Source organism: Brevundimonas intermedia (assembly GCF_027922165.1).
Lineage (GTDB): Bacteria > Pseudomonadota > Alphaproteobacteria > Caulobacterales > Caulobacteraceae > Brevundimonas > Brevundimonas intermedia.
In genome coordinates, this window is the sequence record NZ_BSFD01000002.1 from 1 (window position 1) to 168,852 (window position 168,852).

General features: G+C 66.3%; 158 protein-coding genes, 1 tRNA gene and 1 pseudogene. 65 read left to right on the plus strand and 95 right to left on the minus strand.

Going from position 1 to position 168,852, the window contains the following annotated elements; translation table 11 throughout:
* The 5 genes from PKE72_RS02555 to PKE72_RS02575 form a co-directional block, all read right to left on the minus strand.
* Positions 1-251: GTP-binding protein (locus PKE72_RS02555; RefSeq protein WP_271163909.1), on the minus strand; the 251-nt coding region annotated here is incomplete at its 3' end.
* Positions 252-357: 106 nt separating this feature from the next.
* A complete protein-coding gene (fusA, locus tag PKE72_RS02560; protein ID WP_271163910.1) occupies positions 358-2,436 on the minus strand; it encodes an elongation factor G in 2,079 nt (692 codons plus the stop codon).
* A 165-nt stretch (positions 2,437-2,601) separates the two neighbouring features.
* Positions 2,602-3,075, minus strand: coding sequence for a 30S ribosomal protein S7 (gene rpsG, locus PKE72_RS02565; RefSeq protein WP_267513794.1), 474 nt, complete (start codon positions 3,073-3,075; stop codon positions 2,602-2,604).
* Positions 3,076-3,156: 81 nt separating this feature from the next.
* Positions 3,157-3,531, minus strand: coding sequence for a 30S ribosomal protein S12 (gene rpsL, locus PKE72_RS02570; RefSeq protein ID WP_008260482.1), 375 nt, complete (start codon positions 3,529-3,531; stop codon positions 3,157-3,159).
* Positions 3,532-3,821: 290 nt separating this feature from the next.
* Entirely contained in the window at positions 3,822-4,409 is a 588-nt protein-coding gene (locus PKE72_RS02575) for a hypothetical protein (RefSeq protein ID WP_271163911.1), read from the minus strand.
* 116 nt (positions 4,410-4,525) lie between these two features.
* Here PKE72_RS02575 and PKE72_RS02580 point away from each other — a divergent pair, with 116 nt between their 5' ends.
* A complete protein-coding gene (locus tag PKE72_RS02580; RefSeq protein ID WP_271163912.1) occupies positions 4,526-5,212 on the plus strand; it encodes a hypothetical protein in 687 nt (228 codons plus the stop codon).
* Positions 5,209-6,006, plus strand: a complete 798-nt coding sequence (locus PKE72_RS02585; RefSeq protein WP_271163913.1) for a hypothetical protein — start codon at positions 5,209-5,211, stop codon at positions 6,004-6,006. Before PKE72_RS02580 ends, PKE72_RS02585 begins: the two co-directional genes overlap by 4 nt.
* A 70-nt stretch (positions 6,007-6,076) precedes the next feature.
* Here PKE72_RS02585 and rpoC read toward each other — a convergent pair whose 3' ends face one another.
* Together rpoC and rpoB are read right to left on the minus strand one after the other, a co-directional pair.
* Positions 6,077-10,273: a DNA-directed RNA polymerase subunit beta' gene (rpoC, locus tag PKE72_RS02590; RefSeq protein WP_271163914.1), complete on the minus strand. Its 4,197-nt coding sequence runs from the start codon at positions 10,271-10,273 to the stop codon at positions 6,077-6,079.
* A gap of 102 nt (positions 10,274-10,375) precedes the next feature.
* Positions 10,376-14,491: a DNA-directed RNA polymerase subunit beta gene (rpoB, locus tag PKE72_RS02595; protein ID WP_271163915.1), complete on the minus strand. Its 4,116-nt coding sequence runs from the start codon at positions 14,489-14,491 to the stop codon at positions 10,376-10,378.
* Between the two features lie 382 nt (positions 14,492-14,873).
* Between rpoB and PKE72_RS02600 the strand changes: the two genes are divergently transcribed.
* The 5 genes from PKE72_RS02600 to PKE72_RS02620 all read left to right on the plus strand — a co-directional run bounded on the left by PKE72_RS02600 (position 14,874) and on the right by PKE72_RS02620 (position 21,306).
* Positions 14,874-15,713, plus strand: a complete 840-nt coding sequence (locus PKE72_RS02600) for an alpha/beta hydrolase (RefSeq protein ID WP_271163916.1) — start codon at positions 14,874-14,876, stop codon at positions 15,711-15,713.
* A 37-nt stretch (positions 15,714-15,750) separates the two neighbouring features.
* Positions 15,751-16,305 (plus strand): FKBP-type peptidyl-prolyl cis-trans isomerase, encoded by a 555-nt coding sequence (locus PKE72_RS02605; protein WP_271163917.1) that lies wholly within the window; start codon positions 15,751-15,753, stop codon positions 16,303-16,305.
* A gap of 138 nt (positions 16,306-16,443) precedes the next feature.
* Complete coding sequence (locus tag PKE72_RS02610) at positions 16,444-16,929, plus strand: hypothetical protein (protein ID WP_271163918.1); 486 nt, start codon at positions 16,444-16,446, stop codon at positions 16,927-16,929.
* A 135-nt stretch (positions 16,930-17,064) separates the two neighbouring features.
* A complete protein-coding gene (locus PKE72_RS02615; RefSeq protein ID WP_271163919.1) occupies positions 17,065-19,026 on the plus strand; it encodes a M61 family metallopeptidase in 1,962 nt (653 codons plus the stop codon).
* Between the two features lie 300 nt (positions 19,027-19,326).
* The gene (locus PKE72_RS02620; protein ID WP_271163920.1) at positions 19,327-21,306 is read left to right on the plus strand and encodes a M61 family metallopeptidase; all 1,980 of its coding nucleotides are present in this window, start codon (positions 19,327-19,329) and stop codon (positions 21,304-21,306) included.
* 261 nt (positions 21,307-21,567) lie between these two features.
* On the opposite strand, the gene PKE72_RS02625 is transcribed toward PKE72_RS02620, so the two are convergent.
* Positions 21,568-22,248 carry a type 1 glutamine amidotransferase domain-containing protein gene (locus PKE72_RS02625; RefSeq protein WP_271163921.1) on the minus strand — a complete coding sequence of 227 codons (681 nt, stop codon included), beginning with the start codon at positions 22,246-22,248 and terminating at the stop codon, positions 21,568-21,570.
* A gap of 131 nt (positions 22,249-22,379) precedes the next feature.
* Between PKE72_RS02625 and PKE72_RS02630 the strand changes: the two genes are divergently transcribed.
* On the plus strand, positions 22,380-23,288 hold the full coding sequence (locus PKE72_RS02630; RefSeq protein ID WP_271163922.1) for a CE1 family esterase: 909 nt from the start codon (positions 22,380-22,382) through the stop codon (positions 23,286-23,288).
* Between the two features lie 109 nt (positions 23,289-23,397).
* Here the strand turns inward: PKE72_RS02630 and rplL are convergent, their stop codons facing one another.
* From rplL to PKE72_RS02655, 5 genes are all read right to left on the minus strand, one after another.
* Positions 23,398-23,781 (minus strand): 50S ribosomal protein L7/L12, encoded by a 384-nt coding sequence (rplL, locus tag PKE72_RS02635; protein ID WP_183195528.1) that lies wholly within the window; start codon positions 23,779-23,781, stop codon positions 23,398-23,400.
* A gap of 62 nt (positions 23,782-23,843) precedes the next feature.
* On the minus strand, positions 23,844-24,359 hold the full coding sequence (gene rplJ / locus PKE72_RS02640) for a 50S ribosomal protein L10 (RefSeq protein WP_183195529.1): 516 nt from the start codon (positions 24,357-24,359) through the stop codon (positions 23,844-23,846).
* Between the two features lie 557 nt (positions 24,360-24,916).
* Complete coding sequence (locus PKE72_RS02645) at positions 24,917-25,414, minus strand: DUF2059 domain-containing protein (RefSeq protein WP_271163923.1); 498 nt, start codon at positions 25,412-25,414, stop codon at positions 24,917-24,919.
* Between the two features lie 87 nt (positions 25,415-25,501).
* The gene (locus PKE72_RS02650) at positions 25,502-25,951 is read right to left on the minus strand and encodes an NUDIX hydrolase (protein WP_271163924.1); all 450 of its coding nucleotides are present in this window, start codon (positions 25,949-25,951) and stop codon (positions 25,502-25,504) included.
* Positions 25,952-26,025: 74 nt separating this feature from the next.
* Positions 26,026-26,385, minus strand: a complete 360-nt coding sequence (locus tag PKE72_RS02655) for a winged helix-turn-helix transcriptional regulator (protein ID WP_271163925.1) — start codon at positions 26,383-26,385, stop codon at positions 26,026-26,028.
* Positions 26,386-26,486: 101 nt separating this feature from the next.
* Between PKE72_RS02655 and PKE72_RS02660 the strand changes: the two genes are divergently transcribed.
* A complete protein-coding gene (locus PKE72_RS02660) occupies positions 26,487-27,095 on the plus strand; it encodes an NAD(P)-dependent oxidoreductase (RefSeq protein WP_271163926.1) in 609 nt (202 codons plus the stop codon).
* Between the two features lie 159 nt (positions 27,096-27,254).
* Positions 27,255-28,421: an aspartyl/asparaginyl beta-hydroxylase domain-containing protein gene (locus PKE72_RS02665; protein ID WP_271163927.1), complete on the plus strand. Its 1,167-nt coding sequence runs from the start codon at positions 27,255-27,257 to the stop codon at positions 28,419-28,421.
* Positions 28,422-28,448: 27 nt separating this feature from the next.
* Here PKE72_RS02665 and PKE72_RS02670 read toward each other — a convergent pair whose 3' ends face one another.
* From PKE72_RS02670 to PKE72_RS02710, 9 genes are all read right to left on the minus strand, one after another.
* Positions 28,449-28,952, minus strand: coding sequence for a DUF2059 domain-containing protein (locus PKE72_RS02670; protein WP_271163928.1), 504 nt, complete (start codon positions 28,950-28,952; stop codon positions 28,449-28,451).
* A gap of 142 nt (positions 28,953-29,094) precedes the next feature.
* Positions 29,095-29,784, minus strand: a complete 690-nt coding sequence (rplA, locus tag PKE72_RS02675) for a 50S ribosomal protein L1 (RefSeq protein ID WP_271163929.1) — start codon at positions 29,782-29,784, stop codon at positions 29,095-29,097.
* Positions 29,785-29,787: 3 nt separating this feature from the next.
* Positions 29,788-30,219, minus strand: a complete 432-nt coding sequence (rplK, locus tag PKE72_RS02680) for a 50S ribosomal protein L11 (RefSeq protein WP_008259841.1) — start codon at positions 30,217-30,219, stop codon at positions 29,788-29,790.
* Between the two features lie 173 nt (positions 30,220-30,392).
* Positions 30,393-30,890: a GFA family protein gene (locus tag PKE72_RS02685; protein WP_271163930.1), complete on the minus strand. Its 498-nt coding sequence runs from the start codon at positions 30,888-30,890 to the stop codon at positions 30,393-30,395.
* 153 nt (positions 30,891-31,043) lie between these two features.
* Entirely contained in the window at positions 31,044-31,619 is a 576-nt protein-coding gene (nusG, locus tag PKE72_RS02690; RefSeq protein WP_271163931.1) for a transcription termination/antitermination protein NusG, read from the minus strand.
* A gap of 13 nt (positions 31,620-31,632) precedes the next feature.
* Positions 31,633-31,932 (minus strand): preprotein translocase subunit SecE, encoded by a 300-nt coding sequence (gene secE, locus PKE72_RS02695; RefSeq protein WP_271163932.1) that lies wholly within the window; start codon positions 31,930-31,932, stop codon positions 31,633-31,635.
* 70 nt (positions 31,933-32,002) lie between these two features.
* Positions 32,003-32,078 (minus strand) — tRNA-Trp (locus tag PKE72_RS02700).
* Positions 32,079-32,173: 95 nt separating this feature from the next.
* The gene (locus PKE72_RS02705; RefSeq protein ID WP_271163933.1) at positions 32,174-33,508 is read right to left on the minus strand and encodes a hemolysin family protein; all 1,335 of its coding nucleotides are present in this window, start codon (positions 33,506-33,508) and stop codon (positions 32,174-32,176) included.
* Between the two features lie 95 nt (positions 33,509-33,603).
* Positions 33,604-33,738, minus strand: coding sequence for a hypothetical protein (locus PKE72_RS02710; protein ID WP_271163934.1), 135 nt, complete (start codon positions 33,736-33,738; stop codon positions 33,604-33,606).
* A 138-nt stretch (positions 33,739-33,876) separates the two neighbouring features.
* Here PKE72_RS02710 and PKE72_RS02715 point away from each other — a divergent pair, with 138 nt between their 5' ends.
* Complete coding sequence (locus PKE72_RS02715) at positions 33,877-34,509, plus strand: DUF938 domain-containing protein (protein WP_271163935.1); 633 nt, start codon at positions 33,877-33,879, stop codon at positions 34,507-34,509.
* Here PKE72_RS02715 and PKE72_RS02720 read toward each other — a convergent pair whose 3' ends face one another.
* Both PKE72_RS02720 and PKE72_RS02725 read right to left on the minus strand, forming a co-directional pair.
* Positions 34,510-34,911, minus strand: a complete 402-nt coding sequence (locus PKE72_RS02720; RefSeq protein ID WP_271163936.1) for a hypothetical protein — start codon at positions 34,909-34,911, stop codon at positions 34,510-34,512.
* A 255-nt stretch (positions 34,912-35,166) separates the two neighbouring features.
* Positions 35,167-35,379, minus strand: coding sequence for a hypothetical protein (locus PKE72_RS02725; protein WP_271163937.1), 213 nt, complete (start codon positions 35,377-35,379; stop codon positions 35,167-35,169).
* A gap of 210 nt (positions 35,380-35,589) precedes the next feature.
* Here PKE72_RS02725 and PKE72_RS02730 point away from each other — a divergent pair, with 210 nt between their 5' ends.
* The gene (locus PKE72_RS02730) at positions 35,590-36,369 is read left to right on the plus strand and encodes a pseudouridine synthase (RefSeq protein WP_271163938.1); all 780 of its coding nucleotides are present in this window, start codon (positions 35,590-35,592) and stop codon (positions 36,367-36,369) included.
* Here the strand turns inward: PKE72_RS02730 and PKE72_RS02735 are convergent.
* From PKE72_RS02735 to crcB, 3 genes are read right to left on the minus strand one after another with little or no spacing between them, the layout of a single operon-like run.
* The gene (locus tag PKE72_RS02735) at positions 36,353-37,117 is read right to left on the minus strand and encodes an ATP12 family chaperone protein (RefSeq protein WP_271163939.1); all 765 of its coding nucleotides are present in this window, start codon (positions 37,115-37,117) and stop codon (positions 36,353-36,355) included. The two genes, PKE72_RS02730 and PKE72_RS02735, sit on opposite strands and share 17 nt — an antisense overlap.
* A complete protein-coding gene (locus tag PKE72_RS02740; RefSeq protein ID WP_271163940.1) occupies positions 37,114-38,139 on the minus strand; it encodes an RluA family pseudouridine synthase in 1,026 nt (341 codons plus the stop codon). The genes PKE72_RS02735 and PKE72_RS02740 overlap by 4 nt, the downstream gene beginning before the upstream one ends.
* Entirely contained in the window at positions 38,136-38,531 is a 396-nt protein-coding gene (crcB, locus tag PKE72_RS02745; RefSeq protein ID WP_271163941.1) for a fluoride efflux transporter CrcB, read from the minus strand. The genes PKE72_RS02740 and crcB overlap by 4 nt, the downstream gene beginning before the upstream one ends.
* A gap of 144 nt (positions 38,532-38,675) precedes the next feature.
* Here crcB and PKE72_RS02750 point away from each other — a divergent pair, with 144 nt between their 5' ends.
* Complete coding sequence (locus tag PKE72_RS02750) at positions 38,676-39,872, plus strand: hypothetical protein (protein WP_271163942.1); 1,197 nt, start codon at positions 38,676-38,678, stop codon at positions 39,870-39,872.
* Here the strand turns inward: PKE72_RS02750 and PKE72_RS02755 are convergent, their stop codons facing one another.
* Genes PKE72_RS02755 through PKE72_RS02765 form a run of 3 tightly spaced genes read right to left on the minus strand, consistent with a single transcriptional unit; the run spans position 39,873 to position 42,484 of the window.
* Positions 39,873-40,361: a CC0125/CC1285 family lipoprotein gene (locus tag PKE72_RS02755; protein ID WP_271163943.1), complete on the minus strand. Its 489-nt coding sequence runs from the start codon at positions 40,359-40,361 to the stop codon at positions 39,873-39,875.
* Between the two features lie 52 nt (positions 40,362-40,413).
* On the minus strand, positions 40,414-41,139 hold the full coding sequence (locus PKE72_RS02760) for an RluA family pseudouridine synthase (protein WP_271163944.1): 726 nt from the start codon (positions 41,137-41,139) through the stop codon (positions 40,414-40,416).
* A gap of 16 nt (positions 41,140-41,155) precedes the next feature.
* Positions 41,156-42,484 carry a replication-associated recombination protein A gene (locus PKE72_RS02765; RefSeq protein ID WP_271163945.1) on the minus strand — a complete coding sequence of 443 codons (1,329 nt, stop codon included), beginning with the start codon at positions 42,482-42,484 and terminating at the stop codon, positions 41,156-41,158.
* A gap of 70 nt (positions 42,485-42,554) precedes the next feature.
* Between PKE72_RS02765 and PKE72_RS02770 the strand changes: the two genes are divergently transcribed.
* Positions 42,555-42,977, plus strand: a complete 423-nt coding sequence (locus tag PKE72_RS02770; protein ID WP_271163946.1) for a VOC family protein — start codon at positions 42,555-42,557, stop codon at positions 42,975-42,977.
* Between the two features lie 10 nt (positions 42,978-42,987).
* On the opposite strand, the gene PKE72_RS02775 is transcribed toward PKE72_RS02770, so the two are convergent.
* Entirely contained in the window at positions 42,988-44,394 is a 1,407-nt protein-coding gene (locus PKE72_RS02775; protein ID WP_271163947.1) for a Do family serine endopeptidase, read from the minus strand.
* Positions 44,395-44,546: 152 nt separating this feature from the next.
* The gene (rpsU, locus tag PKE72_RS02780; RefSeq protein ID WP_271164667.1) at positions 44,547-44,801 is read right to left on the minus strand and encodes a 30S ribosomal protein S21; all 255 of its coding nucleotides are present in this window, start codon (positions 44,799-44,801) and stop codon (positions 44,547-44,549) included.
* Positions 44,802-44,990: 189 nt separating this feature from the next.
* Between rpsU and PKE72_RS02785 the strand changes: the two genes are divergently transcribed.
* Positions 44,991-45,650 carry a COQ9 family protein gene (locus tag PKE72_RS02785; protein WP_271163948.1) on the plus strand — a complete coding sequence of 220 codons (660 nt, stop codon included), beginning with the start codon at positions 44,991-44,993 and terminating at the stop codon, positions 45,648-45,650.
* 145 nt (positions 45,651-45,795) lie between these two features.
* On the opposite strand, the gene PKE72_RS02790 is transcribed toward PKE72_RS02785, so the two are convergent.
* Positions 45,796-46,878 (minus strand): 5-(carboxyamino)imidazole ribonucleotide synthase, encoded by a 1,083-nt coding sequence (locus PKE72_RS02790; RefSeq protein ID WP_271163949.1) that lies wholly within the window; start codon positions 46,876-46,878, stop codon positions 45,796-45,798.
* Entirely contained in the window at positions 46,879-47,370 is a 492-nt protein-coding gene (gene purE, locus PKE72_RS02795) for a 5-(carboxyamino)imidazole ribonucleotide mutase (protein WP_271163950.1), read from the minus strand. It abuts the gene before it with no gap.
* Positions 47,371-47,538: 168 nt separating this feature from the next.
* Here purE and PKE72_RS02800 point away from each other — a divergent pair, with 168 nt between their 5' ends.
* On the plus strand, positions 47,539-48,102 hold the full coding sequence (locus PKE72_RS02800; RefSeq protein ID WP_271163951.1) for a GGDEF domain-containing protein: 564 nt from the start codon (positions 47,539-47,541) through the stop codon (positions 48,100-48,102).
* 22 nt (positions 48,103-48,124) lie between these two features.
* Here the strand turns inward: PKE72_RS02800 and PKE72_RS02805 are convergent, their stop codons facing one another.
* The 3 genes from PKE72_RS02805 to PKE72_RS02815 all read right to left on the minus strand — a co-directional run bounded on the left by PKE72_RS02805 (position 48,125) and on the right by PKE72_RS02815 (position 53,501).
* Entirely contained in the window at positions 48,125-49,930 is a 1,806-nt protein-coding gene (locus PKE72_RS02805) for an autotransporter domain-containing protein (protein ID WP_271163952.1), read from the minus strand.
* A gap of 114 nt (positions 49,931-50,044) precedes the next feature.
* Entirely contained in the window at positions 50,045-51,937 is a 1,893-nt protein-coding gene (serA, locus tag PKE72_RS02810) for a phosphoglycerate dehydrogenase (protein ID WP_271163953.1), read from the minus strand.
* A 121-nt stretch (positions 51,938-52,058) separates the two neighbouring features.
* Positions 52,059-53,501, minus strand: a complete 1,443-nt coding sequence (locus PKE72_RS02815) for an SDR family oxidoreductase (protein ID WP_271163954.1) — start codon at positions 53,499-53,501, stop codon at positions 52,059-52,061.
* A gap of 209 nt (positions 53,502-53,710) precedes the next feature.
* Between PKE72_RS02815 and PKE72_RS02820 the strand changes: the two genes are divergently transcribed.
* Positions 53,711-54,634 (plus strand): Hsp33 family molecular chaperone, encoded by a 924-nt coding sequence (locus tag PKE72_RS02820; protein WP_271164668.1) that lies wholly within the window; start codon positions 53,711-53,713, stop codon positions 54,632-54,634.
* Between the two features lie 35 nt (positions 54,635-54,669).
* Here PKE72_RS02820 and phoB read toward each other — a convergent pair whose 3' ends face one another.
* The 6 genes from phoB to PKE72_RS02850 all read right to left on the minus strand — a co-directional run bounded on the left by phoB (position 54,670) and on the right by PKE72_RS02850 (position 61,351).
* Positions 54,670-55,359 (minus strand): phosphate regulon transcriptional regulator PhoB, encoded by a 690-nt coding sequence (gene phoB / locus PKE72_RS02825; RefSeq protein WP_271163955.1) that lies wholly within the window; start codon positions 55,357-55,359, stop codon positions 54,670-54,672.
* Positions 55,360-55,379: 20 nt separating this feature from the next.
* Positions 55,380-56,108: a phosphate signaling complex protein PhoU gene (gene phoU, locus PKE72_RS02830; RefSeq protein ID WP_271163956.1), complete on the minus strand. Its 729-nt coding sequence runs from the start codon at positions 56,106-56,108 to the stop codon at positions 55,380-55,382.
* The gene (gene pstB, locus PKE72_RS02835; protein ID WP_271163957.1) at positions 56,108-57,061 is read right to left on the minus strand and encodes a phosphate ABC transporter ATP-binding protein PstB; all 954 of its coding nucleotides are present in this window, start codon (positions 57,059-57,061) and stop codon (positions 56,108-56,110) included. Before pstB ends, phoU begins: the two co-directional genes overlap by 1 nt.
* 4 nt (positions 57,062-57,065) lie before the next feature.
* Positions 57,066-58,370, minus strand: coding sequence for a phosphate ABC transporter permease PstA (gene pstA / locus PKE72_RS02840; protein ID WP_271163958.1), 1,305 nt, complete (start codon positions 58,368-58,370; stop codon positions 57,066-57,068).
* Complete coding sequence (gene pstC, locus PKE72_RS02845) at positions 58,363-59,793, minus strand: phosphate ABC transporter permease subunit PstC (protein WP_271163959.1); 1,431 nt, start codon at positions 59,791-59,793, stop codon at positions 58,363-58,365. Before pstC ends, pstA begins: the two co-directional genes overlap by 8 nt.
* 142 nt (positions 59,794-59,935) lie before the next feature.
* On the minus strand, positions 59,936-61,351 hold the full coding sequence (locus tag PKE72_RS02850) for a sensor histidine kinase (protein WP_271163960.1): 1,416 nt from the start codon (positions 61,349-61,351) through the stop codon (positions 59,936-59,938).
* A 153-nt stretch (positions 61,352-61,504) separates the two neighbouring features.
* Here PKE72_RS02850 and PKE72_RS02855 point away from each other — a divergent pair, with 153 nt between their 5' ends.
* From PKE72_RS02855 to ychF, 8 genes are all read left to right on the plus strand, one after another.
* Positions 61,505-63,790 carry an ATP-binding protein gene (locus PKE72_RS02855; RefSeq protein ID WP_271163961.1) on the plus strand — a complete coding sequence of 762 codons (2,286 nt, stop codon included), beginning with the start codon at positions 61,505-61,507 and terminating at the stop codon, positions 63,788-63,790.
* 144 nt (positions 63,791-63,934) lie between these two features.
* Entirely contained in the window at positions 63,935-64,546 is a 612-nt protein-coding gene (locus tag PKE72_RS02860; RefSeq protein WP_271163962.1) for a 50S ribosomal protein L25/general stress protein Ctc, read from the plus strand.
* Positions 64,547-64,633: 87 nt separating this feature from the next.
* Positions 64,634-65,254 (plus strand): aminoacyl-tRNA hydrolase, encoded by a 621-nt coding sequence (pth, locus tag PKE72_RS02865; protein WP_271163963.1) that lies wholly within the window; start codon positions 64,634-64,636, stop codon positions 65,252-65,254.
* A gap of 37 nt (positions 65,255-65,291) precedes the next feature.
* On the plus strand, positions 65,292-65,678 hold the full coding sequence (locus PKE72_RS02870) for a hypothetical protein (RefSeq protein ID WP_271163964.1): 387 nt from the start codon (positions 65,292-65,294) through the stop codon (positions 65,676-65,678).
* A 66-nt stretch (positions 65,679-65,744) separates the two neighbouring features.
* Positions 65,745-67,808 (plus strand): TonB-dependent receptor family protein, encoded by a 2,064-nt coding sequence (locus PKE72_RS02875; protein WP_271163965.1) that lies wholly within the window; start codon positions 65,745-65,747, stop codon positions 67,806-67,808.
* Positions 67,808-69,163 (plus strand): PepSY-associated TM helix domain-containing protein, encoded by a 1,356-nt coding sequence (locus tag PKE72_RS02880; protein WP_271163966.1) that lies wholly within the window; start codon positions 67,808-67,810, stop codon positions 69,161-69,163. The genes PKE72_RS02875 and PKE72_RS02880 overlap by 1 nt, the downstream gene beginning before the upstream one ends.
* A 13-nt stretch (positions 69,164-69,176) precedes the next feature.
* Complete coding sequence (locus PKE72_RS02885) at positions 69,177-69,671, plus strand: copper chaperone PCu(A)C (protein ID WP_271163967.1); 495 nt, start codon at positions 69,177-69,179, stop codon at positions 69,669-69,671.
* A 69-nt stretch (positions 69,672-69,740) separates the two neighbouring features.
* Positions 69,741-70,835, plus strand: a complete 1,095-nt coding sequence (ychF, locus tag PKE72_RS02890) for a redox-regulated ATPase YchF (RefSeq protein WP_271163968.1) — start codon at positions 69,741-69,743, stop codon at positions 70,833-70,835.
* Between the two features lie 80 nt (positions 70,836-70,915).
* Here ychF and PKE72_RS02895 read toward each other — a convergent pair whose 3' ends face one another.
* The 7 genes from PKE72_RS02895 to petA all read right to left on the minus strand — a co-directional run bounded on the left by PKE72_RS02895 (position 70,916) and on the right by petA (position 80,539).
* Positions 70,916-73,327, minus strand: coding sequence for a TonB-dependent receptor domain-containing protein (locus PKE72_RS02895; protein ID WP_271163969.1), 2,412 nt, complete (start codon positions 73,325-73,327; stop codon positions 70,916-70,918).
* A gap of 341 nt (positions 73,328-73,668) precedes the next feature.
* Positions 73,669-74,181 carry a hypothetical protein gene (locus PKE72_RS02900; RefSeq protein WP_271163970.1) on the minus strand — a complete coding sequence of 171 codons (513 nt, stop codon included), beginning with the start codon at positions 74,179-74,181 and terminating at the stop codon, positions 73,669-73,671.
* Between the two features lie 62 nt (positions 74,182-74,243).
* Positions 74,244-75,899 (minus strand): M28 family peptidase, encoded by a 1,656-nt coding sequence (locus PKE72_RS02905; protein WP_271163971.1) that lies wholly within the window; start codon positions 75,897-75,899, stop codon positions 74,244-74,246.
* A gap of 70 nt (positions 75,900-75,969) precedes the next feature.
* Complete coding sequence (locus PKE72_RS02910; RefSeq protein ID WP_271163972.1) at positions 75,970-77,628, minus strand: M28 family metallopeptidase; 1,659 nt, start codon at positions 77,626-77,628, stop codon at positions 75,970-75,972.
* Between the two features lie 151 nt (positions 77,629-77,779).
* Complete coding sequence (locus tag PKE72_RS02915; RefSeq protein ID WP_271163973.1) at positions 77,780-78,625, minus strand: cytochrome c1; 846 nt, start codon at positions 78,623-78,625, stop codon at positions 77,780-77,782.
* Between the two features lie 32 nt (positions 78,626-78,657).
* Positions 78,658-79,986, minus strand: a complete 1,329-nt coding sequence (locus PKE72_RS02920; RefSeq protein ID WP_271163974.1) for a cytochrome b — start codon at positions 79,984-79,986, stop codon at positions 78,658-78,660.
* Positions 79,987-80,002: 16 nt separating this feature from the next.
* Positions 80,003-80,539, minus strand: a complete 537-nt coding sequence (petA, locus tag PKE72_RS02925; RefSeq protein WP_271163975.1) for a ubiquinol-cytochrome c reductase iron-sulfur subunit — start codon at positions 80,537-80,539, stop codon at positions 80,003-80,005.
* Positions 80,540-80,733: 194 nt separating this feature from the next.
* On the opposite strand from petA, the gene PKE72_RS02930 reads away from it, so the two are divergent.
* Complete coding sequence (locus tag PKE72_RS02930; RefSeq protein ID WP_271163976.1) at positions 80,734-81,183, plus strand: tRNA (cytidine(34)-2'-O)-methyltransferase; 450 nt, start codon at positions 80,734-80,736, stop codon at positions 81,181-81,183.
* Here the strand turns inward: PKE72_RS02930 and PKE72_RS02935 are convergent.
* Positions 81,180-82,790: an ABC-F family ATP-binding cassette domain-containing protein gene (locus tag PKE72_RS02935; protein ID WP_271163977.1), complete on the minus strand. Its 1,611-nt coding sequence runs from the start codon at positions 82,788-82,790 to the stop codon at positions 81,180-81,182. The genes PKE72_RS02930 and PKE72_RS02935 overlap by 4 nt on opposite strands.
* A gap of 205 nt (positions 82,791-82,995) precedes the next feature.
* Between PKE72_RS02935 and PKE72_RS02940 the strand changes: the two genes are divergently transcribed.
* Positions 82,996-83,490, plus strand: a complete 495-nt coding sequence (locus PKE72_RS02940; protein WP_271163978.1) for a group III truncated hemoglobin — start codon at positions 82,996-82,998, stop codon at positions 83,488-83,490.
* Between the two features lie 136 nt (positions 83,491-83,626).
* Entirely contained in the window at positions 83,627-86,584 is a 2,958-nt protein-coding gene (gene uvrA, locus PKE72_RS02945) for an excinuclease ABC subunit UvrA (RefSeq protein ID WP_271163979.1), read from the plus strand.
* A 10-nt stretch (positions 86,585-86,594) separates the two neighbouring features.
* On the opposite strand, the gene PKE72_RS02950 is transcribed toward uvrA, so the two are convergent.
* The 4 genes from PKE72_RS02950 to PKE72_RS02965 are packed head-to-tail and all read right to left on the minus strand — an operon-like array spanning position 86,595 to position 90,219.
* Positions 86,595-87,545: a CPBP family intramembrane glutamic endopeptidase gene (locus tag PKE72_RS02950; protein ID WP_271163980.1), complete on the minus strand. Its 951-nt coding sequence runs from the start codon at positions 87,543-87,545 to the stop codon at positions 86,595-86,597.
* A 30-nt stretch (positions 87,546-87,575) separates the two neighbouring features.
* The gene (locus PKE72_RS02955) at positions 87,576-88,457 is read right to left on the minus strand and encodes a hypothetical protein (RefSeq protein WP_271163981.1); all 882 of its coding nucleotides are present in this window, start codon (positions 88,455-88,457) and stop codon (positions 87,576-87,578) included.
* Positions 88,458-88,514: 57 nt separating this feature from the next.
* Positions 88,515-89,432 (minus strand): hypothetical protein, encoded by a 918-nt coding sequence (locus PKE72_RS02960; RefSeq protein ID WP_271163982.1) that lies wholly within the window; start codon positions 89,430-89,432, stop codon positions 88,515-88,517.
* The gene (locus tag PKE72_RS02965; RefSeq protein WP_271163983.1) at positions 89,425-90,219 is read right to left on the minus strand and encodes a hypothetical protein; all 795 of its coding nucleotides are present in this window, start codon (positions 90,217-90,219) and stop codon (positions 89,425-89,427) included. The genes PKE72_RS02960 and PKE72_RS02965 overlap by 8 nt, the downstream gene beginning before the upstream one ends.
* A gap of 76 nt (positions 90,220-90,295) precedes the next feature.
* Here PKE72_RS02965 and trmFO point away from each other — a divergent pair, with 76 nt between their 5' ends.
* A complete protein-coding gene (gene trmFO, locus PKE72_RS02970) occupies positions 90,296-91,690 on the plus strand; it encodes a methylenetetrahydrofolate--tRNA-(uracil(54)-C(5))-methyltransferase (FADH(2)-oxidizing) TrmFO (protein WP_271163984.1) in 1,395 nt (464 codons plus the stop codon).
* A 6-nt stretch (positions 91,691-91,696) separates the two neighbouring features.
* Here the strand turns inward: trmFO and PKE72_RS02975 are convergent, their stop codons facing one another.
* From PKE72_RS02975 to PKE72_RS02985, 3 genes are read right to left on the minus strand one after another with little or no spacing between them, the layout of a single operon-like run.
* Positions 91,697-92,422: a sterol desaturase family protein gene (locus PKE72_RS02975; protein WP_271163985.1), complete on the minus strand. Its 726-nt coding sequence runs from the start codon at positions 92,420-92,422 to the stop codon at positions 91,697-91,699.
* 24 nt (positions 92,423-92,446) lie between these two features.
* Positions 92,447-93,115, minus strand: a complete 669-nt coding sequence (locus tag PKE72_RS02980; protein WP_271163986.1) for a squalene/phytoene synthase family protein — start codon at positions 93,113-93,115, stop codon at positions 92,447-92,449.
* On the minus strand, positions 93,105-94,121 hold the full coding sequence (locus PKE72_RS02985) for a polyprenyl synthetase family protein (protein ID WP_373878066.1): 1,017 nt from the start codon (positions 94,119-94,121) through the stop codon (positions 93,105-93,107). The genes PKE72_RS02980 and PKE72_RS02985 overlap by 11 nt, the downstream gene beginning before the upstream one ends.
* Before the next feature lie 123 nt (positions 94,122-94,244).
* Here PKE72_RS02985 and PKE72_RS02990 point away from each other — a divergent pair, with 123 nt between their 5' ends.
* Positions 94,245-95,000: a tRNA1(Val) (adenine(37)-N6)-methyltransferase gene (locus PKE72_RS02990; protein WP_271163987.1), complete on the plus strand. Its 756-nt coding sequence runs from the start codon at positions 94,245-94,247 to the stop codon at positions 94,998-95,000.
* A 378-nt stretch (positions 95,001-95,378) separates the two neighbouring features.
* Here the strand turns inward: PKE72_RS02990 and PKE72_RS02995 are convergent, their stop codons facing one another.
* Positions 95,379-96,161, minus strand: coding sequence for a HisA/HisF-related TIM barrel protein (locus PKE72_RS02995; RefSeq protein ID WP_271163988.1), 783 nt, complete (start codon positions 96,159-96,161; stop codon positions 95,379-95,381).
* 115 nt (positions 96,162-96,276) lie between these two features.
* On the opposite strand from PKE72_RS02995, the gene PKE72_RS03000 reads away from it, so the two are divergent.
* Positions 96,277-96,546: a type II toxin-antitoxin system Phd/YefM family antitoxin gene (locus PKE72_RS03000; protein WP_271163989.1), complete on the plus strand. Its 270-nt coding sequence runs from the start codon at positions 96,277-96,279 to the stop codon at positions 96,544-96,546.
* Positions 96,547-96,551: 5 nt separating this feature from the next.
* Positions 96,552-96,929: a type II toxin-antitoxin system VapC family toxin gene (locus PKE72_RS03005; protein WP_271163990.1), complete on the plus strand. Its 378-nt coding sequence runs from the start codon at positions 96,552-96,554 to the stop codon at positions 96,927-96,929.
* Here the strand turns inward: PKE72_RS03005 and thiS are convergent, their stop codons facing one another.
* Entirely contained in the window at positions 96,930-97,127 is a 198-nt protein-coding gene (gene thiS, locus PKE72_RS03010) for a sulfur carrier protein ThiS (protein ID WP_271164670.1), read from the minus strand.
* A gap of 323 nt (positions 97,128-97,450) precedes the next feature.
* Here thiS and PKE72_RS03015 point away from each other — a divergent pair, with 323 nt between their 5' ends.
* From PKE72_RS03015 to lepB, 7 genes are all read left to right on the plus strand, one after another.
* Complete coding sequence (locus PKE72_RS03015) at positions 97,451-97,633, plus strand: hypothetical protein (protein WP_271163991.1); 183 nt, start codon at positions 97,451-97,453, stop codon at positions 97,631-97,633.
* 250 nt (positions 97,634-97,883) lie between these two features.
* Positions 97,884-98,330 (plus strand): type II 3-dehydroquinate dehydratase, encoded by a 447-nt coding sequence (gene aroQ, locus PKE72_RS03020; RefSeq protein WP_271163992.1) that lies wholly within the window; start codon positions 97,884-97,886, stop codon positions 98,328-98,330.
* Positions 98,331-98,377: 47 nt separating this feature from the next.
* Entirely contained in the window at positions 98,378-98,866 is a 489-nt protein-coding gene (gene accB, locus PKE72_RS03025) for an acetyl-CoA carboxylase biotin carboxyl carrier protein (RefSeq protein ID WP_271163993.1), read from the plus strand.
* A 3-nt stretch (positions 98,867-98,869) separates the two neighbouring features.
* Complete coding sequence (accC, locus tag PKE72_RS03030; RefSeq protein WP_271163994.1) at positions 98,870-100,222, plus strand: acetyl-CoA carboxylase biotin carboxylase subunit; 1,353 nt, start codon at positions 98,870-98,872, stop codon at positions 100,220-100,222.
* 27 nt (positions 100,223-100,249) lie between these two features.
* Entirely contained in the window at positions 100,250-101,266 is a 1,017-nt protein-coding gene (locus PKE72_RS03035; protein ID WP_271163995.1) for a 2-hydroxyacid dehydrogenase, read from the plus strand.
* Positions 101,263-101,949: a leucyl/phenylalanyl-tRNA--protein transferase gene (gene aat, locus PKE72_RS03040; RefSeq protein ID WP_271163996.1), complete on the plus strand. Its 687-nt coding sequence runs from the start codon at positions 101,263-101,265 to the stop codon at positions 101,947-101,949. The genes PKE72_RS03035 and aat overlap by 4 nt, the downstream gene beginning before the upstream one ends.
* A gap of 82 nt (positions 101,950-102,031) precedes the next feature.
* Positions 102,032-102,805, plus strand: coding sequence for a signal peptidase I (gene lepB / locus PKE72_RS03045; protein WP_271163997.1), 774 nt, complete (start codon positions 102,032-102,034; stop codon positions 102,803-102,805).
* Here lepB and PKE72_RS03050 read toward each other — a convergent pair.
* From PKE72_RS03050 to PKE72_RS03095, 10 genes are all read right to left on the minus strand, one after another.
* Complete coding sequence (locus PKE72_RS03050) at positions 102,802-103,143, minus strand: EF-hand domain-containing protein (RefSeq protein ID WP_271163998.1); 342 nt, start codon at positions 103,141-103,143, stop codon at positions 102,802-102,804. The two genes, lepB and PKE72_RS03050, sit on opposite strands and share 4 nt — an antisense overlap.
* Positions 103,144-103,159: 16 nt before the next feature.
* Positions 103,160-103,801, minus strand: a complete 642-nt coding sequence (locus tag PKE72_RS03055; protein ID WP_271163999.1) for a DUF2155 domain-containing protein — start codon at positions 103,799-103,801, stop codon at positions 103,160-103,162.
* The gene (locus tag PKE72_RS03060) at positions 103,798-104,190 is read right to left on the minus strand and encodes an NADH:ubiquinone oxidoreductase subunit NDUFA12 (RefSeq protein ID WP_271164000.1); all 393 of its coding nucleotides are present in this window, start codon (positions 104,188-104,190) and stop codon (positions 103,798-103,800) included. The genes PKE72_RS03055 and PKE72_RS03060 overlap by 4 nt, the downstream gene beginning before the upstream one ends.
* 140 nt (positions 104,191-104,330) lie before the next feature.
* Positions 104,331-105,020: a response regulator gene (locus tag PKE72_RS03065; RefSeq protein WP_271164001.1), complete on the minus strand. Its 690-nt coding sequence runs from the start codon at positions 105,018-105,020 to the stop codon at positions 104,331-104,333.
* Complete coding sequence (locus PKE72_RS03070) at positions 105,020-107,719, minus strand: DUF4118 domain-containing protein (RefSeq protein ID WP_271164002.1); 2,700 nt, start codon at positions 107,717-107,719, stop codon at positions 105,020-105,022. The genes PKE72_RS03065 and PKE72_RS03070 overlap by 1 nt, the downstream gene beginning before the upstream one ends.
* Positions 107,720-108,298, minus strand: coding sequence for a K(+)-transporting ATPase subunit C (gene kdpC, locus PKE72_RS03075; protein WP_271164003.1), 579 nt, complete (start codon positions 108,296-108,298; stop codon positions 107,720-107,722).
* 10 nt (positions 108,299-108,308) lie between these two features.
* Positions 108,309-109,040 carry a TorF family putative porin gene (locus PKE72_RS03080; protein ID WP_271164004.1) on the minus strand — a complete coding sequence of 244 codons (732 nt, stop codon included), beginning with the start codon at positions 109,038-109,040 and terminating at the stop codon, positions 108,309-108,311.
* 23 nt (positions 109,041-109,063) lie between these two features.
* Positions 109,064-111,058: a potassium-transporting ATPase subunit KdpB gene (gene kdpB / locus PKE72_RS03085; protein WP_271164005.1), complete on the minus strand. Its 1,995-nt coding sequence runs from the start codon at positions 111,056-111,058 to the stop codon at positions 109,064-109,066.
* A 105-nt stretch (positions 111,059-111,163) separates the two neighbouring features.
* The gene (kdpA, locus tag PKE72_RS03090; RefSeq protein ID WP_271164006.1) at positions 111,164-112,873 is read right to left on the minus strand and encodes a potassium-transporting ATPase subunit KdpA; all 1,710 of its coding nucleotides are present in this window, start codon (positions 112,871-112,873) and stop codon (positions 111,164-111,166) included.
* A gap of 17 nt (positions 112,874-112,890) precedes the next feature.
* A complete protein-coding gene (locus tag PKE72_RS03095) occupies positions 112,891-112,977 on the minus strand; it encodes a potassium-transporting ATPase subunit F (protein WP_373878073.1) in 87 nt (28 codons plus the stop codon).
* Between the two features lie 314 nt (positions 112,978-113,291).
* Between PKE72_RS03095 and chrA the strand changes: the two genes are divergently transcribed.
* Positions 113,292-114,533 (plus strand): chromate efflux transporter, encoded by a 1,242-nt coding sequence (chrA, locus tag PKE72_RS03100; RefSeq protein WP_271164008.1) that lies wholly within the window; start codon positions 113,292-113,294, stop codon positions 114,531-114,533.
* A 382-nt stretch (positions 114,534-114,915) separates the two neighbouring features.
* Positions 114,916-115,605 carry a VIT1/CCC1 transporter family protein gene (locus PKE72_RS03105; protein WP_271164009.1) on the plus strand — a complete coding sequence of 230 codons (690 nt, stop codon included), beginning with the start codon at positions 114,916-114,918 and terminating at the stop codon, positions 115,603-115,605.
* Here PKE72_RS03105 and PKE72_RS03110 read toward each other — a convergent pair whose 3' ends face one another.
* The 3 genes from PKE72_RS03110 to PKE72_RS03120 all read right to left on the minus strand — a co-directional run bounded on the left by PKE72_RS03110 (position 115,606) and on the right by PKE72_RS03120 (position 119,578).
* On the minus strand, positions 115,606-117,924 hold the full coding sequence (locus PKE72_RS03110; protein WP_271164010.1) for a TonB-dependent receptor: 2,319 nt from the start codon (positions 117,922-117,924) through the stop codon (positions 115,606-115,608).
* 75 nt (positions 117,925-117,999) lie between these two features.
* Positions 118,000-118,971: a FecR family protein gene (locus tag PKE72_RS03115; RefSeq protein WP_271164011.1), complete on the minus strand. Its 972-nt coding sequence runs from the start codon at positions 118,969-118,971 to the stop codon at positions 118,000-118,002.
* A gap of 85 nt (positions 118,972-119,056) precedes the next feature.
* The gene (locus PKE72_RS03120) at positions 119,057-119,578 is read right to left on the minus strand and encodes a sigma-70 family RNA polymerase sigma factor (protein WP_271164012.1); all 522 of its coding nucleotides are present in this window, start codon (positions 119,576-119,578) and stop codon (positions 119,057-119,059) included.
* A gap of 164 nt (positions 119,579-119,742) precedes the next feature.
* On the opposite strand from PKE72_RS03120, the gene PKE72_RS03125 reads away from it, so the two are divergent.
* The 10 genes and pseudogenes from PKE72_RS03125 to PKE72_RS03170 all read left to right on the plus strand — a co-directional run.
* Positions 119,743-120,429, plus strand: a complete 687-nt coding sequence (locus PKE72_RS03125; protein WP_271164013.1) for a thermostable hemolysin — start codon at positions 119,743-119,745, stop codon at positions 120,427-120,429.
* Positions 120,426-121,850, plus strand: a complete 1,425-nt coding sequence (locus PKE72_RS03130; RefSeq protein ID WP_271164014.1) for an AMP-binding protein — start codon at positions 120,426-120,428, stop codon at positions 121,848-121,850. The genes PKE72_RS03125 and PKE72_RS03130 overlap by 4 nt, the downstream gene beginning before the upstream one ends.
* An 8-nt stretch (positions 121,851-121,858) precedes the next feature.
* Positions 121,859-122,536 carry an iron-containing redox enzyme family protein gene (locus PKE72_RS03135; RefSeq protein ID WP_271164015.1) on the plus strand — a complete coding sequence of 226 codons (678 nt, stop codon included), beginning with the start codon at positions 121,859-121,861 and terminating at the stop codon, positions 122,534-122,536.
* Complete coding sequence (locus PKE72_RS03140; protein ID WP_271164016.1) at positions 122,526-123,278, plus strand: SDR family NAD(P)-dependent oxidoreductase; 753 nt, start codon at positions 122,526-122,528, stop codon at positions 123,276-123,278. The genes PKE72_RS03135 and PKE72_RS03140 overlap by 11 nt, the downstream gene beginning before the upstream one ends.
* Positions 123,279-123,297: 19 nt before the next feature.
* Positions 123,298-123,945, plus strand: coding sequence for a tetratricopeptide repeat protein (locus tag PKE72_RS03145; RefSeq protein ID WP_271164017.1), 648 nt, complete (start codon positions 123,298-123,300; stop codon positions 123,943-123,945).
* Positions 123,946-123,956: 11 nt separating this feature from the next.
* Positions 123,957-124,589 (plus strand): methyltransferase family protein, encoded by a 633-nt coding sequence (locus PKE72_RS03150; RefSeq protein ID WP_271164018.1) that lies wholly within the window; start codon positions 123,957-123,959, stop codon positions 124,587-124,589.
* A gap of 401 nt (positions 124,590-124,990) precedes the next feature.
* Positions 124,991-125,332: a hypothetical protein gene (locus PKE72_RS03155; protein ID WP_271164019.1), complete on the plus strand. Its 342-nt coding sequence runs from the start codon at positions 124,991-124,993 to the stop codon at positions 125,330-125,332.
* A 105-nt stretch (positions 125,333-125,437) separates the two neighbouring features.
* Positions 125,438-126,586 carry an efflux RND transporter periplasmic adaptor subunit gene (locus tag PKE72_RS03160; protein ID WP_271164020.1) on the plus strand — a complete coding sequence of 383 codons (1,149 nt, stop codon included), beginning with the start codon at positions 125,438-125,440 and terminating at the stop codon, positions 126,584-126,586.
* Positions 126,587-126,588: 2 nt separating this feature from the next.
* Entirely contained in the window at positions 126,589-129,753 is a 3,165-nt protein-coding gene (locus tag PKE72_RS03165) for an efflux RND transporter permease subunit (protein WP_271164021.1), read from the plus strand.
* A gap of 75 nt (positions 129,754-129,828) precedes the next feature.
* A pseudogene (locus PKE72_RS03170) lies at positions 129,829-130,130 on the plus strand (transposase); the annotation flags it as partial.
* 415 nt (positions 130,131-130,545) lie between these two features.
* Here the strand turns inward: PKE72_RS03170 and PKE72_RS03175 are convergent.
* From PKE72_RS03175 to PKE72_RS03185, 3 genes are all read right to left on the minus strand, one after another.
* Complete coding sequence (locus PKE72_RS03175) at positions 130,546-131,706, minus strand: aminotransferase (protein WP_271164022.1); 1,161 nt, start codon at positions 131,704-131,706, stop codon at positions 130,546-130,548.
* 284 nt (positions 131,707-131,990) lie between these two features.
* Complete coding sequence (locus PKE72_RS03180; RefSeq protein WP_271164023.1) at positions 131,991-134,582, minus strand: M14 family zinc carboxypeptidase; 2,592 nt, start codon at positions 134,580-134,582, stop codon at positions 131,991-131,993.
* 86 nt (positions 134,583-134,668) lie between these two features.
* Complete coding sequence (locus PKE72_RS03185) at positions 134,669-137,176, minus strand: TonB-dependent receptor plug domain-containing protein (RefSeq protein ID WP_271164024.1); 2,508 nt, start codon at positions 137,174-137,176, stop codon at positions 134,669-134,671.
* A gap of 350 nt (positions 137,177-137,526) precedes the next feature.
* Here PKE72_RS03185 and PKE72_RS03190 point away from each other — a divergent pair, with 350 nt between their 5' ends.
* The 7 genes from PKE72_RS03190 (at position 137,527) to PKE72_RS03220 (ending at position 144,031) form a co-directional block, all read left to right on the plus strand.
* Positions 137,527-137,952, plus strand: a complete 426-nt coding sequence (locus PKE72_RS03190) for an RrF2 family transcriptional regulator (protein WP_271164025.1) — start codon at positions 137,527-137,529, stop codon at positions 137,950-137,952.
* 88 nt (positions 137,953-138,040) lie between these two features.
* Entirely contained in the window at positions 138,041-139,060 is a 1,020-nt protein-coding gene (locus PKE72_RS03195; protein WP_271164026.1) for a sulfate ABC transporter substrate-binding protein, read from the plus strand.
* Positions 139,057-139,911: a sulfate ABC transporter permease subunit CysT gene (gene cysT, locus PKE72_RS03200; RefSeq protein WP_271164027.1), complete on the plus strand. Its 855-nt coding sequence runs from the start codon at positions 139,057-139,059 to the stop codon at positions 139,909-139,911. Before PKE72_RS03195 ends, cysT begins: the two co-directional genes overlap by 4 nt.
* Positions 139,908-140,750: a sulfate ABC transporter permease subunit CysW gene (gene cysW, locus PKE72_RS03205; RefSeq protein WP_271164028.1), complete on the plus strand. Its 843-nt coding sequence runs from the start codon at positions 139,908-139,910 to the stop codon at positions 140,748-140,750. The genes cysT and cysW overlap by 4 nt, the downstream gene beginning before the upstream one ends.
* Entirely contained in the window at positions 140,751-141,779 is a 1,029-nt protein-coding gene (locus PKE72_RS03210; protein ID WP_271164029.1) for a sulfate/molybdate ABC transporter ATP-binding protein, read from the plus strand.
* Between the two features lie 181 nt (positions 141,780-141,960).
* Positions 141,961-143,295 carry an FAD/NAD(P)-binding protein gene (locus PKE72_RS03215; RefSeq protein ID WP_271164030.1) on the plus strand — a complete coding sequence of 445 codons (1,335 nt, stop codon included), beginning with the start codon at positions 141,961-141,963 and terminating at the stop codon, positions 143,293-143,295.
* A gap of 109 nt (positions 143,296-143,404) precedes the next feature.
* Complete coding sequence (locus PKE72_RS03220; protein WP_271164031.1) at positions 143,405-144,031, plus strand: response regulator; 627 nt, start codon at positions 143,405-143,407, stop codon at positions 144,029-144,031.
* 34 nt (positions 144,032-144,065) lie between these two features.
* Here PKE72_RS03220 and PKE72_RS03225 read toward each other — a convergent pair whose 3' ends face one another.
* The 3 genes from PKE72_RS03225 to PKE72_RS03235 are packed head-to-tail and all read right to left on the minus strand — an operon-like array spanning position 144,066 to position 146,523.
* The gene (locus tag PKE72_RS03225) at positions 144,066-144,860 is read right to left on the minus strand and encodes a MetQ/NlpA family ABC transporter substrate-binding protein (RefSeq protein WP_271164032.1); all 795 of its coding nucleotides are present in this window, start codon (positions 144,858-144,860) and stop codon (positions 144,066-144,068) included.
* 14 nt (positions 144,861-144,874) lie between these two features.
* Positions 144,875-145,534 carry a methionine ABC transporter permease gene (locus PKE72_RS03230; RefSeq protein WP_271164033.1) on the minus strand — a complete coding sequence of 220 codons (660 nt, stop codon included), beginning with the start codon at positions 145,532-145,534 and terminating at the stop codon, positions 144,875-144,877.
* Positions 145,534-146,523: a methionine ABC transporter ATP-binding protein gene (locus PKE72_RS03235; RefSeq protein ID WP_271164034.1), complete on the minus strand. Its 990-nt coding sequence runs from the start codon at positions 146,521-146,523 to the stop codon at positions 145,534-145,536. The genes PKE72_RS03230 and PKE72_RS03235 overlap by 1 nt, the downstream gene beginning before the upstream one ends.
* A 292-nt stretch (positions 146,524-146,815) precedes the next feature.
* Between PKE72_RS03235 and curA the strand changes: the two genes are divergently transcribed.
* Together curA and PKE72_RS03245 are read left to right on the plus strand one after the other, a co-directional pair.
* Positions 146,816-147,856 carry an NADPH-dependent curcumin/dihydrocurcumin reductase gene (gene curA, locus PKE72_RS03240; protein WP_271164035.1) on the plus strand — a complete coding sequence of 347 codons (1,041 nt, stop codon included), beginning with the start codon at positions 146,816-146,818 and terminating at the stop codon, positions 147,854-147,856.
* Between the two features lie 203 nt (positions 147,857-148,059).
* Positions 148,060-148,689 carry a cysteine hydrolase family protein gene (locus PKE72_RS03245; protein WP_271164036.1) on the plus strand — a complete coding sequence of 210 codons (630 nt, stop codon included), beginning with the start codon at positions 148,060-148,062 and terminating at the stop codon, positions 148,687-148,689.
* Between the two features lie 6 nt (positions 148,690-148,695).
* Here the strand turns inward: PKE72_RS03245 and PKE72_RS03250 are convergent, their stop codons facing one another.
* Both PKE72_RS03250 and PKE72_RS03255 read right to left on the minus strand, forming a co-directional pair.
* On the minus strand, positions 148,696-149,739 hold the full coding sequence (locus PKE72_RS03250) for an LLM class flavin-dependent oxidoreductase (protein WP_271164037.1): 1,044 nt from the start codon (positions 149,737-149,739) through the stop codon (positions 148,696-148,698).
* Positions 149,736-150,671 carry an ATP-grasp domain-containing protein gene (locus PKE72_RS03255; protein WP_271164038.1) on the minus strand — a complete coding sequence of 312 codons (936 nt, stop codon included), beginning with the start codon at positions 150,669-150,671 and terminating at the stop codon, positions 149,736-149,738. Before PKE72_RS03255 ends, PKE72_RS03250 begins: the two co-directional genes overlap by 4 nt.
* 225 nt (positions 150,672-150,896) lie before the next feature.
* Here PKE72_RS03255 and cuyA point away from each other — a divergent pair, with 225 nt between their 5' ends.
* The 4 genes from cuyA to PKE72_RS03275 all read left to right on the plus strand — a co-directional run bounded on the left by cuyA (position 150,897) and on the right by PKE72_RS03275 (position 154,521).
* A complete protein-coding gene (cuyA, locus tag PKE72_RS03260; RefSeq protein WP_271164039.1) occupies positions 150,897-151,898 on the plus strand; it encodes a D-cysteate sulfo-lyase in 1,002 nt (333 codons plus the stop codon).
* Positions 151,895-152,560 carry a cysteate racemase gene (gene cuyB / locus PKE72_RS03265; RefSeq protein WP_271164040.1) on the plus strand — a complete coding sequence of 222 codons (666 nt, stop codon included), beginning with the start codon at positions 151,895-151,897 and terminating at the stop codon, positions 152,558-152,560. Before cuyA ends, cuyB begins: the two co-directional genes overlap by 4 nt.
* Before the next feature lie 96 nt (positions 152,561-152,656).
* The gene (locus PKE72_RS03270; RefSeq protein WP_271164041.1) at positions 152,657-153,760 is read left to right on the plus strand and encodes a DUF3182 family protein; all 1,104 of its coding nucleotides are present in this window, start codon (positions 152,657-152,659) and stop codon (positions 153,758-153,760) included.
* Positions 153,757-154,521 (plus strand): alpha/beta hydrolase family protein, encoded by a 765-nt coding sequence (locus PKE72_RS03275; RefSeq protein ID WP_271164042.1) that lies wholly within the window; start codon positions 153,757-153,759, stop codon positions 154,519-154,521. The genes PKE72_RS03270 and PKE72_RS03275 overlap by 4 nt, the downstream gene beginning before the upstream one ends.
* A gap of 4 nt (positions 154,522-154,525) precedes the next feature.
* On the opposite strand, the gene PKE72_RS03280 is transcribed toward PKE72_RS03275, so the two are convergent.
* Positions 154,526-155,581, minus strand: a complete 1,056-nt coding sequence (locus tag PKE72_RS03280) for an isopenicillin N synthase family dioxygenase (RefSeq protein ID WP_271164043.1) — start codon at positions 155,579-155,581, stop codon at positions 154,526-154,528.
* Positions 155,582-155,796: 215 nt separating this feature from the next.
* On the minus strand, positions 155,797-156,642 hold the full coding sequence (locus tag PKE72_RS03285) for an N-acyl homoserine lactonase family protein (protein ID WP_271164044.1): 846 nt from the start codon (positions 156,640-156,642) through the stop codon (positions 155,797-155,799).
* Between the two features lie 91 nt (positions 156,643-156,733).
* Here PKE72_RS03285 and PKE72_RS03290 point away from each other — a divergent pair, with 91 nt between their 5' ends.
* Complete coding sequence (locus PKE72_RS03290; protein WP_271164045.1) at positions 156,734-157,591, plus strand: LysR family transcriptional regulator; 858 nt, start codon at positions 156,734-156,736, stop codon at positions 157,589-157,591.
* 58 nt (positions 157,592-157,649) lie between these two features.
* On the opposite strand, the gene PKE72_RS03295 is transcribed toward PKE72_RS03290, so the two are convergent.
* The 12 genes from PKE72_RS03295 to PKE72_RS03350 form a co-directional block, all read right to left on the minus strand.
* Positions 157,650-157,799, minus strand: a complete 150-nt coding sequence (locus tag PKE72_RS03295; protein WP_271164046.1) for a hypothetical protein — start codon at positions 157,797-157,799, stop codon at positions 157,650-157,652.
* 9 nt (positions 157,800-157,808) lie between these two features.
* A complete protein-coding gene (locus PKE72_RS03300) occupies positions 157,809-158,513 on the minus strand; it encodes a DOPA 4,5-dioxygenase family protein (protein ID WP_271164047.1) in 705 nt (234 codons plus the stop codon).
* Between the two features lie 46 nt (positions 158,514-158,559).
* On the minus strand, positions 158,560-161,031 hold the full coding sequence (locus PKE72_RS03305; protein ID WP_271164048.1) for a TonB-dependent receptor plug domain-containing protein: 2,472 nt from the start codon (positions 161,029-161,031) through the stop codon (positions 158,560-158,562).
* A 106-nt stretch (positions 161,032-161,137) separates the two neighbouring features.
* Entirely contained in the window at positions 161,138-162,352 is a 1,215-nt protein-coding gene (locus PKE72_RS03310; RefSeq protein ID WP_271164049.1) for a dipeptidase, read from the minus strand.
* 84 nt (positions 162,353-162,436) lie between these two features.
* The gene (locus tag PKE72_RS03315) at positions 162,437-162,679 is read right to left on the minus strand and encodes a DUF6356 family protein (RefSeq protein WP_271164050.1); all 243 of its coding nucleotides are present in this window, start codon (positions 162,677-162,679) and stop codon (positions 162,437-162,439) included.
* The gene (gcvA, locus tag PKE72_RS03320) at positions 162,679-163,635 is read right to left on the minus strand and encodes a transcriptional regulator GcvA (RefSeq protein ID WP_271164051.1); all 957 of its coding nucleotides are present in this window, start codon (positions 163,633-163,635) and stop codon (positions 162,679-162,681) included. Before gcvA ends, PKE72_RS03315 begins: the two co-directional genes overlap by 1 nt.
* Positions 163,617-164,624, minus strand: a complete 1,008-nt coding sequence (locus tag PKE72_RS03325; protein ID WP_271164052.1) for a cysteine synthase A — start codon at positions 164,622-164,624, stop codon at positions 163,617-163,619. Before PKE72_RS03325 ends, gcvA begins: the two co-directional genes overlap by 19 nt.
* A 264-nt stretch (positions 164,625-164,888) precedes the next feature.
* Entirely contained in the window at positions 164,889-165,251 is a 363-nt protein-coding gene (locus PKE72_RS03330; RefSeq protein WP_271164053.1) for a DUF3088 family protein, read from the minus strand.
* 420 nt (positions 165,252-165,671) lie between these two features.
* Entirely contained in the window at positions 165,672-166,085 is a 414-nt protein-coding gene (locus PKE72_RS03335; RefSeq protein WP_271164054.1) for a nuclear transport factor 2 family protein, read from the minus strand.
* A gap of 64 nt (positions 166,086-166,149) precedes the next feature.
* Positions 166,150-166,416 carry a response regulator transcription factor gene (locus PKE72_RS03340; protein ID WP_309298335.1) on the minus strand — a complete coding sequence of 89 codons (267 nt, stop codon included), beginning with the start codon at positions 166,414-166,416 and terminating at the stop codon, positions 166,150-166,152.
* Between the two features lie 524 nt (positions 166,417-166,940).
* Entirely contained in the window at positions 166,941-167,084 is a 144-nt protein-coding gene (locus PKE72_RS03345; RefSeq protein ID WP_271164056.1) for a TraM recognition domain-containing protein, read from the minus strand.
* Positions 167,060-168,205 (minus strand): prolyl oligopeptidase family serine peptidase, encoded by a 1,146-nt coding sequence (locus tag PKE72_RS03350; protein ID WP_271164057.1) that lies wholly within the window; start codon positions 168,203-168,205, stop codon positions 167,060-167,062. Before PKE72_RS03350 ends, PKE72_RS03345 begins: the two co-directional genes overlap by 25 nt.
* Positions 168,206-168,852 lie beyond the last annotated feature (647 nt).

The following is a 168,852-nucleotide window of genomic DNA, read 5'->3' on the forward strand; positions in this document are numbered from 1 at the left end:
CCGGGGCAGTCGACGTGCGCATAGTGACGGTTGGCCGTCTCATATTCCACGTGCGCCGTGTTGATCGTGATGCCGCGGGCCTTTTCTTCCGGCGCAGCATCGATGTCGGCATAGGCCATCGCCTTCGCGCCGCCGGCCTTGGCCAGCGTCATCGTGATCGCCGCCGTCAGCGTCGTCTTGCCGTGGTCAACGTGACCGATCGTGCCGATGTTGCAGTGCGGCTTCGTGCGTTCGAACTTTTCCTTGGCCATCTTCTAGCTCCTAGGTCCCCGAACCGGGGTTCCTGCAGTCTGGGGGTTAAGGGCGCCCGGCTTTCGGGCCGGGCGCTTTTAGGTCCGCTTTTCCGAAAGGAAAAGCTTAGGCGTACTTCTTGATCACTTCGTCGGCGACGTGCTGCGGCACGGGCTCGTAGTGGTCATATTGCATCGTGAACTGGGCGCGGCCCTGCGACATGCCGCGCAACGTGTTCACATAGCCGAACATATTGGCCAGCGGCACGAAGGCGTTCACGACGGTGGCGTTGCCGCGCATGTCCTGACCCTGGATCATGCCGCGACGGCCGTTCAGGTCGCCGATGACCGAGCCGAGGTATTCCTCGGGGGTCACGACCTCGACCGCCATGATCGGCTCGAGCAGCTTCGGCGCGCCCTTTTCCTTCAGTTCGCGGAAGGCGGCGCGGGCCGCGATTTCGAACGCCAGCACGCTGGAGTCGACGTCGTGGTACTTGCCGTCCGTCAGGGTCGCCTTGAAGTCGATCAGCGGGAAGCCCGCCAGCAGACCGGAGTCCTTGATGGAGTTCAGGCCCTTTTCGACGCCGGGGATGTATTCCTTCGGCACCGCGCCGCCGACGATCGCGCTTTCGAACACGAAGCCGGAGCCGGGTTCGCCCGGTTCGAAAGTGATCATGACGCGGGCGAACTGGCCCGTACCGCCGGTCTGCTTCTTGTGGGTGTAGTCGATGTCGACCTTGCGGCCCAGCGACTCGCGATAGGCGACCTGCGGCGCGCCGATGGTGGCCTCGACCTTATAGGTGCGCTTCAGGATGTCGATCTTGATGTCCAGGTGAAGCTCGCCCATGCCCTTCAGGATGGTCTGGCCCGACTCGTGGTCGGTCGAGACGGTGAAGGACGGATCTTCCGAAGCAAGCTTGGCCAGGGCGACGCCCAGCTTCTCTTGGTCGGCCTTGGTCTTGGGCTCGACCGAGATCTCGATGACCGGCGCCGGGAATTCCATCTTCTCGAGGATGACGGGCGACTTCAGCGGATCGCACAGGGTGTCCCCGGTGCGGGTTTCCTTCAGGCCGGCCAGGGCGACGATGTCGCCGGCGAAGGCTTCCTTGACGTCTTCGCGGTTGTTCGAGTGCATCTGCAGCATCCGGCCGACGCGCTCACGCTTGTCACGGCTGGAGTTCAGCAGGCTCATGCCCGTTTCCATCTTGCCCGAATACAGGCGGCAGAAGGTCAGCGAACCGACGAAGGGGTCATCCATGATCTTGAAGGCCAGGACCGACAGGGGCTCGTCGTCCGAGGCCTTGCGGGTGATCGGCTCTTCCGTCTTGAAGTCGATGCCCGGGGTCGGCGGGATGTCCAGCGGCGACGGCAGATAATCGACCACGGCGTCCAGCAGCGTCTGCACGCCCTTGTTCTTGAAGGCCGAGCCGCACAGGATCGGATAGAAGGCGCCGGTCAGCACGGCCTTACGGATGCACTTCTTCAGCACTTCGACCGAAGGCTCGGTGCCTTCGAGGTAGGCTTCCATCGCCTCGTCGTCCAGTTCGACTGCGTTGTCGATCAGGTACTGGCGGGCTTCGTTGGCCTTGTCGAGCAGGTCAGCCGGGATCTCGCCGACGGTGAAGTTGGCGCCCAGGGCGTCGTTGTCCCAGACGACCGAACGCATTTCGACGATGTCGACCAGGCCGGTCAGCGAGGACTCGGCGCCGATCGGGAACTGGATCGGCACAGCCTTGGCGCCCAGGCGGTCGCGGATCGACTGGACCGAGGCGTCGAAGTCGGCGCCGATCTTGTCCATCTTGTTGACGAAGACGATGCGCGGCACCGAATATTTGTCGGCCTGGCGCCAGACGGTTTCGGTCTGGGGCTCCACGCCGGCGTTGCCGTCCAGCACGGTCACAGCGCCGTCGAGGACGCGCAGCGAACGTTCGACTTCAATGGTGAAGTCCACGTGGCCGGGAGTGTCGATGATGTTCAGGCGCTTGCCCTGCCAGAAGGCGGTCGTCGCGGCCGACGTGATGGTGATGCCGCGCTCCTGCTCCTGGTCCATCCAGTCCATGGTCGCGGCGCCGTCGTGGACTTCGCCGATCTTGTGGTTCTTGCCGGTGTAATAGAGAATCCGCTCGGTCGTCGTCGTCTTGCCCGCGTCGATGTGGGCCATGATGCCGAAGTTGCGGTAGTCCTCGAGCTTGTGCGTACGAGCCATGAAAACGTGCCTTAGAAGTAGGTCAAGGACGCGACGGCGCCCCCGGGAATGATCGTCGATGCGGCGGATAAGCGAGCGCGGGCGATTTAGCTTAAACCGCCCGCGCCGGATAGTCTTAGATAGGAACCGACCCTTAGCTTCGAAAGGGAGACGGTTTTAAGACGCTTACCAGCGATAGTGGCTGAAGGCGCGGTTCGCCTCGGCCATCTTGTGGGTGTCTTCGCGCTTCTTGACCGCGGTGCCGCGGTTGTTCGAGGCGTCCAGCAGCTCGGCGGCCAGCTTTTCGGTCATGGTGTTTTCACCGCGCTTGCGCGCAGCGTTCACCAGCCAGCGGATAGCCAGGGCGCGGCGACGGTCCGGACGGACCTCGACCGGCACCTGATAGGTGGCGCCGCCGACGCGACGCGAGCGGACTTCGACCGAAGGCGCGACATTGTCCAGGGCGGTGTGGAAGGTCTCGACCGCAGTCTGCTCCTTCTTCTTGTCCGCCAGGATGTCGAAGGCGCCGTAGACGATGTTTTCGGCGACGGCCTTCTTACCTTCGTACATGACGTAGTTCATGAACTTGGTGACGATCAGATCGCCGAACTTGGGATCCGGCAGAACTTCACGCTTCTGGGCGCGGTGACGACGCGACATAGGTTATTCCTTGCAGTGCCCGGCGCTCGCCGGGAAGATCTCGAAAAGGCCTCCAGGCGCGATGGCCCGGACGCGAATGGCTTACTTCGGACGCTTGGCGCCGTAGTGCGAACGACGCTGCTTGCGGTCCTTGACGCCTTGCGTGTCGAGCACGCCGCGCAGGATGTGGTAGCGAACGCCGGGCAAGTCCTTCACGCGGCCGCCGCGGATCAGAACAACCGAGTGTTCCTGAAGGTTGTGGCCTTCACCGGGGATGTAGCAAACGGCTTCGTAGCCGTTCTTGGCCAGACGGACCTTGGCGACCTTACGCAGAGCGGAGTTCGGCTTCTTCGGGGTCGTGGTGTAGACGCGGGTGCAGACGCCGCGACGCTGGGGCGAACCCTCCAGAGCCGGCACCTTGTTACGGGTGGGCTTGGGCTTGCGCGGCTTGCGGATCAGCTGGTTGATCGTAGGCATTCGAAACTTATCTCGACTTCTGATGGAGGCGTGTGTCTTTCGACCGAAGCGCCTCTCGCCTTCTTGTGAACGGGGGACCATCCCCTCGCCCGGGTGTCATCGAGACTGATCGCGTGACGACAAACAGTCCTCGGTTCGCTCCGGCAAGCCGGAAAACACAAAGGGCCGGAACGCGCGCTTTGGGCGTTCCGGCGGGCACAGCCCGTCCGTTCGATTGTCACGATCTCAGCGACCGGCGAACCGGCCACGCCTCGAAAGTGCGCGGCTTCTACGCGCGATGGGGAGAAAGGTCAAGGCGGCGGGGGCTCGACGGCGCATTCCGCTGCGGTCTGAGCGTCCATATAGGTCCGCTCGAAACAACGCGACAGCCAGTAGAGGTTTCGACCGTTATAATGGTCGCCCTCGTTCGGCGAAAGTTGCAGCCTCGCCAAACGCGCTTCCAGAAGTCCCCGGTCCTTGACCAGGAAGCCATAGAGCCCTTCGACATAGGCGTTCCAGTCTAGCGGGATCTCGGCGCCCGTCCGCTGATCGGAGCGCCTCGCGCCGGCAAGCGCCTGCGCAGCTCCAGCTTCGTCACCGGCGAACGCCAAGTACCGCGCCATATGAAGGTGGGAAATGGCTGACTCTCGTACCCCGAGCAGCGGCCCGCGCGTCAGATACTCCCGACTGGCCTCGGCCGCTCGCCGGTAACAACCCTGATCGGCGTACCACATCGGACTGCCGGGCGTGTCGGTCGAAAACTCGAAATCCTCCCAGTCGCGAGCGGCATTCATCTCAACCGGTACCGCGGGACAATGCTGCAGGTCATCGACAGCAGAAGGCCTAGCGACCGCCGGGCTGGCTTGGAGGTACAGGACCAAGACCAGTAGTATCGACATCAGTCCCCTCCCTCTCGAAGACGTCACTACACAGCCGAGACGCGAACAAGTCAAACCAGCGCCCGAAAGCCGCCATGCTTGAAGCCCAGCCTCGATTTTGGGTGATGGGGGTTAGGATGCGGACCGAGAGCGGCTGGCCGGCAAGAGGGCGAACGGCGGGGCTTGTGGTCGCGTCCATGGGCCTGAATGCGGGCTTGATCGCGCTACTGTCCACGACCGAGACCCGCACCAGTCGTCCCAGCGCCCTGTCCAGCCCGCCCCTGTATCTCTATATTGAGCGGCGCCCCCGCCTGGCCCAGGAGCGGACGCCCGTTCAAGCCGTATCAGCGTCCGACACCGCTCCGGACCGCGTCATAGAGACCGCTCACGGCATCCAGCGCCCAGACGTCAGTCGGACCGGCCCGTTCACCGCGCCAGGCCCAACGCCAACGCCCGGCGACGCCTTCGATCCGCGCTGGCGGGTCGGACCCGGTGCGCCTTCGCGCGGCCTGCCCCTGGCCTGCGACGGTCCGAACAGGCTGGCGGTCGAGGCGCGTCGTTACTGCGACGAGAGGGCGGGGCGATTCGCTGCGGCAGCGCACCCTATCGCCGGCTCAGGCGACGCCGATCGCGACGCCGTCTTCGCCCGTCACGGCGCACGGCGATTGGTCGCCTGGGAAGACCGGCGGGCTGAACCGCGGCGCGGCGATCCGCCTTGCGAGACGCCCCACCCGGTCGCAGGGTGCGAGGGCGTGAATATTGAAGTCGATCTCTTCTCTTCGCGGGACGGCCTCCTGCCCAATCTGCGAAAGCGTCGTGAATGAGTGTGACCGCCCTGCCCCGTCCCAATCGCCGACGGCCTGACTGGCGCAAGGCGGGTCTGGCGACGGCGTCTGTCGCCATCAACACCGCCCTGATCGCCGCCCTGTCTTTCACGGCGCTGGGGATCGAGGGGCGAGACTTTATCGCTGAACCGTCGCCGATCTATCTGGACATAGAACCCCGCCCCCTGCTGCAAGACGAACGGCCCCGCATACCGACCGTGGCCACGCCGGACATCGAGCCCGCCGCCGCCCCGACGACGTCCTCGCCCTCCCCCTCCGTCCGCTCACCTTCGCCCGAGACACAGGCCGTTCCCCGCCCCGCTCCGCTGCGTCCGCGTCTGGCCGCCCCGGCGCCGCCCGGCGCGCCGCCCCCGGCCGACGTCTGGCGAGTCGATCCTGCCAATCGCAGCGGGGCTATGGCGCGGTCGCTGCGCCAGGGCCTGCCCGGCTGCGCCTCGCCTGACCTTTTGAGCGATGCAGAACGTCGCCATTGCCGCGATGAATTCGCCCGACGCGGTGAGAACGCCGCGCCGATCACCGGCTCGGGCAATCCCCAGCGCGACGCCGCCTTCGCCCGCGAGGGCGCGCGCCGTCTGGCGGAATGGGAGGCCAAGCGTCGTCCACTGTCGGGCGGCGTCGGCGTGGTCGGGCCCGCTGACTGCGTCGGCTCGAACTTCGGCACGGGATGCGCAGGCGCTCAGCTGCCTGACGTGCCCGGCCTCGACATGCGCCAGGGCGCGCAGACAACGATCAACCGGGGCGAACGGCCCCGGCAGACCGCCCCCTCCAACTGACGGCCATAGAAAAGGGCGGCGCCGTCGCCGGCGCCGCCCCTCTTCATTTCATCACATCCGAACCCGGAGATCAGCCTTCGCTGCTCTCCAGCTCCAGTTGCAGATCGGCCGGCAACGGCTCGATCGCGTCTTCGCGGGCTTGCGTCAGCTCTGCATCGCGATCGTTGGCGATCTTTTGCAGGGCCCGCAGATAGGCGCCCGTACCGGCCGGGATCAGACGGCCGACGATGACGTTTTCCTTCAGGCCTTCCAGCATGTCCTTCTTGCCGTGGACCGAGGCGTCGGTGAGGACGCGGGTGGTCTCCTGGAAGGACGCCGCCGAGATGAAGCTGCGGGTTTGCAGCGACGCCTTGGTGATGCCCAGCAGGACGGGCTGGGTGGTGGCCAGCCGGCCGCCGCGCTTCTCGACCTTCTGGTTTTCCAGAACGGCTTCGGCCACTTCGACGGTGTCGCCGCGGATCAGGGTGGTTTCACCCGAATCCAGGACTTCGACCTTCTGCAGCATCTGACGCACGATGACTTCGATGTGCTTGTCGTTGATCGGCACGCCTTGCAGTCGGTAGACCTCCTGCACTTCGTTCACCAGATACTCGGCCAGCGCCTCGACGCCCTGGATGCGCAGCAGATCGTGCGGATCCGGGTTGCCGTCGATGATGTAGTCGCCCTTCTGGATCAGATCGCCGTCGTGGACGGAGATGTGCTTGCCCTTCGGGATCAGGAACTCGACCGGTTCGCCCTGCACGCCGTCGGCGTTGACTTCCGGCGTGATCTTGATGCGACGCTTGTTCTTGTAGTCGCGACCGAATTCGACGCGACCATCCATCTCGGCGATGACCGCGCAGTCCTTGGGACGACGCGCTTCGAACAGTTCGGCGACGCGCGGCAGACCGCCGGTAATGTCGCGGGTCTTGGCGCCTTCGGTCGGCACGCGGGCGATGATCTCGCCCGGCTTGACCTCGTCGCCGTTCGACACGGACAGAACCGCGCCCACGGGTAGCAGGTAACGGGCGTCAGAGCCCGAGGCCAGCTTGGCGTAGGCGTCGCCCAGGGTGACGCCCATGGCCGGACGCAGATCCGAACCCCGCGGGCTGGCGCGCCAGTCGCTGACGACGCGCTGGGCGATGCCCGTCGCTTCGTCGGTTTCTTCCTTGACCGAAAGGCCTTCGACCAGGTCCTCGAAGCGGATCAGACCGCCGACTTCCGTCAGGATCGGGGTGGTGTAGGGGTCCCACTCCGCCAGACGTTGGCCCTTTTTGACCTCGCCGCCCTCCTTGACCCGGATCCGGGCGCCGTAGGGGGCCTTGTGGGTTTCGCGATCCTTGCCGTCCACGACCACGGTCACGATGACGTTGCGGCTCATCGCCACCAGGTCGCCGTGGGCGGCGGTAACGGTCGGGCCGGTGATCTTGGCCACACCCGCGTTGGTCGCCTCCATGAAGGAGGTTTCCGCCACCTGGGCCGTACCGCCGATGTGGAAGGTCCGCATCGTCAGCTGGGTGCCCGGCTCGCCGATCGACTGGGCGGCGATGACGCCGACCGCTTCACCGATGTTGACGTTGGTGCCGCGCGCCAGGTCACGCCCGTAGCAGTGGGCGCAAATACCGGCTTCAGCCTCGCAGGTCAGGGCCGAACGGACCTTGACCGACTGAACGCCGGCGGCGTCGACAGCCTCGACCACTTCTTCCACCAGATAGGTGTCGGCGGGGAACAGGACGGTGTCCGTGCCCGGCTCCTTGATGTCCTCGGCCGCATAGCGACCCAGGATACGGGCGCCCAGCGAGACCAGGACGTCGCCGCCTTCCATGACCGCACGCAGAGTGATGCCGCGCGTCGAGCCGCAGTCCTGTTCGGTGACGATGGAGTCCTGCGCCACGTCCACCAGACGGCGGGTCAGATAACCCGAGTTGGCGGTCTTCAGCGCGGTGTCGGCCAGACCCTTACGGGCGCCGTGGGTGGAGTTGAAGTATTCAAGGACGGTCAGGCCTTCCTTGAAGTTCGAGGTGATCGGCGTCTCGATGATCTCGCCGGACGGCTTGGCCATCAGGCCGCGCATGCCGCCCAGTTGCTTCATCTGCGCCTGCGAACCCCGGGCGCCGGAGTTGGCCATCATGAAGACCGAGTTGATGTCGGGATTTTCACCCTCGATCAGCACGCGCGGCTGCGCGATCTCGCCCATCATGGCGTCGGCGATCCGGTCCGTGGCCTTGGCCCAAGCATCGACGACCTTGTTGTACTTCTCGCCGCGCGTGATCAGGCCGTCGGCGTACTGTTGCTCGTACTCCTCCACCTGGGTGCGGGTTTCTGCGACCAGCTCGGCCTTCTTCGCCGGAATGACGATGTCGTCCTTGCCGAACGAGATGCCCGCCTTGGCGGCCTCGCGGAAGCCCAGGCCCATCATCTGGTCGGCGAAGATGACCGTCGCCTTCTGACCGCAGTGGCGATAGACCACGTCGATCAGATTGCCGATTTCCTTCTTGGTCAGGTTCTTCTCGAGCAGACGATAGCCGACGTTCGGGTTGCGCGGCAGCAGAGCCGCCAGCTTCATCCGGCCCGGCGTGGTGTCGATGACCTTGGTCACCTCCTTGCCTTCGGCGTCCTGTTCCGTCCAGCGCGCCTTGATGCGGCTGTGCAGGGTGACGACCTTGGCGTCCAGGGCGGCGTCGATCTCGCCGATATTGGCGAACAGCTTGCCTTCACCCGGCTCGCCGTCCTTGACCAGCGACAGATAGTACAGACCCAGGACGATGTCCTGCGACGGCACGATGATCGGCTTGCCGTTGGCGGGCGACAGGATGTTGTTCGTCGACATCATCAGCACGCGCGCTTCCAGCTGGGCCTCAAGGCTCAGCGGGACGTGCACGGCCATCTGGTCGCCGTCGAAGTCGGCGTTGAACGCCGTACAGACCAGCGGGTGCAGGCGGATGGCCTTGCCCTCGATCAGCTTGGGTTCGAACGCCTGGATGCCCAGACGGTGAAGCGTCGGCGCGCGGTTCAGCAGAACCGGGTGCTCGCGGATGACTTCGTCCAGGATGTCCCAGACGGCGGGTTGCTCGCGCTCGACCATGCGCTTGGATTGCTTGACGGTGCCCGACAGGCCCTTGGCGTCCAGGCGCGCATAGATGAAGGGCTTGAACAGCTCCAGCGCCATCTTCTTGGGCAAGCCGCACTCGTGCAGCTTCAGTTCCGGACCCACGGTGATGACCGAACGGCCCGAATAGTCGACGCGCTTGCCCAGCAGGTTCTGACGGAAGCGGCCTTGCTTGCCCTTCAGCATGTCGGCCAGCGACTTCAGCGGACGCTTGTTGGCGCCCGTGATCACGCGGCCACGACGGCCGTTGTCGAACAGCGCATCGACGGACTCTTGCAGCATCCGCTTTTCGTTACGGATGATGATGTCCGGCGCCCGCAGCTCCATCAGGCGCTTCAGGCGGTTGTTCCGGTTGATGACGCGGCGATACAGGTCGTTCAGGTCGGAGGTCGCGAAACGACCGCCGTCCAGCGGCACCAGCGGACGCAGTTCCGGCGGGATGACCGGCACGATGGTCAGGATCATCCACTCGGGCTTGTTGCCCGATTCCAGGAAGGCCTCGATCAGCTTCAGGCGCTTAGACGCCTTCTTGGCCTTCATTTCCGACGGACTGTCGGCCAGCTCACCGCGGTGCTTTTCAGCCTCGGCGTGCAGGTCGATGCCCATCAGCAGATTGCGGACGGCCTCGGCGCCGATCTCGGCGGTGAAGCCGTCATCGCCGTATTCTTCCTGGTAACGATAGAACTCGTCTTCCGTCAGCAGTTGGTTCTGCTTCAGCGGGGTCAGGCCCGGCTCGGTGACGATATAGTTCTCGAAATACAGGACGCGCTCAACGTCCTTCAGCGCCATGTCCAGCATCAGCGAGATGCGCGACGGCAGCGACTTCAGGAACCAGATGTGGGCGACCGGGGCGGCCAGGTCGATGTGACCCATACGCTCGCGGCGAACGCGGGCCAGCGTGACTTCAACGCCGCACTTCTCGCAGATGATGCCCTTGTACTTCATGCGCTTGTACTTGCCGCACAGGCATTCGTAGTCCTTGGTCGGGCCAAAGATACGGGCGCAGAACAGGCCGTCACGCTCGGGCTTGAACGTGCGGTAGTTGATGGTTTCCGGCTTCTTGATCTCACCGAACGACCACGACCGGATCTTCTCCGGCGAGGCCAGGGCGATCTTGATCTGGTCGAAGGTCGGGGTGACCGGGACCGGGTTGAAGATGTTCAGGACTTCCTGGTTCATCTTGTTTTCCTTCTGCGGCGGGGGCCGCGAAAATTATTCAGAACGGAGAGAGGCGGCGGGACCGCCCTCCCCCGCCGACGCGGGAGAGGGCCTTGATCCGGCTCAGCTGTTCTCCAGCTCCACGTTCAGACCCAGCGAACGCATTTCCTTGATGAGCACGTTGAAGCTCTCGGGAATGCCGGCCTCGAAGCTGTCGTCGCCGCGGACAATGGCCTCGTAGACCTTGGTCCGGCCGGCCACGTCGTCGGACTTCACCGTCAGCATCTCCTGCAGGGTGTAGGCGGCGCCGTAAGCTTCCAGAGCCCAGACCTCCATTTCCCCGAAGCGCTGACCGCCGAACTGCGCCTTGCCGCCCAGCGGCTGCTGGGTGACCAGCGAGTACGGGCCAATGGAACGGGCGTGGATCTTGTCGTCGACCAGGTGGTGCAGCTTCAGCATGTAGATGTAGCCGACCGTGACCGGACGCTTGAACTGCTCGCCGGTCTGACCGTCATACAGGATCGACTGGGCCGACTTGTTCAGCCCCGCCTCTTCCAGCAGACGCTCGATGTCGCCGATGTGCGCGCCGTCGAAGACCGGGGTCGCGAAGGGCACGCCCTTGGACAGGTTCTTCGCCAGTTCGATCAGCTCTTCCTCATCCTGCGGCAACGGGGTTTCCGGGCCGTAGATATGGGTCAGACGATCGATCAGGGCCTGCTTCTGACCACCCGCTTGCCAGGCTTCCAGCAGACCGGAGATCTGCTTGCCCAGGCCGGCGGCGGCCCAACCCAGGTGGGTCTCGAAGATCTGGCCGATGTTCATGCGCGAAGGCACGCCCAGCGGGTTCAGAACGACGTCAACGTGCGTGCCGTCTTCCAGGTGCGGCATGTCCTCGATCGGCAGGATTTTGGAGATGACGCCCTTGTTGCCGTGACGGCCGGCCATCTTGTCGCCGGGCTGAAGCTTGCGCTTCACGGCCACGAAGACCTTGACCATCTTCATCACGCCGGGGGGCAGTTCGTCGCCGCGTTGCAGCTTCTCGACCTTGTCTTCGAAACGACGGTCCAGTTGCTTACGGGCGTCTTCGAACTGGCGCTTCATCGCCTCCAGCTCGCCCATGGCCTTCTCGTCGTCCAGGGCGATCTGCCACCACAGACCACGGCTGACCTCGGCCAGCTTCTCTTCGGTCAGTTCGCCGCGACCGATGCCCTTCGGACCGGAGACAGCGTTCCTGCCCAGGATCAGCGGCTTCAGGCGGCCATAGACGTTGCGCTCCAGGATCTTGAGCTCATCGTCGCGGTCCTTGCCCAGGCGTTCGATCTCGGCGCGTTCGATCGCCATGGCGCGCTCGTCCTTGTCGACGCCGTGACGGTTGAAGACGCGGACGTCGACGATCGTGCCGGCGACGCCGGGCGGCAGGCGCAGGGAGGTGTCGCGCACATCCGATGCCTTCTCGCCGAAGATGGCGCGCAGCAGCTTCTCTTCCGGGGTCATCGGGCTTTCGCCCTTCGGCGTCACCTTGCCGACCAGGATATCGCCCGGCTGGACTTCGGCGCCGATGGCCACGATGCCGGCTTCGTCAAGGTTGCGCAGGGCTTCCTCGCCGACGTTGGGGATGTCGCGGGTGATTTCTTCCGGGCCCAACTTCGTATCACGCGCCATCACTTCGAATTCCTCGAGGTGGATGGAGGTGAAGACGTCGTCGCGCACGATGCGCTCCGAGATCAGGATGGAGTCTTCGAAGTTGTAGCCGTTCCAGGGCATGAAGGCGACGAGGGCGTTGCGGCCCAGGGCCAGTTCGCCCAGGTCCGTCGACGGGCCATCGGCGATGACGTCGCCGGCCTTCACCTGGTCGCCCACGCGCACGATCGGGCGCTGGTTGATGCAGGTCGACTGGTTGGAACGCTGGAACTTCGACAGGCGATAGATGTCCACGCCCGAACGGGCGGCGTCCACGTCGCCGGTGGCGCGCACGACGATCCGGGTGCCGTCGATCTGTTCGACGACGCCTTCACGACGGGCCACCACAACGGCGCCGGAGTCCACGGCCACGACCGCTTCCATGCCGGTGCCGACCAGCGGCGCGTCCGACTGCACCAGGGGCACCGCCTGACGTTGCATGTTCGCGCCCATCAGGGCCCGGTTGGCGTCATCGTTTTCCAGGAAGGGGATCAGGGCGGCGGCGACCGAAACGACCTGCTTCGGCGACACGTCCATCATGTCCACGGCGTCGCGGTTCAGCAGCTGGGATTCGCCGTTGATCCGGCCGGGGACCAGGTCCTCGACGATGCTGCCGTTCTTCAGTTCGATGTTGGCCTGGGCGATCGTATATTTCGACTCTTCCATGGCCGAGATGTAGACCACCTCGTTCTGGGCCACGCCGTCCTTCACGCGACGATACGGGCTCTCGATGAAGCCGTACTTGTTGACGCGCGCGTGGGTGGCCAGCGAGTTGATCAGGCCGATGTTCGGGCCTTCCGGCGTTTCGATCGGGCAGATACGGCCGTAGTGGGTCGGGTGAACGTCGCGGACTTCGAAGCCGGCGCGCTCACGCGTCAGACCGCCCGGGCCAAGCGCCGAAAGACGACGCTTGTGGGTGATTTCCGACAGCGGGTTCGTCTGGTCCATGAACTGCGACAGCTGCGACGAACCGAAGAACTCGCGAACCGCAGCGGCGGCCGGCTTGGCGTTGATCAGGTCGTGCGGCATGACCGTGTCGATATCGACCGAGGACATGCGCTCCTTGATGGCGCGCTCCATCCGCAGCAGACCGACACGGTACTGGTTCTCGAGCAGTTCGCCGACCGAACGGACCCGGCGGTTGCCCAGGTTGTCGATGTCGTCGATCTCGCCCCGGCCGTCCTTCAGGCCGACCAGGATCTGCAGCACCTTCAGCACGTCGTCCTTGCGCAGGACGCGGATCTCGTCGGAAACCTCGGGGGTCTCCAGGCGCATGTTCATCTTGACCCGGCCGACGGCCGACAGGTCGTAGCGTTCGCTGTCGAAGAACAGCGAGTTGAACATGGCGTCGGCGGCTTCCGGGGTGGGCGGCTCGCCCGGACGCATCACGCGATAGACGTCGAACAGGGCGTCCTCGCGGGTGTCGTTCTTGTCGATGCGCAGGGTGTTGCGCATATAGGCGCCGACTGTGACGTGGTCGATGTCCAGCACCTCGATGGTGGTGAAGCCGTTTTGCTCCAGCACCTCGATGGTCGGGGCGTCCAGCTCGTCGCCGGCCTCAGCGAAGATTTCGCCGGTCTCGAAGTTGACGGCGTCATTGGCCAGATACTTGGTGACCAGGGCGTCAGCGGCCAGCGACAGCGAGGTCGTGGTGTCGCCCAGCTTCTTGGCGGCGCGGGCGCTGATCTTCTGGCCGGCTTGGGCGATCACTTCGCCGGTGTCGGCGTCGACCAGGTCGAACTCCGGCTTCACGCCGCGCCAGCGCTCGGCCTTGTACGGCGTGACCCAGCCTTCGCCGCGCTTCTCGTAAGGCACGGTCTCGTAGAAGGTCTTCAGGATTTCTTCGCCGTCCATGCCCAGACCCATCAGGAAGGTCGTGGCCGGCAGTTTGCGGCGGCGGTCGATGCGGACATAGACCACGTCCTTGGCGTCGAACTCGAAGTCGAGCCATGAACCGCGGTACGGGATCACGCGGGCGGCGAACAGCAGCTTGCCCGAGCTGTGCGTCTTGCCCTTGTCGTGGTCGAAGAAGACGCCCGGCGAACGGTGCATCTGCGAGACGATCACACGCTCGGTGCCGTTGACGATGAAGGTGCCCTTGTCCGTCATGAGCGGGATATCGCCCATGTAGACGTCCTGCTCCTTGATGTCCTTGACCGAACGGGCTCCCGTTTCCTCGTCGGTCTCAAACACGATCAGGCGCAGCTTGACCTTCAGCGGCGCGGCATAGGTCATGTCGCGCTGGATGCACTCCTCGACGTCGTACTTCGGCTCTTCGAACTCGTACGAGACGTATTCCAGAATGGCGCGTTCGTTGAAGTCCTTGATCGGGAACACCGACTTGAAGACCGCCTCGATGCCCTGCTCCTTGCGCTGGCCCGGACGGACCTCGCGTTGCAGGAACTGTTCGTAGGAAGCGCGCTGGACCTCGATCAGGTTCGGCATCGCGACCGCTTCGGGGATGCGCCCGAAGGATTTGCGGATGCGCTTCTTGCCGGTGAACGAGGTGGCGGAGGCGATCTGACCGTTGATGGCGAGATCGTGGGCGACGTCAGTCATTCAGTGTTTCCCATGACGCACGACCCGGGGAAGTCGCGCGTGAAATGCAGCAGCCACGGCGCGCGTTTCCGCGTCCGCAGCCAGGTTTTCGGCGTCCACCCTCGGCCCGCTGCCGGGCCAGGACGCCTGAATTGTACCGGCTCCCTGGGGAAGGAGCCGCGCCTTCGCTCCGGTCGGAGGGCGACGGACCGGGCCTCGGCGCTTGCGCGCAGACTCTTTAGGAGTGTTGCGGAACGCGGACATATACTCGCTTCCACGGCGAAATAAAGACCTGGATCGCAGTTTTTCGGGAACCAGACGTCGCCTTCCCTCAATCGCTTCGTCGGCGCCCGATTGACAACCCCGACGACCGCCGCATGATCGTTCCGGGGGAGCGCGAAACATGCACCGACGCCTTATGATTCTGGCCGCCGCCGTTCTGGTGTCCGGCTGCCTGTCGATGAACGTCGCTGAGGACGCCTTCTTCTATCCCGATACCCGTCTGGTCGCCGAAAAGGTCACTCTGCCCCCTGATATTCCTATGGGCTTTGAGGCCGATGTCCTCAGCCTGCCCTACTCGGGGGGAACCGTGGGCGTCACCCGCGTTCGGACCGGTCGCGCGGACGCGCCCCTGATCCTGTTCTGCGGCGGCAATCTGTTCCGGCGCAGCGCCGGCGCGGGCAAGACCGCCGCCAAGCTGGCGCCGTTCGGCGACGCCCTGATGTTCGACTATCCCGGCTATGGCGACACAGCGGGCCAGGCGGACTATGCGAGCTTCATGGCCGCCGGCACGGCCGTCGCCGACGCCGCCCGCGCCCAGGCCGACGCCGAGGGCCGCAAGCTGATCGCCTGGGGCCATTCCCTGGGCGGCCCCGTCTGCGCCCAGGCCGCGCAATATATGCACGCCGACGCCCTGGTGCTGGAGACGACGACCCCCAGCACCCGCGCCGCCGTGGACACCATGGTCGGCTGGGCCCGCCCCTTCGTACGGATCCACATCGCGCCCAATCTGAACAGTATCGACATCCCGGCCGCGCTTCAGGGATACCCCGGCAAGGTGGTGGTGCTGGAGGCCGGGCGCGACGACACTTTGCCCGCGTCCCTCAGTCGCCGCCTGGCCAGTGAACTTGAGGCCGAAGGCGTCCATGTCGAACACCTCAGCTTCCCCCAGGCCGGCCACAACGACGTAGGCAAACAGGCCGACTTCCAGCCGCGCGTTTCGGCTGCGCTGGCGGGGCTCTGAACTGGACGCCGGCCACTCAGCGTCCTAGCGTCGCCTTATGACTCGCATCGTCCTGCCCCTGCTCGCCGCCCTCTCGCTCACCGCCTGCGCCTCGCGCGGCGAACCCGTCACCTATGCCGAGACCGCCTCGGCCGCCGCCCGCGCCGCCGCCGAGGTCGAGGGCCAATCTTCCCTGACGCCACAGCAGGCCTGGGACGTGGGCAACACCGCATATCTGGCCTGGAACGGCGCCCGGCGCGGCTGGACCACCACCGAAAGCGGCCTGCAGTACCGCCGCGTCGGCAAGGCCCATCCGAACGGCGCCCAGCCCGCCGCCACCGACACGGTCAAGGTCCACTATCGCGGCACCTTCATCGACGGGCGCGAGTTCGACAGCTCCTACGCCCGCAACGAACCGGCCGAATTCCCGCTCAACCGCGTCATCAAGGGCTGGACCGAGGGCGTCGCCCTGATGCGCGTGGGCGAGATCTACGAGTTCGTCATCCCCGCCTCGCTCGGCTACGGCTCGCGCTGGGTCGGCGGCGGCGAACTGCCGCCCAATTCGACCCTGCGCTTCTCGGTCGAATTGCTGGAGGTCAAGCCTGCGGGCTGAACGATCAGAGCGAATTGGGCGCGCAACACCCCGTCGGATTGCCTAATTCTGAAATCGTTCTTCCAATAGTTCAACGACTTGAGAACTAAATTCGCCTTCCAGCGCGCCTGAGCTGGCGGCTCAAGCAAGATGATCGGCATGACCGATGATCTTTCAAACCCCGTCGCCGCCCCGCCGTCTCCCTGGACCCGGCGCTCCCCCAAGGTCTGGGCCGCCGCCCGCGCCGACTATCTTGCCGGCGCCCCGGCCGCCGAGGTCTGCGAGCGCCATGGCCTCAGCCTGTCGACCTTTCGTTGGCGCGCCCGGACTGAAGCCTGGCGCCTTTGCGACCAGACCAAAGGCGATGTCCTCGCCCAGCAGCCTCCCGAAGATGTCGCCTTGCTGGACGCCGGCGCGCCCTGCAGCTCGGCGGACATCGCGCGTCTGGCCTGGGCCAATGTCGCCCGTGCGGTGCGCGAGGGCCGGCTGATCGAGGCGCGCGGCTGGACCAGGCTGCACCAGGATCTGTTCCAGATGGCGAACTATGACAAGGCGACCGTGCTCAGTTACGCCTGGGCCACTGACCCGGAAAGCGCACCCTTCTTGCCCGAAGTCCCCCCGCTGAGACCGAGGGAAGAAGACTGACCGGGCGAATTGCACTCTTTTGCACTTGCACTGTTTTAGGGCGCGGAGTGCAATTTCAGCCCGTCTCAAGCCTTGACGCCCCGCCCCCTGCGGCGGACTGTCGCGCCCTCCCCAGTGGCTTGAGAGTTCGTGCTGATGATCCCCTCCCGCCTGAGCGCCCTCGGGCTTAGCCTTGGCCTCCTGCTTGTCTCCGCCGCGCCTGCGGCCCTGGCCCAGCAGGCGTCGGCCGCGCCCCCCGCCCTGGCGGCGCCCCTGCCCGCCATCCCGGCCGCCCGCGACGTCGCCTATCCGGGCGTGATCACGCTCGATATCGACGCCACCAACCTGGCCCAGCACATCTTCGCGATCACCGAGACCATTCCGGTGGCGCAGCCGGGTCCGATGACCCTGTTCTTCCCCGAATGGCTGCCCGGCAACCACGGTCCCGTCGGCCCGATCACCCAACTGGCCGGGATCGAGATCACCGCCAACGGCCAGCGGGTCGAATGGGTGCGCGACACCCTGTCGCCCTTCGCGTACCACCTGACCGTCCCCACCGGCGCGACCGGCCTGACCGTGACCATGGAGCACCTGTCGCCGACCAGCGGCAATCAGGGCCGGGTGACGATGACGCCCGAGATGCTGAACATCCAGTGGGAGAAGATGCTGCTCTATCCCGCCGGCCACTGGTCGCGGAACATCATGGTCCAGCCCACGGTCAAGTTCCCGACCGGCTGGCGGTTCGGCACGGCGCTGGAGCCCGAAACCAAGACCGGCGACCTCCAGACCTTCAAGCCGGTCAATCTGGAAATCCTGGTGGACAGCCCCGTCTTCGCCGGCCTCCACTATCGCCAGATCGACCTCAACCCCGGCGGCCGCTCCCCCGTCCGCGCCAACTTCGTCGCCGACGAGGCCAAGAACCTTGAGGCCACCGACGAGCAGATCCAGATCCTGCGCAATCTGGTCGACCAGATGGACCGCCTGTACGGCGCCCGCCATTTCGACCACTACGACTTCCTGATCGCCATGACCGACAAGCTGGGCGGCATCGGGCTTGAACATCACCGCAGCTCCGAGAACTCGGTCGATCCGGAGTTCTTCACCGGCTGGGCCACCCACCTCGGCGACCGCGACCTGCTCAGCCACGAGATGAACCACTCCTGGGACGGCAAATGGCGTCGCCCCGCCGACCAGCTCGTCCCCAACTTCAACGGCCCGATGCAGAACAGTCTGCTCTGGGTCTACGAAGGCCAGACCCAGTATTACGGCCAGGTCGTCGCCGCCCGCTCGGGCCTGCTGACCAAGGACCAGGCGATGGAGTCCCTGGCCATGACCGCCGCGACCTATGACGCCCGCGTCGGCCGCCAGTGGCGGGCGCTCCAGGACACGACCAACGACCCGATCATCAGCCAGCGCCGACCCAAGGGCTGGCTGTCGTGGCAGCGGGACGAGGACTATTACTCGGAGGGCCAACTGATCTGGCTCGACGTCGACACGACGATCCGGGAGAAGACCGGCGGCCGCAAGTCGCTGGATGACTTCGCCAAGGCCTTCTACGGCGTCCAGGACGGCAGTTTCGAACCGGCGCCCTACACTTTCGAGGACGTGGTCGCGGCGCTGAACGGCGTCGTCGCCAACGACTGGGCGACCTTCCTGCGCACCCGGCTGGACGCGACCGGCCCCGACGCCCACGCCCCCCTCGACGGCCTGACGCGCGGCGGCTGGCGCCTGGCCTATGGCGAGACCCCGACCGCCTATCAGAAGACCCTGCTCGCAGAGCTGAAGCGCAACGACTTCACCTACTCCCTGGGCTTCCAGACCGGCGAGAACAACGCCATCCGCAGCGTCCAGTGGGGCAGCCCGGCCTTCGACGCCGGCCTGGCGCCGGGCATGGAGATCGTCGCCGTCAACGGCCAAGCCTCAAACCCCGATCGCCTCGCCGCCGCCGTCACCGCCGCCAAGGATCCCGCCGTCTCCGTGACCCTGATCGTCAAGGACGGCGACCAGTACAAGACCGTCGCCCTGCCCTACCACGACGGCCTGCGCTACCCCCGCCTGGAACGGATCGAGGGAACCCCCGACCGCCTGGGCGACATCCTGACGCCCCGCAAGCGTTAACGCTCACCCCTTTCGTCATTCCGGGCGAAGGGCCGCTTGGCCCGAAGACCCGGAACCCAGCGGCGCCGAAGGCGAAATCTATCCGCCCCAAGGTGTCGAAACACCCGGTCCGCGGCAGGTTCGCGCTCTCGCGCGCCGCTGGGTTCCGGGTCTCCGCTGCGCTTCGCCCGGAATGACGAAAGGAAGGTCGGCGTCGTCTCCCCCCGCGCCTTCGCGCGCGGAGAAGGTGACTATCTGTCGCTTGACGCCCCTCCCCCGCTCACCGACGGTGTGCGCCTGCCCTCATGCCCGGATGACCTGATGTCGCGTACCCGCCTGACCGCCGCCGCCTGCCTCGCCGCCTTGATGACCGCCGCCCCGGCCCCGGCCCTGGCCCAGGACTTCCAGTCCACCCCGGTCGTCACCGACGCGACCCAGGCCGCCCTGGCCCTGCCCCGGCCTCAACCCGCCATCCCGGCCCCTGCCGACACCCCCTATCCCGGCGTGATCCAGTACCGGGCCGACATCACCGACCTCGACCGCCGCATCATCCGCGTCCGCCAGACCATCCCCGTCGCCGGTCCCGGCCCCCTGACCCTGCTCTATCCGAAATACCTGCCCGGCAACCACGCCGACACCGGACCGATCCAACTGCTGGCCGGCCTGACCGTCACGGCGAACGGCCGGCGAATCGAGTGGCTGCGCGACACCCTCGAGCCCTACGCCTTCCACCTCGACATCCCGGCGGGCGTGACCCAGATCGAGGTCGCCTTCCAGCAACTGACCCAGCCGGACAGCTCCAACTGGCGCGTCCTGATGACCCCGGCCATGGTCAATCTTCAGTGGGAGAAGGCCATTCTCTATCCGGCCGGCTACTTCAGCCGCCAGATCCCGGTCGCCGCCTCGGTCGTCCTGCCCGCCGGCTGGAAATACGGCACGGCCCTGACCACGGCGTCCCGAGACGGCGACGTCGCCGCCTTCGAGACGACCGACCTCTACACCCTGATCGACAGCCCGATGTTCGCCGGCGCCCACTACCGCCGCGTCGATATCGACCCGGCCGGTGACCGCGTCCACCTGAACCTCCTCGCCGACGAGGAAAAGGGCCTGGCGGCCACCGACGAGCAGCTGAAGCTCTACGAGACCATGGTCCAGCAGGCCGACCGTCTGTTCGGCGCCCGCCACTTCGACCGCTACGAATTCCTGTTCGCCCTGACCGACCAGATGGGCGGCATCGGCCTGGAGCATCACCGCTCGTCCGAGAACACCGGCGCCCCCGGCTTCTTCACCGACTGGGCCAAGAGCGCCGGCGACCGGGGCCTGCTGCCCCACGAGTACACCCACTCCTGGAACGGCAAGTTCATGCGCCCGGCGGACGAACTGACCGCTAACCACAACGTCCCAACCCAAAACACCCTGCTGTGGGTCTATGAGGGCCAGACCGAATACTGGGGCGACGTCCTGGCGGCCCGATCAGGCCTCCATTCCAAGCCGGTGGCCCTGGCCACCCTGGCCAATGTCGCCGCCTTCTACGACAACCAGCCGGGCCGGCAGTGGCGCGCGCTTCAGGACACGAACAACCACAACCTCCTCGGCTACCGCGTGCCGGGCCAGTTCCCCTCGTGGATGCGCGGCACGGGCGACTACTACCGCGAAAGCCTGCTGGTCTGGCTCGACGCCGACACCCTGATCCGGGCCGAGACCGACGGCCGCAAGTCGCTCGACGACTTCGCCAAGGCCTTCTTCGGCCACAGCGACGGCGCCTGGGCGCCCCAGGGCTACACCTTCGACCAGGTGGTCGCCGCCCTGAACGCCGTCCATCCGCACGACTGGGCCGGCTTCCTGCGCGACCGGCTCGACGCCGTCGGCCCCGACGCCCGCGCGCCTCTGGCGGGGATCGAGCGCGGCGGCTGGCGCCTGACCTATACCGACGCGCCCAACGCCGACGAGAAGGCCGTCAACACCGGTTGGGCCAACGACTTCCAGTATTCGCTGGGCTTCACCCTGTCCGGCGACAAGATCGCCAACATCCTCTGGGGAGGTCCCGCTTTCGAACAGGGCATCGGCGCGGGCTGGAGCCTGGTCGCCGTCAACGGCAAGGCCGGCTCGGCCGAGGTGCTCCGCAACGCCGTCACCGCCGCCAAGGGCACGGAAGCCCCCCTAGAACTGCTGATCAAGTCCGGCGACCGCTTCCGCACCGTCGCCTTCAACTACCACGACGGCCTGCGCTATCCGCGCCTGGAACGAATCGAAGGAACGCCGGATCGGCTGTCGGACATCCTCGCGCCGAGGAAGCGCTGAAGCTCACACCAGCGTCATTATGCGCTGGCCTCCCTTCTCTTTCGTCATTCCGGGCGAAGGGCCGCTTGGCCCGTAGACCCGGAACCCAGCGGCGCCGGAGGCGAAATCTATCCGCCGCACGATATCCAAAGAGCGAGTCCGCGACAGGTTCGCGCTCTCACGCGCCGCTGGGTTCCGGGTCTCCGCTGCGCTTCGCCCGGAATGACGAAAGGACACCCGGGTCACCTCCCCTTCGGCCGTCGCCGAAGGGGAGGTAAGCGGTCAGCCCTTCAACAACCCCAGCAGGGCCTCGGCCGCCTCACGCGACGAGCCCGGGTTCTGACCCGTCACCAGCTTGCCATCCACCACGACATACGACCCCCAGTCCGGCCCCTTGGAATAGTCGCCGCCGTTGGCGATCAGCACATTCTCGACCAGGAAGGGCACCACGTCCGTCAGGCCGACGGCCTCCTCTTCCGAGTTGGTGAAGCCCGTCACCTTCCGGCCTTCGACCAGCGGCTTGCCGTCCGGCCCATGGACCGACTTCAGCACGCCCGGCGCGTGGCAGACAAATCCGGTCGGCTTGTCCGCCTTGGCGAAAGCCTCGATCAGACCGATGGAGTCCGCATCGTTGGCCAGATCCCATAACGGTCCGTGGCCGCCCGGATAGAAGACGGCGTCGAAGTCGTCAGCCTTCACGGACGACAGCGGCACGGTCGAAGCGAGCGCCGCCTGGGCTTCGGCGTCGGCTTTGAACCGGCGGGTGTCCTCGGTCTGGGCGTCCGCATCGTCGCTCTTGGGGTCCAGCGGCGGCTGCCCACCCTTGGGCGAGGCCAGCACGATCTCGGCGCCCGCGTCCTTCATCGCATAATAGGGGGCGGCCAACTCCTCCAGCCAGAAGCCGGTCTTCTTGCCGGTGTCGCCGAGTTGATCGTGCGAGGTCAGAACCGTCAGGATCTTCATGTGGGGGATCTCCTTTTCAGGCCTAACAAATGGGAAGCCAGACCGATCCCGCCAATGGTCGGCGACCGACCTGTGTGGCGCATCCAGGAATCGCCCCACTCTCCCGGCCAGTACACAAGGAGACACACGGCATGAGACATTGGCTCGGAGCCTTGGCGTTCGGACTGGGCGCATTTGGACTGGCGTCCGTCGCCAAGGCCGACTGCGGGATCGGGGCGCCCGGCGCCACCCGCAGCGTCGCCTTCGGTCCTGACCGGCGCACGGTGCAGATCCATATTCCGCGCGGCTTCGACCCAGCCAAGCCTGCGCCCCTGGTCTTCGTCCTGCACGGCAGCGGCGGCACGGGGGCGGCGATCCTGAGCGCTTCGGGTCTGGCCGAGACCGCCGACCGCCACGGCTTCATCGTCGCCGCGCCGGACGCGGGCATTCCGGTCGAACGGGGCTTCGTCTGGAACGTCCCCGGCGTGCCGACCATCACCGGCGACGTGCCGGGTCCACAGGACGCCGACGACGTCGCCTTCCTGCTGGAGACGGTCGAGGAACTGGCGTCCCAAGGCTGCGTCGACGACAGCCGGGTCTACGCCACAGGCCTGTCAGGCGGCGGTCGGATGACGTCCTGGCTGGGGTGCGTGGCGGCCGACCGTTTCGCCGCCATCGCGCCGGTGGTCGGCCTGCGGGCCGGCAATCCGCGCAAGGACGCCCCCGAACGCCCCAACCCCGCCACCTGCCGGCCCTCGCGCCCAATGCCGATAATCGCCTTCGCCGGCGACGCCGATACGACCAACCCGATCCAGGGCGGCGGCGCTCCCTACTGGAGCTATACGATGCACGCGGCCGAGCAGCGCTGGGCCCAGTTGAACAGCTGCGCCACGACCCGCCCGACGCTCTGGGTCTCGGCCTCGGTCTATGAGGAAGGCTACGCCGACTGCCGCGACGGCGCCGAGGTCGTCGGCCGCATCACCCGCGACGGCGGCCACAGCTGGGTCGCTGACAACGAAGCCATGTGGGCCTTCTTCGCCCGTCACTCACGGCAGGACTGATCCTCGCCAACGGCCTCAAGTAGCGCAAAGCGCGATAGGCACAAAAGAAAAGACCCGGCGGTTTCCCGCCGGGCCTTTCCGATATTCAGCAAATGCCGAAAGTCAGATCTTACTTGATCTGGACCTTGGCGCCGGCTTCCGTCAGCTTCTTGGCGACTTCGTCGGCGACTTGCTTGGAGACGTTCTCGACGACGTTCTGCGGAGCGCCTTCGACCAGGTCCTTGGCTTCCTTCAGACCCAGGTCCGAACGCACGCCACGGACTTCCTTGATCACGTTGATCTTCTTGTCGCCGCCGTCGATCAGGACAACGGTGAATTCGGTTTGCTCTTCGGCGGCTTCAGCCGGAGCGGCGCCACCACCGGCCGGCATGGCCATGGCGACGGGAGCAGCGGCGCTGACGCCCCACTTTTCTTCAAGCAGCTTGGAGAGTTCAGCGGCTTCCAGAACGGTAAGCGCGGACAGGTCTTCGACGATCTTGGCGAGGTCAGCCATTGTCAGTTTTCCTTCGGAGGATTGGGATTAGGGAGTGATGCAGAGATGAAAGGCTGGGCCGCTTACGCGGCTTCCTTGGTGGCGTAGGCGTTGAACACGCGAGCCAGCTGACCGGCGGGTGCTTGCAGCACGCCGGCGATCTTGGTCGCAGGCGCATTGAGCAGGCCGATGATTTGGCTGCGCACTTCGTCGAGCGTCGGGAGCTTGGAAAGAACTTCCACGCCCTTCTGATCGACGACGGTGTCGCCCATGAAGCCGCCGACGATCTTGAAGCGATCGTTGGCCTTGGCGAACTCGGTGGCGACCTTGGCGGCCGTACCGGGGTTCTCGGCGTATGCGATGCCCACGGGACCCTTGAACAGGCCGTGGAATTCGCTGCCTTCTTCGGCTTCGAGCGCCTTCAGCGCCAGGCGGTTCTTGACCACCTTGAACGCGCCGCCTTCTTTACGAAGACGGCCGCGCAGATCTTCCATTTCCGCAACGGTCAGACCCAGGTTGTGGGTCACGACCACGGAGCCGGCGTCGGCGAATACGCCCTTGAGCGTTTCGATCGACTCGGCTTTTTGAGCGCGGTCCATTGCGGTCTCCAGTCTTGGTATTCGCCGCCGGGCTTATTCCCGACGACGGATTGGCCAAAGCGCCGCACATCGCTGCACAGCGTTCAGGCCGGTCGTATTGTCCGAAGGATGCGTCTGACGGCGTCCGTCCCGGAATGCGGGCTGACAGCGTAAGGTTCGCGTCCCCATCTCCCCACGGCGTCAGAGGGCTCTCTGACAGTTATGGCTTGGGTGACCCCCACGCCCCGAAGTTCTCGGACAGGACCGTCAAAGGCGTGAACCTCTAACGGGAAGCGGCGCTCTTACAGGGACCTCGACAGGAAATCAAGAAGCCGAGCGTATGGCCTATGAACTCTACTACTGGCCGACCATCCAGGGACGGGGCGAGTTCGTCCGCCTGTCGCTGGAAGCCGGGGCGCCGACTATGTCGATGTCTCGCGTCAGGACGACGGCAAGGCACTGCCCGCGACAGGGTTGCCGCTCTGCCCCGTGTCAGCGCCTATCTAAAAAGCGACCGCCGCATCCCGTTCAATGATGACGGCATATTCCGCCCCCACCCCGAACTGGACGACTGAACCCTAATGTCGGCCGGATTTATGTCCTGTTTGATCATCGATCTCGCAATCGAACTGGGCGCAATATTTGGTCATCAGCTCCTCGGTGAAGGCCGTCAAATGTTCGATGGTGAGCTCATTCATCACCGCGCTTAGCTGAAGAGTCTTCGTCGCGACCTGGCGCCCTACGGGACTGTCATAGAAGGCGATCTGGGCCTCCAGCTCTTCGACTGTGAACGTGGCGGCATAGTGTGGGACCATGTCCGCCATCATGTCATCGACCATGCTGGTCAGCATGCGCGGCGCATTACTCCGCAGCCAAGCCGCCTCCTCGGCGCCCTGCCCCTCCTCATCCGCCTTGGCCAACTGGTCAGCGATCATCGCCTCCATGACCTTGGTGAAGTTCGGCCCGGCCGAGAGTCGAATAACCCGCTCCGCCAGCGCTGTTCGCTGAGCCAGGCCGCGATCCTGCGCTGCGACAGGTCCGACCGCGAACAGGCCAAACAGCGCCGCAACCGTCAAAAGTCCAATGATACGCATATCGCCCCCCTTACCATTCTTATCCGAGCACGGCGTGGAAGTGGCCAGAGGGAATCGCCCCTCGGTTGCTCAATCGCTCGGAAGCGTGGCGGCGAAGTCTCGGATCAAGGCGGCGAGGTCGGATTCGTGAACACTGTCCGCCGCCGCCTCAGGCGTCATCCAACGCCGGTCGCGCTGGTGCGCCTCGGGCCAGTCGCCCAGTTGAAGCACGACCTCCATCGGGTAGACGGCGACGACGTGTCGCCTCAGATCGCCGTTGCGAACAATCTTGGCATAGCGGAAATGACCAATGGTCGTCGCCCCGATTGGACCGTGGATCCCAGCCTCCTCCAAGGCCTCTTGCGCCGCCGCTTCGGCGTCGGTCTTGCCCGCCATGCGACCGCCCTTGGGAATGACCCAGCGCCGCGTCTCTCGCGACGTGATCATCAGGATTTCCAGACCCGCGTCGCCGCGTCGCCACGGCAGGGCGGCGACCTGACGCGTTTCCGACCGGCCTGTGCGTTTCGCGGCTTTGGCCATTCTCTATCCCCGTCAGGCGCGGCCTGCAAAACGCGGTTTCCGTCGTTCCGTCAACCGCTCCGCGTCCTGAAAGTTCAGTCGAGCCGCCGTTCATCATAGGCCGCCTGCGCCTTGCCGACCTCGGCCATATTGTCCTCGGCCCAGTCGATCATGGCCTGGAGCGCACCGACGAGGGTCTCGCCCAGCGGCGTCAGGGCGTAGGAGACCGAGACCGGCACGGTCGGCGTCACCGTACGGGTGACCAGTCCGTCCCGCTCCAGCTGGCGGACGGTCTGGCTCAGCATCTTCTGCGAGACGCCCTCGATACGCCGACGCAAGGCGTTGAACCGCATCGGTTCGTCCCGAAGCAGCGTGAGAACCAGGGTCGTCCACTTGTCGGCGACCCGATCCAGCAATTGCCGCGTCGGGCAGGCTGCGGAAAAAACGTCAGGCAAGCGGGTTTCCGCCAGGTGACCAGATGAGAGGAAAGTGCCTTCTTGTGACATGGGGCCGCTTATAACACTTGGTACCCATTGGATACCATAGGAGATCGTCCATGAAAGTTGCAGTCCTCGGCGCCAGCGGTCGCGCCGGCTCGGAAATCACCAAGGAACTGGCCGCGCGTGGCCACACCGTCGTCGCCATCGCCCGCAAGCCCGAAACCATTCCGGCCGCGCCCGGCGTCACGGCGACTGCCGGCGACGCGTCGGACGTCGCCGGCCTGGCCCAACTCATCACGGGTTCGGATGCGGTGATCAGCGCGCTGCACCACAATGTCACCGCTGACACCCTGCTGTCCGCGCTGAAGAGCGCCGGCGTGCCGCGCCTGCTGGTCACCGGCGGCGCCGGCAGCCTGGAGGTCGCTCCGGGCGTTCGCCTGATCGACACCCCGGACTTTCCTGAAGAGTTCAAACCCTACGCCCTGCCCGGCGTCGCCTTCCTGGACGACCTCCGCAACGAGACGGAGATCGACTGGACCTTCTTCTCCCCTGCCGCCTTCATCGAGGAGGGCCCTCGCCTCGGCGTCTTCCGCACCGGCGGGAACCAGTTGATCACCGACGACAAGGGCGAAAGCCGCATCAGCTTTGCCGACTACGCCATCGCCATGGTGGACGAGTTGGAACAGCACAACCACAGCCGCGCCCGCTTCACGGCCGCCTACTGAGAAACGGCCGGCGGCGGGGCTTCGGTCCCGCCGCCACAGTCCTCTGCAACACCCTCCGCCAAATCGCGCCGCTCCTCCCGATACGGACGATTCCGCATTGACCCCGGTTTGCGGCATGCAAGATTACAGAATATTCATCTGCGCTTGGGGGAGCGTCGCATGGCCAAGATCGACAGCGAGCAGGAGACGCTTCTGCTCCAGGCGGGCCAGGCGCTGGCGCGGCATGACGCCCCTACAGCCCTGACATTGCTGGATCGCGCCGACGCGTTCGGACGCACGCACAACAGCCTGCTGAACCGGTCCGTCGCCTATCGTCTTCTCGGCGACTTCACGGCGGCGATCGGCATTCTGGACCAGGCTCTTGAGCTCCAACCCTACGACTTCATGGCGCTTTTGGCCAAGGGCGCCATGGTCGAGAAGATCGCCGGCGCAAAGGCCGCTGTTCCCGTCTATCGCGACGCCCTGAAGATCGCGCCGCCGCGCACCCATATCCCGCCGACGGTGACGGCCCAGATGGACTATGCCGCCCATCTGGTCGACACCCACGCCAGCGCCTTGCGCGACTTCATGCAGGCCGAGGTCGCCGCTCTGAAGGACGGCCTGGAGGAGGCCGTTCGCGACCGTTTCGACGAGAGCCTTGAAATCTATGCGGGGCTTAAACAGCCGGTGAAACAGCAGCCTCTATTGCTGAACTACCCCAGGCTGCCCGTAATTCCGTTCTACGACCGAACGCTCTTTCCTTGGCTGGCAGAACTGGAGGCGGCTACCGAGACAATCCAGGCTGAGCTGGAGCCGCTGCTGGAAGAGAGTTTCGACGCCTTCACGCCCTATATAGCCTTCCCAAAAGGCGCCCCGGTCAACCAGTGGGGCGAGCTGAATCACTCTCGCAAATGGACGTCGCTTTTCCTTTGGAAGAACGGCGAGAAACAGCAGGCGATGTGCGACCGCTGCCCGCAGACGACGCGCATACTGGAAGGCTTGCCGATGGCGCATCAGGACGGATTCTCGCCCACGGCCGTCTTCTCGGCGCTTCAGCCCCGCACCCATATTCCGCCGCACACCGGATCTTCCAACGTTCGGCTGCTAGCCCACCTTCCACTGCGGCTGCCCGGCAGCGCGCGCTTCCGTGTGGGCAATACCGTGCGGAACTGGAAGATGGGCCAGGCCTGGGTCTTCGACGACACCATCGAGCACGAGGCCTGGAACGACGCCGACGACATTCGGGTCATCCTGATCTTCGACGTGTGGAACCCCTATCTCACCGAGCAGGAAAAACTGCTGATCACCGCCATGATGAAGGCCCAACGCGCCTTCATGCAGGACTGACGAAGCCTCCCGCTCTGGCGCAATAGGTTAGTTTCGTGTGGCCTCAGCCATGGCGGACTTCAGCTCACGTCGCTGTTCCGCAGTGCATTCAAACTCGTCGCACAGCAGATTGCCCATATCGGCCATAATCTCCGGCATGATCGACTGGATCGCCGCTGCCAGACGCGGGGCGGCCTGATAACTCTTGGCCACCATCGAGCGGCCGATATCACTTTGATAAAAGTCCACGAGACCCTGAAGTTCTTCCAGAGTGAAGATATCGGCATAGATCGGCGCCATGGCCTCGAACATGCGAGGCATCATGCGAGCGGTCATGTCGCCCATGACCTGACGGAACTTGGCCGCATCCTCGTCGGACATGCCTTCGAGCTCCCCGGGCATCATCATCGTCGTCATCTGCGCCAAGGCAGCGCCCATTTCCTCACCTTGCATCAAGGCGACAAACTTGCTCGCGAGCGCCAGCCGTGCGGCGCTGTCGTCGCGCGTCTCAGCCAAGGCGGCGGGTGCACAGAACAGGGTAAAGGCCAGCATCAGCCCGCCAAAAACGCGTCTCATCCGACACCCCCAGTTAGAAACGACACCCTGCCGGGTGGTGCGGCGGTAGACAAGAAAAAAGCGGCGGGGACTGCTCCCCGCCGCTCTTCAGTACCGATTGTCTTTCGACCCGGACGGCTTAGGCGCCCAGCGAGGCCGGGTCGACCTTGAAGCCCGGGCCCATCGTGGTCGACAGGCTGATGCGCTTCACATAGGTGCCCTTGGCGCCGGCCGGCTTGGAACGCACCAGGGCGTCCACGATGGCCTTCACGTTGGCTTCCAGGGCGTCCTGGGTGAAGGAGACCTTGCCGATGCCGGCGTGGACGATGCCCGCCTTCTCGACGCGGAACTCAACGGCGCCGCCCTTGGCGTCCTTGACGGCCTGGGCCACGTTCGGGGTCACGGTGCCGACCTTCGGGTTCGGCATCAGGCCGCGCGGGCCCAGCACCTTACCCAGACGGCCGACCAGGGCCATCATGTCCGGCGACGCGATCACGCGGTCGAACTCCATGAAGCCGCCGGCGATCTTCTCGTACAGATCTTCGGCGCCGACGTGTTCAGCGCCGGCCGCGGTGGCTTCGGCGGCCTTGGCGTCCTTGGCGAAGACGGCGACGCGAACGTCACGGCCGGTGCCCGACGGCAGGTTGACGACGCCGCGGACCTGTTGGTCGGCGTGACGCGGATCGACGCCCAGGTTGACCGAGATCTCCAGGGATTCGTCGAACTTGGCCTTGGCGTTTTCCTTGGCCAGCTTGATGGCGTCGGTGAACGGCAGCAGGTCTTGGGTGACGCCGGTACGGGCCTTTTGAGCCTTGGTTTGCTTGGCCATGGTTTAGCCCTCCACCACTTCGAGGCCCATCGCGCGGGCGGAGCCTTCGATGATCTTGGCCGCCGCGTCGAGGTCGTTGGCGTTCAGATCTTTCATCTTCTTTTCGGCGATCTCGCGCAGTTGAGCCTGCGTGATCTTGCCGGCGACTTCACGGCCGACCAGCTTCGAACCCGACTTCAGGCCCGTGGCCTGCTTCAGGTACCAGGTCGCCGGCGGCGTCTTGGTGATGAAGGTGAACGACTTGTCCTGATAGACGGTGATGACGGTCGGAAGCGGGGTGCCCTTGGCTTCCTTCTCGGTGCGCGCGTTGAACTCCTTGCAGAAGCCCATGATGTTCACGCCGCGTTGACCCAGAGCCGGGCCGATCGGGGGCGAAGGCGTGGCCGAACCGGCCGGCACTTGCAGCTTGATATAGCCGAGAATCTTCTTGGCCATTGGTCTCTCCTATGAATGACCCGACGACTTAACGGCGGGCCGGTGAGCCGTGGTGCGGCATGGCTGCCTCCCACGGATTTGTCGCTCCACGAGCCGAGGCCCGCCGAGCGAAGGCGCGCGTTTAACAGAGGGGGGGATGAAAGGCAAACGGAGGTCGAACGCGGCGCGCCGCCTCAGCCCTCTCCCGCCTTGCGTCGCTCTACCAAGGCCATCAGCCGTTGAACCCGCTCAAACGGCAAAAGCTGCGTCTGGTCATACACCGTCTCGAACACAGGAATATCGTCCGGGAACACTGCCCAGGGCATGGCGCTCTCGGTGAAGATGATCGCGTCAGGCCTGAAGGCGCCGGGTTGATCCAGCGTCCCGACCCGCAGGCCTGCGCCGAGCAGACCAAGACGGGGATAGTGGCTCCACACCGCGACGCCGCAGGATTTACAGCGCCGTATGACGTGCGGTCCGCCGCTGCCGGCCGGGACGGTGTGATCGGACAGCTCGCCTTCGATCAGGGTCAGCCGTTCCGTCTCATAGAAGGCGTTGACCACGGAGGTGGACCCCGTCTGCCTCTGGCACAGGCGGCAGTGGCAGTTGTTGACGAAGATCGGTTCGCCCTCGACCTGATAACGCACCGCGCCACAGGCGCAGCCGCCTTCGTGGATCCTATCGACCGCCATCGCATCCTCCCCAGACGCCAGAAACATCAAGTAGACGGGGGCGGAAGGCAACACGCCCCCGCTCGCCTCCCCCGTCAGGGACGAGCCGAAGCGACAAGAAAAAAGCCGCGCCCTTTCGGACGCGGCTTCAAATCTGAACCGGTCAGAGGGCGATCAGCCCGCGACCTTCTCCACCTGGGCGTATTCCAGCTCGACCGGGGTGGCGCGGCCGAAGATCGACACCGCGACGCGCAGACGGGCCTGTTCCTCGTCCACGCTCTCGACCGAACCGTCGAAGCTGGCGAAGGGTCCGTCGATGACCTTGACCTTCTCGCCGATGTCGAAGCGGATGGTGGGTTTCGGACGTTCGACGCCCTCTTCCACCTGACCGATGATGTTCTGAACTTCACGTTCCGAAACCGGCAGGGGCTTGGTGCCGCCGGCGGCGCCCAGGAAGCCCGTGACCTTCGGCGTGTTCTTGACCAGGTGATAGGCCTGGTCAGTCATTTCCATCTTCACCAGCACATAGCCGGGGAAGAATTTACGTTCCGAGTTCACCTTGCGGCCGCGACGGATCTCGACGACGTCCTCGGTCGGAACCAGGATTTCGGAGAAGGCGTCTTCCAGGCCTTGCTGCTTGGCCTGGTCGCGCAGTTGCTCCGCCACCTTCTTCTCGAAGTTCGAGTAGGCGTTGACGATATACCACTTGTGGCGCGGATTGGCGGGCTTTGCGGGCGCTGCATCGGTCATGGGCGCGTCTTTCTCAGGATCCGAGAGCGATGATGTAGCGGAAGGCGAAACCGAGACCGGTGTCGACAACCCAGAAGAAGATCGCGGCGATGACCACCATGATGAAGACCATCACCGAGGTGATCCAGGTCTCCTTGCGGCTGGGCCACACGATCTTGCGACCCTCGGCCATGACCTGCTTGTAGAAGTCGCCAGGGCTCGTGCGCGGCTTCTTGGGCGCGGGCGCATCGACGGTGATGGCGGCCGCGGCCGCAGCCGTCTGGGGCTTGGCGCCCGCCTGGGGCCGCTTGCCGGGAGATTTGGCCTTGGCCATCAGTTGCTCTTCACACAATTGTTCCTGTCGCCCCAGATGGGAAGTCCCATCCGGAAGCGACAGGGGGGATTGGCAGGAGTTGGGGGACTCGAACCCACGACCCCCGGTTTTGGAGACCGGTGCTCTACCAGCTGAGCTAAACTCCTAGACAATCGCGCGAACCCTCGGGTCCGTGCGTTCGCCAGAGGGGGGCGTATGCCCGACGCCGCCCGGCATTTCAAGGGCGATGTGACACTTGCGACTAGTCTTCCAGATGCGCGGCGATGGCGGCCCGTTCGTCCTGGGCCTGGATCAGTTCCTTGAAGATCAGCTTGTCGATGCGGCGGTCGTCCATATCGACGACCTCGACCTCGAATCGGCCGACCTGCACCACCTCCCCTTCATCCGGCACGCGCGACAGCTGGTGCAGAATCAGACCGGCGACGGTGTGGAAGCCTTCATGCTCCCCGAAGTCCTCGCCCAGAGTGTCGGCTAGTTCGTCCAGATCGGTCTGGCCGTCGACCAGCCAGCTGCCGTCGGCGCGCTGATGGATCCAGGCCTGCTCCTCGTCGTGACCCTCGTTGAAGTCGCCGGCGATCATTTCCAGGATGTCGGTCGCCGTCACCACGCCCTCGAAGGCGCCGTACTCGTCAACGATGAAGGCCATATGGACCTTGGAGCCCTTCAGGATCTCCAGCGCCTTCAGCACCGAGGTCGATTGGGGAATGAAGGCCGGTTCTGCGACCAGGGGTTCGATGTCAAACCGTCCATCGGTCAGCAGGGCGTCCAGCAGGTCCTTCTTGTGGACCACGCCCAGGGGATTATCGACGTCGCTCTCGCGCGCCACAACGATGCGAGAATACGGACAGGTGCGAATTTCCTCGCGCAGCACCGATTCGGGATCGTCCAGGGCGATCCAGAAGACGTCATGGCGCGGCGTCATGGCCACGCGCACGGGCCGGTCGCCCAGACGCAATATCTCTTCGATCATCACCTGTTCTTCAGGCTCGATCAGGCCGGCCGACGTGCCCTCCGCCAGGATGGTGGCCACTTCTTCCTGAGTGACGTCCGAACCGTCCCGGTCCTTGACGCCCAGCAGTTTGAGGATGCCCGAGGTCGAGGCCGTCAGCAGCAGGACGAAGGGCTTCAGCGCGATGGCCAGGGTCGAAATCGGCGGCGCCATCTTCGAGGCGATCGTCTCGGGGAAGATCAGAGCCAGGCGCTTCGGCACCAGCTCGCCGACGATCAGCGAGATATAGGTGATGCAGACGACCACCAGGGCGGTCGAGAAGATTTCGGTATAGGCCGCCAGCGACGGAAAGCTGACTTCCAGGATTCGGTCCAACTCGCCCGCAATGGTCGCCTGACCGTAGGCGCCCGCCAAAATGCCGATCAGGGTGATGCCGACTTGAACCGCCGACAGAAACTGTGTCGGCTCCTCCGCCAGTTTCAACGCCTTGCGCGCGCCGCGGTCACCCTTCTCCGCTCGACTTTGAAGTTTGGACCTGCGGGAGGAGACGACCGCCAATTCGGTCATGGCGAACAGGCCGTTGAGCACCACGAGGAGCAGAACGACGACAATAGCGATGAGTAACATCTAGGGGTTTTTGGAGACCAACGCGGCGCGACAGACGGCGTCCGCCCAAGGATAGTAGAGGAGGACGCGGCTTTACGCCACGTTTTCCTTTGACGTCAGCCCGCCCGCCCGGCCTCGACGGAGCCATAGGTCCCGGATGACGGCCAGCCGTCGGCGTCATATTGCGACGCGCAGGCGGACATCCCCAGCACCGTGCCGATGAACAGTCCGATATGAAGCGCGCGTCGCATCGTGGTTACCAATCACTTAATGTCAACGACAGACATAAACGATTGATTAAGCCTTGAGCAAATCAATGCGCCTGCCAGACGAACACACGGCGGGAGCGCGTCCTCCCCTTCCCGCTCCGAGACGTCTATTACAGAGGCATGCACAGTCTGGACTCGCTCGCCGCCCTGCCTGACGGGGCCCTCTCCTCGCCGGCCGCGCAACGGAACGCCAACGCGATTCTAGGTGTGCTGAGGGCGCATCTGCCTGCGTGTGGACGGGTGCTGGAAGTCGCCGCAGGCTCAGGCGAACACGCCCTGGCCTTCGCCTCTGCCCTGCCCGGCCTGGACTGGACGCCCAGCGATCCCAGCCCGGAGGCGCGCGCCAGCATCTCGGCCTGGAGGCGTGGCGGCCCATCAAACCTGCGCCCCCCGATGGCGCTGGACGCCGATGATCCGGAGACCTGGCCTCGGGACGGTTTCGACGCCTTGTATTGCGCGAACATGACGCACATCAGCCCCTGGTCGGCGACCGAGGGGCTGATGGATATGGCCGGCCGCGTGCTGAGACGCCCCGGCGGTCTTCTTGCGCTGTACGGCCCCTATCGCGAGGCGGAGGTTCCGCTGGCGGAATCGAACGCAGCCTTCGACGACAGTCTGAAAGCGCGAGACCCCGCATGGGGCCTTCGCGACCGCGAGGCGGTCGATGCCCTGGCCCGATCCCATGGCCTAGCCGCCACGCGTCGGGTGCAGATGCCGGCCAACAATCTGATGCTTCTGTTCAGAAGCGCCTGACTACAGGGCCGAGACGGCGGCCGAGAGGTCGGCGCGCTCGTTGAGCAGGGTCGCCTTGCCAGCCTTGAACAGGGCGCCATGCGCCTCTGCTGCTACGCCGAAACTTTCGGCCGCTACAGCCACGCCGTCGGCGAAGGCGATCACCAACAAATCATTGGCGCGGGCCAAATCAACCAGCGATCGCACGGCGGCCAACGAGGCCTCATCCTGCGAACCACCCGGTACGACCAGGCCCCGCAACCGCCCTTCGACGATGTCGTTTGCTGTCGCAGTCGCCAGCACAGTTACGCCGCCGGTGACAAGACTCGCGTCGCCGGTCGAGATGGGGGCCAAGCCGACGCCTTCGGCCCGCAGCGCGCCTTCAACGTCGCCCAGTTCACCGAATTCCATGTCACGTCGCATCACCAGCCCCATGCGCAGCCGGGTCGGAACGGGACGGTTGTAACCAGTGCGACGGGGTCCGGCGGAAGATTTGCTTTGAGCGTACAAGACGTCTCCTTCAATGTTTCAATATTTTTTCAAATCTGACAGCCAAGGATGCCTGATCAATGACACGAACGAGCAAGAAAAAATGAAATCGGCACGTCCGACATCAGCGGAAACGCACAATGGCTCATTTGTGGAATGACCGCAGATATAGTGAAACGGCTTGCCAGTTCAACAGCCGACGGTTCGATCGCCGCGCTTTTTATGCTGAAATAGTTCAGGAGCCGTTCTTAAAATCAGGACGACACGGGTGATCATGCGAAGCTGCAGCGTCAAAAGCTGTGCAAGTTCAATTTGAAGCGCCCGCCATGCCGTTGTTTTTGAAGTAAAAAACTCTACGAGAAAATTGCACTGTGCAGTTCCGACTGCGAATTCAGCCGGCATCCCTTCCTGTCGCCGCACGAGATTGAGGCTCTCCCCGAATGTCAAAGACCCGGCGTCCACTGTAAGGCCGCCTGGACCAGCGCCGGGTAGAGCAAGGAAATTATTTTCAAGCCCATGAAATCATGCCGCTTCCCTCACGGAATTAGGATGGCGGGAGTTCCGCAGCGACGCCGGATGGCCTAGACACCCCCATCGACTGGACGGAGCCCGATGGCCTTCACCCGCACCTATGACGGCGATGAACCCGTCCGCGTTAACAAGTGGCTGGGACAGACCGGCGTCTGTTCGCGGCGCGAGGCCGAGAGCCTGATCGCCGAGGGCCTCGTCTCCATTGATGGCGAGACCATCAGCGACGCCGGCCGCAAGATCGAGCCGGGCCAGACCCTGACCTTGAACGACACCGCCCAGCAGGCCCTGGCCTCGGGTATGACGCTGGTTCTGCACAAGCCGGTCGGCTACGTCTCGGGCCAGCCGGACCCCGGCAAGATCCCGGCCGTGCGCCTGTTGAAAGCCCCCAATCGCATCGGCGAAGGCGAGGTTCCGGCGCGCGACGCCTCCCTGCCCCCTATCGGACGGCTGGACGAAGATTCACGCGGTCTATTGCTGCTGTCGTCCGACGGCGTGGTCGCCAAGGCGGTGATCGGGCCGGCGTCTGAACTCGACAAGGAATATCTGGTCGTCGTCGACGGCGTGATCACCGAGGGCAAGCTCAGCCGCCTGCGCCACGGCCTGGTGCTGAACGACAAGCCGCTGAAGCCCGCTCGCGTGACCCAGATCGCACCGCAACGCCTGCGCTTCGTCCTGACCGAGGGCAAGTATCGCCAGATCCGCCGCATGTGCGAACTGGTCGGGCTGGAAGTCGTGGACCTGTACCGCATCCGTATCGGCCCGCTGGAGATCGGCGACTTGCCGGAAGGCCGCTGGCGTCATCTGACCGATCAGGAACGCGCCGCCCTCATCACCGCCTCGACGGCTAGTCCAACGCCCTGAACCACCGGTCCAGCAGTTCAGCCTCGGCGCGCCGGGCCGCAGTGCGTTCGGCGGCCTCCGCGTCCACGCCCCACTGTTCCTCCTGAAACAGCTCGTCGATCCGCGACAGGTCGAAGGCGAGGCCGCCCGCCAGCGCCCCCTGCTCCACCGCCAGGGCCAGCACCGCCGAACCCAGCAAAGGCACAGCCGTCGCCAGCCCCGTCAGGCGGAAATCGTCCATCGACAGGGCGTGCGCCTTAACCCGCGCGATGGCGTCCGGCGACTGCGGCCGATGCACAATCCCAGCGATGGGCTCAAGCGCCACCCCCATCTCGCGCGCCGCCCAGTCGCGCCACGGCCCCCATTCGCGCTGTTGGCGCTCGACCAACGACGTCGGATGTTCGGCGAGATAACAGACCACGTCCGACCCGGCGTAGGCCGCGATCTCTTCCGCCACCGGCTCGCGCGCCTGGCCGATCCGATCAATGGCGGTAGAGGCCAGCCGCGTCGCCGGCATGGTTGAAGGTTCGACGATCTCCCCCTGCGCAGCCCATTCTTCGGCCACGAGCTGAGCGGCGGCCTGCGTCGGAAGCACAAGCGGCGCCTTGGCCGGCGTCTTTGGCGTCCGCCCATCCAGCAGCACAGCCCAGCCGCCGTCTCCGTGCGGCCCGACCGACACAGCGCTCCAGAAGCGGCGCACCCTTTCCTCAGCTTCGCGAAAACCCTTTCGGGCCGCGACCATGGGATCGAGCGGGGGAATATGGCTCATCGAATTCTCTTCACGCCCAGGAACGGATCGTCCTCCGCCTCGTCCTCCGAGAAGCCGAAGTGGGCGAAGCCGGCCTTCATTTCGGGGCTGAGAGGCGCCGTGACCTTAAGCACGCCGCCGCGCGGATGATCCAGTTCGATGCTTCGGGCATGGAGCTGCAGCTTCAGCGGGCCGGACAGTTCCCTGGATTTCTCGTCGCCGTATTTGGGATCGCCCAGGATCGGGTGGCCTATCCCGGCCATATGGGCGCGCAGCTGGTGAGTCCGGCCGGTGAAGGGGCGCAAGGCCATCCACGAGGCGCGGTGCGAGGCGCGCGACACCGTGCTGAAGGCCGTCTCGGCCGGTTCAGCCTTGGGATCCTTGCGCTCGGCCGGGCGCATCATCTCGAAGTCGTTGATGCCGGTCTTCTTCAGCGGCATGTCGATCTGGCCCGAATAGGGTTTCGGGTTGCCGATGACGATGGCCCAATAGGTTTTCTTGGCCTGACGACGAGCGAAGGCGCCCGCGAGCCGCTTGGCCGCCTCCGGCCCCTTGCCCAGCAGGAGAACGCCCGAGGTGTCGCGGTCCAGACGGTGGACCAGGCGCGGCCGGTCCATCCCCTCGCCCCAGGCCGACAGCAGGCGGTCGACGTGGCGGCTGGTCTTGGTGCCGCCCTGGACCGCCAGGCCGTGCGGCTTGTTGATGGCGATGACCATGTCGTCCTCATAGAGGACCAGCGACTTGGCGAAGGCGATGTCCCGTTCCGACAGGGTGTGCAGATCCCCGGCCTGACGCGAGGTGTCGTCGGGGATCGGCGGCACGCGCACGGCGGCGCCGGCGGTCAGGCGGCCCTCGGGCTTGATCCGCGCGCCGTCCACGCGGATCTGACCGCTGCGGGCCATCTTCTGCACCTGTATGTTGGACAAGTGGGGCCAGCGCCTACGGAACCAGCGGTCGAGCCGGATGCCGTCCTCGTCCTCGGCGACATAGATAGTCAGGACTTCGCGCTTGGGCGCGTCCTCAATGGGGGGCTGGTCGGTCAAAGGGCGGCTCCAAAGGCGCGGCGGGCGACCATCAGGCCGATAAAAAGGGCGACGACGGCCAGGACCACCGAACCGACGACATAGGCGGCGGCCAGGGCGTAATCCCGCCGCTCGATCATCATCACCGCCTCCAGCGAATAGGAGGAGAAGGTGGTGAAACCGCCCAGCACGCCGACCGCGGCGAACAGCCGGATCGTCTCCTGCTGCGCCCCGCCCTTGAACGTCAGCCACCCGACCAGAAGCCCCATGGCCAGACCGCCCAGAACATTGGCGGCGAAGGTGCCCATTGGCCATGTGGCGTTCGGAGCCAGCCGGGCGGCCAGAAGGCCGAGGCCGAACCGGGCCATCGAGCCCAGTGCTCCGCCGGCGGCGACGAGAAGAAACCGTGTCATGATCCGGCGCTATATACGCCGACGGCGCCGAAAGCGAAGCCTCCCGCGCCGTCACGCCCGTCTGACCGAAACTTCACTTGCCCTTGGACACGGTTAACGGCGATATCCAAGATGAGCCGTCAGCGGTTTGGGGGAAGCCAAGTCATGTCGCAGGAAGACAGCCAGAGCCCGGTGATCGCACCCACTATGACTCCGCCGACGCCGCCCGCCGAACCGGAGGCGCCGCCTGCTGCGCAGCCGCATGATCTCGCGCCGCAGGAGGCTCCGGAGGCGCAGCGCGCGCCGCCGCCGAACCCGACCCCCACCGACACCCCGGCGGTGTCCGATGAAGGCGTGCTGCGCCCCATCCAGGAAAGCGACTATTTCACCCTGGACGACGCCTCGATCGCCAAGATCTCGGGCAATATCGACCTCTACTTCAACCAGCCGCTCGAAATCTTTCCCTTCTGGGAGAACGAGAAGAAGCCCGACCGTTTCCACGTCCTGTTCGCGCGCCAGATCGAGGAGCGATTCCCGGCGGACCGCGACATCCGCGGCCGGGTTCACGCCTATGGTCGGCGCATCTTCCGCGCCCTATGCGTCCATGTCGGCATCAAGCGGCTGACCCAGGCCCTGGCCCTGATCGCCTTCGCCGTCCTGGCCGAGATGGGCCCGACCCTGTTCGCCGACTGGGCCGGAGGGCAACCGGCCGGTCTGGGCCTGAGCGTCCTGGCCATGCTGATTACGGGCGGGATCTTCTTCGGCGTCTCGACCATCCTGTTCATCCAGTACCGGTTCCGGCTGGAGAACGACTCCTACGAGCTGTCGCGCGAGATCGTGCAGCGGACGCGAGAGCTGCAGAACCTGTTCACCAACGCCCGCGCCCTGTCCGACCAAGCCGAGACCACCTATCAGATGGACGGCAAGGCCTGGGGCCAGCGCGCCCTCTATCTGACGCGGCTGGTCATGTGGATCGGCGCCCGGATGGAATATCTGGAGAAGTTCATCCAGATGGAGCTGTGGCGCGTGCGGCGCGAACGCTACTGGATGCGGTGGTTCGGGCGGATCACCGCCCCGACGGTGCTGCTGATCTGGCTGGTCTTCTTCGCCTTCTTCCCCGCGCCGCAGGCCAATGAGATCGGCTTCCGCATTCTTCAGATCATCGCCGTCCTGCTGGCGGGCGGCGTGTCCTGGCTGTCCTATTTCCGCTGGCAGACGCCCGCTCAGGCGATCCAGGACAAGCTGGGCGCCGAGGGCTGGGTCCGCTACGCCTCGCTGGACGTCGACAATACGGTCGGCGACCAGGTGCGGCGCGACAAGGAGCGGCTGGTCGAATATCGCGCCCTCACCCGAGGGCGCTGATCAGCGCGGGATTGAGGCCTGCACCGACCGGGCGTCATAGGCGTTCGGACGGTCGGGCTTTTGCCCCCGTCCCATGACGATCTCAAGCGAGGTCGAGGTCGGGCTCGGCCCGCTGAAGTTCAGGCCCAGACCCACCCCGACGCCCGAGGACGAATAACCGCCATACCGGCTGGAGCCTCCGCCGATGGAGACGCTGGGCCGCACCCCGCCTGCGCCGCCGGGACGGCCGTCGGTCCAGCTCTGGGTCACTTCGAACCAGTCATAGCCTTGATCGGTTGTCAGGTCGGCCGCCCGCACCAGGGCGTAATCCGCCACAGCGCCCGGCGCACCGACGCCGTTGTAGGTGACGCGATACCTGTTGGACTCGATCCGCTGCTCCGAATACCCCTGCCCCCCCGGGGCGCGCTGGGCGCCGTAGGGGGCCAGGCTGGCGCAGGCGGCCAGGGCGAGGGTCGAGGCGGCGAGGCTGAGAATGGCGAGGCGCTTCATGGCGTTGTCTCCCTTTGACGGAGATAGCGTTGCTTGAGCCGGAGCGTTCCGTCTAGAGGCCCAGCGCGGTTCGCAAACCCGCGAAATCGGCGGGCGGCGGCGCCTCGACCGTGGTGGTCCCGCCTTCCGGATGAGGAAAGCTCAGCTTGGCGGCGTGCAGCATCAGGCGCGGCGCCGGCCCCACCTCTGTCGTCAACGCCCCGCCATAGCGGACATCTCCGATCAGCGGACGCCCCAGATGGGCCATATGAACCCGCAACTGGTGCATCCGCCCGGTCAGCGGCTCCAGCTCGACCACCGCCCCCTGATCATTGGCGGCCAGAGTCCGATAGCGGCTCTGCGAACCCTGGGCGCCGGGCGCATCGAAGGCGACGACCCGCATATAGGACTCGCGCCCGATCTCCTCGCGCCGCAGCGGGGCGTCGATCGTCCCGGATGCCGGATCCGGCGCCGCGGACAGCAGGGCCAGATACTGTTTGCGGAACCGCCGCATCTGCAGCGCCTTGCCCAGAAAACCCGCCGCCGGCTTGGTCTTGGCCGCCAGGATCACGCCCGAAGTGTCGCGGTCCAGTCGATGCACCAGTTCCGGCCGCTTGCCGTTCGACCGCGCAAAGGCCCATAGCAGATCATCGAGCGTATGTGCCTGGATCCGCCCGCCCTGGCTGGACAGGCCGGACGGCTTGGAAAAGGCGATCACATGAGCGTCCTCATGGATCACCCACGACCGGACGGCGGCGATCTCATCCTCGGACAGGGCGACGGGCTGGCGGGTTGTCATTGGGGGCTTCTAGAGGTCAGTCCCCCGCCCCGTCCACCGTCGCCTCCTTCGCCAGCCGCGCCCGCATCTCGGCCCAACGCTCCAGCCGCGCCTTGACCTTCTCCTCATGCCCCTCGCCCTTGGGCTTGTAGAAGGTGCGGCGCTCCATCTCGTCGGGGAAGAAGTTGGCGCCTGAGAAGCCCTCGGGCGTGTCGGGGTCGTACTGATAGCCCTTGCCGTAGCCCAGCGACTTCATCAGCTTGGTCGGGGCGTTGCGGATATGGGCGGGCGGCATCAGCGACCCGGTCTCATAGGCCGCCTTCTTGGCCGCCTTGAAGGCCTCGTACACCCCCACCGACTTTGGCGCGGTGGCCAGATGCACCACAGCCTGAGCCAGGGCCAGTTCGCCCTCGGGGCTGCCCAGGAAGTCGTAGGTGTCCTTGGCCGCATTGGCGACCAAGATCGACAGGGGGTCCGCCTCGCCGATGTCCTCGACCGCCATCCGCACGATCCGCCGCGCCAGATACAGCGGGTCCTCGCCCCCGTTCAGCATCCGCGCCAGCCAGTACAGGGCCGCGTCCGGATCCGAGCCCCGCACCGATTTATGTAGGGCGGATATGAGGTTGTAGTGTTCTTCTCTCGACTTGTCGTAGGCGGGCGCGCGGCGTTGCAACACGCCGGCCAGCCCCTGCACGTCCAGGACTTCGGCCGCGGGCAGGTCGAACAGAACCTCGGACATGGTCAGCAGGTAGCGACCGTCACCGTCGGCCAGGGCCAGCATGGCCTGACGCGCTTCCGGCGCCAGTGGCAGCGCCTTCTCCAGATGCGCCTCAGCCCGCGCCAGCAGTTGATCCAGCGCCGCGTCGTCCAGCCGCTTCAGCACATAGACTTGGCTGCGTGACAGCAGCGCCCCGTTCAGCTCGAAACTGGGATTCTCGGTCGTGGCCCCGACCAGGGTGACGACCCCGGCCTCGACGAAGGGCAGGAAGCCGTCCTGCTGGGCGCGGTTGAACCGGTGGATCTCATCGACGAACAACAGGGTGCTCTGCCCCGCCGCCCGGCGCATACGCGCCGCCTCAAACGCCTTCTTCAGATCGGCGACGCCGGAAAAGACGGCGCTGATCGACTGGTATTCATAGCCCGCCGCCTGGGCCAGCAGCCGGGCGATGGTGGTCTTGCCGGTGCCCGGCGGCCCCCACAGGATCATCGAGCCCAACCGCCCCGCCTCAATCATCCGACGGATCGGCCCGCCGGCGCCGAGCAGATGATCCTGCCCCACCACCTCGTCCAGCGTGCGCGGTCGCAGACGGTCTGCCAAAGGCGCGTCGGGGGGCAAGATGCCGGAGGCTTCGAACAGATCGCTCATTGCGACCTATGTAGTCGTGCCTAAAGCGGTTTTCACCCGTTAGTATGGGTCAGCGCTGTAGAGATCGATCATGACCGACGCCCATCCGAACCAAGGCCCGACCAGCGGCCTGACACCCCACCTGACGATTCCGTCGCGCGGGGCCTCGGCCGCCGTCGACTTCTACATCATCGCCTTCGGGGCCGAGGTGCTGGATCGCCGCCTGGCCGACGACGGCGAGCGGCTGATCCACGCCCATCTGAAGATCAACGGCGCCAGCCTGATGCTGAACGACGAGTTCCCGGAATACACGGGTCAGGCGGACATTCGTCCGGTCGGGGTGACCCTCCACCTCCGGGTCGCAGATCCGGACGCCTGGTGGACCAGGGCCATGACCGTCGGCGGCGCCGAGCCGCTGATGGACATGGCGGACCAGTTCTGGGGCGACCGCTACGGCGTCCTTCGCGACCCCTTCGGCCACACCTGGTCGATCGGCGGACCGAGGAAAGGCTGATCCGCGTCGCTTAGCGCAATACGCCGGGGATCTGACGACCATTGCGGACGATGACGAACTCCCACGGCCCTCGGCCAGCGCTGGCGCTCTCCAAGTCACGGGCCGTGCTGATTGGGCGACCGTTCAAACTGACGATCAAGTCGTTCTGTCGGAAGCCGGCGCGCGCGGCGTATCCCCGACCTGAAAGGCCGATAATGATGACACCGCTGGCGAACGGGTCGCCGCCAAGCCGGTCGGCTAGGGCCGGGTTCAACGCCACAACCTCGGCGCCGGCGAAGGGACCGGACTGGATGGTCACGCCCTGGTCCGGATCGGCGTCGCCCGGCAGGGTCTGGACCCGCGCGGTCAGGGTCTCGGCCCGGCCGTCACGCAGGACGGCGACCTGGACCTGATCGTTCGGATTGCGGGAGCCAATACGGTAGTTCAGCCCGTTCTGGTCGTTGATCTCCTGACCGTCCACGGCCGTGATCACATCGCCTTGGCGCAGGCCGGCGCGGGCGGCGGGACCGTTCGCATAGACGTCCGTGACGACCAGCCCCTGCGGCCGGCTCAGACCCAGGCTGCCGGCGATGTCGCCGGTGACGGTGTCGCCCTTCACGCCCAGCCAGGGACGGACCACGGCCTTGGCGCCGCCCAGGGCCGAATCGACCACCCGCTTGACCATGGCGGCGGGCACGGCGAACCCGACCCCCGCCGACGAGCCTGAGCGTGAGAAGATGGCGGTGTTGATGCCGATCAGGTCGCCGTCCATGTCCACCAGCGCCCCGCCGGAGTTGCCGGGGTTGATGGCTGCATCGGTCTGGATGAAGGAGCCGCTGTCGGAAATGCCGGTCTCGGTACGGTTCAGGGCCGAGATGATGCCGTTGGTCACGGTCTGGCCCACGCCGAACGGATTGCCGATGGCCAGGACCAGATCGCCGACCTGCTGCTCTTCCTGATCGTCGATGGCCAGGACCGGCAGCCGGTCGCTGACGTTTTCCAGCCTCAGCACGGCGATGTCGCTGCGTTCGTCGGCCAGGATGACGGTGGCGGGAAACTCGCGCCGGTCGTTCAGCACGACCTTGATCTGCTGGGCGCCCTGGATGACATGATTGTTGGTCACCACGATCCCGTCCGAACGCACGATCACGCCCGAGCCGACCGACTCAGCCACCCGCGCCTGGGGCATGCCGCCGCCGAAGAACTGGAAGAAGGGATCGACCGCCTGGACCCGCTGCACGCTGCGGGCCGAGATATTGACCACCGCCGGCGCGGCCGACCGCACCACGGGAGCGAAGCTGGACTTCATCCCCGCCGCGTCGCTGGGGGCCGTGCGCGTCGGCTGGGCGAACTCGCCCTCCTGCGCCTTGGAACTGGTGGGATTGCCGCAGGCCGACAGGGCCAGGGCGGCGGCGAGCACGATCGAGCGGGTCGTCATTGTCATCCGAGAAGCACAGCCTTCAATCCCGCCATACCGCCCGGCTTTTCGGGCGGGATCAAGGCGGGCGGCGCATCCACGGATCGGAACCAGACCAAGAAAAAGGCCGCCTCCTTGCGAAGACGGCCTCGAATTCTTCAGTTCGCGAGAACTTACCGGCTACCGGCGCCGGGCCCCGGAACGCGCGGCTTCGGCGCGGGCAGCAGGCCTTCGCGCTGGGCGCGCTTGCGGGCCAGCTTACGGGCGCGACGGACAGCTTCGGCCTTTTGACGGGCGCGCTTTTCCGAAGGCTTTTCGTAATGCACGTGGCGCTTCATTTCACGGAAGCTGCCTTCGCGTTGCATCTTCTTCTTGAGGGCTTTCAGCGCTTGATCGACGTTATTATCGCGAACGAAAATCTGTACCAGGTTGAACTCTCCTTTGGCCGCCCGCCGCGTCCTGTTGAGGGAGACGGGCGAACAAATAAAATCAGCGTCCGAAAGCCAAGCCCTCGGATGAAGGCGCGCTAGTACACGAGCCGCCCCATTCTGTCCAGATCGCCTGACCAGATCGTCGCGCCCATTGTTGAAGGCTCGAAACCCCGACCGGACGGGCGTATGCTCCGCCTCATGACACAGAACGACGACTGGGCCGACCGGACCGAACAGACCGTGCTGGACGCGGCCGTGTCCCGTGCGCCCGCCCTGGGCTGGAACGCCCGCCTGGTGCGCGAAGCCTGCGAGGCCTGCGGCCTGTCGCGCGGGGACGAAGAACTGCTGCTGCCCAATGGCGCGCGCGATCTGGCCGCCCTGCTGTCGCGCCGTCATGACGCCCGCGCGCTGGAAGCTCTGGCGGCGATCGACGCCAAGTCTTTGAAGATTCGCGAACGAATCGCCCGCGCCGTGTCCGAACGGATGGAGGCCGGCGCCGCCGACCTTGAGGCGACGCGCCGTTGCGCCGCCTTCCTCGCGCTGCCGACCAACGCCGATCTGGGGCTGAAACTGGCCTGGGAGAGCGCCGATCATCTGTGGCGCTGGTCCGGCGACGAATCGACCGACTGGAACCACTATTCGAAGCGGACCATCCTGTCGGGCATATTGATCCCCGCCCTGACCATGCGCTGGTTCGACGGCCGCGAGGCGGCGGAAGCCTTCGTCGCCCGTCGCATCGAAAACGTCATGGCCTTCGAGAAGTGGAAAGCCGGCAAGGACTTCGAAGCGCCCTTCCGCAGGGTGACGGACGTGCTGAGTCGCGTGCGGTATGGGGCGCGGGGCTAACGCCCTTCCCCTCCGTCATCCTCGGGCTTGACCCGAGGACCAGGCTGTCAGCCCCCCATGCGAATGTGAGACGCAACGCCGGATCCGCGTCCGATCCTCGGGTCAAGCCCGAGGATGACGGAGCGAGGGTCGGCAGGACTGACGGTTAGACCGCGCCCAGCACCCGGTTCACATGCGCCATCTTGCGACCCGGACGGGCCTCGGTCTTGCCGTACAGGTGCAGACGCTCGTCCGACTTGGCTGAGAGCACCCGCCATTGATCGACCTCGTCGCCCAGAAGATTGGTCATCTCGACGCGGGCGTGGGCCGTCGTCGGGCCCAGCGGCCAGCCGGCGACGGCGCGGATATGCTGTTCGAACTGGTCGCAGACGCAGCCGTCCTGGGTCCAGTGGCCGGTGTTGTGGACGCGGGGCGCGATCTCGTTGACCAGAAGCACGTCGTCCCCGAGGTCGAACAGTTCGACCCCAACGACGCCGACATAGTCCAGCCCGTCCAGAATAGCCTCGGCGATGGCGCGGGCGCGGACCTGGGTCTTCTCGTCCACCGTGGCCGGGGCCAGGGTGGTGCGCAGCACCCCGCCCTCGTGCCGGTTCTCACCCAGCGGATAGACCGCCATATGCCCGTCCCAGTCGCGGGCGGCGATGACCGATAGTTCGCGCACGAAGGTCGCCTTGGCCTCCAGGATCGCCGGGCGGCCGCCCAGGCTTTCCAGGGCGGCGGGCGCGTCCTCGATGGCGTGGATCCAGACCTGGCCCTTGCCGTCATAACCTTCGCGCCGGGTCTTCAGCAGGGCGGGCAGGCCCAGCTCCGTCAACCCCACGACCAGGTCGTCCAGCGTATCGACCACGGCAAAGGCGACCGTCGGGGCGCCGACGGCGTTCAGGAAGGTCTTCTCGTCCACCCGGTCCTGCGAAATGCGCAGGGCCGTCGGTCCCGGCGCGACCAGGGCCCCGGCCTCGGCCAGCCGCTCGATGGAGGCGGCGGGCACGTTCTCGAATTCGAAGGTCACCACGTCCGCGGCCCGGCCAAGCGCCGTCAGGGCCTCGGGATCGTCATAGGCGGCGACGATCTGGGCGGTTGAGACCCGGCCTGCGGGGCTGTCCGGCTCCGGGTCCAGGATGACCACGTCAAAGCCCAGGCGCGACGCGGCCTGGCTCAGCATCCGGCCCAATTGGCCGCCGCCGAGAATGCCCAGGGTCGAACCGGGAGGAAGCGGAAGCGTGGGCACTCAGTCCTCGACGGTTTCGGCGACGGAATCCGTCTGGGCGGCGCGGAAGGCGGCAAGACGGGCGGCCAAGGCCTCGTCCGACAGGGCCAGGATCTGGGCGGCCAGAATGCCGGCGTTGGCGGCGCCCGCCTCGCCGATGGCCAGGGTGGCGACCGGAACCCCGGCCGGCATCTGCACGATGGACAACAGACTATCCATGCCCTTCAGGGCCTTGGACTGAACCGGCACGCCCAGCACCGGCAGCTCGGTCATCGAGGCGGCCATGCCCGGCAGGTGGGCGGCGCCCCCGGCCCCGGCGATGATGACCTTGAAGCCTGCCGCCTTGGCGCCCGTCGAGAACTCGACCAGCCGCTGGGGCGTGCGGTGCGCGCTGACGACCTTGGCCGTCCAGGCGACGCCCAACTGATCCAGTTTGTCGGCGGCCAGCTTCATCGTCGGCCAATCGGACCGACTGCCCATGATGATCGCCACCGGCGTTGCGGAAGTCGCCATATCTTCAAGGCCCCTCGCGGAAAGGCCGCCCGTTACAGCACCCGGCGGACGCCCGCAACCGACCAGACCGGATTCCATACGGCGCAGCCTTCAATCCGGGGCGTTCACCCTCTAACATCGCCCTATCGCGCGTCCGGTTGAGTCGCGCCGCCGGAGCCAGCCTGCGCCGTGACCGACGTGGCCGAACACGACCTGACCGCCGAGATCGCGCGCCTGCGCGCCGAGTTGGACGCCTGGAAGCAGCGCGCCGCTGCGGCCGAGGCGGCGGCCGACCATGACGTCCTGACCCCAGCCCTGAACCGGCGGGGCTTCGTCGCCGCTCTTCAGCGCACCATGGCCTACTGCCAGCGGCACGACGTGCCGGCCGTGCTGCTGTACCTCGACATGGACGGGTTCAAGGGCGTCAACGACCGGCTGGGCCATGCGGCCGGCGACGCCGCCCTGGTGGCGGTGGCGCGGATGATGCTCGGGCATTTGCGGGAATCGGACGCCGTCGGTCGGCTCGGCGGCGACGAGTTCGCCCTGCTGATGCTGAACGCAGGCGTTGAGGAAGGCCGGGCCAAGGCGCGGCAACTGGCAGAGGCGCTGAGGACCGAAGGCTTTGTCTGGAACGGCCAGCAGACCCCGCTGGGCGGTTCGTTCGGCGTCCGCGCCTGGGACGGCCATTCGGACCCCGAGGTCTGGCTGACCGAGGCCGACGCCGCCATGTGGGTGCGAAAGAAGGGGCGCTGACGCCCCTTCCCCGCCCCTTGTCTTACAACGGCAGCCGCAGCTGAATGCCGCCCATATGGCTGTCGGCGTGTTCGCCGTATCGGCCGCGATAGGCGATCGTCACCTTGACCGGCCCGACCGACCCTTCGACCCCGGCCAAGGCCAGGAACTGGCCGCCGAAGGGATCCTCGACCTCCCGCTCCAGCACCTGCGCCGGGTTGTTATAAAGGCCGATGCGCACCGGATCCGAACTGTCGTCCAGCGCGTCGCGATAGCCGCCCTCGGCGAACAGGCCGAACCCGCCCATTTCCGCCTCGGCCCGCAGAGCAACCTCGCCGCTGATCGCCTTCATCTCGCGGTCCTCATATTCGTACTGGGCGGCGACGCCCTGCTCCCAATAGCCGTCGACGTCGCTGGTGGCCCAGGTCACGGCGGCGCGAGGCGACAGGGCCACGCCCCCCATGTCGAACCACATCCCGCCCTGCAGTCGCGCCCCGGTGCTGAGGGCGCGGGTCTCGGCCGTGTGGACGATGGGGGCCAGGCTGGTGACGCGCTCGATGTCGTCGATATTGTCGCGCGCGACCCCGACCGCCGCATTGACGAACAGATCGCCGGAGCGCCAGCCGCCATACAGGTCCAGGCCGAAGCTCTCGACATTGAAGGTCAGGGCCTGGCTCTCGACATCGGTCTTGCGCGCCGTGCCGGCCATACCGAACCGCCAGTTCGCCGACGGTCCGGCCTCAAGCGCTATCCGACCGCCCCAGCCGTCGCTGGAGGACTCAGTGACCGCGCCCCGCGCGTCCGTGTCCACACTATCGACCATGGCCGAGGTTGTGATCGCGACGCCCGCCTCCCAGGCTTCACGACCGGACAGGGCTTCGCTCGCCGCATCCAGAGCGTCCTCGCGGTGCCGGAAGGCGGTCTCGCCCTGCAAGGCGGCCTGGGACCCGATATCGCCATAGTAGAGGTAGTCGGTCGCCAGACGGGCGATGATCTGGTGCCCGGCTGCGGTGGGATGGACCCCGTCGAAATAGAAGTAGCTGTTAGGGTTCGAGCAGACCGTCACCCCGTTGAAACAGGCCTGGGTGACATTGGTGATGCCGAACTGGCCGGGATTGGCGGCGATGGTGTCGCCGATCTTGAACAGGTCCATCAGGATGATGTTGCTGCCGGGACGCGCGGCCGCCGTGGTGTTCAAACCCGTCAGCAGGCTCGAGTTGAAGGTCGTCACCGCATAGTCGGCCAGCGGCGCCGCAGCCGTACCGCGGAACTGCGGCGTCAGGCTGAGCTTCGGCAGATTGGTGACCAGTATGGTCCCCGCCCCCGCACCGGCGACGCTGTTGACCAGGCTGTTGATGTTGGCGGCGGCCGTCGTCGCCACAGGCGTGATGGCCCCTACCGGACTGGACGAGGCCCCGGCGGCAGGCAGCCCCTGGAAGATGTCGTTGGCGCCGCCCAGGACGCTGACCAGGTCATTGGCCCCGAAGGTCCCGCCTCGGCTGGTATAGGCCGCGAGCTGGGTCAGCATGCCCGGCGGTGGGCCCACCGAGGCGTCGGTGCGAGCGCCCCCGAAGGCGTAGTTGATGCTGCCGCTGACGGAGCCGGTGAAATTGACCGCGTTGAAGCCCAGCAGTTCGGTGAACACCGGGCCGCTGGAGAAGCGCCCTTGATAATAAGGCGGCGAGGCCGGCTGCGTGCCGCCGGACGCCAGATACAGATTGCCGTTGTCGCTCAGGCTGTCGCCGAACACGACCAGGCGATTATAGGTCTGGGCCGAGGCCGAGCCCGCAAAGGCGCAGGCGGCGACGACCAGAGCGGCGACGGCGCCGCCGGTGAGATAGCGTGACATTTATTTCCTCCCACGGTCGTCATGTATCGCGACCGTTACACGGGAGGATGCGCCACTCAGCGGCGAGCGCAAGATGCCGCTACGTCAGCCTTCGGAAGATATCGCCGCCTTACGTCAATGCAGGGTGCGGAATTTCAGCGTCCCCGGCACGGTCTTCAGCGTCCGCAACGCCTCGGGATCATAGTCCCGGTCCACGTCGGTGATGACATAGCCGGTGCGCTCGTCGGTCTTCAGGTGCTGACCCAGGATGTTCAGCCCCGCCGCCGCCAGGGCCCGGTTCAGCTCGGCCAACACGCCCGGCTGGTTCTTGTGGATGTGCAGGATACGGTGCGCGCCCGACACCTCGGCCAGTTGCACGTTCGGCAGATTGACGCTGAAGGTGGTGTCGCCCCGGTTCAGATAGCCCAGCAGCCGCTCAGCCGCGAACTCGGCAATGGCTTCCTGGGCCTCCTCGGTCGATCCGCCGATGTGCGGCGTCAGGATCATGTTCTTCATTCCCTGCAATGGGCTTTCGAACGGGTCCGAGTTGGTGCGCGGCTCCTCGGGGAAGACGTCCACCGCCGCCCCGGCGACCCGACCCGAGCCCATGGCCTGGGCCAGGGCGCCCACATCCACGACGTGACCGCGCGACAAGTTCAGGAACAGCGCCCCCTCCTTCATCCGGGCGAACTGGGCCGCGCCGAAGATGTTGGAATTCTCGCGCCGCCCATCGACGTGCAGAGTCACGACATCGCTCTCGGCCAGCAGGGCGTCCAGCGAGCGCATGCGCCGGGCGTTGCCCAGGGCCAGCCGCTCCGACAGGTCATAGAACAGCACCCGCATGCCCAGGTTCTCGGCCAGGACCGACAACTGGCTGCCGATGGCGCCATAGCCGACGATGCCCAGGGTCTTGCCGCGCAGTTCCTTCGACCCCGTCGCCGACTTGTTCCATTGACCCACGTGCATGGCGGCCGACTTGTCCACCACGTCGCGCATCAGGACGATCATCAGACCAATGGCCAGTTCGACGACCGAGCGGGTGTTCGAATAGGGGGCGTTGAACACCGCCACGCCGTGATCTGCCGCGGCGTCCAGATCGATCTGGTTGGTGCCGATGCAGAAGGCCGCGATCGCCATCAACCGGTCGGCCTCTTCCAGCACCCGGCGGCTGACCGTGGTCTTGGAGCGGATGCCCAGCACATGCACGCCCTTGATGGCGGCGATCAGGTCATCCTCATCCAGGGCGCCCTTGAGCGTCTCGACCGAATAGCCGGCCTCCTCCAGCCGTTCGACGGCGGCAGGGTGGATATTCTCGAGCAGCAGCATCTTCATCCGGCTGCGCGGGAAGGACCAGCGGCCGACCAGTCCCTCGGCGTGCAGCACCTCGTCCAGTGAAGCGGCCTCGGCGTCGGCGACCTCGACCACCGGCGCGCGGCGGGCGACCTCGGTGAAGGCGTAGAAGGCGTCTGCTGCGCCCGCCAACTTGACCTCGGCGTCGTTCCAGCCGTCGCCGATCATGACGACCCGGCCCGACAGCTTCAGGGCATGGATGACGGCCGGTTTGCCGTCGGCCTGCGACAAGGGATTGGCGTCATCGACGCCCGTCACCCGCCCGTCGGCGTCATAGACCAGGTCGTTGCACAGCACCCGGTCTGCGGAGACTCCGAGCATCTCGGCCACCGGCGCGATGACCTCGCGAAAGCCCCCGGACAGAATGACCACCTTGCCCTTGTGCTGCTGGAAGAAGTTCAGGTTCCGACGCACTGAGGCGGTCAGATGATCCGGCGCCGTCTCCGCCAGGGCCGCGACATGGGCGCGAGTCAGAGGCAGAAGCGCAAGACGACGACGCAAAGCCTCGCCGAAAGCCAGTTCGCCCGCCATGGCCTTGTCGGTCAGGTCCGCGATCTCGGCCCGGGTCTTCTCAGCCTCGGGCGAGTCCGCCAGGGCGACATCGGCCAAGGCTTCCAGCGTCTCGAAGGCGACGAGGGTCGAATCGAAGTCGAAGATCAATGTGGGGCGCGCGCTCATGGGCGGCGTATTAGCGGCCTTCGCGGCTGCGGCAAAGCCGAGCCGTGCTGATCAAGGCGATCAGTTGCGCTTAAACCTTGCCGCCCGTCGCTATTTTCGTCGCAACGGGCGGCAAGAAATATCAGAAGCGCGCGATGCGGCGCACGTGGCTGTCCGGACGACGGCTTTCCAAGACGGCTGCGCCGACAGCGGCCGCAATAGTGGCGACAGCCAGGAGCGCGCCGCCTTCACGGGCATGATCACGCGCATAGGCGCCGGCGTCGTCGGCGTAACGGCGCGCCGTCTTGCCGTGCTTCTTCAGCGCCTTCTTGGAGCCCTTGCGGGTCGAGCGGAACAGCTCGTCCGCACGCGAGCGCGCGTCATGCACGGCGTCTGAGGCGCGGTGACCAGCGTCGCGCGAGAACTCGCTCGCTCGCTCGCCTGCTTCCTCGGCGCGATAACGGAAGGCGTCGACAGCGTCATGGAACCGGTCCCGCAGGTCAGCGGTGTCGACCCAGCCGCGCGGATCGATGCGGGTCCGGATGCGCTGATAGCGCGTCGGTCCGCTGCGCTGAGTCAGATACAGGACCACGGCGGCGCCGGCCGCGAGGGCGACGAGGCTGCCGGCGGTGACGCCCGGATGTTTGCGGACTTCCGCCAAGGCGCTGAAATTACGGACCATGGGATAGTGAACCTCTTCATCAAGGCCGTCTTCGGTGGGATCATAGAGCCCGTCGTCATACGGCCGATAGGCGGAACGGCGGTCCCGCATCAGCGAAGGAGCGAACCGCGCCAGAAGAGGTTCCGCAATCCCCGGCAAAGCTGAGTAGAAAGACGCGATGACGCGCCCTCCCCCGCCCACCGTGATCTCGCGGATCGGATGAGTGGCGCAGTACAGGATGGTGTCGGCGACCACATGGGTCGCATAGACCGGCTGTGGATTGTGCATGGCCTGCCCCGTCAGGTTTCGGGCATGCCGGCTGTAGGGCGTGTCGATCGCACCCGGCTTCACCAGGCTGACCGTCACCGGCGCCTGTTCCCGCAACAGCTCGATCCGCAGGGCGTTGGTGAACCCCTTCACCGCATGTTTGGACGCGGCGTAGACGCCCTGCACCGGCAGAGGCAGGTCCGACAGGATCGAACCCACATTGACGATCGCCCCGCCGCCCTGCCGCGTCCGCAGATGTTCGACGGCCGCCATAGCGCCATTGACCACGCCCCAGTAGTTGGTCTCGAACAGCCGCCGCTGATCCTCCAGCGTCGTTTCGCGGATCGGTCCGAACAGCCCTACCCCGGCGTTGTTGACCCAGGTGTCGAAGCCCCCGAACAGCCGCACGCACTTGTCCGCAGCCGCCTTCAGCGCCTCGGCGTCCGACACATCGGCCACCGCCCAGGCGACACGCGATCCCTGCGCCTGCAACTCTTCGCACAGGGCCCGCAGATCCGCCTCGCCCCGCGCGATCAGAAACACCTTGGCTCCGGCCCGCGCCGCCCGACGCGCCGTCGCAAGACCGACGCCCGACGTCGCGCCGGTGACGACGATGGACTGCTCGCCCAGAGGCTTCAGCACAGGTTTAGCGTGCATGGTCGTCCTTGCATTCCGCCTCGACAAATTCTCGAGGTTCTCCATGGTTTGTAGAGCCGGATTCTACAGGTTTTTCGAGGCGACGGCGCGCCTTAGATCGCCGCACCCGGATCGGCCGATATTCACCACCGACCTCGCCCCCTTATCAACGGGGCTTTGGATGCCTAAATAGCCGCGATCCCGAAATGACGTTTTCCAAGGACTTCGCCGTGACCGATCACGCGCCTCAATCCGCCGTTTCCGACGACCTGGCCGCCGCCTTCCAGATCGAGGGCTGGCCCGTGCGCGGCCGCCTGGTCCGCCTGGGTGCGACCATCGACAAGATCCTCGCGGCCCACGCCTATCCCGAGCCGGTCGCCGCCCTGCTGGGCGAGGCCTGTGCGCTTGCGGCGCTGATCGGCTCCAGCCTGAAGTTCGAGGGCCGCCTGATGGTCCAGGCCCAGGGCGACGGACCGGTCCGCTATGTCGTCGCCGACTACGGCACCGACGGCTCGCTGCGCGGCTACTGCCGCTATGACGAGGCCGAGGTGGCCGAGGCCTCCAAGGGCTTCGCCCGTCCCGGCGCGCAGACGCTGCTGGGCCAGGGGGTCTTCGTCATGACCCTGGATCGCGGTCCCGACTTCGAGCGCACGCAAGGCATCACCCCTATCGAGGGCGAAAGCCTGTCGCTGTGCGCCGAACACTATTTCCAGCAGTCCGAACAGGTCCCGACCAAGGTCCGCCTGGCCGTAGGCGAGGTTCTGACCGAGGCCGGTTCGCAGTGGCGCGCCGGCGGGGCCATGATCCAGATCATCGCCGGGGACGAGGCGCGCGGCTCGACCGAGGAGGTCTGGGACCGCACCCGCGCCCTGTTCGGCACCCTGGGCGATGACGAGCTGATCGACCCGACCATCTCGCCGGAAACCCTGCTGTTCCGCCTGTTCCACGAGGACGGCGTGCGGCTGGAGGGGGCGCGCGAACTGACGGCGGTGTGCCGCTGCTCGCGCGACCGCATCGCCTCGGTCCTAGCCTCCTTTGACCCGGCCGAACGCGCCGACATGGTCGAGGATGACGGCAAGATCCGCGTCACCTGCGAATACTGCGCCACAGTATACGCCCTTGAGCCGGACGAGATCGTGGCTGAACAGATCTAAAACGAAGACGGGCGGCCGGTACGGCCGCCCTTCTCTCAGCCTTCCAGATCCAGCGAATAGCCGGCTGAACGGACGGTACGGATCGGGTTGGCGCTTTCGCCGATATTCAGCGCCTTGCGCAGCCGGCCGACATGGACGTCAACGGTGCGGGCTTCGACATAGACGTCCGAGCCCCAGACCGCGTCCAGCAGCTGTTCACGGCTGAACACCCGGCCCGGGTGCTGCATGAAGTGGTCCAGCAGTCGGAACTCGGTCGGGCCCAGATGCACCTCCTGGCCCGAGCGCTTCACCCGGTGCGACACGCGGTCGATGATGATGTCGCCGTGGTTCAGGCGGTCGTCGGCCAGGCCCGGCCGGATGCGGCGCAGAACGGCCCGGATGCGGGCGATCAGCTCGACCATCGAGAAGGGCTTGGTCAGATAATCGTCGGCCCCGGTGTCCAGACCCCGGACCCGGTCGCTCTCTTCGCCCCGCGCCGTCAGCATGATGACCGGCAGGTTGCGCGTCTCGGCCTTGCCGCGGATACGGCGGCAGACCTCGATGCCCGACAGTTTGGGCAGCATCCAGTCCAGCAGCACCAGGTCGGGCTGACGCTCGTCGATCTGGAGCATGCCCTCCTCGCCGTCGGCGGCGACGGTGACGTCGTAACCTTCCTTCTCGAGATTGTACTGAAGCAGGGTCGCCAGCGCGTCCTCGTCTTCCATCACAAGGATATAGGGCTGCACGTCAGGTCTCCGGTCTCGGCTTAGTGCGAGGTCGTCAGGTTGGGGGTAGAGGCTTCGTCTTCGGCGCCGGGATGCGCACGCGGGCGTTCGCCCAACATGTCGTCGCCGGTGATCTCGTAATGGACGGTCTCGGCGATATTGGTCGCGTGATCGCCGATCCGCTCAAGGTTCTTGGCCATGAAGAGCAGATGGGTGCAGGCCCCGATCGTGCGGGGATCGCCCATCATATAGGTCAGAAGCTCGCGGAACAGCGAGTTGTAGTGCTCGTCGACCTCGTCGTCCGTCTGCCAGACGGCCACGGCGCGATCCAGTTCCGAGGCCGTATAGGCGTCCAGCACGTCGCGCAGCCGCGTCGAGACCAGCCGCCCCATCCGTTCGATCGAACGGGTCAGCGGCTGCATCGGCTCGCTCTCCGCCAGGATCAGCGCCCGCTTGGCGATGTTCTTGGCCAGGTCGCCGGTGCGTTCCAGATCCGAAGCCATCTTCATGGCGCCCAGGGTGCGACGCAGGTCGCTGGCGACCGGCTGACGCAGGGCGATCAGGCGGATCGCCTTCTTCTCGATGTCGCGATGAAGGGCGTCCAGCTTCAGGTCGCGCTCAACCACAGCCCGCGCCAAGGCGATGTCGCGTCGGGCGACGGAGTCGATAGCGTCCGAAACCTGGGCCTCGGCGAGACCGCCCATGCGGGCGACTTCGGCCGTGATCTGGTTCAGCTCGTCGCCGTAGGCCTTGACCGTATGCTGGTTCATCAGCCGAACCTTCCGGTGATATAGTCCAGGGTGCGGCGCTCACGTGGGTTCTGGAAGATGTCTTCCGTGTCCCCGGTCTCGACCAGACGGCCCATGTGGAAGAAGGCGGTGCGTTGCGACACCCGCGCGGCCTGGGCCATCGAGTGGGTGACGATGACGATGCAGAACCGCTCGCGCAGTTCGTCGATCAGTTCCTCGATCCGCGCCGTGGCGATGGGATCCAGGGCCGAGCAGGGCTCGTCCATCAGGATCACTTCCGGGTTCACGGCGATGGCGCGGGCGATGACCAGACGCTGCTGCTGACCGCCCGACAGACCCATGGCGGACGACTGCAGGCGGTCGGCGACCTCATCCCACAGACCGGCGCGCTTCAGGGCGCTCTCGACCACGCCGTCCATCTCGGACTTGGCGCTGACCAGCCCGTGGATCTTGGGGCCATAGGCGACGTTTTCGTAGATCGACTTGGGGAAGGGGTTCGGACGCTGGAACACCATGCCGACACGGGCGCGCAACAGAACGGGGTCGATGGAGCGGTCGTTGATGTCTTCGCCGTCCATGGCGATCCGGCCGGTCACCTTGGCGCCGGAAATCGTGTCGTTCATGCGGTTCATGGTCCGCAGGAAGGTCGACTTGCCGCAACCCGACGGCCCGATCAGAGCCGTGACGGTCTTGTCCGGAATGTCCAGCGAGACGTCGTACAGCGCCTGCTTGCCCTCGTAGAAGACCGAGACGTCACGCGCAGCGATCTTGATCGGTCCGACGGGAGGACTGTCGACCACGGTCGGGCCAGGCAGGTCCGACGCCTCGTAAGCGCGGGGCTCCTCCGTGGCCTTCGCCTTCGAGGTCGCCGTGGCTTCAGGCAGGAGTTGGCCACCCATGCGCGGGGTTTCGGTGGGATCGACGGGGCCGGACCCGGTCTGATCTTCGGCGGAGCGGAAAATACGGAATTTCATTCTCTTACCACCGACGCTCGAAGCGCCGCCTCAGGATGATGGCCGCCGCGTTCATGATGATCATGAAGACCAGCAGAACGATGATCGCAGCGGCGGTGCGTTCATGGAACGCCCGCTCGGAGGCGTTCTCCCAGATATAAATCAGCGACGGCAGCGCCCCGACCGGCTGGTCGATGGCGTGCGGCACGCCCGGCACGAAGCTGACCATGCCGATCAGCAGCAGGGGCGCGGTCTCGCCCAGGGCGTGAGCCATGGAGATGATGGCGCCGGTCATGACGCCGGGCATGGCCAGCGGCAGGACATGACTGAACACCGTCTGCGTCTTGGAGGCGCCCATGGCCAGGGCCGCCTCGCGAATGGACGGCGGCACGGCCTTCAGGGCCGAGCGCGTGGCGATAACCAAGGTGGGCAGGGCCATGAGGGCCAGAACCAGACCGCCGACGATCGGGCTGGCGCGCGGCAGATGCATCCAGTTGATGAACAGCGCCAAGCCCAACAGGCCATAGACGATGGAGGGCACAGCCGCGAGGTTATTGATGTTGACCTCAATGATGTCGGTCAACTTGTTCTTGGGCGCGAACTCCTCAAGCCAGATCGCGGCGCCGACGCCCAGCGGAATGGCGATCAGGGCGGTGACCATCAGCATCAGAGCCGAACCGACCACGGCGCCCAGGACGCCGGCCAGTTCTGGCTGGGTCGAATCGCCGTTGGTGAACAGGGCTGTGTTGAAGTGGGATCCGACCACGCCCTCGGCCTGCATCCGCTCCAGCCAGGCGATCTGACGGTCGTTGATGCGGCGCTGATCCTGAGGCGTCGACTGGGAGATCTCCCCCTTCAGATACAGGTCCGCGTCGTCCGAAAGCGGAACCGCCAGCGGCACGGTCTCGCCAATGACGTCCGACCGCTTCGCCACCAGATCCGCGGCCACGAACTTGAGTTCGGACGAGAACAGCGCCTTCATCTGACTGGAGGCCGTACCCGCCGCGTCGTCCTGAATGCCCCAGCGCGCCAACTGCTGCTCGGCTGCAAGCTGCTCGAAGTTGGAGCCTTGCGGATAGGCGCGGTCGATGCGAGCCGGATCCATATAGACCGGCACCGTCACCGTGTGGGTATAGAAGGCGGTGTGGCCCTGCTCGACGATCCGCACGAGCAGGACCGCGAGGAAGACCATGGCGGCGGCGATCGCCAGCCGACCGAACCATTTGAACCGCGCTTCCTTGGCATGGCGGCGTTTCAGGCCGGCGCGCAGACGATCCAGCCGCCCCTTCGCGGCCGCGCCGTCGATCTGATCGGGGGTCGCGTCAGTCATATTGTTCCCGGTAGGTCTGGACGATCCGGTGCGCCACGATGTTCAGCACCAGGGTCGCCAGGAAAAGGGTCAGCCCCAGGCCGAAGGCGGACAGGGTCTTGGCGCTGTTGAACTCCTGGTCTCCGGTCAGCAGGGTGACGATCTGCACCGTGACGGTGGTGACCGTGTCCAAGGGATTGAAGGTCAAGTTCGCGGCGAGGCCGGCGGCCATGGTCACGATCATGGTCTCGCCGATCGCGCGCGACACGGCCAGCAGCAGGGCGCCGGCGATGCCTGGCAGAGCGGCTGGCAACAGCACCCGCTTCACCGTCTCGGACTTGGTCGCGCCCATGGCGAACGAACCGTCGCGCAGCGATTGTGGAACCGCGTTCAGGATGTCGTCGGACAAGGATGACACGAACGGGATCAGCATGATCCCCATGACGGCGCCGGCGGTCAGCGCCATCTGGTTCTGCACCAGGGCCAGGTATTGGCCGAGACCGTCCAAGGGACCGCCGATCAGGAACAGCCCGATCTCGTTGAAGAAGACTCGCAGGATGGGCCCGACCGTCAGGGCGGCGAAGAAGCCGTAGACCACGGTGGGCACGCCCGCGAGAATCTCGAGCAACGGCTTGATCACGGCCCGCGTAGTGCGTCCGGCGTATTCCGACAGATAGATGGCCGACAGCAGGCCGATCGGCGCCGCGACGCACATGGCGATCAGCATGATCAGCAGGGTGCCGGCGAACAGGGGCACTGCCCCAAAGGCGCCGGTCGAACCGACCTGGTCGGCGCGAATGGCGATCTGCGGGCTCCACTGGGTTCCGAACAGGAACTCGAACACCGGCACCTTCTGGAAGAAGCGCAGCGAGTCGAACGCCAGCGATGCGATGATGCCCAGGGTGGTCAGGACCGCGATGGCGGAACAGACGAACAGGGCGCCGTACACCCACCCCTCGACCCGATTGCGGGCGCGGGTCTGCGGCTTGATCTGACTGAAAGCGAACAGCCCCCCGATCAGAGCGGCGAGGATAGCGCCCAACCCGCCGCCCCATTGCAGCGTGCGTTCGATGCTGACCATGCGCCGCGCCTCGACTGGAAGCTGCTCGGCCAGCGGGCGTTCCCAGATTTGCAGGGCCGGCTCGCCGCGGCCGACACGATGGGCGTCGGCGAAGAAGGCGTCACGACGGAAGGGCTCAAGCGCCGCCACAGCCTCGGGCGTGCCGGCGGCGGTCAGCTGGCGTTCAAGCGGGGTCGCAAACACGCTGAGAAGGATCAGCACCAGCAAAGCGGGGGCCGCCACCCAGATCAAGGCATAGGCGCCATGCTGGCCCGGTCGCGAGTGCGGCTTGGCCCCAACCGCGCGACGACGCGCAAGCTCGCGACCGCCTAAAAAGGCGGCGGCGCCGAGCGCAACAAGAAACAACAGATAAATCCAGATCATTCCGGGTCCGAAGCGGGGGCAGGCGCGAATCGAAAAGCGACCGGGGATCCGGGTTCGACGCGGCGCGACTACTGCCTGTGAATGGTCAGCGCATTAAGACGAGTTGATGACAGTTCGGTAACAGCGTAGCCGCCGCACCGCTTCAGGCGGCTGTTCGGGCGTCCCGCCGCTCAATCACCATCGGGAACCAGGCGGTGAAGGCGGTGCCCAGGCCCGGGGCGCTTTCGACCACCAAACCGCCCTGGTGACGGTTGATAATGTGTTTGACGATGGCCAGACCCAGGCCCGTCCCTTGTCGCTCGCCGCTCTTTTGACCCTCGACGCGATAGAAGCGCTCGGTCAGGCGCGGCAGGTGTTCACGCGCCATGCCCGGTCCGTGGTCGCGAACCGTCACAGCGGCGTAGAAGACACCGACCGCCCGATCCGGCGTGACCAGCGGCAACCGCGTGGCCCCGGGCATGCGCGAGGCCCAGGCCTCGTCAAACGACAGGTCGGATCGCACCGAAATTTCCACCGTCGCACCCTTCGGGGAATATTTGACCGCATTGTCCAACAGGTTCTGGACAACCTGCAGAATTTCGTCGCGGTCCCCGCTGATTGACGCCCTCGCCTCCCCCTGATCGACCACCACATCGATCTGCTTCTCCTGGGTCAGCACGCTGACCGCATCGACGACGTCCGAGGCGGCGCGGTCCAGATCCACCCGACCCGACGGCGGAATATGCTCGTTCAGTTCGATCCGGCTGAGCGACAGAAGGTCGGCGACCAGCCGGCCCATGCGATCCGCCTGAGCCGACATGATGTCCAGGAAGCGGTCACGGGCGGCGACGTCGTCGCGCGCATGGCCCTTCAGCGTCTCGATAAACCCACTGAGCGAAGCCAGGGGCGTACGCAGCTCATGGCTGGCGTTGGCCAGGAAATCGACGCGCATCATCTCGGTTCGCCGCGCATCGGTCTCGTCACGCAGGATGACCATGGCCAGGGGGGCGCCGCCGCCAGCCCCCTCGCCGCGACCCAGCGGCCGGGTCCAGGCGCGCCAACGCCGATCCCTTTGCCCGCCGGTCGTATAATCCGTCGTACGCGACACCGCCCCGAACAGCGCCTCATCCACGGCTTCAAGTACGCCGGGCTCGCGCAGCACCTGCACAAGAAGCGCACCCTGGCTTTGAATTCGTAGAAGATCGCGCGCTGCGCTGTTGGCCATGACGATCCGCCGACCGGCGATATCGTCGGGCTCGCCCCCGCTGATGATCAGGACCGGATCGTCTAGAGCCTCGAACACCCGATCCTGCAGATCAGCCTTCATGGGGTCCGACGGCCTCTCGATCGGAGCGCCCGTCGATTCTGGAAGAGGCGTGGTCGATGAGGGATGGGCGTTCAGTATCCACGCCGAGATCGCCACGATCACCGCCCCGCCGATGAGCCAGTTCGCGATCTCGGGATGAATGAAGGCCAAGCCCAACAGCACGCCTACGGCGATCGCGATGCTGATTCCCACGGTCCAGAGACGCGAAGTCGAAATCGGCGCGACGGGTGAGGGCGAGGATTCGTAAGGCATATGCGGCGCAGGCCTCCATATGGGCAGCCGAGGGAATCCGATCCTTGCACGGATTCTGTGACGGCGCGCCGACACACGCCATCGTTTTATTTGAGCTTCGCCGCACGCTTTGTTTAGGAGTTTGGGTCATCGTCTCCCGTCGAAGGGGGCGCCGTGCACCGGGTACTTTATTGCATTTCGCAGGACCACGACTGGCGGGTGACGCTGCTGGCCGTGATTGTCTGCCTTGCCGGGATGGGCTCGGCCTTTCGCTTCATCGACCGCGCGCGAATCACCGACGGCGCACGCCGTCGGCGTCTTGCGGTTTCGGCGGGCTTGATTGGCTCTCTATCGATCTGGGCGACACATTTCATCGCAATGCAGGGCTACGTCGGCGCCGCTGACCTGACCTATGATGTGGCGCTCACGGCAGCGTCCGTTTTCATGATCTTCGCCGCTGTCGGCCTGGCTGTTTTCGTATTTATGTCTGGCGCCGACCGGACGCGCCGCGTCCTGGCGGGCCTGATCGCCATCTCCGGCGTCGCGGCGATGCACTATCTGGGCATGGCCGCGCTCCAGGCGCCGGTTCATCTCAGTTGGAACCCCGGTCTTGTCTTCGCCTCTCTAATCGGCGGCATGACGATAGCCGGAACAACGGCCTTCTTCTATCAGCGGGGCAGTCTCGGCCAACTGGCGCTAAACGCCTTGGGCGCCTCTCTTTCCATCGTCTTCCTGCATTTCGTCGGCATGGCCGCGATTACCGTGACGCCAGACCCCAGCATGGGTCTACAGACCGGTCTTTCGCCGGACGCCATGCGCACCGTGGTCTTCGTTGTCGCCCTGGCCATTGTGGCCGTCGGCGGCGGACTGGTCTTCATGGCCTATATGGCGCGGGCCAGCGCGCTGGGACATATCCGCGAGGCGGTCGAAGCCATGTCGGACGGTCTGGGCTTCTATGACGCCGATGACCGTCTGGTCTTGTGGAACGCCCGCTATGCAGAGGTGAATCCAGAACTCGCGCCCTTCCTGAAGGTCGGAATGACCTTCAGGGAGATACTTCAGATCGGCATCAACGAAGGCCGCTATGACGAAGCAATCGGCTGTGAGGAACAGTGGATCGCGGAACGAATCCGAATTCGCCGCCAAGGATCATCAACCATCGAGCAGCAGGTCGGCGGCGACCAATGGCTGCAGATTCAGGATCGCCGTACGCCAGGAGGCGGCACCGTCACCGTCTGCAACGACATCACGGCCCTGAAACAAGACGCCCAGGCCCTACGCGAAGCCCGGGACGCCGCCGAGGCCGCCAACGTCGCCAAGAGCCAATTCCTCGCCAACATGAGCCATGAGATCCGTACGCCGCTGAACGGCGTGATCGGCCTGTCTCAAGCTCTATCAAAGACCGAACTGACCCCCGACCAGCGCGAGATGCTGGACCTGATGCAGGCTTCAGGCCGGACGCTGCAGACCCTGCTCAGCGACATTCTGGACCTGGCCCGGGTCGAATCCGGCAAGCTTGAACTGACCGAGGACGCCTTCGATCTGGAGGTGGCCGTACGCGAAGCCGCGCAGTTGTATGCCGAGAATGCGCGAGACAAGCATCTGGGCTTCCACGTCGATATCGATGTCGAGGAAGGCCTGTGGGTTCGGGGCGACGTGGTGCGCCTCAAACAGGTCCTAACCAATCTGATCTCCAACGCCGTCAAGTTCACGTCACAGGGCTTTGTGGGGCTGACCGTCCATCGCGGTCCGGACGTCAACGGGGGCGCCACCCTGCGGTTTACGGTCGAGGATACGGGCATCGGCTTCGACGCCGCGACCCGCGAACGCCTGTTCAGCCGATTCGAACAGGCCGACGGCGGCATTACGCGCAAGTTCGGCGGTTCCGGACTGGGCCTGTCCATCTGCCGACAACTGGCCGAGATGATGGGCGGCGATCTGGACTGCGAGAGCGAGCCCGGAGGCGGTTCGGCCTTCATGCTGACCATTCCAATGATCGTTTGCGAAAGGCCGGCGCAGAGTGAACCGAAAGCCGCAGCAGCACCGGACGAGTGGCGAGATAGGGTCCGTGTCCTGGTTGCTGACGACCACCCCACCAATCGCCGCGTCATAGAACTGATTCTCGGCCAGGCTCTGGCCGACATATTCACTGTGGAAAACGGAGCCGAAGCCGTCGAGGCGTTCCGGACCCAGGATTTCGACCTGGTGCTGATGGACATGCAGATGCCGGTGATGGACGGGCTGACCGCGACGCGAGAGATTCGTCTCCACGAGGCGGCCATGGGCGACGGCCGCGTGCCGATCGTAATGCTGACGGCCAACGCAATGCCTGAACATGTCGCGGCCGGACGCGCCGCCGGGGCCGACCACCATCTGGCGAAACCGTTCGACGCCGCCGAGTTGTTGACCATCGTCGCTGATCCTGGCCTCCTGCTGAACGGTGAGGTCAAGGCGGCCTGATCTCGCGCGGGATCTCGTCCATGGCGGTTGCACATCCGTCATGATGCGTGTAATAGCCCGCGCTCTTGAATTCGAGGGTTCATGACCCCCGCCGCGCGGGCCCAGGGTTGGCGCGGTGTTTCCGTTGTTGTTGAGGCGAGCCAGATGGCCGAGATCATTCTGAACGTGGACGTCCGCGATGGCGTCGGCACCGGTGGCGCCCGCGCCGCCCGTCGCGCCGGTTTCGTGCCGGGCGTCCTGTACGGCGGCGACAAGGCCCCCGTCTCCATTTCGGTGAACGAGAAGGACTTCCGCAAGTCGCTCTACACCGGCAAGCTGCTGGGCCATCTGGTCACGCTGAAGTATGGCGAAGAGACCCAGCCGGTCATCGCCAAGGACGTTCAGTTCGACCCCGTGTCGGACCGCCCGATGCACTTCGACCTGATGCGCGTCGACGAGCACGCCCCGGTGAAGATCGAAGTGCCGGTTCACTTCAAGAACGCCGACGACGCACCGTTCGTCCGTCAAGGCGGCTCGCTGGAAGTCGTCCGCCACGCGGTCGAAATCCTGGTCAAGGCCGACAGCATCCCGGAAGAACTGGTCGTCGACCTGGCCAAGTCGCAGATGGGCGACACCATCCGCTTCTCGGACATCAGCCTGCCCAAGGGCGTCGAGGCCACCATCACCGACCGCGACTTCGTGATCGCCACGATCAAGGTCTCGTCCGCCGCCCTCTCGGCCGCCGCTGACGAAGCCACCGAGACGACCGAAGCCTAAGTCTTCGCCGCATCGACAAGATCAGGCCCCGCCCGGTTCGCCGCGGCGGGGCTTTTCTTTGTGCGACGCACACGGCATGAGGACGGCATGATCATCATCGCAGGCCTCGGCAATCCGGGCGCCAAATACGAGAAGAACCGCCACAACATCGGCTTCATGGCCGCTGACGAGATCGCACGGCGTTGGCGCTTCGGCCCCGAGCGGGCCAAGTTCCAGTCGATCGTCAGCGAGGGTCAGGTCGAGACGGCGAACGGGCCGGTCAAGGTCCTGCTCATGAAGCCCCAGACCTATATGAACGAGAGCGGCCGGGCGGTCGGCGAAGCGGCGCGCTTTTACAAGATCAAGCCGTCGGAGATCATCGTCTTCCACGACGAGATCGACCTGGCCCCCGGCCGGTTCCGCATGAAAACCGGTGGCGGCGCGGCGGGTCAGAACGGCGTCCGGTCCCTGATCAGCCACCTGGGCGCCGACTTCCGTCGCGCCCGCATGGGGATCGGCCATCCCGGCGAGAAGGAGATGGTCATGCCCCACGTCCTGGGCGACTTCCACAAGGCGGAGCAGCCCTGGCTGGACGCCCTGCTGCAGGCCTGCGCCGACGCCCTGCCCTTCGCCGCCGCCGGCGACGACGAGCGCTATCAGGGCGAGGTCATGCGCCTGGCCCCCGCGCCCAAGTTCAGCCCTCGACAGGCGGCGCGCGGCGAACTGTAGCCTGTACGCCCTTGGCGAAACGCCGTAGAGCCGAGGCGTGACCCGTTCCGACGCCGATCATTGGTCGACATCGAAATCGCTCGCCTTCCTGGCGGCGGTGTTCTCCCTCGTGCTTGGAAGCCTGCTGCCGTTCGGAGCCCTGGCGGCCGCCCAGCCGGGCCAGCCCCTGGTCATCTGTTCGGCGGAAGGCCCACAGACCATCCAGTCCGGCGGGATGGACGGCCCGGTCAACAAGCATCAGGGCGCAAAGTGCGCGGCCTGCGTCATGCCTTTGGCCGCCGCCCTGCCCGCCCCGCCAGCGCCCGAGCCCGCGTCGGTTATCCGCACGGTCAAGCAGGTCGTCTATTCGCCAGCTCGCGTCAGCCCCCCGCCGCCGGCCCGCGCCCCGCCGCGCCCGCCGTCTACAGCACCACCCCACGCCTGAACCAGACACAAAGCCCGCGTCGGCCCTCCGCCCGCGCGCCCTTCTCGTTCTGACTTCAGGATCATCATGTCTCTCAAGACCACTGCGGCGCCCTGCGCCCTGCTGCTTGCCTCATTGGCAAGCCCTGCCTTGGCCCAACAGGCTTCCGAGCCTGCCGTTCTCGACACCGTCATCGTCACCGCCCGGCGCAACGCCGACGACCCCGCGGTCGTCGCCGAGGCGCGGGAACGTCTGTCTCGCACGCCGGGCGCGGTCGCCGTCGTCTCGGCAGAATCCTACGCCGACCGCTATGCCCCCAACCTCGCCGACGTCCTGCGCGACGCGCCGGGCGTCTATGCCCAGAAGAAGTGGGGCGGCGACATTCGTCTGTCGATCCGCGGCTCGGGCATCGGCAACTCCAGCCACAATCGCGGCACCCTGCTGGCCCAGGACGGCGTGCCGTTCAACGAGGCCGACGGTTTCGGCGACTTCCAGCTAATCGACCCGCTGATCGCCCGCTACACCGAAGTCTACAAGGGCGGCAACGCCCTGCGCTTCGGCGGCGCCCTGCTGGGCGGGGCGGTCAATCTGGTCACCCCGACCGGCCGCACGGCGGCCTCGAACCTGAGCCTGCGTCTGGACGGCGGCTCCTATGGGACGGTGCGGGCCCATGCCGAGTTGGCGGGCGTTCGCGGCGACTGGGACGGCTTCGCCGCCGTCACCGGCCAGAGCGTGGACGGCTGGCGTCAGCAGAGCGAGGGCAAGTCCCTGAACTTCTCGGCCAATATCGGCCGCAGCTTCGGTCAGGACCGCGAGGTGCGGCTGCTGGTCTCGGGCGGCGACATCCATCAGGAAATCCCCGGCAGCGTCAGCCTGTCGGGCGCTCTGAACGATCCCACGGCGGCCAATCCGGGCAACATCACCCTGAATTATCAGCGCAATATGCAATCGATCCGAACGACCTTGCAGACGCGCTGGCGGCTGGACGAGTCCACCGTGTTCGAGGGCGCGGTCTATGGGACGTGGAAGGATCTGGACCACCCCATCTTCCAGGTGATCGATCAGGAAAGCCGCAACTACGGCGCCTTCGGCCGGTTCGACTGGCAGGGGCAGGTCTTTGGCATGCGCGCCGACGCCTTCTACGGCGCCTGGTACCGCCAGGGCGACCTGGACGCCAAACAATGGGGCAATCTGGCCGGCCAGCAGAACGGCCTGCGTTCCCGCAGCTTCCAGAACGGCAAGGGGCTGGACGTCTTCGGCGAGGGGCGGCTGTTCGTCACCGACCGCCTGGCCCTGGTCGCCGGGGGAACCTGGGGCCGCGCTGAGCGCGACTATCAAAGCTATGTGGTCCCCGGCGTCGCCGGCACGATCGACCTGACCGTCGATAAGACGTTTGACTGGTTCGCCCCCCGCGCCGGCCTGTTGTGGGAAAGCGAGGAAGGCGATCAGGTCTTCGCCAATGTCACCCGCTCGGTCGAGCCGCCCAACTTCTCGGCCTTGTCGCCGACCGCCAGCGGCTATCTGCCCCTGGTCCCGCAGGAAGCCGTGACCTGGGAAGTCGGCACGCGCGGCCGCCGCGGCCCGGTGACATGGGACGTCACCGCCTATCGCGCCGAGTTGGACCATGAGCTGCTGAACTACGTCGTAAACGCCGCCCAAGGCACCACCGCCACCTTCAACGCCGACCAGACCGTGCACCAGGGCATCGAGGCTGGACTCGACTGGCGGATCGCACCGCAGTGGCGCCTGCGCCAGACCTACGCCTTCTCGGACTTCTTCTTCGACGGAGACAGCAAGTACGGCGACAATGACCTGCCGGTCGTGCCGCCTCATCTGTACCGGGCCGAACTGCGGTATGATCACTCGGCCGGCTGGTTCGTGGCGCCCAGCGTGGAATGGTCGATGGCGGATTCCTGGGTCGACTACGCCAACAAGTTGAAGTCGCCTGCCTATACGGTGGCGAACCTGAACATGGGCTGGACGGTACGGCGAGGCCTGACCGTCTTCGCCGACGTCCGCAACCTGTTCGACGAAGCCTATATCTCGAACTTCAGCGCCGTGACCAACGCCAGCCTGCCCAGCATATCCACCGCCGTCTTCTTCCCCGGCGAGGGCCGCTCGGCCTATGTCGGCGTCAGGATGAGCTACTGATGGCCGGGAAGGCCGCAATCCAGGCGCCGGACGATCTGTCCGGCGCCTACCGGGCCGTCTGGCGCTGGCATTTCTACGCCGGCGTCTTCGTCATGCCCGTGCTGATGCTGCTGGCCCTGACGGGCGGCCTTTATCTGTTCAAGGACGAGATCGACGGCGCCCTCTATCGCGACATGATCCGCGTGCCGGCGGCCCAAACCCAGACCGCGCCGGAAACCTGGGTGGCCTCGGCGGCCCAGGTCGCCGGCGGCGGTCGGGTCGCCAATCTGGTCATGCCCGCCCGGAAAGACCAGGCCGTCCGCCTGCGCGTGGATCGGCCCGACGGGGTGCAGAAGACGGTCTTCGTCGATCCGCACACAGGCCGCGCGACCGGCGTCATTCCCGCCGGCGGCTTCATGGAACTGGTCAAGAAGACCCACAGCCTGACCCTGCTGGGTCGGCCGTTCAACATCCTAGTCGAGATCGTGGCGGGCTGGACCATCATACTGTTCGCCACCGGCCTCTATCTGTGGTGGCCGCGCGGACGGGCCGTGGCGACCTTCTCGCCCCAGACGAACGACACACGACGACGCCCCTTCTGGCGCGACCTGCACGCCCTGACCGGCGTCTATGTCGGCGGGGTCGTGCTGTTCCTGGCGGTCACCGGCATGCCCTGGTCGGCCTTCTGGGGCGACACGGTCATGGACGCGGTCAAGTCCAGCGGTCTGGGCCGCCCCCCGGCGCCGGTCGCGGGGGCCTGGCAGCGCGCCGAACATCATGACCAGCCCATCGGCGCCGGTTGGGCCATGGACGGCATGGTCATGACCCACGACCACGCGGGCCACGGCGCGCTGGATCGGGTGCTGAAAGCCGCCGACGACGCCGGTCTGGCCCGGCCCTACGCCGTCAACATCCCCGCCGCCGGCGGCACGGCCTATACGATCACGACCCAGGCCCGCCGGGTCCAGGACAGCCGGTCCCTGTACATCGACGCCGCCTCGGGGCGCCTGCTGGCCGACCTCGGCTACGACCGGTTCGGCGTCGGCGCCAAGGCCATCGAATGGGGCATCTACACCCACCAAGGCACCCAGTTTGGACAGGTGAACCGCATCATCATGCTGCTGGGCTGTATCGGCGTCTGGCTGCTGTCCATCAGCGGCCTGATCATGTGGTGGAAGCGCCGCCCGCCGAACCTGTCGCGCCTGCGCCTGGGCGGCCCGCCCGCCCCGCCCGGACCGCGCGTCCGCGCCGCTGTCCTGGGCATCGTCCTGCCACTTGCCCTCCTCTATCCCCTGACGGGCCTAAGCCTGGTCTTCGCCGTATTGCTCGATCGAGCCGTGCGGCCGATGATCCGGCGTCGTCCCGCCGTTTCCTGAAAGAACCGACGCCATGAAAACCCATCTGTCCCTCGCCGCCGTCGCCCTCATTCTGGCGGCCTGCAACCCGCCGGCGGACAAGCCTGCCCCTGCCGCTGAGGCGACGGCCGCTGTCGTGACCGCCGCCGACGCCTGGTGCCGCCCGTCGCCGAACGGAGCCAAGGCCGGCGGCTGCTACGTCACCCTGACCGCCGCGACCGACGACCGCCTGACCGGCGGCGCCAGCCCCCGCGCGGCCGAGCTTCAGGTCCACGAGATGAAGACCGAGAACGGCATGATGAAGATGGCCCAGCTGACCGAGGGCCTGCCGCTGCCGGCCGGTCAGGCGGTCGGCCTGGCGCCCGGCGGCAATCACCTGATGCTGATCGGCCTGACCGCGCCCCTGGTCGCCGGCGAGACCGTGCCCATCACCCTGACGTTCGCCTCGGCGCCCCAGGTGACGGTTCAGGCGGCGGTACGCCAGCCCGCAATGGCGGCCATGGCGGGCATGGATCACAGCGCCCACTGACGCCTTTTGCAGCGCGAGCCTGACAAACGGGATCGAACCCGCTAAAGGCTCGCGCTCACGAGGAATACCATGGCTCTTAAAGTCGCGATCGTCGGCCTGCCCAACGTCGGCAAGTCCACCCTGTTCAACGCCCTGACCAAGACGGCGGCGGCCCAGGCGGCCAACTATCCGTTCTGCACCATCGAGCCGAATACCGGCGACGTGGCCGTGCCCGAGGCGCGTCTGAACGCCCTGGCCGAGATCGCAGGGTCCAAGGAGATCATCCCCGCCCGCATCACCTTCGTCGATGTCGCCGGCCTGGTGCGCGGCGCGTCCAAGGGCGAAGGCCTGGGCAACCAGTTCCTGGCCAATATCCGCGACTGCGACGCCGTGGCCTTCGTGGCCCGCTGCTTCGTCGACGACGACATCACCCACGTCGAAAACCGCATCGATCCGATCGCCGATCTGGAGATCATCGAGACCGAGCTGATGCTGGCCGACATGGAAAGCCTGGAGCGCCGCCGGCCCCAGTTGGAGAAGCGCGCCAAGGGCGGCGACAAGGAGTCCGGCCTGACGCTGAAACTGGTCGATCTGGCCCTGGCCCAACTGAACGCCGGCAAGCCCGCTCGCACCGCCGAGGTGTCCAAGGAGGACGCCAAGGCCTGGCACATGCTGCAACTGTTGACCGCCCTGCCTGCCCTCTATGTCGCCAACGTCGAGGAAGGTTCGGCCGACAAGGGCAATGAGCTGTCGGACAAGGTCGCCGCACGCGCCGCCACGGACAACGCCAACTCGGTCGTCATCTCGGCCCAGATCGAGTCCGAAATCGCGGTCCTGGACGACGAGGAGCAGAAGGAGTTCCTCGAGACCCTGGGTCTGGAAGAACCCGGCCTGAACCGTCTGATCCGCGAGGCCTACAAGCTGTTGGGTCTTCAGACCTATTTCACGGTCGGCCCCAAAGAGGCCCGCGCCTGGACCATCAATGTCGGCGACACCGCGCCCCAGGCGGCCGGCGTCATCCACACCGACTTCGAAAAGGGCTTCATCCGCGCCGAAACCATCGCCTTCGACGACTTCGTCGCCCTGCGCGGAGAGGCCAAGGCGCGCGAAGCGGGCAAGCTGCGCGCCGAAGGCAAGACCTATGTCGTCAAGGACGGCGACGTGATGAACTTCCTGTTCAACTAAGCGGTCGCCCCACACGCTGAACACCCGATCGCCCCCGTCGCACCAGCGGCGGGGGCTTTTCATGATCGGTCTCGCCGCGATCAGAAATCATAGCGTAGCGAGAGGTTGACGGTGCGACCGTTGGCGGCCCGCCCCAGACCGATCCCGTTCGCCGGCACGGACGGGGTCGTGATCTCGATGAAGGCGACCTCGTCGAACAGGTTGTTGGCGTCCAGCATCAGCTGGACCCGCTCCCTAGGACGGTACTGAACGAAGGCGTTGACGAGCACATAGCCCGGCATCTTCATCTGATTGACGTCCTGCACCCAGCTGCTGGTCGTGCCGATGATATTGGCCCCCACCGAGACCTTGCGGCTGTCATACTGCGGGCTGGCCTGGAAGATGAAGTCGGGCTGGCGACGGGGGACCATGCCGGCCACGGCGGCGTTGAACTTGTCGTTCACAATCTCGGCCTGGGTCCAGGTGACCCCGCCCGTCAGGCTGAAAGGCCCCCGACGATAGGCGGCCTCTGTCTCCACGCCATAGGCGGTGTATTCCCGGTCGGTGGTGATGGCCCCGGCCTGGACGTTGGTATCCTCCGTATCGGCCGAGAAGCCGGTGACGTTCACCGTCAGCGAAGGCGTGCGGTATTTGAACCCGCCTTCCAGCTGTTCGACGATGTCATAGCCGTCTTCCGGATCGGGCATACTGCCGTCGGTCATACTGACCTTGCTCGAGAACAGCACCTTGTCCGCCCCCGCCCGCGCGCCCCGGCTATACCGAGCGAACAGGGCGAACGGCTCCGACACCCGGAAGTTGATGCCGGTAGAATAGCTGACGTAATCGTAGCTGTAGTCGACCGGCGCCGGCCGATCGAGCGGCGTGAAGGCGGTGCGTGTTTCCGCTGGCGAGATGACGCCGTCGCCGTTGAAGTCGACCGGCAGGATGCCGACTCGCCCCCCGCCCAGATCGGCCCCGTACAGTTGGCCGTTCACCTGCCCGGCGTCATAGCGGACGCTGGCTCCAACCGCGATCCGCCCGAGCCGGTAGTTGATCGAGCCATAGGGCGCAGCGATGTCGTAATCGACATCGTACCTCCGCCGGAAGAAGGCGGTGCTGCCTGAACGATTGAAGCCGCGATAGCCGTCCTGGGACTGCAGCACGCCGGCGGGGGTCGTATAGTTGATCAGGGCGGACTGACCGCCCCCGGCGATGTCTTGCAGGTGGTTCGAGTACAGCCAATCGCTTCTGTAGCTCTGGGTAGAATTATACAGCCCGCCGGTCAGAGTCAGTTCCCCGCCTTGCACGGCGAAGACCCGGGTCGCACGAAGGTCGCTGATGACATTGCCAAGGTCGCTAGAGTCGACCCGGTTCAGCGCCGAGGCCACCACTAGCCCGTTGCCGTTGATGGCCCCGAGGTCGGCGATAACCTGCCCCTTGTTCGGCCCGGTCGCATAGGTGAACGTCCCTGCTCCGCCGCCCAGCGAGGCCGGCATGGCGCTGCCGGAATAGATGGCGGAGACCAGGTTGCGGGTCGTGCCGCCGGAGACTTCGGAGTAGCGGGCGCGGTGGATGATGGTCCAGTCGCGCACGTCGAAGCGGGATTCAACCCCGATTGATCGGACGTGGGCGTCCTGTCCCTGACTGCGTCGAAGGACGGCGGGATTATTATCGGCATCCAGCGTGACAACATCGCCCAGATGGCCCGACATCATGAAGTCGCGACGGACGTCATAGCCCTCGAAGCTGCCGAAATGGGGATTGTCGTTCGTGCCGGTAATCCGGACCGGGCCAGGCAGATAATGAGGCGACCGGTCGTCCAGATATTTTCCAGACAGGCGAACATAGCCATTCGCGAAGGTCTTGGTGAGGTTGAACTTGAACTGACCGCCCTCGTAGGCCCTGAAGCCGGCGTCGCGCTGCCCCTCGCCCGAGCGATAGAAGCCGCCCATATGGAAGCGCAGGGTGTCGGTGATGGGGCCGCCGTAGCGGAAGTCCACCCGGTTGCTGTCGTAGTCCAGCCCGGTAGTCACCTGGACGGCGCCGCCTTCGACGTCGCCCGTGTTTGAGATCAGGTTGATGACCCCACCCGGCGAGTTCGAGGCGAAGGTCGAAGCCGAACCGCCTCGGATCGCTTCCACCGCCGCCAAATTGAAGTCGGCGCGAATGAAGATGTCCGTCGCCCCATTGAAGAAGTCGCCGAACTCGAGGACGGGCAGGCCGTCCTCCTGGATCTGCATGTACTTGGAGCCGCCGGACGCAAGCGGAAGCCCGCGGATCGTGTAGGCGGAGCTACCGTCGCCGGTCGACGACTCGGTCCGGACCCCAGGGATGTTCCGCAGGATGTCGCCCAGTGAACGGGCCCCGAGCACCTGGATTGCGTCCTGTCCCAGCGCGCTTGTCGAGGTCGCGCTGTCCAGCGGATCACGCCCGCGAGCAACACCCGTCGAGAAAACCTGCTGGGCCTTCGCCGGGGCGGGAGGCGACGCGGTCGAGGTCTGCGGCTGGGTCACGACGACCTCGCCGGATCCCACTTCGGGTTCAGACGCCCGCGCTGAAGTGAAAGTTGAAGCAGCAACCACGGGGAAGATGGCAAAAAATACTGGCTTTACTCGCACGGCGCTTCTCCACGCTGGACATATTTTGATCGAAATCATACCTCCACAAGTTAATGACTGGATAAAACGGCGACTTTTGAATTATAAATAGAAAAATATAGGTAGCCCTACTTAGCTACATCTACTTAAAATGTTGCCACGCGCGCGACGACTGAATGGTCACCGCGCCTAACGGCATCGTCCCGATGGAAGGCTTCGACCTGTCCATTGACAGCTCGGGTCATCGATAGTGGGCCTTACCGACCCTTCTTGATCATGTCTTGCAGCGGATTGGCAGGGTCGGGCGCCTTTGGCGATCCAGGGCAGCGGGCGAGTTTCACCGTCGTCATGTCCCGGTCGATATAAGTCAGGTTCATCACCTCGCCGCTGGCGGTCATATGAACCCGTTCCGTCCTCGCCTGGCCTTCCGCTTGGCAGGCCAGAGTCGCCACATAGCCATTGGGCGTCTCGTCTATCCGCGCGATGTCGCAATGGTTCTCATAGCCTTCAAAGCGCAGGGGCGTGATCGTGATCGGCTGACGCTCTCCCTGAGGCCGTGCACACCAGGCGGGATTGGCCGCCCATACGCCCACAAAGCTGCGCGGTCCCCGCGAGGCCAGCGACGAGGGTCCAGGCGGCTCCACCGCCTGCATAGCCTCAGCACTCCGCAGGGGCGCCGCAGGTTGGTCCGGCGGATTGACCTGATGCTCGCCACAGGCGCTCAGAACAACGGCGGCGATGGCGAGCCCGGAAAGCGAAGCGGATTTCATCGCACGGGAACGCGGCGACCATGGTCAAGGTTCAATCGCATCGCCGCCCCGTCGCGACGACTTCACTCCCGACGTTGGTCCGCCGTCGCGTCGCGAAGGGCGTTGAATTCCGCCGTCGGCTTCCATGCAGGCCAGGTCTCGCTATCCGCCACCGTCAGCCCAAGCCGGTATAGCAGGTCCAGGTTCTGTAGCGCCGCCGTGAAATCATAGTCGGCCCGCCACTCGTCCGTCAGCTTGTGGTAATAGCGGCCCATCTGGGCTTCGTAATAGGGCGTGCCCGCCTCCATGCCGCCCTCGACGAAATCTCGACCGGTCCACGGCATCAGGGCCGGCACCCCGCCCGCCGCGAAGTTGAAATGGTCGGAGCGGTAGTAGAATCCCTCCTGCGGATAGCCGTCGCCCGTAACCACGCGCCCTTGGACGGCGGCGAACCGGCCCAGGATGTCCTCCAACTCCGACTTGCCGACACCGAACACCGCCACATCCCGCGTCGCCGGCGTGAAGGGCAGCATGTCGATATTGATGTCGGCCGCCGTCTTCGCCAACGGATAGACCGGATCGGCGGCGTAGGCTTCGGAACCCAAAAGCCCCTGCTCCTCGGCCGTGACGTGCAGGAAGACCACCGTCCGCTCCGGCGCCGGCCCCGCCTTGAAGGCCCGCGCCATCTCGATCAGACCCGCCGTGCCAGAGGCATTGTCCCAGGCGCCGTTATAGATGGCGTCGCCGTCGGCGTTCGGCTCCCTGGCCTTGCCGACGTGATCCCAGTGCGCGGAATAGACGACATATTCGTTCGGCCGCGTCGTGCCCGGGATCTTCGCCAGCAGATTGTTCGAGTGGATGACCTCGGTCGTCTCGGCGATATCGACATCCAGCCGCGCCCCCAGGTCCACCACCCCGCCCAGCCCGCCGACCTTGGCGCGGGCCAGGGCCTCGGTCAGAACGTCTCCCCCTATCGCCGTCCCCGTCGCCGGGCTGATAGATCCAGTGAACCGGGCGTCCTTGGCGCCCTTCACGGTCATCTGCGGCCGCGATGCGCCCCCGACGGCGCGACGCCAGCGGCCATCGCTTTCCTGAAGACTAATCACCCCCACCGCACCGCGCTTCAGCGCCTCCTGGGTCTTGTGCGTGCCCGAGCCGTAGAAGTTGGGATCGGCTCCCAAGGCGTCGGGTTGGGCGCGCAGGATCACCACCACCTTGCCCGTCAGGTCGGCGTCGCCATAGTCGTCCCACCCCCGCTCGGGCGCCACGATGCCATAGCCGGCGAAGACCAAAGGCGCGCCTTCGATCTTGACCGTCGGGTCGGCCGGTCCGGCGCGCAAGGTGATGTCGGCGCCCGAGATCAGGACATGGCTAACGCCGTCGGCGCCGGTCCAGGCGGCCGTCGGCGCGCGCTCAGGCGTAAACCGGACCAGATCGACGGGTTGCAGCCACGCCCCGGCGCGTCCGCCCGGTTCCAGTCCGATCGACTCATACTGACGCTGCAAATAGGCCAGGGTCAGTTGCTCGCCGATCAAGCCGGGGAACCGCCCCTCCAGCTCGTCTGAGGCCAGGTATTTGATGTGGTCGGACAGGCGCTGGGCGCTGAACTGCGGCGTCGCAGCAGAGGCGGTGGCGAAGGCGTCCAATCGCGCTGCGGGCGGCGCATCGACCGGCGAACCAGCGCAGGCGGCCAGAACAAGCGCCGCCAGGGCGACCAAGGGAGAACGACGGAAAATCATCACAGATGCTCGAGACAAGGATTGGGAGCCGGCACAACGTCGTCGTCCGGCGTCGGCACGTCGATAGGCCTCAGCGGCGCTGGGCCGCCGTCGTGGCGCGTACGGGAGCGAATTCGGAGCCCGTCTTCCACTCGGGCCAGTCACGACCATTGGCCAGGCTGCGGCCCACGTCATAGAAGATCGTCAGATCCTCGATCATGCCGCGATAGTCCCAGTCCGGCGACCACTCGTCCGCCGCCTGGTGATAGCGTTTGGCGCCGTATTCGGCGCGATCGGCCTGACGCTGGGCGATCGGCTCGTCACGGAAGTCGCCCCGGCTGCCGGCATAGGCCATCGGCACCCCGCGCTTGGCCAAGGGGAAGTGGTCTGAGCGATAATAGGTGCCGGCCGCATTCTCGTAGTCCGGCGCCAGGGTGCGGCCCTGCGCCTGGATCGCCGCCGCCAGCCGCTCGTCGAAGTCGGACTGGCCGTAGCCGGTGACCCCCAACTCTGCGACGCGGCCATAGACGTTCATCGAATCCATGTTGAAACCGCCCACCGTCTTGGCCAGCGGATAGACCGGGTTCACGGCATAATATTCCGAACCCAGCAGGCCGCTTTCCTCGGCGGTGAAGCTGATCATCACCACCGACCGTTCGGTACGGGGGCTGCGTCCATACATCCGCGCCAGTTCCAGCAGGCCGGCAGTGCCCGAAGCGTTGTCGACGGCGCCGTTGAAGATCCGGTCGCCCGTCGAGTCCGGCTCGCCCATGCCGATGTGGTCCCAGTGTGCGGTGTAGAGCACCGTCTCGTCTGGATGGGTCGTGCCCGGCAGGCGCGCAATCACATTGTGGCTGGTGACCTGGTTGGTCGCCACGTCGAAGTCGGTCGAGAAGCCGGCGCCAGGCAGGGCCACGGGCTGGAAGTCGCGGCTGCGCGCCTGGACCTTCAGCGCCTCGAAGTCCAACCCCGCGCGGCGGAACAGGTCCACCGCCACATCGCGTTGGATCCAGCCCTCCATCGGCACGCGCTCGGCCGCCGCATTGGGCCTAAGGATGTCGAACTGCGGCACGCCCCACGAGTTGGCGACGGTCGCCCAGCCGTACGAGGCCGGCGCCGTCTCATGCACGATCAGGACGCCCGCCGCTCCGTGCTTGGCGGCCTCCTCGTACTTGTAGGTCCAGCGGCCGTAGTAGGTCATGGCCTTGCCGCCGAAGGTGTTCAGCGCCGGCTCGTCGAAATCGGCGTCATTGACCAGGACGACAAGGATCTTGCCGCGCAAGTCCTGGCCCTTGAAGTCGTTCCAGTTCCGCTCGGGCGCCGTAATGCCGTAGCCGACGAAGACCAGGGGCGCGTCCTTCAGGCTGACATGCTGGGCCGGACGGCGGGTCGAGATGGCGACCTCCCGCCCCTGGGTCATCGGCAGGCTCCAGTCCCCCAGCTTCAGCGAGGCGCGGACATTGGATTGCACGAAGCGGTTCAGAATCACGTCCTGGGTCCACTGACCGTTCGGCCCGCCCGGTTCGAAGCCGGCGGCCGCATATTGCGCGCTCAGATACTGGACGACCTTCTCTTCGGCCGGCGTGGCGATGCCGCGTCCTTCATAGGCGTCACTCGACAGGACGCGAATATCCTCCGAAATCCGCGCAGAGTCGAAGACCGGCGCGGCCTGATCCACACTGGCGGTGGCGCAGGCGGACAGGGTGACGCCGGCCAGCAGCACGGCGGCGAAAGACGAGACGATACGCATGAACACTAGGCCCCACAGCCGCGAATGAAGTCGCCGACCCTAGGGGGCGAAACCCACCGTGTCGATTCCAGGTCACGCGCCTTTTGTCGCAAACAAAAGCCCGCCGAAGCGGACTTCGGCGGACTGATGATCTGGAGCGGGAAGCCGACGCCTAGTGGGCGACGCCCTTCCAGACGCGGCGATAGCTGGCGTAGGTGACGCCCGCGAAGATCAGCAGGAACAGGATAACGCCGAACCCGGCCTGTTTGCGCTCGACCATCTTGGGTTCCGACGTCCAGGCGATGAAGGCCGCGACGTCTTTGGCATACTGGTCCACCGTCTGCGGCGAGCCGTCGTCATAGGTCACCTGGCCGTTCCGCAGCGGCGGCGGCATGGCGATGAAGCCGCCTTCTGGCACGTGGTGTTTGTCCCCGGTCCAGAAGGGCGTCAAGTCCCCGGCCATGTAGGGGTTGTAGTGTTGACCGTCGCGGATCTGCAGTCCCGCCGGCGCCGCGCGATAGCCCGACAGCAGCGAGTAGATGTAGTTGGCGCCGTCGTGACGGGCCTTGGCCATGACCGACAGATCGGGCGGCGCCGCTCCACCATTGCCCGCCGCCGCCGCCGTGGCGTTCGGATAGGGGCTTCGGAACTTGTCGGCCGGGGTCGCATCGCGTTGGATCGGCTCGCCGGTCTCGCTGTCGATATCCGGCACCTGCACCTCGGCGGCCAAGGCCTTCACCACCGGATTGTCGTTCGGGTTCGGATATTTGGGATTCCAGAACGGCCCGTGGCGGTCGCCCAGATTGCGGTAGTGCATCAGGTTCATGCTGTGACAGGCGGCGCAGACCTCTTGGTAGACCTTGTAGCCGCGCTGCAGCTGGCCCTGATCATAGCCCCCGAACGGCCCCTCGAAACTGAACCCGCCCGAGCGCGGATGAGCCGCACCGCCAGCCGCCAAGGCGGGAGCTGCTGCCAGAAGGCCTACAGCTACGGCCGCCGAGGCGATGAGTCTGGTCATCGAGACGGTAATTTTCATGGTCATCATGGCCCTCACCCCTTCTTCTCGGGCGAGGCCGGAGCGAGCGCCGGCATCGCGTCCGCACCAGTCAGGACCGGTTCGGAAATGGTCGCCGGGATCGGCAGGGGCGTCTCCTTCAGACCGACGAACGGCATGATCACCAGGAAGAACAGGAAGTAGTAGGCCGTGAACAGGCGCGTCAGCCAGAGGTAGGAGTTCAGATTGCCGTCCAGCAGCACCACGCCTCCGAACCCCGGAATGACCGGCGCGTCAGGCAGTTGTCCGCCGCACCAGCCCAGGCCCACGCCGACCACCAAGAAGATGAAGAAGAAGGACCGCATGGTCGGCCGATAGCGCATCGACCGGACCTTGGACGTATCCAGCCAAGGCAGGACGAACAGCACGCCGATGGCGCTGAACATGGCCACCACGCCGCCGAACTTGTCCGGGATGGCGCGCAGGATGGCGTAGAAGGGCAGCATGTACCACTCGGGCACGATGTGGGCCGGCGTCTGCAGCGGGTTGGCCGGGATATAGTTGTCGGCGTGGCCCAGGGCGTTCGGCTGATAGAAGACGAAGATCGCGAACAGCAGCAGGAACAGGATGATCGCGAACCCGTCCTTCAGCGTGAAATAAGGGTGGAAGGGCAGCATGTCCTTCTTGGTGCGATCCTTGGGGATCAGGATGCCGACCGGATTGTTCTGCCCCGCCGAGTGCAGCGCCCACAGGTGCAGGACGACGCAGCCCAGTATGGCGAAGGGCAGCAGATAGTGCAGCGAGAAGAAGCGGTTCAGCGTCGCATTGTCGATCGCCGGTCCGCCGCGCAGCCAGATCAGGATCGGCTCCCCGATCACCGGAATGGCCCCGATCAGATTGGTGATCACCTCGGCGCCCCAGAAGGACATCTGGCCCCAGGGCAGGACGTAGCCCAGGAAGGCGGTGGCGATCATCAGGAAGAAGATCACGCAGCCGATGATCCAGATCATCTCGCGCGGCGCCTTGTACGAGCCGTAGTAGAGGCCGCGCAGCATGTGCAGATAGACGGCGATGAAGAACATCGACGCGCCGTTGGCGTGGACGTAGCGGATCAGCCAGCCGCCGTTGACGTCGCGCATGATCCGCTCGACCGAGGCGAAAGCCATGTCAACGTGCGGCGTATAGTGCATGGCCAGAACAATGCCGGTGACGATCTGCGTCATCAGGCATAGGGCCAGGATGCCGCCGAAGGTCCACCAGTAGTTTAGATTTCTGGGTGTCGGCAGCGACATGTAGTCGGCGCCGAAGCGGATGATCGGCAGCCGGGTGTCCAGCCACTTCTCGACGCCCGTTTTCGGGACGTAGGTGGATTCGTGTTCGCTCATATCCTCCCCCTCGCCCTCAACCGATTCTTACGCGGGTGTCGGACGTATATTCGTAGTCCGGCACGATCAGGTTCAGGGGCGCGGGCCCCTTTCTGATCCGCCCGGACGCATCATAGTGCGAGCCGTGGCAGGGGCAGAACCAGCCGCCGTAGTCGCCAGCGTTGAAGGTCGGCACACAGCCTAGGTGCGTGCAGGAACCGACTACGACCAGATATTTTTCATGTCCGGACTTGGTGCGTTCCGCGTCGGTTTGCGGCGGGCTGCCCACCGCGCCCTCGGTCACGACCTTCTGCAGTTCGGCCGGGGTGCGATAGCGCACGAACACCGGCTTACCCTGCCATTTGATGACGACCTGCTGGCCTTCCTGAACCTTGGTCAGGTCGAACTCGATCGAAGCCAGGGCCAGGGTGTCGGCGGCGGGGTTCATCTGGTTGATCAGCGGCCAGGCGATCATCGCCCCGGCGCCGACCGCAGCGGCGCCCGCTGCGATATGGATGAAGTCGCGGCGATTCGGATCGCCCTCGCCTTCCGGAATCACACCCGTTTCGGCCACGTTTCACCTCTCGAAGACCGCCGGGACCGCCTCTATTGGCGCTCCTCTTTTGCGGCACGACCCCTAAAACCGAGACCCAGTATTCCCCCCGGCCTGTATTTGCGGCCTATGACCGCAAGTCGCTGACGTTTCTTGCGAAACGTTCGCATACAGACCGCGACAAACCCCCAGGTCGCGTATATCTAGGGATTAGAATGCGTCTCGCCCTTTTTCAACCTGACATTCCTCAGAACGTCGGCGCCTGCATCCGGCTATCGGCCTGTTTCGGGGTCGAGCTGCATATCGTGGAGCCTACAGGCTTCCGTTTTGACGACCGCGCCATGAAGCGGGCGGCCCTGGATTACGGCCCCCTGTCGCACATGCGCCGCCATGCGGATTGGGATTCTTTTCAGCGCGACCGTCCCCCCGGTAGGCTGATTCTGTTCACCACACGGGGCGCTACGTCCATGTCCGATTTTGTTTTTCACGCCGACGACACGCTTCTATTCGGCAAGGAAACCTCCGGCGCGCCAGACTATGTCCATGCCGCCGTCGACGCCCGCGTGGTGATTCCGCTCCGCCCTGAAGCGCGTTCGCTGAACCTGTCGGTCACCGCAGGCATCGCCCTGTGGGAGGGACTGCGCCAGACGGGCGAAGTCGACTAGAGGGCGATCGTTCGCTCGATCGCTATGGCGTCCAGAAAGTCGGCGTCATGACTGACGACGACAAGGGCGCCGTCATAGGCCCGCAGCGCGGCTTCCACGGCGGCCACCGAGTCGAGATCGAGATGATTGGTCGGCTCGTCCAGAATCAGCAGCTGCGCCGCCGCCGCCCCGGTCATGACACAGGCCAGGGCCGCCCGCAGCCGCTCGCCCCCCGACAACTCGCCGACTTCGCGATGCGCCGCCATGTTCCGAAACAGGAACCGCGCCAGCGCCGCCTGGGCGTCGTTGACCGAGCCTTCAGGATTGAGCCGTCGCCAGGCTTCGATCAGGGTTTCATCGGGTTTCAAAATCGCGCCCTCCTGATCCAGCAGCACCGCCCGGCCCAGCCGTTCCACCCTTCCGGTTGTCGGCTCCAGCGCCCCTTGGATCAGCCGCAGCAGGGTCGTCTTCCCGGCCCCGTTCGGCCCTGTGATCGCGACCCGTTCCGGCCCCGTCAGCCGCAGGCTGACCGGCCCCACTACAGTGCGCCCCTGCGGCGCCTCCCAGGTCGCATCGTCCAGCACCAGCAAGGTCCGGCCGGGCGTCAGCCCGCTCGACGGCATGGGGATCGACAGGGCGCGGATGCGCTCCACCCGCTCGCGCGCCAGCGCCAGAACCGCCTCCGCCTCTGCGGCTTGCCGCGCCGCCAGCAGCCGATCGCCGGCGCCGCTGTTCTCGGCTCGCTCCGCCCTCGCGCCGATCAGGATCTTCGGCATGTCGCCCTTGGCGCCCTTGCGCCGCCCGGCTGCGTCGCGCCTCGCCTTCATCTCCGTACGGCGCTGGGCGCCCGCCCCGACGCGGGCGACCGTCCGCTCGGCGCTCGCCAGATCGCGCTCCGCAGCCGCCCGCTCGGTCGCCTTGCGCTCGGCGTAGAGGTCGTAGTTCCCGCCGTGGACGGCGACGCCCAGGCTGGAGACCTCGACGATCCGGTCCATGCGCCGCAGCAGATCGCGGTCATGGCTCACCACCACTGCCCCGCCCTGCCAGCGGCTCAGCACCTCGGCGACCCGTCGCCGCGCTTCGACATCCAGATGATTGGTCGGCTCGTCCAGCAGGATCAGGTCCGGCCGCGCCAGCAGCAGGCCGGCGAGCCGCAGCCGGGTGTGTTCACCTCCGCTAAGGCTGATCGTCGCGCGTTCCATGGACAAAGCCGCCAATCCGACCTCGGCCAGGACCTCGGCGATCCGCAGCTCCAACGTCCAGTCGGCGGCCGCCAGATCTTCGGCGTCGCCCCCGCCGCCCAGAATCCGCGCGATCACCGCCAGGGCTTCGCCGACACCCAGCGTCTCGGCGACCGTCTCTGCGGGCGCCGGATCATGGCGCTGGTCCAGCACGCCGACCGTCCCGACGCGCATCACTGCGCCCTCGGCCGGCCGCTGGTCGCCCGAGATCAAACGCAGCAGCGTGCTCTTGCCCGTCCCGTTGCGACCGACGACGCCGGTGCGCTCCGGCCCGAACGTCAGGCTCAGATTATCGAAAAGCGTAACGCCAGCGGGCGTTCTAGCGGCGACCTTGTCGAGGGTCGCGAGCGCGGACGGGGACGCGCTTCGGCTTGGGCTGGTTGGCATGAAGGATCACGAGCAGCATGGCGGACAGGGCGGAACCGGTGGCCAATGCGATGATCATGATCGTCAAACCTTCTGCAAAACGCGTCAGAGCAAGGAGGATGGGTCGTAATCCTGCAATGCGCAAGTCTGACGTTGAACACGCCCGCGTGAAGCCGGACAGATCGTCCAGTGGCGTGTTCTTCAACGCCCGGCTATTCCCCGCCTTATGGAAAGTCGCTTCCGCATCGAAGATCCCGCCGGAGCCGCCGCCCGCCGCGAGGCAGCCGTCCAGCGTTTGCGTGACGAGACAGGCATAGACGAGGCGATGATCGACGCCCTGGTCGACACCTTCTACGCCCGCGTGCGGGACGATCGGCTGATTGGCCCGATCTTCGCGGACCGTGTCGCCGACTGGGCTCCCCATCTGACCCAAATGAAGCTGTTCTGGTCGTCGGTGGCCTTGTCGACCGGCGTCTATCAGGGCCGACCGATGCCGAAACACCTTCCCCTGCCCATCGACGCCCGGCATTTCGACCGCTGGCTGGAGATCTTCGTCGAAACTGCCCGCGACCTGTGCCCGCCCGTCGCCGCACGTCATTTCATCGAGCGCGCCCGCCGCATCGCGCAGAGCCTGGAGTTGGGGATCGCCACGGCCAAAGGAGTGATGCTGGCCAAGGACGAGCGGTTCATGCGGCCGGCCCAGGCGTGGACCCCCGATTAGATCACCCGGCTCAGGTGCGCCGGGCGCCGGGCGTCGCAATGTTCACACATTGTTCTTGCTTCAATCCCGCGATTCATCCCCATATAGCGATGTCGCGCCGGAGCCCTCCGGCTCCTCTCGGCGTTTCCCGGACCGCATGACCGAAAAACACAACTTCATCCGCGTTCGCGGCGCCCGCGAGCATAACCTCAAGGGCGTGGACCTCGACATCCCGCGCGAGCAGCTGGTGGTGATGACCGGCCTGTCGGGTTCGGGCAAATCCTCCCTGGCGTTCGACACCATCTACGCCGAAGGCCAGCGGCGCTATGTCGAGAGCCTGTCGGCCTATGCCCGCCAGTTCCTGGAGCTGATGGGCAAGCCGGACGTGGACCTGATCGAGGGCCTGTCGCCGGCCATCTCCATCGAGCAGAAGACGACGTCGAAGAACCCGCGCTCGACCGTCGGCACGGTGACTGAGATTCACGACTATATGCGCCTGCTGTGGGCGCGGGTCGGCGTGCCCTATTCGCCGGCCACCGGCCTGCCGATCGAGAGCCAGACCATCAGCCAGATGGTCGACAAGCTGGTCGCCCTGCCCGATGGCGAACGCATCCTGCTGCTGGCCCCCGTCGTTCGGGGCAGGAAGGGCGAATACAAGAAGGAAATCGCCGAGTGGCAGCGCCAGGGCTTCCAGCGGCTGAAGATCGATGGCCAGTTCTACCCCATCGACGAAGCCCCGACCCTGGACAAGAAGTTCAAGCACGACATCGACATCGTCGTGGACCGGATCGTCACCAAGCCTGACCAGGAAGCCCGCTACGCCGACAGCCTGCAGACCGCGCTCGGTCTGGCCGACGGCATCGCCAACGCCGAATGGGCCAGCGTCGCCGATGGCGAGACCGCGCCGCGCAGCCTGCTGTTTTCCGAGCGGTTCGCCTGTCCAGTGTCCGGCTTCACGATCAGCGAGATCGAGCCGCGGCTGTTCTCGTTCAACAATCCCTTCGGCGCCTGCCCGGTCTGCGACGGCCTGGGCGTCAAGCTGGCCTTCGACGCCGATCTGGTGATCCCGGACCGCGACAAGAGCCTGCACAAGGGCGCCGTCGCCCCCTGGGCGCGCGGCCCCTCGCCCCTCTACACCCAGACGCTGCAGTCGCTCAGCCGCCACTACGGCTTCTCGATGGACGTCGCGTGGCGCGAGCTTCCGGCGTCGGCTCACAAGGCCATCCTGTACGGAACCGGCGCCGAGAAGATCAAATTCACCTACGACGACAACGCCCGAAAGTACGAGGTCTCCAAGCCGTTTGAAGGCGTGCTGCCCAATCTGGAGCGCCGCTGGCGCGAGACCGACAGCGCCTGGGTGCGCGAGGAACTGGCCCGCTATCAGTCCGAGACCCCATGCGACGCCTGCCACGGCAAGCGGCTGAAGCCCGAGGCCCTGGCGGTCAAGGTGGGGGGGCAGGACATCGCCGACATCTCCACCCTGTCGATCAAGAAGGCCTACGACTGGGTCCAGGCCCTGCCAGATGCGCTAAGCGACAAGCAGATGGAGATCGGCCGGCGCATTCTGAAGGAGATCGGCGACCGGCTGCGGTTCCTTAATAACGTCGGCCTCGACTATCTGTCGCTGTCGCGATCCTCCGGCACCCTGTCGGGCGGCGAGAGCCAGCGCATCCGACTGGCGTCGCAGATCGGCTCGGGCCTGACCGGCGTCCTCTATGTGCTGGACGAACCCTCCATCGGCCTGCACCAGCGCGACAACACCCGCCTGCTGGAAAGCCTGAAAGGGCTGCGCGACCTGGGCAATTCTGTGCTCGTCGTCGAGCATGACGAGGAGGCTATCCTGACTGCGGACTATGTCATCGACATGGGACCGGCCGCCGGGGTTCACGGCGGCCAGGTCTGCGCCGAAGGCACGCCGGCCGAGGTCATGGCCAATCCCAACTCCCTGACCGGAAAATATCTGACCGGCGAGCGCGAGATCGAAATCCCCGTCGACGGCCGTCGCCCCATCGACCGCAAGCGGATGCTTAAGATCAGCGGCGCCAGCGGCAACAATCTCAAGAGCGTCACCGGCGAGATCCCGGTCGGGGTCTTCACCTGCATCACCGGCGTATCCGGCGGCGGCAAGTCCACCTTCACTATCGAGACCCTATACAAGGCCGCCGCGCGCCGCCTGAACAATGCGTCCGAGGCGCCCGCCCCCTTCGACCGGATCGAGGGGCTGGAGCATTTCGACAAGGTCATCGACATCGACCAGTCGCCCATCGGCCGTACCCCGCGCTCGAACCCGGCGACCTATACCGGCGCCTTCGGCCCGATCCGCGACTGGTACGCCGGCCTGCCGGAATCCAAGGCGCGCGGCTATGGCCCCGGCCGGTTTAGCTTCAACGTCAAGGGCGGCCGCTGCGAGGCCTGCCAGGGCGACGGCGTCATCAAGATCGAGATGCACTTCCTGCCCGACGTCTACGTCACCTGCGACGTCTGCAAGGGCAAACGCTATAACCGCGAGACCCTGGAGATCGTCTTTAAGGGCAAGTCCATCTCGGACGTGCTGGACATGACAGTCGAGGAGGCGGCGACCTTCTTCAAGGCCGTGCCGCCGATCCGGGACAAGATGCTGACGCTGGAGCGGGTGGGCCTGGGCTACGTCAAGGTGGGCCAGCCGGCGACCACCCTGTCGGGCGGCGAGGCCCAGCGGGTCAAGCTGTCCAAGGAGCTGTCAAAACGCGCCACCGGCCGAACCCTTTACATCCTCGACGAACCAACCACCGGCCTGCATTTCGAGGACACCCGCAAACTGCTGGAAGTGCTCCAGGAACTGGTCGAGGCCGGCAACACCATTGTGGTGATCGAGCACAATCTCGATGTCATCAAGGTCGCCGACTACCTACTGGACTTCGGTCCTGAGGGCGGCGAGGGCGGCGGCGAAATCGTCGCGGTCGGAACGCCCGAACAGGTGGCCGACAACACCGCCAGCTGGACCGGCAAATACCTCAAGGAGGTGCTGGACCGGCACGAGACCCGCCGCACGGCGCGGGTCGCGGCCTTGGGCGGATCGGTAGGCGTATCCGTGGCAGAACCGGCCAAGAAAAAGCGGGCGAAGGCCTCGGCCTAGACGCCCCGCTTCAGGGTTCCAGGTTCGTGGCGCTGGTGACGGCGCCGCTGACCCCATAGTCTTCACTGCGGCCGCGCACTGCCAGCACGATTGAGCTGACCAGCAGGACGGCCGTGGTGACGATACTGCCTTCCGGCCCGAAGGCGGCGCCTGTGACCCACCACGGCAGTTCCGCCCGCGTGGCGAGATCAAGGATCAACGGCTTGGTCTCGATCACCTGGCCCGACACCTCCAGGCCGAAACCCAGACCCAGCAGCCAGTTCCAGGCTGCATGCCAGCCACACACGCCCCACAGCGAGCCTTCGCGGGCCGCGTACAGACCGATGAAGACGCCGAACAGCATCACATTCGTTACCCCCATCACCAGTTCGGGCGACGGCTTGATGTTGGCGGCGTGCAACAGGCCGAAGAGGGCCGCGCTCAACCCGATGCCCCACCCCAGCCCATGGCGGGACGTAATGACCTGCATCAGCCAGCCGCGTGTGACGATCTCTTCAGTCGATCCCTGGATGATGAAGCCAAGTAGCAGCACCAGAATGGGGGCGAGCGCCGTTGGGATCGACGGCGCGGTAAAGGCGCCTCCGCCCTCGATCCGATAGCCGCCCAGAGCCGCGATCACGCCCACGACGACCAGCAGGAAGGCTAAGCCTATGCCGTAACCCCGCAGGAAGCGCGTCAGCCCCGAACCGTTGAAGCCAATGGTCGCCAAGCCGCGACGTTCGAACACGGCGACCCAGATGAGGGTGATCACCGCTATGGTCGCAAACCCAGCGAGCATATAGGCGGTCCCGACCCACCCGCCGACCGGTCCATCCATCGAGACCAGCCCAAGCATGATGCCGGGAACAGCGGTGATGGTCTGGCCCAGTGCAATAAAGACCACAGCAAGCACCAGAGCCGCCGCCGTCCAGGTGCGTCGATGGTGCGGCGTCCTCGGCGCGTAGAGCTCGATCCCCGCCATATCGTCTTCCCCCCTAATAATCCCGAACGCTCAGCGTTCCCGAAGCCCCTGCCAAGCCGACGAGAACGGCGCGTAAAGCACCGCGAGTTGCAAGGCCGAAAGAACGGCGTTGACCACCGACCACACGAGGATAGCGGACCAGCCCTGAGCCAGAACCTCGCCTGTGGTCAGGCCGTCGAAACGTGACAGTCCAGCGACGCCGCCCGTCGCCAAGTCAGTTCCCGCACTAATGATCGTGCCTAGGATGCTGACGACGAAGCTCATCACGATTGCCAGAAGGGCCATACCCAGAAGCGGCCAGAACTGTCCCTTGGTCGCGGCGAAGGACTCAAAAAGGCTGAACTTTCGGCGGTCCATAGTAATAGGAACAGCCAGACAGAGTTTGACCGACAGCCAGACAATCAGGCCGACCGCCCCCAGTGTCAGGACCAAGGCGAGAAGGTACATCACCGCCTGCCCGGATGCCGCCCCAATGCCGAAGGCGATTCCGACGAGTCCGAACAACACCCCGCTGGACAAACCAACGATCAAAGCGATCGCGACCGTGACCGCCAGCACCCGGACTTCGTCCATACCGAGGCGCAGATAGCCCCAGGCGCTCTCCGTCGGACGTAGGACAGACCGCGCCACCGCCGCGCTAAGCACGGCCCCGACGACGAGGCTCAGAGGCGCCATCCAGACGAATAAGCCCGCATAGGCGCGGCCCAGCGCCATCAGGTCTTCAGGCGACGGATTCGACGATTGCTCCATCGCCTCCGCTGACGCCATGATCGCCGCCCATTGCCCCGCCCCCAGACCGAACATGCCCAAAAACAGGACCAGGTAGGCCAGCCCCCAGAACAGAGCGGTCATCGGGTGGCGACGAACCACCCGGAAACCTTCGAATGCCGCTTCAGTGGCGGAAAAACTCATCACGAACTCCAGACCAGATTCGTCATACCTCTAGACCATTGCGTCAACCGCGTCCCCTTACGGCAAGCCATCTTGGGGAGCGTCGCTCGGTGCGCCGTCCATTAGTTGGCGGCAGGCCGAGACGAACGGCGCGCTAAGCAGGGTCAGCACGACGCCATAGACGAAACTGCCGAGGATCAGCAGGAGGGCGACGACGGCCCACACAGATCCAGTGGTCGGGAACAAGTCGCCGAAGGTTTCCGGAACCGCCCCCTGACCGAAGCCAGCGAAGACGCCGCTGGCGAATAGGACGACAATGATCACGAATGCCGCGACGAAGTAGAGCGCCATATAGACCAGCCAGGTACACGCCAGCAGACCCAGCAGCGGCAGGGTTCGCCGCTTGCCGAGGGTCCAGCCTTCGACAAAGGCGAACCGTTTCAGCATCATCGTCGCCGGGGCGATCAGGGACAGCCGCGCCATAGCGACGGCGACCGCCACGATCAGGGCGAGGCTCATGACGACGCCGGCGATCACGGCGGCCGGCTCGTTGATCTGCCAAAGGGTGAAGCCGAGGGCGAAGCCCAGCATGACCAAGATGATCACCGCGACATAGGCTCCGAAGAACAACGCCAGCCCCACCACCGCCAGGCGCAATTCGTCCATCCCCACTCGCAAGAAGAAGAACCGATCCGGCTGACCGATCCTCAGCGTCGCCCGCATGGTTGCGGCCCAGATGACCACCGCCAGGAACATTTGGCCGAAGTTCAGCAGCATGGACACGCCCTGAAACGCCATCAACTGACCGAACATCTCGGGCGGCGGCTCTGCGCCATCGGCCAGAGGGAAGTCGGCCAGGGCGCCGAACATCAGGGCCACGGCGCCGAGACTGAAAGCCATGATGACAAAGCCCCAAGCGAAGACCGCCAGCGGATGCCGCCGGATTACGCGCGAAGGCGTCACCATGGCTTCGCCGATGGAAAAGGACTTAGTCATGGGTCGCTCCTTGCGGGGTCCAATACTCCAGCTGTCGATAAGCCGCGCCGAGGAACGCCATCGTCAGAGGCGCTTCGAGGCCGCTCAAAACCACCACCCAGACGGTCCAGCCGAGAAGGCCCGACAGCAGTCCCCCGCCGGTCAGCACCAACAGCACGAACTTGGGCAGACCAACGACGAGCAATCCGCCCAGCAGCGGCCAGAAACTGCCTTGGGCGATCCCCATGCTGTTCAGCGACACCATATGTCCCCGCCCCAGGGTCGCCGGAGCGAACAGCGACAACCGGACGACCATCACCAGAACACCGTAAAACGCAAAAACGGTCACGACCGCCAACAGCGACAGCTTCCACACGGGCCCAACCACCGCCCAGTTCCGCTGATTGATCGCCTCCGCGTCGAGCCCCGCCATACCGAACACCGCCAGCAGCAACAGGGCGACCACGGACAGGATCATGGCCATGAAGACCGCGCACAGCAAGGCGGCGCCCAGCAAACGCAGTTCCGGCAGGCCGAACTGCAACCCCGCGCGCCCCAGGCCCAGTCGCTTCGCGCTCGTGACGTCGTCGCTGACGGCGATCCGCGTCAGGGCGCCGATCAGCACCAGGCTCCCGGCCAGACCGAAGGGCGCCCAAATCACACTGACCGCCCCCAACGCCAGATAGGCCGAACTCCACACCACAGCGCAGACCAGGATCGCACCCCATGCGCGTTTCCAAGCGCGCGGAAGCCCCGCGAAGGCCGCCGACAGGGCCTGACCCAGCCGCAGATAACGATGACTGCTCACGCTTACGCCCCCATATCCCCGTACCGACATAGCAGGGGATCATGACATCACGCCAGACGGCGGCTAGAAGGCCGCGATGACTGCTTCCCCCTCTCCTTCCCCAATCCACGTGATCGGCGGCGGCCTCGCCGGCTCGGAGGCCGCCTGGCAGATCGCCCAGGCCGGCGTGCCGGTCATCCTGCACGAGATGCGCGGCGTGCCCGGCGTAAAGACCGACGCCCACCAGACCGACGGCCTGGCCGAACTGGTCTGTTCCAACTCCTTCCGGTCGGACGACTGGGAGCATAACGCGGTCGGCCTGCTGCACGCCGAGATGCGGGCGCTGGACTCGATCATCATGGCCTGCGGGGACGTCAATCAGGTGCCGGCGGGCGGCGCCCTGGCGGTGGACCGCGACGCCTTCTCCGCCGCCGTGACGGCGAAACTGGCGGCCCACCCGCTGATCACCATCGTGCGTGAGGAGATCGCAGGCTTGCCGCCTGAGGACTGGGACAATGTCATCGTCGCCACCGGCCCCCTGACCTCGCCCGCCCTGGCCGAGGCCATCCTGAAGGCGACCGGCGAGGAGAGCCTGAGCTTCTTCGACGCCATCGCCCCCATCGTCCACGCCGACAGCATCGACTTCGACATCGCCTGGCGTCAGTCGCGCTATGACAAGGAAGGCCCGGGCGGAGACGCCGCCGCCTACGTCAACTGCCCGATGAACAAGGACCAGTACGAGGCCTTCATCGACGCCCTGCTGACCGGCCCCAAGGCCGAGTTCAAGGATTGGGAGCACGTCCCCTATTTCGACGGCTGTCTGCCAATCGAGGTCATGGCCGAACGAGGCCGCGAGACCCTGCGTCACGGCCCGATGAAGCCGGTCGGCCTGACCAATCCGCGCGATCCCCTGGTCAAGGCCTACGCCATCGTCCAGCTGCGCCAGGACAACGCCCTGGGCACCCTGTTCAACATGGTCGGCTTCCAGACCAAGCTGAAGCACGGGATCCAGGCCGAGACCTTCCGCATGATCCCGGGGCTTCAAAACGCCCAGTTCGCGCGTCTGGGCGGCCTGCACCGCAACACCTATCTGAACAGCCCCCAGCTGCTGGACAAGCAGCTGCGGCTCAAGGCCATGCCCCGCCTGCGCTTCGCCGGCCAGGTGACCGGGGTCGAGGGCTATGTCGAAAGCGCGGCCATGGGCCTGCTGACCGGCCGCCTCGCCGCCGCGCAAGCTCTGGGCCGCGACCTGTCGCCGCCCCCGCCCGAGACCGCCATGGGCGCCCTGGTCGAACACATCACCGGGGGCCATCTGGAAGGCTCGAAGTTCCAGCCGATGAACATCAACTACGGCCTGCTGCCCCCGCTGGAGGCGCCCAAGGTCGATGAAGAGGGCAAGAAGATCCCGCTGAAGGAACGCGGCCGGGCCAAAAAGCGCCTGATGAGTATCCGCGCGATGGAGAGCCTGAAGGCGTGGCGGGACGCGGGCTGATCGCTTTCAGCCGCCCACGTCCTTCAGCATGAGCATTTGCCGGATAAGACGTTCCTTGTCGTCAGGAAAGCCGCATTCGACCCAGCCGGATCGCGGATTGCGCCAGGTCCCGAAGATCATGTCCCAAATTGGTAGGCCATAGTTGCTGGCGTGGACGCCCCGTTCGTGGTGCAGCCGGTGCATCTCAGGCCGCTGCACGAAGAAGCCCAGCCACCATGGCGTTCGTACGTCGGCATGGGCGATCAGGTTGAATAGGGTGACGTAGATCAACGCCAAGCCAGCCGCTGGCGCCTGAACGCCCAAGATTAAATAGGCGACGACGGCATTGAGCAGGCTAGCCAGCAGGGCGTCGAACGGGTGGACATAGAAGGCCGTCAGCGCCTCGATCCGCGTCGGGCTGTGGTGGAGCTGATGCACCCACCGCCAGAGCCGATCTGACTTGTGGATCGCGCGATGATAGCCGTAGGCTAAAAGGCTTGAGGCCAGAAACGTCGCCAGACTTCCCCACACAACGCCCAGACTATTCCCCAGAGAAAACAGGGAATGGCCAGCGATCCAACCTTTGAACAGGAAACCCGCCGCGACGACCACGACAAAATTGGCGGCGTTCAATCCGCCAGCATATAGCCGCCAACGCCTATCACACGACGCCCCAGACGCCGGTGCGATCACTTCACGCGTGAAGATGACCGAGAATATGGTGAAGGTCGCCAAATACACCAGCATAAGCATGAAGGAACCTCCGACGGCCGCAGGTTAGATTGCGCCACGAAGTGAAGCCCAAACAAGCCGTAATCGCTTCAGCGGGTCGGGTTCATTGGAAGCGATCAGCGTCGCGGGCGCCACGGCAGGAAAGGCTCTCGGCGGCAGATGTTTGAGCATGCGATTGGCGACTCTACGAGCGGCCCTCGCCTCGTCCGTGCGGCCAACCTGCCCAAGCCCCCGCACCCGTCCCGCCTCGACCACCTTCTCCGCGTGGCCCGGCCCAGCCAGCAGATGGACCGCCGTCTGCATCGGGCCGACGTAGAAGGCGTCCAGGTCGTGGGGCTCGCCGTGGACGCGGCCGATGTGGGCCTCGATCAGGGCGTCGAAGGGGGCGCGGTCCAGGACGTGGCGGGCGACCAGGTCGGTCAGGGCCTCCAGCACCGGATGGCCTTTGCGGGCGACGCCGGCGAACACCCCTTCCATCTGTTCCGCCCACCAGGTGTAGCGCATCTCGGCCAGCAGGGGCTGGGTCACCCGCGTGGGGATGGACATCAGCTCGGCCTCAAAGGCGTAGAGCGTGATCAGGTCGGTGCGGGCGCGGTCGTCGGCGACCAGGCGGCTGGACAGCCAGCGGTCCAGATCGGCGGCGCGAACCTGGGCGTCCAGGTTCGCCGCGACCGTCGCCGCCGAACCGGGTTCATTCACTGGTTCAGGCGGCACGCGAAACGGCGAAATCGGCCAGGTCTTCCAGAGCCGTGCGCCAGTCGGACGCGGGCAGGACCGACAGGGCGGCCTTGGCCTGATCGGCATAGTCGCCGGCCAGATCCAGGGTCGCGCCTATCGCGCCCGAGCCGACGACCAACTCGCGGGCGCGGGCGAAGTCCTCGGGCGTGCGTTCGCCCTTGGTCACTGTCCGCTCCCAGAAATCGTCCTCGCGGCCCCGGGTGCGGGCCACGGCCAGCAGAAGCGGCAGGGTGGCCTTGCCCTCGTTGAAGTCGTCGCCGGCGTTCTTGCCCAGGGCCTCGGCCGTCGCGCCATAGTCCAGGGCGTCGTCGGCCAGTTGGAAGGCGATGCCCAGGGCCATGCCGTAGTCGCGCAGAGCCTGGGTCGCGGCCGCATCCGCGCCGGCGCCCACGGCCCCCGCCTCGGCGGCGGCGGCGAACAGTTCGGCGGTCTTGGCCGATATGATCTGCAGATAGGTGGCCTGATCCAGGTTCAGGTCGTGGGCGCGGGTCAGTTGCAGCACCTCGCCTTCCGAGATCACCCGCGACGCCTGGGCCAGGATGCCCAGGGCCCGCATCGAATCGGTTTCGACCATCAGTTCGAAGGCGCGGGCGAACAGGAAGTCGCCGACCAGAACGCTGGTGGGCGCGCCCCAGATCAGATGGGCCGCCACCTTGCCGCGCCTCAGTTCGGAGGCGTCGACGATGTCGTCGTGCAGCAGGGTGGCGGTGTGGATGAACTCGACCGCAGCGGCCAGCTTCTTCGGCGACAGGATGTCCCCCTCAGCGCCCGCCGCCCTCGCAGCGGCGACCGTCAGCAGGGGTCGCAACCGCTTGCCCCCGGCCGAGACCAGGTGTTCGGCCAGTTTGGGGATGATCGGCACGTCGGATTGCATCCGGTCGATGATCAGCGCATCCACCTCGGCCATGTCGGTTCCGGCCAGCCGGACGAGGGCGTTCACATCCCCCTTCGGTCGGGGAGAGGCGGCGAGGACTGCGTCCAAGGGATACTCTTTCACACGTCGCGCGACGTCCGCCGCGCAGCTAATTCCGTCCGCGTCCGCTTGCCGGATCGCGATGGCGCGCACAATGGTGATCGACCCCCGGAGGGTCAAGGAGATTGAGGTTTGGACAGCGTCCCCGCCGCGCCGGATGTCGTGGAGAACGCCCTGCTGAACGGCCGCGTGCGCCTGCGCCAACCCGCGCGCGGCTATCGCGCGGGCATGGACGCGGCCCTGCTGGCCGCCGCCGTCGCGCCCCGGCGGGGTGAGCGCCTGTTTGAGGCGGGCTGCGGCGCGGGGGCCGTGCTGATGCAGATCGCCGCACGTCATGCCGGGGTTTCGCTGACGGGGCTGGAACGCGATTCGCTCGCCGCCGGCCTGGCGCGCGAGAATGCGGCGCTGAACGGGTTTGGGGATCGCACCACCATCCTGGACGGCGATGTGGCGGCGGGGTTCCGCGCCCTGGACCTGGCGCCCTTTGACTGGGCCGTGTCGAACCCGCCCTTCTTCGACGACCCCGGCGCCCTGCGCGCGCCGGCGCCGGGCAAACAGGGCGCCTGGATGGCCGATGACGGCCTGGCCGCCTGGACCGGCCTGCTGCTGAAAGCGGTGCGCGAGGGCGGTCGGATCGTGATCATCCACCGGGCCGACCGTCTGGCTGACCTGCTGGCCCTGCTGGGGGACAAGGCCGGGTCCATCGCCATCCGCCCGGTCCAGCCCTTCGCCGACCAACCGGCCAAGCGGGTTCTGGTCCAGGCGATCAAGACCGGCAAGGCGCCCCTGCGCCTGCTGCCGCCCCTGGTGCTGCACGACCGTTCGGGGGCCAAGCACAGGCCCGAGGCCGAGGCGATCCTGAGGGGCGGGGCGGCGCTGGATTGGTGAGGGTCTGGCGCCCTGTCCTAAAAACAGGGTGACAAAGCGCCAAAAGCGCCAAACCGCCAAGGCGACAGAAAATGTATTGAGATGGCGCCGCCGTGGGTCATGGGACGCATTTTACAGGCGCGGCGAACCCCGATGGGAAAGGCGGCGCGAGAAACAGGCAAGCGGTTGAAAACCCTGAGACGGAACCAGCGTCATTGTGCGCGATGGCGCCCACTGCCTTCCTTCTCCCCTTGCGGAAGAAGGTGGCCCGAAGGGTCGGATGAGGGGTCGGCCGGTGGGCCAGCTCGCACCACCGCGCCCCTCACCCTTTCGCGCCAGAACGACGGCTGCGCCGCCGTGCGCTCAAGCCCTCTCCCGGCGGGAGAGGGGCGATCTGCCTCAGATCAAGCCCGCCAGCGGCGACGACGGGTCAGCATACATCCGCTTGGCCATCCGCCCCGCCAGATAGGCGTCGCGCCCCGCGATCACCGCATGCTTCATCGCCCGCGCCATGCGGATCGGATCCTTGGCCCCGGCGATGGCGGTGTTCATCAGCACAGCGTCGCAGCCCAGTTCCATCGCCCGGGTCGCGTCCGAGGCCGTGCCCACCCCGGCGTCCACCAGGACCGGCACCTTGGCCTGTTCGACGATCAGGCGGACATTGACCTCGTTCTGGATGCCCAGGCCTGAGCCGATCGGGGCGGCGGCGGGCATGATGGCGGCGGCGCCGGCGTCTTCCAGCCGCTTGGCCATGACGACGTCGTCGGTGCAATAGACCATGACGTCGAACCCGTCCTTGATCAGCAGGTCCAGCGCCCGCAGGGTCTCGATCATGTCGGGGTACAGGTGGGCGGTGTTGGACAGCACCTCCAGCTTGACCAGGCTCCAGCCCCCCGCCTCGCGCGCCAGGCGCAGGGTGCGCACCGCGTCCTCGCCGGTGAAACAGCCGGCGGTGTTGGGCAGGAAGGTGAACCGGTCGGGCTTCACATAGTCGACCAGCATCGGCTGGTTCGGGTCGGTCAGATTCACCCGGCGCACGGCCACGGTCACGATCTCGGCCCCCGCCGCCTCGGCGGCGGCGGCGTTCTGGGCATAGTCGGCGTATTTGCCGGTGCCCACGATCAGGCGCGAGGTAAAGGTGCGGCCGGCGACGGACCAGGTTTCGGGGGCTGTATCGGTCATGGGGGGTGACCTAGTCCTGTCGGGGACGATGCGAAAGGGTGGATCGATCACGCCGCGTTGCGAGATGGCCCCCGATGGACTAAACTAAGTGGACTAAGTTCACCCGGAGCGACGCATGGAAACGGTCAACGTCCACGAGGCCAAGACCCACCTGTCCCGCCTGCTGGACCGGGCCGCCAAGGGTGAAACCATCACCATCGCCAAGGCGGGCAAGCCCGTGGCCAAACTGGTCCCGCTGGACGAGGCGCCGATCGACACCTCGCGTCGGTTCGGTTTCATGCGCGGCCAGGTGAAAATTCCCGACGACTTCGACACCATGGGACAGGCCGAAATCGAGGCCGTGTTCTATGGCGAAGGCGTTCACGAGGGCGACGACGGCCAATGAGGCTGTTGATCGACACCCACCTGCTGCTCTGGGCGTCGGAGGATCGCGCACGGCTTCCCGCCAAGGCGGAAGCCTTGATGGCCGATCCCGACAATCAACTGGTGTTCAGCGCGGTCAATATCTGGGAGGTCGTCGTCAAGCACGCCCTGAAGCGACCTGACTTCGACGTGGACGCCCAGGTCTTCCGCCGCCAGTTGCTGGACGCGGGTTATGAGGAAATTCCGGTGACCAGCCTACACGCGCTGGAACTGGCCGGATTGCCGCTGATCCACCGCGACCCGTTCGACCGGCTGCTTATCGCCCAGGCCATGACCGAAGGCATGCGACTGCTGACGGCCGACCGGCAGATCGCCTTCTACCCCGGCCCCATCCTCAAGGTCTGATCACCCGCCGCCGACGAACTGGACCAGTTCGATCCGGTCCCCCTCGGCCAGGGCGGTGACGGCGTGCAGCGACCGGGGCACGATCTCCAGATTGCGCTCGACCGCCACCTTGCGGGGGTCCAGCGCCAGTTCTTCGACCAGCTCCGTCACGGTCGTCGCATAGACCTCGCGTGGATCGCCGTTGACTTGGATATGCAAACCGTCTGCCTCGATGTCCTGTGTGGGCGTGTCATAGCGCGTTTCGGCGCGAAGGGCATGAGGCGCCGCCGTACTCACCGCCGCATTCATCGTGGCCGCCCCCTATTCGTCATCCTCGGGCTTGACCCGAGGATCGAGTGGCCCGCCGCTTGTACGACAGCCCCGACGCAACGCCCGATCCGCGTCCGATCCTCGGGTCAAGCCCGAGGATGACGGCGGTGGGCGATGTTGGGCGCCGCGCCTCAACCTCTATCGCGACTCATCCTCTTGCCAACATCCGACGATTTAACCAGCCTCCAAGTCACGGTTCCAGGGGTGGCGAAATGAAGAAGCATTCTAGAGGTTTCGCCATTCTACAGGCGGTGGCCTGGTTCGGCGCTTTGTGTGCTGGCTTGTTATTTTATGGATTCCGCCAGGGCATTCTGGTCCCCGCAATCACCTGGATTTTGATCTTAGGTGTGATCCTTGGCCTTGCCAGCATCCTCGTTCTACGCAAGGCCACTTAACGGTTCTCGAGCGCCTAGTCTGCCGAAGGACCAAGACCGCCGCCGCCTCCAAGCGCTCCTCCAAACCGTCCGCCCCCCCGTTTTCCCCGCCTTCTCGCCCCCTGCGACGGGAAAGCCGTTGACGCCCGCGCGGATGACGTTAGGTCAAGCCGTTTCGACGCTGCGCTTTGACCCGCGCCGCGCCTAAGCTACAAGGCCGGCCCTGAACCGTCAGAGGTCGCCCGATTCCGGAGCCTCGATTCGAGAACCGATGTCCGACACGTCCGTCATCTATGTGCTGAACGGCCCCAACCTGAACCTCCTCGGGGCAAGGGAGCCGGAGATCTATGGCCGCGACACCCTGGCGGACATCGAGCAGCGCTGCTTGACGGCGGCGGGCGACGCCCGGATCGTGTTCCGCCAGACCAACCATGAAGGCGTGCTGGTCGACTGGATCCAGGAGGCGCGTGAAAAGGCGCAGGCCCTGATCATCAATCCGGCGGCCTATGGCCACACCTCGGTCGCCCTGCACGACGCGCTGAAGACCCTGACCATCCCGGTCATCGAGCTTCATCTGTCCAATCCGGCGGCGCGCGAGGCGTTTCGCCATCACTCCTATGTGTCGTCCGCGGCGACCGGCGTCATCGCCGGCTTCGGCGCGGCCGGCTATGAACTGGCCGTCCAGGCGGCTCTTACCAAGGTTCGGGAACGCGCCTAAGGGCCGACCCGTTCGCATTCCAAGACGAAAGACAAAGGCGCACCCCAATGGCCGATGACAAGAAACACGCCGAGATCGACGCCGCCCTGGTTCGCCAGCTGGCCGAGATCCTGAACGAAACCGACCTGACCGAGGTCGAGGTCGAGCGCGGCGAGCTGCGCATCCGCGTGGCGCGCGAGATCACCGTCAACGCCGCGCCGGTCCAGTACGCCGCCGCCCCGGCGCAGGCCGCTGCGCCCGCAGCCGCCGCCGCTCCGGTCTCCATGCCGTCGGACCCGGCCACCATCGTCGCCCGCGCCGGCGAAGAGGTGAAGTCGCCGATGGTCGGCACCGCCTATCTACAGGCCTCGCCCGAGGCGCCGCCCTTCGTCCAGCCGGGCGACAAGGTCAAGAAGGGCCAGACCCTGCTGATCGTCGAGGCCATGAAGACCATGAACCCGATCCAGGCCCCGCGCGACGGCGTCGTGGTCGAGATCCTGGTCGGCGACGCCCAGCCGGTCGAGTTCGGCGAGCCCCTCGTCCTGCTCGAGGGCTAAACCATGTTCACGAAAGTCCTGATCGCCAACCGCGGCGAGATCGCGCTGCGCATCCACCGCGCGTGCAAGGAGATGGGCATCTCCACCGTCGCCGTACACTCGGAAGCCGACCGCGGCGCCATGTGGGTGCGGCTGGCCGACGAGAGCGTCTGCATCGGCCCCGCCTCGGCGGCCAAGTCGTATCTGAACATCCCCTCGATCATCGCGGCGGCCGAGATCACCGGCGCCCAGGCGATCCACCCCGGCTATGGCTTCCTGTCCGAGAACGCCCGCTTCGCCGAGATCGTCGAAGCCCACGGCATGACCTTCATCGGCCCCAAGCCCGAACATATCCGGGTCATGGGCGACAAGATCAGCGCCAAACAGACCGTCATGGACGCCGGCATTCCGGTGGTCCCCGGCTCCAAGGGCGAGGTCGAGACCGTCGAGGCGGCGATCGAGGCCTCCAAGTCCATCGGCTTCCCCCTGATCGTCAAGGCGGCGGCGGGCGGCGGCGGACGGGGCATGAAGGTGGCCCTGACGGCTGACGATCTGGTCGAGGCGGTGCAGACCGCCCAGTCCGAGGCCAAGGCCGCCTTCGGCAACGGCGCCGTCTATATGGAGCGCTACCTCCAGAAGCCGCGCCACATCGAGATCCAGGTCATCGCCGACAGCCACGGCAATGTCGTCCACCTGGGCGAACGCGACTGCTCGCTGCAACGTCGTCACCAGAAGGTGCTGGAGGAGGCCCCCTCGCCCGCCCTGTCGGCCGAGGGTCGCAAGAAGATCGGCGAGACGGTCAACAAGGCCATCGCCGCCATCGGCTATCTGGGCGTCGGCACCATCGAGTTCCTGTGGGAGGACGGCGAGTTCTTCTTCATCGAGATGAACACCCGCCTGCAAGTCGAGCATCCGGTTACGGAAATGATCACGGGCGTGGACCTGGTCCGCGAACAGGTTCGTATCGCCGCCGGCCTGCCCCTGTCCTTCACCCAGGAGGACATCAGCTTCGAAGGCCACGCCATCGAGGTGCGGATCAACGCCGAGAACCCCGAGACCTTCACCCCGTCGCCGGGCAAGATCACCGACTTCCACGCCCCCGGCGGCCTGGGCGTGCGTCTGGATAGCGCCATCTACGCCGGCTATTCGATCCCGCCCTATTACGACAGCCTGATCGGCAAGCTGATCGTCCACGGCCGCGACCGCGAAGAGGCCATTGCGCGCCTGAAGCGGTCGCTGAACGAGATCGTCATCGGCGGCGTCGATACCACCATCCCCCTGTTCCAGAAGCTGTTGCAGGAGCCCGACATCCTGTCCGGCGACTATGACATCCACTGGCTGGAGAAGTGGGCCGCCCGTCAGAAGGGCGACGCCTGACGTCCGCTTGATCAGAGGAACCGGCCCATGCGTATCGCGGTGTTTGCGACCAAGGCCTATGACCGCCGGTTCCTCGACCTGGCCAATGCCGAGTTCGGCCACGACCTGAGCTGGTTCGAGGCGCGGCTGGACGAGACCACCGCGCCGCTGGCCGACGGTTTCGACGCCGTCTGCGTCTTCGTCAACGACCGGCTGGACGCCCCCGCCCTGACCCGACTGGCGCAAGGCGGGGTGCGCGCCGTGGCCCTGCGCTGCGCCGGCTACAACAATGTCGATCTGCGCGCCGCCGAGACCCTGGGCCTGACCGTCATCCGCGTGCCGGCCTATTCGCCCGAGGCGGTGGCCGAGTTCACCCTGGGCCTGCTGCTGGCGATGAACCGCAACATCCCCCGCGCCTCGGCCCGGGTGCGCGAGAACAACTTCGCCCTGGACGGCCTGATCGGCCGCAACCTGTCGGGGCGGACGGCCGGGATCGTGGGCACGGGCCGGATCGGCGCCCTGGTGGCGCGGGCGTTGAAACTGGGCTTCGGCTGTGAGGTGCTGGCCCATGATGTGGTCGAGGATCCGGCCCTGACCGAGATCGGCGTCCGCTACGTCGATCGCGAGACCCTGCTGCGCCAGTCCGACATCATCAGCCTGCACTGCCCGCTGACGCCCGATACGCGCCACCTGATCGACGGCCCGACCCTGGCGGCGGCGCGGCCGCGGGTGATGATCGTCAACACCAGCCGGGGCGCCCTGATCGACACCCAGGCCCTGATCGACGCGTTGAAGAGCCGGCGGGTCGGCGGCGTCGCCCTGGACGTCTATGAGCAGGAAGGCGACCTGTTCTTCGAGGATCTGTCGAACGAGATCGTTCAGGACGACGTGTTCCAGCGCCTGCTGACCTTCCCCAATGTCCTGGTCACGGGCCACCAGGCCTTCCTGACCGAAGAGGCGCTGACGGCCATCGCCGTGACGACCCTGTCGGGCCTGGCCGAAATCGAGGCCGGCCGCATCCCCGCCAATCGCGTCACCGCCGACCAGATCCGCCCCGCCCCATGAACGAGCCTGATTTCAGCGCCGGCGGCGCTTTCGGCGGCTTCGGCCCCGAGGACCTGCTGGGTTGCTATGCCCGGGGCGTGTTTCCGATGGCCGAGTCGCGCGACGATCCGCGCGTCTTCATCATCGAGCCAGAGCAGAGGGGCGTCATACCCCTGGACGCCTTCCACATCCCCACCCGCCTGCGCCGTACCGTGCGCGGCGAACCGTTCGAGGTGCGGGTGGACACCGCCTTCGAGGCGGTGCTGGAGGGCTGCGCGGCGACCCAGGGGCCCGAGCGCGAGGATACCTGGATCAACGCCCCGATCCGCCGCCTGTACGCTGCCCTGTTCGCCCAGGGCTTCGTCCATTCCGTCGAATGCTGGAAGGACGAGCGATTGGTCGGCGGCCTGTACGGCGTCTCCCTGGGCGGGGCCTTCTTCGGCGAGAGCATGTTCAGCCGCGAACGCGACGCCTCCAAGGTGGCCTTGGTCCATCTGGTCGCGCGCCTGCGCAAGGGCGGGTGGACCCTGCTGGACGCCCAGTTCCTGACCGACCACCTCAGCCAGTTCGGCGCGGTGGAAACGCCTCAGGCGGCCTATCTGCGACGGCTGAAACCCGCGTTGAAGGTGGCCGTGGACGAGACGGCTCTGACGGCGCCCATGACAGGGACAGAGGCTGTGGACTGGGCGCGTCAACCGGCCTGACCTCTGTCCGGACACGGTTTGCGGCCTGTCCGGACAAGCTTGAGCTGGCGCAGCCCCTCTGCTTTGCGGCCTACCACGGCGCATGACCCATTCCCCCAACGCTGCCGCCGAAGCTCCGCCCATCGCGTCCTCCTTGCGAGAAATCAGAGAGATCGGCGTCACCCTCGCCACCGCCCTGATCCTGGCGATGGCGATCCGCATCCTGCTGTTTCAGCCCTTCACCATTCCCTCCTCTTCGATGGAGCCGGGCCTGGTGACCGGCGACTATATCGTCGTGTCCAAATACGCCTATGGCTGGAGCCGGGCGTCCCTGCCCTTCAACCCGCCCCTGCCCGACGGCCGGTTGCTGGGAGGCCAGCCCGAACGAGGCGACGTGGTAGTCTTCCGGCGTCCTCACGATCCCGATCAGGTCTGGATCAAGCGTGTCATCGGCTTGCCCGGCGACACCGTGCAGGTCCGCATGGGGCAGGTCTTCGTCAACGGGCGCATGATTCGCCAGACCCCGCTCCAGATGGTCAGCGACCACGACGCCCCCCAGCGCCGCGTGCTGGAAGTGCGCGAGACCCTGGCGAGCAGCAAGACCTATGTCGCCTACGACGGCGGGCCGGATCAGCCGGGCGACGACACCCCGATCTACCGCGTGCCGGCGGGTCAGTATTTCATGATGGGCGACAATCGCGACAACTCGCTGGACAGCCGCTGGCCCGCCGATCTGGGCGTCGGCCTGCTGCCGGCTGGAAACATCGTGGGGCGGGCCGAGATCGTGGCGGCCTCGTGGAAACCCGGCGCCGGCCTGTTCAAGCCCTGGACCTGGCTGAACCTGCAATGGGGCCGGTTCCTGAAGCCTATCCGCTAGCGGGCGCGGAATTCCTCAAAGCTCACCGCGCCGTCGTGGTCCCGATCCAGACGCTCGAACGCCGTCCGATCCGGGGTCACGGATTGGGCCAGCGACGGCGCGGCGACGGCGCCCAGGGCCAGTCCGGCGACAGCGGCCGCCAGCAACTGACGCCAGCCCATGCGGATCGACGACCGGCTCGTGGTCGAGCGGTCCAGCTCGCTGTCGATAAAGCGGCGGATGGCGTCGCTGGCCGTGCGGCCTTCGGCGCGGCACTTGTCCATGAAGGCGGTCTTGGTCGCGTGCGGCAGTCGGATCTCGACCGTCTCGCTCTTCTTGAGGGGTCTTTGACGGTTCATTCCAGCCTCCTCGCCCTCAGTTCTTACAGCCCACCACCCAGGCGTCGTAGTTGGGGCTTTGCAGGCCGCTGACGGCCGGGGACGAGGCGAACATCCAGCCCCGGAACAGCTGCCGCGGATCCGCAGGCTGATTCACGCCGCGCGACTGAAGCGAGACGTCGACATAGGCGATGGCGTCCTCGGTCAGTTCGTCCGGCGTCGTGACCTCACAGGCGCGGACGCTGAAGATCAGATTGCGGTTGAAACGCACAGGACGGCCGCCGACCTCGACCTCGAACTTCATGGTCTCGGCCGTGGTCTTATCGATGGCCTGGATGACCGCGAACTTGCGCCGCTGGCGGCGGGCGGGCGTGGCCGGCTGTTCGATGGCCTTTTCGATGACCGGTTTCTCGGCTTCAGCTTCTTCTTCGGCCTTTTCGGCGACGGCGGCGTCTTCGGCGATGATGACGGACGGCGGCGGGGTCACGACCACAGGCGTAGAAGGCGCAGGCGCACCGGCAGGCGGCGTCTCGGCCGGAGCAGTGGACGCAGGCGCGGCCAGCTCCTGCACCGGGCGGGCGTCACGCGGCGAATCCTGAAGGACGCTGGCCGTCACGGCCCCGGCGCTCAGCACCGCAGCGACGGCCGCTCCGCCAAGCAGGAGCCGATTCGGTCTCACTCGGGCGTCCAGGCCTGATAGTCGCCGGTCGCGGCGGGACGCTTGGCCTCGGCGGCCAGCGAACCCTGCGGGCGCCACGCCATGGGCGTGCCGGTGAAATTGGGCAGGTGGTCCTTTTCCCACGCGCGGCGCGGCAGGGGCGCCTCGGTCGGCGGCAGGTCGAAGGTATAGCGCAGCCAGCCGTGCCAATCGGCCGAAACCTTGGACGCGTCGGCATAGCCTTCGTACACGACCCAACGGCGCTTGCGGCCGTCGTAGCTCGAGTTGTCCTTGGCCTCGTAATACTTGTTGCCGATCTCGTCGGTCCCGACGTAGCGGCCACGCTTGGCGATCGTGAAGAGGGTGCCGATCGTGGCCCCGTTCCACCAGGCGAAAATCTTGTTCAGCACGTCGTCAAACCCACGCGAAAGACACCGCAGAAAAGACCCGACGGCTGCGGCGGATCATAGAAACACTCGCCCGCTTCGTCCAGCGCGCTTGATCCATTCCAGTTCGGGTCCGCCGATGACGCGCGAGGCGGGCGCGAGCCTCAGACTTCGAGGCGGTAGCCCACGCCGGCTTCGGTGACGACCAGGGCCGGCTCCGCAGGATCAACTTCCAACTTGTGCCTGAGTTGCCCGATCACGACGCGCAGATACTGGACATCGGCCAGATGCCCGGCGCCCCAGACGGTGGTCAGAAGATCGCCGTGCCCCAGCACCTTCCCGGCGTTTCGCGCCAGATAGGCCAGGACCTCATACTCCTTGGGTCTCAGCTTCACGCGCTCGCCCGCGCGGGTGACGATGCGGCGGTCCAGGTCGATCAACACATCGCCGGCGGTGACCACTCCGCCCGCGACGGGCTTCAACGCCCCTTGGCGCAACCCCGCCCGGATACGCGCCAGCAATTCGCCGACGCCGAAGGGCTTTTCGACATAGTCGTTCGCGCCCAGGTCGAGGGCCGCGATCTTCTCCGCCTCGCGGTCGCGCGCGGACAGGATGATGATCGGTCCCTTGTAGAACTCGCGCGCCCGCAGCAGCACGTCCTTGCCGTCCATATCGGGCAGGCCGAGGTCCAGCACCACGGCGTCGGGGCTCCACAGGGCGATGGCCCGCAGACCTTCCTGACCGCTGTCGGCGCGCTTGGGCTCATAGCCAGCCGCGTCCAGGGCGGGGGACAGAAAGCGGTGGATCTGGGGTTCGTCGTCAATGACCAGAACCTGGGGGCGAACGGCGGGCATCACAGCAGATCCGGGTGGGTGGCGATGGACTTGGGCAGGCTGATCAGGATTCGGGTTCCGCGCTTCTCGCCGTCGGGGTCGTCCTGGATCGGGCTGGCGGCGGCGATACGGCCGCGCAGAGCCTCGACGAAACCCTTGGCGATGGCCAGGCCCAAGCCTGCGCCCTGGACACGGCCAGGGGCGCGGTCGGTGGACTCTTCCATGCGCCGGAACTTGTCGAACACCCGTTCCAGCTCGGCGGTGGGGATGCCCCTGCCCTCGTCCTCGATGGAGATGACTACAGCGCCCCGGTCCTCATAGGCCGCCAGTTCGATGGTCGTGCCGTCGGGGCTGTAGGCGATGGCGTTTTCCAGGATGTTGACCACGGCCTGTTCCAACAGGCCCGGATCGGCCTCGACCATGCTCAGCTGTGCGGGGAAGTCGCGCGTGATGCGCCGCGCGCCCAACCGGCGAGACACCCGTTCGGCCGCCGCGTTCAGGATGTCGCGCACGTCGGTCCAGTCGGTGCGAACGTTCAGGCCGCCGCCCTCCAGCCGGGTCATGTCCAGCAGGTCGCCGACATAGCGCGACAGGCGCTCGGCCTCTTCTCGGATGCTCAGCAGCAGGTCGTCGCGCACCTCGGGCTTGAGACTCGCGCCATAGTCGATCAGCGTCGTCGCAGAGCCCAGCACGGTCGATAACGGCGTACGCAGGTCGTGGCTGACCGAGTTCATCAGGGCGGCGCGGAAACGGTCGGCCCGGCGCAGGGTCTCGGTCTCCAGCGCCTGACCTGCCAGATCGACGCGCTCCAGGGCCACGGCCCCCTGATCGAGCAGGGCCAGGGCCAGCCGCTCCTCGTCCGAGCCCGCCGCCACGGCCGAGGCGTCGATCCCCGCCACCCCGGCCCGGCCCCGCACGCCCTGCAAGGGTTGGAACCGCCAACGGCTCTGCGGCAGGGTGCCGGTGCCGTGGCCCGCGACCTCGCCATGCATCCAGGCCCAGCGGGCGGCGGCCATGGCGTCGGCGCCCAGGATCACGCCCTCGGGACTGGCGGCCGTCAGGACGATGTCGTCGTCGTCCGGCAGCAGTACCACCGCCCCCGCCCCGGCGGCGGCAGAGGCCTGTTCGGCCAGGCTTCGGGCCGTGCCCGCGCGACCCTGGGCCGCAGACAGGGTCTGGCTGGCGGCCAGCAGAGCCGAGACGGCGGCGGCGCGCCTCTGGGCCGCCCGCGCCTGTTCGCGCACCCGTCCCGCCAGCGCGCCGGCGCCCAGGGCCACGGCCCAGAACAGCACCAGGGTGAGGAAGTCGGTGGGGGACCCGATCAGGAAGCTGTAGCGCGGCTGAAGAAACAAGAAGTTGTAGGTCAGAAAGGCCAGGGTCGCCGCCGCAAGCGCAGGCCGCAGCCCGTTCAGCACCGCCGCCGCCACGACCGCCGCCAGATAGATGACGCCCAGATCGACGCGCTCGAACCGCGTATCCAGCAGCAGGGCGACACCGGTCGCCCCCCCGATGAACCCGGCGCTCACGCAATAGGCGCGCCAATCTACGGCGCTGCGCGGTCCCGGCCGAGTCGCCGGTTCGGGCGCCGCCAGGTTGTCTTCAGTCACCACATGAACCGCGACGCCCTGGGCCTTGCGCAGCAGTTCGGTCGCAAGTGCTCGCCCGGTCCATTCGGCGAACCGCCCTCCCCGCGTCTTGCCGATGACGATCTGGGTGACGTTGTTGCGGTGGGCGTGATCCAGGACGGCGCGCACCACGTCGTCGCCGCTCAGCGTCACCGGCCGCGCACCCAGTTGCTCGGCCAATTTGAAGGCCTCGGACAGGCGCGCGATGGAGCGGGAGTCCGAGCGGGAACCTGACGGCCGTTCGACATGGGCCACCGACCAGGGGGCGTCCATCATCATGTCCGACATCCTCCGCCCGGTCCGCACCAGCGACGCGCTCATGGCGTCGCCGCCCACCAGAACCAGGATCCGCTCGCCCGCCGCCCAGGGCCCGGACACGCCGCGATCCCGCAGATGCGACAGCAGCTGATCGTCCACCGTCTGGGCCGCGCGGCGCAGGGCCAGTTCGCGCAGGGCCGTCAGATTCTCCAGCTTGAAGAAGTTCTCGGACGCCACCCGCGCCGTCTCGGGCACATAGACCTTGCCCTCGGCCAGGCGGGCGCGAAGGTCCTCGGGCGTGATGTCCACCACCTCGATGTCGTCGGCCTCGGTCAGGAGACTGTCGGGCACCGTCTCGCGCTGGCGCACGCCGGTGATCCGCAGAATGACGTCGGACAGGCTTTCCAGATGCTGGATGTTCAGGGTCGTCCAGATGTCGATCCCGGCGTCGCGCAGTTCTTCCACGTCCTGCCAGCGTTTCGGATGGCGCGAACCGGGCGCGTTGGAATGGGCGTATTCATCGACCAGAAGCAGGCCGGGGCGGCGCGCCAGGGCGCCGTCGAGATCGAATTCCATCAGCGACCGGCCGCGATGGTCGATCGGCGCGCGCGGCATGACGTCCAGCCCGCGCAGCAGGCTCATGGTCTCCTTGCGGCCGTGGGTCTCGACCAGCCCGACCACGACATCCAGCCCCTCGGCCTTTCGGCGGCGGGCGGCGCGCAGCATTTCGTAGGTCTTGCCCACGCCGGGCGACATGCCCAGAAACACCTTCAGCCGCCCGCGCTTGCGGCGCGGAACGGCTGAAGGCGCGGGCGTTTCGGGCGCCGTCTCGGGCAATCAGCCCTCCGCGCCGAAGCGGGCGTCCAGCGCGCGATTGGTCAGCAGAACATTGACTCGCGGCTGACCGATGAAGCCGAGGAAGGCCCCCTCGGTCTGGCTGTCGATGATGGTCTGGACCTGCTGCACGGAAACGCCTCTGGCGCGGGCGATCCGCGCGGCCTGAAGCCGAGCGTAGGCCGGGGACACGTCCGGGTCGAGGCCCGAACCCGAGGTCGTCACCGCATCGGCGGGGATGACGCCGGCGCCGTCCTCGGCGCGGATGGCTTGGGCGTTTTCGGCGACCCGCGCCGCCAGGTCCGGATTCAACGGCCCCATGTTCGAGCCCGACGAGGCGGCGGCGTCATAACCGTCGCCCGCCGCCGAGGGGCGCGGATGCAGATAGGTCGCGCCCACGAACGGCTGGCCGATCAGGGCCGAGCCGACGACCCGCCCTCCGGCGTCGCGGACCAGGCTGCCGTTGGCCTGCCCGGGGAAGGCGGCCTGGGCAATCCCCGTCACCGCCAGCGGATAGGCCAGCCCCAGCAGGAGGGTGAACAAAGCCATCATCACGATGGCCGGACGGAACGAATTGACCATGATCGTCGCCTCAGAAGCTGGCCTTCAGCGTCGTCACGGCGCGCGCGCCGTAGATGTCGCCGAAGTCGTGTTGATCGGTGTCGTGATAGCGCAGGTCGACCGCCAGGGTGTCGGTCAGCTGATAGGCCGCGCCCAGGTTCCAGGTGGTGTAGTCGAGGTCCGAAGACACCCACTGACGCCCGACGGCGCCCGACACGGTCCATTTGTCGGCCGGGCTGACGGCGCCGTTGATCTCGGCATAGGTCGCCTCGTCCTCCGACGCGCCGAAGAAGTCGGGCGAATAATAGACCGCCGCTCCCAGGGTGGCCAATCCAAAGGGTGTCTGGCCAACGGCGCGCGAGGCTGCGGCTTTCAGCTCGGCATAGTCATAATCCGCGCCGTCCGGCTGGCCGGCGTACAGATAGCCGACGACGCCGAAGTCCAGGGCATAGCCCGCCCACTCGGGCCGATAGCCGGCGTAGAGATCGACCTCGGCATCGGTGTCGTCGCCGAAATCGACGTTGGAGGCCCAGCCGCCGGCGTAAAAGCCATTGCGGGTCAGATCGACGCCCGCCGAGATCGCCGGATCTTCCTGGGTCTGGCTGACGCCGCGGAAGACATAGTCGGAGGTCAGGGCGACGTTTGCCGAAACATCCTGCGCCTTGGCCTCGCTGCACAGGCCCAGGCCTGCGATTGCGGCGATACAGGCGGCGGCGAACCAGGCGTCGTTACGGCCGGAGGCCTTGTTGAGACGATTACGCATGGAGATATCCTTGGAAGCGCGCATCAGGCCAGGCCCAGCGCGGAAATGACGAGGTCGATCAGCTTGATGCCGACGAACGGGGCGATCAGACCGCCCAGGCCGTAGATCAACAGGTTACGACCCAGCAGGGCGCCGGCGCCGATGGCCCGGTATTTGACGCCCTTCAGCGCCAGCGGGATCAGGGCGACGATGACCAGGGCGTTGAAGATAACCGCCGACAGAATGGCGCTCTCGGGACTGTGCAGCCCCATGACGTTCAGCGCGCCGAGCGACGGCAGGGCGACCACAAACATCGCCGGGATGATGGCGAAATACTTGGCCACGTCGTTGGCGACCGAGAAGGTGGTCAGGGCGCCCCGCGTGATCAACAGTTGCTTGCCGACCTCGACGATCTCGATGACCTTGGTTGGGTCGCTGTCCAGATCGACCATGTTGCCGGCCTCGCGGGCGGCCTGGGCGCCGGTCTGCATGGCCACGCCGACGTCGGCCTGGGCCAGGGCGGGGGCGTCATTGGCGCCGTCGCCGCACATGGCGACCAGACGGCCCTTGGCCTGTTCGGCCTTGATCAGCCGCATCTTGTCCTCGGGCGTGGCCTCGGCGAGGTAGTCGTCCACCCCGGCTTCCGACGCGATGGCGGCGGCCGTGACCGGATTGTCGCCGGTGATCATGACGGTCCGCAGGCCCATCCGGCGCAGGTCGGCGAAGCGCGCCTTCACGCCCGGCTTGACCACGTCCTTCAGATGGATGACGCCCACCAGCACGCCGTTCTGGGTGACGGCCAGAGGCGTGCCGCCCGAGCGGGCGATCCGGTCCACGGCCTGGCGGAACTCGGCCGGGGTCGAGCCGTCGGACAGGTTCAGATCCTTAAGCACCGCATCGACTGCGCCCTTGCGCCAGCCGTCCTTGCCGACGTCCAGGCCCGACTGGCGGGTGACGGCGGTGAAGGGGATGGGCATGGCGCCGGCCGGTTGTTCGACCGAGATGCCGGCGTTGCGGCCCAGTTCGACGATTGAGCGGCCCTCGGGCGTCTCGTCGGCCAGGGACGCCATGACGGCGGCGGCCAGGGCGGCTTCCGGACGCACGCCGGGAACCGGAATGACCTCGGTCGCCATGCGGTTGCCGAAGGTGATGGTGCCGGTCTTGTCGAGCAGCAGGGTGTCGACGTCGCCTGCAGCCTCCACCGCACGGCCCGAGGTGGCCAGCACATTGACCTTCAGCAACCGGTCCATGCCGGCGATGCCGACGGCGGACAGCAGTCCCCCGATCGTGGTCGGGATCAGGGTGATGAACAGGGCGCCCAGCACCATCGGGTCCAGATCGACGCCCGAATAGGCGCCCAGACCGACCAGGGTCACGACCGCGATCAGGAAGACCAGGGTCAGGCCGGCCAGCAACACGGCCAGGGCCAGTTCGTTCGGCGTCTTGCGTCGATCCGCGCCCTCGACCATGGCGATCATGCGGTCGAGGAAGGTCGAGCCCGGCTTGGCCGTGATCCGCACCTTGATCCAGTCGGACACCACGGTGGTGCCGCCGGTCACGGCCGAACGGTCGCCACCGCTTTCGCGGATCACCGGCGCGCTCTCGCCGGTGATGGCGGCCTCGTTGACCGAGGCCACGCCCTCGATAATCTCGCCGTCCGAGGCGATCACGTCGCCAGCCTCGACCAGAATGATGGATCCGATCTCAAGATCCGACGCATTGGTCGGGATCACCGTGCCGGTCTCGGGGTCGACGATCAGCTTGGCTTTGGTCGTGACGCGAGTGGCGCGCAAGGAATCCGCCGCCGCCTTGCCCCGCCCTTCGGCGACGCTTTCGGCGACATTGGCGAACAGGACCGTGGCCCACAGCCACAGCGCCAGCTGCACCGCAAAGCCCGCCGACTGACCGCCGGCCATGGCCGCCGCCGCCGAGATCGTGGACAGAAGGGCCACGATCCAGGTGGTGAAGATCACAGGGTTCTTGACCAGTTTGACCGGGTTCAGCTTGACGAAGGCGTCGCCGACGGCGCGCCCGATCATCGCCCCGGAGAGACCGCCCGCGAGGGGCGACGTACGGCCGCCCTCGCGTGGGTCCCCCCCGCGTGGATCCAATGTGATTTGTGTCATGTCAGGATGTCCGAAGGATCAGGCGCCGGCGACCGCCGCGAGCACCTGGAAGTGCTCGACGATCGGTCCCAGGGCGAGGGCGGGCAGGAACTGCAGGCCGCCGAGGATGAGGATCACGCCGATCAGCAGGCCGATGAACAGGCCGTTGTCGGTGGGCAGGGCGCCGGCGCTGGGCGCAAGCTTGGGCTTGACGACCAGACTGCCGGCGATGGCCAGAACGGCGACGGCCGGAATGAACCGCCCGAACAGCATCCCCAGCCCCAGGGTCGTGTTCCACCAGGGGGCGTTGGCGGTCAAACCCGCAAAGGCCGAGCCGTTGTTCGCCGCCGCCGAGGTGTAGGCGTAGAGGATCTCCGAAAGGCCATGCGGGCCGTCGTTCAGCAGCCCCGCCAAGGCGGTGGGGAACACCGCACTGACCGCCGAGAAGCCCAGGATGGCCAGCGGCAGCACCAGCACCGCGATCATGGCGAACTGGATCTCGCGCGCCTCGATCTTCTTGCCCAGATATTCGGGCGTCCGTCCGACCATCAGACCGGCGACGAAGACCGACAGGAGGGCCATGACCACCATGATGGCGATGCCCGACCCGATCCCGCCGGGCAGGATCTCGCCCAGTTGCATCAGAAACATCTGTAGCCCGCCGCCCAGAGGCATGAAGCTGGCGTGCATGGCGTTGACCGAGCCGTTCGAGGCGCCGGTGGTGACGACGGACCAGATAGTGGAGGCGGGAACGCCGAAGCGGACCTCCTTGCCCTCCATATTGGCCGAAGCGTCCACATGGGCCGCGACCAAGGCCGGAGCCGGCTGAGTCTCAATGGCGTACATGGCCGCGCTCGACACAGTCAGGATGATGACGGCCGCCGTCGCCAGGGCCTTGATGTCCCGCCCCGCCAGGGCCGTGCGGCCAAAGGCGAAGAAGGCGGCCCAGCCCATGACGTTGATCGCCACGGCGGTGATCAGATTGGTCAGAGGCGACGGATTCTCGAACGGATGCGCGCCGTTGACGTTGAACACGCCGCCGCCGTTGATGCCCAATTGTTTGATGGCGACCTGGCTGGCCGCCGGGAACAACGGCAGGGTCTGGGTTCCGCCCTCGACGCCCGTGGCCTGAACGTTGGCCGCCAGGCTCTGCACAATTCCCAGACCGGCCAGAACGACCGCCAGCACGAAGGCGGCGGGCAGCAGGACATAGAGGGTGGTCCGCGTCAGGTCGGCCCAGAAGTTGCCGACGCCCTCTCCGCGATGGGCCACGAAGCCCCGCGCCAGCGCCGCGGCAATGGTGGCGCCGGTCGCGGCCGAGACGAAGTTCTGCACCGTCAGCCCGACCATCTGACTGAAGGTCGACATCGTCGCCTCGCCGCCATAGCTCTGCCAGTTGGTGTTGGTGACGAAGCTGACGGCGGTGTTGAAGGCCAGGTGCGGCGAGACGCCCGCGAATCCCTGCGGGTTCAGCGGCAGCACGCCCTGCAGCCGCAGGATGGCGTACAGCAGCACGAAGCCCGCCAGGTTGAAGGCCAGCAGGGCGCCGGCATAGCCCAGCCAGCCCTGGCTGCGCTTCGGATCGACGCCGGCCGCGCCATAGAAGACAGCCTCCACCGGCTTCAGCACCGGATCCAGCCAGGTCCGCTCGCCGTTCCAGACGCGCGACATATAAATGCCGATGGGCCAGCCGAGCAGAACGGCGAGCCCAAGGGTCAGGGCGATCTCGCCCCATCCTTGAATGTTCATGAGTTCAGTCCCGGTCCTTAGAACCGCTCGGGCCGCAGCAAAGCCGCGACCATATAGACGGCGACGACCAGCGCCCCCGCCCCCCAGAGCATGGCGATCATCATCGTCACACCCGCTTCAATGCTGCGGCGAGCACAGCGAAGGCGATGAACGCCGCCGCCCCGACCGCCAGAAAAATCACGTCGGCCATACCGGCCTCCTCACGCTCAAGTTGGAGCGGGACAGGACCACGCAGGCGCATAATGGCGCGATATGAGTCCCCGCCGTGGGCGTAAAGGATTCATAAAATCCCCCCTCTTCTAGAACGAGGAATTTCAGATAAGAGGAAGGTCCGGGCCTTTGCGGGCGCCCGGAGTCGGCGGCTCCGGCCGTCCAAGTCCCGCTCCATCCGCACTTTCGTGCGGCAAGGAGCGCGAGCATGTCTCATCCTTCCCCGCCTGACCCAAACCTCGTCCAACCCGAGCCGTCCCCGCCTCCGCTGTCATACAGCGCCCTGTTCCTGCGCTTTCTGAAGTTCGGAGCCCTGGCCTTCGGCGGCCCGGTCGCCCAGATCGCCATGCTTCGTCGCGAACTGGTCGAAGAAGAAGCCTGGATGTCCGGCCAACGATTCAACCGGCTGCTGGCGGTCATGCAGGTATTGCCGGGACCTGAGGCCCACGAGCTCTGCGTCCATCTCGGCATGAGAGCCAAGGGACGATGGGGCGGGGTCTTGGCGGGACTCGGCTTCATGTTGCCGGGCTTTGTGCTGATGATGATCCTGTCGTGGCTCTACTTCCGCATCGACTTCGACAACGCCTGGATCGGCGCCGGTTTCCTCGGTGTTCAGGCCGCTGTGGTCGCCCTGATCCTGCGGGCCGTCCACCGGATCGGACAGCATATCCTCATCGACCGCTGGCTGTCGGGCGTAGGCCTCGCCTGCGCCGCCGCCACCCTGGCCGGCGTCAGCTTCTGGATCACCCTACCCGCCGCAGGGATCGCCTACGCCCTGGCGGTCTCGGGTCGGCGAGGATGGGCGCTCGGCATAGCCGCCCTCGTCGTGGCCGTCGCTGTCGCCGCCCGACTGTCGGCGCCAGGCCCCATCGCCAGGGCGTCGCTCGATTTCGTCGTCACCTCCCCGGGGGCCGTGGCCCCATGGATCCTGTTCCTGTCGGGGCTGAAGGCCGGGCTCCTGACCTTCGGCGGCGCCTATACCGCCATCCCGTTCCTGCGCAACGACGCCACTGCCCAGGGCTGGATGGGAGACGGGCAGTTCCTCGACGGTCTCGCCCTGTCCGGCGTTCTGCCCGCGCCGCTGATCATCTTTTCGACCTTCGTCGGCTATGTCGCCGGAGGTCCGCTCGGCGCGCTCGCCATCACCGCCGGCGTCTTCATGCCCGCTTTCGCCTTCTCCCTGGTCTTCTATGATCGACTGGAGGCGGTCGTCGAGATGGATGGCGTGAAGGCCCTGCTGGAAGGCGTCGCGGCCGGCGTCGTCGGCCTGATCGCCGTCACCGCGCTGCAACTGGTCATCAGCCTCTTCACACCGTTGAGCCAGACTGCGGTTCTGGGGACGATCCTCGCGGCGGCCTTCACTGCCAACTGGTTCTGGAAGAGCAAGCTCGCGCCGCCGGTCATCCTTGCGGCGGCAGGCTTGGTCGGGGTCCTGCTTCTCCGCGTCTGAGCACGCGTCAGAGTGTTTCGACGGCCAAGGCGCGGGGCGTCGCCCCGGGAGTCATGTCCACAGCATGGCCCACTCTTGTATGGGGCCGGGATCATGGCGGTATGGGCGCGACGCGGCTAGAATCGGACCGTCTGGGCGGTTGATCCCGGTCGGACACCACAGTTCGGGCTACGCCGTCCACCCCCACATTGACCTGCTGCTGGTCCTCTTGAACGCTCGGGAAGTAGTCGAGATCAGCAAAAGCGCCGTAAGCCCGAACGGCGCGAATTTCACATCTCTTCCCCAACCCACAAACCGTTATGCTATAACGCCCGAAACAAGGCTCGCAAGCCTCGCAATTCCATCCTCAATTGCGTGCTTAGGTATTAGAGCGGGAACTCAGATGGCTCACAGAGAATCCCATCGGGTCGATCGCGTCGGCTGGCTTAGGGCGGCGGTGCTCGGCGCCAACGACGGGCTGGTGTCCACCGCCAGTCTGGTGGTCGGGGTTGCGGCGGCGGCGGCCAGTCATGGCGGCATTCTTGTCGCCGGGATCGCTGGACTTGCGGCGGGGGCGATGTCGATGGCGGCCGGGGAATATGTCTCCGTCAGCTCTCAGTCGGACACCGAGAAGGCCGATCTGGCTCGCGAGGCGACCGAGCTTGCCGGCGATCACGACGCGGAGCTGCGAGAACTGGCCGGAATATACGTCGGGCGCGGGGTGGCCCCGGAGCTGGCGGCCGAGGTGGCGCAGCAGATGATGACCCATGACGCTCTCGGCGCCCACGCGCGTGACGAGTTGGGCATTTCCGAAATCACCACTGCGCGCCCCATCCAAGCGGCGTTGACCTCGGCCGTGACGTTCTCGGCAGGCGCGGCGCTGCCGCTGATCGTCGCGGCCGTCGCCCCTATGCCAGATTTGTCTCTCTGGGTCGCAGGGTCGGCGCTGATAGGCTTGGCCGTACTGGGCGCCTTGGGGGCAAGGGTCGGAGGCGCGCCGGTCGGACGGTCCGTCGTTCGCGTGGTCTTTTGGGGCGCGCTCGCGATGGCCATAACCGCCGGTGTGGGCCGGATGTTCGGCGTCGCGGCCTGATCAGAACCGCGCCGTCAGCGCCAGACGTGCGGTGACCGGCCTTTGCGGCGTGCTGATGTCGCCAGAGGCGTAGAAGGGATTGCCGAAGGCGAAGGTGTCGTCGCTGCGATCGAACAGATTGTCGATGGACGCCCGAACGCCCCAACGGCCGATCTCGGCGTTGACGCCGAGCCGGCTGGTCAGATAGCCGGCCGAAGCCCCGACCGATGTCGGCGACAGGGCGATATCGGTGGGGCCGACATAGCCCAGGCGCAGTTCGGAGCGCACGGTCGCGCGCGCCAGCCGGGCCTCATGGACCAGACCGGCCTGGACGCTGAAGTCGGCGACGGCCGGCAGACGGGTGTCTGACCCCAGGGCGAAGGCCGGATCGGGCCGCGTCAGTTCGGGATCATTGACCACCGCGTGGCCATCCAGGGTCCAGCCCCCAAGCCGCCACTCCATTTCGCCTTCAATTCCCGAGTTCCGCCCGTCCCCGAGATTGGCGGTGAAGGGCAGGCCTCGCGCATCGAAGCGGTCAGACTGGATGTCGCTCCAATTCGCGACGAAGACGGCGGCGCGTCCCCGCAGCCGCCCGTTCAGAAGACGGAAGCGCGCGCCCAGCTCGCCGGCGACCATCTCGTCGGACCGGACCTTGCGCGCAGGCTGCTGACCGCCATCGCCGAGTGTTCCCGCGTTGAAGCCCGGTCCGCGATAGCCCTCCGTCGCCAGGGCGTAGAAGACGAAGGGTCCTTGATCGTATTCCAGCACCAGACGCGGGGCGATATCGACCAGGGCCTCGTCGCCCGCGAACCTTTCCAGCGCCCCCTCGGTCTCGCTGCTATGCTCGACGCCGATGCGAAACAGGCGGGCGCCGACGGTAAGCTTCACATGGTCGGCCAAGCGATAGACCGCATCGCCGAACAGGGCGGCTTCGTCGACGTGGTCGCGGCGATGCTGGATGAGGACCGCAGTTCCGCCCTGTCCGTCCGACACCGCAACGGTCCGGTTATGGGTATATTCCGAAAAGAAGAGTCCCACGCTCCAGCTCAGGCGCGCGCCCCGATCACCGTTGAGACGAATCTCATGCACGGAAGCCGACAGATCGTCGGATTGATCCAGAGCCGCCGTACCCGCTAGGCCGAACATCGCCGCCGCAGGGGTCGCATCGTAACGGGCGTCCAGTCCGTGCGACTGAACGCTGGAAGACGCGCGCAGGCGCGCCCAGCCCAGGTCCCCGTTCACCGAGCCCCAGACCCCGTCGAAGTCGTTACGGCTGGGCTCCCTCAGGCTGCGACGCCGGGCGTAGCGGGCGTCGCCCCCCAGAGTCGCATACTGACTGTCGTCGATATCGAGGGTCTGGGCCAGAAAACCCGCCCGCAGGGTCCAGGCCGGACTGACGCTCCACAGGGCCGCAGCTCTCAAGCCCTGGCGGTGCATGCCGCCACTGTTCTGTAGGCCCAGGGCCAGATCATCGACATAGCCGCCGACGGTCTCGTCATAGCCGACCAGCCGCACGGCGAGACGGTCGCTCAACACCGGCGCATTGATCATCAGTTCGACCGCATCGCTGGACGCGCCGCCGGATGTCAGAGCCGATTCTATCGTGGCGCGTCCGTAGACGCCGCCGAGGTCCGGCGCTCGGGTCACCACCTGCACCACTCCGCCCATGGAGCCCGCGCCATAGAGGGCGCCTTGCGGCCCTCGCAACACCTCGACCCGTTCGATGTCGGCAAGCCTCAATGCCGGGTCGGGCGCGTCATAGGTCAGACGGACATCGTCGAGATACAGACCGACGAGGCTCTGCGCCTGCCCCGCCACCGGGCCGTCCGCCATGCCGCGAATAAACACCTTGTCGCGCCCCGGTCCCAGGTTCGTCACCGTCAGCCCGGACACGCGCGCGGCGACGTCACTGAGGTCGGTCGCCCCCGCCCGCTCCAGCATCACGCCGTCAAGCGAGGACAGGCCGTAGGGCGCGCGCGACAACAGCAGATTGTCGGTCCGGGCAGCGGTCACCACGACCTCGTCCAGCATCGTCGGAAGGGCGGCGGGCGCCGCTGGAACGGGCCGCGTCACGACGGGCGCAGGCGACGCGAGACGGACGATCCGCCAGGCTCCGACGCCGACTCGGCTGGCGACGCAGTGTGTGCCCAGCGTCAGTCGGGACAGAGCGGCGTCGAGGGACAGGCGCCCGCGAACGCCCCGGCTGGGACCGCACCGCTCGGCGCCTGACACGTCGATGTTGACACCCGCTTGAAGTCCGAAGTCGAGCAGGGCGGTCCGCAGCGGCTGCGGCGCCACCGACACCTCGACCCGCGAATGATCCTGGGCCTGGGCCGCCATAGGCGCCGCCGCTCCTAAAACGAAGACGAGGGCGCTGAAACTGGCTCTTACCAAGGGGCGACGTCCGAAGCGGGTTCAACGTCGTTCTAGACGAACCCCCTGCGGCCCGCGAGTCGCCTTGATGGGCAGGAAGCGCTCGAGCCGGCCGATCACCGCCGTTTCGTCGTCCAGCACCAGCACACCGGAGAAGCGCAGGTTCGCCGCATCCGGCGCCACCGTCACCGGCGTGGCGAAGGCCCGGCTGAGATCGGCGGCGATCTCGCTCAACGGTTTATCGTCATATGCGCGCCGCCCCCGAGTCCAGGCGGCGGCAGTGCGGACATCGACCGGCGCCACAGTCATCCGATCGTCGGCGTCGGCGCGTCGAACCGCCTGACCCACCGTGAGCCGAACCTTGCGACCGGACCGGTCCAGATCGCCGACTTCCACGACCCCGCGCAGCACCGAGACCTCCGTCTCCTGGGCCGACCGGCGGATGTTGAAGGCCGTGCCGACCACCCGGACCTGGCTTTCACCGACATCGATCAGGAAGGGCCGCCCGGCGTCGTGCGCGACATCGAACACCGCCTCGGCCTGATCCATGTGCACCAGCCGCCTTCCCAGTTCCATCTTCACCGACAGGGTCGATCCGCCATTGATCTGAAGCCGCGATCCATCCTCCAACGCCACCGTCCGGGTTTCGCCGGGCGCAGTCTGATAGACGACGGTCGGCGCCGACTGCAGCAGAGGCGCCAGGAACACGGCCGCCGCGAGCGCAGCCGCCATCGCCGGGGCCGCAACCATCCAACGCCGGTCGATGCCCTTACGGCGCTCGCGATGAGCCGCCAGATCGACCACGGGCGAGGCTTGGGCGTGGACCAGGTGATCCGTCGCCGCCCAAAGCCCCTCAGCCTCATCGAAGGCGCGACGATGGGCAAGGTCTGCACTCAGCCAGGCTGCGGCCGCGTCCAAGTCTTCGACCGTCACGTCATCGGCGCGCAGACGCACGACCCAGGCGGCGGCCTGGGCGGCGATCTCCTCGTCCTTGATGACGGCGTCCTGGGTCATGATCCGGTCCGGGCCCGAAGGGGCTTCGAGGGAGAGACGACGCGGTCGCGCCGCACCCTCAATGAAAAATGGCGAAATCGCGTCTTCATGGCCAACCGACCCTGAGCAGCAGGTCTTTTAGAGAGGCCGAGATATATTTCTCGACGGCGCTGCGCGACACGCCCATCCGCTCGGCCACCTCGGCCTGGCTCAGTCCGGCCATCTTGTGCAGACGAAAAGCCTCCGCGGCTTTGGGCGGCATCCGGTCGATGGCGGCGACGACCTTCTCCAGCTTCAGCCGCGCCCAGACCGCGTCCTCGGCCGATGGCGCGTCTTCAGCGTCTCCGGCGTCGTCGACGACCGCAGCGCGGCGCCATTCCAGATCGCGAGCCCCCGCACGACGCTGCGCCTTTGAGGCGTCCAGGGCCAGGTTGGCCGCCATGCGATAGAGGAAGGCCTGTGGGTGACGCACCTCGGCCGCCGCATCGTCCGTCATCGACTGGAGCCGTAGCCAAACATCCTGCGCCAAATCTTCGGCCGTGGCGGAAGACCCGGTGCGCGCCGTGAGGAAGCGGACCAGCGCCGGCCGCGCCTCAAGCCAAGCGTCCGCCAGCCCCTGTCGAGCCATCGGGCTCGGGTCGTTTTGCGAGGGGCCAGGGGGAGAGTTCACCGGCGCATGGTGGGTCGCTGCGCCGCCTGCGGCAACCGCGTTTGCGGCCTCGGAAGATTTTTTTGTGGGAGCCGCCGCGTGGCGTCGTCTCTGGCCCACAGACCCTTTGGTCCGAGGCCCGTATGTTTCCACTCCGCTCGCCCCAAGACGCCGATCCCGCCCGGCGCCGATCACGCCGGACCCTGTCGTCGCGCATCATCCGCTTCGACGACCCGTGCAGACAAGAGCGACGCCGTGTCGAACAATTCATCGAGGCCGCCTACGCCAAGGCCTACGGCGGTCAAATCCAGGCCCACTTCCCCACCTTGATGAGCGTGCAGGACGAGGCGGGCGTCATCTACGCCGCCGTCGGCTTTCGGCATGCGGCGGAAGCGCCCCTCTATCTCGAACAATATCTGGACGGCCCGGTCGAGGCGGTGCTGGGTCAGGCCGTCGGCGCCGTCATTGCCCGCGCTCAGGTGGTTGAGATCGGCAGCCTGGCCTCCAGCGGACGCGGCGCGACGGTCTTTCTGTTCGCGGCCATGGCGCATCACCTGCAGACGGCGGGGCTGAGGTTCGCCGTCGCCACCGCCACCGACGAACTGCGACGCATCTTCTACAAGGCCGGTCTGGGCGCGCTTCAACTCGCCCGAGCCGATCCTGAAAGGCTGGCGGACGGCGGCGGCAGTTGGGGCGCCTACTATCAGGCCGACCCCGTCGTGCTAGCCGGGTCGATCGACGCCGCGACCGACCCGCTGGACCATTTCTCCGAAACCGACCCGGTCGGGCGCGCAGTCCGCACCCGCCTTCACTACGAGGATCGCTCATGAGCGCCGTTCTGGACGCCCTGTCGCATCGCGCCCGCACGACGCCCGACGATGTCGTCGTCAGTTGGAGCGGCGGATCGCTGACAGCCGCCGAGCTCCTGGCCGAGGTCGGCCGTATGGCCGCAAAGCTCGCCGACGACGGCTCGCCTGTCGGCGTTCTGCTGGACAACGGCCCCGCCTGGGTCATCGTCGATCTGGCCCTCGCGCTAACCCAGCGCCCCAGCGTGCCGATCCCGCCCTTCTTCACGGCCGCCCAGCGCGATCACGCCTTGGCGGACGCCGGCGCTGGCCTGCTGATCACATTGGGCGGACCCGACGACATGGCGATGGAAGGCGGACATGTTCGCCTCACGCCGACCGGCCTGCCTTCGCGCGCGCTCCACCCCGGCACGGCCAAGATCACCTACACCTCCGGCTCGACCGGCGCGCCAAAGGGCGTGTGCCTGTCGCAGAACCAGATGGAGGCGGTCGCCGCCTCCTTGGTCGCGGTGCTGGGCCGGGATCGCGCGGGGCTGCACCTGCCGGTCCTGCCTCTCGCGGTGCTGCTCGAGAATGTCGCCGGTCTCTACGCCACCTTGCTGGCCGGCGGGCGCTATCATGCGGCCGGCCTTTCCGAAGTCGGCATGGGCGAGGCCTTCCGCCCCGACGTCGCACGCCTGCTGACCACCGTGGCCCAGACCGGCGCGACGACCCTGATCCTGGTGCCCGAACTGCTGCGCGGCCTGATCGCGGCCCAGGGCGCGATGCGGCTGGATCATCGGCTGGAGATGATCGCGGTTGGGGGCGCGCGCGTCGCTCCGACCCTGCTGGAGGCGGCCGAGACTGTCGGCCTGCCCGTGGTCGAAGGCTATGGTCTCAGCGAATGCGCTTCGGTCGTCGCCCTGAACACCCCCGACGACGCCCGTCCCGGCGCCGTGGGTCGGCCCCTGCCCCATCTGACGGTCGCCCTGGCCGAAGACGGGGAAATCCTGGTCTCGCCGCATCTCTTCCTCGGCTACGTCGGCGGTGAGCCCGCGCCCGAGATGCTTCGCACCGGCGACATCGGCAGCTTCGACGCCGACGGGCGGCTAAGGATCGCGGGCCGCAAGGCCAACACCCTGATCACCGCCTTCGGCCGCAACGTCGCGCCCGAATGGGTCGAGAGCGAGCTTCTGGCCGAGCCTCAGATCCTTCAAGCCATGGTGATGGGCGAGGCGCAGGCCGCCCTGTCGGCCTTGATCGTGCCGATGCCCGGCGTTGACCCGGCTCAGGTCGAGGCCGCCGTGACCCGCGCCAATGCGCGTCTGCCGCACTACGCCCACGTCACCGACTGGCGTCTGGTCCAGCCTTTCGATCCGGCCGCCGGCCAGGTGACCGCCAACGGTCGTCCGCGTCGCGAGACCCTTCGCCGCGCCTACGCGCCCTCCCATTCCGAAGCCGCCTGAGAGTTCACATGTCCTTTTTCGATGAGTTGGTCGGCGCGACCGCCCCAGAACGCGCCGCCTTCGCCGCCATTCCCCAGATCCGCGACGGCCTGGCCGGCCGGATCAGCCGCGACACCTATGTCGCCTATCTGGCCCAGGCCTATCATCACGTCAGCCACACGGTCCCGCTGATGCAGGCCGCCCGCGCCCGCCTGGACGACGACCACGCCGTCTTCAAGACCGCGCTCGACGACTATATCGCCGAGGAAACCGGCCATGAGCAGTGGATCCTGAACGACATCCGCGCCGCAGGCGGCGATCCCGATCAGACGGTGCGGGACGGGCCCAACGTCGCGACCGAACTGATGGTCGCCTATGCCTACGACACGATCCAGCGGATCAATCCGATGGCCTTCTTCGGCATGGTCTATGTGCTGGAAGGAACCAGCATCCAGCTGGCCAGCGTCGGGGCTGACGCGGTGCAGAAAAGCCTAGGCCTGCCGCCTGCCGCCTTCACCTATCTGGTCTCCCACGGCGCCCTGGACCAGGACCACATCCTGTTCCTGAAACAACTGCTCGACGGGGTGTCCGACACTCGGGACCGCGCCGCCATCGTCCATATGGCCAAGGTGATGTTCGGCCTGTTCGGCGGCGTCTTCGCCTCCATCCCCCACTTTACGGCCCGGGAGACGGTCGATGCGGTTTAAGGATCGCGACATCCTGATCACCGGCGGCTCGGGCGCCCTGGGCCGCCGCGTGGTGCAGCAGATCGAAAGCGAGGGCGGCCGCGTCGTCATCGTCGCCCGCGCGCCGGTCGCCGGTCGTCAGACCCTGGTGGGCGACCTCTCGACATCGCAAGGCCTTGAGGCCGTCGCGGCGCAGGCCGGCGCCCGGCCTTGGGACATGCTCATCAACATCGCCGGCATCCAGCATTTCGGTCCGCTGGAGCAGCAGACGCCCGAGCACCTGCTGGCCAGCTACATGGTCAATCTGGTGGCGCCCGCGCGTCTGGCCCAGGCCGTGTTGCCCGATATGAAAGCCCGACGACGAGGCCAGATCGCCAATGTCGGCTCGATCTTCGGCTCCATCAACTTCGCCCACTTCGCCACCTATTCCAGCGCCAAGGCGGGGATGCGCGCACTCAGCCAGTCGCTGCGTCGCGAACTGACGGGCACGGGCGTCGGCGTCACCTATGTCGCGCCCCGCGCCGTGGCGACGCCGTTCAATTCGGCCAAGGTCGACGAATACGCCCGCCTGACCGGCATGGCCGTGGACGATCCCGACCAGATCGCACAACGCATCGTCGCCGCTGTCCGCGCCGACCGCCGCGACGTCTACATCGGCTTCCCCGAAAGCCTGTTTGTCCGGCTGAACGCCCTGGCGCCCGGCCTGATCGACGGCGCCCTGAAGTCCAACGACCTGAAGGCCCGCGCCCTGTTCGCCGGCTGAAGAAATAAGGAGAAACGCCATGAAATCCGCCCTGCTCGCCCTGGCCCTGATGGCCGCCCCCCTGACGGCGGCGTCCGTCGCCCACGCTGACGCCTGCGACGACCGCGTGCGCGGCCTTCAGCAATCCTGGGACCATGTGAACTTCGAAACGCCCCAAGGTGTCCGCGCCGCCGAGATGGCGCGCCTGAAGACACAGGCCGACGCCGTCGTCGCCCAGTGCCCTGACCGCGCCGAACCCCTGGTCTGGGACGCGATCATCACCGCCTCCGAGGCCGGGCTGAAAGGCGGCATAGGCGCTTTGGGTCTGGTACGTGAGGCCCGGTCCCAGCTGGAGCAGGCCGAACGCATCAATCCTCGCGCGCTGAACGGCGCAGTCTACATCAGCCTAGGCTCGCTCTACGCCCAGGTGCCCAGCGCTCCGATCGGATTCGGCAATCGCCAGCGTGCCCGAGACTATCTCCAACGCGGTCTGACCATGGCTCCCAACGACATCGACGCCAACTTCTTCATGGGCGATCTGCTGGTGCGCGAGCACGACTGGGACGGCGCCGCCCGCTATCTGCAAAAGGCAATAGAGGCGCCCGCCCGTCCCGGCCGCGCCGCCGCCGACCGCGGTCGCAAGGCCGAGGCCCGCGCCCTGCTCGCCCGCGCACAGCAGCACCATTGAGCGACGCCGGAATGGTCCCCCACCCCCCTGTCGCCCTGTCGCTCGACATCGTCCAGCGGCGTCGAAAATGGTTCGCCGGCCTGGTGCTCGTCGCCCTTCTGATCTTGACGGCCAGCGTACATTCGGTCGCCGCCTTCAATGGCGACTGGCATGAAGGCGTCGAGGCCCTGGGTCTTTCGCTGATCGTCATCGCCATCGTCGGCCGCGCCTGGTGCTCGCTCTATATCGGTGGGCGCAAGAAGGCCGAAATCGTCGATCGCGGCCCCTACTCCATCACCCGCAATCCGCTCTATGTGTTCAGCTTCATCGGCGCTTTCGGCGTCGGCGCCCAGACCGGCAGTCTGGTGATCGGCTCGATATTCGCCCTGGCGACTTTCCTCATCTTCCTGCGCACGGTCAGCCGCGAAGAGGCGTGGTTGGCCGAACATTTCGGAGCGACCTATGCGGCCTATCGCGCCCGCACACCGCGCTTCTGGCCGAATCCTGCCCGCTGGCGAGATGCAGAAGAACTGTCGATTCGACCGGCCTTCTTCGTGCGCACACTCCGCGACGGCCTGACATTCCTGGCGGCTATTCCCGTCATGGAAGGGATCGAACACCTGCAGTCAACAGGCCTGATCGGTTTCCGGATCGGGCTGTTCTAGGGCGATTGTCGGTCGTCGTGGGCGAAGCGGCTACATCCGGCCAGCCATCCGCGCCCTCACTCCCAGCCTTTCCATCAGCATCAAACGGGTCGGAACGCTCGGCAAGAGAAGCGAGAGGATGACCATGAGATCGACAAGCATGACCGCCTCCCGATGTCGTCCTCGGTCGGAACGGCAAGCCTAATCGTGGGCGGCGCAAAACCGCTAGCGACCGTTAGTCGCCAAGATTGGTCGTCGAAATCCAGGCAGAACCAGACATTCGGCCATCGAAAAAGACTTTCGGGATGCGCTGCAGCGCTCACCTATGCCCTAACAAGGCGCCTCCCTCGATTCCGCGGCCGAGTGAAGCGCTTCCGTTCGCAGCGAGGACTTTGCTGATCTTTGGTGATATGAGCAGCTCAATGGTCAAGCCTTTGCGGGAAATCGTCCGTCGATTTGGCTTCGTCAGCACCCTGCTGCTGACGCTGGTTTTCGCCATGCCTGCTTTCGAAACCCACGCCTGCGCTGCGGAGTCGCCGGCCAGCGCACAGGTCGCCGAGGTGGCGTCCGGCGACGACGTCCAATGCCCCGACTGCGGCCCGGCGTGCGCCAACGGCTGTTGCCATGCGCCGCATTCCGCCGTGTCCAACGACGTCGCGACGCCGCGATTCGTCGCCCTGTTTGGCCAGCCACAAGCCTGGAGCGACAGCGTCGCCTCTCCGCTTGGGCGGCCTGACGGTCCCGAGCGCCCTCCCAGAACCTGATCCTGAGGCCAGACCTGGCGTCCGGCCTTCTTGAGCCCTGCGCGTGGCGGAGACGCCGCGCGTCCTGAACTCTGGGCCCGGCCGTGCGCCGGGCGAGGATCGATCATGACCTTGAAGAAACACTGGCTGATGACCGGCGCCGCCGTCATCATCGCCCTGGGTGCGGGCTTTGGCTTCGCCCGCATTCTGGACCGCCCCCCGGCCGAGGCCGGACATGCCGAGGCGGGTCACGCCGAAGAGACCGGCGAAGAGGCCTTCGTCGCCCTGACGCCCCAGGAGGCGGCGCGGGCCGGCGTCTCCGTCATCACCGTGCAACGGGGCGGCGGGGCGGAACTGAAGCTGCCCGGTCGCGTCGCCTTTGCGCCTGGCGCAGAGGCCGCGGTCGACGCCCCCCTGGGCGGCGCCGTGGTGCGGGTCCATGTCGGCCTAGGCGATCGCGTGGCGGCCGGTGCGCCATTGATCACCGTACGAAGCCCGGACGGCGCCGCCTCCCGCGCCGACGCGGACGCGGCAGGTGCGACGGTCGAGGCGGCTCGCGCCGCCGAACGCCGCGACCGCACCCTGTTCGAACAGGGCTGGGTCTCGCAAGCACGACTGGACGTCACCGCTGCCGAGACGCGTCGCGCGGAGGCCCAGCATCGCGCCGCCCGCGCCCGCGTCGGCGCCTTCGGCGCGCCAGGGTCCGACGGCCTTACAGTCGTGCGCAGCCCCATAGGCGGGGTCGTCACCCGCCTGAGCGCCGCGCCCGGCCAAGTATTGCATGAAGAGGCCTTGCAGGTCGCCGCCGTCGCTGACCCGGGCCGCGTCGAACTTATCTTCGAAGCCCCGCCCTCAGCCGCCTCCGTTCTAAAAGTCGGCGACACGCTGGAAAGCACGGTCGCGGGATCGCGCGTCGTGTCGGGCGTCGTCATCGCCATCGCCCCGGCCAATGCCAACGGCGTCGTCATCGTTCGCGCGCGGCCGTCCGCTGAGACGTCCCCGGCGGGGTCCGTCGTGTCGGCCCGCGTCTCGGCCGGCGTGAGGAGGGGCACACCCGTCGTGCCGCTGGATGCGGTGCAAACCATAGAAGGGTCGCCGTCCGTCTTCGTGCAAGAGAGCAGCGGGTTCCGCGCGCGGCCCGTCGTGACCGGGCGGACGTCAGACGGTCGTATCGAGATCGTGTCCGGTCTGACCGGGTCCGAACGCATCGCCGGGGCCGGCGCCTTCCTGCTCAAGGCCGAACTGGCCAAGGGCGAAGCCGAGCACGGACACTGATCATGCTGAACCGGATCATCGACGCCTCGGTGCGTTTCCGCTGGCTGGTCGTCGGCCTGGCCGCTGTCCTGGCTTTGCTGGGTGGACGCGAGCTGTTGCACCTGCCCATCGACGCCGTGCCCGACATCACCAATCGGCAGGTGCAGATCACCACCGTCGCCCCGGCGCTCGGCCCCGAAGAGGTCGAAAGCCAGGTCACCTTCCCGCTGGAGACCGCGCTGGCCGGCCTGCCGGGCCTGACCGAGACCCGGTCCCTGTCGCGCCATGGCTTCTCGCAGATCACCGCCGTCTTCACCGACGCGACCGACATCTACTTCGCCCGCAACCTGATCAACGAACGGCTGCAGGGCGCACGCGAAGACCTGCCCGAGGGCCTCTCGCCCTCGATGGGCCCGCTCGTGACCGGCCTGGGCGAGGTCTATATCTGGACCCTTGAGCTGACCGGCCCAGCGGCCAAGCCCGGGGCCGTCTATGTCACGCCCGAAGGCGAGCGACTGGTCACAGATCAGGAGAAGGCCACCTATCTGCGCACCGTCCAGGACTGGATCGTCGCGCCGCAGCTGAAGACCGTACCGGGCGTCGCCGGCGTGGACGTGCTGGGCGGCTATGTGAAGGAATACGCGGTCCATCCAGACCCCAGCCGGCTGGCCGCATACGGCGTCGGGCTGGTGCAACTGGTCGAAGCGCTCGAGCACGCCAATCGCATCGCCGGCGCGGGCTACGTCAACCGCGGGGGGGAGGCCTATATCGTCCGCGCCGACGCCCGACTGAAAAGCCTGAGCGACCTGGCCCAGACGCCCATCCTGAACCGCGGCGGCCAGGTGATCCGCGTATCGGACGTGGCGACCGTCGAGATCGGCCGGGCCCCACGCCTGGGGTCCGCCAGCGCCGACGGCCGTGAGACCGTGGTGGGCACAGCCCTGATGCTGCAGGGCGAGAACTCGCGCGAGGTGGCGCACCGCGTTGGCGAACGGTTGAAAGCCATCGCCCCCAGCCTGCCGCCCGGTGTGAACCTGCGACCTGAACTGGACCGCACCGAACTGGTCGAGGCGACCATTCGCACCGTCGAGCACAACCTGCTGCTGGGCGCCCTGCTGGTCGTCGCCGTGCTGTTCTTCGCCCTGGGCAATGTACGGGCGGCGATCATCACCGCCCTGGTCATTCCGCTCAGCTTCCTGTTCGCCGCCTCGGCGATGAACCGGTTCGGCATCAGCGCCAATCTGCTGAGCCTGGGGGCGCTGGACTTCGGCCTGATCGTCGACGGCGCCGTGGTGGTGATCGAGAACACCCTGCGTCGCCTGGGGTTGAAACGTACCGAGACGGGCCGTCCCCTGACCATCGCCGAACGGTTGTCGGTCGCCGCAGCCTCAGCGCGCGAGATGGCGCGGCCGGCCGCCTTTGGCCAGGCGATCATCCTGCTCGTCTATGCGCCCCTGCTGATGTTCGAAGGGGTCGAGGGCAAGATGTTCGGACCCATGGCCGCCACCGTCATGCTGGCCCTGGCCGCCGCCTTCGTCCTCAGTTTCACCTTCGTGCCCGCCATGGCCGCCTTGCTGGTCAAGGAGCCCAAGGCGGATCATGAAGAGACTCGGCTGACACGCGCCGCCAAGGCCCGCTATCAGCCCCTGCTGGAGCGCGCCATCGCTCGGCCCCGGCTAGTGCTGACCAGCGCCGGGGTCGCCCTGCTGGCGGGCGTGATCGCCTTCCTGACGCTGGGCCGTGAGTTCGTGCCCCAACTGGACGAGGGCGACGTCCTGGTCCAGGCCCTGCGCGTACCCTCGACCTCGCTGGAACAGAGCCAGGCGATGCAGTTCCAGGTCGAACGCACGCTTAAGGCCATGCCCCAGGTCGAGCGTGTCTTCACCCGCACCGGCACGGCCGAGGTGGCGTCGGACCCCATGCCTCCGTCGATCTCGGACACCTTCGTCATCCTGAAGGACCGCGGCGACTGGCCCGAGCCGCGACTGGCGAAGGCCGATCTGGTGGCGGACATGGAGGTGCGACTATCGACCCTGCTGGGCAACAGTTACGAGTTCACCCAGCCCATCGAGATGCGGTTCAACGAACTGATCGCCGGGGTCCGGTCGGACGTGGCGGTCATGATCTACGGCGACGACTTCGCCGCCATGAACCGCACGGCCCAGCAGATCGCCACCGTCCTGAATGGTATTGAGGGCGCGGCGGACGTCCGGGTCGAACAGGTGTCGGGCCAGCCGACCATCACGGCCAGCGTCGATCGCACCGTGGCGGCGGCGCAGGGCGTCCACGCCTCGGACGCCGCCGATGCCCTGGCCATCGCCTTCGCGGGTCGCGCGGCGGGTCAGGTGAACGAAGGCGACCGGCGGTTCGATGTCGTCGTGAGGCTGGACGACGCCTTGCGCGCAGATCCCACAGTCATGGAGCAGCTGCCGGTCATGCCGGAGAACGCCCAGGCCGGCGCCCCGACCGTACCCCTGTCCTCGGTCGCTCGCTTCGACGTGGCCGAAGGGCCGAACCAGATCAGCCGAGCCGACGGCAAACGTCGCATGATCGTCCAGGCCAATGTCCGCGGTCGCGACCTCGGCGGCTTTGTCACCGAGGCTCAATCGAAGGTCGCCGATCAGGTCCAGCCGCCGCTGTCCGGCTGGATCGACTGGGGGGGCCAGTTCGAGAACCTGCAGCGCGCCTCCGCCCGCCTGGCGCTGATCGTGCCCATCGTCTTCTTCACCATCGGCCTACTTCTGGTGCTGGCGCTTCGGTCGTGGAAGGACGCCGCCCTTGTCTTTGCAGGCGTGCCGCTGGCCTTGGTCGGCGGCGCCCTGGCGCTGGCGGTGCGTGGGATGCCGCTGTCCATCAGCGCGGCGGTCGGCTTCATCGCCGTGTCGGGCGTGGCCACCCTGAACGGCCTGGTCCTGATGCAGGCCATCCGGCAGCGGCTGACCGAGGGCGTCCCCCCGGGCGAGGCGGCGCTTCACGGCGCCGTCAGCCGTCTGCGCGCTGTGCTGACGACGGCCCTGGTCGCAGTGTTGGGCTTCGTTCCCATGGCGTTTGCGGCGGGCGCGGGGGCGGAGGTGCAGAAGCCGCTGGCCACGGTCGTCATCGGCGGGCTGACCACGGCCACGCTCCTGACACTGATCGTCTTGCCCGTCCTCGCGGCACGTTGGCGATCCGCTACGGCTCACGATTGACCTGAAGCGAATGAAGAACGCCTGTGCGATGTTCCGGAATCGGGAACTGATCCTCCCTCTTCTTGGTGGACACCCATGCTAGCTTTTCGGAGCTGGGGAGGAGTGTCTGATGACTGTTCACGCCGGAACTTCACAGGTTCTTTCAAGCGCAAGGCGGTTGACGGATCGCCAACAGCGGCCTGAGCGTCGGGTCTGGGGCACGCGAGCTGGGGCTCCACGAGACGGTGCTTCATCGACGGATAACGCAGTTCGGGTGTCAGGAGACGACGGGGACGCCGCGGCGCATCACAACGCAGGCGTCGTCCCCGTCGCCGTCGGATCTGGCGGCGGCTGGGGTTGCCCGGTTACCACTAGAGAACGGTCAGCTTCGGATGGAGTGGGAATCGAATGTCGGCGCGTATCGGCCCCATAAAAAAAGCGCCGCGCTCATCTTGGCTTCGCCGCGACACCTTCTATGCCCAACGACATCTCACCAGTCGACCGAACCTCCGTCACTTTCGCGCGGGGGCGGATGAGGTTTGGGCAGTGGCCACTGCTTGAGAGGCCGCCAGCATGACCGAGCTGTGGTCAGCAAACTTAACCTGACAACGCTTTCCGGCCCCCGCAGGGCGACGGATGACGTGCGGCGCCCCTTTAAGCCGGCCGTCTGCAAAAGAGACGAGGCCGCATCCGGGGATAACGGATGCGGCCTCAGGTGCGAGAATGAGCGCCCCCAACGCTCGATCTCAGACTAGGCTGACGCCGGGCCCGGATCACGTCAGAAAGTCTGACATCGACGCCAGGCTTTCTGTTTCAGACCAGATGTCGCCGCGCCCGACCCAGGCGTTCCGCCGCCTGGTCCAGAACGGCGTCGCCCTTGGCGAAGCACAGACGCGCCACGGTCCTCGTAGAAGGCGCGCGTTCGAAGGCGGAAAGCGGTATGGCCGCCACGCCGAAGTCCTGTACGATCCGTCGGCAGAAGGCGTCGTCGTCGAGCGTCAGGCCCGAGGCGGCCAGGTCCACGCACAGGAAATAGGTCCCTTCGCTGGGCGTCAGGACATAGTTTTCGGCGATCAGGGCCGCAGAAAGTCGATCCCGCGATCGCCCGAGGTCGGCCCGCATCGCCGCAAACCAGTCCTCTGGCCAGGCCAGCCCAGCCGCCACCGCGGTCTGCAGGTTGGGCGGCGTCGAAAAGGTCAGGAACTGATGCGCCTTGGCCAGGGGCGTGATCAGGTCCGGCGCCCCGCAGGCGAAGCCGACCTTCCAGCCCGTCAGGCCGAACATCTTGCCCGCAGAGCCGATCTTGACGACCCGGTCCGCCATGCCGGGCGCCGCCAGCAGCGTCAGGTGCGGCCGCCCATCGAAGACGACATGTTCCCACACCTCGTCGCTGATGACGATCAGGTCGTGCCGCACGCAGACGCGCGCCAGCGCCGCGATCTCCTCGGCGTCGAAGACCCGCGCCGCCGGGTTCAGCGGATTGTTGAACAGCACCATCCGCGTCCTGGGCCCCACAGCCGCCGCAAGGGCCGCCTCGGTCAATCGCCAGCTCGGGGGCTGCAGCGACACCGCGCGGACCACGCCGCCCGCACGCTCAATCAAAGGGCGATAGGCGTCATAGGCCGGCTCGAAGATCACCACTTCGTCGCCCGGCCGAACATGGGCCAGCAAGGCCGCCGCGATCGCCTCGGTGGCGCCCGAGGTGATCACGACGCCCTCCACCGACAGGTCCACGCCCTGCAGGCGGCGATAGTGTTCGACCACCGCTTCACGGAGAGCGGGGTCGCCGCGCGACGGCGGGTACTGGTTCGATCCGTTCAGGACCGCCTCCGCCGCCAGCCGCCGCAACGCCTCCGGTCCGGGCGCGTCCGGAAACCCCTGCCCCAGATTGATCGCACCGTGTCGGCGGGCGAGACCCGACATGGTCTCGAAGACGGTGACGGGCATGTCGGCGAAGACGGGATGGGGGTTCATGCCCTCACCCAAGCGTCTCGCGTCTGGGCTGGCAAGCCTGATGGGCGCTGACGACGCGGCGCTTTAGGATTCCTCCACTCCGCCTCAACCGATCTCGATTGCGAGGCACCCCCCTCGCGCGCCTGATGCACCGGTCAACGCGCACTGGAGCCCTCTCATGTTCGCCAAGCCCGCCGGTCTGCCCCTCCGTCCCAATGGCCCTGTGTCGTTCGACCGAGTCCGCATCGCCGTGGCCTGTGCGCCGCATGGGGGCTGGACCATCCATATGCCGAGGCGCACGGACGTCACCGCCGCTCGGCCGGGGTCAGATAGTCCGCCAGGAACAGGGCGTTGATGAGCAGCCGCTCGGTGCCCAGCCAGTATTTGCGGTGCGCCGGATCGTCGGCGAACAGCACCACATTGCCGCGGCCCGTGCGAACCGTCTGAGCCCAGACTGACCCGGCGGCCGCCTTGCGCAGATCCTCGGCTAGATAGCCGTTCACGCGCGGCTGGTCCTCAATGCGGACGACGTTGGAGAACGGATCTTCGACCGGACGCAGGACCACGTCGGTCTCCTTGTTCACCACCAGCGACCGGCCGGACAGACCGAAGGCGAGCGGATGGGTCACGTCCACATCGGCCGAAACGGCGTTTCCGGACGTTCGACGCTCGGACAGATAGTCCCGCCGCTCGGCAAAGTCGCGACGCTCGGGGGACGCCGGCGCGGCCTCGCGGTCCTCGTCCGGTTTCGCCCCGGACTTGGCCAAGCCCTTATTGATCGCCCAGGTGGAAGCGGAACCGAAGGTGACCAACGAACCGCCGCCTTCGATCCAGGTCTTGAGGGTGGCGACGCGCCGATCACTCCAGTCGTCATAAGACCCGCCGGCCAGCACGATGCTGGTATAGTCGTCCAGGCTGACGGCGCCGATTTGCGACGGATCGAGCCGCGTCGCCGGCCAGGCGAGACGTTCGCTCAGCGCGAACCATGTGGAACCGATCTCTGTAGCGTTGACACCTTGGCCCATGATCAGGGCGACCTTGGGTGCGCGGATGCGACGCACGCTGTCGCTGCCCAGATCGACGCCGGAGACGCTCTGTCCCGTGCTCAGGCTCCAGGCGTCCACGCCGGCCTGCCGAGCCGCCGCATCCACCAGGGCCCGCAATTCAGCCGCAGCCTTGGTCTGTCCAGCCGCGGTCACGACCAGGCTGCCGCGTTCAAAGGTGGTCTCGCCCTCGGCCGTACGCGCGGTGAAGGGTTGAAAGGCGGCGCGAACCGTCACGCCTTCCTTCAGCAAAGCGGACAAAACGGCCGGCGCGTTCAGGTCGCGCCAGTCGATGGCGTAGGCATAGGCGGCGTCCGCCCCCTTCACACCGCCGGCGTGGCGCTGAACCGACGTGATCAATGCGCCCAGCTGCGGCGCCCGGCGCGCGCGACCGACCGCCAGCCCATAGGCGTCGGCGATCCCATAGGAGGTGCTGCCATATACGCTGCCCTTCACCTCGGGCGTCGGCTCGAAAATCGAATGCACCAGACGGAACTGGGGCTGGGCCGACGGCACGACATAGGCGGTGTCCGGCTGGAAGGCGCGTCCGTCGATGGTCACGGCCGAGCCTAGACGATGCACCTGGATATGGTGGCGCTGCAGCAGCTCCAGCGTCCGCGCCGTCAGGCCGGGATTGGCGGGATCCCCGAAGACGAAGGCGGCGTGTTCGTGCCGCCGTCCCTGCTCCACCGCCGAGCGGAAGAAGTCGCGCTGGAGATTGCGCAGATAATCGCGCTGCTCGACGGCGCCCCGGATGGTGGCCAGCCCCACGGCGGTCTGGTTGCGAATGGTGAAGCGGAACTCCAACGGCCCGTTGTCGGTGTCCTGCACCAGGCCGCGCGAACTGGCCTGTTCGACGGTGACCCCGACCCCGCCGTGGAAGTCGGGATAGGTCGAGCCGTACACGGGCGAGAAGTTGTCGAAATTCTCCTTAGTGTAATAGAGCGACCCCAGCCCATCCAGCGCCTGGGCGTGATAGCGGGCCAGCACCACATTGGCCTCGTAAGACGCGCGCGGCAGCAGCGGACTTTCCATGCTGGCCGGCGAAGGCTCGAAGTAATAGGTGCTGCCGGCGCCCATCTCGTGGAAGTCGATCTGCACATTCGGCCGCCACTGGTGAAACACCTCAAGCTTGGCCGCCGTCTCGCGCTGGGTGACGGCCAGCCAGTCGCGGTTCAGGTCGGTGAAATAGTGATTGGTCCGACCGGCCGGGAAGGGTTCGACATGTTCCTTGTCCGCCGGGTCGCTGACCGGGGGGTTGCTGATCCAGGCATTGTGCCAGTTGGCGGCGCGGTCCCGACCGTCGGGATTCTGCACCGGGTCGATCAGGATCACCGCCTTGTCGAGCCAGTCGCGCGTCTCCGCCCCCTGCCCCGCCACCAGGTAATAGGCGGTCAGCAGCGCCGCCTCTCCGCTGGAGGTCTCGTTGCCGTGAACCCCGTAATAGAGGCCGACCACCACCGGCGCGGTCGGATCAGCCGCCGCCGACGGATCAGCGTCGCGGGCGTGCGCGGCTTTCAGAGTGTCGATCCGCGCCTGATTGGCCTCAGAAGTGACGATCACCTCCAGCAGGGCTCGGTCCTCATAGGAGCGGCCGATCTCGCGCACCGTGATCCGGTCCGACAGACGATCCAGCTCCCGCAGATACTCCACAACCCGGTCGTGGCGCGTGTAGCGCGAACCGATCGGATAGCCGAGGAACTGCTCGGGGCTGGGAATGGCGGGGTCCAAATCCGACGCCGAAACGGCCGGGAAATAATAGGCGCTCTGGGCGAGGACCGGCGCGGGCGTCGTCGTCAGGACGACGCCCGCCAGGGCGGCGACGGCGACGCCGCGCAGCAGGGTGTTCAACATGATAAGCGATCCAATGTCGGGGAAAACGAGCCTGGTTTAAGGCGTCAGCGGAATCGCAAAGCGATCCCACCTCAGCCGACCAGGCTCTAGAACCGGTAGTCGAAGCCGATGCGGAACTGGCGTCCGCGCAGGTCGTACTGGCTGAAGTCGTAGGGCGCGCGGATGCCGGGGAAGGTGCCGTCATAGGGCGGCGTCTCGTCGGCGATGTTCTCGATCTTGACGTAGACCTTGGCGTTCTCAAGCCCGGACCAGCCGAGATAGAGATCGAACTGGTTATAGGCGTCGACGCTCGATTGACCCGTGACCGGCGTCACCAGGTCGTAGCCGCTGGTGTAGTACCAGGTCAGGTCCGCCTCCAACGGACCCTTCGACCAGCCCGCGCGGGTGGTGGCCTTGTCGGCCGGCAGGCTGGAGCCCCGGTTCGTCCCCGCATAGTCGACAAGCGGCCCGCCCACAGTGACCGGACGGCGATAATCGATGACATGGGTATAGGCGGTCTGCAGTGCGAAATCGCCCCACTGGCCGGTGCGCCAGCGCTGGCTCAGCTCGACGTCCACGCCCGAGGTTTTCAGCTCGCTGAGGTTCTGATAGCGGTTGTAGACCGCGACCAGCTTGCCCCGCGCGTCGCGGATCACATCGACAGGATTGTTGGCCTGGACGATGCTGGTGGTGTTGTTGGTCCCGACCAGATTGTCCAATTCGACCCGATACCAATCCACGCTGAGGATGGTGTCGCGCAGCGGCGTGAAGACCAGGCCGAAATTATAGGACCGCGTCTTTTCCGGCTCCAGATCGGTGTTGCCGACGGTGAAGAAGGTCGGGCTCTGGCGCGAACCAGGGATGTCGGGATCATAGGGATCGACCACCGACCCATAGGAGATGTTGGTCGAGGCCGAGTTCTCGGACAAGGACGGCGCACGGAAGCCACGCGAGGCCGAGGCCCGCACCAAAACCGCGTCATGGGGGCGCCAGCGCACCCCGACCTTTGGCGAGAAGGCCTCGCCGAAGTCGCTGTAGTGGTCGCCGCGACCGGCGATCTGGACATCGAGATTCGACAGTACGGGCACATTGGCTTCGACATAGACAGCGGCCACGTCGCGTTCACCGTCGACCGCCGCGATGGCCGGCCGCACCTGCAGGCCGGCGTCGATCTCGGTCGGATTGCGGGACTCCAGCGACTCGTGCCGGTACTCGATCCCCGCCGCATAGCCGACGGGACCGGCCGGCAATTCGAACAGCTCGCCCGAGATCTTGAAGTCCGCGCCATAGAGGGACGACTCCGCCGGGCGCAGGGTGCTCAGCCGGATGCCGTCGAGCACCGCCTGCGGGGTCGCGCTCGGCTCCCACAGGTTCAGGGTCCCGTTCGCCAAGGCGTCGGCCAGGGTCCAGCGGTTGGCGAAGCCGGCGGCGACCCGCTCGCGCTCGCGGCTTTCGCTGGCGAAGACGGCGACTTCCCAGTCGAACCGCTCGCCCGTTCCGCGCAAGCCCCCCAAGGCGCGATAGGCTTGCGACGTATTAGTCTTCAGCGACTGCCCCAGATCGAAGAAGGTGTATTCGATCGGAACCGCCGTCCCGTAGGGATTATAGGGATTGTTCGCCGGCAGCAGGTTCGACACCGGTTCGGCCAGGCCCGTCTGGGCGTTCAGGGCGAACCGTCCGCCCTCGAGCGTGAAATAAGGGCTGGAGCCGAAGATCGAGGTCCCCTCGATATGGCTGTAGAGCAGTTCGCCGAAGGCCTCGATCCCCGGCGCGACGCGCGCCGTCGCATGAACATAGGCCTGATAGCGGTCCGTGGACGGGATCAGGGTCGTATAGGGGGCCAGGTTGATGGCGCAGGTGTTCCCCGCCAGGCCGTCGATCGGGGCGCTGGCGGTCAGGACCATGCCTTGCGGGCAATTGCCCTGGGCGTCCACGAAGGGAACCGAGGCGCCGTTGACCAGGAAGCGCGCGCCCTTGGCGCTCCAACCGTTCCAGCGGCCGCCCGGGCCTGAATAGATCCCGGACTTGGTCAGGTCCCGCTCGCTTTGGTCCAAGCGCTCGCGCGTATAGGCCTCCAAACTGACCAGCACATTGAAGCCGTCCTCCTCCAGATCGCCGTAACCGCCGACGATCTTGCCCTGCCAGGTGTCGAGCCCGCCCGCGTCCGACGCGCCGTAACTGCCGCCGATCTCCAGGCCTTCGAAATCCTGGCGGGTGATGATGTTGACGACCCCGGCCACGGCGTCGGAACCGTAAACGGCCGAAGCGCCGTCCTTCAGCACCTCGACCCGCTGGGTCGCGACCATCGGCAGGGCGTTCAAATTGACGAAGGTGTCCGACAGGCCGCCGGACGGGAAGCCGTAGTTGGCGACGCGCCGTCCGTTCAGCAGGACCAGGGTGTTCTTCTGCGACAGGCCGCGCAGGCCGATCCCGGCGGAGCCGGAGGCCCAGCCGCTGTTACTGGTCTCGTTGGTCGAATTGCCGGTGTTCGCCGAAATGGACCGCAGCAGGTCGGCGACCGTGACCTTGCCCGAGGTGTCGAGCTCCTCGCGGGCGATCACTTGCACGGGGTTGAAACCCTCGGCTGCGGCGCGGCGGATATTCGATCCGGTCACGACCACGTCCGTAACCGTCGTGCTCGCTATAGGCGCCGGTGGGGTTGCGGGTTCGGATTGCGCATGGGCCAGAGCGGGCAAGCTAAGTATGGCGACGCTGGAAAGGAGCGCCGTAGTGTATTTCGACATGGTTATGCTGCGTTGCGAAAACTGCGGAAGCCCCGGACTTAGGCCGCATTTTCGCCGCAACCCGCATTAGATCGGACGCGCCGGAATTAGAAATTCTAAACGACCCTGTCCGACCTTGGCGTCGCCTACGGTGACGACGAAGGCGCAAAGCCGCCCACGCGCCTCCCGCCCCGTTGCGCTCACGCCCGATGGTCTCCACAACGGGGAGTGCGATGATTTCTATGAAGACCCGATATGGGCTTCAGGCCCTTATATTTCTGGCTCGGCGATCTCCCGAGCCGGCGACCAGCGGCGTGATCGCCCAAGGCTCCGAAGCGCCGCGCAAATTCCTGGAGGCCGTTCTTCTCGAGCTGAAGCTCGCCGGCATTCTAAAAAGTCGGATGGGACGCAGCGGCGGCTATGAACTTGCGCGCGCAGCATCGAAGATCACCATGGCGGACGTCTTGCGCGCTCTGGACGGCCCGCTCGCTCTAGCCCCCTGCGCCGCGCGCAAAACCCCTCAAACCTGTCCCGGGTGCAAGGACTTACGGACCTGCGCCATCCGCCCGAGCCTGTCCGAGGCGCGTGTCGCTGTGGCGGACGTGCTGGAACACCGCTCAATCGCCCACCTTGCAAAGGTTCCCAGCCCTCTCGAAGAGTTCAGCTAGGATCACGTTTCAGAAAGACTCGACGATCTCCCACTTGGCGAGTGGGCATTTAACGTTCACCTCTACGCCCAGGCAGGGAGATTTCGCCATGTTTGATCGTCGTGGACTATTGTTGAGCGCCGGAGCCTTGGCTGCGGCGGGCTGCTCGCCGCGGGGCGGAGGCGACGCCGGCGCGGCGTCGCTTTTGAATGTTTCCTATGATCCGACGCGCGAGCTCTATCGCGCCTACAATACCCTGTTCGCGACCCACTGGCGCGATACGGGCCAAGGCGACGCGACGGTTGAACAATCCCACGGGGGATCCGGCAAACAGGCGCGGGCGGTCATCGACGGCCTGCAAGCCGACGTCGTAACCCTAGCTTTGGCGGCGGATATTGATGCGATCGCAGAGAGAGGGCTGCTGAGGCGCGGCTGGGCCGACAGTCTGCCCGACAACGCCTGCCCCTACACCTCGACCATCGTCTTCCTGGTCCGCAAGGGCAATCCGAAAGCCATCCGCGACTGGCCGGATCTGGTGCGTCCGGGGGTCCAGGTCATCACCCCGAATCCGAAAACCTCGGGCGGCGCGCGTTGGAACTATCTCGCGGCCTGGGGCGACGCGATCCGGCGTCCTGGCGCCACGGAAGCGACGGCCACCGCCTATCTGACCGAGCTCTTCAAACATGTTCCCGTGCTGGACACCGGCGCGCGCGGATCGACCACCACCTTCGTGCAACGCGGGATCGGCGATGTTCTGCTGGCCTGGGAGAACGAGGCCTTCCTGGCGGTCGAAGAGTTGGGCGCGGACAAGGTCGATATCGTCGTGCCGCCCTTCTCGATCCTGGCCGAGCCGCCGGTGGCCGTCGTCGATCAGAACGTTGACCGGAAAGGCACGCGCCCTGTCGCCGAAGCCTATCTGCGCTTCCTCTACGAAGAACCGGCTCAGGTGTTGATCGCCCAGAACTATTATCGCCCGCGAAACCAGGCTGTGGCCCAGCGATTTGGCACAAGGTTCCCGCAATTGGAGCTCGCCACCATCGGCGATTTCGGCGGCTGGACCGAAGCCCAGGCGAAACATTTCGCGGACGGCGGCGTGTTTGATCGCATCTACCAGCCGAGCGGCGCGTGACGAGCGTTCCAGTGACCCGACGATGGCGCTGGAAGGAACCGAGCGTCCTGCCGGGGTTCGGTCTGACCTTCGGCTTCGTCGTTTTCTATCTGTCGCTGTTCGTACTCATCCCCTTGGCGGCGCTGATCTTGCGGCCATGGGAACTGGGACTCGGCGGCTTTTGGGACGCCGTGACCACCCCGCGCGCCCTGGCCGCCCTCCGGCTCAGTTTCTACGCCGCTGGGGTTGCAGCGCTGATCAACGCTGTCATGGGGCTCGTCCTGGCCTGGGCGCTTGTGCGCTATGAATTTCCGGGCAAGCGGATCATCGACGCCCTGGTCGATCTACCGTTCGCCTTGCCGACGGCGGTCGCCGGCATCGCCCTGACCGCCATCTATGCGCCGAACGGGCCGATCGGAGCCTGGTTCGACGAGATCGGCGTCCGGATCGCCTACACGCCCACCGGCGTCCTCTTGGCCCTGATCTTCGTCGGACTACCCTTCGTGGTCCGTTCGGTCCAACCCGTGCTTGAGGACGTGGATCGCGAGATAGAGGAGGCGGCGGAAACCCTGGGCGCCTCGGCTTTCCAGCGCGCACGCCTGGTGATCCTGCCCGCCATCCTGCCTGCACTGATCTCCGGCGTGGGACTGGCCTTCGCGCGGGCTGTCGGCGAATACGGCTCCGTGATCTTCATCGCCGGCAACATGCCGCTCAAGTCCGAGATCGCCCCTCTGCTCATCGTGATCCAACTTGAGCAGTTCAACTACGCCGGCGCCGCCGCCATCGGCCTGGCCATGCTGGGCCTGTCCTTCATGGTCCTGCTGGCCCTGAACGGCTTGCAAGCCATCCTCTCCCGGCGGGGCCAGGCGTGAGCGCGGCGCGTCGATCGGCCGTCCGCGGCGCCGCGCCCTTTGTGATCGGCGTCGGCGTGCTGTGGTTGGCCCTGGTGGTGCTGCTGCCCCTGGGCATGGTCTTCGCGGAGGCCTTTCGGCGGGGACTGGAGGGTTTCCTGCAGGCTTTCGATGAGCCGGACGCCTGGGCGGCCGTGCGTCTGACCCTGCTCGTCGCCGCGATTTCGGTGCCTCTGAACGCCCTCTTCGGTCTGGCGGCCGCCTGGTGCATCAGCCGCTACGAGTTTCGCGGCAAGGCGCTTCTCACGACCCTGATCGATCTGCCCTTCTCAATATCGCCGGTGATTTCGGGCCTGGTCTGGGTCCTGCTGTTCGGGACGGCGGGTTGGTTCGCGCCTTTGCTCGATGCGCTCGGCGTGCGCGTGATCTTCACCGTCACGGGGCTGGTGCTGGCCACCATTCTGGTCACCCTGCCCTTCGTGGCCCGCGAACTGATCCCGCTGATGCAGCAACAGGGCGCGGACGAAGAGTTGGCGGCGCTCACCCTGGGCGCCGGCCCCTGGGCCATCTTCTCGAAAGTGACCTTGCCCAATGTCCGCTGGGCGCTGCTGTACGGGGTTCTGCTGTGCAATGCGCGCGCGATGGGCGAGTTCGGCGCGGTGTCCGTGGTCTCCGGCCACATCCGAGGCCTGACCAACACCCTGCCGCTTCACGTCGAGATTCTTTACAATGAATATGACTTCGTCGGCGCCTTCGCGACCGCCACGGTGCTGGCGGGCCTGGCCCTGGTCACCCTGCTGATCAAGAGCCTGCTGGAATGGCGCTTCGCCGACGAACTCGCGGCCACGAGGCGACACTGAATGCCCCTTTCGATCCAAAACCTGACCAAGACCTTCCAGGGTTTCTCGGCGCTTGACGCGATCAACCTCGAGGTGGGCGACGGCGAGTTTCTCGCCCTGCTCGGACCGTCAGGCTCCGGCAAGACCACCCTGCTGCGCATCATGGCGGGTCTCGACCGACCCGACAGTGGGACCGTCGATTTCGACGGCGAGGATTTCCTGGCCCAAACCCCGCGACAACGCCGCGTCGGCCTGGTGTTCCAGCACTACGCCCTGTTCCGGCACATGACGGTCGCCGACAACATCGCCTTTGGACTGAAGGTCCGACCGCGCGCCCAACGACCGTCGAAGGCCGCCGTGGCGGAGCGCGTCTCCGAGCTTCTGCGTCTGGTTCACTTGGAAGGTCTCGAAAAGCGCTATCCCGCCCAACTGTCCGGCGGCCAGCGCCAGCGTGTCGCGCTGGCGCGCGCCTTGGCCATTCAGCCGCGCCTATTGCTGCTCGATGAACCCTTCGGCGCTCTGGACGCCAAGGTTCGGCGTGAACTGCGCCGCTGGCTGCGCCATATCCACGATGAAACCGGCGTCACCACGGTCTTCGTCACCCATGACCAGGAGGAGGCCCTGGATCTGGCGGACCGGGTGGCCATTCTGAACGCCGGCCGTATCGAACAGATCGCTTCGCCGCTCGACCTCTATCAGCGTCCCGCCTCGGCCTTTGTTCACGACTTCCTGGGCGGCGCGGTCCAACTGCCCGGACAGGTGAGCGACGGTGAACTCATCGTCGAGGGTTGGCGGACGCGCGCCCCCGACGGCGCGCCGACGGGCCAAGTCATCCTCGGCGCGCGCGGCGAGGATTTAAGTCTGGCGGACGAGGGTCTGGAGACCCGGATCGTCAGCGTCAGCCCTCGCGGTTTTCGAACACGTGTGGCGGTGGAGATCAAGGGACATATGCTGGATCTGGACCGCCCGGCGCATGATCCGATTTCCGACCTGGCGCCCGGCCGAACGGTCCGACTGCGTCCTGATCCGATCCAACTGTTCAAGGCCTGACCATGGGCTTTCGGAGCCCGAGCAACGCACAAGCCCACGAGACGGCAGACGACCGTCCAGGCCAAATCCTCGTCAGGCATCGCGCGTGGCCAAGCCTGTCGCGGCGAGCGCCCCCTCGGGCTGGGCGAAGAACGCGCGCCGGCGGGACCGTCCCGCGCCCGTCTCGCGGGAGGACGCAAGAATGACCCGACAACCCCATGTGATCGTGATCGGCGCAGGATTCAGCGGCCTGCTGACCGCGATCCACATGCTGCGCGGCGCAGCGACGGTGCGCGTGAGCTTGATTGAACGCCGGAGCGCCTTTGGGCCCGGCACGGCCTACGACACAGGCAACGCAGACCACCTTCTAAACGTCCGGCTCGGCAATATGAGCGCCTTCCCCGACACGCCGACGCACCTGGCGGACTGGCTCGGTCAACAGGCCCACTGGGAAGCCAGCGGGGAATTCATCACGCGCGGGGTTTACGGCGCCTATCTGCGCGACCTTCTCGATGAAGCCGTGGCCGACAACCCAGGACGATTAGCGCTTGTTTCTGGTCAGGCTGTCTCGCTGGATCGACTGGACGCGACATGGTCCGTCACGCTCGACGGAGGCGAAAGCCTGATCGGCGACGCCGTGGTGTTGGCCATCGGCAACCAGGAGCCTTCGACCCCGGCGGGGATCGACGAGGATCTACGACGTTCCTCGCTCTATGTGGAAAATCCCTGGTCCGGGGGCGCCCTGGTCCCGGATCAGGCGCGACAGGTCCTGCTGATCGGAACAGGTCTGACGGCGGTGGATATCGCCCTCGCGCTAGAGCGACCGGGCCGCACCATAACCGCCTTGTCGCGCCATGGCCTTCTGCCTCGCGCCCACGCTACGGTCTCGACCCCGGCGGTCGCCATGACCTTCTCAGGCAGCGTGTCCCAGATCATGCAGCAGGCCCGCGCGGCCTCCCGCACACAGGACTGGCGTGAAGTCTTCGACGCGCTTCGGCATCAGGCGATCGCGATTTGGCGCGGATGGGACATGGCCGAACGCCAGCGCTTCATTCGCCATGTTCGGCCGGTCTGGGACGTCCATCGCCACCGGCTAGCGCCCGTGATCGCCCGGCGCATCGCCAGCTTGATCGCCGACGGCTCGCTCTGCATCACCCCCGGCAAGATCGTTCAGATCAAGCGAGACGGCGACGCCATCCAGGCGGTTTATCGGCCTCGGGGTCGTCGGCGCAGTGTGATCCGACGGTTCGACGCGGTCGTCAACTGCACAGGCCCCCTCGGCCGTGTCGCCGACAGCGCCGATCCCCTGATCCAAGACGTTCTGCACAAGGGTTTCGCAGCGCCCGACCCCATGGGGCTTGGCTTTCAGGTCGATGAAGACGGCGATCTCATCCACCCAACTTCGACGGCGTCAAACCTGCACGTCATCGGCCCCCTGGCGCGGGCGACCTTCTGGGAAATGACCTCCGTACCCGATCTGCGTGGCCAGGCCCAAAAGCTGGCGGAACGCATCTTGGTGGAAGTGCGCGACGCCTAGCGGGCGACGGACATGTCGGAACACGGTCGCATCCGAAACCTTCACAACGACGTCAGACGCCTTGGCTCCCTGGCCATGCTCCCTAGGTGTCTATGACAAGGAGTTTCCTATGGTTGATGAAATCCGTGCCGATATCCCCGGTCGCCCCCGCGCCGCTCTGATGGATCTCTACGAACCCCTGTTGGACCGAGACGACCATGTTCTGACGCCACAGGCGCGCGATGAGCTCTATGGGCTTGCGCGGGTGTTGGACCTGGACATCACCGTGGACACCCCGTCCGCAGAGATCTGGCGCAAGGTCCGAGCCTTCGTCAGTCGCCACCGGCAAGACGCCTCATCGGACGACGCCGCACGTCAAGGTCCCCCCTTGACCCTTCTGGTCGTGGAAGACGACCCCGACGCCGCCCAACAGCTGGTGGAGGCGCTGATCGAGGCCGGACACGGTGTCGTCGGGCCCGCCAGCAGCGCCGAGACGGCGGAAGCGCTCGCCAGCCTGTCAAACCTGGATGTCGCTCTGGTGGATATCAACCTGAGCGGCCAATCCAACGGCGTCGATCTGGCCCGGACGCTCAATACGAGTTGGGGCGTTCCGACCATCTTCCTCTCGGGGGACGTTGGAGAGACGGCGCGCAACGCCGACGCCTCCGTCGCCCTGATCCTCAAACCCTATCAAGCGGCCGATGTGGTGCGCGCCCTCGATGCGGTCGTGGCCGAGGGCCTGATCCGGACCGAGTGACCCCGGTCGGGGCCTTGCCTCAATTCTCGGGGCGTCACTTCGCCGGAATGACCGCACCCTCATAGGTTCGGGCGATATAGTCCTTGATCGTCTGACTGGTCAGGGCGGCGGCCAGGGCCTGGATGCGCGGATCGTCGCGATTGTCGGTACGCGTGACCAGATAGTTCACATAGGGGCTGTCGCCGTCTTCCAGCGCCAGGGCGTCGTTGCGTGGGCTGAGGCCGGCGTCCAGGGCGTAGTTGGTGTTGATCACCGCCAGATCGACCTGGTCCAGCACGCGCGGCAGGGTCGCGGCCTCCAGTTCACGGAAGCGGAAACCCTTGGGATTGCCGCCGATGTCGGCGACCGTCTGCAGCGGATCGACGCCCTTCTTCAGCGTGATCAGGCCGGCGGTCTGAAGCAGGAGCAGCGAGCGTCCGGTGTTGGAAGCGTCGTTGGGCAAGGCGATCTCGGCGCCGTTCGGCAGTGCCGTCAGCGCCTTGTGCCGACGCGAATAGGCGCCCAGCGGCTCGACGTGGACGCCGGCGACCGTGACCAGGGTCGTGCCTCGCCCGGCGTTGAACTCGTCCAGATAGGGCTTGGTCTGGAAATAGTTGGCGTCGAGACGCTTCTCGGCCAGCTGGGTGTTGGGCTGGACGTAGTCGTTGAACACGACGATCTCCAGGTCGATGCCTTCGCCGGCCAGGATGGGCTTCACCTGTTCCAGGATTTCCGCGTGAGGCACGGCCGTGGCGCCGACTTTCAGCGGCCCCTGCCCCTCCTCCGCCTGACGACCACAGGCCGCCAGAACCAGAACGGCGGCGGAAAGAATGAGGGAACGACGCAGCATGGGAAACCTTCGACTTAGCGGTGCGACACCCTAGCGACCCAGCGGTCGCCGAGCACTTGCAGAATTTGTACGATGACGAGCAGCAGAACTACCGTCACCACCATGACGTCGGTCTGGAACCGCTGATAGCCAAAGCGGATGGCCAGGTCGCCTAGACCGCCCGCCCCCACCACGCCGGCCATAGCGGTATAGCCGACCAGGGCGATGGCGGTGACGGTGGCCCCGGCGATCAGACCTGGCAGGGCCTCGGGCAGCAGGACACGCCGCACGATCTGCCAGGTGGTGCCGCCCATCGCCTGGGTCGCCTCGATCATGCCGCGCTCGACCTCGCGCAGGGCCGTTTCCACCAGGCGCGCATAGAAGGGCGCCGCCCCCACGACCAGGGGCGGAATCGCGCCCGCCACACCCAACGACGTGCCGACCAGCAGCACCGTCACCGGAAGCATGACGATCAGCAGGATGATGAAGGGCACAGAGCGCAGCACGTTGACGACGAACGACAGCAGGGCGTTGACGACGCGGTTCTCCAGAATCCGCCCTCGTCCCGTGGCGTAAAGGGCCACGCCCAGCGGCAGTCCCAGGATGACGGTAATGGCCAGGGAGGCGACCAGCATCAGCAGGGTGTCGCCGGCCGCTTCGGCGACCGTGGTCCAGTCGATATTGGATCCGAACATCAGGATACGACCTCCACCTCGACGCCCTCGGCGCGTAGCCGGGCGATGGCGACCTGCGGATCGCCGCCCGCGAAGGCGACCTCCAGCTGACCATAGGCCTGGTCGCGGAACCGACCGATGCGGCCCGCCAGGATGGCGTGATCCACGCCGGTCTCGCGCGACACCCGGCTCAGCACCGGCTCGAAGGTCCGTTCGCCCCGGAACACCAGCCGCGCCACGGTTCCGCCGACGGGACGCGGCGTCGCCGTGCGAGATTCGCCCTCGGCCAGCAGGCTGCGCGTGGCCTGCGTCTGCGGCTTCAGGAAGACGTCGGCGGTCGCGCCCGTCTCGACGATCTTGCCGGCCTCCATCACCGCCACCTTGTCGCAGACGCGGCGCACCACCTCCATCTCGTGGGTGATCAGCACCAGGGTCAGGCCCAGGTCGAGGTTCAACTGGTCCAGCAGGGCCAGAATCTCCTCGGTGGTCTCCGGGTCCAGGGCGCTGGTCGCCTCGTCGCACAGGAGGATGGACGGTTCGCACGCCAGGGCGCGGGCGATGCCGACGCGCTGCTTCTGCCCGCCGGACAGCTGGGCCGGATGTTTGCGAGCGTGTTCGATCAGGCCCAGCCGCTCCATCAGTTCATCCACCCGCGACGCGATCTCGACGCGCGACCGGCCGTCCAGCACCAGCGGCAGGGCGATGTTGTCGCGGATCGTGCGGCTGTGCAACAGATTGAAATGCTGAAAGATCATGCCGATGCGACGGCGCGCGGCGCGCAGGGCCGCCGGGTTCAGTCCCATCAGATCCTGATCGTCCACCCACACGCGTCCCGCGTCAGGACGCTCCAGCAGATTGAGGGTCCGAACCAAAGTCGATTTTCCGGCCCCGGAGCGCCCGACAACGCCGAACACCTCGCCGGCGGCCACGGTCAGGTCCACGCCGTCGAGCGCAAGGCGAACGCCCGCCGGGCTGCGGAACCGGCGTGTCACGCCTTCCAATCGGATCATCGGTTGTCTCGAACTCGCTGGGCGCCACAGGTGGCCCGGTCTAGTGCGACGAGGCGAACGGCGGTGCAAGAGGCTACGATCACGCGCCTCTCCTCACGCCAGACAAGACGCCCCAGCGGCGGGGTCAGAAGCACAGAGGCGCTGTTTAGGTTTTCTGATCGCCGACGAAACCGGCTTGCGGTTGACGGGGCTCACCGGCTCGGAGCATCCCGCGGCTGGACCGCACCCCTGACGCGAACGCCTATCGATCCCTGTGGGGGAACTCTCAGCGGGATCTCAGGAAGGCCGGTTCATGACGCAAACAAATCGTCGCATTCTTCTCGCCCAGCGTCCGAACGGAAAACCCAGGCTTGAGGACTTCAAGCTGGACGAGGCCCCGCTGCCGGAGCCGCAAGACGGGCAGGTTCTCCTGAAGATCCTCTACCTCTCGCTCGATCCCTATATGCGGGGACGAATGAGCGCCGGAAAATCCTACGCCAAACCGGTCGGGATCGGCGAGGTGATGGAGGGCGGCACGGTCGGCCAGATCATCGCCTCGCGGCATCCCGCCTTCAGCCCTGGCGATATTGTTCTGTCTCACTCAGGATGGCAGAGCTTCGCTGTTGCGGATGGGGCGAGCCTTCGTAAGCTCGACCCCGCCGCCGCGCCGGTCAGCACCGCTCTGGGCGTGCTCGGCATGCCGGGATTCACGGCCTACGCCGGTCTTCTGACGATCGGCCAACCGAAGCCGGGCGAAACCGTGGTGGTCGCCGCAGCGAGCGGCGCCGTCGGCTCGGCCGTCGGGCAGATCGCCAAGATCGTGGGCGCACGCGCCGTCGGCATCGCCGGCGGTGCGCAAAAATGCGCCTTCGTCCGTGATCAGCTCGGGTTCGACGCCGTCGTCGATCACCATACGTCGGATTTCCCGTCTCAGCTCAGAGCCGCCTGCCCGCAAGGCGTCGATGTGTATTTCGAGAATGTGGGCGGTCCTGTCTGGGACGCCGTTTTTCCGCTGCTGAACGATTTCGCCCGCGTGCCGGTCTGCGGCCTGATCGCTCAGTACAATGACACCGGCCGGCCTGCCGGCCCGGATCGTCTGCCACACCTGATGCGAGACGTCCTCAGTCGAAGCCTCCTCATCCGAGGCTTCATCCAGCGTGAGTTCGCCGACCAGCGCCCCGCCTTCTACACCCAGATGGCGGCCTGGATCGCCTCGGGTCAGGTCCAGTACCGAGAGGACGTCGTCGACGGATTGGATGCGGCGCCGGAAGCGTTCATCGGCCTTTTGGAAGGTCGGAATTTTGGAAAGCTTGTGGTGCACGTCGCAGATCACGCAGAAGACGAAGGTCTCTGACACGGTCGCCGCCGACGAAAACAACATCGCACAGTAAAACTGCTGCAGGCGACAGCCGTTCTCTGCTGGGCCAGCCGGTGCGCGCCCGCTAGGACGAGGCGTGAGCTTCGTTACCCTCTATCGACGCTCATCTCGCAAACGTGGGCCGTGTCCACTATCCCCGGACACGGCCCTTTTGCGTCAGAAGGCGAAAGGCAGGACCGATGATCGATTCCCTTTTTATCGAAACCGACCTGCCCCCGACCCTCTGGGACCTCGCCGGCGTCGGATATGCGCCTCCCGACCTATCGGGCTCGACGCTGCTGCTGATCGACCTGCAGAATGAATATGTCTCCGGCCCTTTGGCCCTGCCCCACGCGGCGGACGCCATCGGGCGCGCCACGGCGCTCCTTCTGGCGTTTCGCGCTCAAGGCGGACAGGTCGTCCATGTCGCCCATGCGGGTGCGGCCGGCGGCGTTTTCGACCGCGCCGACTACCGGGGCCAGATCGTCACCTCCGTCGCACCGCGAGAGGGCGAAGCGGTCGTCGAAAAGACCGCACCGAACGCGTTCGTGGGTACAGACCTCGAGGCTCGGATCGCGCCGGATCGACCGCTGGTGATCGCCGGCTTCATGACCCACAACTGCGTGGCCTCTACGGCTCGCGCGGCGTTCGAGCGCGGCTTCCAGGTCATCGTGGCGCACGACGCCTGCGCAACCCGTCCCCTGCCTGACTTGGATGGCGGCGTCCTGCCCGCAAAGGCCCTGCACCAGGCCACGCTCATCGGCCTGGCGGATCGACATATTCATGCGCGAACCGTGAAGGCCTTGGTGAACCGGCGCGCTGAGGCCTAAAGGCGTTCAATGTCGCCGGATCACCTGGGCCGCGAACCGCTCCATCTCCTCTTCCTGGGGAGACATCTGCAGCAGAAGGAGATCGACGCCGACGGCCTCGAAGGCCTCGACACGTTCCTGAACCTGCTCGGGCGTCCCGACAAAGCCGGGTCTCAGCCCGCGATTGGAGACGCTGTACTCGCGGATCTTTAGTTCGCGTTCCAACTCCGTGCCGGAGATCCACTGATCGAAATTGGCGAACCCCGCCGGCGGCTTGCCGTCCGCCAGGCCGGGAATGGTGGTGATCCGCTCCAGTTCACGCTCCGCCTCCGCCTGGCTATCGCGCACGATGGCGTAGCCGGCCATGCCGAAACTCATGGGCGGCAGGCCCAGGCCTTCGCGGCGCTCGCGCATATCGGCGATCTTGGCGCCCACATGCGCGGGATCGTCGCCGTGCATGACATAGGCGTCGCACCGGCGCGCGATCAGAGCCTTGGCGCTCTCGCTCTCGCCGCCGGCATAGATGACCGGTCGAGGCCGTTCGGGCGTGACGATGGGTTTCGGCTCCACGATCGCGTCCCGCAAGCGATACAACCGCCCCTCGTAATCGGCACGCGGCTCGGTCCAAAGCCGCTCCAGCACCTCCAGCCATTCCTCGGTGCGGGCATAGCGGTCGTCGTGCTGGTCGAACTGAAGACCATAGCTCTCCGCCTCCTTCGCCCACCAGGACGAGACCACGTTGAGCGCCAGACGGCCGCCGGAAATCCGGTCGATATTGGCCGCCTGTTTGGCGAACAGGGCCGGCTGGTGGAAGTTGGGCCGCACCGCCACCATCAGCTCGATCGACCGCGTTACGGCGGCCAGGGCGGCGGCGCTCGACCAGGCGTCCAGGGCCGGAGACTCGATCCCCTTGATGTCATTGAGATTGAGCTCGGCGATCAGCGTGAGATCCCAGCCGATCTCCTCGGAGCGCCGGACCAGTCGCGAGAGGTTGTCCCACGACGCCTCGCGCTCGTCATCGACGTTGCGCAGCCAACCACCGAAGACGGGGGCCCAGTATCCGTATCTCATGCCGCTGCGCCCTTCTCTTCTTCGATAACATCGACAAGCCAATCGACGAGGGTCTCGTGCGGGTCGAAGCCCAGGACGGCGACGGGATCGGCGACGAAGTTAGACAGGGCGTTGATGTCGTAGAACCGCACCGATCCGTCGCGCTCGTCGATCAGATACTCCACCGAGCCGACCTCGACCTGGCCCGCCCGAACGATCGCCTCGACGGCGGCGATGATATCGGCGGGCGGGTGCGCCCGCGTCATCTTCAGAGCGGCGGCCCCGGGTCGCGCCAGACAGGCGTCGGCGGGGCAAAGATCGAAGGTGTCCGAAGGGCTTTCGACGTCGAGGGCGTAGAGGTAGCGGCCGTTCAGCGTCTCGACCCGTGTGATCTTTCCGCCGACGCGCAACGCATACTCTTGAACCAGGGACACCCCGTTGACGCCAGCGGGCGCACTGCCCTCCAAAGCAGCCGCCGCGAGAGCCTCGGCGGTGTCGTAGCGAACGATCCCGGCTCCGGCGCCGCCGATGTCCGCCTTGACCAGGACGGGAAAGCGCAAGCCATGCGCCGCTTTCGGCAGGTCGGCCTGGCGATGGGCCGCGCGCGTCGCCGGCCCCTTCAGGCCCAGTCGAGCGATGAGGCTGAGTTGCCGGGCCTTGGAGGAATCGATCGCCAGGGCCGCGCCGTTGAGAATCCGCGCGCCCTGACCGGCCCAATGATCAAACAGGCTCTGGGCATAGAATATGGGATGTTCGGGCTCGCGCAGAAAGCTCGACATGGCGAGCCGGCTGAACACGACCGGCGCCGGCGCGGGCTCTGCGGCGGGATCGAACACATGGTCCGCCAAGGGCAGCTTGACGAACGCCACGCCCCGTCGCGAGAGCGCGGCGAACAGGGGCTCGAACCATTCGGGATGTTCATAGACGACAGCGAGATCGGGTCTGGAAGTCATTGGCGATCCGTCAAAGCGAGAGGCTTCGCATAACGGTCCGGAGGCATCACGCGATCCGAGGATTTCTGCACACAGCTGTTAGATCAGTTCGCGAAGAGCCCTCCGCTGCGCCTATCGCTAGGCCAAAATCGAATCCTTGGGCCCCCACCCTAAATTGTGCGTCTGTTGCTGCCGCCGTTGCAGGGTTAGCTTGTATCGTGTCCCTCAACAGATCGCCGAACGCCCATGCATCTCGCCCGCTTCGCTCGTATCCGCCTCGCCCACCTGCCGACGCCGCTGGAGCCCCTGCCCCGGCTTTCGGAAGAACTCGGCCTCGATCTGTGGATCAAGCGTGACGACTGCACCGGCCTGGCGGGCGGCGGCAACAAGACCCGCAAGCTCGAGTTTCTGCTCGGCGCGGCCGTTGAAGCGGGCGCGGACACGCTCGTCACCCAGGGCGCGGTCCAGTCCAATCACGTACGCCAGACGGCCGCCGCCGCCGCCTCACACGGCCTGGCCTGCGACATCATCCTGGAAGAACGCACCGGCTCAAAGGCCACGGACTATGTCGGCAACGGCAATGTCCTGCTCGACCGTCTATTCGGCGCCCGGCTGCGCACCGTGCCCGGCGGCGCCGACATGGCGGCCGAACTGGAGATCACGGCCGAGGCGGTGCGGACGCGCGGCGGCGTGCCCTATGTCATTCCCGGCGGCGGCTCCAACGCGATCGGCGCCCTAGGATACGCCGACTGCGCGCGCGAACTCGTGGTCCAGGCCGACGACATGGACCTGGCGATCGACCGGATCGTGACCGCGACGGGCAGCGCCGGCACCCATGCGGGTCTGGTGGCCGGGCTCGCCGTCATCGGCGCCTATATTCCGGTGCTGGGGATCGGCGTTCGCGCGCCCAAGGACCGCCAGGAAGCCAATGTCTTCAAGCTGGCCGAAGAGACGGCGGCCCTGTTGGGCCAGCCCGGTCGGATCGCGCGCGACCGCGTGGTGGCCGACTGCGACTATGTCGGCGAAGGCTACGGCCTGATCGATCAGGGCGTGATCGACGCCCTGACCCTGGCGGCGCGGCTGGACGGGATCGTCCTCGACCCGGTCTACAGCGGCAAGGCGATGAAGGGGCTGATCGCCCTGGCGCGCGGCGGCGCCTTCAAGGGCGAGACGGTCGTCTTCCTGCATACCGGCGGCGCCCAGGGCCTGTTCGGCTACCAGACCGAGATCGAGGGCGCGCTGCGATGAGCAAGGCGCTCGGCGTCATCGGCGGCATGGGGCCGGCGGCCACACTGGCCTTTCTCGACCGCCTTCAAGCCCTGACCCCGGCCCAGGGGGACGCCGACCATATCCGCGTCCTCATGGACCTCAATCCCCAGGTGCCGGACCGCAACACCCGACCCGGAGAGGCCCGACGCGTGCTCGGCGAAATGGCGGAACGGCTTCGCACCGCCGGGGCGGAGATCCTCGCCATGCCCTGCAACACCGCCCATGCCCAGGCCGACGAAATTCGGGCCGCCGGCCTTCCGTTCCTGGACATGATCGCCATCACCATCGATCGCGCCGCGACCGCGGGCGTTCAGCGGATCGGAGTCCTGGCGACCCCGGGCGGAGAGGCCCTCTACAGCGCCGCGCTGCAGGCGCGCGGCGTTTCGCCGCTGGTCCTGGAGGGCGACGACCGTGCGGCCTTCATGGGTCTGGTCTACGGCGTCAAACGCGGCGAAATCGGCGCGCCGGCCCGCGCCGAGATGCGGCGGCTCGCCGGCGCCCTGGTCGAGGCTGGGGCCCAGGCCCTGATCGCAGGCTGCACGGAAATCCCCCTGCTGCTGCCCCCGGACGAAGCCCCGGCGCCCTTGACGGATTCCGCAGAGGCCCTGGCGCAGGCCTGCGTCGCGGCCTGTCTGACCTGACCTACCGATCGCTTCGCAATTCGGTTGCAGCCTTTCGCGGGCTCATGGGTTGGCGTTCCAGTCACCGCGGCCTTGGCCGCGCAACGCGAGCCGCCGATGCAGGCCCCACACCGCTTTCCGACCGCAGTGGCCACCTTCACCCGGTCCGACGATCTTCTGGTCAATGTCCACGACCGTCGGGCCCGGGATCGCCTCGCCCAGGGCGCGGCGGCCCTGCTGGGCCTGCCCTTCCTCGGCGATCGGGGCGAGGATGACCGCGAGGACGTCTTCCTCGTGCCGGCCGACACCCTGCTGGTCGACGAGGCGGCGGCGATGGGCGTCCGGAACGACCGGTTCCTGTGGGGCGGAGCCGCCCCTTTCGCCCATGTGGCGACAAAGGCCATTTCCCATGGCCTGCCTTGGCTTGGGGCCCGGGCGCCCGCTGGCTGGAATTCCGCTCTGGGCGACGCGCTTGGCGACGCGGTCCTCACCGGCGTGACGGCCTTCGATCCGGACGAGGCCCTGGCGGCCGGGCGCGCATTGCTCCAGTTCGGGCCCGTTCGCGTCAAACAGGTGCGCGCCACCGGCGGTCGGGGCCAGACGGTCGTCACGGCGCCGGACACTCTCGAAGCGGCGCTGCGTGATCAGCCAGACGGACAGATCGCGGCGTTCGGGATCGTCCTGGAAGAAAATCTTACGGACGTCGAAACCTACAGCGTCGGGACCACGGTTCTGGGTTCACATCGGATCGCCTATTGGGGGCTGCAACGGCTTGCGCGCCTCCACGACGGCGAAGAGGTCTATGCCGGGTCAGACCTGGACGTCGCCCTGGGCGGATACGAAGACCTCCTCGCCTTCGACCTTCCTCTGAAGGCGCGCGCCGCCGTGGAGATGGCCCGCCGTTACGATCGCGAGACCTTCGCCGCCTATCCCGGCCTGTTCGCGTCGCGTCGCAACTACGACGTCATCATCGGCAAGGACCGAAACGGCGCCACGCGGACCGGCGTCCTAGAGCAATCCTGGCGCATCGGCGGGGCCAGCGGGGCGGAAATGGCGGCGCTAGAGGCGTTGGTCCGGGATCGAACACCCCGGCTCGTGCGTAGTTTCACCATGGAAGTCCGTGATGAAGCCGCCGAAATCCCGCCCGGCGCGACGCTCTACTACCAAGGCGTCGATCCTGTAGCCGGACCGATGACCAAATACGCCGGGCTGCGTCCATGACTGCAACCAAACGGTTGAACCTCCAGGTCGGCGACGAGATTCTGGAAGGCGCCCTTATGACCCCGGCCCGGTTGATCCCTGGCGTCCTGTTCGTTCACGGCTGGGGTGGATCAAAGGACCAGGACATGCGTCGAGCCGAAGACATCGCCCAGATGGGCTGTGTCTGTTTCACCTTCGATCTGCGGGGCCATGCCAAGACCGAGCCGAAGCGCCTGTCGGTCACCCGGGACGACGGCCTCGCCGACGTGCTCGCCGCCTATGATTTCCTGATCGGCCAGCCCATGGTCGACAAGAACGCGATCGCCGTGGTCGGCACCAGCTACGGCGGCTACCTCGCCACCCTCCTGACGCTTCAGAGGCCGGTCCACTGGTTGGCGCTACGCGTCCCAGCCCTCTACCCCGACGCGGATTGGAAGACCCCCAAAGCCTTGCTGGATCGCAAGAAGATCGCCCTGTTTCGCAACCGTTTCCGCGGCTATCGCAAGAACCGTTCGCTAGAAGCCTGCGCCCAGTTCAAGGGCGACGTCCTGATCGTCGAATCCGAGCATGACACCGTCGTGCCTCATCCGACCATCGCCTCCTTCATCGCCGCCTTCACCTCGGCCAATTCGCTGAGCTACCGGATTATCAAAGGCGGCGACCATGCCTTGCGCGACGAGGCGGTGCGCAAGACCTATCATGACCTCCTGGTGACCTGGGTGAGCGAGATGGTCCGCGGCGCGCGTCGAGCGGACCCGAAGACGGCCCCGCCTGCGGCCTAATCACCTAGCGGTCCTGCATACGAGGAAGGAATTCTTCGCCGCCAAGACCGGGGTAATGAGCGTCCGCGACGTCGGGATGGGAGCGCAAGCGACTTTTCAGCTGGTTCAATCCCACCTCGCGAAAGATCTGATTCAGGGGATCGACCGACACGCCGCGCACGAATCCGCGAAGGGGTTCCGGAAGGGGCAGCACCGGCACGACGGCGTCCGGCTTCGAACCGAGGAAGAAGGCGACCGAGCATCGGTCCGAGCCGGACGGCGGCGCGATGACATCGTGGATGGCGGCATGCACATAGCCGTCGGTGGCGAGCTCTAGAAGTTCGCCTGCGTTGACGACGACAGTTCCTGGAATGGGCGGCGCCGCGATCCAACCGCCGTCGTGCGCCCTTACCCTGAGCCCGGGCTGAACCTCCTGAAGCAGAAGGGTGATGAAACCGCCGTCGCGATGAGCCCCAACCCCTTGGGCCGTCTCCGTCTCACCACGACCGGGATAGCGAATGAGCTTCATCAGCTGTGACGGCGTCGGCTCGTAGATTTCGGCAAAGGCCCGCTCGGGCTGTCCGAGCGCCGTGGCGATGGCTTCAAGGAGCATAATCCCCACCCGCGTCGCCTCGGCCTGATAGGCGAGCACGATCCCCCGCAGCTCGGGCATGGCCTCTGGCCATTGGTTTGGTCCCTGCAGCCGTCGCCAGACGGGCGTGTCGGGCGTCATCGGGAACGGCTCGGCCTCAGTGTTGATGTCGAGCTGTTCGCGCCAGTCCGGCAGGCCGCGCGTCCGCTCGCACCCAATCCGGGTGTAGCCCCGAAAATGCGGCGAACGGATCATCTCGATCTGGAGCTTGTCCTTGAGTGGCAGGGCGAAAAAGCGTCGCACCGCCGCCTGCAGCCCATCCACCAACTGCGGGTCCATCCCGTGTCCGCCAAGGTAAAAGAAGCCGTAGTCGTGCAGCGCCCTGCGCAACGCCTCCAGGAAGGCCGAGCGGGCATCCGCAGGGCCGCGATAGTCGCCGAGATCGAGAATCGGCAGACGATTGTCGTGCGCTGATGAGGCGTGGGCCATGGCGAGAGCTTAACAGACAACGGGTCAGCGATCTGAGCCGAAAAGGACGGAGCCGCATCGAGGCACGGCTCCGCATAGTTTCAGGACAGGGAGAGATCAGAAGAGACGATGACAGGGCCGCAGCGCTCGCCCCACTCATAAATCGTCCGTGCCGCCTTAGATTTTCTGTCTTGGCCGCAGCCGGGCCGTCTTTGAGAGCCGAAAGCTTCGAGGCCCTAGTCAAGCCAGGCCGGCGCTTTGGGCAGAGACGCCACGTCCTCGAGTGAATGCTGGATGATCACCCGCGCGGCCTCGTGCGCGGCCACGCCCTCGAACCGGTCGAAGGACGCCAAGGTGTCGGCCCGGTCGACATTGACAGCAGGCACACGGCGATAGGCCCGGTTCTCGCGCGTGTGAAAGAGATCGCCCGTCAGAAGGATGGGGCCAGCCCTTTCCAGCCGCACCAGGAGGGACTTGTGGCCGGGCGTATGGCCTGGGGTCTTAAGGATAATCACTCGGCCGTCGCCGAACACATCGGCGTCGCCGTTCACGGCACGGATCATAGCGTGGTCCAGCACTGTCAGACGTTCGGGCTGTACGCCCAAGGGCGCTGGATCGGTTTTCAAGCCCGTCAGTTCGACAGGATCCATCAGCCAGGTCGCCTCGGGAAAGAGGTTGGCGTTGCCGGAGTGATCCGCATGAATGTGGGACAAGGCGACATAGGTGATGTCGCCCGGCTTCAGACCCAGGTCGGCAAGCTGATCGGCCAGCGTCCGCCGCACCGTCCACTGCCCGCCGAGCTGGCGCATCCCACCGGGAATGGCCGCAAGCCGATCGCCCAGACCCGTGTCCCACAACAGCCATTGCTCACGGTCATGGACCAGAAAACACGGCACAGCCATGACGCCCGCTTCACCCGCGTGCTCGCCCGTATCGGAAAAGGGCGCCATGTCGTCGAGCGCGAGGGTTCCACAATCGAGCGTGTAGAGCCGCAGGTCTCCAGAGGTTTGCGCCCAAGCGGGGGAGCCAAGGCCCAGGACGAGGGCCGCCGCTGCAGCGGCGAGAATGGGTAAAGGTCTCATCGTCGTCTCCAATCTGACCCTGTGATCTGAGCCGGCTATCGACGTTCGAAAACTCTCCATTTGCGCACGCCATTTGTGCAAGAATGATCGAATGTTCGATTGGGACGACCTGCGTGTGTTCGCCGTTCTGGCGCGACTTGGCTCTCTGACCGCCGCCGCGCGCGCGTTGAACGTCAATCATGCGACGGTCGGTCGGCGTGTCGCCGCCCTGGAGGCGGCTCTGGGCGCGCCCCTGATCGTTCGACTACCGCGCAGCACGCCGCTGACCCCGCAGGGCCAGGCCATCGCAGCGGCGGCGCAGGAGATGGAGGCTGCGGCCGATGCGGTGACGCGTCGGGCGAAGACACTCGCCGCCACCCTGACCGGCCCGATCAGCATCAGTCTGCCGCCGGCCCTGGCGAGCGGCTTCCTGGCCGAGCGCCTGCCGACCTTCCAGTCCATGCACCCCACGCTGTCCGTCACCTTGCTGGCGACCTCGACCATCACGTCCCTCGAGCGCGGCGAGGCCGATATCGCCATCCGCCTGGTCCGCCCCGACGGCCCCGCCCAGATCAGACGCCGCCTCGGCGAGATGCGCCTGGGGCTTTACGCCGCCCCTGCCGTCGCGCGATCACCCGCCTCTGGATGGCGGTTCATTCTATCGGACACGGATCAAGCCGATCTGCCGCATCAAGCCTGGCTGGCGCACTACGCGGGTGATCGCCCCGTCGCCATCCGCAGCAGCGACATACACACCCAGATCGCCGCCGCCAGGGCGGGGTTGGGGGTCGCCGCAATCCCACACTTCATGGCCAACCGTCTCGACCTGGCCCAAGTGGACGCCGCAGCGGACGTGCCTTCGCGGACGATCTGGCTGGTCGTACACGAGGGTGTGCGCAAGGCCCCCGCCGTGCAGGCGGCGGCCGCCTGGTTGACGGAGAGTTTCGCGACGTCGCCGTTTCGCGGCTGAAAACTCATCCCGCTCGAGCGCCGAAAACGCCGCTCGCTGCGCAGCCATGGGATGTCTATCAGACGGTCGTCGAAAGCGCGGTTGTAATCGGCGGGGTTTTGGACGGACGCGCCGCGCCTATGCGCGCGGGCGTCTTTGCATCGTCGGTCCGCGCCAGGGCGAGGGACAGGCTGTGGCAGCCCTCGGGCAGGTGGAGTTTCGATTTCATTTCCCAACCTCAGCCGGTTTCCAGCGGGATCGTCGGCGTGACATTGGGGAAGATCTGCTCGATCCGGTCGTCGCTGACGTTCGACGGCAGGCCGTAACCGTTCACCGGCTGGGCGCGGTTGACCCAAAGCGCATAGTGCAGGTGATCGGCCCGCGGGTCGTTGGTGTTCGGATGAAGCAGGATGGTCAGCCCCAGGCTGTTCAACTGCAGCCAAGGCACAAGCACGGGCAACAGGTCGTTGGTGAAGCCGAAATAGAAGGACGGGGTCACGTGCGGCCCGCGCGGCTCCAGATTCCAATTGCCCAGTTCGACCGGGAACCGCTCGATGGCCCAGGTCCGCAGCAAGGCCGCCTTCTCGTAGGTGTCCTCGTCGAAATAGATGTGGGCGTGATAGCTCTTGATGTCGGTATAGGCCCTGGGCAGCGTCGGCCGGGTCTGTTCGCCCGGACGAATGCTGACCGGCCGGGTCGTCGGCTCCTTGTAGGTCTCGTAGCCCCACGGACTACGGCCCGGCGTTGCGTCAGGCTGAGGGGGCGGCGCGAGGATCTGGGTCTGAACCTGGGCTTGGGCCGAGCCGGCGGCGCCGACAAGCCCGGCGGCTAGCGCCAGGCTGGAACCGACGAGCAGGTTGCGCCGTCCCGGCGAGAGCAGGTCCGCCCAATCCTGGTCCGATTGGGCGTCCGGTTGCGGCTTATGATCAGAGGTCTTGGTCATCGGTCTTTCGATCCGGAGAAATCCGTTGAGACAGGGATGAGAGACGTCACCACTTCACGCTGACGCGGCCGTAGACGAACCGCCCGTTGAAGCCGAAGGGCGAAAAGGACGACCAGGGCGCCCCGCCGGTCGTGCCCAGGAAGGCGGTCGGCGTCTGCTGCGGATAATTATCCAGCAGATTGTCCGCCCCCAAGGACAGGGTCACGCCGTTCGACAGGGTGTAGCGCCCCTCCAGATCGATCACGGCGCGCACGCCGGTATGCACGTCGCCGCTGCCGTCCACGGGCGTTCCGGCGTTCAGGGTGTCGCCGTAGAAGGTGGTGCGGGCGGTCACGCCGACCGACTGATAGGTCCAGTCAGTCTGGAGATTGGTCTTCCAACGGGGCGTGCCGCGTTCGAACCGGACCCGTTCGCGGCGGTCGAACAGATCGACCTCGGTCGGCAGGATGGCGACCGACGAGAAGGTGCTGCTGGTCGGATAGCGGGTGACCTCCAAACGGTTGAAATTCGAGGCGACGGTGAAGTCGAAGCGGCCAATGTCGTCGCTCAGCCAGCGATAGCGGCCGACGATGTCCAGGCCCCGCGTCTCGGTGTCGACGCCGTTGATGAAGAAGCGCGCCGATGTCGCGCCGCCGGGCACGGAGTCCAGCAAGTCGGCGATGATCCGGGCGTTGGTGCCGACGGCGGCCGTGCGGCTTCCGGTCAGCAGACCCGACAGGATGATCCGATCGTCGACATTGATCTGATAGGCGTCGATCGTCAGCTCGAAACCGCCGCGCCGCCACACCGCGCCCAGCGAATAGTTGACCGATTCCTCCGGCTCAAGATCCGTCCCGCCCAACGCCCGGCCGACCGCGCTGTTCGACGGGAAGGTGCCGGATTCCGTGAACGTGGTCGCGCCTCCGGGGGTGGCCGGCGCGACGATGGTGATCGAGGTCTGGGTGAAATACTGCTGTTGCAGGCTGGGCGCGCGGAAGCCCGTCGAGATCGCGCCCCGCAGCGCCAAATGCGGATTGAAGTCGTAGCGCCCCGCAAGCTTGCCGGTGAGGGTATCGCCGAAGTCGGAATAGTTTTCGTAGCGCAGGGCAGCCGAGGCGGTGAACTTCTCGATCAACTCGCCCTCGACATCGACATAGACGCCGACATTGCTGCGGTCCTCACTGACCGCGTTGGAGGGCGCGAAGCCGGAGTAGCCTTGCGACGCCGAGGCCTTGCCGGCGACCGGCCCGCGGTCCCACGACTGGTCCTCGCCGGCCTCGATCTCGTAGCTTTCGCGGCGCGCCTCCAGGCCAAAAGCCAGGTTGAGAGGGCTTGCCAGACCGAGCTCGTAAGCCCGACTGGCGTCGACGCCGAACACCAGTTGATCATAGGTCACCGCGCCGGCGTAGAAGTCGGTCTTGGAGTTGGCGCCGTATGAGGCGTTGACGGTGTTGTGGACGCTGTAGTCGATCGCATTGCGGCCGTAGCCCAGCGACACGTCCACATCGAAGCCGCCGGCCTCCCCGCGCACGCCGCCGTTGACCGTCAGGTCCTGGGTGTCCACGCCGATCAGCGGCAGATAGCCGTTCGGATAGATCTCGGTCACGCTCTGGCTGGCCTGGGTCGCCGGATTGCGATAGCTGGCCGCCGACAGGGCCGAGCGCTCCTGGTAGCCCGCCCAGCCATAGGCTTCCCAACCGGCCGCCAGGGGCTTGCCGGCGTTGGCGTACAGCGACCAGTCGGTGCTTTCGGGATCGCCGAACCGCCCGGTGATCCTTTGGGGCGAGGCGGTGGGGTTGACGTCGGCTCTATTGCTGTAGGCCCGATCGCGATATTCGGCCGAGACGGTCAGAAAGCCGTCCCCGCCTAGGGCGAAGCCCTGCCAGCCCGAGACGGTGACCTGCTCGCCGTCGGTGATGTCGGTCTTGCCGGCGTTGGGTAGATCAATGCTGGTGACATAGGCGCCGTAGGTCGCGGTCGCGCCGCCGCCGCTCGACGCTTGGCGCAGGCGAAGGTTGATCACGCCGGCGATGGCGTCGGACCCATATTGCGCCGAGGCCCCGTCGCGCAGAACTTCGACCCGGTCCAGCGCCGAACTGGGAATGGCGTTCAGATCGACCGGCGCCGAGCCGCGTCCCACCGTGCCGTTGGTGTTGACCTGGGCCGAGACGTGGCGACGCACGCCGTTGACCAGGACCAGGGTCTGGTCCGGCCCCTGCCCCCGCAGGGTCGCCGGGCGCACCGAGTCCGTACCGTCGGTCAGCGACGGACGCGGAAAGCTGATCGACGGAATAGCCGTGGCCAGTTGCGAGGCCAGTTCCGTCGTGCCGCGCTGTTGAAGCGCCTCCGAGGTGACGACATCGACAGGGACAAGGGTGTCGAGACGGGATCGGCCCTGAACGCGGGTGCCGGTGACGACGACCTCGTCCACGTCGGTCGATGGTGTCGTCGACTGCGCTGTGGCCGCGCCGGCGGCGAAGAGCGTCGAGGCTGAAACGGCCGCGAGCAGCGCCGCGCGCCGCTGAAGATGAAGCGTCATGGTGATTATCCCCCAAGGATAGGCGAGACGGCCGCGCCGATGCCGGAGGCGGTCCGTCGGTGATGAAGAGTCGCTCCGCCGACGCCCTCGCATCGGCGGACTTGGATCAGGTCCGTCGCGCGGCCTCCGCAGCGCGCAAAACGCGAAGGAAGTTGCCGCCCCAGATCGCGTCGATCTGCGCCTGGGTGTAGCCGCGCCTCAGCAACTCGCGCGTCACATTGGGCGCGTCCGCCGCGCTGTCGAACCCGATGACGCCGGCGCCGTGATCGAAGTCGGAGCCGACACCGACGTGCTCCCAACCGATGCGCTTGGCCACATAGTCGAGCTGATCGACATAGTCGGCCAGGGTCGCCTTCGGCAGCAGGGGCGCCAGGGCGTCGAGGAAGGCCTGCTGGCGATCGCCCAGGCCGCCGTAGCCGTCGTTGGCGGAGGCGAAGTCTGGTGACAAGCCGTAAGCGATCCGCACCGCGCTCACCCGCTCTCGCGCCGCCGCGTCGGGCTGGACGAGATAGCTGTTGAAGGGTGTCAGCTGGACGATCCCGCCATTGGCCTTGATGGCGTCCAGCTCGGCGTCGGTCAGGTTGCGGGTGTTTTCGATCCGCGCCCGTGCGTTCGAATGGGTCGCGGCGACGGGCGCGCGAGTCAGAGCCAGGGTCTGCGCCAGAGCCTCGCTGGACAGCTGGGACACGTCGATCAGGATGCCGAGATCGTTCAGTCTGGCCACGGCCTGCCGACCGACCGGCGAAAGACCGTGGTGTTCGGCGACCGGCGCATCGCCAGGCCGCGACGAATCCGAGAAGTCGTTGTGACCGGCATGGTTGAAGGCGAACACCCGCACGCCCTCTCGATAGAAGGCGTCGATCTGGCTCAGGTCGGCGCCGATGGAGCGCGCATTCTGGAATCCGATCAGGACGGCGACCTTGCCTTCGCCGACAAGCCGTTGAACGTCGTCGGCGCTGAGCGCAATACCGACCCGCTCGGGGTTGTCGGCCGCGAAGGCCTTGATCTTCTCCAGCTTGGCCTCGGCCTCAGCTAGGGCGTCTCGAACCCCGGCCGCATCGCGCGGTCCCGGACCGACGGCGACCGACAGGACGATGGCGTCCACGCCGCCTCGCGTCAGATGATCCAGATCCACGCGCGACCCGCCGTCAGGCAGATAGTAGCGCCGTGGCGTCGAGGGCAGGAGCACATCGGCATGGCCGTCGAGCACCAGGGCCCTGCGATGCACGGCGTCGGCGTCCTGCGCCTTGACCGCGCCCGACGCGAGCAGAGCGAGCGCGCTGGCCGCCGCGACCAGAAGTTCTGAATATCTATAGGTCAAAGAGCCCTCCTCAGAACTCAGTTCGATGAGGAAGGTTAGGCGTAAGCGCCGGCCACTGGCCCGCCAGAAGGATAGACGAGGTCTTTAGGTTTTCTGCGAGGGCGGTCGTCGTCGGACGCGGTCCGAGAGGACGATCAGAGCGCGGCTGGCGGTCGTCTTGAACCAAAACGGAAAGATCGCGTGGACCAGACACGCCAGGCCGGCGACCACCATCGGTCCGCCGACGGAGGCCGCGACGCGGAAGTGCTGGACATAGGTTTCCCCCTGTTCGGTCGGGTGGCGCAGGAACAGGTCTATCGCCCGGCTACGACGACGAGGTTGCGACATCACAATTCATCCCTGACGACGGCGTCTGCAGAAGCCTCCTGACGCAACCAAGCGACGAAGGCCTGAGCTTCCGGCCGCAAGCTGCCGCGGCGCGTCACCAACCTATAGGCCAGATCGCTGGCCAGGTATCCGTCTGCAAAGGGCGCCGCCAGCCGGCCCGAGGCCAGGTCGTTGGCGACGAAAGCCCGAGGAGCCAGGGCGACCCCACGACCATGAAGGGCGTCCTCGATCGCAAACGCGGTCTGGTCGAACCGGGGCCCTTGGCGAACATCGAACCCCTCCAGCTTTCGGGACGCGAACCAGGCCGCCCAATCCGGTCGGGGCTCCTCCATCATCCCCGGCGTGACATGGATCAGGGTGTGGCCCGCCAGGTCCGCCGGCGTTCGGAGCGGCCTGTCTCCGTCCATTAGGCGCGGGCTGCAGATCGGGATGACGCCGCCTTCGATCAGAATCTCGCTCCTGACCCCGGGATAGTCGCCTTGGCCATAGCGCACCGCGACATCGGCGCGGCCTCCCGCCACGTCGGCCAGCTTCATGTCCGCAGAGATCCAGATTTCGATCTCCGGATGAGCCGCGTAGAAACGCGACATGCGCGGGACGAGCCAGCGTACGGCGAACGAGGGCGGCACGCTGACAGCGAGCGACTGCCGGCTAGCGGGGCCGTAGATGACGTCCGCCGCCTGTTTCAGATGCTCAAACGCCTCTCGAAGCGCCGCCTGAAGCCGCAGGCCAAGGTCCGTCAGGACCAGACCGCTCGCCTCGCGACGCAGCAGAGGCGCCCCCGCATGATCCTCCAGCAGCCGCACCTGCTGGCTGACCGCGCCGGGGGTCACGCTCAGTTCCTTGGCGGCCAGTGAAATACTGGTCAGGCGCGCCACGGCCTCGAACGCCTTGAGCGCATTCAACGGCGGCAGTTTGCGGGGTTGGGCGTCCTCGTTCATCGGGTGTCCAGCCATGCAGGAACCTTGAACCCACGCGCGCGCAGGAAGGCGGGATTGTAGATCTTGCCGGCGTAACGCTGGCCGGGGTCGCACAGGATGGTGACGATGGTCTTGCCCGGTCCCAGCTCACGTCCCATTTGGATCGCCCCGGCGATATTGACGCCGCTGGACGGCCCGAGCGCCAGGCCTTCGTCCTTCACCAGATCGAACAAGACGGCCAGGGCCTCGGAATCCTCGATCCGCCAGGCGTGATCGACGCTCAGACCTTCCAGATTGCCGGTGATGCGGTTGACCCCGATCCCCTCGGTGACCGAACTGCCCTCGCCCTCCAGCACGCCGCGCGTAAACCAGGCGTGCAGGGCTGCGCCCGGGGGATCCGCCAGGCCTATGGCCACGTTCGGGTTGCGCTCACGAAGATAGGCCGACACCCCCGCGAGCGTTCCGCCCGTCCCGACGGCGCAGACGAAACCGTCGATCCGTCCCTCCGTCTGTTCCCAGATCTCGCGCCCCGTGGTCGCGTAATGGGTGTTGCGATTGGCCGGATTGTCGAACTGGTCCGTATAGAAGGCGCCGTTCGGCTCGCTCTCGTTCAACTGTTCGGCCAAGCGGCGCGAGAAATGGACGAAGTGGTTGGGATTGGAGAAGGCGGCGGGATCGACCTCGACCAGGCGTGCGCCATGCATCCGCACCGCCTGCTTCTTCTCCTCGGTCTGGCTTCGCGGCATGACGATGACCACCGGGTGGCCCAGGGCCGCGCCGACGATGGCCAGGCCGACGCCGGTGTTGCCGGCCGTGCCTTCAACGATTGTGCCGCCGGGTTTCAACGCGCCCGAGGCTCGCGCCGCTCGGATCAGGCCCAAGGCCGTCCGGTCCTTGATCGACTGGCCAGCGTTGAGAAACTCCGCCTTGCCGTAGATGTCGCACCCGGTCGCTTCCGACGCCGCCCGCAGGCGGATCAGCGGCGTATCGCCGATAAGCGAGAGAATGTCGGCGGCGGCGCGCATGAAGAGTCCGATTCTGAACCGTGTCGGACCTTGTAGAAATTCTTCTCCAAAAAGAGAACCCCCGCATTGTTCTCTGCACTTTGACGACCCAGCCTTCAGCCTAGCTGACAATCAATTCTTTGGCCGCGTCCAGGCGTCCGAGACGCAGGCGCATGCGCGAGATCGAGGGTTTGCCATCACTCAACTCGGTTCAATACGGCTCCGGCGAACACCGTATGTCGAAATAATCGCCGGGCGGAGAAGACGATCTGCGCGACGTTGGGCTCAGGGATGGGGCGCCGCCAAGCCATAGAGCTCGACCAGACAGGCGATGATGGCCCCGGCCCCGGCCACCGAACGGCGGCCTTCATGGGTCGGCCCCGCCTGTTCGGTCTGCACGCCCGCCGGCAAGACCAACCGGGGCAGCGTCTGATGGTCCGGCCCCGCCAGCGCCGCCACGGTTCGGCGCGGCCGCTCGAATCCGACGCGGTGCACGACGATCACCTCCTCCAGGCGGGGATAGGAGCGCAGCACCCCCTCCAGCAGCGCCGAGTAGCGGTCGAAATAGACCGCTCCGGGAAAGGCCGGATCCTCGAACCCTGGTTCGAGCAGGAACAGGTCGGCGCGCGCGGAAAGAGCGTCAGTCATGACCGCCACCGTCGCCAAGCTGTCGCCTTCGCTCAACCTCAGAAAATCTGAGAGGTTGTTGTCTCAATCTGATTTGCCCAGGTTATCTCGGCCGCCCGACCGTCGCTCGGCACGCAGAGCGAGGGGGTGATTATGAGATCGTCGACAAGCAGGAGCTTCCTCCGATGTCATCCTCGGTCGGGCTTGCTAGGCTGAAGTCGAGGCGAGGCGTTCGCCCTCAAAACACAATGGCGTTGGAGCCCAGCCTTGCCGCGGATTGCGCGCCGGTTACTATGCCTGAGGCGGGCCTCAACCGGATAGCCTTCGATCTTGAGCCAGGGGACGTTCTGCGTCGGCGGCGATCGCGGGTGAAGAGGCTGACTTCACACAGAAGTTCCCGGCCCGCCCCCTCGCCTCAGCAAACCCTGACCGAACCACCCATTACCACCGGGCTCCACTCAACCGCCGCCAACGGTCTTTGTCCGACTTCGGCACCTCCGCCAAATCTGCGTGATCGCGCCAATGCGTGATCACGCCCTGCTCGACCTCGAAAACGCTGATGGCGCGCACATCCAGCACGGCGCTGCGGGGAGCGGCGAGAAAATAGGCGCTCTCGGCGATCACGAGATCATCCTCGGCGACGCATTTGAGAATGTGCAGTTCAAGGAGCGAGTAGGTTTGGAACAGTCGGCGCCAAAAGCCCAGCAGCGCTGATCTGCCGCTGAAGTCGCCCGCGATTTCGAACCGCGCAGCGACATGCTCCGCGAGATACGATTCAAGCCGTCGCACATCGCGAAACGCGATCTCCTTGGCGAAAGCTTGGACGAGGGCTCCGGGCATCGACGACTTGATCACGGTTCTGATGATCGATCATGATCCGATTCTGGACTAAAAATCGCGGGCCGCGTGTGACGCTGCATCAATCTGGCTCAATCATCCCCGCCCATACGGCGACGGCGACAGCCTCAATTCTTGTCCGTACCCGGAGCTTGGCGCAGACCTTCTCCAAATAGCTGTCGACCGTGCGCGGCGACAGCCCAAGTATGGCGCCAATATCGCCCGAACTCTTTCCGCGGCAGACCCAGAGGAGACACTCGCGTTCCCTCGGGCTCAGCGCGAAGCTCTGTGGCTGGACATTCGCTTGACGGTCTGAGGTCATGATTTTACTCGCCTTTGACCGCCGCATGGTGATGCGCGCCGTGAGGCCCAGCAACGCAATCGACTTGCGTAAACTGCGCAACAAACTTGCGGAACCGCTTTGGCGCCGCGCGTCGTTTCGCTCGGGAATAATGCTCCACGGATCGCTTGCCCTGGCGACACTGGGCGCCTAAACCATTCGCGTCGGGCGCCGCCAGATAGGGGCGGAACTTGAGCCGGGGCCTGCCTTTGGCGGAGGCGGCGTTTCATCCTGAAGTAGCGGGCCTCTTCGCAGAGGATTCCTCGCCCGACCCCTCTGCCTTGCACCGAGACTCGGTTTGATTCATGATTGGATGTCGGCGCTCGCGTCGATAGGGGCCGGGAATCCCCTTTGCGAAGCTCAACCTTTACGACCGCGCCCTGACGCGCGGCGTCCGTCCGCCATCGGCTGCGGCGCACCCTGCGTGCGTCGGGCTCAACGCGGATGCGCTCTCGGATTCCCGCCGTCTCACAGCCGGCTGGAGGTCGCGTTGAGCGATGTGAAGGAGTTGAATCCGGGCGCTGCGGCGAGCCTTAGGCGCCGAGCCGATCGCTGAGCTCCTGGGCGATCTTGAGTTCCTTGGGTGCGAAGACGATCTCGACCCCGCAGTTGGTCATCACCTCCTCGGCGACGTCCGGCCCGTAGATGGCTCTCAGCTGCGACGGGCTTTGCAGCACCGCCAGCAGCCGCAGGCCGTAGCCGGCGACGCGGTCTTCTTCCAGTCGCCCGACCCCCTGGTTGTGGCGGACCGGCTCCGGCGTGAGGGCTTGATCCCGCGACCAATCGCTTCCTGATCCTCGGTGCGATCGAGGTTTGGGCCAGGCGCTGGGAGGCGCGCATTGAGCGCGTGCGGCGCGCCAAGATGGCGCTCGAGCCAGTTGAGAATGCGTAGGTGCAGGTCCCGGATATTGGCGGGACTGACGAACTCGTGGCTCTGTCCGAAATAGGTGACCAGTTCCGCCTCCCGGTTCAAACGGTAGAGCGCGCCGAAGATCGAGTCGAAGCGGGATCCATCGAAGTCGCTCTGAATGAGCAGCGTCGGCGTGTGGATCTTGTCGACCGCATAGAGCGGACTGCGCTCCACATAACGAAGCGGTTCAGTCCCCAAAGGCACGCCCAGACCGCCTTGACCGCCCTCAAGCCAGCCGCTCTGGATGGCGACGCCAGCCTCCCCGCTCAACTGCGAATACAGCCGAGGCTCGTAGGCTTCGCTGAGGTCGCCATAGCCGTTGGAGGCGATGATCGCCTTGAAGCCGTCGGTCTGCGTCGCGGCGCGAAGCGCGCCGTAGCCGCCAAAGCTGTGGCCGATCAAGGCGGCGCGCCCGGCGTCGCATCGATCGCCGGCGCAGGCGGCTTGAACGATCGCCATCAACTCGGGACCGAGCGCGTCCAGGTCCGAGGACGGCGAGGTCCGCTGAGGCAAACTGGGCATGAGCACGGCGTAGCCCACTGCGGAGAGAAGGGCCGGGTTGATGTGCAGCTTCAGTGAGCCTGGCAGCAGTCGCGCAGGCGGGGTCGGGAAGACCGCGCCGGGGTAGGCGATCACCGCCACCGGGGGCGGGGCTGAGGTCGGCGCGGCGGGCAGCAGCAACCAACTGCGCAGCGGTTGGGCGAGGCTCAATCCCCCGCGCCCGTATCGCCCCAGGGTCAGGGTCTCGCGCCGTCCGTTGAAGCGATAGTCGTAGCGAAACGAGATCGCTCCGCCGGGCGAGACATAGACATACAAGCCGTCCCTGTCGGTACTCTTGTAAGGCTTTGATTGTGAACGTAAATTCTTCAGTGCAACGTCGGTAAGCACGGTAAAAACACCTCGATCCACGCAAGTGCGAATTTGCCCGATGCACGACCAATATTTGTCTTTTAGATCAATAGGTTGATCGAAATAAATACCGTCACCGCCTTGCGATGAGGCTGACGGTACGAGGGAGATTCCGGCATCGCAACAGGAGGCGATACCGTCGCCGGTGACGACAAAACGAAAAAAGACCCTCCGAATGATATCGAAGGGTCTCGTCAGAATTCACAATGTTGTCAGGCGCTTATGGAGCGTTCCGGAAGCGATACCGAAAGGTACCGAGAGCCCCGAATTATTCCCACTCGATTACACGAAGGCCGGTAGCGCGTTGATCGGCAAGGACTTTGCACCAGAGGTCACCTAAAGCGCCGTATCGTAGTCCGAATAGATCGTGGACTGTTGAAAACAATGAAGAAATAATCGGATGTAAAAAGCGCGTGATCACGAGATCTTTCGGGGTGTATTGACAATGCCGCAGGCGTGGTGCGCGAGGGAATCGTACCGGTATACCTAGGCATAGGCGGATACCATAGCCTGACGTTTTGAAGAACAGGCGAGGCCTGGAGCTCATCGTCATCTATCGGCAGATCTCCTGCCCTTTCATTCCGCCTGGCTTCAAAGTCGCGCGCCGCCGCACGCCGACCGAGCGC

Bases quoted from the DNA above. Each gene is read 5' to 3' on its own strand.
- pstA (WP_271163958.1), bottom strand. From the start codon at position 58,370: ATGACTGACGCGACCCCCGATCAGATCGACGGCGCGGCCGCGAAGGGG.
- PKE72_RS02930 (WP_271163976.1), top strand. From the start codon at position 80,734: ATGCGTCTCGCCCTTTTTCAACCTGACATTCCTCAGAACGTCGGCGCC.
- fusA (WP_271163910.1), bottom strand. From the start codon at position 2,436: ATGGCTCGTACGCACAAGCTCGAGGACTACCGCAACTTCGGCATCATG.
- PKE72_RS03290 (WP_271164045.1), top strand. From the start codon at position 156,734: ATGTTCGATTGGGACGACCTGCGTGTGTTCGCCGTTCTGGCGCGACTT.
- PKE72_RS03095 (WP_373878073.1), bottom strand. From the start codon at position 112,977: ATGATGATCGCCATGCTCTGGGGGGCGGGGGCGCTGGTCGTCGCCGTC.
- PKE72_RS02575 (WP_271163911.1), bottom strand. From the start codon at position 4,409: ATGTCGATACTACTGGTCTTGGTCCTGTACCTCCAAGCCAGCCCGGCG.
- accC (WP_271163994.1), top strand. From the start codon at position 98,870: ATGTTCACGAAAGTCCTGATCGCCAACCGCGGCGAGATCGCGCTGCGC.
- PKE72_RS02960 (WP_271163982.1), bottom strand. From the start codon at position 89,432: ATGACTAAGTCCTTTTCCATCGGCGAAGCCATGGTGACGCCTTCGCGC.
- PKE72_RS02880 (WP_271163966.1), top strand. From the start codon at position 67,808: ATGGCCGGGAAGGCCGCAATCCAGGCGCCGGACGATCTGTCCGGCGCC.
- PKE72_RS02650 (WP_271163924.1), bottom strand. From the start codon at position 25,951: ATGGCCAAAGCCGCGAAACGCACAGGCCGGTCGGAAACGCGTCAGGTC.
- PKE72_RS02725 (WP_271163937.1), bottom strand. From the start codon at position 35,379: ATGCCGGCTGAATTCGCAGTCGGAACTGCACAGTGCAATTTTCTCGTA.
- PKE72_RS03180 (WP_271164023.1), bottom strand. From the start codon at position 134,582: ATGTTGAACACCCTGCTGCGCGGCGTCGCCGTCGCCGCCCTGGCGGGC.
- PKE72_RS03050 (WP_271163998.1), bottom strand. From the start codon at position 103,143: ATGAACCGTCAAAGACCCCTCAAGAAGAGCGAGACGGTCGAGATCCGA.
- curA (WP_271164035.1), top strand. From the start codon at position 146,816: ATGACGCAAACAAATCGTCGCATTCTTCTCGCCCAGCGTCCGAACGGA.
- serA (WP_271163953.1), bottom strand. From the start codon at position 51,937: ATGAGCGCGCGCCCCACATTGATCTTCGACTTCGATTCGACCCTCGTC.
- PKE72_RS03330 (WP_271164053.1), bottom strand. From the start codon at position 165,251: ATGACTGACGCTCTTTCCGCGCGCGCCGACCTGTTCCTGCTCGAACCA.
- kdpB (WP_271164005.1), bottom strand. From the start codon at position 111,058: ATGATCGGGCGCGCCGTCGGCGACGCCTTCGTCAAGCTGAACCCGGTC.
- PKE72_RS03245 (WP_271164036.1), top strand. From the start codon at position 148,060: ATGATCGATTCCCTTTTTATCGAAACCGACCTGCCCCCGACCCTCTGG.
- PKE72_RS02875 (WP_271163965.1), top strand. From the start codon at position 65,745: ATGTCTCTCAAGACCACTGCGGCGCCCTGCGCCCTGCTGCTTGCCTCA.
- PKE72_RS03220 (WP_271164031.1), top strand. From the start codon at position 143,405: ATGGTTGATGAAATCCGTGCCGATATCCCCGGTCGCCCCCGCGCCGCT.
- PKE72_RS03140 (WP_271164016.1), top strand. From the start codon at position 122,526: ATGCGGTTTAAGGATCGCGACATCCTGATCACCGGCGGCTCGGGCGCC.
- PKE72_RS02905 (WP_271163971.1), bottom strand. From the start codon at position 75,899: ATGATTTTCCGTCGTTCTCCCTTGGTCGCCCTGGCGGCGCTTGTTCTG.
- PKE72_RS03325 (WP_271164052.1), bottom strand. From the start codon at position 164,624: ATGCGCGCCGCCGCCGACATTCTCTCGCTTATCGGCGATACGCCGCTG.
- PKE72_RS03275 (WP_271164042.1), top strand. From the start codon at position 153,757: ATGACTGCAACCAAACGGTTGAACCTCCAGGTCGGCGACGAGATTCTG.
- PKE72_RS02785 (WP_271163948.1), top strand. From the start codon at position 44,991: ATGCTCCGCCTCATGACACAGAACGACGACTGGGCCGACCGGACCGAA.
- PKE72_RS02815 (WP_271163954.1), bottom strand. From the start codon at position 53,501: ATGCACGCTAAACCTGTGCTGAAGCCTCTGGGCGAGCAGTCCATCGTC.
- rplL (WP_183195528.1), bottom strand. From the start codon at position 23,781: ATGGCTGACCTCGCCAAGATCGTCGAAGACCTGTCCGCGCTTACCGTT.
- PKE72_RS02765 (WP_271163945.1), bottom strand. From the start codon at position 42,484: ATGAGCGATCTGTTCGAAGCCTCCGGCATCTTGCCCCCCGACGCGCCT.
- PKE72_RS02760 (WP_271163944.1), bottom strand. From the start codon at position 41,139: ATGACAACCCGCCAGCCCGTCGCCCTGTCCGAGGATGAGATCGCCGCC.
- PKE72_RS03215 (WP_271164030.1), top strand. From the start codon at position 141,961: ATGACCCGACAACCCCATGTGATCGTGATCGGCGCAGGATTCAGCGGC.
- PKE72_RS02775 (WP_271163947.1), bottom strand. From the start codon at position 44,394: ATGACGACCCGCTCGATCGTGCTCGCCGCCGCCCTGGCCCTGTCGGCC.
- ychF (WP_271163968.1), top strand. From the start codon at position 69,741: ATGGCTCTTAAAGTCGCGATCGTCGGCCTGCCCAACGTCGGCAAGTCC.
- PKE72_RS03135 (WP_271164015.1), top strand. From the start codon at position 121,859: ATGTCCTTTTTCGATGAGTTGGTCGGCGCGACCGCCCCAGAACGCGCC.
- purE (WP_271163950.1), bottom strand. From the start codon at position 47,370: ATGGCGACTTCCGCAACGCCGGTGGCGATCATCATGGGCAGTCGGTCC.
- PKE72_RS03210 (WP_271164029.1), top strand. From the start codon at position 140,751: ATGCCCCTTTCGATCCAAAACCTGACCAAGACCTTCCAGGGTTTCTCG.
- PKE72_RS03155 (WP_271164019.1), top strand. From the start codon at position 124,991: ATGGTCAAGCCTTTGCGGGAAATCGTCCGTCGATTTGGCTTCGTCAGC.
- secE (WP_271163932.1), bottom strand. From the start codon at position 31,932: ATGGCCAAGGCCAAATCTCCCGGCAAGCGGCCCCAGGCGGGCGCCAAG.
- PKE72_RS03195 (WP_271164026.1), top strand. From the start codon at position 138,041: ATGTTTGATCGTCGTGGACTATTGTTGAGCGCCGGAGCCTTGGCTGCG.
- PKE72_RS02600 (WP_271163916.1), top strand. From the start codon at position 14,874: ATGCACCGACGCCTTATGATTCTGGCCGCCGCCGTTCTGGTGTCCGGC.
- PKE72_RS03300 (WP_271164047.1), bottom strand. From the start codon at position 158,513: ATGACCAAGACCTCTGATCATAAGCCGCAACCGGACGCCCAATCGGAC.
- PKE72_RS02915 (WP_271163973.1), bottom strand. From the start codon at position 78,625: ATGACCAGACTCATCGCCTCGGCGGCCGTAGCTGTAGGCCTTCTGGCA.
- PKE72_RS02995 (WP_271163988.1), bottom strand. From the start codon at position 96,161: ATGACCGATACAGCCCCCGAAACCTGGTCCGTCGCCGGCCGCACCTTT.
- PKE72_RS02750 (WP_271163942.1), top strand. From the start codon at position 38,676: ATGTCGCAGGAAGACAGCCAGAGCCCGGTGATCGCACCCACTATGACT.
- rpoB (WP_271163915.1), bottom strand. From the start codon at position 14,491: ATGACTGACGTCGCCCACGATCTCGCCATCAACGGTCAGATCGCCTCC.
- PKE72_RS03065 (WP_271164001.1), bottom strand. From the start codon at position 105,020: ATGCCCGCCGTTCGCCCCCAGGTTCTGGTCATTGACGACGAACCCCAG.
- rpsL (WP_008260482.1), bottom strand. From the start codon at position 3,531: ATGCCTACGATCAACCAGCTGATCCGCAAGCCGCGCAAGCCCAAGCCC.
- PKE72_RS02630 (WP_271163922.1), top strand. From the start codon at position 22,380: ATGAGACATTGGCTCGGAGCCTTGGCGTTCGGACTGGGCGCATTTGGA.
- PKE72_RS03120 (WP_271164012.1), bottom strand. From the start codon at position 119,578: ATGGCTCGACAGGGGCTGGCGGACGCTTGGCTTGAGGCGCGGCCGGCG.
- PKE72_RS03105 (WP_271164009.1), top strand. From the start codon at position 114,916: ATGGCTCACAGAGAATCCCATCGGGTCGATCGCGTCGGCTGGCTTAGG.
- pth (WP_271163963.1), top strand. From the start codon at position 64,634: ATGATCATCATCGCAGGCCTCGGCAATCCGGGCGCCAAATACGAGAAG.
- PKE72_RS03285 (WP_271164044.1), bottom strand. From the start codon at position 156,642: ATGAGACCTTTACCCATTCTCGCCGCTGCAGCGGCGGCCCTCGTCCTG.
- PKE72_RS02625 (WP_271163921.1), bottom strand. From the start codon at position 22,248: ATGAAGATCCTGACGGTTCTGACCTCGCACGATCAACTCGGCGACACC.
- crcB (WP_271163941.1), bottom strand. From the start codon at position 38,531: ATGACACGGTTTCTTCTCGTCGCCGCCGGCGGAGCACTGGGCTCGATG.
- PKE72_RS02720 (WP_271163936.1), bottom strand. From the start codon at position 34,911: ATGCGACGTGACATGGAATTCGGTGAACTGGGCGACGTTGAAGGCGCG.
- PKE72_RS02850 (WP_271163960.1), bottom strand. From the start codon at position 61,351: ATGCCTTACGAATCCTCGCCCTCACCCGTCGCGCCGATTTCGACTTCG.
- rplJ (WP_183195529.1), bottom strand. From the start codon at position 24,359: ATGGACCGCGCTCAAAAAGCCGAGTCGATCGAAACGCTCAAGGGCGTA.
- PKE72_RS02920 (WP_271163974.1), bottom strand. From the start codon at position 79,986: ATGAGCGAACACGAATCCACCTACGTCCCGAAAACGGGCGTCGAGAAG.
- PKE72_RS02585 (WP_271163913.1), top strand. From the start codon at position 5,209: ATGAGTGTGACCGCCCTGCCCCGTCCCAATCGCCGACGGCCTGACTGG.
- rpoC (WP_271163914.1), bottom strand. From the start codon at position 10,273: ATGAACCAGGAAGTCCTGAACATCTTCAACCCGGTCCCGGTCACCCCG.
- PKE72_RS03250 (WP_271164037.1), bottom strand. From the start codon at position 149,739: ATGAGATACGGATACTGGGCCCCCGTCTTCGGTGGTTGGCTGCGCAAC.
- PKE72_RS02620 (WP_271163920.1), top strand. From the start codon at position 19,327: ATGTCGCGTACCCGCCTGACCGCCGCCGCCTGCCTCGCCGCCTTGATG.
- PKE72_RS03160 (WP_271164020.1), top strand. From the start codon at position 125,438: ATGACCTTGAAGAAACACTGGCTGATGACCGGCGCCGCCGTCATCATC.
- PKE72_RS02730 (WP_271163938.1), top strand. From the start codon at position 35,590: ATGGCCTTCACCCGCACCTATGACGGCGATGAACCCGTCCGCGTTAAC.
- PKE72_RS03305 (WP_271164048.1), bottom strand. From the start codon at position 161,031: ATGACGCTTCATCTTCAGCGGCGCGCGGCGCTGCTCGCGGCCGTTTCA.
- PKE72_RS03270 (WP_271164041.1), top strand. From the start codon at position 152,657: ATGCAGGCCCCACACCGCTTTCCGACCGCAGTGGCCACCTTCACCCGG.
- PKE72_RS02660 (WP_271163926.1), top strand. From the start codon at position 26,487: ATGAAAGTTGCAGTCCTCGGCGCCAGCGGTCGCGCCGGCTCGGAAATC.
- PKE72_RS02580 (WP_271163912.1), top strand. From the start codon at position 4,526: ATGCGGACCGAGAGCGGCTGGCCGGCAAGAGGGCGAACGGCGGGGCTT.
- nusG (WP_271163931.1), bottom strand. From the start codon at position 31,619: ATGACCGATGCAGCGCCCGCAAAGCCCGCCAATCCGCGCCACAAGTGG.
- PKE72_RS03175 (WP_271164022.1), bottom strand. From the start codon at position 131,706: ATGAACCCCCATCCCGTCTTCGCCGACATGCCCGTCACCGTCTTCGAG.
- rplK (WP_008259841.1), bottom strand. From the start codon at position 30,219: ATGGCCAAGAAGATTCTCGGCTATATCAAGCTGCAAGTGCCGGCCGGT.
- PKE72_RS02685 (WP_271163930.1), bottom strand. From the start codon at position 30,890: ATGGCGGTCGATAGGATCCACGAAGGCGGCTGCGCCTGTGGCGCGGTG.
- gcvA (WP_271164051.1), bottom strand. From the start codon at position 163,635: ATGGCTGGACACCCGATGAACGAGGACGCCCAACCCCGCAAACTGCCG.
- PKE72_RS03150 (WP_271164018.1), top strand. From the start codon at position 123,957: ATGGTCCCCCACCCCCCTGTCGCCCTGTCGCTCGACATCGTCCAGCGG.
- PKE72_RS02610 (WP_271163918.1), top strand. From the start codon at position 16,444: ATGACCGATGATCTTTCAAACCCCGTCGCCGCCCCGCCGTCTCCCTGG.
- PKE72_RS02805 (WP_271163952.1), bottom strand. From the start codon at position 49,930: ATGTCACGCTATCTCACCGGCGGCGCCGTCGCCGCTCTGGTCGTCGCC.
- PKE72_RS02705 (WP_271163933.1), bottom strand. From the start codon at position 33,508: ATGTTACTCATCGCTATTGTCGTCGTTCTGCTCCTCGTGGTGCTCAAC.
- PKE72_RS02665 (WP_271163927.1), top strand. From the start codon at position 27,255: ATGGCCAAGATCGACAGCGAGCAGGAGACGCTTCTGCTCCAGGCGGGC.
- PKE72_RS02860 (WP_271163962.1), top strand. From the start codon at position 63,935: ATGGCCGAGATCATTCTGAACGTGGACGTCCGCGATGGCGTCGGCACC.
- lepB (WP_271163997.1), top strand. From the start codon at position 102,032: ATGACCCATTCCCCCAACGCTGCCGCCGAAGCTCCGCCCATCGCGTCC.
- aat (WP_271163996.1), top strand. From the start codon at position 101,263: ATGAACGAGCCTGATTTCAGCGCCGGCGGCGCTTTCGGCGGCTTCGGC.
- PKE72_RS03125 (WP_271164013.1), top strand. From the start codon at position 119,743: ATGTTTCCACTCCGCTCGCCCCAAGACGCCGATCCCGCCCGGCGCCGA.
- PKE72_RS02900 (WP_271163970.1), bottom strand. From the start codon at position 74,181: ATGAAATCCGCTTCGCTTTCCGGGCTCGCCATCGCCGCCGTTGTTCTG.
- PKE72_RS03165 (WP_271164021.1), top strand. From the start codon at position 126,589: ATGCTGAACCGGATCATCGACGCCTCGGTGCGTTTCCGCTGGCTGGTC.
- PKE72_RS03280 (WP_271164043.1), bottom strand. From the start codon at position 155,581: ATGGCCCACGCCTCATCAGCGCACGACAATCGTCTGCCGATTCTCGAT.
- uvrA (WP_271163979.1), top strand. From the start codon at position 83,627: ATGACCGAAAAACACAACTTCATCCGCGTTCGCGGCGCCCGCGAGCAT.
- PKE72_RS03295 (WP_271164046.1), bottom strand. From the start codon at position 157,799: ATGAAATCGAAACTCCACCTGCCCGAGGGCTGCCACAGCCTGTCCCTC.
- PKE72_RS02935 (WP_271163977.1), bottom strand. From the start codon at position 82,790: ATGCCAACCAGCCCAAGCCGAAGCGCGTCCCCGTCCGCGCTCGCGACC.
- PKE72_RS03255 (WP_271164038.1), bottom strand. From the start codon at position 150,671: ATGACTTCCAGACCCGATCTCGCTGTCGTCTATGAACATCCCGAATGG.
- PKE72_RS03115 (WP_271164011.1), bottom strand. From the start codon at position 118,971: ATGACCCAGGACGCCGTCATCAAGGACGAGGAGATCGCCGCCCAGGCC.
- rpsG (WP_267513794.1), bottom strand. From the start codon at position 3,075: ATGTCGCGTCGTCACCGCGCCCAGAAGCGTGAAGTTCTGCCGGATCCC.
- PKE72_RS03235 (WP_271164034.1), bottom strand. From the start codon at position 146,523: ATGATCCGATTGGAAGGCGTGACACGCCGGTTCCGCAGCCCGGCGGGC.
- PKE72_RS03315 (WP_271164050.1), bottom strand. From the start codon at position 162,679: ATGTCGCAACCTCGTCGTCGTAGCCGGGCGATAGACCTGTTCCTGCGC.
- PKE72_RS02715 (WP_271163935.1), top strand. From the start codon at position 33,877: ATGCACAGTCTGGACTCGCTCGCCGCCCTGCCTGACGGGGCCCTCTCC.
- PKE72_RS02950 (WP_271163980.1), bottom strand. From the start codon at position 87,545: ATGGCGGGGATCGAGCTCTACGCGCCGAGGACGCCGCACCATCGACGC.
- pstC (WP_271163959.1), bottom strand. From the start codon at position 59,793: ATGATCTGGATTTATCTGTTGTTTCTTGTTGCGCTCGGCGCCGCCGCC.
- PKE72_RS02955 (WP_271163981.1), bottom strand. From the start codon at position 88,457: ATGAGTTTTTCCGCCACTGAAGCGGCATTCGAAGGTTTCCGGGTGGTT.
- aroQ (WP_271163992.1), top strand. From the start codon at position 97,884: ATGTCCGACACGTCCGTCATCTATGTGCTGAACGGCCCCAACCTGAAC.
- rplA (WP_271163929.1), bottom strand. From the start codon at position 29,784: ATGGCCAAGCAAACCAAGGCTCAAAAGGCCCGTACCGGCGTCACCCAA.
- PKE72_RS03130 (WP_271164014.1), top strand. From the start codon at position 120,426: ATGAGCGCCGTTCTGGACGCCCTGTCGCATCGCGCCCGCACGACGCCC.
- phoU (WP_271163956.1), bottom strand. From the start codon at position 56,108: ATGAACCAGCATACGGTCAAGGCCTACGGCGACGAGCTGAACCAGATC.
- PKE72_RS02940 (WP_271163978.1), top strand. From the start codon at position 82,996: ATGGAAAGTCGCTTCCGCATCGAAGATCCCGCCGGAGCCGCCGCCCGC.
- chrA (WP_271164008.1), top strand. From the start codon at position 113,292: ATGTCTCATCCTTCCCCGCCTGACCCAAACCTCGTCCAACCCGAGCCG.
- PKE72_RS02605 (WP_271163917.1), top strand. From the start codon at position 15,751: ATGACTCGCATCGTCCTGCCCCTGCTCGCCGCCCTCTCGCTCACCGCC.
- trmFO (WP_271163984.1), top strand. From the start codon at position 90,296: ATGACTGCTTCCCCCTCTCCTTCCCCAATCCACGTGATCGGCGGCGGC.
- kdpC (WP_271164003.1), bottom strand. From the start codon at position 108,298: ATGGTCAATTCGTTCCGTCCGGCCATCGTGATGATGGCTTTGTTCACC.
- PKE72_RS03015 (WP_271163991.1), top strand. From the start codon at position 97,451: ATGAAGAAGCATTCTAGAGGTTTCGCCATTCTACAGGCGGTGGCCTGG.
- PKE72_RS03080 (WP_271164004.1), bottom strand. From the start codon at position 109,040: ATGCGTAATCGTCTCAACAAGGCCTCCGGCCGTAACGACGCCTGGTTC.
- pstB (WP_271163957.1), bottom strand. From the start codon at position 57,061: ATGAAATTCCGTATTTTCCGCTCCGCCGAAGATCAGACCGGGTCCGGC.
- PKE72_RS02670 (WP_271163928.1), bottom strand. From the start codon at position 28,952: ATGCTGGCCTTTACCCTGTTCTGTGCACCCGCCGCCTTGGCTGAGACG.
- PKE72_RS03035 (WP_271163995.1), top strand. From the start codon at position 100,250: ATGCGTATCGCGGTGTTTGCGACCAAGGCCTATGACCGCCGGTTCCTC.
- PKE72_RS02770 (WP_271163946.1), top strand. From the start codon at position 42,555: ATGACCGACGCCCATCCGAACCAAGGCCCGACCAGCGGCCTGACACCC.
- PKE72_RS03225 (WP_271164032.1), bottom strand. From the start codon at position 144,860: ATGCTGCGTCGTTCCCTCATTCTTTCCGCCGCCGTTCTGGTTCTGGCG.
- PKE72_RS02735 (WP_271163939.1), bottom strand. From the start codon at position 37,117: ATGAGCCATATTCCCCCGCTCGATCCCATGGTCGCGGCCCGAAAGGGT.
- PKE72_RS02975 (WP_271163985.1), bottom strand. From the start codon at position 92,422: ATGCTTATGCTGGTGTATTTGGCGACCTTCACCATATTCTCGGTCATC.
- PKE72_RS02615 (WP_271163919.1), top strand. From the start codon at position 17,065: ATGATCCCCTCCCGCCTGAGCGCCCTCGGGCTTAGCCTTGGCCTCCTG.
- PKE72_RS02710 (WP_271163934.1), bottom strand. From the start codon at position 33,738: ATGCGACGCGCGCTTCATATCGGACTGTTCATCGGCACGGTGCTGGGG.
- PKE72_RS03190 (WP_271164025.1), top strand. From the start codon at position 137,527: ATGAAGACCCGATATGGGCTTCAGGCCCTTATATTTCTGGCTCGGCGA.
- PKE72_RS02910 (WP_271163972.1), bottom strand. From the start codon at position 77,628: ATGCGTATCGTCTCGTCTTTCGCCGCCGTGCTGCTGGCCGGCGTCACC.
- cuyB (WP_271164040.1), top strand. From the start codon at position 151,895: ATGAGCAAGGCGCTCGGCGTCATCGGCGGCATGGGGCCGGCGGCCACA.
- PKE72_RS03230 (WP_271164033.1), bottom strand. From the start codon at position 145,534: ATGTTCGGATCCAATATCGACTGGACCACGGTCGCCGAAGCGGCCGGC.
- cuyA (WP_271164039.1), top strand. From the start codon at position 150,897: ATGCATCTCGCCCGCTTCGCTCGTATCCGCCTCGCCCACCTGCCGACG.
- PKE72_RS02755 (WP_271163943.1), bottom strand. From the start codon at position 40,361: ATGAAGCGCCTCGCCATTCTCAGCCTCGCCGCCTCGACCCTCGCCCTG.
- PKE72_RS03340 (WP_309298335.1), bottom strand. From the start codon at position 166,416: ATGCGGCGGTCAAAGGCGAGTAAAATCATGACCTCAGACCGTCAAGCG.
- PKE72_RS02885 (WP_271163967.1), top strand. From the start codon at position 69,177: ATGAAAACCCATCTGTCCCTCGCCGCCGTCGCCCTCATTCTGGCGGCC.
- PKE72_RS03110 (WP_271164010.1), bottom strand. From the start codon at position 117,924: ATGGCGGCCCAGGCCCAGGATCATTCGCGGGTCGAGGTGTCGGTGGCG.
- kdpA (WP_271164006.1), bottom strand. From the start codon at position 112,873: ATGAACATTCAAGGATGGGGCGAGATCGCCCTGACCCTTGGGCTCGCC.
- accB (WP_271163993.1), top strand. From the start codon at position 98,378: ATGGCCGATGACAAGAAACACGCCGAGATCGACGCCGCCCTGGTTCGC.
- PKE72_RS03145 (WP_271164017.1), top strand. From the start codon at position 123,298: ATGAAATCCGCCCTGCTCGCCCTGGCCCTGATGGCCGCCCCCCTGACG.
- PKE72_RS03000 (WP_271163989.1), top strand. From the start codon at position 96,277: ATGGAAACGGTCAACGTCCACGAGGCCAAGACCCACCTGTCCCGCCTG.